This window comes from Methylophaga thalassica MP (genome assembly GCF_000214595.1).
Lineage (GTDB): Bacteria > Pseudomonadota > Gammaproteobacteria > Nitrosococcales > Methylophagaceae > Methylophaga > Methylophaga thalassica.
This window is the reverse complement of record NZ_AFIG01000001.1, coordinates 830,001-1,060,686: the sequence shown is the minus strand read 5'-3', so window position 1 is coordinate 1,060,686 and position 230,686 is coordinate 830,001. Positions and strand designations below refer to the sequence as shown.

Annotated in this window: 207 protein-coding genes, 1 tRNA gene, 2 rRNA genes, 1 pseudogene and 3 riboswitches (2 of these 214 only partly in view); of the genes and pseudogenes, 70 read left to right on the top strand and 141 right to left on the bottom strand. The window is 43.7% G+C overall.

The features are described 5' to 3' along the window. On the top strand, positions 1-627 hold the 3' portion of the coding sequence (gene mnmA / locus MAMP_RS05050) for a tRNA 2-thiouridine(34) synthase MnmA (protein WP_007144911.1). It extends 477 nt beyond the left edge of the window; the window shows 627 of its 1,104 coding nt (coding positions 478-1,104); the start codon falls outside the window, past its left edge; its stop codon occupies positions 625-627. Beyond that, complete coding sequence (gene hflD, locus MAMP_RS05045; RefSeq protein ID WP_007144910.1) at positions 624-1,256, top strand: high frequency lysogenization protein HflD; 633 nt, start codon at positions 624-626, stop codon at positions 1,254-1,256. The genes mnmA and hflD overlap by 4 nt, the downstream gene beginning before the upstream one ends. On the opposite strand, the gene MAMP_RS05040 is transcribed toward hflD, so the two are convergent. Next, positions 1,253-1,960, bottom strand: coding sequence for an ABC transporter permease (locus MAMP_RS05040; protein ID WP_007144909.1), 708 nt, complete (start codon positions 1,958-1,960; stop codon positions 1,253-1,255). The genes hflD and MAMP_RS05040 overlap by 4 nt on opposite strands. 80 nt (positions 1,961-2,040) lie before the next feature. After that, positions 2,041-4,572, bottom strand: coding sequence for a bifunctional aconitate hydratase 2/2-methylisocitrate dehydratase (gene acnB, locus MAMP_RS05035; protein WP_007144908.1), 2,532 nt, complete (start codon positions 4,570-4,572; stop codon positions 2,041-2,043). A gap of 121 nt (positions 4,573-4,693) precedes the next feature. Here acnB and purB point away from each other — a divergent pair, with 121 nt between their 5' ends. Genes purB through MAMP_RS05015 form a run of 4 tightly spaced genes read left to right on the top strand, consistent with a single transcriptional unit; the run spans position 4,694 to position 7,987 of the window. Next, on the top strand, positions 4,694-6,061 hold the full coding sequence (gene purB / locus MAMP_RS05030) for an adenylosuccinate lyase (RefSeq protein WP_007144907.1): 1,368 nt from the start codon (positions 4,694-4,696) through the stop codon (positions 6,059-6,061). Positions 6,062-6,063: 2 nt separating this feature from the next. Continuing rightward, positions 6,064-6,564, top strand: coding sequence for a DUF7931 domain-containing protein (locus MAMP_RS05025; protein ID WP_007144906.1), 501 nt, complete (start codon positions 6,064-6,066; stop codon positions 6,562-6,564). Next, entirely contained in the window at positions 6,561-7,355 is a 795-nt protein-coding gene (locus MAMP_RS05020; protein WP_007144905.1) for a secretin N-terminal domain-containing protein, read from the top strand. Before MAMP_RS05025 ends, MAMP_RS05020 begins: the two co-directional genes overlap by 4 nt. Positions 7,356-7,369: 14 nt before the next feature. Next, on the top strand, positions 7,370-7,987 hold the full coding sequence (locus MAMP_RS05015) for a nitroreductase family protein (protein WP_007144904.1): 618 nt from the start codon (positions 7,370-7,372) through the stop codon (positions 7,985-7,987). On the opposite strand, the gene MAMP_RS05010 is transcribed toward MAMP_RS05015, so the two are convergent. The 10 genes from MAMP_RS05010 to MAMP_RS04965 all read right to left on the bottom strand — a co-directional run bounded on the left by MAMP_RS05010 (position 7,980) and on the right by MAMP_RS04965 (position 19,795). Continuing rightward, positions 7,980-9,017, bottom strand: a complete 1,038-nt coding sequence (locus MAMP_RS05010; protein WP_007144903.1) for a GGDEF domain-containing protein — start codon at positions 9,015-9,017, stop codon at positions 7,980-7,982. The genes MAMP_RS05015 and MAMP_RS05010 overlap by 8 nt on opposite strands. Before the next feature lie 23 nt (positions 9,018-9,040). Beyond that, positions 9,041-10,258, bottom strand: coding sequence for an argininosuccinate synthase (locus tag MAMP_RS05005; protein ID WP_007144902.1), 1,218 nt, complete (start codon positions 10,256-10,258; stop codon positions 9,041-9,043). A gap of 109 nt (positions 10,259-10,367) precedes the next feature. Beyond that, on the bottom strand, positions 10,368-11,168 hold the full coding sequence (locus MAMP_RS05000; protein WP_007144901.1) for a DNA adenine methylase: 801 nt from the start codon (positions 11,166-11,168) through the stop codon (positions 10,368-10,370). Between the two features lie 97 nt (positions 11,169-11,265). Next, positions 11,266-13,038 (bottom strand): dihydrolipoyl dehydrogenase, encoded by a 1,773-nt coding sequence (lpdA, locus tag MAMP_RS04995; RefSeq protein ID WP_007144900.1) that lies wholly within the window; start codon positions 13,036-13,038, stop codon positions 11,266-11,268. After that, positions 13,035-14,360: a dihydrolipoyllysine-residue acetyltransferase gene (locus tag MAMP_RS04990; RefSeq protein ID WP_007144899.1), complete on the bottom strand. Its 1,326-nt coding sequence runs from the start codon at positions 14,358-14,360 to the stop codon at positions 13,035-13,037. The genes lpdA and MAMP_RS04990 overlap by 4 nt, the downstream gene beginning before the upstream one ends. A 3-nt stretch (positions 14,361-14,363) precedes the next feature. Then, the gene (gene aceE, locus MAMP_RS04985; protein ID WP_007144898.1) at positions 14,364-17,018 is read right to left on the bottom strand and encodes a pyruvate dehydrogenase (acetyl-transferring), homodimeric type; all 2,655 of its coding nucleotides are present in this window, start codon (positions 17,016-17,018) and stop codon (positions 14,364-14,366) included. A gap of 188 nt (positions 17,019-17,206) precedes the next feature. After that, positions 17,207-17,854, bottom strand: a complete 648-nt coding sequence (locus tag MAMP_RS04980; protein WP_007144897.1) for a protein-methionine-sulfoxide reductase heme-binding subunit MsrQ — start codon at positions 17,852-17,854, stop codon at positions 17,207-17,209. Beyond that, positions 17,823-18,782 carry a protein-methionine-sulfoxide reductase catalytic subunit MsrP gene (gene msrP / locus MAMP_RS04975; protein WP_007144896.1) on the bottom strand — a complete coding sequence of 320 codons (960 nt, stop codon included), beginning with the start codon at positions 18,780-18,782 and terminating at the stop codon, positions 17,823-17,825. Before msrP ends, MAMP_RS04980 begins: the two co-directional genes overlap by 32 nt. Beyond that, positions 18,783-19,412 carry an HvfX family Cu-binding RiPP maturation protein gene (locus MAMP_RS04970; RefSeq protein ID WP_007144895.1) on the bottom strand — a complete coding sequence of 210 codons (630 nt, stop codon included), beginning with the start codon at positions 19,410-19,412 and terminating at the stop codon, positions 18,783-18,785. It lies immediately after the preceding gene. Between the two features lie 59 nt (positions 19,413-19,471). Then, positions 19,472-19,795 carry an HvfA family oxazolone/thioamide-modified RiPP metallophore gene (locus tag MAMP_RS04965; protein ID WP_007144894.1) on the bottom strand — a complete coding sequence of 108 codons (324 nt, stop codon included), beginning with the start codon at positions 19,793-19,795 and terminating at the stop codon, positions 19,472-19,474. A gap of 95 nt (positions 19,796-19,890) precedes the next feature. Here MAMP_RS04965 and MAMP_RS04960 point away from each other — a divergent pair, with 95 nt between their 5' ends. Then, a complete protein-coding gene (locus MAMP_RS04960; protein ID WP_007144893.1) occupies positions 19,891-20,502 on the top strand; it encodes an RNA polymerase sigma factor in 612 nt (203 codons plus the stop codon). A gap of 4 nt (positions 20,503-20,506) precedes the next feature. Further along, positions 20,507-20,749, top strand: a complete 243-nt coding sequence (locus tag MAMP_RS04955) for an anti-sigma factor family protein (RefSeq protein ID WP_007144892.1) — start codon at positions 20,507-20,509, stop codon at positions 20,747-20,749. A 19-nt stretch (positions 20,750-20,768) separates the two neighbouring features. On the opposite strand, the gene MAMP_RS04950 is transcribed toward MAMP_RS04955, so the two are convergent. The 8 genes from MAMP_RS04950 to MAMP_RS04915 all read right to left on the bottom strand — a co-directional run bounded on the left by MAMP_RS04950 (position 20,769) and on the right by MAMP_RS04915 (position 31,110). Next, positions 20,769-21,026: a DUF1244 domain-containing protein gene (locus tag MAMP_RS04950; RefSeq protein ID WP_007144891.1), complete on the bottom strand. Its 258-nt coding sequence runs from the start codon at positions 21,024-21,026 to the stop codon at positions 20,769-20,771. Further along, positions 21,004-23,031, bottom strand: coding sequence for an ABC transporter ATP-binding protein (locus MAMP_RS04945; RefSeq protein WP_007144890.1), 2,028 nt, complete (start codon positions 23,029-23,031; stop codon positions 21,004-21,006). Before MAMP_RS04945 ends, MAMP_RS04950 begins: the two co-directional genes overlap by 23 nt. After that, on the bottom strand, positions 23,028-24,440 hold the full coding sequence (locus MAMP_RS04940; RefSeq protein ID WP_040576200.1) for an ABC transporter permease: 1,413 nt from the start codon (positions 24,438-24,440) through the stop codon (positions 23,028-23,030). Before MAMP_RS04940 ends, MAMP_RS04945 begins: the two co-directional genes overlap by 4 nt. A 13-nt stretch (positions 24,441-24,453) precedes the next feature. Beyond that, complete coding sequence (gene ispH, locus MAMP_RS04935; protein ID WP_007144888.1) at positions 24,454-25,413, bottom strand: 4-hydroxy-3-methylbut-2-enyl diphosphate reductase; 960 nt, start codon at positions 25,411-25,413, stop codon at positions 24,454-24,456. After that, positions 25,410-26,498 carry a prephenate dehydratase gene (gene pheA, locus MAMP_RS04930; RefSeq protein ID WP_007144887.1) on the bottom strand — a complete coding sequence of 363 codons (1,089 nt, stop codon included), beginning with the start codon at positions 26,496-26,498 and terminating at the stop codon, positions 25,410-25,412. The genes ispH and pheA overlap by 4 nt, the downstream gene beginning before the upstream one ends. A gap of 9 nt (positions 26,499-26,507) precedes the next feature. After that, positions 26,508-27,554 (bottom strand): 3-phosphoserine/phosphohydroxythreonine transaminase, encoded by a 1,047-nt coding sequence (serC, locus tag MAMP_RS04925; protein ID WP_007144886.1) that lies wholly within the window; start codon positions 27,552-27,554, stop codon positions 26,508-26,510. A 35-nt stretch (positions 27,555-27,589) separates the two neighbouring features. Then, complete coding sequence (gene gyrA / locus MAMP_RS04920; protein WP_007144885.1) at positions 27,590-30,181, bottom strand: DNA gyrase subunit A; 2,592 nt, start codon at positions 30,179-30,181, stop codon at positions 27,590-27,592. Positions 30,182-30,465: 284 nt separating this feature from the next. Next, positions 30,466-31,110: an ABC-type transport auxiliary lipoprotein family protein gene (locus MAMP_RS04915; protein ID WP_007144884.1), complete on the bottom strand. Its 645-nt coding sequence runs from the start codon at positions 31,108-31,110 to the stop codon at positions 30,466-30,468. Positions 31,111-31,208: 98 nt separating this feature from the next. On the opposite strand from MAMP_RS04915, the gene MAMP_RS04910 reads away from it, so the two are divergent. The 4 genes from MAMP_RS04910 (at position 31,209) to MAMP_RS04895 (ending at position 35,497) form a co-directional block, all read left to right on the top strand. Then, positions 31,209-31,724, top strand: coding sequence for an adenine phosphoribosyltransferase (locus MAMP_RS04910; protein WP_007144883.1), 516 nt, complete (start codon positions 31,209-31,211; stop codon positions 31,722-31,724). A gap of 4 nt (positions 31,725-31,728) precedes the next feature. After that, positions 31,729-32,574 (top strand): flagellar protein MotY, encoded by an 846-nt coding sequence (locus MAMP_RS04905; RefSeq protein WP_007144882.1) that lies wholly within the window; start codon positions 31,729-31,731, stop codon positions 32,572-32,574. Between the two features lie 76 nt (positions 32,575-32,650). Further along, a complete protein-coding gene (locus MAMP_RS04900; RefSeq protein WP_007144881.1) occupies positions 32,651-34,531 on the top strand; it encodes a cation:proton antiporter in 1,881 nt (626 codons plus the stop codon). A 66-nt stretch (positions 34,532-34,597) separates the two neighbouring features. Further along, positions 34,598-35,497: a hypothetical protein gene (locus MAMP_RS04895; protein WP_007144880.1), complete on the top strand. Its 900-nt coding sequence runs from the start codon at positions 34,598-34,600 to the stop codon at positions 35,495-35,497. Here the strand turns inward: MAMP_RS04895 and thiE are convergent. The 5 genes from thiE to thiC are packed head-to-tail and all read right to left on the bottom strand — an operon-like array spanning position 35,472 to position 40,834. Further along, positions 35,472-36,947, bottom strand: a complete 1,476-nt coding sequence (gene thiE, locus MAMP_RS04890; RefSeq protein ID WP_007144879.1) for a thiamine phosphate synthase — start codon at positions 36,945-36,947, stop codon at positions 35,472-35,474. The two genes, MAMP_RS04895 and thiE, sit on opposite strands and share 26 nt — an antisense overlap. Continuing rightward, positions 36,940-37,737 carry a thiazole synthase gene (locus tag MAMP_RS04885; protein ID WP_007144878.1) on the bottom strand — a complete coding sequence of 266 codons (798 nt, stop codon included), beginning with the start codon at positions 37,735-37,737 and terminating at the stop codon, positions 36,940-36,942. Before MAMP_RS04885 ends, thiE begins: the two co-directional genes overlap by 8 nt. A 1-nt stretch (position 37,738) precedes the next feature. Beyond that, the gene (thiS, locus tag MAMP_RS04880) at positions 37,739-37,954 is read right to left on the bottom strand and encodes a sulfur carrier protein ThiS (protein WP_139031831.1); all 216 of its coding nucleotides are present in this window, start codon (positions 37,952-37,954) and stop codon (positions 37,739-37,741) included. Then, positions 37,944-39,023 (bottom strand): FAD-dependent oxidoreductase, encoded by a 1,080-nt coding sequence (locus MAMP_RS04875; RefSeq protein WP_007144876.1) that lies wholly within the window; start codon positions 39,021-39,023, stop codon positions 37,944-37,946. The genes thiS and MAMP_RS04875 overlap by 11 nt, the downstream gene beginning before the upstream one ends. Continuing rightward, complete coding sequence (thiC, locus tag MAMP_RS04870) at positions 39,023-40,834, bottom strand: phosphomethylpyrimidine synthase ThiC (protein WP_007144875.1); 1,812 nt, start codon at positions 40,832-40,834, stop codon at positions 39,023-39,025. The genes MAMP_RS04875 and thiC overlap by 1 nt, the downstream gene beginning before the upstream one ends. 101 nt (positions 40,835-40,935) lie before the next feature. Beyond that, a riboswitch (TPP riboswitch) is annotated at positions 40,936-41,041 on the bottom strand. Between the two features lie 92 nt (positions 41,042-41,133). Here thiC and MAMP_RS04865 point away from each other — a divergent pair. Then, positions 41,134-41,688 (top strand): Smr/MutS family protein, encoded by a 555-nt coding sequence (locus MAMP_RS04865; RefSeq protein WP_007144874.1) that lies wholly within the window; start codon positions 41,134-41,136, stop codon positions 41,686-41,688. A gap of 30 nt (positions 41,689-41,718) precedes the next feature. Beyond that, positions 41,719-42,069 (top strand): DMT family protein, encoded by a 351-nt coding sequence (locus MAMP_RS04860; RefSeq protein ID WP_007144873.1) that lies wholly within the window; start codon positions 41,719-41,721, stop codon positions 42,067-42,069. 79 nt (positions 42,070-42,148) lie between these two features. Here the strand turns inward: MAMP_RS04860 and MAMP_RS15645 are convergent, their stop codons facing one another. Beyond that, positions 42,149-43,312 (bottom strand): SPOR domain-containing protein, encoded by a 1,164-nt coding sequence (locus MAMP_RS15645; RefSeq protein WP_007144872.1) that lies wholly within the window; start codon positions 43,310-43,312, stop codon positions 42,149-42,151. Between the two features lie 108 nt (positions 43,313-43,420). On the opposite strand from MAMP_RS15645, the gene MAMP_RS04850 reads away from it, so the two are divergent. Both MAMP_RS04850 and murI read left to right on the top strand, forming a co-directional pair. Continuing rightward, the gene (locus MAMP_RS04850; protein ID WP_007144871.1) at positions 43,421-43,864 is read left to right on the top strand and encodes a YiiD C-terminal domain-containing protein; all 444 of its coding nucleotides are present in this window, start codon (positions 43,421-43,423) and stop codon (positions 43,862-43,864) included. An 82-nt stretch (positions 43,865-43,946) separates the two neighbouring features. After that, the gene (murI, locus tag MAMP_RS04845) at positions 43,947-44,732 is read left to right on the top strand and encodes a glutamate racemase (protein ID WP_007144870.1); all 786 of its coding nucleotides are present in this window, start codon (positions 43,947-43,949) and stop codon (positions 44,730-44,732) included. A gap of 10 nt (positions 44,733-44,742) precedes the next feature. Here the strand turns inward: murI and MAMP_RS04840 are convergent, their stop codons facing one another. The 3 genes from MAMP_RS04840 to MAMP_RS04830 are packed head-to-tail and all read right to left on the bottom strand — an operon-like array spanning position 44,743 to position 47,468. After that, positions 44,743-45,228, bottom strand: a complete 486-nt coding sequence (locus tag MAMP_RS04840) for a hypothetical protein (protein WP_050797518.1) — start codon at positions 45,226-45,228, stop codon at positions 44,743-44,745. Position 45,229: 1 nt separating this feature from the next. Continuing rightward, positions 45,230-46,348: an NADH:flavin oxidoreductase/NADH oxidase gene (locus MAMP_RS04835; protein WP_007144868.1), complete on the bottom strand. Its 1,119-nt coding sequence runs from the start codon at positions 46,346-46,348 to the stop codon at positions 45,230-45,232. Between the two features lie 37 nt (positions 46,349-46,385). Next, a complete protein-coding gene (locus MAMP_RS04830; RefSeq protein WP_007144867.1) occupies positions 46,386-47,468 on the bottom strand; it encodes an AI-2E family transporter in 1,083 nt (360 codons plus the stop codon). 126 nt (positions 47,469-47,594) lie between these two features. Between MAMP_RS04830 and MAMP_RS04825 the strand changes: the two genes are divergently transcribed. Together MAMP_RS04825 and MAMP_RS04820 are read left to right on the top strand one after the other, a co-directional pair. Then, a complete protein-coding gene (locus tag MAMP_RS04825; RefSeq protein ID WP_007144866.1) occupies positions 47,595-48,293 on the top strand; it encodes a DUF4336 domain-containing protein in 699 nt (232 codons plus the stop codon). A gap of 5 nt (positions 48,294-48,298) precedes the next feature. Further along, positions 48,299-48,925, top strand: a complete 627-nt coding sequence (locus MAMP_RS04820) for a LysE family translocator (protein ID WP_007144865.1) — start codon at positions 48,299-48,301, stop codon at positions 48,923-48,925. Here the strand turns inward: MAMP_RS04820 and MAMP_RS04815 are convergent. Beyond that, the gene (locus MAMP_RS04815) at positions 48,916-49,272 is read right to left on the bottom strand and encodes a FlxA-like family protein (protein WP_007144864.1); all 357 of its coding nucleotides are present in this window, start codon (positions 49,270-49,272) and stop codon (positions 48,916-48,918) included. The two genes, MAMP_RS04820 and MAMP_RS04815, sit on opposite strands and share 10 nt — an antisense overlap. Positions 49,273-49,725: 453 nt before the next feature. On the opposite strand from MAMP_RS04815, the gene MAMP_RS04810 reads away from it, so the two are divergent. The 5 genes from MAMP_RS04810 (at position 49,726) to MAMP_RS04790 (ending at position 53,945) form a co-directional block, all read left to right on the top strand. Continuing rightward, a complete protein-coding gene (locus tag MAMP_RS04810) occupies positions 49,726-51,900 on the top strand; it encodes a glutamine synthetase III family protein (RefSeq protein ID WP_007144862.1) in 2,175 nt (724 codons plus the stop codon). Positions 51,901-51,971: 71 nt separating this feature from the next. Next, the gene (locus tag MAMP_RS04805; protein ID WP_040576197.1) at positions 51,972-52,319 is read left to right on the top strand and encodes a 5-carboxymethyl-2-hydroxymuconate Delta-isomerase; all 348 of its coding nucleotides are present in this window, start codon (positions 51,972-51,974) and stop codon (positions 52,317-52,319) included. Between the two features lie 129 nt (positions 52,320-52,448). Next, positions 52,449-53,207: a COG4705 family protein gene (locus tag MAMP_RS04800; protein WP_007144860.1), complete on the top strand. Its 759-nt coding sequence runs from the start codon at positions 52,449-52,451 to the stop codon at positions 53,205-53,207. Between the two features lie 182 nt (positions 53,208-53,389). Further along, entirely contained in the window at positions 53,390-53,608 is a 219-nt protein-coding gene (locus tag MAMP_RS04795; RefSeq protein WP_007144859.1) for a VF530 family protein, read from the top strand. A gap of 4 nt (positions 53,609-53,612) precedes the next feature. Beyond that, on the top strand, positions 53,613-53,945 hold the full coding sequence (locus MAMP_RS04790; protein WP_007144858.1) for a DMT family transporter: 333 nt from the start codon (positions 53,613-53,615) through the stop codon (positions 53,943-53,945). A 15-nt stretch (positions 53,946-53,960) separates the two neighbouring features. On the opposite strand, the gene MAMP_RS04785 is transcribed toward MAMP_RS04790, so the two are convergent. After that, entirely contained in the window at positions 53,961-54,716 is a 756-nt protein-coding gene (locus MAMP_RS04785; protein WP_040576196.1) for an SDR family NAD(P)-dependent oxidoreductase, read from the bottom strand. Positions 54,717-54,848: 132 nt separating this feature from the next. Between MAMP_RS04785 and MAMP_RS04780 the strand changes: the two genes are divergently transcribed. From MAMP_RS04780 to bla, 3 genes are all read left to right on the top strand, one after another. Then, a complete protein-coding gene (locus tag MAMP_RS04780) occupies positions 54,849-55,730 on the top strand; it encodes a LysR family transcriptional regulator (protein WP_158005154.1) in 882 nt (293 codons plus the stop codon). Between the two features lie 157 nt (positions 55,731-55,887). Next, entirely contained in the window at positions 55,888-58,221 is a 2,334-nt protein-coding gene (locus tag MAMP_RS04775; protein ID WP_007144855.1) for a putative bifunctional diguanylate cyclase/phosphodiesterase, read from the top strand. 138 nt (positions 58,222-58,359) lie between these two features. Then, on the top strand, positions 58,360-59,238 hold the full coding sequence (gene bla, locus MAMP_RS04770) for a class A beta-lactamase (protein WP_007144854.1): 879 nt from the start codon (positions 58,360-58,362) through the stop codon (positions 59,236-59,238). Between the two features lie 25 nt (positions 59,239-59,263). On the opposite strand, the gene MAMP_RS04765 is transcribed toward bla, so the two are convergent. The 4 genes from MAMP_RS04765 to MAMP_RS04750 all read right to left on the bottom strand — a co-directional run bounded on the left by MAMP_RS04765 (position 59,264) and on the right by MAMP_RS04750 (position 64,539). After that, positions 59,264-60,574, bottom strand: coding sequence for a sensor domain-containing diguanylate cyclase (locus tag MAMP_RS04765; RefSeq protein ID WP_007144853.1), 1,311 nt, complete (start codon positions 60,572-60,574; stop codon positions 59,264-59,266). An 80-nt stretch (positions 60,575-60,654) separates the two neighbouring features. After that, positions 60,655-61,740 (bottom strand): mechanosensitive ion channel family protein, encoded by a 1,086-nt coding sequence (locus tag MAMP_RS04760; protein ID WP_007144852.1) that lies wholly within the window; start codon positions 61,738-61,740, stop codon positions 60,655-60,657. A gap of 122 nt (positions 61,741-61,862) precedes the next feature. Further along, a complete protein-coding gene (locus tag MAMP_RS04755) occupies positions 61,863-62,288 on the bottom strand; it encodes a plastocyanin/azurin family copper-binding protein (RefSeq protein ID WP_007144851.1) in 426 nt (141 codons plus the stop codon). A 103-nt stretch (positions 62,289-62,391) separates the two neighbouring features. Beyond that, the gene (locus MAMP_RS04750) at positions 62,392-64,539 is read right to left on the bottom strand and encodes a diguanylate cyclase (protein ID WP_139031830.1); all 2,148 of its coding nucleotides are present in this window, start codon (positions 64,537-64,539) and stop codon (positions 62,392-62,394) included. Between the two features lie 376 nt (positions 64,540-64,915). On the opposite strand from MAMP_RS04750, the gene MAMP_RS04745 reads away from it, so the two are divergent. Next, positions 64,916-66,928, top strand: a complete 2,013-nt coding sequence (locus MAMP_RS04745) for a methyl-accepting chemotaxis protein (RefSeq protein ID WP_139031829.1) — start codon at positions 64,916-64,918, stop codon at positions 66,926-66,928. Between the two features lie 56 nt (positions 66,929-66,984). On the opposite strand, the gene purL is transcribed toward MAMP_RS04745, so the two are convergent. Next, complete coding sequence (gene purL, locus MAMP_RS04740; RefSeq protein WP_007144848.1) at positions 66,985-70,869, bottom strand: phosphoribosylformylglycinamidine synthase; 3,885 nt, start codon at positions 70,867-70,869, stop codon at positions 66,985-66,987. 85 nt (positions 70,870-70,954) lie between these two features. Between purL and MAMP_RS04735 the strand changes: the two genes are divergently transcribed. From MAMP_RS04735 to MAMP_RS04720, 4 genes are all read left to right on the top strand, one after another. Then, a complete protein-coding gene (locus tag MAMP_RS04735) occupies positions 70,955-71,380 on the top strand; it encodes an RDD family protein (RefSeq protein ID WP_007144847.1) in 426 nt (141 codons plus the stop codon). 88 nt (positions 71,381-71,468) lie between these two features. After that, positions 71,469-71,897, top strand: coding sequence for a type 2 periplasmic-binding domain-containing protein (locus MAMP_RS04730; protein WP_007144846.1), 429 nt, complete (start codon positions 71,469-71,471; stop codon positions 71,895-71,897). Continuing rightward, on the top strand, positions 71,894-73,141 hold the full coding sequence (locus MAMP_RS04725; RefSeq protein WP_007144845.1) for a hypothetical protein: 1,248 nt from the start codon (positions 71,894-71,896) through the stop codon (positions 73,139-73,141). The genes MAMP_RS04730 and MAMP_RS04725 overlap by 4 nt, the downstream gene beginning before the upstream one ends. Positions 73,142-73,149: 8 nt before the next feature. Continuing rightward, positions 73,150-75,981 carry a bifunctional diguanylate cyclase/phosphodiesterase gene (locus MAMP_RS04720; RefSeq protein WP_007144844.1) on the top strand — a complete coding sequence of 944 codons (2,832 nt, stop codon included), beginning with the start codon at positions 73,150-73,152 and terminating at the stop codon, positions 75,979-75,981. On the opposite strand, the gene MAMP_RS04715 is transcribed toward MAMP_RS04720, so the two are convergent. The 21 genes from MAMP_RS04715 to MAMP_RS04615 form a co-directional block, all read right to left on the bottom strand. After that, positions 75,975-76,199: a DUF2835 domain-containing protein gene (locus MAMP_RS04715; protein WP_040576194.1), complete on the bottom strand. Its 225-nt coding sequence runs from the start codon at positions 76,197-76,199 to the stop codon at positions 75,975-75,977. The two genes, MAMP_RS04720 and MAMP_RS04715, sit on opposite strands and share 7 nt — an antisense overlap. Positions 76,200-76,211: 12 nt before the next feature. Continuing rightward, positions 76,212-76,625: an HIT domain-containing protein gene (locus MAMP_RS04710; RefSeq protein WP_007144842.1), complete on the bottom strand. Its 414-nt coding sequence runs from the start codon at positions 76,623-76,625 to the stop codon at positions 76,212-76,214. 2 nt (positions 76,626-76,627) lie between these two features. Further along, positions 76,628-79,285: an aminopeptidase N gene (gene pepN / locus MAMP_RS04705; protein WP_040576193.1), complete on the bottom strand. Its 2,658-nt coding sequence runs from the start codon at positions 79,283-79,285 to the stop codon at positions 76,628-76,630. A 12-nt stretch (positions 79,286-79,297) separates the two neighbouring features. After that, positions 79,298-79,630, bottom strand: coding sequence for a YqfO family protein (locus tag MAMP_RS04700; protein WP_007144840.1), 333 nt, complete (start codon positions 79,628-79,630; stop codon positions 79,298-79,300). Positions 79,631-79,633: 3 nt separating this feature from the next. Next, positions 79,634-80,683: a WD40 repeat domain-containing protein gene (locus MAMP_RS04695; RefSeq protein WP_237701190.1), complete on the bottom strand. Its 1,050-nt coding sequence runs from the start codon at positions 80,681-80,683 to the stop codon at positions 79,634-79,636. A 5-nt stretch (positions 80,684-80,688) separates the two neighbouring features. Continuing rightward, entirely contained in the window at positions 80,689-81,249 is a 561-nt protein-coding gene (gene dcd, locus MAMP_RS04690) for a dCTP deaminase (RefSeq protein WP_007144838.1), read from the bottom strand. Between the two features lie 87 nt (positions 81,250-81,336). Continuing rightward, positions 81,337-82,419 (bottom strand): iron-sulfur cluster carrier protein ApbC, encoded by a 1,083-nt coding sequence (gene apbC, locus MAMP_RS04685; RefSeq protein WP_007144837.1) that lies wholly within the window; start codon positions 82,417-82,419, stop codon positions 81,337-81,339. A 140-nt stretch (positions 82,420-82,559) separates the two neighbouring features. Next, positions 82,560-83,441 carry a carbon-nitrogen hydrolase family protein gene (locus tag MAMP_RS04680; protein ID WP_007144836.1) on the bottom strand — a complete coding sequence of 294 codons (882 nt, stop codon included), beginning with the start codon at positions 83,439-83,441 and terminating at the stop codon, positions 82,560-82,562. Between the two features lie 62 nt (positions 83,442-83,503). Then, a complete protein-coding gene (locus MAMP_RS04675) occupies positions 83,504-84,091 on the bottom strand; it encodes a hypothetical protein (protein ID WP_007144835.1) in 588 nt (195 codons plus the stop codon). A gap of 10 nt (positions 84,092-84,101) precedes the next feature. After that, positions 84,102-84,509: a ketosteroid isomerase-related protein gene (locus tag MAMP_RS04670; RefSeq protein WP_007144834.1), complete on the bottom strand. Its 408-nt coding sequence runs from the start codon at positions 84,507-84,509 to the stop codon at positions 84,102-84,104. 152 nt (positions 84,510-84,661) lie between these two features. Then, complete coding sequence (gene speB / locus MAMP_RS04665) at positions 84,662-85,528, bottom strand: agmatinase (RefSeq protein ID WP_007144833.1); 867 nt, start codon at positions 85,526-85,528, stop codon at positions 84,662-84,664. A 10-nt stretch (positions 85,529-85,538) separates the two neighbouring features. Further along, the gene (gene nspC, locus MAMP_RS04660; protein ID WP_007144832.1) at positions 85,539-86,705 is read right to left on the bottom strand and encodes a carboxynorspermidine decarboxylase; all 1,167 of its coding nucleotides are present in this window, start codon (positions 86,703-86,705) and stop codon (positions 85,539-85,541) included. Between the two features lie 5 nt (positions 86,706-86,710). Next, positions 86,711-87,910, bottom strand: coding sequence for a saccharopine dehydrogenase family protein (locus MAMP_RS04655; protein WP_007144831.1), 1,200 nt, complete (start codon positions 87,908-87,910; stop codon positions 86,711-86,713). Positions 87,911-87,936: 26 nt separating this feature from the next. Further along, entirely contained in the window at positions 87,937-89,883 is a 1,947-nt protein-coding gene (gene speA, locus MAMP_RS04650; protein ID WP_007144830.1) for a biosynthetic arginine decarboxylase, read from the bottom strand. 117 nt (positions 89,884-90,000) lie between these two features. Further along, positions 90,001-91,053 carry a succinylglutamate desuccinylase/aspartoacylase family protein gene (locus MAMP_RS04645; RefSeq protein WP_007144829.1) on the bottom strand — a complete coding sequence of 351 codons (1,053 nt, stop codon included), beginning with the start codon at positions 91,051-91,053 and terminating at the stop codon, positions 90,001-90,003. A 2-nt stretch (positions 91,054-91,055) separates the two neighbouring features. After that, the gene (gene rimK / locus MAMP_RS04640; RefSeq protein ID WP_007144828.1) at positions 91,056-91,961 is read right to left on the bottom strand and encodes a 30S ribosomal protein S6--L-glutamate ligase; all 906 of its coding nucleotides are present in this window, start codon (positions 91,959-91,961) and stop codon (positions 91,056-91,058) included. Beyond that, positions 91,961-92,473: an ATP-dependent zinc protease family protein gene (locus MAMP_RS04635; protein ID WP_007144827.1), complete on the bottom strand. Its 513-nt coding sequence runs from the start codon at positions 92,471-92,473 to the stop codon at positions 91,961-91,963. Before MAMP_RS04635 ends, rimK begins: the two co-directional genes overlap by 1 nt. Before the next feature lie 55 nt (positions 92,474-92,528). Then, complete coding sequence (locus MAMP_RS04630) at positions 92,529-93,257, bottom strand: succinate dehydrogenase/fumarate reductase iron-sulfur subunit (RefSeq protein WP_007144826.1); 729 nt, start codon at positions 93,255-93,257, stop codon at positions 92,529-92,531. Beyond that, entirely contained in the window at positions 93,254-95,194 is a 1,941-nt protein-coding gene (locus tag MAMP_RS04625) for a fumarate reductase/succinate dehydrogenase flavoprotein subunit (protein WP_007144825.1), read from the bottom strand. Before MAMP_RS04625 ends, MAMP_RS04630 begins: the two co-directional genes overlap by 4 nt. Then, complete coding sequence (locus tag MAMP_RS04620) at positions 95,191-95,778, bottom strand: succinate dehydrogenase/fumarate reductase transmembrane subunit (RefSeq protein ID WP_007144824.1); 588 nt, start codon at positions 95,776-95,778, stop codon at positions 95,191-95,193. The genes MAMP_RS04625 and MAMP_RS04620 overlap by 4 nt, the downstream gene beginning before the upstream one ends. A gap of 2 nt (positions 95,779-95,780) precedes the next feature. Beyond that, entirely contained in the window at positions 95,781-96,284 is a 504-nt protein-coding gene (locus MAMP_RS04615; protein ID WP_007144823.1) for a hypothetical protein, read from the bottom strand. A 176-nt stretch (positions 96,285-96,460) separates the two neighbouring features. On the opposite strand from MAMP_RS04615, the gene metG reads away from it, so the two are divergent. Beyond that, positions 96,461-98,488, top strand: a complete 2,028-nt coding sequence (metG, locus tag MAMP_RS04610; RefSeq protein WP_007144822.1) for a methionine--tRNA ligase — start codon at positions 96,461-96,463, stop codon at positions 98,486-98,488. A 73-nt stretch (positions 98,489-98,561) separates the two neighbouring features. Here the strand turns inward: metG and MAMP_RS04605 are convergent, their stop codons facing one another. From MAMP_RS04605 to MAMP_RS04595, 3 genes are all read right to left on the bottom strand, one after another. Beyond that, positions 98,562-98,999, bottom strand: coding sequence for a pilin (locus MAMP_RS04605; protein WP_007144821.1), 438 nt, complete (start codon positions 98,997-98,999; stop codon positions 98,562-98,564). A 161-nt stretch (positions 99,000-99,160) separates the two neighbouring features. Then, the gene (locus MAMP_RS04600; protein ID WP_007144820.1) at positions 99,161-100,858 is read right to left on the bottom strand and encodes a PglL family O-oligosaccharyltransferase; all 1,698 of its coding nucleotides are present in this window, start codon (positions 100,856-100,858) and stop codon (positions 99,161-99,163) included. 34 nt (positions 100,859-100,892) lie between these two features. After that, a complete protein-coding gene (locus tag MAMP_RS04595; RefSeq protein WP_007144819.1) occupies positions 100,893-102,485 on the bottom strand; it encodes a tetratricopeptide repeat protein in 1,593 nt (530 codons plus the stop codon). 145 nt (positions 102,486-102,630) lie between these two features. On the opposite strand from MAMP_RS04595, the gene MAMP_RS04590 reads away from it, so the two are divergent. The 6 genes from MAMP_RS04590 (at position 102,631) to MAMP_RS04565 (ending at position 110,585) form a co-directional block, all read left to right on the top strand. After that, the gene (locus MAMP_RS04590) at positions 102,631-103,644 is read left to right on the top strand and encodes a metal-dependent hydrolase (protein ID WP_007144818.1); all 1,014 of its coding nucleotides are present in this window, start codon (positions 102,631-102,633) and stop codon (positions 103,642-103,644) included. A gap of 69 nt (positions 103,645-103,713) precedes the next feature. Then, the gene (locus tag MAMP_RS04585) at positions 103,714-105,330 is read left to right on the top strand and encodes a protein adenylyltransferase SelO (protein ID WP_007144817.1); all 1,617 of its coding nucleotides are present in this window, start codon (positions 103,714-103,716) and stop codon (positions 105,328-105,330) included. A gap of 19 nt (positions 105,331-105,349) precedes the next feature. Then, complete coding sequence (locus MAMP_RS04580; protein ID WP_050797517.1) at positions 105,350-106,471, top strand: PQQ-dependent sugar dehydrogenase; 1,122 nt, start codon at positions 105,350-105,352, stop codon at positions 106,469-106,471. A 92-nt stretch (positions 106,472-106,563) separates the two neighbouring features. After that, positions 106,564-107,082 (top strand): sigma-70 family RNA polymerase sigma factor, encoded by a 519-nt coding sequence (locus tag MAMP_RS04575; RefSeq protein ID WP_007144815.1) that lies wholly within the window; start codon positions 106,564-106,566, stop codon positions 107,080-107,082. A gap of 2 nt (positions 107,083-107,084) precedes the next feature. Beyond that, positions 107,085-108,068: a FecR family protein gene (locus tag MAMP_RS04570; protein ID WP_007144814.1), complete on the top strand. Its 984-nt coding sequence runs from the start codon at positions 107,085-107,087 to the stop codon at positions 108,066-108,068. Positions 108,069-108,146: 78 nt separating this feature from the next. Next, positions 108,147-110,585, top strand: a complete 2,439-nt coding sequence (locus MAMP_RS04565; protein ID WP_007144813.1) for a TonB-dependent receptor — start codon at positions 108,147-108,149, stop codon at positions 110,583-110,585. A gap of 49 nt (positions 110,586-110,634) precedes the next feature. Here MAMP_RS04565 and MAMP_RS04560 read toward each other — a convergent pair whose 3' ends face one another. The 12 genes from MAMP_RS04560 to greB all read right to left on the bottom strand — a co-directional run bounded on the left by MAMP_RS04560 (position 110,635) and on the right by greB (position 122,693). Beyond that, positions 110,635-112,296 (bottom strand): formylmethanofuran dehydrogenase subunit A, encoded by a 1,662-nt coding sequence (locus tag MAMP_RS04560; protein WP_007144812.1) that lies wholly within the window; start codon positions 112,294-112,296, stop codon positions 110,635-110,637. A gap of 6 nt (positions 112,297-112,302) precedes the next feature. Next, the gene (locus tag MAMP_RS04555) at positions 112,303-113,310 is read right to left on the bottom strand and encodes a CobW family GTP-binding protein (protein WP_007144811.1); all 1,008 of its coding nucleotides are present in this window, start codon (positions 113,308-113,310) and stop codon (positions 112,303-112,305) included. After that, the gene (locus MAMP_RS04550) at positions 113,300-114,667 is read right to left on the bottom strand and encodes a DUF3526 domain-containing protein (protein ID WP_007144810.1); all 1,368 of its coding nucleotides are present in this window, start codon (positions 114,665-114,667) and stop codon (positions 113,300-113,302) included. Before MAMP_RS04550 ends, MAMP_RS04555 begins: the two co-directional genes overlap by 11 nt. Next, complete coding sequence (locus tag MAMP_RS04545; RefSeq protein WP_007144809.1) at positions 114,664-116,082, bottom strand: ABC transporter permease; 1,419 nt, start codon at positions 116,080-116,082, stop codon at positions 114,664-114,666. Before MAMP_RS04545 ends, MAMP_RS04550 begins: the two co-directional genes overlap by 4 nt. A gap of 13 nt (positions 116,083-116,095) precedes the next feature. Next, positions 116,096-118,090, bottom strand: coding sequence for a TonB-dependent receptor (locus MAMP_RS04540; protein ID WP_007144808.1), 1,995 nt, complete (start codon positions 118,088-118,090; stop codon positions 116,096-116,098). 16 nt (positions 118,091-118,106) lie between these two features. Beyond that, a complete protein-coding gene (locus MAMP_RS04535; protein ID WP_040576190.1) occupies positions 118,107-118,808 on the bottom strand; it encodes an ABC transporter ATP-binding protein in 702 nt (233 codons plus the stop codon). A 104-nt stretch (positions 118,809-118,912) separates the two neighbouring features. Then, the gene (locus tag MAMP_RS04530) at positions 118,913-119,365 is read right to left on the bottom strand and encodes a Fur family transcriptional regulator (protein ID WP_040576392.1); all 453 of its coding nucleotides are present in this window, start codon (positions 119,363-119,365) and stop codon (positions 118,913-118,915) included. 125 nt (positions 119,366-119,490) lie between these two features. Further along, on the bottom strand, positions 119,491-120,147 hold the full coding sequence (locus MAMP_RS04525; protein WP_007144805.1) for a DUF1826 domain-containing protein: 657 nt from the start codon (positions 120,145-120,147) through the stop codon (positions 119,491-119,493). Further along, a complete protein-coding gene (zigA, locus tag MAMP_RS04520; RefSeq protein WP_007144804.1) occupies positions 120,144-121,352 on the bottom strand; it encodes a zinc metallochaperone GTPase ZigA in 1,209 nt (402 codons plus the stop codon). The genes MAMP_RS04525 and zigA overlap by 4 nt, the downstream gene beginning before the upstream one ends. After that, the gene (locus MAMP_RS04515; protein WP_007144803.1) at positions 121,336-121,740 is read right to left on the bottom strand and encodes a TraR/DksA C4-type zinc finger protein; all 405 of its coding nucleotides are present in this window, start codon (positions 121,738-121,740) and stop codon (positions 121,336-121,338) included. The genes zigA and MAMP_RS04515 overlap by 17 nt, the downstream gene beginning before the upstream one ends. Further along, complete coding sequence (locus MAMP_RS04510; RefSeq protein WP_007144802.1) at positions 121,733-122,110, bottom strand: MerC domain-containing protein; 378 nt, start codon at positions 122,108-122,110, stop codon at positions 121,733-121,735. Before MAMP_RS04510 ends, MAMP_RS04515 begins: the two co-directional genes overlap by 8 nt. 115 nt (positions 122,111-122,225) lie before the next feature. Then, positions 122,226-122,693, bottom strand: a complete 468-nt coding sequence (gene greB / locus MAMP_RS04505) for a transcription elongation factor GreB (RefSeq protein WP_007144801.1) — start codon at positions 122,691-122,693, stop codon at positions 122,226-122,228. 206 nt (positions 122,694-122,899) lie between these two features. Here greB and MAMP_RS04495 point away from each other — a divergent pair. Then, positions 122,900-124,023, top strand: a protein-coding gene (locus MAMP_RS04495) for an IS3 family transposase (protein WP_139031827.1) whose coding sequence is annotated in 2 segments (ribosomal slippage) — positions 122,900-123,158 and positions 123,158-124,023 — 1,125 coding nt in all. Because the reading frame shifts where the segments join, the coding sequence is not laid out codon by codon here. Here MAMP_RS04495 and MAMP_RS04490 read toward each other — a convergent pair. Beyond that, the gene (locus MAMP_RS04490; RefSeq protein WP_007144798.1) at positions 124,009-124,359 is read right to left on the bottom strand and encodes a tautomerase family protein; all 351 of its coding nucleotides are present in this window, start codon (positions 124,357-124,359) and stop codon (positions 124,009-124,011) included. The two genes, MAMP_RS04495 and MAMP_RS04490, sit on opposite strands and share 15 nt — an antisense overlap. Positions 124,360-124,687: 328 nt before the next feature. Here MAMP_RS04490 and MAMP_RS04485 point away from each other — a divergent pair, with 328 nt between their 5' ends. After that, positions 124,688-126,562 carry a cation:proton antiporter domain-containing protein gene (locus MAMP_RS04485; protein ID WP_007144797.1) on the top strand — a complete coding sequence of 625 codons (1,875 nt, stop codon included), beginning with the start codon at positions 124,688-124,690 and terminating at the stop codon, positions 126,560-126,562. Between the two features lie 3 nt (positions 126,563-126,565). Here MAMP_RS04485 and MAMP_RS16375 read toward each other — a convergent pair. From MAMP_RS16375 to MAMP_RS04460, 5 genes and pseudogenes are all read right to left on the bottom strand, one after another. Continuing rightward, a pseudogene (locus MAMP_RS16375) lies at positions 126,566-127,102 on the bottom strand (AAA family ATPase). A gap of 294 nt (positions 127,103-127,396) precedes the next feature. Beyond that, a complete protein-coding gene (locus tag MAMP_RS04475) occupies positions 127,397-128,827 on the bottom strand; it encodes a sensor domain-containing diguanylate cyclase (RefSeq protein ID WP_007144794.1) in 1,431 nt (476 codons plus the stop codon). Between the two features lie 216 nt (positions 128,828-129,043). Beyond that, positions 129,044-129,559 (bottom strand): superoxide dismutase family protein, encoded by a 516-nt coding sequence (sodC, locus tag MAMP_RS04470; protein WP_007144793.1) that lies wholly within the window; start codon positions 129,557-129,559, stop codon positions 129,044-129,046. An 86-nt stretch (positions 129,560-129,645) separates the two neighbouring features. Next, positions 129,646-134,019: an autotransporter-associated beta strand repeat-containing protein gene (locus MAMP_RS04465; protein ID WP_007144792.1), complete on the bottom strand. Its 4,374-nt coding sequence runs from the start codon at positions 134,017-134,019 to the stop codon at positions 129,646-129,648. 538 nt (positions 134,020-134,557) lie between these two features. After that, complete coding sequence (locus MAMP_RS04460; RefSeq protein WP_007144790.1) at positions 134,558-135,142, bottom strand: CGNR zinc finger domain-containing protein; 585 nt, start codon at positions 135,140-135,142, stop codon at positions 134,558-134,560. A 132-nt stretch (positions 135,143-135,274) separates the two neighbouring features. Between MAMP_RS04460 and MAMP_RS04455 the strand changes: the two genes are divergently transcribed. After that, the gene (locus MAMP_RS04455; protein WP_007144789.1) at positions 135,275-136,150 is read left to right on the top strand and encodes an alpha/beta fold hydrolase; all 876 of its coding nucleotides are present in this window, start codon (positions 135,275-135,277) and stop codon (positions 136,148-136,150) included. A 380-nt stretch (positions 136,151-136,530) separates the two neighbouring features. On the opposite strand, the gene MAMP_RS04445 is transcribed toward MAMP_RS04455, so the two are convergent. The 3 genes from MAMP_RS04445 to MAMP_RS04435 all read right to left on the bottom strand — a co-directional run bounded on the left by MAMP_RS04445 (position 136,531) and on the right by MAMP_RS04435 (position 138,820). Further along, positions 136,531-137,262, bottom strand: a complete 732-nt coding sequence (locus MAMP_RS04445) for a glucose 1-dehydrogenase (protein ID WP_007144788.1) — start codon at positions 137,260-137,262, stop codon at positions 136,531-136,533. Between the two features lie 289 nt (positions 137,263-137,551). Then, positions 137,552-138,064: an RES family NAD+ phosphorylase gene (locus tag MAMP_RS15640; protein WP_007144787.1), complete on the bottom strand. Its 513-nt coding sequence runs from the start codon at positions 138,062-138,064 to the stop codon at positions 137,552-137,554. Positions 138,065-138,487: 423 nt separating this feature from the next. After that, positions 138,488-138,820, bottom strand: coding sequence for an ArsR/SmtB family transcription factor (locus tag MAMP_RS04435; RefSeq protein ID WP_007144786.1), 333 nt, complete (start codon positions 138,818-138,820; stop codon positions 138,488-138,490). Positions 138,821-138,912: 92 nt separating this feature from the next. On the opposite strand from MAMP_RS04435, the gene MAMP_RS04430 reads away from it, so the two are divergent. Next, the gene (locus tag MAMP_RS04430) at positions 138,913-140,019 is read left to right on the top strand and encodes an NADH:flavin oxidoreductase/NADH oxidase (protein WP_007144785.1); all 1,107 of its coding nucleotides are present in this window, start codon (positions 138,913-138,915) and stop codon (positions 140,017-140,019) included. 240 nt (positions 140,020-140,259) lie between these two features. Here the strand turns inward: MAMP_RS04430 and MAMP_RS04425 are convergent, their stop codons facing one another. The 16 genes from MAMP_RS04425 to MAMP_RS04345 form a co-directional block, all read right to left on the bottom strand. Further along, positions 140,260-142,107, bottom strand: a complete 1,848-nt coding sequence (locus MAMP_RS04425; RefSeq protein ID WP_007144784.1) for a lytic transglycosylase domain-containing protein — start codon at positions 142,105-142,107, stop codon at positions 140,260-140,262. A gap of 155 nt (positions 142,108-142,262) precedes the next feature. Continuing rightward, on the bottom strand, positions 142,263-142,658 hold the full coding sequence (locus MAMP_RS04420) for a GFA family protein (protein WP_007144783.1): 396 nt from the start codon (positions 142,656-142,658) through the stop codon (positions 142,263-142,265). A gap of 245 nt (positions 142,659-142,903) precedes the next feature. Beyond that, positions 142,904-145,858, bottom strand: coding sequence for a putative bifunctional diguanylate cyclase/phosphodiesterase (locus MAMP_RS04415; protein WP_158005153.1), 2,955 nt, complete (start codon positions 145,856-145,858; stop codon positions 142,904-142,906). A 289-nt stretch (positions 145,859-146,147) separates the two neighbouring features. Beyond that, positions 146,148-146,660: a hypothetical protein gene (locus MAMP_RS15635; RefSeq protein WP_007144781.1), complete on the bottom strand. Its 513-nt coding sequence runs from the start codon at positions 146,658-146,660 to the stop codon at positions 146,148-146,150. A gap of 21 nt (positions 146,661-146,681) precedes the next feature. Continuing rightward, complete coding sequence (locus MAMP_RS04405; protein ID WP_040576186.1) at positions 146,682-146,975, bottom strand: antibiotic biosynthesis monooxygenase family protein; 294 nt, start codon at positions 146,973-146,975, stop codon at positions 146,682-146,684. Positions 146,976-147,038: 63 nt separating this feature from the next. Further along, positions 147,039-147,596 carry a GNAT family N-acetyltransferase gene (locus MAMP_RS04400; protein ID WP_007144780.1) on the bottom strand — a complete coding sequence of 186 codons (558 nt, stop codon included), beginning with the start codon at positions 147,594-147,596 and terminating at the stop codon, positions 147,039-147,041. Between the two features lie 109 nt (positions 147,597-147,705). Continuing rightward, positions 147,706-148,545 (bottom strand): hypothetical protein, encoded by an 840-nt coding sequence (locus MAMP_RS15630; RefSeq protein ID WP_007144779.1) that lies wholly within the window; start codon positions 148,543-148,545, stop codon positions 147,706-147,708. A 5-nt stretch (positions 148,546-148,550) separates the two neighbouring features. Further along, a complete protein-coding gene (locus MAMP_RS04390) occupies positions 148,551-148,781 on the bottom strand; it encodes a DUF350 domain-containing protein (protein ID WP_007144778.1) in 231 nt (76 codons plus the stop codon). 44 nt (positions 148,782-148,825) lie between these two features. Next, on the bottom strand, positions 148,826-149,005 hold the full coding sequence (locus MAMP_RS16245; RefSeq protein WP_007144777.1) for a hypothetical protein: 180 nt from the start codon (positions 149,003-149,005) through the stop codon (positions 148,826-148,828). A gap of 115 nt (positions 149,006-149,120) precedes the next feature. Beyond that, positions 149,121-149,468, bottom strand: coding sequence for a hypothetical protein (locus MAMP_RS04380; protein ID WP_040576185.1), 348 nt, complete (start codon positions 149,466-149,468; stop codon positions 149,121-149,123). A gap of 107 nt (positions 149,469-149,575) precedes the next feature. Continuing rightward, positions 149,576-149,950, bottom strand: a complete 375-nt coding sequence (locus MAMP_RS04375) for a DUF7668 domain-containing protein (RefSeq protein ID WP_050797516.1) — start codon at positions 149,948-149,950, stop codon at positions 149,576-149,578. A 655-nt stretch (positions 149,951-150,605) separates the two neighbouring features. Continuing rightward, positions 150,606-150,962, bottom strand: coding sequence for a hypothetical protein (locus MAMP_RS04365; protein ID WP_040576184.1), 357 nt, complete (start codon positions 150,960-150,962; stop codon positions 150,606-150,608). Positions 150,963-151,046: 84 nt separating this feature from the next. Then, positions 151,047-151,439, bottom strand: coding sequence for a hypothetical protein (locus tag MAMP_RS04360; protein ID WP_007144774.1), 393 nt, complete (start codon positions 151,437-151,439; stop codon positions 151,047-151,049). Between the two features lie 183 nt (positions 151,440-151,622). After that, positions 151,623-152,027 carry a hypothetical protein gene (locus tag MAMP_RS15625; protein WP_007144773.1) on the bottom strand — a complete coding sequence of 135 codons (405 nt, stop codon included), beginning with the start codon at positions 152,025-152,027 and terminating at the stop codon, positions 151,623-151,625. A 106-nt stretch (positions 152,028-152,133) separates the two neighbouring features. Next, positions 152,134-152,550, bottom strand: a complete 417-nt coding sequence (locus MAMP_RS04350; RefSeq protein WP_007144772.1) for a hypothetical protein — start codon at positions 152,548-152,550, stop codon at positions 152,134-152,136. 60 nt (positions 152,551-152,610) lie between these two features. Then, positions 152,611-152,898, bottom strand: coding sequence for a hypothetical protein (locus MAMP_RS04345; protein WP_040576182.1), 288 nt, complete (start codon positions 152,896-152,898; stop codon positions 152,611-152,613). A 218-nt stretch (positions 152,899-153,116) separates the two neighbouring features. On the opposite strand from MAMP_RS04345, the gene MAMP_RS04340 reads away from it, so the two are divergent. Next, a complete protein-coding gene (locus MAMP_RS04340; protein WP_007144770.1) occupies positions 153,117-154,091 on the top strand; it encodes an integron integrase in 975 nt (324 codons plus the stop codon). 169 nt (positions 154,092-154,260) lie between these two features. Beyond that, positions 154,261-154,872, top strand: coding sequence for a TetR family transcriptional regulator (locus MAMP_RS04335; RefSeq protein WP_007144768.1), 612 nt, complete (start codon positions 154,261-154,263; stop codon positions 154,870-154,872). 23 nt (positions 154,873-154,895) lie between these two features. On the opposite strand, the gene MAMP_RS04330 is transcribed toward MAMP_RS04335, so the two are convergent. Together MAMP_RS04330 and MAMP_RS04325 are read right to left on the bottom strand one after the other, a co-directional pair. Next, positions 154,896-155,909, bottom strand: coding sequence for a fatty acid desaturase family protein (locus MAMP_RS04330; protein ID WP_007144767.1), 1,014 nt, complete (start codon positions 155,907-155,909; stop codon positions 154,896-154,898). Next, positions 155,902-156,780, bottom strand: a complete 879-nt coding sequence (locus MAMP_RS04325; protein ID WP_007144766.1) for a sugar phosphate isomerase/epimerase family protein — start codon at positions 156,778-156,780, stop codon at positions 155,902-155,904. The genes MAMP_RS04330 and MAMP_RS04325 overlap by 8 nt, the downstream gene beginning before the upstream one ends. A 323-nt stretch (positions 156,781-157,103) precedes the next feature. On the opposite strand from MAMP_RS04325, the gene MAMP_RS15620 reads away from it, so the two are divergent. The 4 genes from MAMP_RS15620 (at position 157,104) to MAMP_RS04305 (ending at position 160,843) form a co-directional block, all read left to right on the top strand. Then, positions 157,104-157,610 carry a DUF6515 family protein gene (locus MAMP_RS15620; protein WP_050797515.1) on the top strand — a complete coding sequence of 169 codons (507 nt, stop codon included), beginning with the start codon at positions 157,104-157,106 and terminating at the stop codon, positions 157,608-157,610. A gap of 23 nt (positions 157,611-157,633) precedes the next feature. Next, the gene (locus MAMP_RS04315) at positions 157,634-157,981 is read left to right on the top strand and encodes a hypothetical protein (RefSeq protein ID WP_007144764.1); all 348 of its coding nucleotides are present in this window, start codon (positions 157,634-157,636) and stop codon (positions 157,979-157,981) included. Between the two features lie 110 nt (positions 157,982-158,091). Further along, positions 158,092-160,104 (top strand): primary-amine oxidase, encoded by a 2,013-nt coding sequence (locus tag MAMP_RS04310; RefSeq protein WP_007144763.1) that lies wholly within the window; start codon positions 158,092-158,094, stop codon positions 160,102-160,104. A gap of 4 nt (positions 160,105-160,108) precedes the next feature. Further along, positions 160,109-160,843: a cytochrome c oxidase assembly protein gene (locus MAMP_RS04305; protein ID WP_040576181.1), complete on the top strand. Its 735-nt coding sequence runs from the start codon at positions 160,109-160,111 to the stop codon at positions 160,841-160,843. On the opposite strand, the gene MAMP_RS04300 is transcribed toward MAMP_RS04305, so the two are convergent. The 7 genes from MAMP_RS04300 to MAMP_RS04265 form a co-directional block, all read right to left on the bottom strand. Then, positions 160,790-161,743 carry a helix-turn-helix domain-containing protein gene (locus tag MAMP_RS04300; protein ID WP_007144761.1) on the bottom strand — a complete coding sequence of 318 codons (954 nt, stop codon included), beginning with the start codon at positions 161,741-161,743 and terminating at the stop codon, positions 160,790-160,792. The genes MAMP_RS04305 and MAMP_RS04300 overlap by 54 nt on opposite strands. 245 nt (positions 161,744-161,988) lie before the next feature. Then, the gene (locus MAMP_RS04295; protein ID WP_007144760.1) at positions 161,989-162,843 is read right to left on the bottom strand and encodes a chemotaxis protein CheW; all 855 of its coding nucleotides are present in this window, start codon (positions 162,841-162,843) and stop codon (positions 161,989-161,991) included. An 84-nt stretch (positions 162,844-162,927) separates the two neighbouring features. After that, positions 162,928-164,256, bottom strand: coding sequence for an FAD-dependent oxidoreductase (locus MAMP_RS04290; protein ID WP_007144758.1), 1,329 nt, complete (start codon positions 164,254-164,256; stop codon positions 162,928-162,930). Positions 164,257-164,352: 96 nt separating this feature from the next. Continuing rightward, positions 164,353-171,891 carry a midas domain-containing protein gene (locus MAMP_RS16240; protein WP_192807081.1) on the bottom strand — a complete coding sequence of 2,513 codons (7,539 nt, stop codon included), beginning with the start codon at positions 171,889-171,891 and terminating at the stop codon, positions 164,353-164,355. After that, a complete protein-coding gene (locus MAMP_RS04275; RefSeq protein WP_007144756.1) occupies positions 171,888-173,687 on the bottom strand; it encodes a vWA domain-containing protein in 1,800 nt (599 codons plus the stop codon). Before MAMP_RS04275 ends, MAMP_RS16240 begins: the two co-directional genes overlap by 4 nt. A 108-nt stretch (positions 173,688-173,795) precedes the next feature. Further along, positions 173,796-174,986 carry an O-succinylhomoserine sulfhydrylase gene (locus MAMP_RS04270; protein WP_007144755.1) on the bottom strand — a complete coding sequence of 397 codons (1,191 nt, stop codon included), beginning with the start codon at positions 174,984-174,986 and terminating at the stop codon, positions 173,796-173,798. 128 nt (positions 174,987-175,114) lie between these two features. Continuing rightward, positions 175,115-176,941 (bottom strand): TonB-dependent receptor domain-containing protein, encoded by a 1,827-nt coding sequence (locus tag MAMP_RS04265; protein WP_007144754.1) that lies wholly within the window; start codon positions 176,939-176,941, stop codon positions 175,115-175,117. A 61-nt stretch (positions 176,942-177,002) separates the two neighbouring features. Then, positions 177,003-177,195: riboswitch (cobalamin riboswitch) on the bottom strand. Positions 177,196-177,295: 100 nt separating this feature from the next. After that, positions 177,296-177,489, top strand: a riboswitch (cobalamin riboswitch). Positions 177,490-177,544: 55 nt separating this feature from the next. On the opposite strand from MAMP_RS04265, the gene MAMP_RS04260 reads away from it, so the two are divergent. The 10 genes from MAMP_RS04260 to cobO are packed head-to-tail and all read left to right on the top strand — an operon-like array spanning position 177,545 to position 186,338. Beyond that, complete coding sequence (locus MAMP_RS04260) at positions 177,545-178,126, top strand: hypothetical protein (protein WP_007144752.1); 582 nt, start codon at positions 177,545-177,547, stop codon at positions 178,124-178,126. A gap of 5 nt (positions 178,127-178,131) precedes the next feature. Next, on the top strand, positions 178,132-179,421 hold the full coding sequence (locus MAMP_RS04255; protein WP_007144751.1) for a cobyrinate a,c-diamide synthase: 1,290 nt from the start codon (positions 178,132-178,134) through the stop codon (positions 179,419-179,421). Next, positions 179,418-180,080 (top strand): 5,6-dimethylbenzimidazole synthase, encoded by a 663-nt coding sequence (bluB, locus tag MAMP_RS04250; protein WP_007144750.1) that lies wholly within the window; start codon positions 179,418-179,420, stop codon positions 180,078-180,080. The genes MAMP_RS04255 and bluB overlap by 4 nt, the downstream gene beginning before the upstream one ends. Continuing rightward, positions 180,077-180,985 (top strand): adenosylcobinamide-phosphate synthase CbiB, encoded by a 909-nt coding sequence (cbiB, locus tag MAMP_RS04245; RefSeq protein WP_007144749.1) that lies wholly within the window; start codon positions 180,077-180,079, stop codon positions 180,983-180,985. Before bluB ends, cbiB begins: the two co-directional genes overlap by 4 nt. After that, entirely contained in the window at positions 180,978-181,973 is a 996-nt protein-coding gene (cobD, locus tag MAMP_RS04240; RefSeq protein ID WP_007144748.1) for a threonine-phosphate decarboxylase CobD, read from the top strand. Before cbiB ends, cobD begins: the two co-directional genes overlap by 8 nt. Then, positions 181,963-183,429, top strand: a complete 1,467-nt coding sequence (locus MAMP_RS04235; protein ID WP_007144747.1) for a cobyric acid synthase — start codon at positions 181,963-181,965, stop codon at positions 183,427-183,429. The genes cobD and MAMP_RS04235 overlap by 11 nt, the downstream gene beginning before the upstream one ends. Beyond that, on the top strand, positions 183,426-183,953 hold the full coding sequence (gene cobU, locus MAMP_RS04230; RefSeq protein ID WP_007144746.1) for a bifunctional adenosylcobinamide kinase/adenosylcobinamide-phosphate guanylyltransferase: 528 nt from the start codon (positions 183,426-183,428) through the stop codon (positions 183,951-183,953). The genes MAMP_RS04235 and cobU overlap by 4 nt, the downstream gene beginning before the upstream one ends. Then, positions 183,937-184,998, top strand: coding sequence for a nicotinate-nucleotide--dimethylbenzimidazole phosphoribosyltransferase (cobT, locus tag MAMP_RS04225; protein ID WP_007144745.1), 1,062 nt, complete (start codon positions 183,937-183,939; stop codon positions 184,996-184,998). The genes cobU and cobT overlap by 17 nt, the downstream gene beginning before the upstream one ends. Beyond that, positions 184,998-185,720, top strand: a complete 723-nt coding sequence (locus MAMP_RS04220; RefSeq protein WP_007144744.1) for an adenosylcobinamide-GDP ribazoletransferase — start codon at positions 184,998-185,000, stop codon at positions 185,718-185,720. The genes cobT and MAMP_RS04220 overlap by 1 nt, the downstream gene beginning before the upstream one ends. Before the next feature lie 9 nt (positions 185,721-185,729). Continuing rightward, the gene (gene cobO, locus MAMP_RS04215; protein ID WP_007144743.1) at positions 185,730-186,338 is read left to right on the top strand and encodes a cob(I)yrinic acid a,c-diamide adenosyltransferase; all 609 of its coding nucleotides are present in this window, start codon (positions 185,730-185,732) and stop codon (positions 186,336-186,338) included. A 344-nt stretch (positions 186,339-186,682) separates the two neighbouring features. Here cobO and clpA read toward each other — a convergent pair whose 3' ends face one another. The 6 genes from clpA to MAMP_RS04185 all read right to left on the bottom strand — a co-directional run bounded on the left by clpA (position 186,683) and on the right by MAMP_RS04185 (position 192,123). Then, positions 186,683-188,947: an ATP-dependent Clp protease ATP-binding subunit ClpA gene (clpA, locus tag MAMP_RS04210; protein WP_007144742.1), complete on the bottom strand. Its 2,265-nt coding sequence runs from the start codon at positions 188,945-188,947 to the stop codon at positions 186,683-186,685. Positions 188,948-188,984: 37 nt separating this feature from the next. Continuing rightward, on the bottom strand, positions 188,985-189,311 hold the full coding sequence (clpS, locus tag MAMP_RS04205) for an ATP-dependent Clp protease adapter ClpS (protein ID WP_007144741.1): 327 nt from the start codon (positions 189,309-189,311) through the stop codon (positions 188,985-188,987). Positions 189,312-189,319: 8 nt separating this feature from the next. Next, entirely contained in the window at positions 189,320-189,631 is a 312-nt protein-coding gene (gene grxD / locus MAMP_RS04200) for a Grx4 family monothiol glutaredoxin (protein WP_007144740.1), read from the bottom strand. A gap of 74 nt (positions 189,632-189,705) precedes the next feature. After that, positions 189,706-190,551: a phosphoserine phosphatase SerB gene (serB, locus tag MAMP_RS04195; protein WP_007144739.1), complete on the bottom strand. Its 846-nt coding sequence runs from the start codon at positions 190,549-190,551 to the stop codon at positions 189,706-189,708. 73 nt (positions 190,552-190,624) lie between these two features. After that, on the bottom strand, positions 190,625-191,164 hold the full coding sequence (gene ppa, locus MAMP_RS04190; protein WP_007144738.1) for an inorganic diphosphatase: 540 nt from the start codon (positions 191,162-191,164) through the stop codon (positions 190,625-190,627). Positions 191,165-191,331: 167 nt separating this feature from the next. After that, positions 191,332-192,123 carry a sulfite exporter TauE/SafE family protein gene (locus MAMP_RS04185; RefSeq protein WP_007144737.1) on the bottom strand — a complete coding sequence of 264 codons (792 nt, stop codon included), beginning with the start codon at positions 192,121-192,123 and terminating at the stop codon, positions 191,332-191,334. Positions 192,124-192,271: 148 nt separating this feature from the next. On the opposite strand from MAMP_RS04185, the gene MAMP_RS04180 reads away from it, so the two are divergent. After that, positions 192,272-194,281 carry a sodium-translocating pyrophosphatase gene (locus MAMP_RS04180; RefSeq protein ID WP_007144736.1) on the top strand — a complete coding sequence of 670 codons (2,010 nt, stop codon included), beginning with the start codon at positions 192,272-192,274 and terminating at the stop codon, positions 194,279-194,281. A 36-nt stretch (positions 194,282-194,317) separates the two neighbouring features. Further along, positions 194,318-195,664 (top strand): MATE family efflux transporter, encoded by a 1,347-nt coding sequence (locus MAMP_RS04175; protein WP_007144735.1) that lies wholly within the window; start codon positions 194,318-194,320, stop codon positions 195,662-195,664. Position 195,665: 1 nt separating this feature from the next. On the opposite strand, the gene MAMP_RS04170 is transcribed toward MAMP_RS04175, so the two are convergent. Beyond that, positions 195,666-196,505: an RluA family pseudouridine synthase gene (locus MAMP_RS04170; protein ID WP_007144734.1), complete on the bottom strand. Its 840-nt coding sequence runs from the start codon at positions 196,503-196,505 to the stop codon at positions 195,666-195,668. Between the two features lie 57 nt (positions 196,506-196,562). Here MAMP_RS04170 and MAMP_RS04165 point away from each other — a divergent pair, with 57 nt between their 5' ends. The 7 genes from MAMP_RS04165 to MAMP_RS04135 all read left to right on the top strand — a co-directional run bounded on the left by MAMP_RS04165 (position 196,563) and on the right by MAMP_RS04135 (position 202,113). Next, a complete protein-coding gene (locus tag MAMP_RS04165) occupies positions 196,563-197,018 on the top strand; it encodes a DUF4124 domain-containing protein (RefSeq protein ID WP_007144733.1) in 456 nt (151 codons plus the stop codon). An 11-nt stretch (positions 197,019-197,029) separates the two neighbouring features. Then, complete coding sequence (locus MAMP_RS04160; protein ID WP_007144732.1) at positions 197,030-197,365, top strand: phenylpyruvate tautomerase MIF-related protein; 336 nt, start codon at positions 197,030-197,032, stop codon at positions 197,363-197,365. Between the two features lie 63 nt (positions 197,366-197,428). Then, entirely contained in the window at positions 197,429-199,138 is a 1,710-nt protein-coding gene (locus tag MAMP_RS04155; protein ID WP_007144731.1) for a proline--tRNA ligase, read from the top strand. 10 nt (positions 199,139-199,148) lie between these two features. After that, entirely contained in the window at positions 199,149-200,675 is a 1,527-nt protein-coding gene (locus MAMP_RS04150; RefSeq protein ID WP_007144730.1) for a fumarate hydratase, read from the top strand. A 25-nt stretch (positions 200,676-200,700) separates the two neighbouring features. Beyond that, entirely contained in the window at positions 200,701-201,168 is a 468-nt protein-coding gene (locus tag MAMP_RS04145) for a CopD family protein (protein ID WP_007144729.1), read from the top strand. Positions 201,169-201,182: 14 nt separating this feature from the next. Beyond that, a complete protein-coding gene (locus MAMP_RS04140) occupies positions 201,183-201,845 on the top strand; it encodes a lytic transglycosylase domain-containing protein (protein WP_040576178.1) in 663 nt (220 codons plus the stop codon). Beyond that, entirely contained in the window at positions 201,835-202,113 is a 279-nt protein-coding gene (locus MAMP_RS04135) for a hypothetical protein (RefSeq protein WP_007144727.1), read from the top strand. Before MAMP_RS04140 ends, MAMP_RS04135 begins: the two co-directional genes overlap by 11 nt. Here the strand turns inward: MAMP_RS04135 and MAMP_RS04130 are convergent. Continuing rightward, positions 202,105-202,629: a retropepsin-like aspartic protease family protein gene (locus MAMP_RS04130; RefSeq protein WP_007144726.1), complete on the bottom strand. Its 525-nt coding sequence runs from the start codon at positions 202,627-202,629 to the stop codon at positions 202,105-202,107. The two genes, MAMP_RS04135 and MAMP_RS04130, sit on opposite strands and share 9 nt — an antisense overlap. 108 nt (positions 202,630-202,737) lie before the next feature. On the opposite strand from MAMP_RS04130, the gene MAMP_RS04125 reads away from it, so the two are divergent. Both MAMP_RS04125 and MAMP_RS04120 read left to right on the top strand, forming a co-directional pair. Beyond that, entirely contained in the window at positions 202,738-203,523 is a 786-nt protein-coding gene (locus MAMP_RS04125; protein ID WP_040576177.1) for an NAD(P)H-binding protein, read from the top strand. Continuing rightward, positions 203,516-203,974 carry a YchJ family protein gene (locus tag MAMP_RS04120; protein WP_007144724.1) on the top strand — a complete coding sequence of 153 codons (459 nt, stop codon included), beginning with the start codon at positions 203,516-203,518 and terminating at the stop codon, positions 203,972-203,974. Before MAMP_RS04125 ends, MAMP_RS04120 begins: the two co-directional genes overlap by 8 nt. On the opposite strand, the gene MAMP_RS04115 is transcribed toward MAMP_RS04120, so the two are convergent. The 15 genes from MAMP_RS04115 to glyA all read right to left on the bottom strand — a co-directional run bounded on the left by MAMP_RS04115 (position 203,971) and on the right by glyA (position 217,395). Continuing rightward, positions 203,971-205,689, bottom strand: a complete 1,719-nt coding sequence (locus tag MAMP_RS04115; RefSeq protein ID WP_007144723.1) for a bifunctional ornithine lipid synthase OlsF — start codon at positions 205,687-205,689, stop codon at positions 203,971-203,973. The genes MAMP_RS04120 and MAMP_RS04115 overlap by 4 nt on opposite strands. Before the next feature lie 87 nt (positions 205,690-205,776). Further along, positions 205,777-206,289 (bottom strand): YqhA family protein, encoded by a 513-nt coding sequence (locus MAMP_RS04110; protein WP_007144722.1) that lies wholly within the window; start codon positions 206,287-206,289, stop codon positions 205,777-205,779. Between the two features lie 22 nt (positions 206,290-206,311). Continuing rightward, positions 206,312-206,692, bottom strand: a complete 381-nt coding sequence (gene panD, locus MAMP_RS04105) for an aspartate 1-decarboxylase (protein ID WP_007144721.1) — start codon at positions 206,690-206,692, stop codon at positions 206,312-206,314. A gap of 51 nt (positions 206,693-206,743) precedes the next feature. Further along, positions 206,744-207,598 (bottom strand): pantoate--beta-alanine ligase, encoded by an 855-nt coding sequence (panC, locus tag MAMP_RS04100; RefSeq protein WP_007144720.1) that lies wholly within the window; start codon positions 207,596-207,598, stop codon positions 206,744-206,746. Beyond that, positions 207,598-208,392, bottom strand: a complete 795-nt coding sequence (gene panB, locus MAMP_RS04095; protein WP_007144719.1) for a 3-methyl-2-oxobutanoate hydroxymethyltransferase — start codon at positions 208,390-208,392, stop codon at positions 207,598-207,600. Before panB ends, panC begins: the two co-directional genes overlap by 1 nt. A 2-nt stretch (positions 208,393-208,394) precedes the next feature. Next, on the bottom strand, positions 208,395-209,054 hold the full coding sequence (locus MAMP_RS04090; protein ID WP_007144718.1) for a deoxynucleoside kinase: 660 nt from the start codon (positions 209,052-209,054) through the stop codon (positions 208,395-208,397). Next, positions 209,051-209,539: a 2-amino-4-hydroxy-6-hydroxymethyldihydropteridine diphosphokinase gene (gene folK, locus MAMP_RS04085; protein ID WP_007144717.1), complete on the bottom strand. Its 489-nt coding sequence runs from the start codon at positions 209,537-209,539 to the stop codon at positions 209,051-209,053. The genes MAMP_RS04090 and folK overlap by 4 nt, the downstream gene beginning before the upstream one ends. Then, entirely contained in the window at positions 209,539-210,903 is a 1,365-nt protein-coding gene (pcnB, locus tag MAMP_RS04080; RefSeq protein WP_040576176.1) for a polynucleotide adenylyltransferase PcnB, read from the bottom strand. The genes folK and pcnB overlap by 1 nt, the downstream gene beginning before the upstream one ends. Before the next feature lie 55 nt (positions 210,904-210,958). Continuing rightward, positions 210,959-211,534, bottom strand: a complete 576-nt coding sequence (gene rnhB / locus MAMP_RS04075) for a ribonuclease HII (protein ID WP_007144715.1) — start codon at positions 211,532-211,534, stop codon at positions 210,959-210,961. Further along, the gene (gene lpxB / locus MAMP_RS04070; RefSeq protein WP_007144714.1) at positions 211,531-212,673 is read right to left on the bottom strand and encodes a lipid-A-disaccharide synthase; all 1,143 of its coding nucleotides are present in this window, start codon (positions 212,671-212,673) and stop codon (positions 211,531-211,533) included. The genes rnhB and lpxB overlap by 4 nt, the downstream gene beginning before the upstream one ends. Positions 212,674-212,675: 2 nt before the next feature. Then, on the bottom strand, positions 212,676-213,797 hold the full coding sequence (gene ribBA / locus MAMP_RS04065) for a bifunctional 3,4-dihydroxy-2-butanone-4-phosphate synthase/GTP cyclohydrolase II (RefSeq protein WP_007144713.1): 1,122 nt from the start codon (positions 213,795-213,797) through the stop codon (positions 212,676-212,678). A 20-nt stretch (positions 213,798-213,817) separates the two neighbouring features. Beyond that, positions 213,818-214,438 (bottom strand): riboflavin synthase, encoded by a 621-nt coding sequence (locus MAMP_RS04060; RefSeq protein ID WP_007144712.1) that lies wholly within the window; start codon positions 214,436-214,438, stop codon positions 213,818-213,820. Between the two features lie 3 nt (positions 214,439-214,441). After that, positions 214,442-215,548, bottom strand: coding sequence for a bifunctional diaminohydroxyphosphoribosylaminopyrimidine deaminase/5-amino-6-(5-phosphoribosylamino)uracil reductase RibD (ribD, locus tag MAMP_RS04055; RefSeq protein WP_007144711.1), 1,107 nt, complete (start codon positions 215,546-215,548; stop codon positions 214,442-214,444). Positions 215,549-215,653: 105 nt separating this feature from the next. Continuing rightward, positions 215,654-216,127, bottom strand: a complete 474-nt coding sequence (nrdR, locus tag MAMP_RS04050) for a transcriptional regulator NrdR (protein ID WP_007144710.1) — start codon at positions 216,125-216,127, stop codon at positions 215,654-215,656. 14 nt (positions 216,128-216,141) lie between these two features. After that, complete coding sequence (gene glyA, locus MAMP_RS04045) at positions 216,142-217,395, bottom strand: serine hydroxymethyltransferase (RefSeq protein WP_040576175.1); 1,254 nt, start codon at positions 217,393-217,395, stop codon at positions 216,142-216,144. A gap of 109 nt (positions 217,396-217,504) precedes the next feature. Here glyA and MAMP_RS04040 point away from each other — a divergent pair, with 109 nt between their 5' ends. Then, the gene (locus MAMP_RS04040) at positions 217,505-218,368 is read left to right on the top strand and encodes an NAD(P)-dependent oxidoreductase (RefSeq protein WP_007144708.1); all 864 of its coding nucleotides are present in this window, start codon (positions 217,505-217,507) and stop codon (positions 218,366-218,368) included. 34 nt (positions 218,369-218,402) lie between these two features. Here the strand turns inward: MAMP_RS04040 and MAMP_RS04035 are convergent, their stop codons facing one another. The 12 genes from MAMP_RS04035 to MAMP_RS03980 form a co-directional block, all read right to left on the bottom strand. Further along, positions 218,403-219,698, bottom strand: coding sequence for an adenylosuccinate synthase (locus MAMP_RS04035; RefSeq protein WP_007144707.1), 1,296 nt, complete (start codon positions 219,696-219,698; stop codon positions 218,403-218,405). After that, complete coding sequence (locus tag MAMP_RS04030; RefSeq protein ID WP_007144706.1) at positions 219,691-220,881, bottom strand: ATP phosphoribosyltransferase regulatory subunit; 1,191 nt, start codon at positions 220,879-220,881, stop codon at positions 219,691-219,693. The genes MAMP_RS04035 and MAMP_RS04030 overlap by 8 nt, the downstream gene beginning before the upstream one ends. 6 nt (positions 220,882-220,887) lie before the next feature. Then, complete coding sequence (locus MAMP_RS04025) at positions 220,888-221,085, bottom strand: DUF2065 domain-containing protein (protein ID WP_007144705.1); 198 nt, start codon at positions 221,083-221,085, stop codon at positions 220,888-220,890. Then, a complete protein-coding gene (gene hflC / locus MAMP_RS04020) occupies positions 221,082-221,954 on the bottom strand; it encodes a protease modulator HflC (RefSeq protein ID WP_007144704.1) in 873 nt (290 codons plus the stop codon). Before hflC ends, MAMP_RS04025 begins: the two co-directional genes overlap by 4 nt. Beyond that, on the bottom strand, positions 221,955-223,154 hold the full coding sequence (gene hflK / locus MAMP_RS04015; RefSeq protein ID WP_007144703.1) for an FtsH protease activity modulator HflK: 1,200 nt from the start codon (positions 223,152-223,154) through the stop codon (positions 221,955-221,957). A gap of 87 nt (positions 223,155-223,241) precedes the next feature. Continuing rightward, positions 223,242-224,387, bottom strand: a complete 1,146-nt coding sequence (gene hflX / locus MAMP_RS04010) for a ribosome rescue GTPase HflX (protein WP_007144702.1) — start codon at positions 224,385-224,387, stop codon at positions 223,242-223,244. Positions 224,388-224,397: 10 nt separating this feature from the next. Beyond that, on the bottom strand, positions 224,398-224,622 hold the full coding sequence (hfq, locus tag MAMP_RS04005; RefSeq protein WP_007144701.1) for an RNA chaperone Hfq: 225 nt from the start codon (positions 224,620-224,622) through the stop codon (positions 224,398-224,400). A gap of 70 nt (positions 224,623-224,692) precedes the next feature. After that, positions 224,693-225,637, bottom strand: a complete 945-nt coding sequence (miaA, locus tag MAMP_RS04000) for a tRNA (adenosine(37)-N6)-dimethylallyltransferase MiaA (RefSeq protein ID WP_007144700.1) — start codon at positions 225,635-225,637, stop codon at positions 224,693-224,695. 9 nt (positions 225,638-225,646) lie between these two features. Next, positions 225,647-226,906, bottom strand: coding sequence for a transcription termination factor Rho (gene rho / locus MAMP_RS03995; RefSeq protein ID WP_007144699.1), 1,260 nt, complete (start codon positions 226,904-226,906; stop codon positions 225,647-225,649). Positions 226,907-227,374: 468 nt separating this feature from the next. Then, positions 227,375-227,489, bottom strand: a 5S ribosomal RNA gene (gene rrf / locus MAMP_RS03990). A 96-nt stretch (positions 227,490-227,585) separates the two neighbouring features. Then, positions 227,586-230,481, bottom strand: a 23S ribosomal RNA gene (locus MAMP_RS03985). A gap of 204 nt (positions 230,482-230,685) precedes the next feature. After that, a tRNA-Ala gene (locus MAMP_RS03980) sits at position 230,686 on the bottom strand (it continues 75 nt past the right edge of the window).

The following is a 230,686-nucleotide window of genomic DNA, read 5'->3' as shown; positions in this document are numbered from 1 at the left end:
CAGCTATCACGCACACGCTTCCCTTTGGGTGATTTACCTAAAACAGAAGTAAGACGTATCGCTGAACAAGCCGGTTTTATCAATCACGATAAAAAAGACAGTACAGGCATTTGTTTTATTGGTGAACGCCACTTTCGCGAATTTTTGAGCCGCTACATACCGGCACAACCTGGTGAAATGCGCACACCTGAAGGTGAAATAATTGGTGATCACGCAGGGCTAATGTATTACACCCTCGGACAACGCCAAGGTTTGGGCATCGGCGGGCGTAAAGACAGTACAGGTGAGCCGTGGTTTGTCGCCGGTAAAGATATGGATAATCAGATTCTTTACGTTGTTCAGGGGGATCACCCCTGGTTATGGAGTCAAAATCTGGTCGCTGAAGAACTGTCATGGGTGGCGGGTCATCCGCCTGAATTTCCTTGTCGGGCAGCAGCGAAAACTCGCTACCGTCAACCTGATCAGGCATGCACCATTACTCAGGATGATAACGGTAACATCCATGTTGAATTTGACGAAAAACAGCGTGCAGTGACGCCTGGTCAATCTGTTGTGTTCTATCTGGATGATGACTGCCTGGGTGGCGGTATCATCGTCTCCACTGATGCACCCGGTATTCATCCATGAGTCTTAATCCGCGTTTACGTGACCGGACAATTGCCATTTCCGCTGTTGTTCAAGCCGCCTCATTAGTTCAACAAGTTGCTGAAACCGGTCAGGTAAACAGTGCTGATATGAAAGTAATGCTGGAAAGCTTACTGGTAGAAAATGCACCTGATACAGAGTCTGTGTATGGTTCAGTCAGTCAATTACGAACTGGAATTGAAGCACTTAATACCCAGCTATCAAAGAAAAAAGACAAAAAAGATGTGACCTTATTACGTTATGTCATCAGTCTTCTTCACCTAGAGCGACAATTAGCCAAGCAGCCGGAAATGCTGGCGTTGATTGATCGTGAAATTCAGCAAGTGCCTGCACAAATTGATTATTTCGGCGATATTATGTCGCCCCAAGTCATCGCTCGTTTTGCCGATATCTATCAACGTACCTTGAGTGAGTTAAAGCCAAGAATTCAGGTCTATGGTGATCCCGGATTTTTACAACAGCCAGACAATATTAACCGAGTAAGAGCCCTACTTCTTAGTGGTATTCGCGCTGCCGTGTTATGGCAACAGAAAGGTGGACGGCGCTGGCAGTTTCTATTTCAGAGCGGAAAACTACTTAGTGCTACTGAAGCACTATCGCGTGAAGTCTAGCTAAAACGGGCTTTAGCCAGCCATAAGAAAAGAATAATCGATAAACCTGAGCCACCAAAAATCATACACATCACTACGATCTGATAATGGGCAGCAGTAATTGGCGATACGCCCGATAAAATTTGTCCGGTCATCATGCCTGGTAAAGACACCAGTCCCACAGCCAACATCGAATTAATCGTAGGAATGAATGCAGCCTGAAAGGCTTCATTTCTAGCGCTCAGGTAATCGATATTTCTTGCAAGTTCAGCTGATAAACGCTCTGCGGCCAGGCTGATACTATTCATCGCATTAGCGAAGATCATCCCCGCTAATGGAATCATATATCGCGGCTCAAACCATGGCGATAACCCGATCACACTCTGTGTTACTAACATCAGCGTCAGCCCGCCGCCCAACAAAATGCTAAGAAAAGCAAGCGGATACAACTGCCGACGTTGAGCCTGAACGGTGCCTAATGCAATCCAGCTGGCTGCACTCACCATGATAAACATCACCAGCATCACTACCCAGGATTGTTCAGCAGCAAATACCGTTGTTAACACATATCCGACGAGTAGCAACTGAATCAACATGCGAATCAGTGCATAAACGGCAAAACCCGCTTTGAGCGACCAATGCAGCATCATCAGCAAAACAACAACCACTGGAATAAAAGCTAGAGTCAGTTGGAAATTCGAAATAACTTGCACCGATGTATTCATGCTTATATTTTCTCAGATATAAAAAAGGCTGTTTTTATCACAAAAACAGCCTTTTTAGTTTAATACGATACGACTAGTAATTAGCTGGCAGCACGTCGATATTCATCCATCTCATGGAAGTTGAGATAACGATAAATTTCTGCCGCCATCGGTTTAATTCCTGCTACCGCTTCAAGATATTCGGCAACGGTGGGTAAACGTCCTATACTGGCCACCACTGCAGCAAGCTCAGCAGAAGACAGATAGACATCGGCATTATTACCCAAACGATTCGGGAAATTACGTGTTGATGTAGAAACCACGGTCGCTCCATCAGCTACCCGAGCCTGATTGCCCATACATAAAGAACATCCTGGTGTTTCTGTACGGGCACCTACACGTCCAAATGTACTGTAAACCCCTTCTTCAGTCAGCTGGTATTTATCCATTTTAGTAGGCGGCGCAATCCATAATTTCACAGGCAAATTACGCATATTTTCCAACACTTTACTCGCAGCACGATAATGACCAATATTAGTCATGCATGAGCCAATAAACACTTCATCAATTTTATTGCCTTGTAATTCTGACAACGGTTTAATGTCATCAGGATCATTTGGACAAGCGAGTAGAGGTTCTTTGATTTCATTGAGATCAATCTCAATCACCGCAGCATATTCCGCATCAGCATCAGGCTCTAGTAATTGTGGATCATCTAACCAGGCTTTCATGCTATCAATACGACGACGTAATGTACGTTCATCCTGATAACCTTCAGCAATCATCCATTCCATCAGCGCCATATTTGAATTTAAAAACTCAATGATAGGTTCTTTGTTAAGACGAACGGTACAACCATTCGCGCTACGTTCAGCTGAGGCATCAGATAATTCAAACGCCTGTTCCACTTTCAGATCAGGCAAACCTTCAATTTCCAGCACGCGGCCATTGAAAATATTTTTCTTACCTTTTTTCTCAACCGTTAATAAACCTTGTTGAATAGCGGCGTATGGAATCGCATTTACCAGGTCACGCAAGGTGATGCCGGGCTGCATTTCCCCTTTAAATTTAACCAGCACTGACTCCGGCATATCCAGTGGCATGACCCCAAGAGCAGCACCAAATGCCACCAGGCCTGAGCCAGCCGGGAAACTAATACCAATGGGGAAACGAGTATGCGAGTCACCACCCGTACCCACGGTATCAGGCAAAATCATGCGGTTTAACCACGAGTGAATAATACCGTCGCCTGGACGTAATGAAACACCACCACGTGTACTGATAAAGTCAGGTAGTTCATGCTGTAACTTAATATCAACTGGTTTTGGATAAGCAGCGGTATGACAGAAAGACTGCATAACCAGGTCAGCAGAAAAACCTAAACAGGCTAATTCTTTTAACTCATCACGCGTCATGGCACCCGTTGTATCCTGTGAACCAACAGTAGTGACCTTAGGTTCGCAGTAACTGTTAGGACGAACGCCATCCACACCACAAGCACGGCCAACCATTTTCTGCGCCAGTGTGAAACCTTTACCGGTATCAACAGGTTCAACTGGGCGTACAAAAATATCAGAGGGAGGTAAGCCGAGTGTTTCACGGGCTTTATCAGTCAGGCCACGACCAATGATTAGTGGAATACGACCTCCGGCACGCACCTCATCAGCCAGTGTGGTTGGACGCATACTGAATTCACTGATGACGTTGCCCGCTTCGTTTAATATCTTGCCTTCATAAGGCAGAATCGTAATAACATCACCTGTTTCCATGTTCTGGACATCACATTCAATCGGCATCGCGCCAGAATCTTCGGCTGTATTAAAGAAGATAGGAGCAATATTGTTACCGAGAATGACGCCACCCTGACGTTTATTAGGTACATAAGGGATATCGTGGCCCATATGCCACAACACTGAGTTGATCGCTGATTTTCTTGAAGATCCGGTTCCCACCACGTCACCGACAAATGCCAGTGGATGGCCCTTTTCTTTCAATTTCTCGATATCACCAATGGGATCATCCATTTTGCTGACAAGCATGGCTTTTGCATGTAATGGAATATCTGGGCGGCTCCAGGCTTCAGTTGCTGGTGATAAATCATCCGTATTCGTCTCGCCCGGGACTTTAAATACCGTTAGCGTGATCTGTTCTGCTAATTTAGGTCGTGAGGTAAACCACTCAGCGTCAGCCCAAGATTGTAATACGCGCTTTGCATAGTCATTGGTTTCAGCTTTTTCAACCACGTCATGATACGCATCGTAAACCATCAATGTTTTGCATAATGCTTTCTCAGCCGTCGCCGCTGTTTCTTCAATATCAAGTAGCTGAATCAATGATTGCACATTGTAACCACCCATCATCGTACCGAGTAATTCAGTCGCCTTTACGGGTGAAATCAAAGCACATTTAACTTCACCTTTTCCGATATCGGTGAGAAAGCCTGCTTTCACATAGGCCGCTTGGTCGACGCCTGGCGGAACTCTGTGAATCAGGAGTTCGAGTAATGCTTCACTGTCATCACTGCCATTTTTGAGTTGTTCGACTAAGGTAGAAACTTGTTCAGCATCAAGTGGTAACGGTGGTAAGCCAAGTTTGGCACGTTCTTCAACTTGCGATTGATATTCTTTCAGCACGTATGTGTACCCCAAAGTTTGAGAATGAAACGGTGACATTTTACCTGAAAGCGTTTAGTACGAGCGAACTCTGCTATAATTTCGCACAAATTTATTAACTAAATCTTTCATCGGAGTATTCATGGATTTAACCGCTTTGACCGCGATTTCACCGGTTGATGGCCGCTATGCCGGAAAAACTGAAGCGCTGCGCCCATTCTTTAGTGAGTATGGACTACTGCGCGCCCGTGTAGAAGTAGAACTTCGCTGGCTACATTTACTCGGTAATAATGCCAGTATTCAGGAAGTACCGAAACTTAGTCAAGAAGCAGAAGCTTTTTTAGATAACATTATTAATAACTTCTCGGTTGAAGATGCTCAGGAAATAAAAAATATTGAGCGTGAAACGAATCACGATGTTAAAGCCGTTGAATATTTCATCAAAAGAAAATTTAAAGACAATGCAGAACTGAACGCCGTCAGTGAATTCGTTCACTTTGCCTGCACTTCAGAAGATATCAATAATACGGCTTACGGCATCATGCTGAAAAATGCTCGTGAGAAAGTGATTTTGCCAGAAATGGATACCGTTATTGCTGCTATCCGTAAGGTGGCACAACAACATACTGATACACCAATGATGTCGCGTACCCATGGTCAACCTGCTTCACCAACCACATTAGGTAAAGAGTTGGCCAATGTGGTACAGCGTCTGGAGCTGCAACGCACCCATGTAGCAGCTGTTTTACTATACGGTAAAATGAACGGCGCTGTAGGTAATTATAATGCTCATTATGCAGCCTACCCTGATGTTGACTGGCCAATGATGGCAAATGCCTTTGTGACAGGACTCGGACTGCGTTGGAATAAATACACAACACAAATTGAACCCCATGACTATATGGCTGAATTATTTCAGGCCATGATTCGATTCAATACTGTGCTGATTGATTTCTGTCGTGACGTCTGGAGTTATATCTCTATCGGTTACTTCAAACAAAAAACCGTGAAAGGCGAAATTGGTTCTTCGACCATGCCCCATAAAGTGAATCCCATCGACTTTGAAAATGCTGAGGGCAATCTGGGCATAGCCAATGCTGTATTTGATCATTTAGCGCTCAAATTGCCTATTTCCAGATGGCAGCGAGATCTGACTGACTCTACTGTATTACGCAACTTAGGCGTAGGTTTTGCACATTCACTATTGTCATACAGCTCAGCATTAAAAGGCATCAGCAAACTTGACCCTGCACCTGAGGTTATGGCCGCTGATTTGGATGCTAACTGGGAATTATTAGCTGAACCAATCCAAACGGTGATGCGTCGTTACGGTATTGAAAATCCATATGAAAAGCTGAAAGATTTAACGCGTGGCCAACGCGTTAATAAAGACATCATGCAAGCGTTCATTGATGGACTTGATATGCCTCAAGAAGCCAAAGATAAATTAAAGGCGATGACACCCGCTAATTATCTTGGCAACGCAGCAGAACAAGCCAAAAACGGTTAAGCATGAGTGAGAGTATCCCGACTGACGATCAATCTATACCGTTCGACAGTCGGGAATATGCAAGCCGCTACACTATCGAACTCATCGAGTCCGCCAGACAGGAAATTTGTTTTTGTGGACCTGAGTTGGATAGTGTTTTATTCAATAATCAAATTGTCGTCGATAAATTAATCGCCTTTATTAACCAAAGCCAGCGCTGCGGTATTCGCTTTTTAGTGCACAGTACTCAGCAAACAACTGCCCAAAGGCATTTACTTATTCCTTTAGCGCAGAGGTTGTCCAGTAAAATTCAAATTCATATTGCAGATAAGCAAGATCAGAAATCTCGTTATATGTATCTATTGATAGATAATAAGGCATTTTTATATTGTCCCAATTCTGCCCGTTACGAGGGTATAGTTGACTTTGATGCTGTACGTCAGGTCAGTAATAGAAAAAAGGACTTCGAGGACATGTGGTCAAGAAGCCAGTTTGATGTGAATACGAGGCGTTTGCAATTATGAAAAAACTCATTCTGACCGTTGCGATACTAATGTTCTGCAAGAGCTTATTTGCAGATTCCGACATTCATACCATCAGCCTGAAGCATCGCTTGGCAAGTGAGGTTGTCGATCAAGTCCGCCCTTTTCTCCCCGAGTCAGCCACGATAAAAGCGTACGACAATATGCTTATTTTGAAGTCTGATCGCGCTACTGTAGCAAATGTTGAACAGCTGATTAAAAAGCTGGATGTTCCTCTGAAGTCTGTTCTGGTCACTGTCTGGCAGACATCTGAACAGCTCAATCATCAGTCTGGTCATCAGGCCAATATCGAACTGTCCACGGAAGAACCCAATGCATCAGTATCAATAAAACAATGGTCAACAAAAGGCAAAGACGATAAAAATAATCGTTATAGCGCGCAAGGTATTGCTGGACAGCCGATTGCTATCAATATCGGTAATGCTAGACCAGAAAAAGACTATCTATACTTCGTTAACGCCAATGGCAATATCGGTTTCGCCTCGAATACACAATATATATCGACCTCAAGAGGATTTATGGCTGTCCCCTTTTTGCTGTCAGATAATAATGTGAAGGTAGAAATACACCCTTTTTTCTCTGACCGTAGCCACGATGGGCAAATTAACAGTAGTAACCTTATCAGCACCGTACATGGCAAATTAGGCCAATGGATAGAAATAGCCTATGTTTCAGAAGATCAGCATGAACAAAAAGAGGGGCTGAAACAGTATCAAACACATCAAGGCCAGCAACAAATTATCTATCTGAAAGTCGAAACATCTTCAAATTAATCACAAGAGTATTTATGGATATCAAAGAAGCGATTCTTACCCGTCGTTCTGTTAAACATTATGACCCTGACCACACAATGACAAAAGAAGAAGTCAGAACATTAATGGAGCATGCGATATTATCTCCAACAGCATTTAATCTTCAGCACTGGCGTTTTATTAATGTTGAAGATAAACAGCTTCGTCAAGAAATCCGCGAAGCCAGTTACGGTCAAGCTCAAGTCACAGATTCGTCGATGTTATTAGTGCTGTGTGCCGATTTAAATGCCTGGGAGAAAGATCCTCAACGCTACTGGCGTCATGCTCCAAAAGAAGTACAAGACTTCATGCTGCCAGCCATTGAAGGTTATTACACCAACCATCATCAGGGGCAGCGCGATGAATGTTTTCGATCTGTCGGCATTGCTGCCAGCACTATTATGTTAATGGCAAAAGGCATGGGTTATGATTCATGCCCAATGGATGGTTTTGACTTTGATAAAGTGGCAAGAATTATCAATTTGCCTCATGATCACGTCATTGTAATGATGATTACAATCGGTAAAAAACTACAGGAAGCACGTCCACGCTCGGGGCAGTTAGAGCTAGATGAAGTCCTGTTTACAGACAAGTTTCCAGACGAAACTAAATGATTGGAGGTGGCGCTTCTGACACACAGTTGCGCCCTTTCCTCTTAGACATATATAAAGCTCTGTCAGCTCGCTGCATGAAACTCTCACTACCTTCAGAGCTAACATAACGTGCCACACCAAATGACATGGTGATAACACCCAGTGACTCCCTGGTATCTTTGCGCTGTATACGTTTAGAAGCAATTTCCTGACGAATATTTTCAGCAACATTTTTTGCATTCTGCAGACTGGTATTCAGTAGGACAATGGCAAATTCCTCACCACCGTATCTTGCAACAAGATCACGTCCTTTAACACTATCTTTTAATGCATTCGCCACCACACGCAGCACCTGATCACCGACCAAGTGCCCATGTTTATCATTAATATTTTTAAACATATCAAGGTCGGCGAAGATAATGCAGACATCCAGCCCGGAATCATCTGCATCATTGGTGACTTTGCTTACCACATCATCAAAGGCTTTACGGTTAGCTAAGCCTGTCAATGTGTCTGTTTTTGCTTCTTGCTTAGAAACGTCAAACTCTTTCTTGAGTTTTTCTACCTCAGTCATCGCAGTATTTAAACGCTCAGTCAGCAACTCACCACTATTCATCGCCTGCCGTGTTTCAGCGAGAATATCATCGACAATCTGATGAATTTCTGCAGCAGACATATCACGGTTAATCCGACTCATTAGATCGTTTAATCGCTGATTCGTTTTATCCGTATGCATGACACTGCTATAGATAAAATTAATGACTTCTTTCAGCAAGCGCGCCAATTCAAGACGCATTTGATAAACTTCTTCACGCTCTTTTTCTATATTGAAAAATCGCTTGAACAGGGTCTTGCATTGACTCTCACTTAATAGCGGCGTTTCTTTCACCATATCTTGGATAGACAGCGAAAGCTCTTGGTTACCACCAGATACATGCTCATACCAGACCGTATAATTATCTGGTGTCATTGGCACTCCATGTTTGCGCATCAGAGGCAATGCAAGCCGCATATATTCTGCGGCTTTATCAGATAATTCATTGTAGTCCATGCTTAAAGCCTGCGTGAGGTTTGTTAGACCTTACGCTTTGCCTTCCCAGCAATTTTCAGACGCAAGGCGTTCAATTTGATGAAGCCTTCAGCGTCCTTTTGATTATAAGCACCGGCGTCATCTTCAAACGTTGCAATTGACTCATCAAACAAGCTATCCGTATCTGACGCACGACCAACCACAGAAACATTACCCTTATATAATTTGATACGTACTTTACCGTTAACTGTTTGCTGTGATTCATCAATCATTTTCTGAAGCATCACACGCTCTGGTGCCCACCAGTATCCGTTATAGATCAGCGAGGCATAACGTGGCATCAATTCATCTTTAAGATGTGCAACTTCTCGGTCCAGCGTTAAAGATTCAATAGCACGGTGCGCTTTCAACATTACTGTGCCCGCAGGTGTTTCATAACAACCTCGAGACTTCATCCCGACGTAACGATTTTCAACAATATCCAGGCGACCGATACCGTTTTCGCCAGCAACTTTATTCAAATACGTCATCACAGTCGCAGGCGACATTGCTTCACCATTAATTGCAGTGATATCACCTTTTTCGTAGGTTAATTCAAGATAAGTTGCTTTGTCTGGCGCATTTTCTGGTGACACAGACCAACGCCACATAGACTCTTCAGGTTCAGCCCATGGATCTTCCAAAATACCGCCTTCATAGGAGATATGTAACAAGTTCGCATCCATCGAATAAGGCGACTTTTTACCTTGTTTCATTTCTACTGGAATACCGTGCTGTTCAGCGTAATCAAGTAGCTTTTGACGAGACAATAAGTCCCATTCTCTCCAAGGTGCGATAACTTTAATGTTAGGGTTCAAGGCATAGGCACCAAGTTCAAAACGGACTTGGTCGTTACCTTTACCTGTAGCACCATGTGAAACCGCTTCAGCACCGGTTTGATTAGCAATCTCAACCAAACGTTTTGCGATCAATGGACGTGCGATGGAGGTGCCTAATAAGTATTCGCCTTCATAGATGGCATTCGCACGAAACATTGGGAAAACGTAATCACGCGCAAACTCTTCACGTAAATCTTCAATGTAAATTTCTTTGATACCTAGCGATTTTGCTTTTGCTCTGGCTGGTTCAACTTCTTCACCCTGCCCAAGGTCAGCTGTGAAAGTAACTACTTCACACTCATATTTATCCTGCAACCACTTCAAAATAACGGAAGTATCCAGTCCACCTGAATAGGCTAAAACGACTTTGTTGATCTTAGACATGGGTGATATTTATTCCTGTAAAAAATTAGCTGACTTAATCCCTAAATCACCATAGTAATAACATCGGCAAGATAGAAATTAACTTGAATAAAAAAGAACGCGTATTGTATCAAAAACCACGGATTGCAAGCACTTCTTTCACGGCTTTACGACCATTTCCTTTACAACTTATTAATCGTGGAGCATCAAGATATCGAAGTCTAAATCCAAGTTTTCGATATAAATCAATAATTCTATCTGTGGCTTGGTTTGATAATAAAACAGGGCCATCATGCTGACTTAACCAAAGTGCGAGCCGCTCTTGATCTTCCCACTTAAAGCCTTTTTGTGAATATTGATGAAAAGGCGTGTCATATGGCGGATCCGCATACACAAAATCCATAGATTCGAGTGGTATTGTTTCGAAATCCTGACAACTGAATTGCCAACGGGACAAAATCGGCTGATAGTCAATAAAACTCTCTAAATAATTAATGGTTTTATAGCGACCGAAAGGCACATTGTAACCACCACTACTGTTAAAACGACATAAACCGTTATAACCCGTTCGGTTTAAGTAATAGAACAATTGTGCTGCACGTGCCGGATTATTTTGTTTAGCATTCAGTTGATTAAATTCATCACGACAATGATAGTAAGCTGATTCATCATTAATGAATGATATATCAACCTCTAGTCCTTCACTTAAATGCTGGTAAAAATTGATTAATGCAGGATTGACATCATTGAGTAACGCACGCTCAGGTGCCAGGCCGAGCGCGACAGAAAGCCCACCACAGAAGGGTTCCACCAGTCTGGATTGCTGATGTTTACTCCAGTAGCGTTTAAGAACGGGTAATAACCAGCGTTTCCCCCCTGCCCATTTGAGTGGCGGTTTTAACGTGGCATCAAAATGGCCCTTGCTCGTCATTAACTCAAATAAAAATAATAGACAAAAAAACGGGTATACCTGTGTAAAACACAGATATACCCCCATTAATTACTGGCTATAGCCAGTTTACACAGGCTTACTTAGAGTGCAATGTCTTGCGTGGAGGCATCAGATCGGTAATCGAACCTTCCGCCATTTCAGCAGCAAAACCTAGTGTTTCAGATAATGTTGGATGCGGGTGAATAGTCAGACCAATATCTTCTGCATCAGCGCCCATCTCTAAAGCTAAAACTGCTTCAGCAATTAATTCACCGGCATTGGGACCGACAATACCAGCACCAATCAAGCGGCCCGTTTCTTTTTCAAACAAGGCTTTTGTCAGACCTTCATCACGGCCAAGACTCAAGCTTCGACCGCTGGCTGCCCATGGGAAAGCTCCTTTGACGTAGTCGATACCTTGTTTTTTCGCTTCATCTTCACTCATACCCATCCATGCGACTTCCGGATCGGTGTAAGCAACAGAAGGAATCGTCATTGGTTCAAATACCGATTTCTGTCCAGCAATAACTTCAGCAGCAACTTTACCTTCATGGGTGGCTTTGTGTGCCAACATAGGCTGACCAACAATATCCCCTATGGCAAAAATATGAGGGACGTTAGTACGCATCTGACCATCTGTTTCAATAAAGCCATGATCAGTCACTATAACACCCGCTGCTTCAGCATTAATCAGCTTACCGTTCGGTGAGCGTCCGACAGCAACCAGTATTTTGTCAAACATAGCTTGTTCAGGTGCCTCTTTACCTTCAAAGGTCACCAATAAACCGTCATCTTTCGGCTCAATATTACTGACTTTTGTGTTCAGGTAAATATTGTCGTATTTTTCCTGCACACGTTTGAGCAATGGTTTTACGATATCTTTATCTGCACCCGGAATCAGACTATCCTGCAATTCAACGACGGTGATCTTTGATCCTAAGGCATCATAGACAGTCGCCATTTCCAGTCCGATAATGCCACCGCCGATGACCAATAATTTCTCTGGTACATCTTCCAGTTCCAGTGCATCGGTCGAATCCATCATTCTTGGATCATCATTTGGAAACACCGGGATTTTAGTGACACGAGAACCGGCAGCAATAATGCAGTTATCAAACGAAATCATTTTCTCGCCATCAGGACCTTCTACTTTCAAGGTGTTTGGACTGGTAAAGCTCCCCTCACCCTGAATGATCGTGACTTTGCGTGTTTTGGCTAAGGCTTTTAATCCCCCAGTCAGCTGATTAACAACACTGCTTTTCCATGATTCTAATTCACGAATATCAATCTGAGGTTTATTGAATTTAACCCCGTGATGCGACATTTCTTCAGCTTCATTAATAATCTGTGCAGTGTGTAACAGTGCTTTAGATGGAATACAACCGACGTTAAGACAAACACCACCAATACGTTCATGGCGCTCTACCATCACAACCTGTTTACCAAGGTCAGCAGCTCTGAACGCAGCAGTGTAGCCACCAGGACCGGAACCCAGCACTAATACCTCGGCATGTACATCAGCATCACCTTTCGGCGCCGCTGCGGGTGTCGGTGCCGTTTTTTCAGCTGCAGGTGCAGTAGCTTTAGTTTCCGTTGCTGGAGCTTTTGAATCCGTGTTTTCACCAGCTGGCTGTTCAGCTTCAAGCGTCAGAATGACATCACCTTTCGATACTTTGTCACCCACAGCCACTTTTAAGCTGACAATTTTACCTTTGGCCGTGCTTGGAATCTCCATCGCAGCCTTGTCTGACTCTAGCGTGATAATGTCCTGATTTTCTTCAACAACATCACCCTCACTAACCAGCACTTCAATGATTTCAACAGCATCAAAATCACCAATATCCGGGACTTTTACTTCTATTTCACTCATAGCAGCACCTTACGAATATCGGACAACATTTGGCTGAGCATCACGGTAAAGCGTGCACCTGCTGCACCATCAATAACACGATGGTCATACGATACAGATAATGGCAACATCAGTCGTGGAACAAACTCTTTTCCATTCCAAACCGGTTTCATTTGATGACGGCTGACGCCCAAGATAGCAACCTCAGGTGCATTGACAATAGGTGTAAAGAATTGTCCACCAATACCACCAAGACTTGAAATAGAGAATGTGCCGCCCTGTAAATCTTTGGCTGTTAATGAACCTTCACGTGCACGGGCACTGATATCACCGAGCTCACCGGCTAATTCAAGGAAACCTTTTTTATCGACATCCTTGATTACTGGCACCATAAGGCCATTAGGTGTATCGACAGCCACACCCAGGTTGTAATAATTTTTCAGGATCAGACTTTCTTTGTCTTCACTAAGTGACGCGTTGAACTCAGGGAATTGTTTCAGACAGGCAACAACCGCTTTCATGATGAAAACTAAAGGTGTGAGGTTAACGCCTTTTTTCGCAGCCATTTCTTTATTTTCTTTACGGAAAGCATCTAACTCCGTAATGTCGGCTTCATCAAACTGAGTCACATGAGGAATATTCAGCCAGCATGCATGTAAATGTTTGCCAGAAATTCTCTTAATTCGAGATAACTCTTGTGTTTCAACATCACCAAACTGTTCGAAATTCACCACAGGTACTGATGGGATACCGCTACCTGTCTGAGCAGGTGCAGCTGCTGGTGCAGTCATGACCTGTTTCACATAGTTTTGAACATCTTCCTTGGTGATACGACCTTTAGGACCACTACCGGTTACAGAGGTTAAAACGACCCCTAAATCATGAGCAAAACGACGTACTGATGGTGAAGCATGTGCACGGCGAATGCCCGATTTATTGTCAGGTGCATAAGGAATAGCTTCCGCTGGAGGCGTATTGGCTGCAGGACTTGCTTCAACCTTCGCTTCCGGTTTCGGCTGCGGATTTTCAGTAGGTGCAGCAGCTGGCTTTTCTGTTTTTTCTTCGGGTTTAGCTTCTTCTGCAGATGAAGCACCAGCACCTTCGGCCACTTCAAGCATAGCGATAACTGTGCCTTCGCTCACCTTATCACCAACGGCTACTTTCATTTCTTTGATGACGCCTGCTTGCGATGCTGGAATTTCCATCATCGCTTTATCAGACTCAACAGTAATGACTTCTTGGTTTTCATCGATGCTATCGCCAACAGCAACAAGCACTTCAATGATTTCGACTGCCTCAAAGTCACCAATATCAGGAACTTTTAACTCAATTAATTCTGCCATTATTTATGCCTTAACTGGGTTGATTGCATCAGCATTAATCTCATACTTCTTGATTGCATCAGCAACCACATCGTATTTGATCTGACCTTCATCGGCTAATGCATGCAGAGTTGCAACCACTACATGATAGCGGTCAACTTCAAAGAAGCTACGCAATGCTTCACGTGTATCACTACGGCCAAAACCATCTGTACCTAATACGGTATAGCTCGCTTTAACCCATGGACGAATTTGTTCTGCATATAAACGTACATAGTCTGTTGCTGCAACCACAACACCAGCTGCATCATCTAAGCATTCAGAAATATAGCTGCGTTTCTTCGGTGCGGTTGGGTTGAGGCGATTGTGACGTTCAACCTCTTGTCCATCACGAACCAATTCATTCATGCTGGTCGCGCTCCACACATCAGCAGAGACTTTCCAGTCTTTTTCCAGCAACTCCGCAGCCGCTTCCACTTCACGTAGAATCGTACCACTGCCCATAAGCTGTGCTTTAAGTTTGTGTTTACCGCCCGTTTTTAATTTATACAGACCTTTGATAATGCCCTCTTCGACACCTTCAGGCATATCAGGATGTTTGTAATTTTCATTCATCGCAGTGATGTAATAGAAGACATTTTCCTGCTTCTCATACATACGTTTCATACCATCATGAACGATAACCGCCATTTCGTAGGCATAGGTTGGGTCATAACTGATGCAGTTTGGAATGGCATTTGCCATCAACAGGTTGTGACCATCCTGGTGTTGTAAACCTTCACCATTGAGGGTCGTACGACCTGCAGTCCCCCCGATGAGGAAACCTTTAGCTTGAATATCACCCGCTAACCACCATAAATCACCTACACGCTGATAACCAAACATCGAGTAGTAGATATAGAACGGCACCATATTAACGTTGTAGTTACTGTAAGCCGTTGCAGCAGAAACCCATTCAGCCATTGAACCCGCTTCATTGATGCCTTCTTCCAGAATCTGACCTTTGGTATCTTCACGGTACCACATGACTTTACCTGAATCTTCAGGCTCATAACGTTGACCAGAAGAGGAATAAATACCGACACTACGGAACAGACCTTCCATACCGAAGGTACGGGCTTCGTCTGGCACGATTGGCACAATATTCTTACCGATCTGTTTATCACGAATCAGTGCTGTTAAGACGCGAACAAACGCCATTGTGGTAGAAAGTTCACGATCACCGCTTGATTTCAGTACGGCATCAAACAGCTTTAATTCAGGAATTTTCAGTGCAGGTGCACTGTTATTACGTTTTGGTAAGAAACCACCCAACTCTTTACGACGTTCCAGTAAATATTTCTTCTCTGGGCTGTCATCTTTAAGCTTGATGAATGGGACTTTATCCACTTCTTCATCGGTTAAAGGAATATTGAAACGATCACGGAATCGTTTCATTTGTTCGATTTCCAGTTTCTTCTGTTGGTGCGTGGTGTTTTGGCCTTCACCGGCTTCACCCATACCGTAACCTTTTACGGTTTTAGCAAGGATAACTGTCGGTTGTCCTACATGGTCTACAGCTCGTTTATATGCAGCGTAGATCTTTCTTGGATCATGACCACCACGACTCAAATGCCAGATATCCTCATCCGTCATGTCAGAAACCATTTCTAACAATTCAGGATATTTGCCAAAGAAGTGTTTACGAACATAAGCACCATCTTTCGCTTTATAGTTCTGGTATTCACCATCAACCACTTCTTCCATACGTTTCAGTAGCAGGCCATTGGTGTCACGAGCTAGTAACTGATCCCAGCCACTACCCCATAAGACTTTAATGACATTCCAGCCAGCGCCACGGAATAAGGCTTCTAATTCTTGTATGATTTTACCGTTACCGCGAACAGGACCATCCAGACGCTGTAAGTTACAGTTAACTACATAGATAAGGTTATCCAGCTTCTCACGACCCGCAAGAGTGATCGCACCTAGTGATTCCGGCTCATCCATTTCACCATCGCCCAGATAAGCCCAGACATGACGGCCTTCTGTTTTAACGATATCGCGATGCTGCATATATTTCATGAAGCGTGCTTGATAGATGGCGAGGATGGGGCCTAAGCCCATTGACACGGTTGGGAACTGCCAATAATCAGGCATCAACCATGGATGTGGGTATGAGGACAGACCTTTACCGTTTACTTCGAAACGGAAATTTTCTAATTGTTCTTCGGTCAGTCTGCCTTCAAGGAATGAACGAGCATAGATACCAGGTGATGAGTGGCCTTGAACAAAAACCATATCTGCACCGTTGCCATATTCATCACCTTTAAAGAAGTGGTTAAAGCCCACATCGTAAAGGGTGGCTGCTGATGAAAAGCTAGCAATATGACCACCGACAGAGCCGGGTTTCATATTAGCTTTCACTACCATCGCCATAGCATTCCAGCGAATATAAGATCTCAGCTTGTGTTCCATCGCCTGGTCACCAGGGATGCGTTCTTGCTGATCAACAGGGATGGTGTTGACGTATGCAGTGTTAGCGCTATACGGGAGATTGATCCCGGTGCGACGAGCCATATCAATGAGCTTCTCAATGATAAAGTGCGCTTTTTCCTCACCACCGGCCTCAATTACAGACTCAAGGGCATCAAGCCATTCTTGAGTTTCCTGTGGATCGTGATCGACAAAATCAGTCATAAATACCTTCTCAAATCATAACGCGATGAATAACAGCGGAACATTGTAACAGTTTTTGTTTGAATTCATGACTCAAACCACTATATACAATGCCACTTGACACAGAATTTAAACAGAAACTTGTTTACTGACTTATGGTTAGTTCACACCACGACTTCACGGTGTTGCTTAGCAGTTTGCGAAAAAATTCAGCGGCTGACCAGCTTTTTTTTATTCAATGAATGAAATAATCTGATGGAGAAGAGAAATGATAGAAGAATCATATAAATGATCGGTTCACGGATATCCGCTTTCACCAACATAAGAAAATGCACGCAGGATAAAGTCGCTATTACATAGGTCAAGCGATGTAACCGTTTCCAACGCTTGCCACCAAGTCGTTTCATCATTTTGTTGGTTGATGTCATCACCAGAGGCAACAAAAGTATAAAGCTGATAAACCCTACGGTAATGAAAGGCCTTTTAAGGATATCCTTCCAGATATCCTGAATATCAAATAGCTGATCCAAGCCGAGATATAACAGCATATGCACGCTGGCATAAAAAAATGCATACAAGCCCAGCATACGCCGATATTTTACAATCGCAGTTAAGCCGGTATACCAACGAATAGGCGACACCAACAGAGTAATTAATAAAAAACGTAAGGCCCATAAACCAGAACTTCTGGTTAAGGTTTCCACAGGATTTGCTCCGAGGTTATCCGTCAAAAGTCCCCAGACAAGATAAATGAGAGGCAGCAGACAAACAATAAACAACAACGTCTTTACGACATTTGCTTTGGTCTTTGCTGACAATCGTTGTTCAGAAATAACGTTTAAGATCCATGCCTGCATATAAGTCTGCCACCTGTTCACCATAGCCGTTAAACATTAAAGTTTTACGTTTCAGAAACTCCCCTATGCGACGCTCTTTTGCCTGACTCCAGCGAGGGTGATCGACATCAGGATTAACATTCGAATAAAAACCATACTCTCTGGCGTTAGCTTTCATCCATGCGGTCTGAGGCATCTCTTCAACAAAGCGAATACGCACAATTGACTTTATGCCTTTAAAGCCATATTTCCATGGCACAACGAGTCGTATTGGCGCCCCATTTTGACCCAATAACTCTTTGCCATAGAGACCAACGGAAAGTAAAGTCAAAGGATTCATCGCTTCATCAATACGCAAACCTTCAACATAAGGCCAGTCAAGCACAGCACGCCGTTGCCCAGGCATTTGTTTAGGGTCATACAAGGTAGTGAATTCAACAAACTTCGCATTGGAGTTTGGCTGAGCTTTTTTTAATAAGTCTGCCAGTGGGAAACCAATCCATGGAATAACCATTGACCAGCCTTCAACACAACGCATTCGGTAGATACGTTCTTCTAACGTGAACGGTTTTATCAGGTCCTCATAATCGTATGTGCCGGGTTTATCACATTCACCATCAATGACTACTTTCCAGGGTTGAGAGCTATCTGGAAAAGCGGTGGCGTTGATTGCAGGGTCCTGCTTTGATGTACCAAATTCATAAAAATTATTATAGGTGGTGATGGACTCAAAATCGGTTTTTTCTTCATCGGTGGAAAATGGACTTTTACTCACGTCAACGAAGGGCTTCGGTTGTTCAGTCACATCGGCTAATGCCATTGTTGGCAGTGCACCAGCCAAACCCACCGCCAGAGTTGTACCAAGAAACTGTCGACGGTTTTGATAGACCTCATAATCGGTGACTTCAGATTCGGCTATTTCCCAAGATTTTTGTTTTTTATAAAACATTTACTTACCCTCCCCACTTTGCTGACAACGTCTGTTCAGCCAGTAATCGACACTCAAATAGTTTCCTGCACCGATAAAAAATAGAACGAGCAACATGAGAAAATAGGTTGCCGCAAACTCAATGCCATTATTCAGTACAACGAAATTACCATGTTGCGTTAACCAGTCATAATGACCATATTCCTGCAAAATTTCTTTTGCCTTGTGTAAGCGCTCTATAGCTTCATTGACATCAGCAGAAGCAAAAGGACTCATTGTGTCGTGAATTGCTTGCCAGCCATTTTTCCAGTGGACAGTGACCATAGCGACGATCATCGTAATCATTAGCGGAATAGACACTAAGCGGACTCCCAGACCTAGAACCAGAAAAATGGCACCAAAATATTCAGCCCCCCAAGCTAGATACGCCATGACCTCTGGAAAAGGTAAACCCAACCCCCAGTCCGGGTTAGCAAACCAGGCAATCGTATTATTCAGAGAGCTATCAGCATCAAACGGATTCCATTTGTTGTTGGCAGCTACCCAAAAAACAGGCGCTAGATATAGTCGCAACAAAACGGGTGCAATAAAGTCCAAAGCACGGGTTTTATTCAACTGATAAAAGAGTGTTTGATAAAGACGACAAAACATGAGGTTCTCCTAAAGAAAATAAGGGCTCAATGAGCCCTTATTTGACCTTTCAGCGTACTTTATTTATTACCACCACAGCTTGCTTCATGGGCTTTTTTCTCAGCGCCACATTTCGCTTCTTCGGCTTTTTTCTCTGCACCACATTTACCTTCTTCAGCTTTTTTCTCAGCGCCGCATTTAGCTTCTTCAGCTTTTTTCTCAGCACCACATTTCGCTTCACCACATTTACCTTCTTCAGCATGGTGTTCAGCAAGCTGCATATAGCCACTCGACAATTCCGTCGACGCAAATGGGTTATTACCTGCACTGGCCATTGATGGTGCCATCGCTAAACCTGCTGCAAATGATGCAATAGCGATTGATGATTTATTTAATGTTGCCATGATGATTACTTCCTTCTATTGTTGTTAAAATTCCAACGGGCTTTCATCCCGTCTTGCATAGTAGACGAGCCTCACAAAGGATTGTTACAAACAAAATGAAAAAAAAAGTGAAGCTGAGTCCCGCCGATGAGCAAAGCTTAATTAAACAACTTATCAATGGCGATGCGAAAGCGTTTGACTATGTCGTATCTCAATACCACGGGCTGATGTTAACCGTAGCAAGAGCTATTGTTGGAGAAGCATTTGCTGATGAAATTGTTCAGGATGCCTGGTTATCTGCTATCAAAGCATTACCTAACTTTGAGGGTCGCTCAAGCCTGAAAACCTGGTTATTACAAATCACCAGCAACGGCGCTAAGACCCGCTTTAAACGCGAGCAACGTCAAGTTTCGCTTGATGACGGCTGGGAGTCTGTTTCACACGACAAATTTGATGAACGTGGACATCGCTTAGATGACGTCCTACCCTGGGATGAAGACACGCCAGACGCTTTGTTAGAAAATGAACAACTACGAATTATTATCGAAACAAGCTTCCGCCAGTTACCCGCCAATCAGCGCGCTATGTTAACTATGTATGATATGGAAGGACTAGACATGTCAGAAATTTGTAACATTCTTGATATTAGTTCGTCTAATGCTAGAGTGCTTTTACACCGGGCACGGACTACATTGCATCACAAAATTGAAGAGTACCGAGGACTATAAGCAGATGTTTCAATGTAAAGATGTAGCAGAAGAAGCCAGCAACTATCTTGAAGGAGATCTGCCTTTGAGAAAACGTATCGGTTTGTTTTTACATTTGGTTATCTGTAGCTGCTGCCGTAATTATTTACAGCAGATTCGTCAGACGATTAATACCATTGCCACTATTCATCCGACAGAAGAACATCAAACGGATACAAAAGCATTAGCAGAAAAGCTGCGAGCTCTGTCTGATTCAGAATCTAGATGAGCTCACAGGGTTTAAATACTTACTGTTTTGGTCCTGTCTGATACTTGTCCTTCCATTCACTGTAAGGCATTCCATAGACATACTCACGTGCTTGCTCGTAATCCATTTCGATTTGTTTTTCTTCAGCTGCAGCTAAATACCATTTTGATAAACAGTTACGACAGAAGCCTGCCAAATTCATTAAATCAATATTCTGAACATCAGTATTTTCTCGTAAATGTTCAAGTAAACGTCTGAATGCGGCTGCTTCCAGTTCAGTTTGTGTTTGTTGATCCATAATTTTCCTCAAATAAAAAACATTTCACATTATGTGTTGGACTCAGTAATGTCGTGTCAGGGTATTGCTCTAAACACACGGGCATCACATGTGGACAGCGTTGATGAAAGTGGCAGCCTTTTGGTGGATTGGCTGGTGAAGGAAGTTCACCTTCCAGTTTTTGTTTACTCAGATGAGTGTCTGCCGCAATTTTAGGTACTGCGGCAAGCAGTGCTTGGGTGTAGGGATGTTTTGGGCTATTTAACACTTCCTCACGAGTACCCTGCTCAACAATTCGCCCCAAGTACATAACCGCAACACGATGAGCTAAATAGTCGACCACACTAATATTGTGAGTGATAAATAAGAAAGATAGGCCGAACTCATGTTGAATATCACGCAGTAAATTTAAAATCTGCGCCTGTACAGATACATCTAAGGCACTGGTGGGTTCATCACAAATAATTAAATCAGGCTCAGCAGCCAATGCCCGGGCAATACAAATACGCTGGCGTTGTCCACCGGAAAATTCGTGTGGATAGCGATGTTTTATATCTGCGCGTAAACCTACCCGCGTTAATAATTCATCCACTTTTGCCTCTTGGCTGGCTGAGTCTTTCATCTTCGAAGTCAGCATCCCTTCTCTAATGACATGACTAATAGTCATTCGCGGATTCATCGAAGCAAAGGGATCCTGAAAAATAATTTGCATGGATGCACGAACTGAACGTAAAGCGCGATTCGATAAGCGATTCAGTTTTTGTCCCTCAAAAATAACGTTACCTGAAGTCACTGGGACAAGCTGTAAAATCCCTTTACCCACCGTTGTTTTACCGCAGCCTGATTCGCCCACCAGAGCAAGTGTCTCAGCTGAACGCAGCTCCAAAGTAATATCGTCAACAGCCTTAACCGATCCTATCGTGCGTTGAAAAAGCCCTTTTTTGATAGGAAAGTGCACTTTTAATTGACTGACCTGCAAAATAGCATTTTTCGCTGGAACAACTTCAGATAATCGCGAGCTAAATACCTGCTTTTGAGATTGAATATGCTCAGCATCAATATCTGGATCATACAAATGACAACGTACACCGTGATCGTTATTGTTAATCCAGCGAGGTTCAGCGTCTTCACAATGCTGCCAGGCTAAGTCACAACGCTCAGCAAAGCGACAAGCTTTAAACTGTCGATTCAATGCTGGCACACTGCCTTTTATAACTGTCAGCTTTTCTTGACGTTTCTGTTCAGAAGGTAAAGCCTCAAACAGTTTCTGTGTATACGGATGTTGGGTATTATTAAAAAATTGCTCTCGGCTGGCCGACTCAACAATCTGTCCGGCATACATTACCGCGACATGATCCGCCATTTGTGCAACAACCCCCAGGTCATGGGTGATTAATAAAATAGCCATTCCCGTCTTTTGTTGAATCTCTTTTAACAAGTCGAGAATTTGCGCCTGAATGGTGACATCCAAGGCGGTAGTCGGCTCATCAGCAATCAGTAATTCAGGTTCGCCTGCCAAGGCCATGGCAATCATCACGCGTTGTTTCATACCGCCTGATAGTTGATGGGGATAAGCATTTATTCGTTCAGTAGGATCAGGAATACCGACAGCGTGAAGTAATTCGAGTGTTCGCGTGTAGATCGCTTTTTTATCCAGCTTGAAGTGCCATTGAAACACCTCAGCAATCTGTTGTCCCACTGTCAGCACCGGATTTAATGAACTCTGCGGTTCCTGAAATATCATAGCAACCCGACGGCCACGAATTTTTTCCATTTCTGCTTCAGATAAAGACAGAATTTCCTCTCCGGCTAACCTGACTTCGCCTGAAACAATATGACTTGCTGGGTATGGGTTCAGCCTTAAAAGTGATAAGGCTGTCATCGATTTTCCACAACCAGACTCACCTAGCAAGGCAAAGGTCTGGCCTTTTTCAATACAGAAGTCGATCCCATCTACCGCTCGGTAGGGCTCGCTATTATCACCAAACCAGGTTCTTAAACCTCTCACTTCCAATAGCGTGCTCATCTTGCCTCCTGCATTCTGGGATCGAAGGCATCACGAACAACATCAGCGAATAAATTAGCTGCCAGAACCAGCACAAACATAGAAATGAACGCTGCAGTTAAAGACCACCAAACCACGGGTTCCCGAGCCATTTCAAGCCGTGCACTATTGATCATATTGCCCCAGCTAATCATCGAAGGATCCACACCAACACCGACATAGGACAACACCGCTTCGGCCAGAACCAAACCACTAAAGTCGAGTACAACCGCAATAAGTACCAAATGCATCAGATTAGGCAGAATATGTTTATGTAAAATACTAAAACTGCCTGCACCCAACGCACGTGAAGCCATCACATATTCCGCTTCCCGTAACTTCAGGGTTTCAGCCCTCAGAATTCGACATAACCCCGTCCAACTGGTCATCCCCAAAATAATACATAAAAACAAAAGCCTGATATCTGCACGCTCAGCAATCGTTTTAAAATTCTCAGGATGATTATTCATGTAAACCTGCAGAATCAAAACGGCTGCAGCAATCAACAAAACACCGGGGATCGAATTTAAGGTTGTATAGATATACTGAATAACATCGTCTATCCAGCCTCTAAAATAACCTGCCGCAATACCCAACATAATCGCCATCGGCAGCATAACCAGGGTGGTTAAGGTACCAATCACTAAACCTGTACGAACACTTTTCAGGGATTGATATAACACATCCTGCCCCACCTTATCGGTGCCGAATACGTGATAATTTTGACTGAGGAAAGCGAGATTGAGGACAACAAAAAGAAGACAAAAAGCAGTGAAATAGAAAGTATAGAGTGGATAGTGAGATTGATTAAGAAAGATACGTTTAAACTGGCGAGGGAACTGATTCGGCTTAGCTCGCGAGGCAACAGCCACATGACAAATATACATCAGAAACAGTAACAACAAGCTCAGCAGACTGGCTTTTAAAACCGTTTGGTAAATATCTGCTTTTTTATCCCCTGCTTGAGCAAGATGTGCTGCGCCGTATTTCAGTTTTGGGTAATCATATTTAAGCGAGCCGTCATTCATTGTCTGTATTTCTTTAACAAACAGTCGATCTGAAAACGGCGCGGAATAGGTTTTTTCCATTTGCTGTTTAAGTGGTAAAACCAACCAATCAAATACACTCAACACTTCTGAGGAATAGTATGTTTGTTGTGAAGGTTCTGTAGATTCCATGGCGGGGCGATAATGCAAAGAATCCAGTAGTCCGATAACCACGTAGCAGGACAGAATCATCACGGAGATCATACCCCGTTTTCGCATTATTACTGATTTCCAAGGCGCAGACAGATGAGGACGTCTTCTTATATAGATGACTGCTGCCACAATTATTGTGAGGAGCAAGAAGATTAAAATGTCTGTCCAAAGAAATACGGGCAAAAACGACATGGTCAGCCTTGTTTTATTTTTTCAGACTTGATGTATCAATCTTTAGTTCTCTGGGTAATGAGAACTCAATGTTCTCTTTTAAACCGTCATCTTCGTATGACGAATCAACACCTAAGTCACGTAGTTTTTCAACGACTTGATTGACTAATATCTCTGGTGCTGAAGCACCAGCAGTCAGACCAATTCGATTTTTGTTTTCAAGCCATTGTGGATCTATTTGCTCTGCATTGTCTATTAAATATGCTGGCGTCCCCAATTTCTCTGATAATTCACGCAAGCGATTGGAGTTAGAACTATTCACGGAGCCTACTACTAATACCAGGTCACATTCATTCGCCAGTTTTTTTACAGCATCCTGTCTGTTTTGGGTGGCATAACAAATATCATCTTTGCTTGGGCCAATAATGTCGGGAAAATGCTCACGTAATGCATCAATTACCACGGATGTGTCATCAACAGAAAGGGTTGTTTGGGTAACAAAGGCCAATCGCTGTGGATTTTTCACTTTGAGTTTAGCGACATCTTCTGGAGATTCGACTAAATACATTCCACCTTCTGTCGAAGTATATTGCCCCATTGTGCCTTCCACTTCTGGATGTCCGGCATGCCCAATCAGAATACATTCCATATTCTGTTTCTCATAGCGAGAGACTTCCATATGTACTTTAGTCACTAATGGACAAGTGGCATCGAATACTTTTAAGTCTCTTTTGCGGCCTTCGCTCTGAACTTTTTTAGATACACCATGTGCACTGAAAATCAGCGTATTTCCATCAGGTACTTCGTCAACTTCTTCAACGAAAATAGCGCCTTTATCTCGTAGTCCGTCAACAACAAAGCGATTGTGAACTACCTCATGGCGTACATAAACGGGCGCACCAAACAATTCCAGTGCACGTTCAACAATATCGATAGCACGATCAACACCCGCACAAAAACCTCGTGGATTCGCCAAAATGAGTTCTTTACTCATAAAACTGCCTTTGGATAAGAACCTAATATACGAAACATAGAAGACTCGTTTTCTAATAGAGAGAGTGCAGATGCGACAGCCGGTTCGTGAATGTGCCCTTCAATATCGATAAAAAACACATATTCCCAAATCCCCTTTCTGGATGGTCTGGACTCAATTCTGGTCATACTGATACTGTTATCAGCCAGCGGTTTTAACAAGGTTTGTAAAGCACCAGGTTTGTTTTTTGTTGCAACCAATAACGCGGTTTTGTCCACACCAGATGGGCCAACATTTTGTGTGCCAATCACTAAAAAGCGCGTAGTGTTATCCACTTCATCTTCAATATTCCTGGCTAAGATGGATAAGCCATAAATATCAGCTGCCCGATTGGCCGCAATGGCTGCACTGTTTTGAGGTTCTGCTGCGACACGTTTAGCGGCTTCGGAATTACTGTTAAGCGGAACCAATTCCGCTTGCGGAAGCTGTTCCATCAACCATTGTCGGCACTGCGCTATGGCTTGTGGATGTGCATAGACTTTGCTGATATCTTCCAGGTTTTTCTCTTTACTTAACAAATAATGATGAATACGAAGGGTCACCTCACCATTAATTTTCAAAGGCGACGAGATAAACCGATCTAAGGTATGCGAAACCATACCTTCCGTTGAGTTTTCTACAGGAACAACACCGTAACAAGCATGTGATGTCTCAACGGCATGGAAAACATCAGCAATCGTAGTCATCGGATGTAGCTCAACACTACCACCAAACTGCTTTTGTGCTGCCGCTTGAGTAAAAGAGCCTTCCGGACCGAGATACGCAACCTGCAAAGGTTTTTCTGCAGCCAGACAGGCGGACATAATTTCACGAAATAATCGTGCCACTTCTGCAGATGCCAGAGGCCCTTGATTTCGCTCCATCACTGTTCTGAGCACCATCGCTTCACGCTCAGGACGATAAAAGTCAGCCTGCTCACCACTATCCATTTTTATTCGAGCCACTTCTTGCGCCATCGCGGCTCTGTCATTCAACAGTTGTTGAATTTTTAAATCGATATCATCAATTTTTTGACGAATATTGGCTAAGGCTTCTTTTTCATTCATTGGCAGCAGTTACCCGTTTTTACGCTCAAACTCATTCATAAAATTGATAAGTGCATCAACACCATCTTCTGGCATCGCATTATAAATGCTGGCTCGCATGCCACCTAAATCACGATGGCCTTTGAGTGTTAATAAATTCTGTTCAGCAGCTTGCTGAAGGAATTGTTTATCAAGCTTATCATCAGCCAGCGTAAACGGTACATTCATCCAAGAACGATAACGAATATCAACCGGATTACTATAAAAATCACTGCCATCAATGGCGGCATAAAGCTTGGCTGCTTTGCGTTGATTTAACTCTGCCATGGCCTCTAACCCACCTTGTTGTTTTAGCCAGTCAAAGACCAAGCCAGCCAGATACCAACTATAGGTGGCAGGTGTATTAAACATCGATCCATTATCGGCATGGGTTTTATAGTTCAGCATGGTCGGTGTACCCGGCAATACATCACCTAGTAAGTCCTTACGGATAATGACGATACATAAGCCTGCAGGACCGATATTTTTCTGAGCACCGGCGTAAATCATGCCGAATTTAGATACATCAATCGGACGAGACAAAATCGTCGAGGATAAATCGGCTACAAGTGGAATATCACCTACATCCGGGATGTCAGCAAACTCTAGGCCATGAATGGTTTCATTGGGCGTGTAATGCACATAAGCAGCATCGTTTGATAATGACCATTGTTCAGGGTCAGCAATCGTAGTGAAATGGTTTGCCGTAGAGTCTGTAACAATATTCACCTGACAAAATTGTTTAGCTTCCGCTATGGCTTTTGTAGACCAAGCGCCGGTATTGAGATAATCAGCCGTTTTTTTGCCGCGGAGCAAATTCATCGGAATCATAGGGAATTGAAGTGAAGCACCGCCCTGTAAAAACAGCACGGCATAATCATCAGAAATACCCATTAATTCACGCAGATCGGCTTCTGCTTTTTCAGCGATTTTTGTATATTCCGGCCCGCGATGGCTCATTTCCATCACCGACATACCGGTCCCATTCCAATCAAGCATTTCCTGCTGTGCTTTTTGCATGACAGCATCAGGCAACATCGCAGGACCAGCACTAAAGTTATACGCTCTCAAATTTATTCTTCTATCGTTTCGTCAGTATCATCAGCATTGTCGATCGCTAAATCGACATCTTCGTCTTCATCTTCGATAACACGTTCAAGACCAACGAGTTTCTCACCATTACTGAGATTAATTAATCTGACACCCTGTGTGTTACGGCCAACCAAAGAAACATCCTTAACCGGAGTTCTCACTAGCGTGCCACCGTTGGTAATCAGCATAATCTGATTCTCATCACATACTTGCACCGCGCCCACAACGTTACCGTTACGCGCCGACGTTTGAATTGAGATAATGCCTTGTCCACCACGACCCTGAACACGGTATTCAGCAAGATTAGTACGTTTACCGTAACCAAACTCTGTCGCTGTTAAGATAGCGCCCTCTTCTTCAGCAATAATCAGAGAAATAATTTTCTCATCTTCCGCTATGCGCATACCGCGGACACCACGCGAAACACGCCCCATGGAGCGAACATCTGTTTCAGCAAAACGGATAACTTTACCGGTATTGCTGAATAACATGACATCAGAATGACCATCGGTAACCGCCACATCAATTAGCTGGTCGCCTTCTTTCAGGTCAACCGCAATAATACCGTTAGCCCGAGGACGGGAGTAATCAACTAATGGCGTTTTCTTGACCGTACCAGAGGCCGTTGCCATAAAGATGAACTTATCGGCTTCAAATTCACGAATCGGCAATACCGCATTAATTTTTTCACCTTCTTCTAATGGCAATAGATTAATGATAGGTTTGCCTCGCGAGGCACGGCTACCCTGAGGTAGTTCATACACTTTTTTCCAGTAGACCTTACCGGCGCTAGAGAAACATAAAAGTGTATCGTGTGTGTTAGCAATAAACAGATGTTCGATAAAGTCTTCATCTTTCATCGCTGTCGCCGCTTTACCTTTACCACCACGTTTTTGTGCCTGATAGGTATCAAGCTGCTGTGTTTTGGCATAGCCGGCATGTGACAACGTCACCACCATTTCTTCTTCGGTAATCAAATCTTCCAGCGTCAAATCAAGATGATTTGCCAGAATTTCTGTACGACGCTCATCACCGTATTCAGCATTGATCGCCACTAACTCTTCACGAATCACCGCCATCAAATTATCTGGGTCGCTCAAAATCGCTAATAATTCAGCAATCACATCCAGAACTTCACGGTACTCTTGCAGAATTTTGTCTTGTTCCAGACCTGTCAGACGATGCAAACGCATATCAAGAATAGCTTGTGCCTGCACCGGAGACAGATAATAAAGATTATCAACTAAGCCAAATTCATCTGCTAAGTCTTCCGGACGAGATGCCGCTGCGCCTGCCGCACCCAGCATTTCCAGAATCATGCCTGATGCCCACCCCTTAGACACTAAAGCTTCTTTCGCTTCAGCAGGGTTTGGAGAAGCTTTAATCAGTTCGATAACTTCATCAATATTGGCTAAGGCTGTCGCTAAACCTTCTAATACATGAGCACGTTCACGTGCTTTTCTTAGATCATAAATCGAACGACGTGTTACGACCTCTCTACGATGGCGAATAAAGGCATCTAAAATTTCTTTCAGATTTAGCGTACGCGGCTGACCATCAACAATCGCCACCATGTTGATACCAAATACCGTTTGCATCTGCGTTTGCTGATACAAATTATTCAGTACAACTTCAGGTACTTCACCGCGCTTCAGTACAATCACCATACGCATACCGTCTTTATCCGACTCATCACGTAAGGCAGAAATACCTTCTATTTTTTTATCTTTAACAAGCTCGGCAATTTTTTCTAACAAGCGTGCTTTATTGACCTGATACGGCAGTTCTTTAACAACAATACTCTGCTGACCAGTGGCTTCATTCGTTTCGATGTCGGCGCGGGCGCGGATGTGAACACGGCCACGGCCTGTTTGATAGGCTTCAGCGATACCACGAGCACCATTAATAATGCCAGATGTCGGGAAATCAGGTCCTGGCACATATTCCATTAATTCATGTGTAGTGACATCAGGATTATCAATAATTGCGATGCAGGCATTAAGGATTTCAGTGAGGTTATGTGGCGGGATATTGGTCGCCATACCCACCGCAATACCTGATGAGCCATTGACTAATAAAGCAGGGATTTTTGTTGGTAATACCGCAGGTTCAGATTCTGACTCATCATAGTTAGGGACAAAATCTACCGTTTCTTTTTCAAGATCGGCCAACATTTCATGAGCGATTTTAGCCATGCGTACTTCGGTGTAACGCATCGCAGCAGGCGGATCACCATCAACCGAACCAAAGTTACCCTGACCGTCAACCAGCATATAACGCATAGAGAACGGCTGAGCCATACGTACCATCGTGTCATATACGGCAGTATCACCATGAGGGTGATATTTACCAATAACATCACCGACGATACGAGCAGACTTTTTATATGGGCTGTTCCAGCTATTACCCAGTTCTCTCATCGCATACAGAACACGACGATGTACAGGTTTTAAACCATCACGAACATCAGGTAGCGCCCGTCCCACGATAACGCTCATAGCGTAATCGAGGTACGACTGCTTCATCTCGGTTTCGATACCTATCGAATCCAGTTCTAAGGCAATTTCACTCATTTATTGACCGTCCAAATAAAGCATAAGACTACATACCAGCCTGCTCACGAAATTTCAGTAAACAAGGGTGTAGCGTAGTCAGTTCTACATACATGGTTTATCAACCAGTCTCAGAAGACGAAACCAGCCGAAAGAATTCCAGATATAACTTCACAAATTTCAGCAACTTGCACAGGCACTACCGGAAACAGACATTTACCCCAAATGCAGGGCCACTGCGTCTAAACCACCAAACCTGTTATCCTACCACTAAAGCCCATATCCTGCACGCTAAACTCAAGATGCTACCTAGCATCTACTTTTGAAAAATATGCGCTTAAATCCTGCTCTAAAGTCGTTAGAAGTTCTTCAGTTCCCTGTTTCCAGCCTGTAACAACATTGCTCGGTGTCGCTTGTTCGATATCCACATCAACACGTAAGCCTGTTTGAAACAATAATTTCTCAGGGTTATCCGCTGCTGTCATGAAAAATTGCATCTCAATAACAGATTGAGGTGAATAAGCCGGCCGTTTTTCACCATAAAAAGCCGTTACTGCAGCGTCCATAGTGAAATCAGCAGGCACAGAGTCATCAGTGACCACTTTGCTGAATTGACCGCTCTTCTGTAACCAGCGTTTAAGAATATTGGTAAACATCACTTCCGGATCCACCAGAAACTGATGGGGATCAACGGCCTTATATTCATTTTCTCCAACACGGAAGATCAGAGTTTTACTTTTAAAATGTGGGACAACACGTACCGGATTAAGTCGCAATACACGATTGTTAGGAAAGTCAGCAGCCACATCAGGCCGTTCAACGTCCAACACATAATAACGTGGTGTCATATCCACTTCTTTGTCACCGCCGCCCCAGCTAAAACAAGAACTAAGCAGCAGAGATGTCGATAAAATAAAAACAGAAAAAAACAGTCGGGAATATAAAGTCAAAATGGTTCCTTTTGTAGTTAATTCGTTTGTCATTAAAAAGCGGACGATTACTGCCGATATAATAGACGCTGATCGCCAATTCGCTCAATGAGATTATTATGCAAAAGCTGAAAGCTAAAATCAGAGACATCCCAGACTTCCCTTCACCAGGCATTGTATTCAAGGATATTACGCCATTGGTACAAGACCCGCTGCTGCTCAAGGAATGTATTGAAGAATTAATCCGTCCGTTTAAGCAAGAATCCATTACCGCGGTGGCGGGAATGGAAGCAAGAGGATTTATTTTTGGTTCTCTGGCGGCCTGGGAGCTAGGTGTTGGCTTTATTCCTCTGCGTAAGCCAGGTAAATTACCTTATGATGTTCAGCGTATCGACTATGCACTTGAGTATGGCACAGCATCATTAGAAGCCCACATCGACGCGATTAGTGCCGGTGACAGAATTTTAGTGATTGACGATGTGCTGGCTACTGGTGGAACGGCTCGGGCAAGCTGCGAATTAATCGAACATCTGGGTGGCGAAGTAGTCGCCTGTGCCTTTGTTATGGAACTTGGTTTTTTACAAGGCCGTAACAATTTAACGTCTTACCCTATACACACGCTAATAAGTTACTAAAATCATGTTGAAATTGATTATTGCCTCGCTGTTGTTTACCAGTTCTGTTTATGCCGAAGAGTTTCAGGCTCCGGTCACAGATACCAATTGGAACGTTATTGAGTCACCACTTGAGTGTTCGCTCATGCAAACCATACCCAGCTTTGGTCAGGCAGGTTTTTATCGTCGTAATGGTCAGGCATTACAATTAAAATTTATCACTGACAGCCTTTCAGCCGAACAAGACACCGTACTGTTAGAAATGTCTGCAGCGCCCTGGCAAAACACAGAGCAATACGACACATTAGCCACCTTGCCGACCATATCCGGTCAACGCGAATTTATTTTTGACGGAGTATTAGCACAACAAGCACTGGCAAAAATGCAGGATGGCCGTTTCCCGATCATCCGTTATCAATCTCAATCTTATAATGGCGATACCACGGTGAAGTTATCCACGGTGAAGTTCAATGATTCCTTACCCGCATTTCAACAGTGTTTAAGCAATCTATATCCAGATAGCTTTGATGAAATCAGAAAACTCACTGTTTATTTTGAATCAGAAAAAGCTAATCTGGACAAAGCGTCTATCAATGCGCTCACACGGGTAGCTGAGTATGTAAAAGTGGATGACAGTGTGAATCAAATCATCATCACCAGTCATACCGACAGCTTTGGTCGTAAACGCTTAAATATGCCGTTATCAGAAGCACGGGCTAAAACCATTCGTGACTTTTTTGTTAGCAAATATGAAGTTCCAGCAGATAAAATCGTACTGCGTTCCTTTGTTGATCATGATCCCGCTGCAACGAATAAAACCCCAAAAGGACGAGCCTATAATCGCCGGGCTGAAATTGAATTAGTCAGGTAAAAGTCTTTTCGACAAAGCTAATTAGTGTCACCATTACATACCGTTTATCACTGCTCCATTGAGCTAAAGGAAGAGAATGAATCAAGAAGCAGTCATGGCACTGTCAGTTATTGGAATTATCGCCATCGTATGTCAGTGGCTGGCCTGGTGGATTAAATTACCCGCCATCGTTCTGCTATTAATCGCAGGTATTATTCTTGGTCCGGTAACCGGCTGGTTAGACCCTGAAGGCTTATTTGGTGACTTACTATTCCCTACAGTGTCTCTGGCCGTTGCTGTCATTCTGTTTGAAGGAAGTTTGACACTTAAATTTGAAGAAATACGCGGTTTACAAAAAGTTGTTCGTAATATTTTAACTCTTGGTGTGCTCATCACCTGGTCCGCCATCGCGGTTGCCACACATATTCTGTTGGATTTCCCCTGGGCTCTGGCCATTTTATTTGGTGCCATCATGGTGGTAACCGGTCCTACCGTTATCGTCCCCATGCTGAGAACCGTTCGGCCAAATGCCAAAATCTCGAATGTGTTGCGTTGGGAAGGTATTGTTATTGATCCACTCGGTGCCATTCTTGCCGTTTTGGTGTTCGAAGTGCTTTTATCCATACAACTTCAAGGACATGCAGAAGTTGGTCATACCCTTTATATGTTCGCTAAAACCATTGCTGTGGGTTTGGTAATTGGTGCGACGGCAGGTTATGGTTTTGGTCTGTTACTGCGCCGACATTTATTACCTGAATACTTGCACAATGTGGCGGCTCTGGCACTAGTCTTTGGCACCTTTGCCGTATCGAACGAAATTTCGGAAGAATCGGGTTTGCTTACCGTTACCGTGCTCGGTATCTGGTTGGCCAATATGAAAAACGTGCAAGTTGAAAACATCCTCGACTTTAAAGAAGATCTGAGTATCTTTCTGATTTCCGGCTTATTTATCTTACTTGCTGCACGTCTTAACCTTGACTCATTTACCCAGCTTGGTCTCGGTGCGGTCATCCTGTTCTTATTTATTCAGTTTGTCGTACGTCCAGTGAAAGTGTTTCTCTGCTCGATTGGTTCAGACTTAACATGGCAAGAAAAAGCGATGATCAGTTGGATTGGGCCACGCGGTATTGTTGCCGCAGCAGTGACTGCATTATTTGCTCTTCGTTTACAGGACATTGGTTACGACAAGGCCGACCTGCTAGTACCGTTATCGTTTGCCATTATTATCGGTACCGTTCTTGTACAAGGTGCTACCGCTAAATTTATTGCAAAACGTCTGGGTGTTGCCGAACCTGATGACAGTGGTTTTCTTATTGTTGGTGCTAATTCAGTTGCCCGTGTGGTGGCTCAGGCATTAAACGATAATGGCTTTAGAACCCGTCTCACCGATGGAAGCTGGAGTAATGTCAAAGAAGCCCGTATGAAAGGCATGGATACTTACTATGGTAATGCGGTGTCTGAACATGCTGACCGTCACCTGGATCTTATTGGACTGGGCCAAATACTGGCACTAACGCCACAGAGCGAACTCAATGCACTGGCGTGTATGCGCTATAAATCGGAATTTGGCAGTAACCGCGTTTACTTTTTATCAACTGATAAAGAAAAAGATAAAGAACGCAGCATCGTCAAATCGCGAAAAGCTATCAGTCATGACTCGCATGTGCTCTTCGGTAATGAAATTACCTATGCCAAAATGGCTAGCCTGATTTCAAAAGGCGCCAAAATAAAACAAACCAAGTTGACTGAAAACTTTAGTTTTGCCGATTATTTGCGCGAACATGGTCGCCGCGTCACGCCATTGTTTGCATTCAATCCCCGCAAACGTCTGCGCTTTTTTACCGCTGCAGAATCATTGCAACCAGAAATGGGCTGGACCATTGTCGCTCTGGTGCAAGATGAAGGCGATCTGACCCCAGCTGAAATGAGTGGACCTGAAGTCGATGGCAGTCTTGATGAAAATCGTTTGCCTTCATAACAAAAGATTTCATGATCAAAGCCGATATATCAACTAGGAATAAATGGTTGAGGTAGATGCAACAGCATGGCTGAAGACAATAACGACATTATCGAAGAAGCGACTGATGAAAGCCCTAGTCCCGAACCGGAGCAAAGGTCAGAGCGCGATAACGAGAGTAAAGACAAAGGCGATAGCAAACAGAAGCCAAAATTACTTGGCCTATCGACATCGCTACTGATAAAAATCGGGATTGGTCTGGCAGCTTTATCGCTTATTGGTGGTTTAGCGGCTTTTTTTCTGATGGGTTCAAATGATACTGCTGAGGAAGCCGATCCTATGCTCATTGAAGACGGTGATGCCGTTTCGGAGTCAGATGTTACAGATCCTGTCTCTGCAGATAACGAGGAAGAAACAGCCTTACCTCCCGTTGATATCGATATGGAAAGTGACGAAGAAGAAAGTGTCACACTTCCCACCGTGGTAAAAAAACAAACCGATGAAAATGGCAATATTATCCCATCGGATAACCTGATCGATCCTCTGCCAGATGTCGATAATTCAATGGCGGCCACAGATACAGCGCCCGAGTCAGCTCCGACAGTCAATGATACATCAACGGGAACCGATGCCTCGCCCACTAACAGCTCAGGAACAAATACAGCAAGTACAGATACAACTTCGCCGGACAAATTGCTAAAAGAAGTCATGGCATTACAGCAGCAATTGAATAAACAACAATCGACAAACCAGGAGCTGATTAAACAAATCCAACAATTGTCGAATGAAAATAAACATCTCAAAAATGAAGATCTGACAGCCAGTGACTATGTTGCTCCTGAGACACCCTCATTTACTGATGATAAGCAAGCCGAGTCCAGCGGCGATAAACTTATTCAGTATCAGGAATACCGCTACAGTCAGCAGCATAAACTGGATATCGGACCACAGTGGGGAGAGGTTAAACCTGATCTGGGTAAGAACTGATCTCTTGCCACAAATCCAATAATTGTCGCGTGACTGTTTTGTAATCATTCGCTTGCGTAATAGCTGTAATCATCGCGACCGAGCCGACGCCAGTGGCCTTGAGTTGCTCTGCTCGTTCAAGGGTAATGCCGCCGATAGCCACAACTGGATAGTGACTTTTTAATAAATCGACCCATTGTTGTAAGCGCTCTATGCCCTGAGGAGAAAACGGCATCTGCTTACTGGTAGTTTCATAAATGGGCCCCAAAGCAATATAGCTTGGATTCACGGCAAGAGCTCGAGCAAGCTCCCAATAAGAGTGCGTAGAAATACCCAATCTCAGTCCTGCCTCAGCCAATGTTTTTAAATTGGCATCATGCAGATCTTCCTGCCCCAGATGCACACCATAGGCGCCTAATTCAATGGCTGTTTGCCAATGGTCATTGACAAAAAACTGTACCGATTTATCGTTTAAATAAGCTAGAGCGGATACGATTTGCTGTTTTGTCGACTCATCATCGGAATCTTTTACCCGCAGTTGGATGGTATGAATACCTTCATCAATAAGCTTTTCCACCCAGTCTGCGTTATCTACCACCGGATAAATACCTAATTCCGGGCAATTGGGGAAATTAAAGGTCTGCCCAATCAGTTCAGGCTGATAACAAAGCTTAGGAAAATCCACTAAGGCAATATCTTGCTGACTATGTCTGATGACCTGATACGGCCCAGCCTTTGCTGAAAGCCGTATGCCACGACTCACATAAGCCTTGGCAAGCACAACGGCATCACGGAGATCTTGTCCACAGGCAAGCTGTGAGGCCAATGCAGAAGCCAATACACAACCTGTGCCACGAACCTGGCTTACCGTTTTATCGTTATAAAGATAAAAATCCGCTAATTCAGATGAAAAATAATCTATTGCTAAGGCACTCTCAGCATGTCCCCCTTTAATCAAACACGCTGACACACCTTTTTGACGTAATGATTTCGCCCCTTCTTCCACACTGAGATTCGTTCGTGTCAACGCCGCCAACTCAGGCAGGTTTGGTGTGACTATGGTCACTAAGGGAATAATCTCATCACGGATGAACGCTTTCACCTCATCAGGTACGGTCACACCACCACTGGTACTCGCAAGCACCGGATCTAAAATGACTGGCCCGCTAAAATCCAACAGCATTTCTTTGATGTATTGTGCTGTGATGATATGTGGAATCAGCCCGATCTTTATCGCTTTGATATCAAAATCGTTAATACAGTTTTCATACTGCGCCATCATCTTTGATGGACTCACCAGACCCAACTCTGTCAGCCCTTGTGAACTCTGCTCCGTTAACGCAGTGATTAATGGCAAAGGGTGACAACCGTGATTCTGCACCGTCATGATATCAGCGCTAATACCAGCACAACCTTGCGGATCCAACCCTCCGATTAAAAGCACGGCAGGCTTTTGAACAGGATTATCCATGTTGTTGCCAGATTGGCTGATCTAAGGTCGGTGTACTGGGTTTGGCGTTATCACGTTTAGGCATCACCCCTGCTTCATAGGCCAAACGCCCCGCATTAATGGCATCCGCAAAAGCATAAGCCATTTTCTCTGGCTCCAGTGCTTCTGCGATTGCGGTATTGAGTAAAATACCGTCATAACCTAACTCCAAGGCCTGAACAGCATCAGAGGGTTTGCCTATCCCCGCATCAACCAATAAGGTAATGTTCGGTAAACGCTCCCTTAGCGTTTTTAATGCATAAGGATTCAGTAATCCCTGCCCACTGCCAATAGGAGCCCCCCAAGGCATCAAGACTTCACAGCCGAGTTCGACAAGCTTCTGACACAGCACTAAATCATCTGTACAGTAAGGGAACACTTTAAAACCGTCAGAAATCAATATTTTAGTGGCTTCAACCAAGGCAAACGGATCGGGTTGCAAGTTGTAACTGTCACCCAATACTTCTAATTTGACCCAGTCGGTATCAAATAGCTCTCTGGCCATATGTGCAGTGTTAACGGCTTCTTTTACACTGTAGCAACCTGCAGTATTCGGTAATAGGTGGCAGTTTAACGACTCTATCATTTGCCAGAACTGGCCACCGCTTTGTTTATCTGCTGATGTTTGTCGTCGTAATGACACGGTAATCACTTCCGCCTTTGACGCTTTGATGGCGTCCACCATCACTTTCGGCGAAGGATAGAGTGCAGTCCCAATAAAGAGCCGACTACTAAGCGTTTGCCCATACACTTGCCAATTGGATGCTTTCATCTCACCCTCCACTAATCGGAGACACGATATCGATGCGATCTCCCCCTTGAATGACCACATCCTGCCAGCGTGATTTCGCTACCATTTCATCATTAATGACAATGACAAAGCGGCCATTGAAATCTTGCTTATCTACAAATTCCGATACGGTCTGCTCGTGATTAATATCCAGCGGTTCCCCATTCAACTGAACCTGTAACATAAGGTTAGATGTCATATAACGCTCCAAACTTTATCTGTTCTTTATTCCCAGCCAGCACCTGACATAAATCATCAACGACAGCAGGTGCAAACAAATAACCATGCCGATAAAAACCATTAATGATGTAGCCCCAGTCAGTACGTTTTATGGTTGGCAGATTATCGGGAAGACCGGGTCGACAATGTGCCGCCATTTCCAGAATACGTGCTTCGGCAAAGCCTTTATGCAGGCTATACAAGGCCGACATTAACTCCAGGCCACTTCGGACAGTAAGCTGAGAACGATCATCACTTTCGATAACGGTCGCACCCAGTACATACTCATTATTTGGTCGTGGCGCCAGATAAAAAGGGTAACGTGGATGCATCAGCCGAATGGCATGCTTAAAGTCGACCTCAGGTGCCTGTACTCTTATCACTTCACCACGCACACTGCGTAATTCAGCTAAGTTCGCTCTCCCGCCATTACCACGGCAATCCAGTACCGCATCAAACTCATCTGCTGAGCGCTTTAAATAAGCTTGTGTCAAACGTTCGATTTCAATGTGATTTAATTCACCAATATCAGCGGTTTTCACCCACTCAGCATGCGTTTCAATAAACGTTGTCAGCTGTTTATATAGCTGACGATTATCAATACAGGACTCTTGCTCAAACAACAGGGCTTGCTCAAAACGCTCAGCAAGCTCTGGCTCACGTTCGGCCAGCGAGGTTTTATCAAGACGCTGAAAATCTCCTGCTTCCAGCACATGATTCGCTCGCTGCTCAAAACGCGCCATTTCAGCTTTATCCCCCTGATGAGCGACCACCAACGTGCCATGATTCTGATAAAAAACCGGTTCGTCTAATTCACTTAACCACTCCGGCCAAAGTGAATACGAACGAAGCCCGATTGTTTTCACCAAAGGCTCTGATGTCACCGCTTCGGTTGCCGGTGCGACCATAGATGCTGCAATGAAACCAGCACTGTCTGTGCCGGTTTTATCGTCTTTAGATAACAGGCTTACTCGATAGCCTGCCTGAATCAGACGCCAAGCTGTCAGGCGTCCGATCAGGCCACTACCGATGATGAGATAATGGCTCATCAAACTTGGCGATAAATTTTGCTGCCACCTTCCTTGAATTCCTGAGATTTCTCAGCAAAGGCGGCTTTCACATCATGCGAAATCTTCATTGAGCAGAACTTAGGTCCACACATTGAACAGAAATGCGCTACTTTCGCTTTTGGTTGCGGCAACGTTTCATCATGGTATTCACGGGCGGTGTCAGGGTCCAAACCAAGATTAAACTGATCTTCCCAGCGGAATTCAAAACGGGCTTTAGAAATCGCATCATCTCGAATTTGTGCACCAGGATGACCTTTACCTAAGTCCGCCGCATGGGCAGCAATTTTGTAAGTAATGATGCCGGTTTTCACATCATCTTTATTCGGCAAACCCAAATGTTCTTTGGGTGTGACATAACAGAGCATTGCGGTGCCAAACCAACCAATCATTGCCGCACCAATACCGGAAGTAATGTGGTCATAACCAGGTGCGATATCCGTCACCAATGGACCTAAGGTGTAGAACGGCGCTTCATGACACCATTCCAACTGCAGATCCATATTTTCTTTGATCTTGTGCATCGGCACATGACCCGGACCTTCGATCATGACTTGCACATCATGTTTCCAGGCAATGGTCGTCAACTCACCTAAGGTTTTTAATTCAGCAAGTTGGGCTTCATCATTGGCATCCGCCTGCGAGCCTGGACGTAAACCATCACCCAGTGAGAATGACACGTCATAAGCTTTCATGATTTCGCAGATATCTTCGAAATGCGTATAAAGGAAGCTTTCTTCATGATGCGCCAAACACCATGCCGCCATAATCGAACCACCACGCGAAACAATACCCGTTGTACGGTTTACCGTCAGTGGAATATGCGCCAGTCGAACACCGGCATGGATAGTGAAATAATCGACGCCCTGCTCAGCTTGTTCAATCAAGGTATCTCTGAACACTTCCCAGCTCAGGTCTTCAGCAACACCATTCACCTTTTCCAGTGCCTGATAAATCGGCACCGTGCCTACTGGTACAGGTGAGTTACGAATGATCCATTCTCGCGTCTGATGAATATGTTTACCGGTAGATAAATCCATAATGGTGTCACCGCCCCAGCGGGTACTCCACACCATTTTTTCGACTTCTTCTTCAATCGACGAAGTGGTCGCAGAGTTACCAATATTGGCATTAATTTTTACCAGAAAATTACGGCCAATGATCATCGGCTCGGTTTCTGGATGATTGATATTGGCAGGAATAATGGCACGACCTTCAGCCACTTCTTTTCGTACAAATTCGGCTGTAATGTAGTGCTCCATATTCTCAGGCAGCTCACCACGCTGCGCTAAGGCTTCGCGTCCCATACTTTCACGAATAGCAATGTATTCCATTTCTGGGGTAATGATGCCCTGACGTGCGTAATGCATTTGGCTGACATTTTTGCCCGCTTTTGCTTTACGAGGTAAACGACGGTGATTAAACAGTGGAATATCAAAATCCTGAGCATCTTGCTCACGGGTATATTCTGAACTGAACTGGGCTAACTGTTCAGTGTCATCCCGCTCATCGATCCAGGTTTGACGTATTAATGGCAGCCCTTTTTCGATATCAATGGTCGCTTTTGGATCGGTGTATAAACCCGAAGTGTCATACACAACAACAGGTTCGTTAGGAATAGCAGGAAAATCAGGATTGGCGTTGGGTGTATCCGTTAAATGAATCTGACGGAATGGCACCAGTAAATCGTCGCGGCTGCCTTTGATGTAAAACTTCTCACTCCCCGCCAATGGCTCAGTCGTAATGCCGCTACGGTCTTTAATGTTAATAACTTTATTGGATTGTGTAGACACGTCTCTTCCCCTAAATGAAAACCACGACGGGGAAGATGAGATCGTTGCGCGAAAGCGAACAAGAAGACAGACACCAATCGAAAATGGATCTCGAGTGTAAAACAGGTGTCCTGCTTGTTTCCTACGGAGGTTCTAGCCTCTTCAGGTTCAACGGGTTTCATCTCAGCCTTTCCGGATTATTCCGGGCGGGCACCCCGACAAGTGTTTCGCATGGTAAATCAAAAAGGATTTTTTGCACAAGCCTCATCTGGCACAATAGTGGCCAACTTTCACTTAAATCCGCAGGCAGCCGCACGCTCATGGCAAATAAAAATGACGATACCGATGAGGACGAATTTGCATTATTTCGCCAAGAAATGCGCGATGCTACCCGTATCCGCCAAAACCGTCTGATTCATAACAAACCCAAACCTGTTGCAAAAGCTATCCGGCAAAAAATTATTGATGATGAATATCAGGGTGAACCATTCTCTGATATGTTTTCTCCAGAAACCGTAGGCAACGAGGAATACCTCGAATACCGTGGCCCCGGTATTCAGCACAAACTATTCGGCAAGCTGCGTAATGGCAAGGTGCATATTGAAGCAGAATTAGACTTACACGGTATGACCATTGCCAAAGCCGAACCAACACTGTCCGAGTTTTTAGAGTTCTGCCAGCAGCAACAAATACGCTGCGTGCGTATCATCCATGGTAAAGGCTGGGGCTCACGCGATAACAAGCCTGTACTAAAGAGCAAACTCAATCACTGGTTAAGACAAAGTCAGATCGTGCTCGCATTTTGCAGTGCAACGGTAGATGATGGCGGCACAGGTGCGTTATATGTGCTCCTTAAAAGATTATTTCAGGAATAATGGCTGTTTTTATCGTTTAGGTTAGAGTTAATGAATCCAATACTGGTCAGTGTGTCCTTGCTGGTTTGTAGCAATATTTTTATGACGTTTGCCTGGTACGCTCACCTAAAAGAACTCAACAATAAACCCTGGATTATTGCCGCATTGATAAGCTGGGGAATCGCATTATTCGAATACTTATTACAAGTACCCGCCAACCGCATTGGCTTTACCGTACTCAATGTGGGCCAGTTAAAAATTCTTCAGGAAGTGATCACCTTAATGGTGTTTATTCCCTTTTCCGTGTTCTACCTGAAAGAACCCCTTAAACTCGACTATCTATGGGCAGGCCTGTGTTTAGTTGGTGCGGTTTATTTTGTGTTTCGAAGTAAACTGACCTAAGTTACCGTGGCAAAAAACGGTTAACACATATCAAGCACTCAATCTAAATCTGCCTGGCAGCTTTAGAGCATCATGCACGTCACGGTTGCTTAGCAACGGTGGTTTTTTGCATATTATTTGCGGTCACCACAAAGCAGGCTTGTTTGTTTTCAGTAAGATGCCGACACAAGGTTGTCGCTTCAGATTTTGCTGCGAAATTACCCAGCTGGAGGCGATAAAAATCCGGTTTTTCTGCATTTTCGACAGGTTCGGTAATCGTTGTCTCATATTTCTGAACGATAGCGGCTGATTTTTTTGTTAGCTGCGTTAATGCGATATCTACCTGCTGTCTTGACCTAAACGCCCCGACTTGTACACGGTAGACAGTAGTCATCACTGACTTTGGTTTTGTCTCTGGTTTTACTTGTGTAAGCTTGGCGGGTTCATCAAGCTTTTCTGATGACGGTTTTTCTCTTGCTTCTAACAACGAAGTGTCAACTGAAGATTGTTCTGCAAGAATCTGATTTTCTTTATTTTTTTCATCCACTTCATTCACTTCATTCACTAAATCCGGCAAACCAGGTGGTTTATCCGTTATCAAATGGTTGTCGCGATTAGTCAGCATTAAGGCATTGGCTTTTTCAATCTGACTGCGGCTTAACTCGGTTTTCAGTTGTGCCTGCTTCACAATCGCCTGAGGCTGATTTTGTTCACTGGCCAGACTAAACCAGGAATAGGCAGCGACTTTATCCTGTTTAACGCCTTCACCATTCAGTAACATTTCACCCAGTTGATATTGAGCCTGAGGATCCCCCTGTTTGGCTGCCTTTTCAAACCAATGAAAAGCCTTTTCTTTATGATGATTAATGGCTGTTTTTGCCATTTGTTTGTCTCTGAATGCCTTAGTTAAGGTATCAGCGTTCATCAATTCTTCTGCACTTAATCTGTCTCTTATGGCCATGCGGTCAATCATGGCTTGTTTGTGCTGTTTTTCGCTAGCTAACGTTAACCATGAATAGGCAGCGACTTTATCTTGTTTTACGCCCTGACCGTTTAATAACAAAATAGCTAACATCCACTGTGCTTCAGCGACATTGTTTTCTGCAGCTTGATGCCATGCCTGATAGGCGGTCTGAAAATCACCTTGTTTATAGGCAGCAATGCCATCCTGAATATCATCGGCAAACACGTCTACAGCGAACAGAGTAAAGAAAAACAGTAAAGCGAGAATCGACAGCCATTGTATATGCAGAGATATTTTCATTATTGTGCGAACCTTTTCAACGCGCTGATGATCATCGATAGCGTAAATACTTTTTCACGTACAGAGAAGACGTTATCATTTTAAAAACACTTTTTGATATAAAAACTTATGACACCTGAACAGCTTCAGCAATATCTTTATCAACACATTCCTTTATCGGCGGCCATGGAGGTCTCTGTTGATCATGTCAGCCATGATAAAGTCGTGCTAAGAGCCCCTCTAACACCGAATATTAATTATCATGAAACCGTGTTTGGCGGCAGCGCATCAACATTGGCGATTCTGTCTGCCTGGTCATTATTAAATACTCGGTTACATCAGGCTGCTATCGAGTCTACGCTCGTCATACAACGTAATACGATGGAGTATGAAAAACCAATTAGCGGTGAATTTACCGCCACAGCGCAACTTGAATCAACACAAGACTGGGCTAAATTTCTACGCCATTTTTCACGTATGGGTAAAGCACGGACAACGGTTATCTCCATTTTGCATTACGAACAGCAACGCGCTGGATTCTTTCGCGGTGAATTTGTTGCCTTGACCAAATAATCCATTTTCAACCATCAGCAGATAGATACAGTACAATCGTCGTCTTTTTATTCACCCAGCGACGTATAAAACAGAAATTATCATGGCTGACGCAAGATCTATTGGCATATTCGACTCTGGTATTGGTGGCTTACCGATCGCTAAACAAGTCCGCTCTTTTATGCCAAATGAGAACCTTATCTACCTTGCGGATACCTTACATGCCCCCTATGGCGAGAAAACAGAAGCATATATTCTGGAGCGTTCGCTCAAAATTACTGACTATCTATTACAACGTAAGGTAAAAGCCATTGTTGTCGCCTGTAATACTGCCACTCTTGTCAGTATCAAAGCCTTACGTGAACGCTACCCTATTCCTTTTATTGGCGTAGAACCAGGCTTAAGACCGGCGGCTTTAAATACAAAAACTGGCGTGATTGGTGTACTGGCCACAGCAAAAACCCTGACCAGTCAATCGTTTCATGATCTTGCTCAACGCGTTGCCATGGGCGCAAAGGTCGAAATTCAGCCTTGCCCAGACTTAGTGTTATTAGTAGAGGCCTTAAAGCTAAGTTATGAAGAAGCTTCCGCTACAGTACATGCGTATGTACAGCCGTTACTGGATAAAGGCGCCGATACCATTATTCTCGGTTGTACACATTTCACTCACCTCAAAACGGTGATCCAAAAAGTGGTTGGAGAAACCGTCAATGTCATCAGTACGGAAGAAGCCGTCGCCCGAGAAGTCAACAGACGACTTCAGCAAGAGAATTTACTCTCTGCTCAGCAGACACCTGGCTCGACCTTATTGTTAACTAACAGTGAGCGAAGCAGATTCAAGCAGCAAGTTGACACTCTTTGGGGCAAAGCCGCTATTGATACTTTCTGAACCTTTGGCCTTAAAGCTCTGGCAACGTTAGATCCGTAAAAACGGTTTCAGCTTTCGTTGTCATAAAGACCTGGGCATCATATTGCTCGACAAAACAAGCGTTTAAGGTGACATCTTCATAAAGCCAATAGATAAACCCACCCTGTTCAACGCGCCGACGCCAGTTATAACGGCATTGCACCCAGCCATCACCTAATTGAGAAATCAGCCTGGGATCGGATTGAGCTGTTTTATATTCCAGTGTTTTGTTAGGCAAGGAAATACGGAAGCGGTCAATAATAAAATCCACTTGTTCATGGACAAGGTACTGAATCCGTTTCCCTTCAATATCATCACCGTGCTGATCAAGCAGAACTTGATTATCTAGCATCCGCTCCGCAGGGGGAATATGGACAAGATATCGGTCCGGTAAGCTCATTCGCTGCTGTTGATATTGCTTACTTTGCTGACTTTTATCCCACTGCTTCACAATGGTTTGAACGATTAACATGGGCATTTTAAGTATTTTTGAACAAATCCATCTCTGTTAGATGCCCTTTCTGACCATGCGGTTCAGAACGCAAATACTGAGCAGGGGCTTCAACCTTACCGTCCAGCTCAGCCGCAGCCTGCCAAGCCCAGTGAGGGTTATATAAAATACCTCTCGCCATAGCGATGGCATCCGCTCGTTCATCAGCCAATATTTGTTCAGCTTGATGTGGTTCAGTAATCAAGCCAACAGCAATCACTGGCATCGATATATACGGCTTAATCGCTTCAGCCAGTGACACCTGATAACCTGCTTCGACGGGTATTTCTTGCTGTGGTGATAAACCTCCACTACTCACATGCAAGTAATGACAATTGAGCTTGTCCAGTTCAATAGCCAGTGTCGTGCTCTGCTCAACATCCCAACCACCAGGAACCCAGTCGGTCGCTGAGATTCTAACACCGACAACTATGTTCTCGGGAACACAGGCGCGTACAGCGCTAAAGACATCCAGAGTCAGACGCATTCTGTTTTCCAGACTGCCACCAAACTCATCCTGCCGTTGATTGCTCAAGGGCGATAAAAACTCATGTAATAAATAACCATGAGCAGCATGAACTTCAATGACCTCAAATCCCAGGTCTGCAGCACGTTTTGCAGCCTCAACAAACTGTTGCACAATAGCGGCAATATCACGCTGACTGGCAGCGAGAGGAACAGGTCCATCTTCATGAAAAGGCAATGCCGACGGAGCAATGACTTGCCAACCGTTCTTATCCTCAGGCGATATCGGTGCCCCGCCATGCCATGGTTTTTGTGTGGAAGCTTTCCTGCCAGCATGGGCCAGTTGGATACCCATAGGAATATTTGAATATTTTCTAATGGCAGTAAGCGTCTTCGCTAAGGCAGACGCTGTAGTGTCATCCCATAAACCTAAATCACCGTAGGTTATTCGACCCTCAGCGCAAACGGCTGCGGCTTCAAGGATAAGCAATCCGGCACCAGATAAAGCCAATTGCCCTAAGTGGATAGTGTGCCAATCCTGGGCTTGTCCATCCTCGGCTGAATACTGACACATCGGTGCGATGATCAATCGATTCTTCAATTTCAATGGTCCGATGTCGATCGGCGAAAATAACAAACTCACTCCACGTTCCTCATAAATCTATTACAACACGCCAAAACTAAGGTTGTTCTTGTACGGATGTATCATGCAAACTTCTTGGCCAGGCGGTTATCAGCGCTTTTAATAAAGTCGCCAGCGGAATGGCAAAGAACACGCCCCATACTCCCCATATTCCGCCAAAAAATAGTACGGCAAGAATGATAGAAACAGGATGCAAATTGACGGCTTCAGAAAACAAAATCGGCACCAACACATTGCCATCAAGCGCCTGGATAATGCCATAAGCAATCAGGATATAGGCAAACTGTTCTGTGAGGCCAAACTGAAAACCTGCTACCGCAGCAACAGGTAGTGTGGCCACAGCGGCGCCAATAAATGGAATTAACACAGAGAAGCCAACTAAAACGGCCAACAGCGCAGTGTATTGCAAGCCAAAGAATGTGAAAGTAGCGTAGCTGACACCACCAACGATGATAATTTCAACCACTTTGCCACGCACATAATTGGCAATCTGATCGTCCATTTCATTCCAGATACGGTTCATCAAACCTCGTTTTTCTGGCATGAAAGACAGCACAAAATTCACTAGTTTTTCCCGATCTTTCAGCATAAAAAAGACAAGAATGGGCACTAACACTAGATAAATAATTAAGCCAATCACATTTCCCAGTGAGGCAATAGACAAAGAAACAGCCCGTTGACCATAGACTGTGAATTGTTTTGCGGTGCTGGAAATCCAGCTTTGTATCTCATCAGGTTTGATTAAGTTCGGGTAATGGGTATGCAGGTTCATCAACCAGTCTTCACCATTTGACAGCATTTTTGGTGTTTCCTGGACCAAATTAACCAGCTGATTCCATAATAATGGCATTAATAAAAAGCCCATGGCTAACATCAAGCTGACAAATCCAAGAAAGACAATGGCCACCGCTACCATATTGGGCACGCGGCGTCGGGTCAGCATATTCACTACACCTTGTAATAAAAACGCGATGACCAGTGCAGTAAAAAACGGCGCCAGCATTCCGCCCAGCCAGATTACAACGGCAAAACCGAGTACTAATACAATCAGCAGTATGACGGCTTCTTCATCAGAGAAATAACGTTCTGTCCATTTGCGTAGAATTGATCGCAGTGTCATTAGCCTGTTTATCCTCAGCTGTAATTGATTGGCAACGCTGATATTCTGTCACATCCCATCTGTCTATGCTGATAAGAAATTACCAATAACAGTGTGAATGCTTTTATCGTAAACGAAGGAGTCGGAATGAAAAGCTTAGGGAACAATATCTGGTATGTTGATGGCGATAGTGTGCCTTTTTATACCCTTCCTTACACCACACGTATGGTGATCGTTCGCTTAAGTGATAATACCTTATGGATTCACAGCCCAATCAAACTCACACCGGAGTTAGCGACGCAAATCGACGCTCTCGGTGAAGTACATTTTTTAATTGCACCCAATAAGTTACACCATCTGTTTCTGAAAGACTGGCAACAACATTACCCTTCAGCAGCCATTTTTGGTACAGAACAAGTCGCTGAAAAACGATCAGATATCAAATTTAACGGTATCCTCAGTTCTGATTTCATACCGCCCTGGCAAGACAATATACAACAGCGCCTATTTACTGGTTCAAAAGCGATGCAGGAATGTGTGTTTTTTCATCGTGAGAGTAGAACACTGATCGTTACTGATTTGGTCGAAAACTTCCCGGCAGATGCCTTCCCACCCTTCAAACGTTTTCTGGCAAAAATAAGTGGCATACTTGCCCCAAACGGCAAAATGCCCATCGACTGGCGCCTCAGTTTTAACAAAAATATTGCCAGAGAACACATACAACACATTATTGGTTGGCAACCTGAAAAAATTGTAATGGCACATGGTTTAATTATTGATGACCATGCCGTGTCCTTTTTAGAAAAGGCATTTAGCTGGGTAAAACTGTCACGAAGTAAAGAGTGAGCAAGATGTTTTTTAGCGGTGATTTAGCTATTTTTTTGCTGACCTCCGTCCTGCTCGCAATGACACCAGGCCCGGACAATCTATACGTACTCACACAATCTGCACTTTATGGCAGCAAAACGGGGGTGATTATTACCTTGGGATTATGTAGCGGTCTGATTGTCCATATCTTGGCAGTGGTCATTGGCATAGCAACATTATTAACGACCAGCCCCGCGGCCTTTTTCTTGCTAAAAGTCATTGGCGCCAGTTATTTACTCTATTTAGCTTGGCGCGCATTTAAAGCCGAACCTATATCAACTTTAAAAGATGGAGCGTCGTTGCATAATTCAATAGCCTTATTAAGAACCGGCTTTTTGATGAATGTCAGCAATCCCAAAGTAGCGATATTTTTTCTGGCTTTCTTACCGCAATTTGTTGAAGCCGATAAAGGCTATGTGTCAGTACAGATTTTATGTTTAGGACTTATTTTTATGGCAAGTGCGCTGTTAGTATTTTTTGTGATAGCAATGAGCGCAGCTAAGTTGGGGAAATGGTTATTACGGTCAGCCTGCGCACAAAATATTCTCCATACCTTCACTGCCGTCATATTTATACTTCTGGCTGGCCGACTATTATTTATTCAACCGTAGCTATCAATATGATTACCCAGCTTGCTGCGAGTATCTTCGTCGGCAATCGATATAGGCTCTGCTGGCACTACATCAGCCACCTGGGCTTTCTGTTCTGCTTTCTCCTGCTGCCGTTTTAACGCTTCCAATTGCTGTATCTGTGCCTGCAGTAATTCGATCTGTTTTTGAATGGCTTCCGCTTGTTTTACCGAATCTTCACTGGGCTCCTGCCCCAGTTCTTTGAGCTTATTAAATAAATCGACCATTTTTTTCTTTAATGCAGCAATACGTGAATCAAGCGATGTGCCACTAGGCGCTTGCTGTTTTGTTGTACCGCTGCTGCGAACTGATGAGAGATCGACATTCATAATAGATATCCAAACATACAAGTAAGAAAGTCCTTTTCTATACACATCGTCATAGAGCCGCTTTTCTTTAATGGTTATTAGCTTCGTTTTTTTCTACTACACTATTTTTATTACAAAATCAGGACTTCATAACTTAATTTTTTTACTCTATATTGATAGCTGTCACACCTTAAATAGTTTAATAAAGACGCATATCGACCACGCAAGAATACCTTTTCCGCTGAATGTCGTGCCTTATCGAATCACCGATGATTTCATATTGATAATCAATATGTTGATATGGTTATTCTCTATTTTAGTGTTACATCAATTAAGACGATTAGATGTGCGTATCGTTATTTAGCATAGTTGCTAACACGACCTGTGTATGCGCAAGCAATCATATTGTTTGCCACACAGACGAATACGTTTATCAAATTAACAATTAATCATCAGCGATTAAGGGATAGAAAAATGAGTGGAAATGAATCACGTCTGCAAGCGATTTCAAACATCATAAACCGCCAGAAAACAGTCGTTCATAAACCTGAAGCTCTAGATAAAATCTGGGCGACGGATGTTTTCAACCTGGCCAAAATGGAAGAAGCATTAAACAAGTCAGCCTTCAAGGCGGTTAAGCAAACTGTTCAAACAGGTGCGCCATTAGATCCCGCCGTTGCAGACGTTGTTGCTGCAGCGATGAAAAACTGGGCCTTATCAAAAGGCGTGAAGTTCTTCTCTCATATTTTTTACCCCATGACCAATATCACCGCGGAAAAACACGACGGTTTTATTGTGACCAATGCTGAAGGCAATGCCATCACAGAATTTTCAGGCAGCCTATTAATCAAAGGCGAACCAGATGGCTCGTCATTCCCTAACGGCAGTTTACGAATGACGAATGCCGCGCGTGGATATACCGCTTGGGACCCGACAAGTCCAGCTTTCATTATGCATACTGAAAATGGCTCAACACTCATGATCCCGAGTGTTTTCATGTCATGGACTGGTGAAGCACTTGATAAGAAAATCCCTTTACTGCGATCAATTTCAGCCATGGATCGTGCAGCTAAGAAAGTCCTGACCTTAATGGGTGAGACAGATATTGCCCCGCTTAATTCGAGCTGTGGTGCTGAGCAAGAATACTTTTTGGTAGACAGTAATTTTGCATTGGCACGTCCTGATTTATTGTTAGCGGGCCGTACATTATTTGGGGCTGCTCCAGCAAAAGGTCAGCAGTTTGATGACCATTATTTCGGTGCTATTCCTGAACGTGTTCAGGTCTTTATGCAGGACTTTGAAGATCAGCTTTATCGTTTAGGTATTCCTGCGAAAACACATCACAATGAAGTAGCTCCGGGCCAATTTGAAATTGCACCTTATTTCGAGTCAGCCAACATCGCTGCTGATCATCAGCAATTAATGATGACCTTGATGAAAGCTACGGCAAAAAAACATGGCTTTATGTGTTTGCTGCATGAAAAACCTTTTGCCGGTGTCAATGGTTCTGGAAAACATGTTAACTGGTCTGTTGGCAATGCCACGCAAGGAAACTTGTTGGACCCAGGTAAAACACCTCATGATAATCTGAATTTCTTATTGTTCTGTGGCGCCGTTATTCGCGGTGTACATCAATATGGACCCTTGCTTCGAGCCGTGATTGCATCTGCATCTAATGATCACCGTCTGGGTGCTAATGAAGCGCCTCCAGCCATTTTATCTGTGTATCTTGGCGACCAATTAGAAAAAGTATTTCAAGATATTAAAGCAGGCAATATTGCGACCTCGAAAAAAGGTGGCGAAATGGATCTGGGTCTGTCACAAATTCTAAAATTTGAACGTGATCCGGGTGATCGTAATCGTACTTCACCATTTGCTTTTACGGGTAATCGCTTCGAATTCCGCGCTGTCGGTTCATCACAATCCGTTTCCGGGCCATTAGTCGCGATGAACACCATGTTGGCTGATTCCCTTGAATGGATTGCAGATAAGCTTAAAACTGAATTAGATAGTGGCAAAGACCAGACTAATGCTGTCCTTGCTGTATTAAAACAGTTAATGGAACAACACGGTAACGTCGTTTTTGGCGGCAATGGTTATTCAGAAGAATGGCATAAAGCCGCTGTGGAAGAACGTGGTTTGAAAAACCTGCCTACTTCTGCTGACGCTCTGCCCTATCTTCGTGATGATGCCATCCGTGAATTATTCGCTCGTACCGGCGTGTTCACACCTGTTGAACTGGAAAGCCGCTTTGAGGTCTATGCCGAGCAATATATTCTTTCTATTGAAGTGGAAGCCAAGCTTGTCATTGAGATGGCAAAAACGTTGATTTACCCATCTGCTTCACAATATCTAGCAGAACTATCTGTCACGCACACCAGCATGGCGGATTTAGGTATTGAAATGAATAATGCCGTTGTCAGCACGATCGCTCAAGAAACCAATGCGATGTTAACCACCGTAGCTGAGCTTCAAGCTGCAGTAGAAGAACATGACTTTGACTCCATTGAAGCGCATATGAAGTTCTGTGCGAACGAGATTCGCAGCCTGATGGATAAGGTACGCAGCCATGTTGATATGCTGGAAGGTGAGGTTGCCGATGATTTATGGCCACTGCCTAAATATCGTGAGATGTTATTTATAAAATAAGCAGTTTTGACGACGATAAAAAGGCCGCCATCAGCGGCCTTTTTTCTTACTGATATTGGGGAGAAATAGCTTTGCCACATTGTATTATTGAACATTCCGCTTCGACTGCCGACATCACAACTGATTCCGCCTTAGCGTCGACGGTGCATCAAGCTGCTATCGACGCTTTACTGTTTGAGCCTGGTCATATTAAAACCCGCAGCATTGCTTACCCAACATTTCAGTTGGGTGATAATCACAGCCACTTTATACATGTCACCGTCAGGCTTCATCGGGGACGAACAGAAGAACAGAAAAAACGTTTAACGAATCTGATTGTAGAACGTCTCTGTACTACCTTGCCTTTGGCCGATATCACCATTACCGCAGAAACTGTTGAGATTGATACTCCAGCCTATGCAAAAGCAACACTGGTATAAATATCAATATCACTGCTTAAGTTACGTTTAAGTAATTCATAGAACAATAACGCTGTCGACCTATTGATAATAGGTCACTCATCGAAATAGAGGCTTCAACTCTAATAGATTTAAAACAGTGAGGCAGCAGTGAAAACAGAACATCATGAGATTGTAAGCAAGGTACCGGAAGTCACCCTGATATTTTGGATAATCAAGATATTTGCGACCACCGTGGGTGAAACAGCTGGCGATTTAGTTTCAATGGCAATGAATATTGGCTATCTCATCAGTAGTATCATTTTTGCTGTTATTTTTCTTACTGTAGTGTCCCTGCAAATCAATGCCCGAACATTTAACGTATTCATCTACTGGGCCACCATTATTGCAACCACTACATTGGGTACAACCATTGCTGACTTTACCGATCGTTCTTTAGGGATTGGTTATGCCGGTGGTTCTACACTGTTGTTAGTATTATTGATGTTATCGTTATTTATCTGGCGCAACAGTGTAGGCTCAGTTTCCATTCAGCAGATACGTTCGCCCAAAGCCGAAATGTTTTACTGGATTACCATTTTATTCTCACAAACATTAGGAACCGCTTTGGGTGATTGGGTTGCAGATACTGAAGGACTGGGTTACGCAACTAGCGCGTTGTTATTTAGCGCAGTGCTTATCAGCATTGCCATTGTCTATTTCACTACCGCTGTTTCACACACTGTTTTGTTCTGGGCGGCATTTATTTTCACCCGACCATTAGGTGCGGTAGTGGGTGATTTTCTTGATAAACCCGTGGCTGAAGGTGGTCTGGCATTGAGTCATTTGGGGATAACCAGCTTATTGCTGACGCTGATGTTAATTCTGATATTCAGTTTTAAACAGCGGGCGGCTAGACTATCGCATTGACTGTTCAGCGATGTATCCCCCTTGTTTGAAAACGGATAGACTTCATTGATAAAGATATTTTGGCTGGATGTCGGACATGGATGTTAATCTTAGGCTATGCAACGACAGTCATGTATCATTGTTTAATAAGCATTGACCCTACTCTTAACAAGATCATTTCAGCTAAACAATAAGCGTGTTATATGAATCAACAACCCAATAACCCATTACATGGCATTACGCTTGAAACGATTGTTACCGAACTGGTCGATCATTTCGGCTGGGATGGCTTTGCTCAGCGTATCAACTTGAACTGTTTCAAGAACGATCCCTCTGTTAAATCCTCTTTGAAATTTCTGCGTAGAACAGACTGGGCCAGAAAAAAAGTCGAGCAACTTTACATCAGTACATTCAGCCGCTAGCACGATGCCACATTGGATATATTTAGCTATCGCTATTGTTGCTGAGGTCATTGCAACCTCAGCCCTGAAAGCAAGCCATGAATTTACCCGACTTATTCCCACGATAATTGTCGTTACCGGCTATCTGACCGCTTTTTACTTTCTGACTCTTTCACTGAGAGTCATTCCTGTTGGTATTGCCTATGCCATCTGGGCTGGGCTTGGAATTGTGCTTATCGCCATCATCTCCTGGATACTTTACGGGCAAAAACTCGATTTGCCTGCCCTGCTTGGCATGGGCTTAATTATCTCAGGCGTGCTGGTGATCAACCTCTTTTCTAAAACCGGTGGGCATTAACCACACGCTTGTTTATTAGAGAAACATGCCACCGGAAGCTTCAATTCGCTGACCGTTAACCCATGCACTATCGTCACTAATCAGCATTGCCATCGCCTTTGCAATATCATCTGGCAAGCCGACTCTGCCTAAAGCAGTCTGATTAGCGATACTGCGATTCAGCTCGGCATTATCTCGTACAATGCCGCCACCAAAATCAGTTTCAATGGCTCCCGGTGCCAGTGTATTGACTCTAATCTGCTTTGTACCGAGTTCCTTTGCCAAATAACGTGTTAATACTTCAACACCACCTTTCATCATAGCGTAAGCGGCATAGCCAGGGAGACTGAAACGCGCTAAACCTGATGAGATATGAATAATCTGACCTTGAGGCGCGATCATCGCTAACAACGATTGGGTAAGAAAAAACGGTGCTTTCAGGTGAATGTTCATCAAGGTATCAAAATCAGACTCGGTGGTATCTTCAAAAGACTTATGTATGCCAATCCCCGCATTATGAATAATGACATCCAGCTGGTTGGATTCAAACGCCGTTCCAAGTTGAGTTTTAACAGCATCGGCAAAGCTTTTAAAAGTAGACGCTTGACTGACATCCAATGCTATCGCTGTTGCAGCCCGCCCTTTTTCCTGAATGGCGTTTACCACTTCCTCAGCTGCAGCCTTATTTTTGTTGTAGGTAATCATCACGTCACAGCCTTTGTCTGCTATATAAAGCGCAGTTTCGCGTCCCAGCCCTCGACTACCACCTGTAACCAATACTAGTTTTTTCATCTTAATTATCTCTTCTGGTGAGTTCACTGAAATCATAAAGACCAATTAATTCATGATAAACAGACAAAAACCGATATCATTGTTTGGATATAACAAACAATAGATTAGGCAAGTATGGATAAACTGGAAAACATGAAACGGTTTGTTACTGTCGTACAAACAGGCAGCTTTACCCGTGCTGCAGATGTGCTTGGTTTGCCTAAATCCAGTGTCTCCGAAGCCGTTAAGTCACTTGAGCAACAGATTAAAACCAGACTTTTACAACGAAGTACCCGCCAGATTCATCTCACCCATGATGGCGAAATTTATCTTGAAAAATGTCTATCCATTCTTGACCAAGTAGACATGCTCGACACGCATTTCTTACATCCCTCACAGCTATCTGGCACATTGCATATCGATATGCCTAGTCGCTTTGCCGCCAATATTATTCTGCCAAACCTACATGACTGGTATGACAGTTATCCAAATATCAATATCAAACTCAGCTGCCATGACCAACGCACAGATTTAATTAAAGACGGTATTGATTGCGTTATTCGTGCCGACCAACTCGAAGATAGCAGCTTAATTGCACGGCCATTACTCATGTTATCAACGATTAATTGTGTCAGTTCGAACTATGCAGATAAATATGGCGTACCCATGTCTCTTAATGATCTACATCACCATGTATTAATTGATTACGCGCAAAATCTGCAAACACAAACACCCGTATTTGAGTATGTAAAAGAGGAAGTTGTCCATCATTTACCAATGACAAGCAAACTCCAGGTTAACAGTACAGATGCCTATTTATTCTCCTGCTTATCTGGTCTGGGACTCGCCCAGATTCCAGACTTAAGTGCCCGAAGCTATATAGAAAGTGGTGAGTTGATCGAAGTATTGCCAGACTTAAAAGCACCTGCTATTCCAATTTCCATCATATATCCATCGCGCAGACAAATCCCTAAACGACTGAGCTTATTTATGGATTGGTTGGAAGCCCAGACCAAAAAGGTTCGGCCAGATTAATCCAAACAAGGTCTCAAAGTAATTAGGCCACAACAAAATAGACAGCATATTTTTTCTGTGCTAAAACCATTTTAAACGTAGGTATTTAGCATAGCTTGCTGAAGCCATTTAACTATACGTTTACTCTGTGGTTTAAGCAGAAAAAGGATACTTCCGTTTGGACGCCAAAGCAGCCGCTGAAAGACCGGTTAAACAAGATGAGAAAACGGCACTACAAGCCGAAATCATCAACATGTTGTTCGGTAGCAACCTCAAATCCTTTATCGTTGCTAGCCTTGTTGCTATCACACTGGCCTATGTGGAATACGATCAAGTCAACAACATCATATTATTTGGTTGGTGCGTCATTTTTTGCTTCGTTTATGGCCTTCGCTTCTGTACCACGCTGTATTTTCAACGACACTCAGCTAATTACCCCACAGATTATTGGTTAAATATATTCCGGTTATCAACTCTAGCGTGTGGAATGGCATGGGGATTTGCTGGGTATTACTTTCTTTCAGAAACCAATGAAGTCGCTCATAAAGCTTTCATTACGCTCGTTATTGTCGGCGTAACAGGGGGTGCGATGGTGGTATATGCAGTAGATGCCATTACATCAAAATTATTCTCTGGCAGTATCTACCTGCTATCTTTGCCCGGCTTTTTTACCAACGAGACAGAACTGTCACTGGCAATGGCCATTCTGTTAGCCGTTTATATTGTCTATATTTCAATAGCATCGACTAATTTAGGTAAAAAGCTTCATGAAAACATCTTGCTACATCATGCTGCTATCAAACAACAGGAAGAAATCGAGAAATTATCTCAACATCAACGTATCCATTTAGACCATACCCCGATGGGCGTGATTGAATGGGATCTCAATCTATGCGTTGTTTCATGGAATGCGGCCGCGCAGGAGATTTTTGGCTATAGTCAAGATGAAGCACGTCATCAACATGCCAGTTTTATTTTGCCATTAGATATTCAACATCAAGTGCTTCAAAAAATGCACAAACTCATTTCAGAAGGCAATTCGACACATTGTCAAAATGAAAACCTGACCAAAGAGCATGAGATTATTTACTGTGAGTGGACCTATACCGCTTTACGTGACAGTGAGAATCAAGTCGTGGGTTTAGCCACGCTAGTGCAGAACAAAACGGAATTCAAAAAAAATCAGGATGAAATCCAATACCTTGCTTATTACGATACATTAACTGACTTGCCTAACCGACGCTTATTAACAGACCGTGTCACACATGCGATACATTCAAGCAGTCGAAACAAATCTTATTGCGCTATTTTCTTTATCGACTTGGATAACTTTAAAAATATTAATGACTTACACGGCCATTCTGCTGGCGACATGTTACTAAAATCGGTATCAACACGACTTAAAACACTGCTAAGAGAAGAAGATACTATTGCCCGCTTTGGTGGAGATGAATTCGTGATATTAGTCGAGAATATTGGTGAAACACTCGGCAAAAGCAAAAAAATAGCAGAATTAATCTCCAATAAAATCATCAATGGAATCAGTGATATATACAGTATTGGCAATGTTCAGTATCGGACTTCGTGCAGCATTGGTATTTGCAACTTTCTCGGCGATACTCTATCCGTTAATGAAATCTTTAAACGCGCTGATAATGCCATGTTTCAGGCTAAGTCAGATGGTCGTAGTTGTTTTCGCTTTTTTGATGAAAAACTGCAACCAAGTATTGAATTCAAAGCCAGCCTGGAAAATGACCTCCGCGATGCTATTTTTGATCGCGATATCATTCCCTACTTTCAGCCACAGGTGAATCATCGTCATGAATTGATCGGAGCAGAAATTTTACTGCGTTGGCAACATCCTAAACATGGCATGATTTCACCGGCAGAGTTTATTCCGATTGCTGAAGACTCTGACATTATTCACCGTATTGGTACTGAAGTATTGCAAAGTGCCTGTAAACAATTAGCGATTTGGCAGAATAATCCCGAAACAGCCCATTTAGTATTATCCGTTAACATCAGTGCACGACAGTTTATGCAAAAGAACTTTGTTGAAACTGTCTTATCAAGCATTCAGATATATCACTGTTCTGGCTCGCGTTTGCGACTGGAAATAACTGAGAGCCTGATGTTAAAAAATATCAATGAACTGGCCACAAAGATTGAAAAATTACGGTCTTATGGCATCACTTTATCACTGGATGACTTTGGCACGGGCTACTCTTCTCTATCCATACTACGTAGCTTTCCACTCGATGAAATCAAGATCGATAAAAGTTTTGTCGATCACATGCTGGAAAATGCAAATGATGCTCATATCATTCGAACAGTCATTAATATGAGCAATCATATGGGCATGACAGTGATTGCTGAAGGTGTAGAAACTGAAGCTCAGGAAGCTTTCCTGGCTGAAAACGGCTGTTTGAATTATCAAGGGTATTTATTTGGCAAACCTATGCCTTTAGACGACTTTAGCGATTACATCAAAAAGCCCCTATCTCTTCATTAAGCCACTGCCTTTATCACATTCGATTAAGTAGTGATTTGAGGCTATAATTCTTTCCTTGCGATCGTAGCCCGTCACACCTCACTCAATTGCTGCTCGCTACTGCTGTAATCACTTTTTAGCTATATAAATCCCTTATCTATGAAATCAATCTTAAAATTATTAACTTTATTATTTATCGTTATCACTATTCAATCTCCTGTCTTTGCCGCTGATAGCGCCTCCGGCTGGCAAGACGAGGTAACACAGCTAGAAACGATTTATGGTGGACGTATTGGTGTATCGGCATGGAATGCAAATGATGGTCAACAACTTCACTACCGTGAAAATGAACGGTTTGCCATGTGCAGTACCTTCAAATTATTACTCGTCGCTAATGTGTTACAGCGTATTGACCAAAAGCAAGAAAAGCTTGAACGATTAATAAGTTATGATAAATCTGAGATTCTTGAATATGCGCCAGTGACATCACAACATCTTGATAAAGGATCAATGACGGTAGCAGACTTGAGTAAAGCCGCATTGCAATTAAGTGATAATACTGCTGCCAATTTATTGCTTAATACCTTGGGAGGTCCACAAGGACTAACTGATTATCTCCGTAGCTTAGGCGATAACACCACTCGCTTAGATAGAATTGAGCCAAATCTGAATACTAACTTAGCTGAAGATCCTAGAGATACCACCACCCCCAAGGCGATGCTGTTAACCTTAAAAACCCTCTTACTTGGTGACACTTTATCTGAAGCATCGAAACAACGTCTCATTCACTGGTTAATTGGCAACCAAACAGGAGATGACAAAATACGTGCTGGTGTTCCCGCAACATGGCTTGTCGGTGATAAAACCGGATCAGGTGCTAATGGTGCCAATAATGATGTTGCTATTATCTGGCCGGAGGCTGGCCACCCCTATCTATTGATCGTGTATTACTCTGGCTCAGAACGCTCAAAAAATGAAAAAAATGCGGTCATCGCAAAAATCAGCCAATCGGTAAGCAAAGTGTTTTACCCTGAGTAAACACGATGCAAAATATATCTATTAATCAGATGATGTATTGATTACCCCCCAAACGTTTTGCTTCATACATAGCATGATCAGCATGCTGCAATAATGTTTTTTCGACATCACCATGAACGGGTAATAAAGCAATACCAATACTGCTAGACAAATGAATCTCACAGCCGCCAACGATAAATACCTTTGCCATCGTCTGCCTTATTTTTTCTGCAATAGATTTTGCATCTTGCTGATGACTTATCGTTTCGAGTAATACGACAAATTCATCACCACCGAAGCGGGCTACCGTATCAGAACTTCGAACACACGACTGTATTCGCTCGGCAGCTTGTTGTAATAAGGCATCCCCGACATCATGGCCAAAAGTATCATTCGCCTGCTTAAAGTTGTCCAAATCAAGATAAAACAAAGCCAATTCAGTTTTTTGTCTTAGCGCCCTTGCGATGGCAAGCTGCATGCGGTCATGGAACAACTCACGATTTGCCAGGCCGGTTAAATGATCATACATCGCCAGAAAGCGTAAACGGTCATGCAGTTGTTTCCGCGTAATTGCAGCAGCAACTTGCGTTGAAATATATTCAAGTAAATGTTGGCTATCTTCGGTATTGATATGCTGAGCCTCAACTCTGGCAATCAGACTACCTATAACACGTTCTGCTGTGCACAGTGGTACCTTGATCCAACCATTATCAGTATCGAAGCATACCTTTCTTGAATCAATCCAGGATGTCAGGTTCTGGCTGAGATGCGCATGCAGCAATTCTCCATCGACATCACTACTAGTATAAGCAAACGTCAGAAGTTGAGTTTGCTGGTCATACAATGCAATAACAAAATCACTGATCGGTAATAGTGTCTCCATGATTTGATGAATACGCTTATACAATGATGACAAACTTTCTTCATGATGTGCCGCTTCAGAGATCGCATACATAGCAGACTGAATCGCTTCAGCGCGTTTATGCCGGGATATATCTCTGGCAACGGCTATACGAAAAGCCTCATTGCTCGCCCACTTAGCTGACCACAGTAAATAAACAATCTGTCCATCTTTACGTATATAGCGGTTCTCAAAGTCTGTTTTTTCCAGGCCATTCATAATGTCGTCAACCGCATTGAGCGTGGCTTCACGATCATCAGGATGAACCATTTCCAGCATTTGTTTACCCAATAACTCCTCCCGTGAATAACCGAATATGCGTTCAGCACCAGCACTGAGGAAAAGGAAATGGCCTTCTTTATCAACGATACAGATCGCATCAAGTAACATATCAATGTAGTGACTTAATGATTCGAGTTTTTTCTGATCTAGTAAATAATTTGGATCTGACGACATAGAGTGTCCAACAACAAAAAGCTATAACCTAATTAAATTGAATATGACATGGCACAAATAGACGAACTAAGACCATGGGCTTAATCTGCTATTTTAGTATCACCTGACGAATTAGACTTTTCTTGTTCATAGTTAATGGCCCGAATAGGATAAGGAATAGTAATACCCTCTTCTTTAAAACGTTGATGCAAAGCTTTAATAAATTCAGATTTAATAAAAAATCGATTGAAGTATTCTTGTGCTCTTAACATCACCGTGAAGTTTATACTCGAACTATCAAAGGTATGAAAAATAACAAACGTCTGATAATCAGGCACGCCCCATTTGTGGGTTCTCAGAATATCACGGGCTACTTCCAGTGTTACCCTTTCAACATGTTCCAAATCGGAATCATAATGTACCCCGACCTCAACAGGGACTGACAGTTGTTTCTCTGGATAGTAATAATTAATAATCTTCGATTGAGATAAAACACTGTTCGGAATGATGATAAAGTTATTTGGCAACATTCTGATCCACGTTGTACGCCAACCGATTTTATCTACAAATCCCTGTTCACCAGACTCGAGTTCAATAAAATCGCCAACACGAATGGGTTTATCTATGACTAACTGCACACCTGAAAAAAAGTTGGTTAATGTTGGCTGTAGCGCTAAAGCCACGGCGAGTGAAGTGATACCCAGTGACGCTATGACAGGTGTAATCGCGATCCCCATGGTGCCCAGAATGATTAAAACGCCCAGCCCGAGGATGAGTGCACGAGTAACGCCCTGCATAATTGAACTGCTGCTTTTCAGCGTAGACGATTTCTCGGCATAGTGTCCGACAGTACCCGTCAGAAAACCATCGATGAACAAAACCAGTGCAGCGACGATCAATAGTCGTGCGGTGGAATTAAACATACTAAAGTCTGCTTCTACATCGAAATAGACGACAACATGTTCAGATAGTTTTATGGTTAATGCCAGCAAACACAGTGTCAGTGGAAAGCTGATGACTTTGACCAACAGCTTATCGTAATAAAAGCTGGTTCTTGCCGTGACTTTTCCAACTCTGAGCAAAATAAACTTTTTCACTACTAACAGAAGAATAAATAAGCTGATGACGACCGCCATGGCTACCGACCATTCAGGCAAGGATGAGAAAAACTGATCAAGTTTGTTCATGCTGATTCCTCAATAAACCTAGCTATTTCATGCAGATGTCATGCCCGAGCCAATGCATCATTTCTAACGAATATAAAAAAACCGGCAATGCCGGTTTTTTTAAAGATAATGCCAATGCAAAATTACATTGATTCAGCTTCTTTAATCGCTTTCTTGACGATACGACCAACACCGCCTGAAACATCTTGTGCTTTAATAGCTTCTAGGTTAACTGGATTACCTACGATTACCGCTCCTCCCATACCAGCACCAATATGAGGTGTGCATTTGTAGATGTAAACACCTTCTTTATCAAAAGTATGAGTCACATCCTGGCTCATCTCTGATTTGAACAGCTCAGCACCCTCAGGAACCAGGCCTTCTATCATTTCCACATTATGGGTACTCATATTAGTCCAGCTGACACTATCACCAGGCGCAATCTTAACGACCAGAGGACTGAATTTTAACCCTTGCGTCGTGACAGTATGCTCTGCAGCAAACACATTCATTGTCATCAACACAGTCGAAGCAGCAACACCTATTACAGCAGTTTTCAACATTTTCATAACTTCTCCTTTTTGTTTACCAGATTATTTCAACAATTCGGGCGTGAAAATCATGCGAATTTTATAGTGACAAAAACAATCATCCGCTATTCGTAAACGAGGCTTATATTTGAACACTTTCCACACGATTTCTTCCTAATTGTTTGGCTTTGTATAACGCTTTATCTGCTTCGCTTAGCAACTGCTCCGAATGGAGGCTGTGAAGAGACAGATTCGCAACACCAATGGAAATCGTAATGTGACCAAGATATTCGCCATTAAACTCAATACTTTTCTTTGCAATGGTATTTCTTAACGCTTCGGCTTTGTCTACCGCATTAGCTAATGTCGCATTTGGCATAATCACCACAAATTCTTCACCGCCATAACGACAAGGAATATCAGTCTCCCGGAAAAACTCATGCATCAAATGAGCAAGTGTTTTGAGCACATAATCTCCCGCTTCATGACCATATTCATCATTAAAGCGTTTGAAATGATCAATATCACAAATTAATAGTGACAAAGTCTGTTGCTGACGGTTGGATAACTGCGTCTCACGATAAAGGGCGTCGTCGAAATAACGACGATTGCGCAAGCCAGTTAATGCATCTTCAAAGGAAAATCGTTGTAGTTCCTCTCTCAGTTTAATACTGCTGAGGGTGACACCCAGCCTTAATTTTACTCGGCTAATCAAGTCATCCAGATTTTCACGAGGTATTAATAATCTTGAGCTGGAATTAGCCAGTAAGATGTGGACGAAAACATTATACGAGCCATCAACTTCCTGTAGCTCGATTTGTGCAAGTACCGAATCAAACGGCTGATTTTCAATCGATGCTGACACTTTTACTTCAACAGGCAAAAAAACTTCCGGTAATTTGCGTATCAGAATTTTTCTTGCTTCATCGAGATCGTGACATGCTTGTAAACGGCTGTTTAATTCTTCTAACTTAGCACCAAGCATATTAAGCCTGTGTAGTTGCTCTGCTCTTTCCTGTTCAGCTTCAGCATAAGCATGAAGAGTGGCAGTCCGTTCAGCCACCTTCATTTCCAGATGCTCGTTGAGTTCTTTTAATGCTTTTTGTACATGAGAATAGTGCCGAAGTGAAATTAGCATTAACACCAAAGCAAAGAGCAAGGCAGCTATTGAAATATCCAGGTTAATCCAAGGCAAAACACTATTGGCAATTCCCATATCCAGTAACAGAAAAATGCCATACACCGTGAATGACAACATCACAAATTGCTGATCTGATCCTGGCAAAGGTCGCATGCTTAGCCCCAAGCCAATAATAAGAATAATTGAAATGGCGAATAAAGCATCAAAAACCGGAAAGGTCGGCGCCAGTTCTATGACACCCAGCATTGATAACATGATAGCAATGACTAGATAACTACCATGAAAGTAAGCAATTTTTTTCAGCCAATTTTTTTGCCAGGCTGATGACCATGAAGATAACAATAAACAGATAAAAACTGGCAGTGCATAATAGGAAATCGCCAGCAGATAGACGCGAAACAAAGGATAATTAAAAACAAACTGCACTGCATGATTTTCGGAAAGCAACATCAGCGCCGAAGTTAAGGAAAATGCAGACAAATAAAGGAAATGACGATCATTTTTCTGCATCATCGAAAAGGCAAAGGTGATGATAGTGACAAACAATGAAAATAACGCCACCAGAACTTCAAAATACGCATTTTTCAAGACATAAAACAGTAAGTTTGATTGTTCAAATAGCTTAACTTCACCCCACAAACCAATATCACGATAGTTAGAATACACCCTGAAATATATGGTTTTACCAGCATAATCTGTTGGCAAACTTATCGAATGCCATGGCCAGCCATAAAATGTTTTTTTATCTTTTTGATCAAAATCACCGAATTGATAGATTTTCTTATTATCCAGAAAAACTTCAGCCATTAAGTCAATACTGGTTATATATAAAACTGGATGCAGGTACTGATGCCCAGAATCTGGCAATTTAGCTTTAAACCAAACTGTATTATGCTCATCCCGATTTGGTGGTTTTACAGGAGAATTGATATCTGTCCAGTCAGTACTAACATTTTGCGGTGCTGAAATCCATTGTGGTATTCCATCAACAATGGGTGAATCCCCCCATCGATATTGCCAGCCTGTCACTTCTTCAGCTCCATGCTCATGCATAGCAAACGCGGGAGACAACAGAGTTAATAGAGAGAACAGTAAGAAATATCGAGCCATAGTCACATTAAGATAATGTGTAATTAAATCCTTTCTCACTCCAATCTCTCACTGTCTAACTAAAGAAACAAATTCAAACAGCTAGACATCCTTTCCAGCTCGATGCAGATAGGGTCACAAAGGACCTGGTACTTAAAGATAGTATTCATTCTTTTACGGCAATAAACTCTGTTACTTAAATGAAACTTTACATCTATAGCAGACGTTATAAGTCTATATACCTTGTTTGTTGTGTAAAAAGTTCTCATAAAAAAATTATAAAAACAATAAAAAACAAAAACTATTAACACAATACAACAAACTTTCTCCAAATCATCATTGCTGAAGCCGCCAGTAAGTCATCAAAATTAAAGAAAAAAAGCGCAATGCCAATAAAAGATATATATCCCCAGTGAGTTCTAAGGAGTCAAAAATGATGAGCGTAGCGATTAAATTAATGAACTCTCTCAGCTACCCCAAAAAAATGACGCTTATCACCAGTGTGTTGCTGATCCCTATACTACTGAGTTTTTTTCTACTGATTTATCATCTCAATAAGGTCGTCAATGAAAGTCATCATGAGCAAAAAGGGCTGGAATATCTAAAAGCATTGAAACCTTTTTATCAGCAACTTCCCCAACATCGGGGAATGACTAATGCATACCTCAATGGTGCTGCAGAATTTAAAGAAAAAATCCTGAGCAAACGTCAGGATATCCAACAAAGCATCGAAAAAATTGATGTTATTGATCAGCAATACGGTTCAGAATTTCAAACCTCATCATTATTGAATGAAATCAAGCAGGACTGGTTACTCCTATCTAATGACGATAGCGGAACAGACTCAAATGCTATTTTTACAGCACACACTCAACTGATCACAAAAATACGACGCTTGATGAATCTTGTTAACCATAACTCCAGGCTGATTGTGGATCCTGAGCTTGAAACCACATTCATCATTGAAACCATTGTCAGTTATATTCCCCTGCTTGCTGAGAATATTGGCCAAACACGAGGATTAGCCTCAGGTATCGTAGCTGATAATGAAATCACCACAGAACAACGTATTAAACTCACAGCAACACTCAGCAAAGTTCAAAATGAAGCTGACAACACTCAGCAAGCGATAACACATATCATTGAGCACAATCCCAAGCTGAAAGAATCGATAGCAAAACTGGAACAGGATCGAGAAAACATTCTTGCACAGTTTATTCATATCATTCAGCAAGATATTCTGGAGAGTAACAGTATTAAAGCTGATGCCGATTCCATTTTTAATCTGGGTAGTCAGGCTATTTCAGCAAACTATGCGATGTATGACTATTTGGCTGATGCTTTAAGCACATTACTTGATGAACGGTTATCGAACCTGCAATTTGAGAAAAACCTAGTCATCACGATTATCGTCATTGCACTTGTAGTTGCGCTTTATCTGTTTATTGGTTTTTATCAGGCAACAGTGAATATGATCAGCCATATTACTCAGGCCTCTCAGCGTATTGCTATGGGTGATCTCACCATACAAATTGATAGCCCTGCTAAAGATGAAACTACGGATATATTTAAAGCACTCAATGAAATGACACATAATTTAAATACTATCGTCAATCAATTAAGACTCAACGCAAATGAGTTAGCTGCCGCTTCCGAAGAGTTATCAGCAAATACCCTTCAGTCAAAATCTAACTCGCAGGAACAACAAAACCAGTCTGAACAAATCGCCACAGCAATGAATGAAATGTCCAGCACGATTAGAGAAATCGCTCAGAATGCTGAATTATTAGCAGAAGAAGTCCGTACAGCGAATAATGAATCACAGTCAGGACAAGCGGTCATCTCTGAAACCGTGAAATCCATTCATTCTCTCACTGAAGATGTCGGTAGAGCTGCCATGACCATTGCTGAACTGAGTCAGAGTAGTGAGCAGATTGGCTCGGTATTAACCGTGATTAAAGGGGTTGCGGAACAAACTAATTTACTGGCTTTGAATGCAGCTATTGAGGCAGCCAGAGCCGGTGATCATGGGCGCGGTTTTGCTGTTGTTGCCGATGAAGTTCGCTCCCTCGCCAACAGAACACAAGAGTCTGCTGAGCAGATTCAAGTCATGGTGGATAACTTGCAGCAAAAAACCAAACAAGCAGTGCTGGTAATGGATAAAGAAAAATCCAACGCCGCTGGCATGGTCCAATACACTGAGTCGGCGACGCAGTCCATTTTGAATATTGTTAATTCCATGACTCAAATTTCTGACATGAGTACCCATGTAGCCAGCGCAGCTGAAGAACAAGGTTTAGTCTCAGAAGAAATTAATCGTAATATCACCCGGGTTTCTGATTTATCTGAAGACAACTTGCACGGTAGTGAACAAATTTCTATCGCCAGCCAAAACCTGGCAAGTCTGGCATCACAACTCAATACCATAGTGCAGCGATTTAAAGTCTGAATCTTGCAGTCATAAAAAAAGGGCCTGAATGCCCTTTTTTTATTAAAAGAGTAGATTTAGTTAACCCAACATCTGGCATTCTGGAACAGTCTTGCCCATGGACCATCCTTACCCCAGTCATCTGGATGCCAGGAGTGCTGAACTGTACGGGTGACGCGCTCAGGATGAGGCATCATAATCGTTACTCGACCATCATCTGTTGTCAGAGCAGTCACACCACCGACCGAACCATTCGGATTCATTGGATAACTTTCTGTTGCCTGACCATAATGATCGACATAACGCATGGCGACGATTGCCTGCTGTTCTGAACCTGTCTCACTGTAATCCACACGGCCTTCACCATGAGCAACGGCGATTGGCATGACTGAACCCGCCATACCTTTCAGCAGTACAGAAGGCGACTCAACAATTTCTACCAGAGAAAAGCGTGCTTCAAACTGTTCAGATGTGTTGCGTGAGAAGCGAGGCCAGTGATCACTACCCGGAATCAGCTCTTTTAACTGCGATAACATCTGACAGCCATTACATACACCCAGTGCAAAGGTATCAGGACGATGGAAGAAATCTGTGAACTGTTGACGTGCACGATCGTTATGCAAAATAGTACTTGCCCAACCACGACCAGCACCAAGCACGTCACCATAAGAGAAACCACCACAGGCCACTAAACCAACAAAGTCCGTCAGTTCAATGCGTCCTTCCAGAACATCGCTCATATGTACATCAATCGCATTAAAACCAGCATGATCAAATGAGGCAGCCATTTCTACCTGACCATTAACCCCCTGCTCACGCAGAATGGCGACTTTTGGACGATGTCCACTAACGATAAGTGAACTGGCGATATTTTCAGCTGGGTTAAATGATGGCTTGGCAAATAAGCCCGGATCATTCTCATCCAATAAAGCATCAAACTCTTGTTTAGCACAGTCTGGGTTATCACGTAATGCCTGCATTTGATAGCTGGTTTCAGCCCAGAAGCGCTGCAATGTCACACGTGATTCATCAATCACCAGTTCTTTTTCAACATGAATACGAATCTGCTGTTGTTCTGTCACTTTACCGATAGCAAATGACATTGAGGTCAAATTGTAATCTTTAAGAATATTCATTACGTGGTTCAAATCAGCATGAGGCACTTGAATCACCGCACCTAATTCTTCATTGAACAAGACTGACAGCGCATCTCCTAAACCATTGAGATGAATGTCCAGACCACAGTGACCAGCAAACGCCATTTCAGCAAGCGTGACAGCAAGACCGCCGTCCCCTCTATCGTGGTACGCCAATAACAACGCTTCATTCTTCAGGCGTTGAATGGCATTAAAGAAGTTTTTCAAATGTACCGCATCATCAATATCAGGCGCTGTAGTGCCGACCTGACTGAATACCTGAGCAAGTGCAGAACCACCTAAACGGTTTTTATTTTGTCCCAAATCGATATAAATAAGATCTGTTTCACCTAGATCTGTTCGCAATTGTGGTGTGCTGGTTAGACTTGCATCAGTAACAGGTGCAAAGGCACTGATAATCAAAGATAAAGGTGATGTTACCGCTTTGGTTTCACCTTTTTCATCCCATACCGTTTTCATTGACAATGAATCTTTGCCAACCGGAATCGCAATACCTAACTCAGGGCACAATTCCATCCCAATCGCTTTAACTGTGTCATACAGCAGAGCATCTTCACCGGGGTGACCACAAGCGGCCATCCAGTTAGCAGACAGTTTAATGTCGCCTAATTTATCAATTTTTGCCGCTGCAATATTGGTAATCGCTTCACCTACCGCGATCCGACCAGATGCAGCCGCATTAATCAGAGCAATTGGCGCGCGCTCGCCCATCGACATGGCTTCACCTAACACATCGTGATGATCAGCCAATGTCACAGCGCAATCAGCGACAGGGACTTGCCACGGGCCGACCATCTGGTCACGTGCAACCAGACCAGTCACACTTCTGTCACCAATGGTAATCAAGAAGTTTTTGCTGGCTACAGTAGGTAGTTTAAGTACACGCTCCAATGCGTCACGGGCAGATACACCGTCAAGATCAAGCTCAGGATAGCTTTGTTTAACATGCTTCACTTCACGCAGCATTTTGGGTGGTTTACCCAATAAAAGTGATAACGGCATATCAATCGGTGATGTTTCATTATCAGCATCACCGAGTAATAAATGTTCTTCTTCTGTCGTTTCACCTACCACGGCCCACGGGCAACGTTCACGCTCACAGATCGCTTTGAATTCATCAATACGATCAGGGTGAACGCCAAGCACATAACGCTCCTGAGATTCATTACACCAGATTTCCATCGGTGACATACTGGGTTCATCATTTGGGATAACACGCAGTTCAAAACGGCCACCACGACCACTGTCATCGACGAGTTCAGGGAAAGCGTTGGACAGACCACCTGCACCGACATCGTGAATCGCAATGATCGGGTTTTGCTCACCCAGCGCAACACAGCGGTCAATGACTTCCTGACAACGACGTTCCATTTCAGGATTGCCACGCTGTACAGAAGCAAAGTCCAGCCCTTCATCACTGGCACCAGAATTGACGGATGAAGCCGCACTACCGCCCAGTCCGATTAACATGGCTGGACCACCCAGTACAATTAATTGTACGCTTGGATCCATAATGCCTTTTTCAACATGCTGTGGACGGATAGAACCCATGCCACCGGCAACCATAATCGGTTTATGGTACCCACGTACTTCAAAACCATTATCCGTCGGCACCTGCACTTCATAAGTACGGAAGTAACCGCACAGATTGGGGCGACCAAATTCATTATTAAATGCGGCCCCGCCCAAAGGACCATCAATCATGATTTCACGGGCAGAGGCCATACGAGCCGGTTTACCGTAAGGTGTTTCCCAGGGTTGTTCAAAGCCAGGAATTTCCAGATTGGAAACAGAAAACCCGGTTAAGCCTGCTTTCGGTTTTGAACCCCGTCCTGTTGCACCTTCGTCACGAATCTCACCACCTGCACCAGTGGATGCACCAGGGAACGGAGAGATGGCCGTAGGATGGTTATGCGTTTCCACTTTCATCAGGATGTGCTGAACTTCACCTTCATAATGATAATGGCCAGTCGCCATATCGACCTGAAAACGGTGACTTCTTGGGCCTTCAATTACAGATGAGTTGTCACTGTAGGCTTTCACAACCCCTTCAGGATGAAGGTCATGGGTGTTGCGGATCATATTGAATAAGGTATGAGGCTGTGTCTCGCCATCAATGATCCAGTCAGCACGGAAAATTTTATGACGACAATGCTCTGAGTTCGCCTGAGCAAACATCATTAATTCAATATCGTTGGGATTACGGTCTAATAAGGTGAAATTTTCAAAAAGATAATCAATTTCGTCTTCGGCTAAAGCCAGGCCCATTTGCTGATTAGCCAGTGCTAATGCCTCGCGACCACCGTTTAGAATATCGACACTGACTAATGACCGTGACTCGCCATGCATAAATAAACGATCGGTTTCATCCACGCTTTCAAATACCGTTTCGATCATACGGTCGTGTAAGAAGCTAGCAACGCGATTTTTCTGGTGTTGACTGAGTGTTTCAGAGGATTCAACAAAAAAAGCAACGCCCCGCTCAACACGTTCAACATTTTTCACACCACTGTTAATGGTGATATCGGTGGCTTTGCTTGACCAGGGAGAAATAGTGCCGGGTCTTGGTGTCACCAGGAAAAAGCTTTCATTGTCTTTTGCTTCGCTTTCGCGCGCTTCTGCTTCAAGCAGTGTTTCAAGAATCTGATGCTCCGCCGAAGGCAAAATACATTCATCATCTATTTCAATAAAATAACGAAACTCAGTTCTAACAGCCGTGACAACAGGCACTTCAGCCTGAATGCTGTTTAGTAATTTCTCCAGACGGAAAGCAGAAAAAGCCGGGCGGCCAATCAATTGCAGCATGCGGATCCCAATTCAAGATAAACTAAAGCGATAATGATACTTTATGTAAGGTTTAACGCCCAAATAAAATCCGCTGGAAATCATAATGAGTGTAGCTGTTCACAATCGACCGGGCCCAATTCGTCAATTAATGGCGATGGTATACGACTTTTTACTTTTACTATCCGCCTTATTATTCGCCGCTATTATTCCGGTTGCGCTAAATGGTGGTGAAGCCATTACACCGGGCAATGTGTTTTTTTTATTATATTTACTGTCAGTGTGTTTTTTATTCTATGGCTGGTTCTGGACTCATGGAGGACAAACCCTCGGTATGCGAGCATGGAAAATAAAACTTATTAGCTTAACTACACCGTCAATCTCTTGGAAACAGGCAGCCATACGTTTTAGTTTAGGCGTTATATCCTGGCTCTGTCTGGGCTTGGGATTCTGGTGGCAATGGCTAAGTAAAGATAAACAAAGCTGGTATAACCAAGTAGCAAAAACCTCTCTTATCTTTGTCAAAGAATAAGCCGAACAACATAAAGTTGTTTTTAGCATGGCTTTTTTTTGTATTCATGCCTAGAATTGGGTTCAACACAGCTTAAGGAACAAGGCTGATGACATGGATAAGCATCAGAATCCTCATCACTTTATTGTTTCTGGTATCGCAAGATCTACCAGCTCAAAATGTTATTGCCAACGTTCAGGTTGAGACCAAGCAATTAAGCAAAACCAATGCTCGTTCGATCTTTGCCATGCGAGTTCATCAATGGTCTGATGGCACACCAATCAAAGTCTTCGTTCTTCAAGATCAGAACCCTACGCATAATGAGTTTTGTAAGTCTATATTGGGCATGTTTCCATACCAGCTCAGACGAATTTGGGACCGGCAGGTTTTTTCTGGAACAGGCGCTGCTCCCGTAGTCGTTAACTCTGAACAGGAAATGCTTAATGCTGTCGCCAGTACGGAAGGGGCAATTGGCTATATCAGTTTGGACAACGCTGATACACACGAAGGTATTCAAATGATTAAGGTGGACTTATGAGGGTAATACTACTATCCATCTTTCTCAGCATTTCGACAGCTGCGGTTGCCGATGATGATACACCTTGGTTTGAACGGATCGTGTTACACGGTTTTGCATCTCAAGGTTACATACATACAACTGACAATCATTTTTTTGGTCCGAGTGATGATGGTAGTTTTGAATTCACTGAAGTTGGTATCAATGGCAGCTTGAGTCTCAATCCCAAACTCAGGCTATCTGCCCAACTATTGTCCAGACAAGCAGGTAGATTTGATAACGGCTCGCCACGACTTGATTATGGCTTAATTGATATTTCCCTGTATTCCTCTACCACCTACTCTTCTGGACTCTACATCGGCAGAATCAAAAACGAAATTGGTTTGTATAACGAAACGCGGGACGTGGCTCATACAAGAAGCGCTATATTCCTACCTCAAGTGATTTATTTCGATAAAGTCAGAAACACCATTATGGCAGCCGATGGTGTGCACTTTTATAACAACCTTGATCTAGATAGCGGTACGGTCTTTATGGAAGTAGGCACCGGCTATACCTTGGCAGATAAAAATGTTGAATATGCCTATATGGGTGATGACTGGGCAGGCTCAATCCAAAACGATAAATTGGGTATCTTCGGAAAACTCCTTTATGAGCATAATGGCGGTCAATGGATATATTCAATCACAGGGACAAGAGTCACGCTCGATTTTGATGCTGGTGCGAGTGACCGCGTACCCTTTCCTTTCGGTCCGGGAATGAATTCAGGCGAAATTGAAATCGATTATACCGTCCTCTCAGGTCAATATAACGGTGAGAAATGGCAATTTACCAGTGAAGTTGCCTTTGAAAATGTTGATTATATTGATATCGGTGGTCCCGTATCACAGATGAATATTAATTCAATTGGTTATTACTTACAGGCAAATTACAATTTTACGCCTGCATGGCAAGCCTTCATCCGTTATGAAGAATTCCAGCTAAATAAACATGACTGGAACGGAAAAAAAGCAGCTAGACAAAACCGCATCAATAGTCAGCAACTGGCTGCAAATGGGATCAATCGAGCGCCCGTTCCAGCACATGAATATTATTCAAAGAGTTGGGTGTTAGGTGGACGCTGGCATATTTCACAAAACTTAATGCTTCGGACCGAGTATCACATTGTGGAGGGCGTAGCGACACTATCACCACGGGAAAACGATGTGACCGATACTAATAAAAGGTGGGATATGTTTGCTGTATCTCTGTCATATCGGTTTTAGTGCTACAGATGAATACTAGCAACCCATTTTTAAGTATTCGGTGGAAAGCTGGTTTATTTTTCAGTTCTATTCTATTGATTTTTCTGTTGATTTTTCATGTCATTATTTACTGGAACGTTCAGCAAAAATTTGTTTTTTTTCGTTCTCAGTTACAGGAGCAATATCATCAACAGCTGCTCGGACAAATCACGACCACACGAGATCAGCTACAACGACTTGCTGAGTTGCTTATTTCGCCTGATACCACGCAACATTCAGCATCAGGAAAACACAAAGATATTTTAGAGCGTATTCAGCGTTACCGCAGTGACCTTGAGCTGAACTGGGATGTCTCCCAAGTACAATTGTTTGATAGTACAGGTCGAAACCTAGGTGGATGGGGTCCGCCCACACCAAAATTCATAAAATCGATTATTACACGCACCGCAGAAACTGAACTAGCTCAGAATCAACTCAACTGCGAAGTCAGTTGCAAACAATACCTCTTATTACCTATTCTGGCGGATAGCCCGACTAATCATGTCTTAGTGCTCGGCTATAATCTGACGCAATCATTGTTGGATTTTCGGGCACAAACGGGTGCCGATATTGCCATTATTTCTGATCAGTCCAACACACAGGAGTTACGTCAAGCTGATACATCGCTCTGGGACCGTCATCTCAATGTACTCACCTCATTCAATAGCAATATCGCTTATTTAAGATATCTAGCAAAACATTATCGTTATCAAGACATTGATCACGATAAATTGATCTTACGCGATTCGAATTTACCGGTTGAATTTCAGTTTGTTAAGCTCAAACAAGTGAGCAATGTAGTACTGGTGATAATTGATAATATCGCTAATCAGCAACATGAGCTTAGTAGCCTTACTTATAGGACCATTGCCTGGTCACTTATTGGCTTAATCGCCATTGGTGGCAGTCTATTCTTACTATTATCAGCGCCACTGAGGCGATTATCAGCAGTCTCCAAAGCCCTGCCTCTTTTGGCCGAGAAAAAATACCTTCAAGTCAGAAATATGCTGAATCATACATTGCCAAGACGTTACATTGATGAGCTGAATATCCTTGAACAGTCTGCCGTAGTACTTTCAGAACAACTGGAAGATCTGGAAAGCTCTGTTAACAAGCAGACAGATTCACTCAATAAGCGGACACAAGAGCTGATACAAGAAAGGGATTTTGTCAGTAATCTGATAGACACAGCCCAGTTAATCATTATTACATTGGATAAAAATCACTGTATCTCTAGCTTCAATGAACTCGCGACCCGCATCACCGGCTATCAAGCAAGTGACGTATTAAATCAGTCATTTGAACAATTTTTTCATCCCTCTGATTGGCAGAGGGTCCATCAATCACTTCAGCAACTGTCCAATCATGGTGAAAAGATAGTTCACATGGAATCCGATATTCTCTCAACTGATGGACAGAGCCATACTATCTCTTGGATACATTCCAATTTTCGCGTGCCCACCAATAATGCTGTGATTCTCTGCATAGGCATCGATATAACAGAAAAAAAACAAAATGAGAATGAGTTACGCTGGCTTGCAACCCATGATCCATTAACTGAACTCTATAATCGAAAAAAACTGAAGAATCAGTTTGAACACCTTCTCAAACAAGCAATTTTCAATGACCAACAGGGTATTTTGCTGGTGCTCGATTTAGATCATTTCAAAGATATCAATGACAGTTGTGGTCATAATATTGGTGACCAATTACTCAAGAATGTAGCAAGAGCCCTCACTGAGGTCAGTCGTGATAATGATGTATTAGCGCGATTAGGCGGTGATGAATTTGCCATCATTTTGCCTGAAACTGATTTAAATACTGCTATTATTCTGTGTGAACAAATCAGTGCAAGATTACATACTCTGCACTTTGAATTTGAACAAGTTCGCTACAGCATTTCTTCCAGTATCGGCATCGTGCCTTTTCCACTCAATGAGTTCAATGTGGATCGCCTCTTAAGCAGTGCAGATTTGGCGATGTATCAAGCGAAGTCACATGGTAAAGATACATGGCGGCTGTTTACCCATGACGACATGCTAGGAAAACAACTCCAGGAACGTATGCGTTGGAAACAGAAAATAGAAGATGCATTGTCAGACGACCGTTTTATACTCTATTTCCAACCTATCATGCAGATTCAAACCCAAGCGGTGAGTCATTATGAAGTGCTGCTACGCATGTTAGATGAGGATGGTGAAATACATAGTCCAGGCATGTTTATTGAAATTGCTGAACAATCAGGCTTAATCCACCGAATCGATCACTATGTATTAGAAAAAGGCATTGCCAAACTAGCGGATCTGGAACAACAAGGCATAAACATCACTTTATCATTGAACTTATCTGCCCACGCAATGCTTGATGCTGATCTTATACCGCTGCTAGAACACCTTTTAGATCAATATAATGCCAGTCCAGATCATTTATTATTTGAATTGACAGAAACGGCAGCCGTCGCTGATATTAATCAAGCACGAGTATTGATGAGTGAAATGCGTGACTTAGGCTGTCGATTCTCTATAGATGACTTCGGCTCTGGCTTTGCCTCGTTCCGTTATTTGCGAGAACTACCTGTTGATATGGTGAAAATTGATGGCATGTTTATCACCCATATCACAGAAAATAATGATGACAAGCTATTTGTGGAAGCCTTGGTTTCTGTAGCTAAAGGCATGGGAAAAAATACGGTGGCAGAGTTTGTTGAGAGTGCTGAGATTCTCGAAGTTTTGGCTGAACTTGGTGTCGATTATGCTCAGGGATATTACATTGGAAAGCCCCAGCCCACGTTACTTGATGGACCAATAACGTTCGTTCAGTGAGTCAGGCGTGTTATACCTATCAGCTTATTATTGTCGTCAAACTCAATGGAAAACAAACCATTCACGCCTCTGCTATCAACGAACTGACGAATATGTTCAGCAGGGAAACTTAATCTTTGTCCCGTTTCAGCAGTAACGATCACCGTTTTGGCCATGCCTTGATAATAACGAAGCGCTTGTTCAGGAGTAAGATGCATTCGAAAGCGTAATCGGGTCATTGCAGTTATCTTCTACACTAAATAGTCACCTAGTGCTTGTATCAACTGTGACAACATCGCGTTTTTCGCCATCTCAGAATAAGGCTCAGCCTGCCCTATACCCCAGACCGGTTTTGGCCAAGTAGCATCCGTTTTAAAGCGAGCAATATGATGAATATGCAGTTGTTCAACCATGTTTCCCAAAGCTGCAATATTCATTTTATCGGCTGAAAATAAAACCGACATAGCCTTGCTCACAAAGCTGGACTCGATCGACAAACGCTGCTGCTCTTGCTCAGTCAGCTGATAAATCTCAGCTTTATTTTCACGTTTCGGCACCAGTATCAACCATGGATAGCGCATATCGTTCATTAACAGTACTTCGCACAGTTCAAACTCGCCAATCCGGATAGTATCTTGTTTTAATTGTGGATGAAGCTCATACATTATTATGCTGCCAGATATTTTGTGACGATTTCATAAACATCGGCGGATAAGTCTTTTTGCGCAGCAATCTCTTCCAATGACGCTTTCATTAATTCTTGACGCTCAACATCATAACGACGCCATGAATTTAACGCGCCGAGCATTCTTGCTGCAACTTGAGGATTGAGCTTATCTAACACTAATATTTGCTCTGCCAGGAATCGATAGCCTGAACCATCTTTCGCGTGAAAATGGACAGGGTTATTACGGCAAAACTGGCCAATTAACGCACGAACATTATTTGGATTTTTAATGTTAAATGCTTCATGTTTCATCAACGCTTTAACACGTAACAAGGTATCAGGGAGTTTCGATGCCGCCTGCACTGATAACCATTTATCAACTACTTGACGATCATGTTTCCATTGCTCATAAAACGCACGTAATGCGTGTTCGCGTTCAGGTCCAGCCTGATCGACCATCAAACGTAAGCCGGCCAATAATTCTGTCATATTGTCAGTCACTTTCATCTGACGCAGACAGCGTTGCATTTGTAGCGGATCATCGGTGGCGGCCAAATAGGATAAACATAGATTTTTAAGACTACGTGCAGCCATATCTTCTGCGTTAAACTGATATTTTTTCTTTTTACTCAGACTTTCATAACGTGCATTGAATAATGGCTTCAGTGATATGGCAATCTGTCGCTTTGCAAACTCTCTAGCCTGATGAATGCCATCTACATCAGCTACAGGCATCTGTGCAGCCAAATAGTTTTCCGTTGGCAGAGTCAACATTTTTGCTACAAGTGCCGGATCTAACTGTTCGTCATTCAAGACGGCTTCAAGCTGTGACAGCAATAATGGTGATAAGGCTAATGTATTCTGTTTTTGAATATCATCAACAATTTCCAACAACACATTAATCATTAATTGCTGACCAGCATCCCAACGATTAAAGCTGTCGGTGTCATGGCCCATTAAGAAGGCTAATTGCTTATTCGTTAAGTCATACTTGAGTTTTACCGGAGCTGAAAACCCGCGTAACACTGATGCCACAGGCTCTTCAGAAACATGGATAAACTCAAACGTCTGCTCTGTTTCTGTTAATGACAAAACACGAGTATCACCGTCATAGGGTGTTGTTTCTTCCGCTAGCTGCATTGGCATATTATTACCGTCACTATCCAGTAAGCCCACAGCAACAGGAATATGGAAATTTAACTTATTCTCTTGCCCTGGTGTAGCTGGACAGGATTGGTGGAGGGTAAGGCTGAAACGTTGTTGCACAGGATCGTAGTGTGTCTTGACAGATAGCTCCGGCGTACCAGCTTGTTCATACCACCGTTTAAACTGACTTAAATCAACGCTATTGGCATCTTCAATCGCTTTGACAAAATCATCGGTGGTGACGGCTTGACCATCATGTCTGTGAAAGTAAAGGTCTGTTCCTTTTCTAAAACCTTCATCGCCAACCAATGTTTTGATCATGCGAACAACTTCAGCGCCTTTCTCATAAATCGTCACCGTATAAAAGTTACTGATTTCAATATAGGAGTCTGGGCGAACTGGATGTGCCATTGGGCCAGCATCTTCAGCAAACTGCATACTACGCAGGCCATTCACATCGTCAATGCGCTGTACAGCAGCTGAGTTCAAATCAGCACTAAAACTCTGATCGCGCATCACAGTAAAGCCTTCTTTCAGACTTAACTGAAACCAATCACGGCAGGTAACCCGATTACCAGACCAGTTGTGAAAATATTCATGGGCAACAATGCTTTGGATGGTGTAAAAATCGTCATCGGTCGCTGTTTCGGGTGTGGCTAATACACAGGCAGCATTGAAGATATTCAAGCCTTTGTTTTCCATAGCCCCCATATTGAAGTCGTTAACAGCCACAATCATGAATACATCTAGATCATATTCACGGCCATAGACCTCTTCATCCCATTTCATTGATTGTTTTAACGACACTAATGCATGGTCACATTTATGTTTATTCTCAGGATCAACGTAGATACGTAATGTGACATCGCGACCATTCATCGTTGTGAAGTGATCTTGCTGACAATATAAGTCACCAGCAACCAGCGCGAATAAATAACTCGGCTTGGGATGAGGATCATGCCAGCGCACCCAATGTCGACCATCATTAAACTGGCCCTGTTCTTCCAGATTACCGTTCGATAACATCACCGGCCACTGTTTTGCATCGGCAACAATCGTCACCGTAAATACCGTCATTACATCAGGACGATCAGGGTAATAGGTAATGCGTCTAAAACCTTCTGCCTCACATTGAGTACACAATAAACGTCCCGAATGATATAAGCCTTCCAGGGCCGTGTTCTGATCGGGATGTATCTCGGTAATAATTTCTAATTCAAACTGTTCAGGCACATCTGCAATAGTCAGTGAGTTGCTGTTCACCTCATACTGACTATCAGAAAGTAATTTTCCATCCAATTTGATACTAATCAAATCCAGTGACTCACCATCGAGCACACACTCACCAGCAGATGATTCCGGGTTAAGCCGCATTTTTAACGTGCTGATAACCCTTGTTTTTGATTTATCCAAATCAAAATGAAGTAATGCCTCATCCACCAGATAACGAGGTACCTGATAGTTGGCTAATAAGGTCATTTTTGGTGACTGTTCCACGTTAGAAAGATCCATCATATTTCTCTATTAAAAGTCGTCTAGTGTTTTTACAGACCAGACTTCGTAGGCTGGGGTTTCATAAGGATGTGCAGAAATTAAGGCTTGCAATATAGGCTTTATCTTTTGGCTGGGACAAACGGTTTCTATCCGGAACTCAGGTACATATTCCACCTGACCTTGTTGGCCAATATAAGGTTGGCTTCCAGCTAGAGGACGAAACTGCCCCATTCCTTGCGATTCCCAGCAACAGGAATCATAACCATCATATTGTCCGGCTCCCGCAGCAAAAATTGCCTGTTTAACCACTTCTTTGTGAGATTCATGGACAAAAAAAACCAGTTTTAATAATGTGTCCGCCATCAATTATCGAATACGCCATTTCTGTGCGAGACCATTGCCAAGCTCACTGTATACTGAGCGGCCATCAGGGCTAAAAGCCAGTGCTTGAATTACCACACCCGGTTTTAACGCATCTTTACGTGGTGTTAACCAACAGCCCAGTGCTTGACCATTTTGTGCTCGCCAGACACAAATCTCACGATTTGGGTGACCCGTAGCAACATATTTACCATCAGGTGAATAAGCTATCGCCGTGGTCGTCGTTTTAAAAACTGGGAAGTCACCCCATATACCATCTACATCCACTGGTGATGTGGTCAACACAGCGACTTGCTTACCACTTTTTACACTCCAGATACGAGCTTGATCATTACCTGCAGAACTAATGACATTGCCACCTCTCGGGTCAAACGAGACAAAACTCACATCATTCTTATGCTGCCAGATGCGTAATTGCTGACCAGTTTCCAGGTTCCACATTCTTGCTGTGTGATCATCACCACCTGTCAGTCCATACTTACCATTGGGTGAGATATCCACTGTATTGATAAGCTGGTCAATCGGTGAGTTCACCGCTTTGCCATCGTGTTTAAAGATTTGCACCACACGATTTCTGATGACATCAAAATAAACGGCGGTTCTGTCTTGTAATGCCAAAAGCAGATGATCACCTCTCGGCGATAAAGCAATGTCTTTAATAGTGACAGGAAACTCAAGCCGAATCATCGGCTCACCGTTTTCCATATTCCATAACACAATGACTTTAGACTCTACGGTGGCAGCGACTTTACTGTCATCAGAAAAAGCCACATCCGTGGTAGTACCGCTATCGTTTGGCGTATTTTGCCAAGTGTATTTCACCTTATTCGTTTCAAGGTCCCAAAGCTTGGCCGGTAAATCAATGTCTCCCACCAGAACATAACGACCATCTGGAGAGAAACTCGACGCATAACTGCCATTTTCACTGTGCTTCCAGGATTCTGTCGGTGTTCTTTCTTCTGTACAGGCTGACACTGAAAGCACTAACAGTGCAGCACTGAGGGTTCGTATTACATTCTGAGTAAAAAAAGACATCGGCATCAGGAACGAGGAAGGGTCACACCAGACTGGCCTTGATATTTACCACCGCGGTCGGCATACGATGTTTCACACACTTCATCAGATTCGAAAAATAACATCTGCGCCACACCTTCATTAGCATAAATCTTGGCAGGCAATGGGGTTGTGTTAGAAAACTCTAATGTTACCTGCCCTTCCCACTCTGGTTCCAGCGGGGTGACATTCACAATGATGCCGCAGCGTGCATAAGTAGATTTACCCAAACATACGGTCAAAACATTACGCGGAATTTTGAAGGTTTCAACGGTTCTGGCCAGGGCAAATGAATTCGGTGGAATGATACAAACATCAGACGTCACATCTACAAAACTGCTTTCATCAAAGTTTTTAGGATCAACAATCGCTGAGTTGATATTGGTGAAAATTTTAAACTCGTTTGAACAACGAACATCATAACCATAGCTGGAGGTGCCATAAGAGATAATACGGTTATCATCACGATATCGAACCTGGCCTGGCTCAAAAGGCGAAATCATTCCCTGCTCCGCCATACGACGGATCCATTTATCTGACTTAATCATAGTTGCTTGGTTATACCTTTATAAATGTCCAATCATAAGCCTATTAAAACATATCTTAAACAGGCTTTATCGTGTCTTAGCTAAACATTAGTCATTTTTAATCACAATGTTTGGAAACGCTGCTGAGTAATCTTTGCCCTGCATGGCCAGTCTGGCACCAACGCGACGAGCAATCTGTCGATACGCCATTGAAATCTCAGCGTCAGGTTCGGTCACCACACTGGGTTTACCCGAGTCAGCATCTTCACGGATTCGAATATCCAAAGGTAAACTGCCAAGTAAATTGAGATGGTACTGTTCGGCCATACGCTGACCGCCACCGTCACCAAAAATGTGTTCTTCATGGCCACACTGACTACAGATATGGGTGCTCATATTTTCAACAATGCCCAGTACCGGTACTTTGACCTTTTCAAACATCTTGTATGCTTTACGAGCATCCAGCAAAGAAATGTCTTGTGGCGTCGTTACAATAACGGCACCACTGACAGGGACTTTTTGCGACAAGGTTAATTGAATATCACCTGTGCCCGGTGGCAGATCGATAATCAGGTAGTCCAGATCTTTCCAGTTTGTCTCGCCCAATAATTGTTGCAGGGCTTGAGTGACCATCGGCCCACGCCAGATCATCGGTTCTTCTTCATCAATGAGGAAACCAATCGACATGGTTTGAATACCGTAACTTTCGACGGGATTCATCGACTTGCCATCGGGTGATTCAGGACGGCGATTTGCACCCAGAATTCGAGGTTGGCTTGGTCCGTAAATATCGGCATCCAGCACACCGACGCTTGCGCCTTCTGCAGCGAGTGCCAGAGCGAGATTGGCTGACGTGGTTGATTTACCAACGCCACCTTTACCAGAGCCAACAGCAATGATGTTTTTAATATTATCCAGTGCCTGGACGCCCTGCTGAACTTTATGTTTGATAATTTCGCTTGAAACGACAACACTGACATTGTCTGCTCCTGCTTGTTGTAAAGCAGATGTTAACGCTGTGTTGAGTTGTTCAATATAGCCTTTGACCGGATAACGCAGAACGACAGAAACAGTTTGTTTACCTGCATTCTCTGCCACCATAATCGCTGGGTTCGTCTCTCCGAGTTTTATTTCGGTCGAGGGGTCCTGAAAGTCGTTAATAATCTGCTTTATCTGAGCATTATCTAACATGGAGCACTCCTGTCTATTTCATGCGTTCGCCTGAAGACACGCATCTATTCTATTTTTATTGGCATGCCAGACGCTAAATCTGAAGGTTTGGCTAAAACGGCTATCTAAAAAAAACGCCATCTTTAAGACGGCGTTTAATATCAATCTAATCTGGGGCCACGTAGTTCATTTTGCAAGGGCCAATCACGATAATTAAATACCTGTCCCTGCTGACGTACACGGGCAATCTCATTCACATCCAAATCGGCATAGACCCACTGTGCAGTATCGGCAGAACCTTCCGCCAGAATACCATTATCTGGGAAGCCATAATCTACGGGTGTGTAGATGCTGGCACGTCCTGTATTCACATCGACGGCTTCTGACCACAATGCTTCACCAAATGTCGGTGATTGTAATACATAACACTGGTTTTCAAGCGCACGTGCCTGGCAACCGATTCTGACACGATAAAAACCCGCTTGAGTGTCAGTACAGCTCGGTACCAGTACCACATCCGCGCCAGCCTGAACTTGCTGATGCGCGATTAACGGAAATTCACTGTCATAACAAATATTGATAGCAAGGCGACCAATATCTGTATCGATAACTTTAATGTCTTGTCCGGCATGAATTAACCATTGTTCATTTTCAAACCGTGTCATGATGAGTTTGTCCTGATAGTCAATAAGACCATCAACACCATACAGATTAGCGCGGTTACGGAAGCTACCATCAGACTGCAGTACAGGGAAAGAACTGGCCAATATCATCACATCAAACTGCTTGGCTAACTGAGCATAAAGCGCCTCATAATCGGCATACACTTCTTGCATCGAATGCAGTTGTTTTCCCAAATCTTTATAAACCGACTCACCAAACAGGGAAGCCAGTTCCATACTGCCATACTCAGGGAAAACCAGTAACTTAGCGCCATTGTTAGCTGCCTGGCTTACCCATTGTGTTAATTTATCTTCAAATTCAAACCATTGCGCGAAAAAGCCAATATCATATTGGGCAACTGCCGCTTTTACTTTGCTCATTCATGTTCCAGAGAATTAGGTATAACGTCGCTTGAGTCTTAAAAGCCAGACGCTAAAGAAATTTAAATTTTTTTCATCCAGAAAGTCATCGGCTTAGGCGATTCAATCGTCTCGCCAACTTCTTTCCAACTGAATGTGGTATTCAGTTCAGGATGTTTTTCATAACCGCGTTTACGCCAGAAATTATCTAATGGCTGATAGTCAGCGGGTCGCTGGGGATGATCCTCAGGACGTTGAACACCACAAAAACAGCTGTATTTAAATCCACCAACTTCATGGGCATGCGCTTCCCGTTCGTCGAAGAACGTGACACCGGCACCTTGTCCACGGTACTGAGACAGTAATACCGACTCACCACAATAAAAGATCTTATCGATATCATAACCAGCAGCGATAAATGGGGCTTTGACTTCGTCTGTTTCGTATTTGAGTGGAATGCCAGTAGACGCACCAACAACATGCTCACCATCAAAGGCCAATACAATGACGCTGTCAGGCGCTTCGATATATGTCTTAAGATATTTTTCTTCGTAAGTCAGATCCCCATCATAAAGATAAGGGAAGTCACGAAAAACACGAATCCGGAGCTCGGCGAGCTCCGGAATGTATTGATTGAGTTTATCGCCGGACAGTCTTTCCAGTCTTAACATCGCACACCTCTTAGCCTGCGACTTGGGCGATCCAGTCTTCTAAGTTGTAGTAGTTAGTAATACGAGCAACTTTACCATCACGAATCACAAAGAATGCACCTGCTGGTAAACGATATGTTTGACCTGCGGCTTCTGGTAAACCTTCATCAGTTGACAAGTATTCACCTAATACAGTGAATTCAACCGCAGCACGGTCACCAGCATCATTGGTTGTGATCGAAATATCAACGATATTTTCTTTATAGTGAGCATTCATACGGTCCATGAATTTTTTGAATGCTTCTTTACCGATTTCACGACCACCTTGGTTTACATCATGAATGACATCGTCTGTCAGCATATTAAGAAATGCATCCATGTCGCCGCGGTTAAATGCATTGTAGTAGTCTTCCAACAGTTTTACTGTAGCTTGATTCATGATGAAAAAATCCCAAAGATTAGAAAAAGGCCGAATTTTATCTGTTTCAAGGAATGAGGAAAAGACTTAATTTGTTAATTGCCTCATATCCTTAGCCTATAAACAGGCTTTCTGATTCATTCGTTTTTTGAGTCGCGCACAAGCCCTATTAATTAATGACGATTTCTTTGCACGATACCCATCAATTTATAGGTCAGCAAAGAAGCAGAAAAATCATAGGCATGGAAACCCTCAATAGGGGCAAATTCCATAATGTCAAAACCAATGATTTCGCGCTGCTTTGCAACCGACTCAAATAAGTTGAGTGTCTGATACCAATCAAGGCCACCAGGCACTGGTGTGCCAGTTGATGGAAAAACGGAAGGGTCCATGCCATCGATATCCAGTGTAAAAAACACTTTTTGTGGAAAATCGTCAGGTAGCTCAATTGATTGAATGCGGTTGGGCACTAACTCGTCGGCATCCTGATATAACACGCCAAATTCTTCGCGGAAGGCCATTTCTTCTTCACAGTAAGCGCGAATACCCAGCTGATAAAGTGGAATACCCATATCCACAGCACGTTTCATCACTGAGGCATGGCTCAGAAAGTCACCTTCGTAGGCCTGACGTAAATCGGCATGTGCATCGATCTGCACAATGCCAAAATCCTCTATACCAGCATCACGCAAGCCTTTTATTACACCATACGTGACTGTATGTTCACCACCTAGTACAACCGGCATTCCACCGCTCTTTACGATATCAGCTGTTGCTTTAGCGATATTGTCGATGACTTGTTGTGGCGCAACACTACAATCAACCGGCTCACAAGTATAAATTCCCTCGTCGCAGGGTTTGCTCTTGCCATCCCATTCTTCTAACTGCCATGACGCTTGTAAAATAGCATTAGGCCCCAAAGCTGTACCGCCACCGTAGGACACAGTTTTTTCATAAGGCACAGGCAAAACATGAAATAGTGCTTGTGCGGGTTCTGGCTGTTCAATTTCTGAACCGAGAAAAATTGGATAATCTTCCATTTGTATCAACTCAAGATAATCTGTGTTTAAAATCGTCGTAGCCGAACTCTTTCACGATGCGTAAGGCATCGGTTTCTGAGTTCCACAACGCAATGGCTGGTAATTTTGTGCCATTAAATGTGGTGGTTTTGACCATCGTGTAATGCGCCATATCTTCGAAAATCAGCCGCTGACCGACTTCAAGCGGTGCTTTGAAGCTGTAATCATCAATCACATCACCCGCCAGACAGGTTAAGCCCCCCAGTCTATACGTATATTCGAACTCATCTGCCTCACCAGCACCACGAATATCAGGGCGATATGGCATTTCCAGCGTATCCGGCATATGACAGGTGGCGGAGGTATCAAGAATGGCTTGATTCAGTTTATTCCAGGTAATATCCAACACTTCACAGCTCAGGATACCGGTGCCGATGGCCATTGCTTCACCCGGCTCAAGATAGACTTGTACCTGATGGCGTGCTTGAAATGCCTGTATTAACTCCACCAACCCATTAATATCATAGCCATCAGCAGTAATATGATGACCGCCACCAAAGTTGACCCATTTCATTTGCGGCAAGATATGACCGAACTTTGATTCAACCGCTGCTACGGTACGTTGAAGTGGTTCAAAACCTTGTTCACACAGGGTATGAAAATGCAGACCACTAATTCCTTCCAATGCGGTTTCATCTAACTGCGATAAGGTTATCCCTAAACGCGATCCAGGCGAACACGGATCATAAATGGGCACGGCCCCTTCAGAATGTTCAGGATTGATTCGTAAACCAAACTCCAGATCAGGTCGTTGCTTTTGGGCCGCTAGACACTGCTCTCTAAATCGCAGCCACTGGCTGCATGAATTAAACACAATATGGTTCGCAAACGTTAACAGCTCATCTATATCTGCCTGACTGAAAGCAGCAGCGAACACATGCACTTCACCACCATATTCTTCATAACCCAGGCGAGCTTCATGCAAACCACTGGCACAGGTGCCATTCAGATATTGGCGGGTTAAATCACCCAGTGACCACATTGAAAAGGCTTTTAAGGCACCCAGCACTTTTGCACCGCTGGCTACCGCTACACCATGCAGAATACGTAAATTACGCTCAACCGCGACTTCATCAACCACAAAACAAGGTGATGGCAAACGGGATAAATCCAGTTTGCCAAAATCAGTAAACTGCATGGAGATTAGTTGTCCAGATTAAAGTTATCAAGCTCAATCACATTCCATGGCAAGCCATATTTATTCATGTCTTCCATGAAGGGATCAGGATCGAACTGTTCAATATTCCAAACACCAGGTTGTTTCCATTTGCCTTCTAACATCATTTTGGCACCAATCATGGCTGGCACACCTGTGGTGTATGAAATCGCCTGAGACTGCACTTCTTTATAACAATCCTGATGATCTTTGATGTTATAGAGGTAAACAATTTTTTCTTTACCGTCTTTAATACCTTTCACCACACAACCGATGCAGGTTTTGCCTTTGGTTCGTGGTCCTAAGGTAGAAGGATCAGGCAACAAGGCTTTCAAAAACTGAATCGGTACGATTTTCTGACCGTTATAGTCAATCGGCTCGATACCTGTCATGCCCACATTTCCAAGCACTTCCAAGTGTTTCAGGTAACTTTCACCAAAACTCATCCAGAACTGAGCGCGTTTCAGTGTCGGGAAATTTTTAGTTAATGATTCCAGCTCTTCATGATACATACGGTAAATATTGTAGGTACCGACTTCTTCTGGGCAGGTAAATGTCGCTTTTTTCGACATTGCTGGCGTTTCAACAAACTCACCATTTTCCCAGTGACGACATTCAGCAGTCACTTCGCGGATATTAATTTCCGGGTTAAAGTTGGTTGCAAACGGATAACCGTGATCACCACCATTGACATCGATAATGTCCAGTTCATGGATTTCATCAAAATAATGTTTAGCAATATAGGCGGTGAAGACATTGGTTGCACCGGGATCAAAACCACTTCCCAGCAATGCTGTTAAACCAGCCTCTTTAAACTTATCTTGATAAGCCCACTGCCATTTATATTCAAACTTGGCAGTATCCAAAGGTTCATAGTTGGCTGTGTCAAGATAATCCACTCCTGCTGCCAGACAGGCATCCATGATCGTCAGATCCTGGTATGGCAAAGCGACATTAATCACTAAGTCCGGTTTTTCCTGTTCAAGCAATGCCGTTAACTCAGCGACATTATCTGCATCCACTTTCGCTGTTTTAATCGGGCGATCCAATTGGGCAGCGATAGCTTTGCATTTTTCTTCTGTTCGGCTTGCCAAAACAATTTCAGAGAATACTTCTGGTAACTGTGCACATTTATGTGTGACTACGCCACCGACACCGCCGGCACCAATAATCAGGACTTTAGACATTGCTGAATTCCTTTAACTCGTCTCAATTAACGTTCAAAAAAAGTATAGCCATGCATACTTTCTTTAAAAGCATGCAACATTTGTTGGCGCATCGGCACCGAAATTCGTCCATCACGCACCGCTTCTTCTGCAATACGACGGAATTGTTCTAACATGTGTTTAGGATCGTACTCAACGTAGCTTAATACGTCGGCGATGCTGTCACCATGGAATTCACGACGGAAATCAAAACCACCTTCCTCGTTGATATGCACGCTGACGACATTGGTATCACCAAACAGATTGTGTAAGTCACCCAAGGTTTCCTGATACGCACCGACCAGGAAAACACTTAAATAATATTCCTCACCATGTTTCAGTTCGTGTAGCGGTAGTGTTTTTTTCACTCCGGTTGGTGAGATGAAGTTATCGATCTTACCGTCACAGTCACAGGTCATATCCGCTAAAACTGCATCTCTGACCGGCGCTTCGTTTAATCGATGGATTGGCATGATCGGGAAAAGCTGATCAATTGCCCAGATATCCGGTAATGACTGGAATAAGCTGAAATTGCCATAGTAAATATCAGACAGCAATTCGGGTAATGCTTCCAGCTCCTGAGACACGCGTCTTGCCTGTGGCAGCAGATTAGAAATCTTTTCCAGAATAGCGAGTGCCAGGTTTTCTGCTAATGCTCGTTCACGAATGGTCGCTTGTCCATGGTGAAATAATTCACGCATCTCATCACGGTAATAGAGAGAGTCGTTGTAACACTCCTGCAAATTTTCCGGACTGACGTAATCAAGCACACTAAATAGATTAATAATGTGGTCATGACTATCTTCTGGGGCTTCGGCAGGGATCGGTTCAGCTTTATGCTCACGTACTTCAAGCACATTGAATAATAACATTGAAGAATAGGCCACCAGCGCACGACCAGACTCAGAAATAATCACTGGATGTGGGATATCCAGTGGGTCCAGACTTTCCTGTAAGGCTTCTACAATGTTGTAACAATATTCGTCCAAACCATAGTTCATACTATGCGTGCTGTTGCTTCTGGCCCCCTCATAGTCAACAGCCAAACCACCGCCCATATCGATATATCCCATTGGAGCGCCTTCTTCGATAAGGCCAGCGTAAAATCGACAGGCTTCCATTACACCAGTACGGATATTACGGATATTAGGAATTTGAGATCCCAGATGGCTGTGAAGTAACTGCAAACAGTGCAGCATGTTGGTTTGTTTAAGCTTATCAACCACGCCTAATAGAGCACTGGTAGATAAACCGAAGATCGAGCGATCGCCACTGTCTTCATTCCAGTGACCTTCCACCATAGAAGCCAGACGAATACGCACGCCAATTAAGGGATCAACACCCAGAGCACGGCTACGCTCAAGAATAATGTCCAGCTCCATGGCGGTTTCCAGCACAAAGAAGCACTTGATTCCCATTTGACGGGCATAAAGACCAAGGTCGATAAACTCTTCGTCTTTGTAGCCATTGCAGACAATCAGACTGTCATGATCACGAAGCTGTGACAGGGCAATAATTAATTCCGCTTTACTCCCCGCTTCCAGACCATGATGGTAACGACTGCCGTAGTCAGCAATCTCTTCGATAACATGACACTGCTGATTAACTTTGATAGGAAATACGCCACGGTAATGATTTTTATAACCTGCCTCATCAATCGCCCGTGAGAATGCTTCATTAAGTTGAGTGATGCGCTGATCTAGCAGATTTTCAATGCGTAACACAGCTGGCATATCCAGTCCACGCTCACGCATGCCATTGACGATGTCAATGATAGGTACCTGTATGGTTTTCTCACCAAACTGGACGGTGACAACAGCATTACCATCTTCTGACACATCAAAGTAGTCGCTTCCCCAGTCCCTGACACCATATAAGCGAGCACTATGTTCAGCACTCCATTCAGTACTTAAATCCAGCTCGTTATCGATAGGAGGAAAAGGCGTTTTCTGCATTGACGATTATTCCCGTCTTGGTTAGTTAAAGGGCGCGATTTTCACTAGTTTGCAGTGAAAAAGCAAAGAATTATTTCAATTATTACATTACCGAGATGACACCACAGTGACATCGGCTCAAATTATGGGTAATTCATCAGGCACTGCAGTGTCTGTCGCTGGATCCAAGTCCGTATGAAAAGCCAGCAGACTATCAGCGACTTCGTCCGGTTTATTAAACCTTGCGATATGAAACAAGGCTTCCCCTTCATTAACCAAAGGGATATTTGTGCGACCAATGACGATACCAGAACTGCTTGCCAGCACCTCAGTTTCCGAATCTCCCTTACCATAGGGTGCGGCCACCATGCCTAGTAGATCGCCTTTATTGACACTGGCCCCCATAGGCACCAGCATTCTGAAAATACCACTTTCAGGTGCTCTGACCCAAACACTACTGCGTGCTACAAAGGGTTCGTGAGGACGCTTTTTTTGTCTTGTGACGGCTAGCATCCCAATGTGACGCATGACGGCTAACACGCCTTTAACACCTGCACGAATAGCCATTTCGTTAAAACGTAAGGCTTCACCAGCCTCATAAACGATAACCGGCACATCATAAGCCGCAGCGGCATAACGTAATGACCCCTGAATCAAACTGGAGTTCACCACCACCGGCGCATCAAAAGCATGGGCCATCATTTCAACATCAGGATTGGATAAATCAGCGCGTATCTGCGGTAAATTATCGCGATGGATGGCAGCCGTGTGCAGATCAATACCATGGGTACACTGACTGACGACTTCCTTCATAAAAGAATCCGCTAATCTGGCAGCAAGTGAACCTTCATCCGAACCAGGAAAACAACGATTAAGATCACGTCTGTCTGGTAAATAACGAGACTGATTTAAAAAGCCATACACATTGACAACGGGGATGGCGATTATTGTGCCTTTCAGACCTTTAAGACTTTTACTTTTCACCAAACGGCGAATAATCTCAACACCATTGATTTCATCACCATGTACCGCGGCTGAAACAAACAGGATAGGCCCTTTACGACGTCCACGGATGACATGTACCGGCATACTCAATGCTGTTTGCATGTAGAGATCAGGCAAAGGCACATCAATAATCTTACTTTGTCCTAATCTGACTTCTTCACCAGCCAACACCAGCACATCGGACATGTTTAGCCCCTACCCCGCGTTTTTGTTTTGCCTGAACGTGCATTTCTCTCGATGAAGTCGATAATCATGCTGGCAATATCTTTACCAGTGGCATTTTCAATGCCTTCCAGGCCTGGTGATGAATTCACCTCCATTACAACCGGACCGTGATTTGAACGCAATAAATCAACACCACAGACATTCAAACCCATCGTTTTTGCGGCACGAACTGCGGTTGCTCGCTCTAGGGGAGAAATACGGATTAAATTAGCGCTACCACCACGATGTAGATTAGAGCGAAACTCGCCTTCTTTTCCCTGACGTTTCATTGAGGCGACCACTTTATCCCCCACCACAAAACAGCGAATATCGGCACCGCCTGCTTCTTTGATAAATTCTTGAACCAGAATATTGGCCTTCATTCCCATAAAGGCCTCAATAACACTCTCTGCCGCTTGTTCTGTTTCTGCTAAAACAACACCGATACCTTGCGTTCCCTCCAGCAGCTTAATAACTAAAGGTGCACCGCCCACCATTTTGATTAAGTCATCAACATCATCCGGTCGGTGTGCAAATCCGGTCACTGGCAGACCAATCCCTTTTCGGGATAGCAATTGCAGCGCACGTAGTTTATCTCGTGAGCGGCTAATAGCCACTGACTCATTGAGCGGATACACATTCATCATTTCAAACTGACGCAGCACAGCAGTACCGTAAAAAGTGACAGAAGCGCCAATCCGCGGAATGACCGCATCATAACCTGTCAGAATTTCGCCTTTGTAGTGAACTTCTGGTTTTAATGAAGTAATATTCATATAGCAGCGAAGCACATCTAATACATGTACTTCATGACCACGAGCCTCTGCGGCCTCAACCAGACGACGGGTTGAATATAACTTGGGGTTACGAGAAAGAACGGCGATTTTCATCAACTTTCTCCATCAAAAAATTCTTTAACAGGCTGTTCATCATGCTCCTGAACACTTTGGCCAGTCATAAATGACATGGCAGGATTGACAATAAGATTGCCGGCAGTCATGGCGGTTCGACCTAACAGCATTCTAAACAGCATATTATCGCGGTTTGTCAGAGTGACTTCTATAGGCCATTGCTTTTGCCCCAGTGATAGCTCAGTCTGAATCACATAACGCTTTTCCGTATGCCCCCCCGAATCCGTCACATTGCGCTGATCAATGACTAAGGCTTCACACCATTTGATAGTGTCATTGTCTCCCTGATTAGGATGCACGCCAAATCGAACCCAGAGTTGCTGATCCTGCTCAAACTCTTCAACTGAAAAGGCATGGATAGCTGAGGTCCTTGCTCCGGTGTCCACTTTTGCTTTGATTCTGGTGAGGCCAAGTTGTGGGAGGCTCAACCACTCGCGCCAGCCCACAGTAATAGATTCTGATAATGCTGCTTTACTTTGCTCTTCTGTCATCCGATGGTAACCATTCGTTTTCTCAGTGAGGGATGATAACACTCCGTAGAATGCATCAACGATTTTGGTAAAGAAGGCGATTCATGGTGGTAATCGCGCTGACTTTGATTTCTTTCGGGCAAACGCGTTCGCACTCACGATAGTTACTGCAACTACCAAAACCTTCATCTTCCATGGCTTTTAGTAATTTAGCTGGTCGCTGTTTATCCATACCTCCTTGTGGGAGGACCGATAGATGGGAGATTTTTGCTGCAACAAATAATGTAGCTGAGGCATTTGGACAAACAGCGACACAGGCACCACAGCCGATACAAGTCGCCGCATCAAATGCATCATCTGCAACCTGTTTATCTATGGGTAAAGTATTTGCTTCACAGGCCGAACCAGTGCGGATGGGGATATATCCGCCAGCCTGGATAATGCGATCAAAGGCACTTCTATCAACGATAAGATCTTTGATAATCGGGAAAGCGGTGGCTCGCCATGGCTCTATCCATAATTCTTTTTCATCTTTGTAGTCACGCATGTACTGCTGACAGGTGGTCGTTGCCCGTTGTTTACCATGCGGTGTGCCATTGATAACCAGATTACATGAGCCACAAATCCCCTCACGACAGTCGAAGTCAAAAGCAATCGGGTCATCCCCTTGTAGAATCAACTTTTCATTCAGAGCATCCATCATCTCCAGAAATGAAGAATCTTCACTCGCCTCAATTTCATATGTCTCGAAATCACCCTTTTTATCGGGTCCAGATTGCCGCCAGATATTCAGTTTAAAAATCATTGGTAATTTCTTATGCTGGGTCGAACGAAATCAAAATGCAGGTATTCACGATAAAGTGTTGGGTGGCTGATATCACCACTATACTGCCAGGCGGCCACATAGGAATAATCCATATCGTTTCGTTTGGCCTCCCCTTCTTCTGTCAGATGTTCTTCACGTGCATGACAGCCACAGGATTCTTCCCTGTCCAGTGCATCAATACACATTAACTCTGTTAATTCAAAAAAGTCGGCAACACGTCCTGCGCGCTCTAAGGTTTGGTTTAAGCCGTCTTCAGAACCAGAAATTTTTACTTTCTGCCAAAACTGCTCGCGCAGCGTTTGTATTTCCTTAATGGCTTTTTCAAGTGATGATTTTGTCCTTGCCATACCACAGGCATGCCAGAGGATCTGTCCCAATTGACGATGAAACTCATCAGGTGTGATAGATGGTTCAGGTGCATTCATCAAGCCATCGATTCGGCTTTTGGCTGACGACATGGCTTCATCAATCTGCGTTGAATAATTTTCTGATTTAACAGGCTTATGCTTGGCTAAAAAATCCGCTACGGTCGTAGGCAAAATAAAATAGCCGTCGGCCAGCCCCTGCATTAATGCACTGGCGCCTAATCTATTGGCGCCGTGATCTGAAAAATTCGCTTCGCCTCCGGCAAACAAGCCATCGATGGTTGTCATCAGATTATAATCAACCCATAAGCCGCCCATGGTGTAATGCACAGCAGGATAAATGCGCATGGGGGTTTCATAGGGATTTTCAGCGGTTATTCGTTGATACATCTCAAACAAATTGCCATATTTTTCTTCAACCGCCGCTAATCCCTGTTTCTTTATTGCCTGAGCAAAATCCAGGTACACACCCAGTTTTTTGCCTTCAATTTCAAAACCTACACCACGGCCCTCATCACAGATGAGCTTGACGGCACGTGACGCAATATCGCGCGGTACCAAATTACCAAATGACGGGTACATGCGTTCCAGAAAATAATCACGATCCTGTTCAGGGATATCTTCAGGCCGTTTATCACAGTCTGCTTTGTTTTTTGGTGCCCATACACGGCCATCATTACGCAGAGATTCACTCATTAATGTCAGTTTTGACTGTAATTCACCATGCTGAGGAATACAGGTGGGATGAATCTGGGTAAAACAGGGATTGGCAAACAAAGCCCCTTTTTTATGAGCACGCCAGATAGCTGAAGTATTGCAGCCTTTTGCATTAGTCGACAGATAAAAGGCATTGCTGTAACCGCCCGTACACAACACCACACAATCAGCAATATGACTTTCTAACTCGCCGGTGACCAGGTCACGAGTGATAATGCCAACGGCTCTGTCACCATCCATGATCAGCTCTTGCATTTCACAACGCGATTGATGGGTAATAGTGCCTTCGGCAATCTGTCTGCTCATGGCCTGATAGGCACCCAGTAACAGTTGCTGCCCGGTTTGTCCTCTGGCATAAAATGTCCGCGACACCTGAGCCCCACCAAACGAACGGTTTGCCAGATATCCCGAATATTCACGGGCAAAAGGTACGCCTTGCGCCACTGCCTGATCGATAATGGCGGTGCTTAATTCAGCCAGACGGAAAACGTTAGATTCTCTAGCTCTGAAATCACCACCTTTAATCGTGTCGTAAAACAAACGCCAGACACTGTCTCCATCATTTTGGTAATTCTTAGCCGCATTAATCCCACCTTGGGCGGCAATGCTGTGAGCGCGGCGCGGACTATCCTGAAAACAAAAGGTTTTTACATTAAAGCCCATTTCGCCTAATGAAGCAGAAGCAGAAGCGCCAGCCAACCCAGTTCCAACAACAATCACTGTATATTTTTTACGATTCGCCGGACTGACAACACGAGAATTATATTTATGCTGTTTCCATCTATCCTGTAATGGCCCTTTTGGCGCGTGGCTATCTAACTCAAACTCACTCATGACATTAACCATACATAAACAGGAATAGAAACAAACCCTACTCCCAAAAGCGCTACGGTCGAATGAATAGCGATATGGTGCATTTTTGCTGAAATTCCTAAGGTTTGAAGAACATTAATCAAGGAGTGCTGTAAGTGCATAACCAATATAAACACACCGGTCAGATAAAACAGCGTGATTATTACAGAACTAAACCAACTCATTACTGAGCTTCTGACATCATCCGGATTCACATATAAAGATTGAATAATATGAATAACAATAAATAAGAATAATAAGATGATACTCAGCGTAACCAGTGCTGCTGGGATATGAAATTTGTCATGTTTTTTATAGCCAACCTGCCTAGCCTGATTGTTTTTTCGGCGTATGTTTACTGCTGCCCGAACATGAATCCACAAACAGAATAGAACGATGGCTAACACAGGCCAACGTATCCAGGCTGAATTGTAAATCTGATAAAACTGATTAAAGCTATCGCCAAAAAAGAAGCTGAGATTGGATAACATATGAAACAGGAGATAAACGCTTAATACCGTTCCTGCGATAGTCATCGTACGCTTTTGTATCTGTAATAACGTCATGCTCAGCTTTCCATATCCAATCTGGCATCCTTACTGTCAGGACGAGGTTTCAGGTTTTCTTTTTCAATGGTACGGATACAGCTGTTCCAGCGAAGTGTGGCTTCGTCGTTATGTTCCGGTCTTATCTTTTCCGCCTTCTGATAAAACTGTAAAGCTTCTATAAAATAGTCATAAGCGAACACTCTCGCCATACTCTGAGTCAGCATAAAGCGTGCACGCCGCTCGTGAAGCAGCCCGGTATAATAAAACTGCTGATAGCGGCTTTGTAATTTTTCAATGGCTTCTTCAATCGACTTCACTTGCGTCTTTTTACCTGCATGATGCAGCTGATCACTCAAAGCCAAAATATACAAAACAATGGCTTTTTGATTATCAGGCTCGATATGCAAAATATCCGAGCAAATGCTTTCGGCAATCTCAGGCTCATTTAAAGAACGATATTGGCGAGCTTTTTCTAATGCCAACTCAACCGAGTCAGCATGAATATTGTGTAAAATCAGCTCCATTGATAACCCCGAGAAAGCGTGAATTAGATATTGCGTGTTGGGTTCAATCTAATGCAAAGCCTGATGCTTTTCAACATACGGATAAATCACATCGACAAAGCTGACTGATACGTGGTGTAAACACCCTAATTCTGGTATCTTTTATCGTTTTTCTCACGGTTAATTTCGGTTCACACATGCAAAGAAAAATTCTGGTCACCAGCGCTCTCCCTTATGCCAATGGTTCAATACATCTGGGCCACATGGTGGAATACATCCAAACTGACGTCTGGGTACGTTTCCAGAAAATGCGTGGCAACCAATGCTTCTATGTTTGCGCAGATGACGCACATGGCACACCGATTATGCTGCGTGCTCAAAATGAAGGCATCACACCTGAACAGCTGATTAGCGATGTCAGCAAAGAGCATCAGGCTGACTTTTCTGAGTTCAACATTGGCTTTGATAACTTTCATAGTACCCACAGCGATGAAAACCGAGCCTTAGCCAGTCAGATTTATCTTGCTAACCGAGATGCGGGTCATATTGAAGCCAGAACCATTAGCCAAGCCTACGATCCGGAAAAAGAAATGTTCTTACCCGATCGGTTTATTCGCGGTGAATGCCCAAAATGTGGTGCCGCCGATCAATATGGTGATAACTGTGAAGTCTGTGGCGCCACTTATGAACCCACCGAACTCAAAAACCCGGTATCTGCTGTCTCTGGCGCTACGCCGATTACCAAAGAATCCGAGCATTATTTTTTCAAACTCGGTAATTTTGAAAAAACATTAAAAGAATGGACCAACAGTGATCATCTTCAGCCAGAAGTGACACGTAAACTCAGCGAATGGTTTGATAGCGGTTTGCAAGACTGGGACATTTCACGTGACGCGCCCTACTTTGGTTTTGAAATTCCAGATACAGAAAATAAATTCTTTTATGTGTGGATGGATGCGCCGATTGGCTATTTAGCCAGTTTCAAAAACTTCTGTGATCGTACCGGCGTTGATTTTGATTCCTTTATGAAACCAGGCAGCGATACCGAAATGGTGCACTTTATTGGTAAAGACATTATTTATTTCCATGCCCTGTTCTGGCCGGCGATGCTAGAAGGTGCAGGTTTCCGTCAACCAGATAATATCTATGCACACGGTTTCCTGACCGTCGATGGCAAGAAAATGTCGAAATCTCGCGGCACCTTTATCAAAGCACGTACCTATTTGAATCATCTTGACCCAGAATATCTACGTTATTACTTTGCTGCCAAACTCGGCAGTGGTATTGATGATATTGACTTAAGTCTGGAAGACTTCCAAACCCGAATTAATGCTGACTTAGTCGGTAAAGTCGTCAATATCGCCAGCCGGTGCGCCGGTTATCTGAGTAAAAAATGTGATGGCCAGTTAAGTGATTTACTAGCCGATGCGGACTTGTTTGATAGCTTTGTCAATCAAGCCGAAGCATTAGCTGAACGCTACGAAAAACGAGAGTTTGGTCAGGCCATGCGTGAAATTATGGCGCTCGCTGATCGTGCCAACCAATACATTGATGAAATGAAACCTTGGGCGCTAGCCAAAGAAGAAGGTAAAGAGCAAGAAGTTCAAGCCATTTACAGTATGGGCATTAATTTATTCCGTGTATTAATCGCTTATTTAAAACCGGTATTACCGAAAACTGCTGAACAAGCTGAAGCCTTCCTCAATATCAAACCATTGAACTGGGCTGATATCGCATCGCCACTGCTTGGTCATACAATTAATAAATTTACACCTCTGATGACACGTATCGAAAAAGAAAAAATCGATGCCATCATTGAAGAATCAAAAGAAAATATGACAGAAACAAAACCGGCAGAGAAACAAACAGCAAGCAATACAGATATTGACCCCATAGCCGATGAAATCCAGTTTGATGACTTCGCCAAGATTGATTTACGTATTGCCAAAATCGTCAATGCAGAACATGTGGAAGGTGCAGATAAGCTGCTTAAACTCACTTTAGACATAGGCCTGGGTAAACGTCAGGTATTTGCAGGTATTAAATCGGCTTACTCGCCAGAAGACCTTCTCGGTAAATTAACCGTCATGGTCGCCAACCTAGTGCCAAGGAAAATGCGTTTTGGTTTATCAGAAGGTATGGTTTTGGCAGCAGGACCTGGTGGGAAGGATTTGTTTATATTGAATCCAGATGACGGTGCTCAGCCGGGAATGAGAGTGAAATAGATATCACATTATTACAGGCGAAAAAAAGCCCCGCAATGCGGGGCTTTTTTTATAAACTCACTAATACCACGTATTAACATAACCCTTCTGCTAAACATTCAGAAGCATTGTCAACGGACCATGAAACAGCACCTTTCGAGAGCGTTCCATTCAAAATATAGTCAGTATCTACGACAGGAGCATTACCATCACCAATGGCAGTAATCTTAACAGTCGTAGCAGTAGGAGCTGTAACCTCTAGACTTTTAACAAATTGACCACCAGTAGCACCATCAACTGCTTTTTTAACCTGACCAGCGCTAGCACTAACACATGTAGTCGTCGCACCTGTACTTTGAGCACATACTTCTACTGCTGTTTTTGCTGCTGAAGTAGATAATATAACTTCAGAGAATTGGGCTCGAGCCGTATACTGCTGATAAGCAGGTAAAGCAATAGCCGCCAAAATACCGATGATAGCTACAACAATCATCAGTTCGATTAATGTAAAACCTTGTTGGACTTTATTCATATTTATCTCCGTATTTCTTAAATTAAGCACTACGCTTAAACTTCACTAATACAGTTATTGTGCCAACTGTACTTCCATTGATTTTTCATGCACTTATAGCAATGGATTGAACTCTTCTTTTATTACATATGTTAGCCAGTGTCATAAAGTGACACTTTATGTCACTTTCTGGAGCAGGTTGCTATGTATTTCTCTAAGCCTCCATTCCATGGATAAATCTTTAATGCACATTTAGCAACAAAACAGCTTTTTTCTTGATCCTTTATCGCCTCATAACCGTTAATGACATCTTCAAATAATTTTAAGTCAGGATTCATATCTAACTCTTGTTGAAACTGACTAAGCAGTTGCATGATTTTTTGTTTATCACCATTTTCAATCGCATAGTAAAGCACGCTTCTGTTCGCCATATCTCTAGCCTCAGCCTGAAAATAAGGATTTATCAACGCCCGCTGAAGTGGCTGTTCAGTTGTTCGTCCATAGACAAAGTCAATAATGTCTTTCTGGGCTAGGGCAGTTTGTAATAAAAATAAGGATGAAACCAACCCTACTATGAGACTAAGTCCTCTGATAGAGAATCTCGCCATCTGACTAAGCTGATTATTTTTATCAATAACGATATTTCTTAATGTCACAAAAATAAGAAATAACCATACAAACCAATGCAAGGATGAAATATAAAAAGGCAGTTCAAGCATAGTGTGCATTGATATTGGCAGTAACAATGAAAAATAGGCTAGGCTTGTTAGCCCATAAAAGCGGGCTATGAACCATATCGTCGATATCAACGCTATCAAAATACCAACAACAGCTAACATACCTCCCTCAATCGCCCACATTAATAATTCATTATGAGGATGTCCCAATGTATAAGGCATATCAACAGTTGAATAATCTTCATACCAATCAGGTGAGTGAGCTAGCCACTCTTTTTTATAACTACCTATACCATGACCAACAAGTGGTGACGATTGAATTGAGTCAAGAGCAGCGTGATAGATAACCACTCTGGCTTCTGAATTCTCTGCATTAACTAATTTATAGGTTTTATCAGCAGTTCTGTTGAACCCAGCCTGTCCAGCCCATGACGCCAGTAATAAAATTACGATCACAGTACTGAACTTCGCTTTGTGTTCTATTACAGATTTTAATAAACCAAGTAGTAGAAAAATAAGACCAAGTCCCAGTGATAGCAACCCCGTTCTTGAGCCTGATGACACCAAGACATAAGTAGCCAATATGATCGTGCTATAAAGAAGCGACTGAATCAGTTTTTTAGTATTAGCTGATTGAGTAAACAGCAGATAAATAGCAATTAATATTGCTGTAGCTAGATAGCTAGCCGTGACATTTACCTGCTGAAAAATAGTGGTTGGTAAATTGTCATTAGATCTAGGTAACCAATCCCCAATAAAATCTTGCCATTGATGAATCTCAACAACACCATATATGGAAACAAACAGCCCCGATACAACAATAAAAAACAGTACCTGCTCAACAGACAAACTCTTGAACTGAAACAAACCAAACAAAAAAATAACACCGGCAAGGATATATAAAATTCTGAATAACCACGTTACAGGATCAACCACACCGGCTATGACTGCAGACAATAGAATGCCGGCTGGCAGCATCAACAAATAAAGATAATTTTTGGGTAAGGTGATGGTGTCACTACTGGCAACATGCCAGAGCATAAAGCCAATCACTAATGTTGCAGCAAACCAAACCGAAATATTAAACGGTAAATCAAAACCCGTACCACCAATACTCGATTTAATGTAAAACGGCGAAATAACAAATAATAAAAACAGTAGACCTTCAAGTATTCTACTGGGTGATAATCGTTGGTTTTGCATTAAGCAATATCCTTTTGGCTTTTTTAATTCGCTATCACATCGGTTTCAAATCAAACGCAATACAAATACGTTCTTCATCTGAGCTGAATGGAATGGTGCGATGGAAACAGGATGAGGGAAACATCACCAAGTCACCAACTTCCGGAGCAATGGTTTTGGTGGGGAAGTTATCGTGTTTTTTGGGATAGTCATCACCATGGGTGCTTAGCTCGATACTTCCCTCATGTTCATGCTGTTTATTTTTGGGTAATGATAAATACAGCGAGCCACTGACCCAGCCTTCTTCATGAATATGAGAGGTCAGATGACCACCACTTTTCATTTTCACATACCAGGAACTGGCGAACTCGGTGGTTTTCGGGAAAGCTTTAACGAACTGACAGTTTTCTCCGGCAAAAGTCTGACGATATAGTTCTACTGCTTGAGCAACATATTCTGCCAGTTGCCTGAATGATGCTTCGGGGCGTTTAAATAAATTACCGGAAGATTGCACACCATTGTATAGTCGTCCCTGAGACTTTTCATCCACATCGCAGGTATGAATATCTTGTAAAAGCTGGTTTAAAAACTCGCTATTGTTTTTAAGCTCGGGGATTTCGGTATGAAACACAAAATCCAGTGGATTTTTACAGAAATTGTAGTCATTCTCGGTGCCAAAGTTTTCAGCATAATGCCCGGCTAATGTCGCTAAAAATGGCGAGTTGTCTTTACTTCGCTTTAATGCATCAAGGCCGTTCTTAAACTTCTCAAACTGCCCTGTTTTATAAAGACAATATAAGGATCGCTCCTGCCAATCAGCGTATTGAGAGCGTTGGAAATGCTCCAAGGCACCCTGCAAATCACCACTATCATAAAGATACACAGCCAGACTGTAGTTAGCCATCGGTAAATCAGGATTGAGTTCTAATGCACGTTTATAGGCAGCAACCGATTCGTCATATCGGCCTTGATCACGCAAGACTTCCCCAACACTGCGATGCACATCGGCATAATCGGGATTAAGTTCTAATGCCTTGTTATAGGCAGCTATGGCCTCACCTAATTTACCTTGATTTTTGTAGGCTGTGCCGAGGTTGAAATAAATCTGTGCATCGTTATGAATATGTAAAGCCTTATTGTATGTGTTGATGGCTTCAATCAACATGCCCTGTTCTTGCAAAACAACGCCCAGATTTACCATGGCTTCATAAAAGCCCGGCTCAAGCTCAATCGCTTTTTGATAATTTTGGCTTGCCTGCAGGTATTGCTTTAAGGCTTGATGAGCGATGCCCATATTATAATAAGCATCGACGAGATTCGGTTTAAGACTGACGGCTTTTTTATAACTCTGGATAGCTTCTTCATGACGGTTCATATTGGTGAGAAGCGCCGCTAGATTAAAATGCATTTCGGCAATACTGGGATCAATTTTTATCGCCTTACGAAAAGCCTCAACCGCTTCTTTTGTTTTATTTTGTCCCGCTAAGGCATTGCCATAGAGGTTGTGTAAAACAAACGCATTAGGAAACTGTTTAAGCAGTTTTTTCGAGATGGCTTCCGCCATCGCTAACTGACCTGAATTTAACGCATTGAGGATGGGTTGAATTTCTGCTTGAGATATTTGTCTTAGGGGCGCGTTCTTTTTCATATTGAGCTCAGCGTCTTGAATTCAGAGGTTATGGATATCATTTAAGATAGCCGAATGTAGCCCAGGGAATATTTTCCCGCAACCGTTGGCAAAACGTAAAATCTCACATTAATCAACTTACATATTTTAAGGTTATAAAAATCAGATGGATACAGTAACACAAGCATTACTCGGCGGTGCCGTAGGTTATATGGTTGCTGGTAAAAAATCCCCACGAAAAGCGGTGTTATGGGGAGCGGCAATTGCCGTGTTACCCGATTTAGATATCTTTATTCCCCATGAGACTGATCTGGCTTCAATGACAATGCACCGAAGTTGGAGTCATTCCTGGTTTGTCCAGACGGCAGTCGCTCCTCTACTCGCGATCTTATTGCATCGTTTTGATAAAACCTTTAGCTACTTCAGCTGGTTTTTGATGACCTGGTTGGCCTTAATTACCCATTCAGGGCTGGATGCACTCACCGTCTATGGCACGCAATTATTCTGGCCGTTAATGCCGAGTCCGGTTTCTGGTGGCAGTGTGTTCATTATTGATCCGACCTACTCCATCCCGCTTTTAATTGGTTTTTTAGCAGTATTAATCGCACCAGATAAAATCATCAGTGCGAAACTCATGCGTTATACCTTTGCTTTTAGCTGTGTGTATCTAACATGGGGACTACTTGCTCAACAGTGGGTTGAACATCAAGCTGAAAGCGCTTTTGCTGAGCAAGGTATTGAGGTCGATCAGATGCAAGTCTCTGCAACTGCTTTTAATACCCTTTTGTGGCGAGTGATTGCCGTCAATGATGAACACTACTTTGAGGGTTTTCATTCTGTATTCGAGGGTCGTCACCCCATCATGTTAAATACGTACCAACGTGGTGCCGAACTCATCGGTAAAGTGGATCATTACCCAAGCTATAAGCGCATAGACTGGTTCACCAACGGCTTATTCAAACTCGAGCTGCAAGGTGATCATATCGTGGCTTCAGATTTACGCATGGGGATGGAGCCGAGTTATTTTTTCCGCTTTAACATCGCTGAAAAAGGTCAGCACCAATACATACCCAGCATCCCGAACCGATTCGCAACCAGCAATCACCGTGAGGAAGGGGCTCGCTGGGTCTGGCAACGGATATGGAACCCTGCTGTCGAATTTAATCCTCAGTCAAATTAGTATTTTTTCGTTGATTAACAATACGTTTAACAGGTTTTTTGTTTCTCCTAATTTTGGTGTAATGGTGTCATGACACAGACAAATGAAAGCAATACCACAAATGGCCTGCTTAACTGGCAGTTTGATAATCAATTTATTCAGCGTTTACCTGCTGATGCAGAAACAGGCAACTTCCGCCGACAAGTGCTTGGCGCTTGCTTTTCCTATGTCACACCAAGAAAAGCAACATCACCGACGTTGATGGCCTACTCAGCGGAAATGTCCGAAGAACTTGGACTCAATGATGAGGATTGTCACAGCGACTTATTCAAGCAGGTTTTTGTCGGCAACCAACAACTTGAAGGCATGCAACCCCATGCCCAATGTTATGGCGGTCACCAGTTTGGTAATTGGGCTGGCCAGCTAGGCGATGGTCGTGCCATCAATTTGGGTGAAGTTATTGGAGAGTCAGGACAACGCTGGAGCTTGCAACTTAAAGGTTCAGGGGAAACGCCCTACTCACGTACTGCTGATGGTCTGGCCGTGTTACGTTCATCCGTACGTGAGTTTTTATGTAGTGAAGCCATGTACCATCTTGGCGTGCCAACCACCCGAGCATTGAGCCTTATCACCACAGGTGACGATGTGATTCGGGATATGTTTTATGATGGCCGGCCACAGAGCGAACCGGGGGCAGTGGTCTGCCGAGTTGCGCCCTCTTTTCTGCGTCTGGGCAGTTATGAAATATTTAGTGCCCGTGGCGACAGCGAAACCTTAAAAACCTTGGTCGATTACACCATTGATACGTTTTATCCTCACTTAGGTGCGCCAAGTAAACAGAGCTACTTAGATTGGTTCCGAGAAATCTGTGAACGCACAGCCGATATGGTGGTTGATTGGATGCGAGTGGGTTTTGTGCATGGTGTGTTTAATACAGATAACACATCCGTGCTCGGCCTGACTATCGATTACGGCCCTTATGGCTGGATTGATGACTACGATCCCAACTGGACGCCCAACACCACTGACGCAACCGGTAAGCGTTATCGTTTTGGTGCCCAACCACAAATTGCCCAATGGAATCTATTGCAAATGGCTAACGCCATCTATCCACTGATTGATGATGCTGAAGCTTTGAGAAATATTCTGAATGACTATGTCACTGTCTATACAGATAAATGGCAACAAATGCGTGCCGATAAATTAGGTTTGGCTGAATTTAAGCCTGCAGATGAAGCCTTACATCAGGATCTAAATCGCGTTATGCAACTCACCGAAACCGATATGACCTTGTTCTATCGGCACCTCGCTGATGTAAACGTCACTGATAAAAATAAAACCGATGATGAGCTTCTCTCACCCTTAATGGTGGCTTTTTATTCACCTGATGCACTCAGTCAGGCAGATAAAAAAGACATCGCCAACTGGGTCAGAGATTATCTCAAACGTGTTGAGGAAGAAGGCATCAGTGACGAAAAACGTAAAACAAAGATGAACGCTGTTAACCCCAAATATGTTTTGCGTAACTATTTGTCGCAGCTTGCCATCGATAAAGCGGAACAAGGCGACCCAAGCCTAATCAATGAGCTTATGGAGGTAATGCGTCGCCCCTATGATGAACAACCACAATATGAAAGCTATGCAGCAAAACGTCCTGACTGGGCCAGGAACAAACCCGGCTGCTCTATGCTCTCATGTAGTTCATAGTCTGTAATTTATTAAGGAAATGACAGTGAACCTGGTCAAGACGCTCTCCGCTTTCGCTTTTCTCATTAGCAGCTCATTTGTTGCTGCCGATATCAGTCGGGATAAAGATCTTAATATTGAAAAAATACTGTCTGATATTCCTGTCGCATGGGGCATGGATTATCTGAATGATAATGTTTTGCTGATCAGCCAGCGCGATGGACACTTGTATCAATTTCATCAGGATACAAAACGATTACATGAAATTACCGGCTTACCCGTCGATATTCTGGTGCAGGGTCAAGGCGGTTTATTCGATGTCAAACGCTCACCAGACTATGAAAAAACAGGCTGGATTTATCTGAGTTACGCCAAAGATGTGGATGACGAAGGTGCCACTACACTGGCTAGAGCTAAAATTGAAAACAACGCTCTCACCCATTGGCAGGAATTACTGGTGACACAATCGCGTACCGGTAACGATGTACACTATGGTGGACGCATTACGTTTGACGGCAAGGGCCATATTTTCCTGTCAGTCGGCGAACGCGGTGAACGTCCCAATGCGCAGAACTTAATGACTCATGCCGGCACGATTCTACGCCTCAATATGGATGGGACGGCGCCAGCGGATAACCCCTTCGTTGGCAAAAATGAAGCCCTGCCGGAAATCTGGAGTTATGGTCACCGAAATCCTCAGGGTCTGTTTTATAACCAGCAAACCCAGCAGTTATGGGAAATTGAACATGGCCCCCGTGGTGGCGATGAAATCAATTTAATCGAAGTCGGCAAAAATTATGGCTGGCCTGAAATTTCTTATGGAAAAGAATACTGGGCACCGCTTTCTGTGGGACATGGTACTCACGAGGAAGGTATGGAACAGCCCATTAAAACCTATATCCCCTCCATCGCACCGAGCAGTCTTATCCAATATCAGGGCACCTTATTTCCACAATGGCATGGAAAACTCATCATCGGCGCACTCAGCTTACAACACCTGAATATTGTCACGCTGAATGATAAAAACGAAGCAGTTGACGAGCAGCGTTTATTGAACACGTTATCCCGCAGAATACGAAATGTCATTGAAATGCCCGATGGTGCATTGCTGATCAGTACTGACTCTGGTGATATCTACCGGATTTCCCCAAAAACAGAATAAATATAATGACGACGACTTAAAACCTCATAGTTTGACAGTCAGCAAGCCTTAATAAATAATGATAATAATTCACATTAACATTAAGGCCAGTCTTGAACAATCTTACCTATCAAGAGGATAAAGAAGTCACTGCTCTCTATATTGAGCATAAGAGCTGGCTACATCGTTGGCTACGTAACAAGCTTCAATGTGATGAGTTAGCACGTGATCTGGTGCAATCGACATTTGTCAGATTATTGCTTAAACCTGAAACGATTAATGAACTTAAACAGCCACGCGCATATCTGACCACCATCGCACACGGCCTGGTTAATGATCACTGGCGCCGCCAGCATGTTGAGCAAGCCTATCTCGAAGCACTGGCTTTATATCCGGAAGAGCTTTGCCCATCTGAAGAACACCGTGCTATCGCTTTAGACACATTGATGGAGTTAGTCAGCTTATTAGCAAATATGAAAAAGCCTGTTCATGATGCCTTTATTTTATCTCAGATAGAAGGCCTTACCTATCGGCAAATCAGTGACAAACTCGGTGTTTCCGAACGCACAATCAAAACGTATATGGCTGATGCCATGTTGCAATGCTTACGTGTTAAAAACGCCTATTCATAAATATGCATCCCAAACATCAGGCCGTTATTGAAGATCAGGTATTACAGGAAGCTTCAACCTGGTTCGCCATATTACAAAGCGAAAATGTCAGCAGAGAAGATCAACAAAAATGGCGGGAATGGCTATCGCAGTGCCCAGCTAATCAACTGGCCTGGGAACAAATAGAAGGTATTCAGGCAGAATTTAATCAAGCGGCAAACTCATCTACATCACAATACGTTATTAAACAGACACCCTCGCGGTTTTTTGCCTCTAAAACGACCTCTCTTTTCAGTGCTGTACTGGTCATCATCGTTTCCCTTTTAACTTTCTCTTTTTTCACTCCTTTTTATTCAGAAATAGATAAAAGTCATTTCCAGACAGCCGTGGGAGAAACACGTATGATTCGCTTAGCTGATGGCACTCAGCTCTGGCTTAATACAAATAGCAGTGTCGATACTCAATTCAGTGCTGATTTACGTCAAATCATCTTACATAAAGGTGAAATATTCATTAGCAGTGGTAAAGATAAGGAATATCATCATCGTCCATTGGTAGTAGATACAAAGGATGGCCGGCTCACAGCCCTAGGTACGCGTTTCAATGTTCGTTATGAAAATAATAAAACCTCGCTGAGCGTTTTCGAAGGTTCTGTAAAAACAGCGCCAAGCCAACAGCCAACGGCGGTCATCACCCAAGCTGGTGAACAAACCATTTTTAATCAACAAAAGATACTGACAAACTCATTGCCTGTCGATCCGGTCAATGAAGCCTGGACCAACGGCATATTGCTCGCCAATGATATGCCCCTGTGTGACTTTGTTATTGAGCTCAATCGTTACCAGGAATCGATGATTATCTGTCCAGACGAACTCAATACCCTACGACTGATGGGCAGCTACCCGCTCAATAATATTCCCAGAGTGTTAACGGCCGTTGAGCACTCATTGCCCGTGCATATCTGGCAGGTCAACAAAAAAATATGGCGTATCGATAAAACCCGTTAATTTTTTTATGATTTACTTCCCTTTTTCCGCTGCTGTCCGGCATAGCTATCAAAGACACTAAAGCAGATGAGGAAAAAGATGAAAAACCAAAAGATGGCTGCGGCACTGATCAATAAACGACGCAAAGCCCGTCAGCTCCTTTTAAGCTCCATCGTTCTGAGTGGAAGTTTGTTATACCAGCCTCAGAGCGTTTTTGCCGACAACGCTCAGCAACATTATGAAATTCAACAAGGCGATTTAGCATTGGTATTAAACCAATTCGCCAGCCGTGCCGGGATTTTACTCTCAGCAGATGCCGCATTAACCAGCGGTAAATCCAGTCAAGGCCTGTCCGGTGACTATGCAACCGAACAAGGGTTAAACATGATTCTGGCTGGCACCGGACTCACGTTCAGCAAATCTGCTGACAATAGCTATTATTTAGAAAAAAAACGATCGCCAGAGCAACAAATGACTGTTGCTGATAACCGTCCTCAATCGGTTAATCTAGAGGCATTAATGGTGATGGGAACACCCCAATTTCGTTATGACAGTCGTGAAGTTAAAACAGGCACTCGCATTGCTAAAGATGTGACAGAAATGGCGCGCAGTGTCGATATTATCCCTGAACAACTGTTATTAGATTCACAAGCGCGTGAAATGGAAGATGTGTATAAGTTATCACCAAACGTGGTCAACTCTGACGGGTATGGCGGCACCCGTGAAGACTATCTTATCAGGGGCTTCAGACGACCTGCAGACATTTACCGCAACGGTGTTCGCCTCAAAACAGGCCGACGTATCGATCCCGCCACTGTCGACAATATTCAAATTATCAAAGGCCCCGTGGCAGATATAGGACAAATGATGCCGGGGGGGCTTGTTAACATTATCACTAAAAAACCTCAGCTAGAGAATGAAAATCATCTCTCAACCAGCTTTGATGAGTATGGTCAGCAACGTGCTGTCTTTGACTCAACAGGCGCAATCGCTGATAGCCATAATCTGGCATATCGAGTCACTGGTTCATGGGAAGACAGTGAAACCTTCCGCGACAACTCAGATATCGACAGACGCTTTTTATCCAGTTCACTCTCGTGGTTTGGTGATGAAGGCGAATATATCAATGTGAATTATGAATACAGTAAAGAAAAGCGTTCGTTTGATCGTGGTGTTATCACGGTTCCATTAGCAAATGGCAAACGGAAAATTGCTGATGTATCTAGCGATACAAGTTATGACGCCGGTTTCAGCTTTAATGAGGTAGAATCGAATCTGGTAGAAATCGATACGATTTTCCCCATCAAACAAAGCGGTTGGAATATCGAATCCAAACTGTTTTATAACAGTGAAAAAGCCGACGATACTCATGTTGAAGTTGGGGGGGTAGCAACCGATGGAACAATAACACGAGGTGTTCAAGGTAACATAGATCGTGAATTAAATACTTTCTTCGCTCGTTTACAGGCCCGAGGAGAATTTGATTTATTCCTGCCAATGAAGCTTGTAACGGGTGTTGAATATCACGAGCAAGACGAAGAATGGATTAACTTTGCCGGTAGTGCTCAAACGGGTGGGACCGTTGCCAGTCCAAACAGTTATCCCCTAATTAATGACATTGTAGTAACTAGCCTTAATCATCGTGATGTCAATATGAAGTCATACGGCCCATTCGCTCAGCTTGATATGCAAGCTTCTGATGAGATCACCATCACGCTAGGCTTTCGAGAAGAGTTTTATTCGGCAGATTTTGAACGTCGTGTACTCAGTTCAGGTGTCGTCACCTCAGCCGATACACCGCATGATAGTAAATTCACAAAAAGTGCTGGGGTTGTCTGGAACGTTATTCCAGAAGTATCCCTCTATACATCTTATGCCGATACGTTCATGGCGCAAAATGTTTATACGGGTCAACAGCAACAAACTGCCCTGCCACCACAGGAAGGCAGACAATACGAGGCGGGTGTAAAGTGGTCAACCTTTGGTGACAGACTTCTGCTGACTATGGCGTATTTTGATATTAAACAAAACAATGTCTATGAAAGTGTTAATGGCGAAGCTGAGTTAACTGGCGGCATTGATACCAATGGTGTCGAATTCAGTGTTGCCGGAAGCCCAGTTTCTGGCTGGAATATCCGAGCATCACTCGGGTTACTTAATGCCGAAATTGTCAGCGAAGATACTGAAACCAATGGTAACCGTCCCACTAATGTGCCAGAACATACCGCTAATCTATGGACAAGTTACGAGTTCCAAGGCGTCGATAATCCTTTAAGTGGATTTGGTATTGGCGGTGGTATTACCCATGTCGGTAATCGCTATGGTGATAGCGAGCATAGTTTTGATTTAGGTGACTACACACTGGTTGATGCCGGTATTTGGTATTACTTCCCGGCTATTGGCAGTTCAACTCTAAGAGTAGACTTAGGCGTAAAAAATATCACGGATGAAAAATACTACACAGCCTCCGGCGGCGCATATCGCATCTCTGTAGGAGCACCAAGAACGGTCTTTGGTGGGTTGCGTCTGGACTTCTAAAGAAAAATTAAAGGGCATAGTCCCCAGCTATGCCCTTTAATCATTAATCTCAGGCGGAATATTGTCCTGATACCTTAGTCGCCAAATAATCCCTATACTGCTCTTCCATAAAGGCATCGGTGATGCCGTAGTGACTGAGTTTCATCGTGTAAAAGCGATCAAAGTAATCTTGTATCGTATCTTCAATTTCCTGATTAAAGCCCACAGAGGCTGTAACCGTGCTGCCGTTTGTGCGTTGTATTACCCGACCTTCATCAAGCACCAGTTGACCATTCTTAAACACTTTTTCTGCATGGCGGAACATAGCCGATTTATCCTCTCGCTCACGATAAACTGCAATATCGGCTCTGGCCCCTACTTGTAATGTGCCTCTATCTTTTTGCCCCAATAAACGCGCAGGCGCAGCTCGCGTCATGATGGCTATCTCATACAAACTGAATTCTTTTTTCAAATCTTTTAACAAGGTCATCTCGGTAATTTCAGGATGCAGATTTTCCAGGCAAGCCATACGATAGTCATAGCTCATCAATAAATGGAGAAGATCAGGGTAACGGGTAAATGGCGCGCCATTAGGGTGATCAGTGGTAAAGAAGAGTCGCCATGGATCTTCAGATAATAAGAAAATCTCCAGACCTATCGCCCACTGCAAACCATTCACAAAACTGGTTTGTTTATACTGATAAGGCACAATACCGCCACTACCCTCATTCTCAGCATGCCAGACGTGCCATTTATTCGGGCTGGCATCACCACGGCGAGCAAACTGAGCCATGACGTCACCTGATAACGTCACTGTTTGACCAAACAACACTTGCCCGACGTCCATCGTAATATTGGGATAGCGATTAAACGCTGCCATCAATTGCGCCGCCGCTGAAGAAAAGCCAAATTTACCTTCGTTGCCATAACCATAAAACTGCACATGCGCCAAATGCATAGGCAATCCCTGTGCAGCTTCCATCGTATCCACAATCGTCTGAATGTTGCCTGGTGTACCTAAATTATTACAATGAACATGAACAGGATGCGGTAAGCCGGTCTGAACCGCAGCTGTTTGTAGGGTTTGTAATAACTGACGAGACGAAATACTGTAATCAGTCAACACATCATCCAGATTGAATGTCTCGGCACCATCTTTAAATGCCTGTGAACCACCGGCGTTGATCACCTTCAATCCCAAAGCCTTTGTTTTATGTAGCATCCAAGCCACATAATCATTGATTTGTGATTGACTGCCTCCCTGCCTGATTAAATTGACCAATAAATCATCACTACCGAGGATGGCCAGGGCTGCAGTGTCAATAATAGGAATATCAGCAAATTCGGCATGCACTTGTGGCGCATTTACTGGCAACATGGCAGGCTCTACCACCATGCTATAGCCCATCTCAGTGTATTTATAACCAGTTTCAAACGACGACCAGCGTGCATTGGCAAAAGGTGTTGCTGCTTGTCTCATTAAGTGATTCCGGTGCTGTTCAGGCAGGAGTAATCGTGCCGTATTCACATTGCCACCAGCGATATGGCTATGAATATCAATCCCTCCCGCCATCACGATGTCACCATTCACATCATAAATAGTGGCTTTCTGCTGTTGCTCTATAGCGGGTGCGTTACAGATTCTGTCATCTCTGAACCAGATATCACGTATCTCCCCATGCCAGTTTTGAACAGGATCATAGGCACGGGCATTTTTTATACACGAATACATAAAACCTCACTGATGCTTGAGAATAAGACAGTCTGATAATCCGGCTTTTATAGCTTCCGTTGATAACGCAGTGATGCTGATAAATTCGATCAGACTCTCGGTTAACAGGGCATCGCCTTGGTTAAAATTAAGCTCCGTGTTCACCTGGTTGATAAAAAGTGTGCCAAATTGAGTACTTACAACAGCTTTAATACGCGCTACGTTCAGCTGCCCACAAAAATGCAATAACGCCGCCTCATCAAATTGATGTCGACTATCGAAACGAAACCCAAGGCTAGCCCAGCTCTCTTTTTGGTGCTCATAAACCACAATGCCAGCTTCTGAATATTGATTGATAACGTCCTGCTGTTGTTTTGTCTGAGTCACTTGTTGCCAGATGGCGCGTTTAAATAAGGATGGTATATCCAGCCATGAAGGAGATAATTGCCCCCACTCAGTCATCTGTATTGGAGTGGCCTGAGCTTCAGACTGAGCTAAAACAGTCTGCATCTGAAGCAAGTCAGCCGGATTTTGCTTATCGTATTTATTGACGACAATCAGGTCAGCCACCGCTAGTTGCTGCAAAAAGATGTTATGAGTTGTGTAACGTTCATCATTGAAATGACGGGCATCAACTAAGGTAATCGTCGCGCCTAACTCAATCCAATTCTGATATTGCTGACCAGAGAGTATCTCGAGAATTTCTTTCGGATGCCCTAGCCCACTCGGTTCAATCAATAATCTATCGGGTTTTACTTCACGTAAAATCTGGTTTAATGCCACTGTGACAGGCAAGCCAGCACTACAACACATACACCCGCCAGGGACTTCCTTAATGAGTAAACCAGGCGAAGCTGACTCCGCTTCGAGCAGCGTTTTATCCAGTCCTATCTGTCCAAATTCATTCACTAATACAGCCCAGCGTTCAGAGACTGGCTTTTTTGCCAATAAATGATTAATGGACGTGGTTTTACCCACGCCCAAAAAGCCGGTAATGATGTTGGTCGGGACTCTTCTCAGCGGTTTAGTGCTCATGAAACCGGTGTAGCTGTTGCCACATCAAGGCAGCAAATACAGCAGTTATCACAAGTAGTTTCAGCAGGCTTTGCCATAAACCTGATCCGATATTACTGCTGTAATTAAACGCAGGAATTTCATCAAAGTCTGCTTCTTCGAAAGCTTTGTCAGGAAAATAAATTGACCAGAAAAAATGACGTATTTGTTGATGGTACTGTTCAATCTGCTGATTAAAATCGAGCTTGGCCAGCGTGTCAGCATTGGCTAAACGATTAAAACCATATTGCATACTCATCACTGGCGAAAACCAGGAAAAGGCTTGCCCTTGTTGATAGCTCGCTAACTGTGTCTGATGGCGCTGACTAACTAAATCAGCCACAATCACATCACTCATTTGTTGCTGCCCGTAATACCAACGCCAATCAAATTCATCATCACCCAATGGTGCCGTAGGAGTCCATTGGGGAAACAGAGCAAGATACGCAGCAAAATCCGCTTTTTTATCTTTATCCCAGCTATCATTCATATACTGACGCTGTTCAAATACAATAGCCGCATCTTTACCGGCATCCTGTTGTTGAATCTGATAAAGATAAGCTAAACCGGGTACCACAAAGGTAAACACCAGCCAGATAGTAATAAATGACAGATAGTTAAAACTGGCTTCTTTATTCAGAAATACAATCCAGCCACAAATAAACCACCAGCACAGCTGATACAAGATGATCTGAGCTAATACGCCAAACCAATTGCTATCAAGACTGATTGAAGTGATTAGCGTGGCAACAACTAACAAAACTATATTGACGATCAGTACCATCAACGCCGGTATTGTCATTTTTCTAAAGATTAAGCGGGTGCCTTTGGGGACCTGAGCAACTAACATGGGCCAGCGACCGGTATTTTTTTCATCTGCTAAAACATTGATACTCATTGCCGCAATCAGTAATGGCATCAGATATAACCAGAGAAAGGACAAGTCAAACTGCCCAAACCGTTGAGCATCCACATTGCCTGGCGCAGTTGCATTGACCTGACTTTGTAAGCCTAACAACCTTACCCGAAGATGCGTCGCAGTTTCATCAAGTTCACCACGAAATATGGCAGACCAGGCTTGCGGCGTTTGTGACACAGGATGAAATAAGTAATAGCCCATATAGCCCGGAAGAAGCTGGTTTTTATCATACTGATCACGATAATGTTGAATATCATCCTGATAATGGGCTTGAGAAAATTGGTAATGGTCGAGTTCACGTTCAATTTTTGCCTGACTTAACGCAATGGCAATCACACCAGCAACGAGATAAGTCAGTAACAACCATTTGTTCAGCCGATTCGTCCAAAACAGTTTCAATTCAAAAGAAAACAGACTCATACTAAGGTCACCTTCGGCCTAATAACCATAATCGCTGCCAATAAACTCAGCAACCAAAGTACAATCATGGCAGCTGACGATGACATAAATGTCCACTCCTCATCTAATTTAGCTGGCTGATAGTCAAACTCTGCAAGCTCAGCCCAATGAGATTTGGAGATCCGATGGTCACTATTATCATGTGCCATATCCACTTCGTTGATATGTAAATCATTCAATGACTGAATCAACTGATAACGATAGGCTTCAGCGGCTTGTTCGTATTGTCTGATCTGCTGGTAACTGGTCGCACTCATCAGGTTAGATAAACGACTTGTCACTAAAAAAGGCGAGAACAGTGACCAGCGTGACACCCAGGCATTTTGCTTAGCTATCTGGTTTAAAAGCTGTCCATACTGCTCTTCAAAGACTTCGCTGGTAATACGCTCACCTTCCTGCATCAATAAGCCCTTCCAATTCACCGGTAAATCCTCAACACGTTCAACACCATATTTTTTTAATGTTTGCTCACGAAAATCATTGAAATACGGATCATCCGGATCATGAGAGTCCCCGACTTTGGCAACGGCCTGAGCAGTCTGAATATCAAACACCGCATTATCGGGTAATGGATAACGCCACTCAGCAACGGCATAGGCCAGTTTTGGTAAAACCACCACCATCACTAACCACAACAGTAAGGATGTTGAGAGACTTTGATTATTAGCGCGAGACAGCGTTGAAACGAAAAGGATAAGGCTGACCCATATCACGCAATACAGAAAATACAACACAAATAACATAGCAAAACGAACATAGACATCGGCCTCTACTGCAGCCATCACTAAAAAGATAGCAGCGACGGAAAACACCAATGCCAGGAAAAGTAATGAGATAAATAAAAATGCCAGCGCTTTACCGACAATCATCTGCCTGAAACTCACACCCAGTGAGATAATTTGACGCAGTGTGCCCTGCTGACGCTCACCACTAATGCTCTTATAGGCCAGAGCAATCAGTACCAATGGCCACACCACTAATATCAAGGTCGCCCCGGATAAATAACCCAACTGCATATAACTGTGACTACTCAGATACTGTTTGAACTGGCTGCTGTTTTGTCGGTGTGCTTCCAGAAACAACACATTGCCCACAAATGGATTCACACCAGCATCCATAAAACTCAGTGGAGAAATAACGCGAAACACCATCGCCCCATAATGTGCAGCTCGGTGTGGATGACGATCAGGCTGAGCCTCCCACTTTTCATCGTTGGTTTGCTGCCATTGTTGCTGAACCGCTATAAAATCCTGCTGTTGCTGCCAGTGACTGACAGCGACCAGCAAGGTGAGAGAGATCAGCAATGGCAGTAAAATTTTTAACGTTTTATGTCGCCATAACTCGCTAAGCTCATGACGAGCAATATAAAAAACCATTTTACTGACCTACTTACTTAAAGCGATATGAAACAGACAATGATGCATTCACACCATTTCCGGGGGAATGAATCGTATCAGTACCATCAGTGCCCCAGTCGTAAACATATTCATAATATTCATTGAATAAATTATTGACTCGGAAATTAATATCGCCCCAGCCCGCGTCATAGTTCAGACTGGTATTAACGAGGTTGTATTTACCAAACTTTCTGCCTTCATTAGCTGAGTTCACATAACTACCACTTTGCGAATCCAGCGTGGTTTGCCACATTAGCTTTGGTGTGAGCTGATAATTTACACCAACTGAGGCCGTATAATCTGGTACACCAATTAACTGATTACCATCCGTTGCGCCAGGTGTTTGAATTTCTGATTCTATTTTTGAAACATTACCCCAAACCGTTGTTTGCATATTAGCCTGCCAGCTAAAGCCCACATCCACGCCCTGACGCAGGGTTTTACCCACATTGCTAAAAGAGCCATCAACTAGTTGTATATATTCATCACTGGCTCGCTGCTCCCAGTAAGAAAGACTCAACGCTAAAGTTGATAGAGCCTCCCATTTACTGCCCAGCTCCCAGCCATCATTCATCGACACATCACGTGCTGAAGTGTCGCCAGCTGTGTAGGCATTTTTTCCAACCGGATGCTGGAAGCTTTGGCCATAATTAAAAAACACGGTGACATCATCTGTCGGATAAATAAACACATTCAATTTAGGCTGAACAATGGTGCCAAAATCATAGATATTGCGTTCGTTTTTACTGATTGAATTCAGATCCTTATCCCAGTACTCACCACGCAGTCGATCTGCACGCATGGCAGCATTCCAGGATAACCAGTCAACCGGAGAGTTTGAGATCTGTATATAACTACCGTAGCTGACAAAGTCATAATGACGATCACGGTTCACTGCACTACGATCACGTTCGCGTTGGAATCCGACAGTACCGAAGCGTTGTTCTAACACTTCTTGCTTTTGAACATCAGCTCCCCATTGAACTTTCCATTCTGGATTAATTTCCCAGCTCAGTGTAGTGATAAATCCATAATGATCTTCTTCATCATTTCTGTTCTGCAAAGCGGTATCTTGCTTAAATCTAACCCAACGCTCACGTTCATAATGATTGAAATAAGATTTTAATGACCAGTCAAGGCTATCCGAAAAAGCGTGGTCAAAGTGCAAACTAAATGAGTTGGTATGCTTTTCACCACCATCCTGGGCAGCATAACCAGCTGATCGCGTTGGGTGTGTTTTTGCCACGTCACGATCCAAAAAGCCGGCTGCATCGGCATCTATACCTGAAAAACGTGCGATAAAACCGAGTGAGGTATCATCATTAAAATCATAGAACCAGCGGCCTGAAGCACTGTATTTTTCAGTTTTTTCGTTATCTCGATAGCCGTCAGCGTCGCGATAACCAAAGAAATAATTATGTCTTAAATCGCCAGTCTGCTCGCCCGCATAGGCTTGAACTTGTTTTTCATTATAGCTACCTGCAGTTACAGTGACCTCTCGGCCAATATCACTACGTGTTTCGATATTGTAGTTGCCGGCAATATTAAATAATCCATATCGTGGATCACTATTTCCTTTATAAACATCAATATTACTGATATCAGCTGGAAATAATTGATTCATTTCACTGAAACCAGAGTGTGTATTAGATGGAATCCCGTCTATCAGTGTCGCCGCATGAGGTGTCGTTCCCTCAGCAGAAAACCCTCTAATACCGATTTCAGAGTCAACAATGCCTTGATTATAGCGAGCCAAATACACACCAGGCACACGCGTAAATAACTCCATCACATTAGTCACTTGTTGTATCTGAATCTCTTCTTTGCTTATTTCATCCACAGAACCCGCCAGATTATCTTTCACATAATCAGGCGCATCACTTGTAACAACCATCGGAGCAATTTCAGCAGGTATATCGCTATCAGCCATGAGAAGTACTGGGAATAAACTTGTCACAACCAGTGTTGAAGGAAGTGTTTTTTTCACTAAAATAATCCTTAAATTAAGCTGAAAATTGCTCAAAGTATTTTTCTGTCAAACAAGGTAACGTCAAGTCATCATTTTTTATAAGTTGTTTTAATTGCCCATGACTCATAATTCCGATCTGGTCGGCTAATTGATGAGCACATAGCAGGTCATGGGTGACAATCAAAACCGCAGTACCGCGTTGTTTGATCGTCTTCACTACTTCGATAAATTCTTGAGTAGCAACAGGATCCAACCCTGATGTGGGTTCATCCATCAAAACTAATTTGGCATGTTTTAGCAGTGCAAAGGCAATTGCGACCTTTTGTCTCATGCCTTTAGAAAAACTACCGATCTTTCGCTCTAATTGTGCTTCAGTAATCCCTGTTCTAAGCAGCACATCCTTAATATCTGCCCGAATAACTTTTACACCGGCAAGCTCAGCGAGATAGCTGATATTTTCTACGGCAGTAAAACTGGGATAGAGATGAACATTTTCGGGGATATACATCATCTGCTCACGGCACTCTGCCCGCTGATGATACATATCGATACCATCCAGAACAGCATGACCAGAATCTGGTTTAATAAATCCTAATAACATATTGAGTGTAGTGGTTTTTCCAGCACCATTAGCGCCCAATAGGCATAAAATTTCCCCAGATGCTACTGTAAAATTCAACTCATTTACAGCATGGTTCTTTCCATAATATTTGTTCAAATTACTGACTTCTAACATGTAGTTTCGTGTCCATAACGTATTATTATTTGATAATCATTCTCAAAATATTGATATATCATATCAAACTTAATTATAAATAAAACCCAGCGTTTCTGGGTTCTTTATTGTTGCTGACAGTGTTCACATAGCCCATGTAATTCCAACTGGGGGCTGTTTAATTGAAAATGATTTTGTTGAATACTTTTTTCTAGTGCTTCGATAAGCTTGGTATCGATCCCGACTTCACTGACTGACTGGCAATTATCACAAATCAAAAACTGTGGTGTTTCGTGTTTATGTGTGCAAGTAATATGAGAACAAGCTAGAAATTTATTGGTTGAAGCCAATTTATGAACCAGGCCCTGCTCAATAAGAAATTCGAGCATTCGATACACTGACATTGCTGGAATTTTTTCACCCAATTTTTGCTGATAGAGATCAGCGAGTTCATAGGCAGACTGAGGATGAGCATTTTCAAGAAGAAGCTCCAACACCACTTTACGTTTAGGTGTCAGTTTGCCTCCATGCTCCATACAACTTTTTTCAGCTTGATTTATTGCTTTCTCTTTATCCATAACATCACTTGAAAGTGTAGCGGTCATCAGGCGCGAACATTAACGATGACAGGTCAATCATAACGGAATTTTAACAGTTAACCATCCTATCAGGAATTAACTCCGAAATAGACTATGAATTACTCCTACGCGAAATCAATACCGAGAAACAAACGTCGGTTATCTGGACTGGCTAGTGGCGATCGATGAACTAAACCGCCCACTCTGGACTCAGGCCAACCCTGCCCCTTCATTAGCAAAACATCACCTGCCATGGCTTTTTGTATAGCATCTTCATGCCAATAAATGCCTGAGCTTTCATCAGGCTGACCATTCGCTCCTGCACCAAGCCTGTCTCTATCGACATTATCTTCCAGTAACCACTGTGTTGTCCCACCAGTATAGGTTGTGACCAGACGACATAATAATTTATCGACATGAAAGCGTGGGCACATTGTTTTATTTAACAACTCCAGTCTTAAGCCGACATGCGTTAAATCAAATAAATCTGCAAACACTTCCGCCAGAAATGTCATATCATTTTCCAGTGCAGTAAATGCCTGTTGTTTTAGTGACGCTCTTAACCATTCTTTCACTTCACTGGGTTTCAACACTGCCCTGAGTGCAAAACTTGAATGGGTATTCACTAAGCCAGCAATATCATCAAGCAATGCTGTACTTATATTTCTGCGCCATAAAGCCAAGTTAACATTTTCACCATATATACATGACAAATCATATACTTCAGATACATTGTTAATGTTATTTGATAAATTAACCTCTTGCCTTTTTAATGCTGTCATTGCATTTGCCACGCTGGAAATGGGTCAGGTAATGTCTGCCACATTGACTTACCCGCTAATAGTTCTTCATCCGTTAATAAGCAAGCATCTAATTGCTTTTTGACCTGTGTTTCATTGAGATTCTGTCCAATAAAAACCAACTCCTGACGCATATCACCAAAGGGTTCTTGCCAGTTTTCCATAATGATTTCAATTGATTCATCATCTTGTGGCCAACGTTCAGTAGGGACAGCCTTCCAGAACATACCCGCGAAACCATGATGGGCAATACCACCGGCCTGATTCCATTGCCCGGCAAACTGCGGGCGACTGGCTAACCAGAAATATCCCTTAGAACGGATTAACTTTCCACACGGCCACTCCTGATGCAGAAACTCATAAAACTTCTGCGGATGAAAAGGCTTGCGTGCTGTATATGAAAAACTACTAATGCCATATTCTTGCGTTTCAGGAATATGCTCACCACGAGCCTCTTGTAACCAGCCTGGCGCTTGTGACGCTTTATCAAAATCAAACTTATGTGTAGCCAGGACTTTTTCCAGTGGCACCTGGCCATGTTTCAGGGGAATAATTTCGGCAAGCGTATTTAAGCTTCTCAGTATGGATGTCAGCTCATTCAACTCTGCGGTGCTACATAAGTCAGTTTTACTGATTAGAATTACGTCGCAGAATTCGACTTGTTCTATTAACAGATCCGCCACACTACGCATATCGTCTTCACCGAGATGTTCGCCAGTATCTTGTAATAACTGCGCTTCACGAAAATCTTTTAAAAAATTGACGGCATCGACCACCGTTACCATCGTATCTAACCGGGCAATCGTCGATAAACTCTCCCCTTCTTCATCGGCAAAGGTAAACGTCTCGGCGACGGGTAAGGGTTCGGATATACCGGTTGATTCAATCACCAAATAATCAAACCGACCTTCATCTGCCAAACGTTTGACTTCAATCAGCAAATCCTCACGTAAAGTGCAGCAAATACAGCCATTGCTCATTTCAACCAGCTTTTCTTCTGCCCGATTAAAATCCACTTCGTTATTTAATTGCTGAGCATCAATATTAATTTCACTCATATCATTCACAATAACCGCGACTTTCCTACCCTCACGATTATTCAGGATATGGTTGAGTACGGTGGTTTTGCCTGCGCCAAGAAAACCTGACAAAACAGTCACTGGCAGGCGCTTATCGTTTGTCTTCATAACGTCGTTCTCTTTTTTCATTTATATTCTTGATATCGGTACTGTATTCTGCCGTTGGCCTAATCAATAGCCGTGCTATGCCAATCGGTTCACCACTTTCTATGCAATAGCCGTAATCTCCCTGGCGTATCCGCTGCCTGGCTTTGTCAATTTTAGGAATCAGCTGACGCTTACGATCGGCCAGTCTTAATGCAAGCTGAGCCTCTTCTTCCAGAGTCGCTCGATCCGATACATCACTGACTCTTTCATAGTTAATGTCCACCTTTGATGCTTCAATTTCATCCAGTGTCTCTTGCCTCAACTCAAGCAACCTGGCATCAAAAAAAGCTAACTGCTCAGCATTCATATAGTCAGCCTGGTCCATAGCCAACAAGGCTTCTTCATCCATTACTTGGCTCCATCACTAAGGATTTTTTAGTGACTAACTTACGATTCCAGAAATGCCCACTCATAATCGCCAGCGCCGAAGGAATCGTAATCCAGAACTCATAATGCTCGGGCAGAAAAAAGGTCGACACCATGGCACTGATTCCCAGAACCACTAGAATCATGGGTACGTGATTACCATGCTTGATATAGGCAAAAGGTAAGCTCAACAGAGCAAATAAGATAACCGGTACTAACATCACCTGATGTATCCAGGGTGAGTCCAGCCAGGCACTGACAGCACCTAATGCCGCTAACCCCATCAACATCGATGTAATAACACAATGCACTAAGCATAAGCCTGAACAAGCAATTGCAATATTGTCTTTCATAAGCACTTCTTAATTTATGATATATCGTATCATATTGTTAAAAAATAGCAGATGCAATAAAATTCATGATTCAAACTAAAAATGGAATTAGACGTTTAGAAAAAACATCACTGAACTAATAGCGTATTGCCAAGACAAAGTAGACTTTTTTCTGACCAGCAACCTCAATGACTACCTCATCACCTATCGTCTTACCCAGTAACTTTCGCGCTAATGGCGAATCGATACTGATATAGCCTTTTGAGGCATCAATCTCATCCGGGCCGACAATGCGATATTCCTTTTCATCACCCTCTTCTGTCTCAACAGTGACCCAGGCAGCGAAAAAAATATGATCTTTATTATCGGGCGCTTGATCCACCACTTTCAAATCAGGTAATCTTTTTTGCAAATAACGAATTCGACGGTCGATCTCACGTAATTCTTTTTTACGGTAAATATATTCAGCATTCTCAGAACGGTCTCCCTCAGCTGCCGCCGCTGAAAGCGCTTTCACCACATCACGGCGTCGTGCCCAACGCGCAGTGAGTTCTTGGTTCAGCTCTGCGTAGCCTTCGGCAGTAATATACGGTGAAGATGCCATTGTTTACATTCCAAATGAAAAAGGCTGGATCATATCAATATTCAATAAATACGTGAGCTTTGATGCTCAGACATTCACCTTATAATTGAGATCTCTGGCTTCATCTCCTGTCATACCTCGAAATCCCCACTGATAAGGTGACCTGCTCCCCACTTTCTAATCCATAAATAACTTAGTAATGTTCATCACTTAAAAGGAAGATGAGCATGAAAAAACGATTTACAGAAGAACAAATTATTCAGGTTTTGAAAGAGGCAGAAGCGGGTCTCTCCGTGAAGGAATTATGTCGGAAACACGCTATTTCCGATGCGACGTTCTACACCTGGCGTAAAAAATACGCTGGTTTGGAAGTTTCTGAGGCCCGTCGTCTCAAAGTCCTTGAACAAGAAAATGCCCAGCTCAAAAAATTACTTGCCGAATCCATGCTGGACAATGAAGCCCTCAAGGTGGCATTGAACCGAAAGTACTGACCGTCAGGAATAAGCGGGAGGCGGTGCGCTCTATGCTGTCACAAACAGCTATTTCTGAGCGCAGAGCCTGTTCCTTGGTCGGTCTGAACCGCGCCACCATGCGATACCAATGCCAGTCAACACAAGAAACTGACCTGGTACAGCGTATTAAAGCGATTGCCTTTGAACGACGTCGGTTTGGTTACAGGCGAGTACATCAGCTATTACGTCGAGAGGGACGCCATGTGAACCACAAGAAAGTTTATCGGTTGTATCGAGAAGCTGGACTGGCGGTACGTAAACGAAAACGACGCAAAGGTCTCATGGTGGAGCGTCAGCCTTTATTGCTACCAGACAGACCCAACCATACCTGGTCGATGGATTTTGTAATGGACGCACTCGCCAATGGTCGGCGCATCAAATGCCTGACCATCGTTGATGACTTTAGCAAAGAATGTCTGGATATACCGGTTGCACATGGAATCTCTGGTGAGCAGGTCGCACGAACACTGAACACTATTGCTGCCTTTAGAGGCTATCCGGTGGCAGTAAGAACTGATCAGGGGCCAGAATTTACCGGAAAAGCGCTGGATCAGTGGGCATATCAACATGGTGTTGAATTGAAACTGATACAACCGGGAAAGCCCATGCAAAATGGCTATATCGAGAGTTTCAACGGTAAGTTTCGAGATGAATGTTTAAATGAGCACTGGTTTAGTGATCTGGCCCATGCCAGAGAGCTGATCAATCAATGGCGAATTGACTACAATGAAAATCGGCCTCACTCTTCACTTGGCTATCAAACGCCATTGGAGTTTGCTGCTGCCAACCGACAAATTGATTCAAGAACCACGGGCATTACTAATTTAAAGTTGGACTAGATATTGGGGGCAGGTCAAAGGTGCCTGTTCGTGAATAGTGATCTCAATATCACTGGGAGAGATAAAAAGCTGTGTTTCAATTTCTTGGAATAAAGTCTTAATCAATTGTTTTTGTGTATCAACTTGTCGCCCTGACATCATATGAATTTCTATCACCGTATAAGCGTCTGTTCGTCCGCCGGGATAATAGAAATCATCTTTATCCATCGGAATAAAGCGATGAGCCCGTTTATCTTCAGGTAATCCCAACACAGTCTGCATACATCGATGAATAACATCTGATAACTGCGCTTTAATTGGATGAAGCCTCTCTTTAATACCGTAAATAATAATCATTGAATAAAACCTCAATAAGCCTCTATGTTTATCTTATTTATATTCAACAACCCTGCTAATTGTTGCTGATTAATAAGCCTTTCTGAAGGTATTATAACCAACGTCTTTTGTGTAATTTAAGCGGATTTGCTATGTACTTGAGCCACTAAGCTAGCATCTATCCAGCCAAGGTTCATGCATCACTAAAAAGTCATTTGCAATAAATCGTATATGCTATATTTTCAACAGATGTAGTGTCGTCAAGCAGACGACCATATCGTGTGTTTGAGACCACTTCTGCAAAGCGTTCTTCCTTACTTACTACTATTCTGTTTTATGGATATAACTGATGACTGACATCCTGCTTCTGACCTTTGTATTTCTGGCTGCAGGTGTATTAGTTGTCCCTATTGCATCTCATTTTTCACTAGGGTCGGTCCTTGGCTATCTGATTGCTGGTATCCTCATCAGCCCGCTGTTAACACTATTCAATGTCAATGTCTCAGCCATACAGCATATCGCTGAATTTGGTGTGGTGATGATGCTCTTTCTGATTGGCTTGGAATTAGAGCCGAGAAAACTCTGGTCCATGCGTGCTCGTTTACTTGGTTTGGGTGGCGGCCAGATTTTATTAACCACCGGCGCGGTCACAGCGATTGGCATCATGCTGGATCAACCCTGGTCAGTCTCGTTCACTATCGGTCTTATCTTTTCCTTATCTTCCACAGCCATTGTTTTACAAACACTGACGGAAAGAGGACTATTAAAATCAGATGGTGGCCAGGCTTCCTTAGCCGTTCTTTTAATGCAGGACATTGCCGTCATTCCAATGCTGGCACTGGTGCCATTGCTTGCTCTGCCGGAGCTGGTAAACGTGATCAATCAAGCCAGTTCTGAACTCGCTCCTGCAAGCGAGCAAAGCCTGAGCTTGATCGATGGTCTGAATAGCTGGCAAGTGGCTCTGGTTACCATCGCGGCTGTTGGCACCGTAGTGTTAGGAGGGAATTACCTGATTTCACCTATATTCCGCTTTATTTCACTCGCCCACTTGCGTGAGCTATTCACCGCCACCGCGTTGATGTTTGTGATTGGCATTGCTTTGTTAATGTCTTTAGTCGGTTTATCACCCGCTTTGGGTACCTTTTTAGCGGGTGTGGTATTAGCAAACTCTGCCTATAAACACGAACTCGAGAGCAATATCGCGCCATTTAAAGGCTTGCTGTTGGGGCTGTTTTTTATGACGGTCGGTGCTGGAATTAATTTCCATTTGCTCACTGATAATTTCCTGTTGATTGTCTCATTAACGTTGGGGTTGATCGCCGTCAAAGCCATTGTCATGATGCTTTTAGCGCTTATATTCAAACTGCATGGTGCACATAAATGGCTGTTTGCTCTCGGTCTGTCACAAGCGGGTGAATTTGGTTTTGTCTTGCTCTCGTTCACCGTTCACAACGGTGTTATCCCCGCCGATATTTCTGAACTTTTATTATTAGTTGTGGCGTTATCCATGTTACTCACACCATTGCTGTTTATCATTTACGATAAAGTCATTGCAAAGCAATACAATAAAACTCAGGCCAGAGAAGCCGATGAAATCAACAGCGAGGCTAATATCATTATCGCGGGTTCGGGTCGGATGGGCTTAATGATCGACCGACTTCTACGGGCTGCAGGCTTTGATACCACCGTCATCGACTACAGTTCAGAACGTCTGGAAATTCTGAAACGATTCAGACTAAAAACCTATTTTGGTGATGCCACTCGCCCCGACTTATTAACCGCTGCTGGCATTGATGAAGCTAAATTATTAATTGTCGCCATTGATGAAACCGACAAAATTTCAAAACTGGTGAAATATGTCTCTGAAAACTACCCTCATGTGCATATTGTCAGTCGTGCAACCGATAATAATCATGTTTATGTTCTCTACGCGCATGGTTGCCGCGATATTATTCGGGAAACACACGATAGTAGTTTACGTATGGGGCGTTCAGCCTTTGAAGCACTCGGTATCGTTCGGGATAAGGCAGAAAAAATGATCGATGTGTTTAATGATCATGAGAAAAAACTCATGCTCGCCGTCGCTGATGCACATAAGCTGGGTGTGCCAAACTATGAGAATGAGGAATACATTGCCCGAATGTTAACGCTGTTAGAAGAGTGGGAACCTGCCGTCGGAGTGAAGATGCAAGCAATATCCGCCGAGGCTTCAGCAGATAAGTAATCCTCACTCAGCTAATGTGTTCAAAATAAAATGCGTGCGTTCATCAACCGACACACAAGGTACGTCCATTAATGTATAGCCATACTCACTATATACGCTCACCATATGCTCGTATGTGCGGATGGCTTGTTTAAAATCTTGCTTACGTTCGGCATCATTCGTATAAATTTCTTGCCAAGGTGGGAATAAAAACACGGTTTTATGCACCGTCAGCTCATCAAACAATTAACACCATTTTTCGTCTAGTTCGAGCCCTTCAAGCCGACTGTAAGCCAACGAATCCAGTATACCTCTGTCAAAAAAGACAGGGCCTTGATGATGATTATATTGCCGATAACGAATCACCTCTTGTTTGAGCATAGCATCACGAAAAGCGGTTTTATCTCTCCAGGGTAATGCCGTTCCCTTCTGTTTGAGTTGTTGTTGAATCACTTTCCGTCCGACCTCATTTGAACATGAATATCCTTCTTTTCTTAATTGATCCAATACCGTTGTTTTTCCTGCGCCAGGACCACCGGTAAGCACAACAATATTCGCCATTAGCTCCTCCTTTTTGCGTTTATTTTTTGTGAGTATTAATGTGCGGCGCTTGATTCTATCGGCAATATTTCTTGGGTCGTGGAACAACATCAGGATGAGTTTGCTTAGGTGATAACCATTCTAAAATGATTGTACTCACTTCGAACGTCATTACAGTGCGGGTGCCGCCAGCTGTCTTATTCTTCACGCCAGCATCATTAGGCTTTTCAGATTTACGCCATCAAACCAGGAAAAAACTTAAGATCCAGTGCATTACAGTGGTTTATGAACACATACAAACCCCTGTGGCGTTGATTAAGAAAACCATTCATTATCAGCTAAAATAAATTGATTTTTCCCTGCTAATTTTGCCTTGTACATTGCAATATCTGCTTGTTTGACCATTTGTTTTGCATCAAGGTCATCGCCCTGTGAAATGGCAACGCCAATACTTGCTGAAATGGCAATGTTCTTATCATTGATAACAATATCTTTCTTGATGATCATCAGAATATCCTCAGCGACACTGATAGCATCAGATTGACTTTGTAACTGTGTCAGGTTGACGATAAATTCATCCCCCCCGAGCCGAGATACGGTATCAATCCCCTCTCTCACACAAGACAATAAGCGCTGACCAATTTCATATAACAACTCATCACCAATATCATGACCTAAGCTGTCATTGACCTCTTTAAAGCCATCAAGATCAATAAACAATAGTGCGGTAAACGAGCCATAGCGTGATGAAGCCAGAATCGCCTGTTCAAGGCGATCCATGCCTAACAGCCGGTTAGGTAATTTTGTCACCGAATCATAATGAGCCAATTGCTGTAACTCATCACGATGATTTTCAAGCTGTCTGGCAGCTGACATAGTGTGCCTGATGTATTTATTCACGAAGGTAGAAATTACAATCAGGATAATAACCACACACAAAATGATAACTCCGGTAATCGGTAATATCTCGCTTATGTAGTTCTTTCCTGGTTGATGAGGCTTCCATATAGCCCGAGCTATAACATTTCCATCAATATCTGTAATGTCTTCAGCGATATAGCTTTTTTTCAATAGGGCATTGGTGGTTTGGATAGTGAGATCATGTAAATGAAACTGTCTTTCCCATTTCTTCAGAAGCGGCTTATCTAACTGGCGGGTCATCATCAAGACACCATACAGCTGACCTTTATTCAGTGTGTCAGTTTGTTTATCCGCCACAATAGCGGATGCGGCGATGGCATGAATTTGACCAGACATACTGATATAGGAAGTGACTGGCTCAGGCGAGTCATAATCAGTTTTTATGGCTCGCTCAAATATTCGTTCAAAAGTAGTGGCAGTATAAATTGGACTACTGACCTCTTCTCTTACACCATTTACGAAGCTTTCTTTAAGCGTGCTATCGCGTTCATAAATGATGACTTGGTTAACATTGAAGGTATTGAATAAATAATCATTATCAAAGTTTTCTTCAAAATAGGATGTGTCATCAATGCCAGCAAGCGCCTCAGCTGCATCATTCCAGAAACTGTAGTCGTAAACTACTTTCCCTAGACTCTCACGCTCATTATAAAAAACACTGTCAGCAACAGTTCGGGATGATGAAATTGCATTGTCATTTAAGTGATGAAATGACTGCACCATCAAATAAATAAAGTAACTGCCCAGAAAAAATAACAATATAAATAAGCTATAAAGGCTGACTCTCATGTCTCTCAAGATAGTATTGATTTGATGATGACTCATGAGAACCTCATTAAAGTGTTACTTATCTACTTCTATCAATTACATACACCAATTGCTCACTACTTGATATTAAGCGGCATATCAAAAAATTGCTATGTTTAGAATTCAATGGAGTATCGAAAGAGTGGCCAATCAGCAAAGATATCGATTTGAAAATAAAAGCGTATATGAACAAATAAAAAGAACCCGCTGCATAGCGGGTTCTCTAATAACAGTTTAATGGATAACACCACAGGCCAGTCGAGCACCACCACCGCCAAGCGGCTTGGGATTATCCGAATAGTTATCCCCGTTCAGATGAATCATCAATGAACGATTATGTAATTCTTTCAGTTTAAGTTTTGGCGATAATACCGGTAAGGTGGCATTGCCATTTTCATCAACATACAAGGCAGGTAAATCGCCTTTATGACCTTCAAAACTCCATGGCGCAGCATGCTGTCCTGTATTGGAGGGATCATAATGGCTACCTGCTGCACCACCGAGTACTAATTCACCGTCTTTTTTCTTGGCGTCACAGGAAGCAATTTCATGCACATGGAAACCATGAATACCCGTAGGCAGATTTTTTAAGTGTGGCGTAAATACGGTACCGTATGGATGACTGCTAATAGTGACTGTGCCGACACTTTCACCGGTATTGAGATTGGTCATATCGACCGTAATATCATCTGCAGCAAAAGCCGTTGATGTCAGTAACAATGACGTGAGGAAAGCCGTTTTAAGTTTCATACCATCTCCTTTTGTGGTTATAACAACTCACTATTCTGGACTGTCATTATCAGGAGATGTTCCGATAGGATTGAGTCAACATAACGTTAGAAGGCCATATCCAGTGTGGCTGAGAAGGCGTTATTCTGATGAGACTCAGCAAACTCACCGTAATAACCTAAAACCAAACGTGTGCTTGAAGTTAATTCACCACTAATTCCCAAGCCAAGTTGTAAGCGATCCCTATCCAGGTCCGGACCTTCCACTACAAAGCTTGATGAAGGCAGGCCGTTAAAACGGGCATCAACCTCAGTAACGCTATCCATATGTTCATGCACATAAGCGATACTAGCGACCGGGGTAAGAACACGGTTATTCTTCATTTGGATATTGTGGCTGACACGCAAACCAATCGAAGTCTGTAAACTCTCGTCGTTTTCCTTATCCACCTTCAGATTAGCACTACCAGCCCCCTTCTCAGTAAAACTTTCCCGCGTGTTGTAGAGATAAGAAACGCCAGCAAACGGTGTCAATGTAGTGTCTGCTCCGAGAGCAAAGTCTTTGCCTGTTTCAATCGTGCTGTTGATGTCAAAACTATCGTAATCAGCTTTAGCCGTACTGACCGAAGACCCCATGATGACCGTACGCGAAGCATCGACTTGATGCAGCCCCAGTCCGACACTAGCATTAACGTAAAGCTTATCCTGTTGCCAGCTACCATAGATAGCGGCTTGGTAGGAATCAATAGTGCTGTTACCTGAATAAGGATCCACATCCGTGCGGGCATAACTGCCTGCAACACCTATCACAAAATCATTCCAATCGACATCGAACCCCAAGGCCAAGCCAGTGGTTTGATAATCAGCACCGCGAGCATTGTTGGTATCGTCAATCTTATTAAAACTGCCAAAGCCCTGTGTCCACCAGCCACGAGCTTCAACCAGTTGGGATGCTGAACCTGAGTTATAACCTGTTGCCTTAGGCGACTGGGCATTAAAAGCCATTGAACCAGACGCGCTTTGACTGCCGTGATTGAGCAACAGCTTATTAAATTGTGAACTTACAGAACGGCTGACAAGTTGGTTATTGCTGTGCTGAACACCACTTAAACTATCAAAAGCCTGTCTTGCAGCTAAACTGGATAAGGGCGTGATCTGACTGACTAAACTGCTCAGATCATTAATATTTCTATCCACAGCCTGTGCTACAGCTTGTTGGTTACGCGTGCTGGCCACATCATTGAAGCTGACATCGTTGCGAGTCAACTTAAGAAACACATTATTGGCATCATAACTCAAGGTCGGCGTTAAAAAGGCCAGATCCGCATTCACACTATCAAAGGTTGTCCCCCCCAGTCCGCCGCTGGCGGTGAGAATAGTATAGTCTGTGGCATACGCATAGGTGCCTGGTGCCGCTTTCACATTGACGATACCGCTGTTTAACGTAGCGCTACCTGTCGCAACGATTTTATCGCTATTCCCTGCTGCATCCACTTCTACATCGTAGTTACCTCCACCACTAAAATCCACATTGCCCGACACATTGATAGTGCCGATGGAATTACCGGGAGCAAACGTACCGCCATTGATAAAGACATCACCCACGGTACCTGTACCACCTAACGTTCCGCCGCTATTCACGGTAGTCGTGGAATTACTGATTGAGCCATTGACTGACAGGATACCTGCGTTGACTGTAGTCGCGCCGGTGTAGGTATTAGTGCCGGTGAGGTTAAAGTTGCCTGCGCTTTCTTTAGTTACAGCACCGGTACCGCTGATCACACCTGCGTAGCCTGAATCATCGGATCGGTTAAAGACCAGAGCGCTGTTGTTGGTGACATTTCCAGTACCTAGCGTGCCCGAAGTGCCACCGTCACCGATTTGCAGGATGCCGTCCCGAATATAGGTAATGCCTGAATAGGTGTTATTTCCAGTTAGGGTTGTCGTGCCTGAAAGATAGTTGGAGACACTACCCGTACCACTGATATCCCCGGCAAAGGTGTAGTCGTTCGTGCGCAACAACCTTAGCTCACCGTTGTTAAGGATATCGCCTGTTATTGATCCGGCTGTTCCGCCGATGGATAAAATGCCTTCTGAGATGGTTGTACCGCCGGTATAGGTATTGTTGCCATTTAGGACAACATTGCCGGCTCCAGATTTGATCAGGCTGCCTGTTCCGCTTATCTGATCGTAGTGATATTCACTGGCGTTTAAGCCTATCTGAAATTCAACGATGGCATTGTTGGTGATGTTTCCTGCTTTCGCTATCGCGCCACCATCTAGCGCTATCAGCCTGCCATCAGCAACGACGGTGCCACCTGTGAAAGTGTTGTTTGACCCGCTGAGAACCAGCGTGCCCTCACCTGTTTTGGTGAGGCTGCCGCTGCCGCTGATATTCCCACTTTGGGTCAGCGTGATGCCGGCATCGATATTAAAGCTACCACCACTAGCACCCAGTGTAGTGCCGCGATTGCTTGTAAAGCTCGACGTGGTTTGTAAAGTGCCGCCATCCAAGGTCAGCGCACCACTACCCAGATTAGCCAATGCACCGATGCTGATAGTACCGTCATTAATGGTGGTTCCGCCGCTGTAGGTGTTGGTGCCAGACAAGGTCAGCGTGCCCGCACCGTCTTTGCTGACTGTCCCCGTACCACTAATCACGCCGTTATAGCTAGAGTCATCGGAGCGGTTAAAGACCAGGGCGCTGTTGTTGGTGACATTCCCATTACCCAGCGTGCCTGAGGTACCGCCATTACCAACCTGTAATGTGCCGTCTGAAATAGTGGTGGTGCCGCTGTAGGTGTTATTGCCGGAGAGGGTCAGCTTACCTGCACCGTCTTTGGTAACTGTCCCCGTACCGCTAATGACCCCGGTATAGCTAGAGTCATCGGAGCGATTAAAGACCAGGGCGCTGTTGTTGGTGACATTCCCAGTACCCAGCGTGCCTGAGGTGCCGCCATTACCAATCTGTAATGTGCCGTCGTTAATGGTGGTGCCGCCGGTATAGGTGTTGGTGCCAGACAGGGTCAGCGTGCCTTCACCCGTTTTGCTGAGCCTGCCGCTGCCGCTGATATTCCCACTTTCGCTCAGCGTGATGCCGGTATCGATATTAAAGCTACCGCCACTCGCCCCCAGTGTAGTGCCGCGATTGCTGGTAAAGCTCGCCGTGGTTTGTAAAGTGCCGCCGTCCAAGGTCAGCGCGCCACTACCCAGATTATCTGCTGCGCCAATACGGATAGTGCCGTCGTTAATGGTGGTGCCGCCGGTATAGGTGTTGGTGCCGGATAAGGTTGTTGTGCCCGTGCCTTGTTTAATTAATGCTCCGTTGCCGGATAAAACGCCCGAATAGGTTGTTGAGCTATTGTTGCCACCCGTAGTGAGTGTGTTGGCATTTAACGTGACATTGCCTGCGCCAGCTAATGAGCCGATGCTTAGGTCGGTGGTTAGATCAAGTGAACCACCATTGACTGTTACCGCGCTGTTTTTACCGAGCGCCGAGGCGTTGGCTGCCTGTAGTGTGCCAGCATTGATGGTAGTAGCGCCAGTGTAGGTATTGGCGCCTGATAAAGTGAATGTACCAGCGCCCTCTTTAGTTAAACGGCCGTCGGGACCTGAAATCACTCCAGAAACAGTTGTCGATGTGCCATCACTGCCTGTGGTCAAGGTGTTGTTGTTGAGGTTGATATTACCTGCGCCAGTAATGGAACCGATGGTTTCATCACTGCCTGTCAGTATGAAATTACCCGCATTCGTTATAGCAACTGTGTCACCGATTGCTGCATTGCCGCCACCATCAACATTAAGAGTACCGTTGGCTGTAATTGATATTGCCGAACTTTCATTGATATCGCCGGTTGCTGATACGATGACTGTCCCGTTATCGACAGTGGTTGTCCCTGTGTAACTGTTATTACCTGATAAGGTTCGATTTGCATATGAATACAAGTTGCCCGCGCCGGTAATCACTCCGGAATATTCAATGTTTTGCGTACTAGCTGAGCTATTAACTCCTATGGTTAAGGTCTGACTGGTATTAATGGACGTGGTTCCAGCACCGGTAAAACCGTCGATTGAAACAGATGTGGCGATATCGAAGAACGCACCTGCTGAAACGTTGACGGTGCCGCTTGTATTAAGAATAGCCCCTGTGTTTGCTATGCGTAATGTTCCAGCAGAAATGTTGGTGTCACCCCTATAAGAATTCATTCCAGAGAATATGAGGGTGCCAGCGCCAATTTTTTCGAGATCAAAATCACCACCGATGCTCCCAGATTGCGTTGCTGTGCCTGCCGTGACCTGAAGCTGAGTTGAGTTATCAGTCAAGGCAATAGCATCGGTTTTCTCTTCGCCATTGGTATAGTCAATCACAGCAGCCAAAACTGGATTATGGATGCCGAAAGCCATCAACGGCAACATAGCTGCAACCAGTGGTTTTAGTTTTGAACGAGGTGCTTTTGTGAATATTTGATTCGGTGATTTCATCGTATTTCTTATTTATTTTTAACATTGTTAGTAATTAAAGTTGCCTTCAAGTGCAGGTAGGCTCACTCAACATTTTTCAGGCTCTCAGTTTATTTATTATTTTTATTAATCAATTAGCTATAGGTAAAAATGACTTTCTTTGTGTTAGATGCATGCCACTCTATTTGGCAAAACTGGGCTGATTGATTTTTTATGCTGGGTCGGCAAGAGCTGGTTAACGTCATCGCCTAACGGACTCAGTAAATATGGCTAAAGTAGACCGTAGCTATTTATTTCTCACACCCCATTTACTTGTGTAATCCAGCTCATGTTAGCTTTATTCCTGAAACTTTCCGCCTCGATTCACGTGATGTTTGGCAATCGTTAATTAACAAAGTTATTAGCGGATGGAGCATAAAGAAATGTGGCATTAAAAACTATCAGCCAAAAGTATGATTTTTGAAAAAAGTGAAATTTTGAAATATTGGAGTCAATAACTGACAAAAGTCTCATATAACCGTATGAGTTACGAGGATTCTGCCAGGCAAGCTGATAAAATTTATTGGGCTTTTTGCTTTCTGTGTTTAGCCACTTTATGTCTATTGCCACACAAAGCCATACTGCACCATCGTCTTTTATGTGTTTTGGTGCGATCCAGAAACCAGAGAATGCACTCGTCATGCTCACAGACTCTGACCAGATTAAAATCTACCTCAGCTAATAATGCAGCGGCCGCTTCTGTTATCGGACCGAAAACTTGTTTGACCGTATCCTGCTTATAACAACGGTGTTGATGCCATTGCCCTTCTGCATTTTTTTGCAGACTGATCCAGCTCAGCGATGCATCTAGAAAGGGTTCTATGGGTTTAATACTGTTTAGCGAATCTGCTTTCTTTTTTACCACCAGCTTACGAATGACTTCTCTTAACTCTCTGGCGGTCTCAAGTATCTCGCCTTGCTTAAACGATTGATAAGATCTCAGCTTAATGCCTGCTACCGTCTTTAGCCAATAAACCACATCTTCATCCGTTTGCCAAAAATCAGCCTGCTGTTTATCCACAATAGCCACCGTATTCAACATATCCAATGCTAGGTGGTCAGCAATCACAATAGGTTCTTTCTTTATTCCAGCTAAATCAGTCATTTCACACCCTCTTGTACCTTAGCAACATTGTAACCAGTTAAATAGCACTTGACTAGTTACTTTTTACTATTCATACTGCACCACACAGGTAACCTGTAAAAATACTTTTTATTAGTTACACAAGGAGAAATGATGACTAAAAATACACACCACCCAATTCATTACAAATTTGTCGAGACTGATGGCGTACGTATTTTTTATCGTGAAGCCGGAGATAAAACATTACCCATTTTATTGCTTCTTCATGGCTTTCCAAGCTCATCACATCAGTTCCGTGAACTCATCCCCTTATTAGCCGATAAGTTTCATATTATTGCACCTGACTTGCCTGGGTTTGGCTTTACTGAAGTCCCTGATGCACGCCACTACACTTATAACTTTGATAGCTTGGGCGATACTTTGGTGAAGTTTGTCGATACGTTGAAGCTCGATAAATACGCCATGTATGTGTTTGATTATGGTGCACCAGCTGGCCTGCGTCTGGCATTAGCTTATCCGGAACGTGTAACCGGCTTTATTTCACAAAATGGTAATGCGTATCTGGAAGGTCTGGGCGATGCCTGGGCACCTGTCCAAGCATATTGGGCTGAACCTAATGCTGAAAATCGTCAGGTAGTTCATGATGCTATTCTCAATCTGGAAGGTACACGCTGGCAATATGCTCATGGGGTAGAAAATGAGGAGTTGTTAGCACCGGAAGCTTATTATCTGGATACATTTTTATTTGAACGTGAAGGCAATAAAGGGATTCAGTTAGACCTGTTTCTCGACTACCAAAACAATCTGGAAATTTATCCTCAGTTTCAGGAATTCTTCCGTGAAACTCAGCTGCCTTCATTGATTATATGGGGTAAACACGATCCCTTCTTTATCCCACCCGGTGCAGAAGCCTTCAAGCGAGATAATCCCAATGCTGTGGTCGAGTTACTGGATACCGGTCACTTCGCACTGGAAACACACGTCGGCTATATTACTCAGCGAATCCGTGAAGTGATTGGTGATGAATAAGCTTAATTGAAAAAAAACAAAAGCCGGTTAGCGTAGGCTACCGGCTTTTTTATAACTATGGCTGACAAACTCTCAAGAAAAAACTTTATGAAGTAAAAGTGTGATAAAGAACCCCACAACACCTATCAAAAACACTGGCCCATAAGCAGATGCCTTTGCTATATGCTCTTGTCCGCTCTTTAAAAAATAATCTTTTCTTAAGTCATTAAACGGCAGGTAATCGAAATACCAGGGTCTTTTATAATTTCTATGAAAAAGACTCGCACGAAAATATTGAATAAAAAAGATACAGACACTCACCAGTATCATAATAAAAAAGACAACAAAACAGACGGCTAGAATTTTATTCATCATGGTTTGATATCAAAGTGTCTATATCATTACCTTCCACCGGCAATATCTACAAATGAGCCGGTAGCGTATGAAGCTTCATCGGATAAAAGCCAGGCAATAGCATTGGCGACTTCTTCAGGTTTCCCACCTCGCTGTAACGGGATCTGTGAACTCAACCGTTTTACTCTATCGGGCTCACCTCCATCAGCATGAATATCAGTTTCTATAAAGCCAGGTCGCACGCAGTTAACTCTGATATTTTTAGCCGCCAATTCTATTGAAAGCCCTTTGGTTAGCGAATCCACCGCCCCTTTAGATGAAGCATAATCGACGTATTCAAAAGGTGAGCCTGTTCTCGATGCTGCTGATGAGACATTGACGATTGCACCGTCCTTGTTTTTTTGACGAACAAAGGCTTTGGAACAAAGAAAGGCACTGAGAACATTGATGTTCATGACTTTCATAAATCGTTCTGCAGTAATCTGAGTAAAGTCGGTTTTTTCAAATAAAATCCCAACATTGTTCACCAGATGAGTAACGGTACCGAACTCAGCATTGGCCGCCTCAAACAACGATTCAACATCTGCTTCTATTGATACATCTGCTTTGCAAATCATCGCCCGACCACCGTCCTGCTTTATCTCATCACAAAGTTGAGAAGCAGCAGCTTCGTTGTTAATAAAATTTATGCAAACGTTATAGCCTTGTTTGGCGAGAACACGAGACGTTGCGGCGCCAATACCTCGACTCCCCCCCGTGATGATGACTGTTTTATTCAAACCCCGTCCTTTTTAACTTTCTTCTAGCGAATAACTTCGCCTACTAAGACAATTGATGTAAATGATTATCGTAGCGCGATTTAATTAGGGTGCACTATTAATGCTGAATGCTGTCTTTGACCTGCCTGAGATATTTCTGACCATCTTCCTCTAAGTTTGATGCAAAACTATGGTTAGGATAATGCAAACATGACCAATAAGCTCAGCAATAATGTTTTCTATATGTTTTGACACGGTTATCCCTAAATAATCCAATAACCTCAGTGCGTTTTGAGTGTTTAACTAATGCTCAGGTAGATTGTTGATTTAAATCTATAGGAATGGGCTCACCAACGACTCTTACACTAGGCGCACCGTCTTCATTCCAGCGGAACAATACGATATGCCAAATGGCGGGGTCTTTACGCGAAGGATCTAACAAACCGACTTCATCAGCATTTCTTAACAGATCGGAAACTTGCCAGCTTGGTGGCTCAACGCCTTGTTCAATCGCTTTTTGCCAGTCAGTTTCTAATAATTGTCTGTAACCCTGGAAGAATGGATGGCGTAAATCAGCCAGAGAGCATGTATCGATCTCATACGTGACCAAAAATAACGGTGCCGTTAACTTCTTGGCATATTTCATCATGGCCGTACGCGCACTGCTTTCTGTCGGCGTCAGGTAAAGTGCATCCTGACCACGCCTGTTATAGCGAGCTTCAGGTCGTTCGGGAGAATGTCTTTGCAAAACTGACTCAACTTGATTAGCTGGGCAAATTCTTACAAACGTTCCAGTGACTTCGATATGCGTTTTCTCCAACATTATTTTCCCAAAATCTATAAGTGAACTTTTGATTTCTGTTGCTCAGCGCCGATATTCCTCTAACCAGTCACTTGTTGCTGATGTGTCTAATTCAGTAGCAATCGGCTCCGCATATTCAAGTTTTTTACACCGTCTAACTTGAACGATTTATTGGGTCCAACCTTATAAGGCCTGATGATATCCAACAGCATAGATTTCGATTACAGTCCCGGTTTTTCTCTAGCAATTGATCCTTCAATGGCCGCTTTAGCTTGAGGGCAATTTGCCTAACAACTTGTCCTGTTTTTCGGACTCAGAAAATGCCACAAGCGCTCCTTCAACACGTATAACGTTTTTCATAAGAGCTTCTTGGTAAAAGCCTGTCTTAATCGATTTTTATATTTTTTTTATAAGCAATAACCAGAGATTATCCTACAGTCAGCTCTATAACGATGTCGCCGTGTCCGAATTATCTTGCAGTGTTTTAAGTATTGCACTTAACACACCCGGAAACTTTTGTTCAATCTCATCCATACGTAATGAGTTCATATGCTCAGTACCGTTAACCTCGGTTTCAACGAGTCCAGCGCTACGTAAGATCTTAAAGTGATGAGACATACTGGATTTAGGTCGATTAAGATCAAGTTCACCACAGGTTAGCTGCCTTCCCGCGTTCGCAAGACGCGTAACAATTTCCAACCGTGTCGGATCAGCAAGGGCATACATAATATCGGTCAATTCGACCTGCTCTATGGTGGGTTGTTTAATTTTTCTCATAGCAGAAATTTAGCATATTGCTTGATCTAATTCTATAGTTCGAATATATTGGAACAACAGAAATTACATGCTTCCAAAAAAGGAAAATCACCATGGCAGACTTATTTTCATCATTTAAATTAAAAGATATCAGCTTAAAAAATCGAATTGCGATCCCGCCAATGTGCCAGTACATGGCCGATGATGGCTTAGTTAATGATTGGCATAAAGCGCATTATGCAACGCTAGCCCGAGGTGGAAGTGGTCTGGTCATTGTTGAAGCTACTGCTGTGTCACCTGAAGGTCGAATCACACCTCACTGTTTAGGTCTTTGGAATGATGAACAAGCAGAGCAACTTCGTGAGATAGCCGAACTCATCAAATCAGCAGGCGCCACGCCAGGTATTCAAATTGCTCATGCCGGCCGTAAAGCAAGTGCTAATGTGCCTTGGGAAGGTGATGATCATATCCCTGAACATGATTCACGTGCATGGCAAACAATAGCGCCATCGGCTATTGAATTTGGTGCAGAACTGCCTCGTGTCCCCAAAGAAATGAGCATTGATGAAATCAAACGCGTTCAGCATGATTTTGTTCAAGCTGCGCGTCGTGCCTATGAAGCTGGATTTGAATGGCTTGAACTGCATTTTGCCCATGGCTATCTGGCACAAAGTTTTACTTCTTCACATTCAAATTTACGTACAGATGAATATGGAGGAAGCTATGGAAATCGAGCACGCTTCTCTCGTGAGACACTGTCAGCCGTGAGAGAGGTCTGGCCTGAAATCTTGCCGTTAACCGCGCGTTTTGGTGTGATTGAATTTGATGGTAACGATGAAGAAACACTAAGTGAATCAATTCAATTAGTCAAAGAATGGCGTCAACTCGGACTCGATATGTTAAGTGTCAGTGTGGGGTTTACTATTCCAGACACCAATATACCGTGGGGTCCGGCATTTATGGCACCGATTGCTCAACGAGTCAGGAATGAAGCCGAAATACCTGTTTCATCAGCTTGGGGCTTTGGCACACCTAAACTGGCGGATCAAGCTGTTCGAAACGAGCAATTGGATTTAGCCATGATAGGGAGAGCCCATCTGGAAAATCCAAATTGGCCATATCAGGCAGCCAAAGAGCTAGGTAAAGATCAACCCGCCTGGGTCTTACCAGCCCCTTATGCCCACTGGTTATCAAGATACAAAATCCCGTCAGATAATTAGTTCACTACAGCGAGTTCGGATGGGTGCTCTGGCACTCATCCGAACATAATACTTCTGAGGTAATCAATCTAAATCAAACAAAGTTAGTCTTGTGGTTTGCTTGATATCATTCCTGTCGTGTTTTAATTATTGCCCACCAAAAAATGAACAATAAAAACACGCGTCATCCTGTATTGAGATAGTTAAAATATTTGCTTGGAATGCTTGCTGGTCCGCGTTTTTTTGCAGGCTAATGGCGAGTTAGTTACCAACCACATAGCAGGTAGAAACATCAGGTAATTGACCTGAATTGAAGCTGGTGTAGTAGCTCCAGAATGTATTATCGATGGATTTTAATCTTGCTGGTGTATCATCACGACGGTAACGCGCCAGCTGTCCTGGTCCGCCGTTATATGCAGCATAGCTTGCTTTTATCAAATTATCATCCCCGCCGGGCTGTTCGTGCTCGCCACGTCGGATCGCATAATCAATCATGTAGTGTGTCAGAATATCGATGCCTGCGTTTACATTGTAGTCAACTTCATCAACCAGGCGATCAAGATCGTAGACTTTGCGCCACACCCGACCATTAATCTGCATCATGCCCACGGCCCCCACCGCTGACCGTAACACCTGAGGATCTTTACTTGAACCGGCAAACTGGCGCCAGCAGGACTCTTTCCAAGCAGTGGCGCGAACCAAGGGATCGAGCCGGTCAGTTAATCTATCCGGCATCTTTTTATTCTGAGCTAGCCAAGTACTGGACTGCTCCTGAAGCAAGCTGGCAACCAGATCAAGATAGTCATTAAGGTTATCGCGTTGTGGTACCAGGCCCTTTAGTGCCTCGGCGGGTGACATCGTTGCCGCATAGGCAGCAGGTAACAGCCATCCCCCTAACAGACCAAAACTATCAATAATATGTTGTGATAACTCAGTTGATGGGGATATAGACTTCTTTCCAGTATCAAATCCAAACAAGTCACGAAACTCTTCATCGACTTCCAAAGGCAATGGCGTAAACGTCGGAGGCGCTGTTCCAGCCAGTAGCAAACGGGCAAGTCTACGTAGTCCATCACGAGTGATTTCTAAACCATATTCAGGCCCGAGAGCATCAAGCGCTCGCAACGCATCACCACCGGCAATAAAGGCAGCAAGCCGGTAATCCACTTCCAAACCAGGTGTCTCCAAGCCTTCCAATTCGTTCATCAATGGGCGTAAACGTTCCCATGTCGTCAGGAATAGCTCTCGAACGGGATCAGACTCAGGATTATCAACCGTTAGTGCCTCGGCAATGGCGTATCTCGCATCGAGCAAGATGGCAAGTAATTCCATTCGTAAATCATGAGAATTAGTTGACTCGGCCAGTGTTGAAATAATGGTGGTTAGAAAACCATCAAATTCATCTTCAAGCGTTTGCCATTGTGCCACTTCGTTAACGTCCAGAACGGGCTCGGGCTTTTCAACGCTAGGTTCGGAAGCGCGAACCTGAAAAGCCAACCAGGCTCTAACGCCATCTTCTTCTGTTTGCAGGCGAGCAATATGAGTTCGCTGAACCAAGGATTGTTCAATCCCCTGCGTGCTATTTGGCCCCAGCAATTGTTCAATCAGTCCATCAAGCTCATTTAGAGGCCCGGCAAGATCAATTTTCACTCTTTTCATCCGCGGCAATACCAATGCATCGGCAATCAATTGCACAGGTTTACTTAAAATGCCGGGGCTATTATCTGGACGAGACAATTCAATCGCAGCAGGCACAAACTCGATCGCCAGTCCTGATGCCGTGACCTGTGGGGTCAGTTTCAATGCCAGACGACCCTGCCACGGCGTCAGCCCCCGGCAAGTGCCAAACACACGAACGCCGGTCGTTGCCGCCACTGCCATATCGACCGATAGCTGGGTATCGGCTGTCGCCACTTTCATATCGGATAAATCAATCCGGTTGCATGGATCTTCGCCAAGTGTCGCTTTGCCATTCTCATCAAATTCAAGAACGCGACTTATCGCGGACTGAAGATGCGTTGTTTCAGCCAGTAAAGGGATTTCGACTTCGCCTGCAGAAAATGCGCTCGAACTATATAAGATGCAAAGCAACCATCCAATGCGTTTCATTCGATGTTCCAATGATTAAATGCGAAATGACTTGAAAGTCAGGGCCTGGACCAGATACAAGCCTGCAATATTATGCCGTTCTTTTTCAACAAGTGTTATGAATTTTAGTGTTCAGAATCAAACACTCTGTACCCATTGATTGTTTTGTGATGAAACTATGTATCTAAGGGGTGATGTATACCATCTGATGTGGGCACGATACCCAGTTCAAAAGGATTCACGTCTTCCAGGCAACCTACGTTATAACCATATTCTAAAGGGTTAGAACGAGGATTGTGATGTGTATAAATACCGCAGTTTGAACAGAAATAATGTTTCGCTACCATCGTATTAAATTGATAGAGCTTGAGCATATCTGCCCCTTTAATAATCTCTAGCCCATCCAGTGCCACTGTGGCAACAATGGCGCCCTTTCTTCTGCACAATGAACAATTACATCGTCTTGGATTCACAATTCCATCGGGCAGATGAAGTAATAATTCAAATGCGCCACAATGACATGTCAGTTTATGCCGTTCTCTAATTTTCGTATTACCGACTTGCTTAATCATTGTGAAAACCCCTTTGTTTGTAACGTTAAAATTTAGGATAAGTGAAAACGTCCGAGACATGCTGCCTGGTATGAGCATCCGCCATCAACGCGAACAGCTACACTTTTTAGGTGTTTTCTTTACGTTAAATTAAGTCCGTGATCTGAATTTTGATTGTTCCAATACTCTTTTCAATAATATTTAGAGCTTCTCTATATTGGGATAAATAGTTTAAATCCATTTAATACCTATAGTTGCGAAATACCTTATACATCTGCGCTCCAACTTGTCATTCTCTCGATTTCCTCTGCCGTGGTTGGCGGACTAAAAAAATAGCCTTGTACTTCATTACAGCCTTGCATACGAAGAAATTCAAGCTGTTGCTCATTCTCCACACCCTCAGCAATAGTCATTAATCCAAGATTGTTCGCAAGATCAATAATGGTCGAAATAATGGCTCGATCATCACTATCTTCTTGTACATGACTAACAAAAGAACGATCAATTTTAAGTTTTGATATCGGAAAACGTTTTAAATAACTCAGCGAGGAGTAGCCCGTACCAAAATCATCAATAGATAAGCGAATCCCCTTTTTATTCAACGTTTGCATAATGGCAATCGCTTCTTCAGGTTTATACATTGCCACGCGTTCTGTCAGTTCCAGTTCCAAGTAATGTGGCGGTAAACCTTCTTCATCCAGAATCTTGGTGATTTGGAATAACAGATTCGGATGACGAAATTGTAATGCCGATAAATTAACAGCGATGACAGAAAGTAGCATGCCTTTATCCAGCCATTGCTTCATTTGTTTTGCAGCTGTTCGAAGAACCCACTCACCAATCGCAATAATCTGTCCAGAATCTTCGGCAATAGGAATAAACTCTACAGGCGAAATATGACCCAGCGTGGGATGCTGCCAGCGTAATAATGCTTCAACACCCGTGATATGGTTACTTCTCAACTCAACTTGAGGTTGATAAACCAGTCTGAGTTCATTTTGCTCAATAGCACGACGCAGAGCCGCTTCAATAGCCGTTGTGCGTTCAATATTGGCTTGTAAATGTTGTGAGTAAAACTGAAAATTATTGCGACCTTCATTTTTAGCGCTGTACATGGCGAGATCTGAACATTTGAGCAGCGTGTCATGGTCGTCACCATCATCTGGAAATAAACTAATACCGATAGAAGGCGTCACGATGAGTTCATAGTGTTCTATTGCACACGGTTTTGAGAACAGATCAATCAATGCTTTTGCTCTGATCTTTGCCTGTTCTGTATCGGTATGTGGCAGCACAGCGATAAACTCATCACCGCCCTGTCGAGAAACGATGGCATCTTCTTCAAGTGCTTCTTGCATGCGTTGAGCAAGCATTTGTAATAACGCATCACCGACACTGTGACCAAGCGCATCATTAATGTTTTTAAAGTTATCAAGGTCAATAAACAAAACGGCGAGTTGAACGCCTGTGTCTTTTGCAGCATTCAGTGCGGCTGTTAATTGTTTTTTTAGGGAAATACGATTGGGTAATCCGGTCAAGGCATCATTGTGGGCTAGCCAATTGATCTGCTCTTCAGCCTTGCGTCGTTCATCAATATCCATACGAACACCGACAATACGATTGGGCTTACCTGATTCATCAAACTCAACCGCTTTACCACGAACCCCCACCCAACGATAATGACCATCAGCATGACGTAAACGTGCTTCGTAGTAATAGTTGGTTTCAGATCGGTCAAGAATACTGCCGATTTTGCCTTTGATCATCTCTCGATCATCTGGATGAACTTTTGCAAGTTCTTTTTCTCGATCGCCTACCCCTTGCACTGGCGGATATCCCAAAATGGTGTGGTAAGTTGGGGATGCAAACCAGACATCTTCAGCGACATCCCATTCCCAAATACCAATTTTGGTTGACTCAAGCGTGATTTGAAGACGCATCTCACTTTCTTGCATTTTTTCTAGGTGTTTGTAGTGCTCGCTAATGTCACGAGCAATGCCGATAACACCAACGATGTTTCCGTCGTGATCACGTAATGGCGTTTTTACCGTTTCAAACAATCCCCGATAACCATCCTCAGCAAATGTTAGCCATTCTTGATTGGTAAGTGTTACGCCTGCTTCTATTGCATTCAGATCATGATGACGAAAAGCATCGGCTGTTTCTTGAGAAACATAATCGTAGTCTGTACGACCAATGATGTTACTTTTTTCATCACCATAAAGTTCTTCAAACCGATGATTACAATTGATATACAGACCATTAATATCTTTTAGCCAGAGAGGATCAGGAATGGCATCAAACGTGGCTTCAAGCTGCATTTGCGTCATATCTATTTGAGCGTTGCCTTCGGCCAGTTTGGCTTGCAGACTCACGTCTTGTCGACGCAGAACATGTAATGAGGCCGCCAGATAAGCCAATAGAGAACTCACTAAAATAGCAACCGTTAAATGTAAGGTCGTTAATGACCAATCATGCCAACCATCAACAGGCACCAAGCCGAGCCGCCATTCATCCATTGATAATCTGACTGGATATTCAAGCGCATTATTGAGAGCTGCTGTTGATGAGGCATAAATCAATTGTGCCTCATCTTGTCCATTGCCTTGTCGCCATAGTTCATAGTGATACTTTGATGCCGTAATGGATTCAAGTGGCTGTGCTTCGAGAATGTCGGTAAGCGATATGCCCACTTCAACATAGCCCCAATGTGTTCTTTCTGCATCGGCACTATCGCCGATAAAAACAGGCAAGCGAGCAGCTAATTTGAGCTTATTATTCTTGAATGGAAAAGGTCCGGTAATGGTTAATCTTTTAGAGATATAGCCATAGCCAGGGGGTATGGAACGAATTTTATTTTGCAAATTTGCTTCATCACTTGTTGAATAAAATTGACGAACAATCCCATCAGAGACAATGAGGATATCGGTGATATAAGGATAAGAAGGCAGTATCGTGCCGACAACTTCATCAAAGTGGTTGATAGCTCTATTATCTAAATTAACTAAGGTAGCCAGCGTATAAGCGATGGATGCCTCATGGATAATCGATGACTCGAGTTGATAGGTGTAGTTTGTCGCATCGGTGAGCGCTTGTGTTTCTAAGTCATCAACATAGTCGGTTTCCAGATACCATGCTAATGAGAGTGTGAAGATCAGGGAAATGATAAATGTCAGTATACCTGTGTGCAGGGGCGATAATAACAACGTGTTATTAGACATTGGCATAGTTGAATATTAGGCGGACAATCAAGTTGATGCTGATATTTCGCACTTTCCTATCCTTCTCATAAAGCTTAACTTCACTGGCCCACCCGTTTACTTGAAGCCTCAGTTCAAGAAATTCTCATTATCCAGAACATATCACGGAAGTACAGCAAATCTAAAGCTTTGATTTTCTTTTCCTAATACCGGTTTGTCTATCAATAAAATTATATTGAAAACCGTTTTCTTCTTTTATTCTTCCCAGCCTAAGATAAAAAAAGATATACGTCACCTCATAGTCCACTGTTTACTCTATCTGAGTATTAGCTTCATCATGTAATTTACAAGAAAGCACCACGATGTCTTCTTTATTAGAAGTCTCCAATAGTGACTCTTCTAATTCATTAGCCATAATGGCCTGCTCGAAAGGTGTAACCGAGCAAGCATTTTCTTTTGCAAATTCCATTAGCCTTAAAGCGTCAGCGTTTTTCTTTCCTACATGGATAACCAGCGCAATACCCGGATTAACACAACAGCCAACATAGCTATCAAAATATTCATCATCTAAAGCCAGCAACACTCCACCTAATATCGGCAGCTGTTTGTTTGCCATGTAAATGTGATTGTAATCAGCAACAATATCCGGCTCCGAGTTGATGATGCCGAGCTTTTTAAGTGTCTCTAATGCATTGAGTTTTTCTGAAGATAGTTGAATTCTTTCCGACGGTGGTGTTTTGAGAAGCGACAGTAATACCTCACTCGGTCCGGCAAATGACAGTAACGGCATTATCATTAGAGCTAAAAAAATAATCTGCTTCATTTCATACCCTTACTATCTGTCTTACTGCTGCAACACAAATACCTGATCAACCATGGGCTTGTACGACTTAATTTTTTTGTTTGTCTCCGTATCAACAACATATGCTTTCCAGAAGCTTTCATATGCTTGCGGCGAAGTCCAAGTAGCATAGTTTATTAACACGGTCCCTTCGACATTTCGATGGAGCTTGGCAGAGATGAAGTCTGGTGAAGTTTTAACTATTTCCTCTAGCTCATTGATTAAGTTAACCAATTCAAACAGTTCTTGTTCGCTATCCAGCTGAAACCTGACGATAACATGGTGATGCGATGTCATAACAGTCATTATCCTTATTATTAATAAAGAGCGATCGAGGGGTCAGCCACTGTTAACTATTTGCTATAGAGATTTTTCCAACCACTGTTTCTGAGTGATTTTATATAAACAATGTCGCTCCAGACGATGACCTTTAGCCACCTTAGGATGACTAAAATCTTGATTCGTATTAACCATTCCTAATTTCAGCATTACTCGCTGGGAGGGAAGATTTTGCAACGTGGTAAAGGCATAAACTGAAGGAACATTAAGCTCTTCAAATGCAAATTCTAATGCCTTTTCCGCCGCTTCAGGTGCATAGCCTAACCCCCAAAACTCCGATGACAAGCGCCAACCAATTTCAATAAACGGAGCATTAGGAAAGCCACTATTTTCATCCTGGCTATGTAGCCCGACAAAACCAATAAACTGACCAGTCTCTTTCAACTCAACAGCCCAGAAACCCCAGCCTCTTTCCGAAATCAGGCTTTGGATTTTATTCGCTTGCTCGTCACTCTCTTCACGCGAAAGTGGAGCGAGAAAATATCGCATCACATGAGCATCAGAACATAAGTCAGCATAAGGTTGATAATCTTCACTTTTCCACTGACGCAGAATAAGCCTGTCAGTTTCCATTTTCATACTAAATTCTCAAGGTGCCGAATCAAGGGAGCCGAAAAAAGTAGTTTTACCCAGATCTAAAATATACCTATTTAAATAAACATTCTGACGCTATTGATTTCTACAAAAGTTAACTTTTCGGACTCAATCGGCGCATAGCTGCATTACTATACTCACTCGTGTGCTCCCAGTGCTTTCCAGAGTAATCGGTCGTATATTTACTGCCACTATTCATCCAAAACCCATGTCGGTTAAACATAAAAGTGGGGTGATAGTCAGGATATAACTTAGCAAGGGGATAGGGTTTATTTCGTTCGAGTCTATTTTTTCTAGTTGCTTCTAATAAATATTCTTTACCATTTTTGAATAGTACAACCCATGCATGACCATTGCCGTCCATATCGCCAAGGACAACTCTGGCGTCTTCATTCATTTCGATTAACCAATCAGCAAGTGCAAGAGCATGATCTTCACAATCTCCTCTAGGCAATAAAAAAGCCTCACGACTCGACTGCCACACTTCTTCTCGCCCACTGTATTGTAAGGAATCAAGCATATACGTTTTTCTTTGGGCCAGCACATAGAGTGGCATCATTACGTTTTCAACCGTAAAGGGCTGATATCCTTCTAAAAAGGCATTGACTAAAAACTGGGAACGGTTGACGCCTTGAGCCGACATGGCAATGGTTTTAGTGTCGTTATAGGTGAACGCAAATGCACCGCTCTTGTCGTACAGTGGCTTTAATAATTGCTGAATGTAATCATCTGACCATCGTTCACCTGTCGGTAAAACAAGAAGAGATTGGCCTTTAGGTGAGAATACTTTTAATTCATCGTCAAAGTCATGCAGCGCAATGTCAATTTTTTGCTGTATATCGCTATCTTGTGAATTCTCTTTTAAATTCGTGATAGCAACGACAAAAATAAGAAAGCATGTCCAGAATGCAAACGCTTTAAGCTTTGCGAACAATGAGCTCACCCCTTAAAGCCGAAAGCAATAACAATTGCAACAAACAACAATATAGAGGAAGCAAAAATAGCGACAGCAATATTGCCTTTTTTTAGTTCTGTTTCAATGTCTATTTCTTTTAGTAACTTTTTATCTACCCAAAATAAAGCATAAACGCTGACCACAATCGCGATGATTGAATAGCTAAGATTAATAATTAAGTTAATCAACGAAGCTGAAAAGAACTCTAATTCCATTGTGTACCTATAACTGTTTTGATTGTAAGAAAAAGCGGCAAACACTATTCCATACCTAGTTCTATTACACAATCAGTAGTGTCAAAGTGTTTGATTTTACTAATGGCACCTTCGTGTTCAGTAGGAACGAATAAATGAACATGATTCGTGATGATGACATAGGCATGAAGATGACAGTCAGCTTTGGCCAGTGACTCTTTAATATCACTGAGAATACTGGCCATATATGCAGAGGCTGATTGGGTAACACCAAACGGGGAAGTCTAGCCATGTCGTTACATCCTTGTAGTGAGAAGATTATTGTTACGTTATTACATCAGATTAAGAAGCTAGGTTAAATCAAGTTGGCTGACCCCTTGATTTTCCGCTATCTTTTTCATCTAGAACTGCACGTATTTCACCGAACCGATCATTAAACACACCCACCAATGAGTAATACAGATGATAGAAACCGACAGCTATACAAATAAGAAGTGATAGCAATGTGGCCACACTCATTAAAAACAGGTATTTGTTCTCACAGTATGAGATGGACTGACCTTCCGGTAAAAGAGACACAAAGATTGTTAACAAGACTGAAGCCGTAGCCACTATAACCTTAACAAGATCAATGGCTCCCGCACGCCTAGACTCATCTAATCTGTGAAAAATTAAATCGACTTGATGCTTAATTTCTTTCGAAGTCATGATTCACCTAACGCCGCGTTAAAGGGCCGAAAAGGCGCAGCTTTTGAAGGTCCCAGTGAGCAAAGCGAACGATTTTGAACGCTTTGTTATGTGATTGCCTGTTTAAACTAAGGAACATATACAAGCCCAAGCTCGTACTTGAAGCTGTTTTCTAATGGAAATACGCGACATGATAAAGCAAGATCGCTAACCCCTTCCTCTTTTGTGCATAGATCTACGACTACTTCCCAATATTCATCCATCCATTGATAACGAGATCTTTCCCAAACTTCTTCGGATAAAGGCGCTAAAGAGCAGCCATAACCTAATACATTAGACCTATTCAGTTGAGCGATATCATCTGATTGCAATAGAACACTTGAATTAAAATTCGACAACTCGAAATCATCGTTACACATTGCTATGACGACTTGCTCTAACGTCTGTTTCCATACCTCAGGGATCGGATGCTCATTTGATGAATCTTTTAAGGGGAATCTCATGCCCGTCATCCTTGAATCACATAACGCTTCTATTCAGCCGACGCGTTAGCGGTCGGCTGCAGTGTTTTGTTAGATTTTGACTCAATTTTTGAGAGCATAATGTTTACCTGCTGGACTCTGAACTAGCTCTCTAATGAGTTCTTCCATGTGTTCGTATCCTTCCAAGAATAGTTCATCACCCTGAACTGTAATAAGCTCTACCGCATTATTACGCTGAGTGAAATGATTAAAGGTAACCACTCTGTTTAACGGGAATGAAACTTTAGAACCACCTTTTTTTCTCGAATGAATCCACAAGTTATTACCCTCAATCTCCCGGCTATCCTCACTGCTGCTGTAAAGCACGAAAGGAGCGYAATTAATAAGTACTAACAACGTGCCAGCAATCATCCTTCATTATGCGATTGTCAGGCGAGTGCCAGACCACACCACATCAGCACAACATCAGTATGTGAATATCCTGAGTATCTCCAGAACACTGTACAGCCGGTAATAAACATCCAAAAAAGTAATTAACCTAAATAAAAAACATGGTCCTTAAGGCGTTCTTTATATGGCTGCTTGTAAAGCATATTTAAAAATCTAACGCCCAAAGCAGCGGCGCGCGTTAGCGCGTCCAGCCCGCAGGGCGCTGCTGCCTTTGCTTGTTAAGTGCTTACCGCACTGTATTTGTTTGTAGGTTACTAATAACACGCTTAGCTAGTTCTTCGGTTATGGGAAAATTAATGGAAGGATTCGCTAGCCAAAATACCATTTCGCCCATTGTGTCTCGAAACTGCTTATCTAGCTCAATATCCTCTCGGCGCTCTACTGCATTAGCCCAATCCCTAACTTGATTTTTGGTAAGTTCACCAGAGAGAAAACGATTCAAAACATTTTCAATATGAGAAGGCTTCATCACTACAAACTCCTCATCCGAGTCCCAACCATAGACTTTGAGAGGCTCCATGATTTCTTCTATAGAGCGATCATACTCAATTAGATGATTTACTAATTCTTTGCGCGATTCCATATTTGCACTTAACGCCCAAAGCAGCGGCGCGCGATAGCGTGTCCAGCCCGCAGGGCGATGCTGCCTTTTCTTGTTATGTTTTTCTTACTTGAGTACGCCTTCATTCACCGACCACTCTAAGACTTTATGGTTTAATTTTGAATAGGTGCGAAACAAATGACCAAGCCTATTAATTTGTGAAGCCTCAGCTGAAATACAAAACTCAGAGATTTCTCTTTCAGGTAGCTCTTCATTGTTGTTGGTTCGAATCTGTACGGCGCATGATCCTGTGCCGTTTGTAAGAAAAACGCGCATTCTGAAATAGTATGAATGCCGATCTTCTTTTCTTTCGGAGCCAAACTCATAAAGGAATACGTCAGTTGCGTGCCTAGGGAAGACTTCAAGATGCTCGGCGATTTCAACTAAATCTGATGCATTGCAATAATATTCGAGCGTAGTGCTCTGAGTTTGATTTGCAGCCTCAAACACCAAATTCACATGGTATGGTTCCTCATACTCATATCTTGTGATTCTTATATGTGGCACTTACTCAATTTCTCCTTGAAACATAACGCCCGCAACACGGGCTGACAATAGATTGTGACTTTTGCATTAAAATGCCGAAGGCATGCAAAAGGCGCAAGCTGTTGGCAGTCCTACTGTGCTTGCGCTTGTTAACTCTTATTTCCAGAACTGCCACCACTTATTTGATTCTTGAATTTCTGGAAGCTCATTATTACCGATATATGCTTTATCGGCCTGGGGATCAAAGACAATAAGCTCATGCCGCTCAAGCAGGCCCCATACAAAGTTACCAACTTCTGAAGCCCGACTAAAAACCATGCTTACAATAATATGGCCCTCTTCTTTATCAAAACCACATGACCATGGACTTTCGTCGACCTCATCGTCATTGAGAGTGTCGATGCATGGATATTCTTTTTCGAGAGCTGAAATGAATGACGTTAACGCACCAGATGAAGGCCATGAGATATTTTCTCCTTCACAGCTGCTAAGGTATGCGGCCCTAACTTCAGAGGTTGTGGCTCCTTGCTTGGGAGAAAAGAAGCCTAAATCATGACTCATACTCGGATTTCCTTGAGAGAGTTAACGCTTTGCTAAGGGGCTGGCACGTAGCGACAGTCCCGCGTAGGCCACGCTTTTTGTGGCCGGAGTGTACTTGAGCAACTTGTTAGGTATTTTTAAGTACATACTTATTAAATAACCTAATAAAGATAAATACTAAACCGACATAGATAGAAGAAAATATGAATCCTGTTATTGGTGCGAATGTGCGCCCTGTATCTTGGATGTAACGATTCATTGCTTCTTCTGCCTCTGGAGTAAATTCATTACTTGAAAAGCTACCATCTCCGTCTAAATCGAACGAGTCTAGCTCTTGCTTAAGTTGATAATCAGCAAACTCAGCTGAACCAACAATAAAGATATAAAGTACGGCGAAGCTAATACCAGCGAGCTTTCCTAAACCCTTTATAGGTAAAACATTTACTCTGGAAAGGACATAAATAATAAACGGCGATCCAAATAAAAAGAGCAGATACAGTATGGCTTCAATTTGCACAGTCTGAACACCTAACGCCGCCAGCACGGGCGGCTTTGTAGTGGAGGCGAAGCCGCAACGAACAAGCCGTCGCTGTGCCTGGCCTTGTTAATGCTTCAAGCGCCGAAGATACTCGCCATAGCATGCCGGGAAATTGGCTTTACACCACACGGCGAGCTGCTCTTCTGTCATTGGCCGACACACCGACTTGTCCTTCGAATACAGCGATAGCGACTCGCCTTTTTCAAACGCGCGCCACAACATCGCGACACTCGCACTGCCCGCGCCAACTGTGGATGCAGCCCCATAACCCTCGGCATCATCCATAGCGGCGAAACCCGATTCGGTGACGATGCCACTCTCAAACTCTTCTCTATGTGATTGCAATGTGTTCATAGCATTAACAGTGTGTTTTATGAGGCCAGTGGCCTCATAATAAATATTAAACAGGCGGCCTTATAATTCTTTTTTGGCAACCATAACATATTGACTATAATAGAAATTAATTTTTCAACCCGGAATTATGAGGCCAAAAACTTGAACTGGGTTGGAAAAATAGTGCCAAGACTTTGTTATCTTTGAAATGAATTTGTTTCAAGGAAGAGGCAATTAACATGGCAAAATCTCCATTTTTGAGTTCAATCGAATCCTTCATGCTGACTAGACGCTATAGTCGTCGAACAGTTAAAACCTATCTATATTGGATTAAATATTTCATAGTTTTTAATGGCAAGCAACATCCAAAAGAATTAAGTGACCGACACATAGAACAATTCTTAACGCATTTAGCAGTGAATCGGCATGTATCTGCATCAACCCAAGCAATCGCACTAAATGCCATTGTGTTTATGAAAACAAAGTTTTTAGAACAAGAAGTGGGTTATGTGGGAACCTTCAAAAAATCTAGTCGAAAGAAAAAATTACCTGTTGTTTTAACTACTGATGAAATCAGTTGTTTAATTGCACAGCTATCAGGCGTGAAAAAGCTGATGATTTCACTGCTGTATGGCTCGGGTTTAAGACGCATGGAGCTTTTGCGTTTGCGAGTGAAGGATGTCCAATTTGATTTGAGCCAATTGCACGTATGGGATGGTAAAGGCGCCAAAAATCGTATTGTCACTTTAGCGAAAGAGTTACATGCACCACTAAAAGCTGAAATTGAACGTGTCGATAGACTCTTAAAAAATGATCTATCAAACCCACAATATGATGGTGTTTGGATGCCTGAAGCATTGGCTAGAAAATATCCGAAAAGTCGTTTTGATTTGGGTTGGCAGTACCTTTTTCCAGCATCAAAACTATCTATTGCCCCTCAATCAAGAAAGATTCGTCGCCACCATTTTGATGAAAGTGGTTTGAATAAAATAATTAAACATGCTGCTCAAGAAGCAGGAGTTATGAAACAAGTTACAAGCCATACTCTACGACATTCTTTCGCAACTCATCTACTGCAATCGGGTGCCGATATTAGAACAGTGCAACAACAGTTAGGTCATGCAGATGTGAAAACAACCGAGATTTATACACATGTTCTTAAACAAGGTGCTCAGGGTGTCGTAAGCCCTTTAGACCGAATACGTGATTTATAAGTCATTAAACTCCACCAGTATGTTTATTTTTCAATTGTTGTTGAATACTCAATTGCTTTATACAGTAAAAGAAATGTGTGCTAACGGGTCTGACAAGAAATGATAATCTCTATATTTGAAGGATTGCTCCCCTCAAGCTACTATCTGATTTTCTCCAAGAAAAATACTTATGAAACGAAGCAAAGAAGACGCAGCGAAAACCCGGCAGAAAGTGATTGATGCGGCGTTAAAGTTATTTGGTCAGCGTGGTTATAGTGGCACGACATTACGGTTGATTGCTGATGAGGCGGGTTGTTCGCGTGGGCCGATTTACTGGCACTTTGCTAATAAAGAAGAGTTGTTTGAAGAGATTTTGGCCTATTCTCAGGCGCCATTAGAAAAGCTGATTGCTCAGTGTGATGATAGTCAGGCGCCTATCGAAGCGGCGAGTAACTTTGCCCGCCAGTGGCTGAGTTTATTATTTGAAGATACCTATTACCGTCAGTCGTTTGAGATTTTGTTGAATAAAACAGAATACACGGAATCGGTTTCGCCTTCACTGGAACGTGAACGGGCGTTAACGGTGTCACTTATCAGCACTTTTTCAGGCTTTGTTGATCGCTATCGTCAGCAAACAAACAGTCAGACTAGTACCGATAGTCAGGTGGTGGCTATTTCGATGTATAGCTATCTGATGGGTGTAACACAAAGCTGGATGGTTAATCCCAAGCTTAATCAGCTTGAGGTGAATATCGAGTTTTATGTCATCGAGTTTGTACGTTTATTACAAAGCCCTCAGTAGCGACCAAGGGCTTTGAGATTTTATTAAAACGCCGTCAGAAAACTAAGAGCATCCACACCGACTGCTCTGCCCTCTTTTAATGAGGTGGTGACTTCATCATCGCCATATTCTTCGGCATAAATACGTGCCACACGATGTTTATGATAAGAACGGGCTTGTTCCCAGAATGTTAGCGTTTGTGGAGCGAATTTTTCACCCATTTCCTTGTGTAAGGCTGGCAGCTCATACCAATTAAGAATCGGCTTTTGATGATGGGCATTGTGATAACAAAAATTCAGAACCAGCATATTCAGCCAGGGATAGCGGTGTGACAATAAGTTGCTGTAGGTATTAGCCTGCTCGTACTCAAAATCACGGCGATGAGGGAACACGGCATCCGGATCATCCAGGTTGAAAATGACTTCGTAGTTATGCTGATAACAGTCCATAAAGCGTAATACTGTGAACAACACGAGCTGAGCGACGCAATACAACACAAAGGCTTTCACACTGATCAATAACACCGCCAGCAATATCGCGCCTCTTATTAATACCACTGTCAAAACCCGAGCACGTTGATCACGCTTTGATTCAATCGCCCATGGTGCAAACACCAGCATGGTGTGCATCATAATTTCAATGGCTGGAATGTATGCCCACTCAGCCGCTTTGACGACCTTTTCCATCGTTGGGTGCTGTTTTAGATAACTCCGGTAATCCCATACTACTGGATCACAGTTATCAACATGATGACGCATGTGTTTGTAACGAATATCTTCAAAACGGCCGTAACAACTGCCTGTAATCCAGTTGAGTACTTTGCCCAGTTTGGCGTTGTCCTTGTTGTCTTTAAATAAGGCATTATGCCCGCAGTCATGTAAAAGATAAGCGGCGATAATCATGCCGTGGGCACAGGCCAACATGCCCAGGACATTAATCAGCCAGTTATCGGCAAACATCGCAGCCCAGCCACCAAAGTAAGTGACGGTGATATAGACCAACACACCGATACTGTATTTTGCACCGGCGGGATCACGAAGTTGAAATGTTTTAGCCATGTGACACCTCAGCTAACTTGGTGGCTTGTTGCCATTGCTCGAAATGCTGCTGCTCGGTATGACCAATCCAGCGATTGATTTCCCATAGGTCTGCAATGGGGGTATTAGTAAATGGCAGGTGATGCAAATAACCATCTGGTCCAAATTCTGGTGTCATGGTGGTTTCTAAATAACCACGATCTCTTTGAGCAGACCAGATCGCTTCCCAGCAACGCTGATGACTTTCTAACGCAGCTTGATATTCTGGGGCGGCAGGATGTGGTACTTGTGGCCCTTGATCATACCCTACCCGGCTATGAATATGATGAGCATGTTGTGCGGCGAGTTCAATGGCATCCCACTCACTATCCATTAGGCGTTCACTGACCACCACCCAATGACTAAAATCACAGGTAATTTTGATATCTGGCAGGTGTTCTAAAATCGCCATGGTATTCCATGGGCAGAAGAAGCTACGGCCGCGATGCGTTTCAAAGGAACACAACACACCATGTTTGTCAGCAATATCCATGGCAGCTTTGAAGAAGTCGATACTGGTTTGAATAGGCCAGGCGTCACAGCCACCCATCACATTTACAAATTTGGGTTTGAGTGATTTGCCTAAAATGATTTGAGATTCCAGATCCGATAAATGCTCTTCGACACTGGCTCGACGTCTTGGTACATAAGAACCCGCGGTGCAGACTTCCTGAATCCATTCAAAATTGTGTTTTGCGAGAGCCGCTTCAAGCGCAGGAAAATGGCTTGGGTCATCATGTTTGGCAGGGGCTTCCAGCCCTGAAAATCCGGCCTCTTTCGCCATGATAATCGCTTCTTCTATAGTGCCGTTATGACCCCAAACTGTTTTGAAATTCTTTAGCTTCATCGTCATCTGTGACTGGCTCTTAATTAGTTAACATAAAACTAATCGAGCAAACAACATGCCAATATGTATGTATAAATAACAATATGTTTCAAAGCCTTACCATGATTGACCTGAGAGGCTAATAGCTTGATTGTTATATCTGATAAGAGTAGAAAACAGCGTCTCTTTTGCACTTAGATTGTGCTGCCGGTGTTAACTTTTGGGGCATTATCTTCACAGCGCTGCCCTTCAGTCACTAATAAAACTTTACCTAACTAAACTCGCATTAACAGAGGCACTCAATATAATTAGTATCGAACAAAAATCTGTTTATTTTAAAGGACACCTATATGACGAAGCGTTTCATATTAGCTACTGCGCTTTGCCCACTTTTATTCGTATCACTATCGAGTTATGCCATGCCGCCTGGCGGACCGGGACCAGGACCGGATCGTGGACCACATTTCATCGTGCATGATGGTTACCACCACGAACGTCCAGGACGTATACCACCTTATTATTTTGGTTATTCTCTGCCACAAGGCGTAGCACTGGCATTACTGGCAGGTGTGACTTATGCCGTCGTAGATGGCATGTATTACTACCGTAAAGAAGGTGACAGATACGTCTATGTGTCTACCCCACCCGCCGGCACCTACACCGTGGTTGAAAAAGCAGCTTCAACTACTTCATCAAGTGCTTTGGAGCCGGGAACGATTGTTAGCCAGTTACCTAAATCAGCCAAAAAAGTTGAGTATCAAGGACAGGCTTATTACGTGGTTGGTGAAAACTGGTACTTACCTGTTTCTGGAAACAGTATTGGAAATTATGTTGTCGTAACAAATCCACTTCGCTAGTTCATTATTGATAAGGATTTAATATGCATAATCAGCTTAAATCAGGTTTATTTATTGCACTTTTTCTTTGTACGATGGGAGTGAGCTATGCTGCTGAAGACCGAATGGATCCAGCTGCTCTCGAAAATGCAATGAAGTCATGTCGTGATTCAGCCAAGGGCAGTGTTGAACTATTTGATAGCTGTATGCAACAGAAAGGATTTAACCATCAGCCTCCACCCAGCATACCTGCACCACCGAAAGAAGTGGATGAGAAACTAAAGTCCGCGATACAGGACTGCCATGAAACAAGTAAAGCTGACCTGGCAGCTTTTGAGTCATGCATGGAGACCAAAGGGTTTAATAAACCCAGAATAGAGACACCTAACTAAGTTCAATTTTCCAAATATCGACATGGATGTCGACTTTTGCCACTTTGTGATATTGGCGTATTCAGATCTCACTAGTATTGATATCAGAAAAACACTACTACGAGGTTATTATGAATCACGCTCTAGAAACATCTTATAAACCCGAAACCAGCCCAGGCGTTAAAGCCAGCCATCCACTTGATCCATTAACAATGGAAGAAATCGCTACCGCTTCTGATTTACTTAGAAGAGAGAAAGGCTTGGGAGCTGAGTGTCGCTTTCCTTATGTGCAACTAGAAGAGCCAACAAAAGCCGAAGTATTAGCCTTTGAGGAAGGCCAATCATTTTCACGTCGTGCTTTTGCTGTAGTACTGGATAAAGCATCTGGTGCCATTCATGAAGCCATGATTGATCTGAATAGCAACACCATTACCCGCTGGGAACAGATTGACCCTGAAGTTACCGGGCAGCCAGCCATTATGATGGAAGAGTTCTTCACTTGTGTGGATATTGTTCAGGCTGATCCCGGGTTTATTGAAGCCGTTAAACGTCGTGGATTAACCGATAAAGATATTGAGACCATTCAAATTGACCCTTGGTCATTTGGTTACTTTGGCGATGATGAAAAATATCGTGGTCGTCGTTTAATGCGAGGCGTTGCCTTCGTTCGTGATGATATTGTTGATAATGGCTATGCCCGCCCTATTGATGGTCTGGTGGCTATCATAGATTTGAATGAAGGCAAGGTCATCGAGTTATTAGATGACGGTCAGAACATTCCCGTCCCTAAAACCAAACACAATTACGACACCCCATCACTTGCCAAACCGCGTGACGATCTGAAACCACTGCAAATAACCCAACCTGAAGGGGTGAGCTTCACTGTTGATGGCTGGAAAGTGAACTGGCAGAAATGGCAATTCCGTTTAGGTTATAACCCTCGCGAAGGCCTGGTGTTAAACCAATTGAGCTATCAGGATGGTGATCGTTTACGGCCGATTATTTATCGCGCCAGTATCAACGATATGGCGGTGCCCTACTCTGATACCAGTCTTAATCATTACTGGAAATGTGCATTTGATGGTGGTGAGTATGGTCTTGGTCGCTTAGCCAATCAGCTTGAGCTGGGCTGCGACTGTCTGGGCGCGATTCGCTATTTTGATATTCCAACCGTCGATGATAATGGCGTGCCATTCTTGATGAAAAACGCCGTCTGTATGCATGAGGAAGATTACGGCACCTTATGGAAACATTACGAGTTCCGTAGTGAAACCTACGAAATGCGTCGTTCACGTCGTCTGGTGATCAGTTTCTTCTGTACCGTGGGTAACTATGATTACGGGTTTTACTGGTATTTGTATCAGGATGGCACCATTCAACAGGAAACCAAGCTGACCGGCATTATTCAGACAGGCGCACTGGTTCCCGGTGAAAAACCCAAATTCGGTGGCATGGTTACGCCCGAAATCTATGGCCCAACCCATCAGCATTTCTTCAGTGCTCGTCTGCATATGATGCTCGATGGCGAAAACAATTCCGTGGTCGAAACCAACTTCACACCACGGGAAATGGATAAAGAAGAAAATCCTTGGGGTAATGTGTTTAACACCGAAACCACTGTCTTTAAAACCGAACTGGAAGCCGCCCGCGAAGCCAATGGTCAGACCGGACGGTTCTGGAAAATCATCAATCCCAACAGCATTAATGCCGTGGGTAATCCGACCGGATATAAACTCGTTGCTGAGCATAATCCGGTGATGCTGGCTCATGAGAAAAGTTATGTCGCTCAACGTGCCGGTTTTGCTAAAAAGCATTTATGGGTCACGCCGTATGATCCGGCTGAGATGAATGCTTCTGGCTTTTATCCTAACCAGAATAAAGGTGAAGGTTTACCTTATTATGTGCAGAAAGATCGTCCGATAGAAAATACCGATATCGTGGTCTGGCATACATTTGGTCATACCCATGTCTGTAAACCTGAGGACTTCCCCATCATGCCAGTGGAGTATGTTGGCTTCACCCTGAAACCGAATAACTTCTTTATGGGTAATGCCGCGATGGATGTGCCTGCTGAGGGCAATAATCACAGCGTTGATACGGTAACTGGTACCGTGAAATCCGGCTCAAGCTGCTGCTCAAGCTAGACTGATGTGGTTAAGTTTGATTGATCTCTTGTGCAGCGTGGTAGTCATTATCACGCTGCAACAATGGGCTGTTAAGCGAAAGCTACTGGCAAAGCCCGGATTATTCTTCACGGGTAATCTGGTGTTTTTGCTCGGTATGCTGCCGTGGTTTGATGAGCTGGCACGCTACTCTATCAGTTTGCATAGTCTGCAAAGCGTGCTGGTACATCATTTTGCTCCATTGTTATGGATTGGTTCATTACATCATCTTCAAACAGCTGATATGACAATGGATAAAACCTTATCTCACTGGCCTATTACGCTAGTGATGAGTCTGTTTGCTTTACTGACCTGGGTGTGGATGTTGCCTTCATTTCACCCCTTATTAATGCAAAGTGCACTGGTCTACAGTGGCATGAAGTGGTTAATGGCTTTAAGTGGTTTAGCATTATGCTTATCGATGTTAAGTCAGCATCACCAGACACGTTATTGGCAGAAGTTAAACAACATAACAGTCGTGATGCCATTATTGTTATGGGGATTGTTGATGTTTATTTTCCCAACGATGTACAGCGCGACCCATTCTGATCACCACCACCATCATATGATGATGAGTACATTACCAAGCTGGCTTCAAATGTCACCGTTCCAGGATCAATTCATTGGTGGTCTAATCTTTGTTGTATCTGGTTTTCTCTATTGGCAATCAAACACGATCAGCATATCGTTTTCGCGTCATGCTCGGCGTTTCTCCAAATAAACGACGATATTCCTGAGAAAAATACCCCATGTGGAAAAAGCCATAATTGGCGGCGATATCCGTGACCGGGAGATAACTTTTTGTCAGTTCCCGTCTGGCTGCATTCAACTTAACAGCTCGCAGATACTGCATAGGTGAAGTGCCGGTGGCCTTGTGAAAGCTGTAATTTAAGGTGCGGTGTGGGATGTTCAATGCTTTGCAAATATCTACAATACTCGCGCAACTACCTTCGCTTGAAGCGACATAATCGTGACAACGTTGCACAATATAATTGTGCTGGTTTCCGAGCCGTTTTAGCTGATTTTTCCCTGTGTCATCAGCTTCATAAATAGTGAGGGCCAGCTGGATCAGTTTATCTTCCGTCGCTTTTGATATCAGCTCTACGTTATCAGCAGTCTGTGTCACCGTCTTTAGGCTCTCAATTAATTCAGACAGTTGTTGTCGTAAATTCACCAAAAATCCAGGAGCAGTTTTTATACCGTAACTTTTTTTGAAACCTATTAAGCGTGTATAAGTTTCATGACTCAACAGTTCAGCTAAGCGCTCATGGTCAATCGAAATAATGCTGTAATCGAGTTCTTCAGGCCCAACGAAAGAAAAGTCACTTTCATAGGGTAATAAGGTAATACCTGAGGCCATAATCTGCCGTGCTTGCTCAGAAGCATCACTCGGTTCAACATGATGAGGAATCATCATACTAATCTTGCCCATTGGCGTATGCGTATCCTGAACAACGCTCTGTTTCATACGTTCTCGGAACACCCGGACAGCATCCATCTGAATATCTTCAAGAAAGCCTTCAAATTTACCGGAGCTTAACTGATCGTATTCCTGAGGCCAGTCCTGTAACGAATGAGCATGTTGATACACATCATCAAAAACGGCTGATTGACTGAACATAATGCATACACCAATTTATGACTAATAATAGGATGTAAGCAAAAAATGAACCGCTGTCTGACTAAGCAAGAAGGAAGCGTTTCAAACAAGATTTTCTCTAATAAATACAATAACTTTGATATATAAATAAAAATAGAAAAAGCTGTAAGATAACAGCAATCAAGCTATTTCAGTGCCCTGATTTGGGGCATTTTCAGAGCAATGTTTAAATATCGGGCATCAATGAATTGAAAATGATAAAAACATTAAGCAACAGTAATCGGCTCATCGATCAATTTATCGATGTTGAAATACAGGCAATCTGGTGAATTGTCGCGTGTATATATTCCATCAAGCACTTTGCCAATCTGACTTAACTGAGCCAAAGCACCAGCATTACTCGCCTGAAACTCACTGGCATCATATGTCACGACATCGTTTATTTCATCAATTAACAGGGCAAATCTGGGCGTTTTGCCATCATCGGTTACGAATAACAACACTTGTCTCATAGCCGCTTGTAAATGTTCAATAACGCGACTAAATAGTGTCTTCATTCGCTGGATAGTGGCGCCGCGTTCACGATGCAACAACTCGATGGCTTCATCCGTATTGCCACTCTCGCGTAGTGTCAGCAATCGCCCTGCCGTTTCATAAAGTGCCTGCTGATTGACATCAAATAATGCCAGCAGATCCATTAAGGTTTCATCTCTGGCGTGAAATTGTTTTCGCCATTGACTGAATTTGCAGTTTTTTAATTCGGTGGGATATTTAAACTCACCACCACCAGTAATGACAGCTTCAAGCGCATTCATCCAGTCGATATGCTCTTGTTCATAATGTCTTAGCTCATCAATCACTGCTAATTTACTATCGATACCTGAGGTAACACCAACTCGGTGAGCGAAGTCCAGAACGGGCACGACAATACCCTGATATTTAATCACCCCTTTCAGACCACGTTCTTCCACCGGGACCTTTTGAACGGAGTCGACATCCTGCCCCAGCATCAGCACATAATCGACATTGAGACCAAACATCATATCTTCGATAAAGAAGGTGAAAACCTGAGTCTTCTCTGATGCCTTACCGGCATTAGCCTGAGCAGAATGCAGTGTCATATGCTGTCTCCATCGAAAAACTAGTATGCTTATATGAAGCTATATCGGCTGCTTAATCGAAGACTGAAACAAATTTTAGTCTTATCAGTGCAGGTCAGCTCTTAAACGGGTTTCGTCTATCTGTGCTCCAAGTCGCCCACACACAAATCGTAAATCCAGCTCGGCGTTTTCCAGACAACTGGTCGCGCCAGGTGAAGGAGTCATATTAAAGACGATACCTGTACCCGGGTTGATTTTCGCTTCGCCCAGCATCAATTGAGATGATTTTTTATCAATTAACTGAGGACGAACACCGCCAAAACCTTTGGCAAAGGTGACATCTTTTAATTGCAGAGATGGCACGATTTTTCGTGCATCTTTCATAAACAACCAGCGGCGTAGCAGTGGTACTTCAAACAGGAAGTTTTTCAGAATGTAGTTACGAATGTCTTTGACCTTAAACAGATCCCAGAAGACTTTCATCACCCGTGAATCGAGCTTTAATACACGCAAGAACTCAAAAAAGGTTTTGCTGTTGTAGCGTTCCAGCATGGGTAATAACAATGCAGTGGGTCCAAAGCGAGTCTTACCCTCAATCAATACATCTGGATCACCATGCACTGCGGCAAAAGGCAATTTGTCGTTTTGTACGGTGTAAACCTTGCCATTGAGTAAGGGCGGTGTGAAATAGAAACTACCGGCAACGGGTAAACAGGAGAGTTCAAGACCATATCCCATTTGCTGGGCTAATAGCAGGCTGTGTCCACCAGCAGAAACGACGACCGTTTTTGCTTTGATAACCGCGTTCTGAGTAACAATAGAAAATACGCCATCTTTTTCGATGATGTCTTCGACGTGACTGTTCAGAAATAGCTTGAGATCTTTATCTGTTCGCTTTTGTGCCTGATCGACAAAGCTTTCAGCCAAACGCTGGTAATCCACTGCTGAGTATTCATCTAACACAGCCAATGCCACACAAGGTTCTTCACGCATCTTGCCATCGACCATCACCACATTGGGTTCGATCTCAGCGATTTGCTCTTTTTCCAGCAGCTGCATTGAAGTGAAAACGGTGCGGAAACGTTCGAAACGCTCACGTAACATGGCGCACTCTTTTTCACCCACGCCCAATACCATTTTGGGGTATTTAAAAATAATTTCATCACGTTCTGCCAGCTCATCAGCATAGTTGACAATCATCTGAGCTGCGGCTTTGACCTTAGCGGCTTTCTCAAGGGTGTAATTCGTTTCAATATCACCGCAGTGAAGCGTCTGACTATTATTTCTGCCGTTAGAGTTCACTTTGGCAACATGGTCGTATTTTTCAACCAGAGCGATATGTTGTATATCGGTGTATTCAGTGAGCAAATACATCAGTGCTGTACCGCATACGCCACCACCGATAATGGCTACATCATGGACTTGTTCTGTCATTTTTTATCCCAGCAAAAACTGCCGGCGATTTTAACAGAATCAGCGTTTCACCGCAGTCAAAAAATAGCGATGAAACGCGGCGATGAAACCTACTGACTAATCCTCATCTTTTTTCTTATTCATTTGCGAAAAAGACGGTATCGAAGACAATATTGACTGCAATCGATCCTGCTGTTGAGTATCAACATCTTCGTCGTCCTCGCCTTCTTCATTATCAGAAGCATTTTCAAGATCTTTGATTTCTTTAAACATCTGATCCAAGTCATCATCAGAAGGCAATGGTTCTTCAGTCAGATCCTGCCACATATCCGATACAGCAGATTTCGGATCAACCAGATTCACAGGTTCACCGATATCAAGTTCATCCTCACTGAAATACTGCTCTACATCGGAAGTCGCTTGCTCTGCCGCATCAACAAGGGGTGAATCTGCTTGCTCATCTGATGCTGGATACATGGCCGAAATTCGCGTTGAATTATCGTCAAGCTGACGTTCATCAATGATGTTAACGTCATAGTTCAAATCGTTCTCAGTCACAGAACTTGATGTTGTTTGCTCTATCTCTGGCTCGATATCAGTGAGTTCATCCTCAACAGTTTGTGCAACCTCATCCAGATCAAACTCTTCCTCTACAACAGGCTCAGACACGTCGGCATTATCAGATAAAGATAAATTTGGCTCAGAATCATCTTGCGAATCCTTGCTGACAGACAGGGAGTCAGCATCATCTATTGAATCAGTCTCTTCAATGTCTACTGTCTCTGTCTCAGGCGTCTGTTCATAAGCCGGTTCTGAACTGGCCATATCAACTGTGCTTTCTGGTTCAGGTTTTACCTCTGTTTGTTGGCTACGTGCTTTCGCCTCTGCACGAAGTTGTGCCGTTCTGGCGCGTACTTTTTCACGCAGCTCATCCAGCTCTGAACGCATTTCTGCAATTTCTTCAGACGGTACTGAACTCTCTTTCTCACTTGAAAGGCTTTCTTCAGCCACTTCAGGTTCAGCATCAACTTCTTCAGTTTCGTCGTCAGCCGTCATCAGTAAGCGTAAACGTTCTGCTTCTGTCTGGAATGCTGGCTCTGGCTCTGGCTCTGGCTCTGGCTCTGGCTCTGGCTCTGGCTCTGGCTCTGGCTCTGGCTCTGGCTCTGGCTCTGGCTCTGGCTCTGGCTCTGGCTCTGGCTCTGGCTCTGGCTCTGGCTCTGGCTCTGGCTCTGGCTCTGGCTCTGGCTCTGGCTCTGGCTCTGGCTCTGGCTCTGGCTCTGGCTCTGGCTCTGGCTCTGGCTCTGGCTCTGGCTCTGGCTCTGGCTCTGGCTCTGGCTCTGGCTCTGGCTCTGGCTCTGGCTCTGCAATAGCATCCTCTACTGAATCAGCTTGTCTAGCAAAATCTTCTGCTATCGAGTCAATATCAGACGGAGTGAGCTCGTTTTCCGTAAGTTCAGATACCTCAGCAGCATTCTCTGACAAAGGCGCTTCTGTGTCAGCGCTGTCTATCGTTACGCTCGGTTTGAAGTCAAAACTATCGCTTTTTAGGAAATCTTTTAGGCTTCTTGATTGTTTATTTTCTGTCTCAATCGGTTCAGGGCTCAGCTCTTCATCACCAGCAAATTCACTCGTGCTCTCGTCAATCGGTTCTTCAGTTGTAATCGGTGGCGTTAACTCTAATGAGGCTTCATCAGCAATATCTTCACTTTCTGGAAATTCATCTATTGGCTCAACAGCAACTTGCTGTTCATCCAATGCCTGTGCAGGTTCTTCAAGCTCATCGGTCTCAAAAGCTGAAAGTGCTGAACTCTCATCTTCGATAATGTCAGGCTGATCATCTGAAGCGACATCAGGCTCTTCAATCATCTCAAGATCAATATCAGATTCAGGCTGTTCCGACATAATATTGTCAGGCTCAGCATGTAAAGCGTCTTCATCTTCCGACAGCGGGGCTTCTGTTAACTCCGGTTCATCTTCAGAAATAACGGAAGGCTCATCTGCCTCGGTCGTGTTCTCATCTACAAACGCTTCAGCAACATCGTCATCTTCGTCAGTGATAGATGTTGGCTGTTCAAACACATCATCTGTTAACGGTTCGATATCATCACTCTCAGCAACCGCTTCCAAGTCAGCATCGGTTTCAACAGCCGTTACGGATTCAATCTCAGTGATGTCTGACTCATCACTCGCTGAATCAAGTTCCGGAGTAAGTTCGTCTGACGGTGGTTCAATAATATCACTGGCGCTGGATTCTGTTTCCTCAACCGAGGAATCGGAAATCGTGTCTTGTATCTCATTATTATCAACATCTGACACTACATCCAGGTCAGCTTGAGCTGAGTCATCACTAGCAATTGTGGACGAATCTTCAGGCCAGCTTTCGGCTGTTGAACCGGCTAAATCACTATCCAGACTTTCTTCGATTTCATCCTGTTCAGTCTCATTCTGAGCATCATCGGATTCATTAACAGTAGGTGTTTCAAGTTCAAAACTGGCTTCAATTTCATCAGCGGGTTCTTCAATCAGACGTTCACTTGCTGATTCAAACGAATCAGGTTCAAGCTCTGTGTTTTCAAAGACTTCACTAATTGACGCTTCCGTTGTTGCGTTTTCATCACTTTCTATTTGCTCTGGCTCAGAGGAAGTTGCATCTTCAGTCACAAATTGTTCAGCATCTAACTGGCTTTCTGCCTCTTCTGACGCAGCCTCATCAACCGAATTCTCGATATCTGCTTCAGTCGCTAATGATTCAACAGGTGCTGGGACAGGTTCGGGCTCAGCATCTTCAATGGCTTCTGCAGTAGACGCTTCTGGTATTGTACTTTCATCGATGTCTGATGGCTGAGCTTCGGAAAGGACGGCTTCTTCAGTCACAGATTGTTCAGCGTCTAACTGACTCTCTGTTTCTTCCTCAGCAGTATCAGACACTTCAGCTTCTGCAACGGGTTCTTCTGGCAGTGAACTTTCAATATTTTCAGAGAGAAGTTCAGAACTTTCGTCGGTTTCGTCATTAAAAGATGATTGCGGAATATCTAAAACCGTATCAGGTTCAGATGTTTCGACCATTTCACTGACTTCAGAAATCGACTCATCAATTTCAGATTGAAGCTCAATATTTTCAGTTAGCTCATTTTCGCTCTCATCGATTTCTGGAACAGGGCTAACCTCTTCATCCGTCGTCTGCTCAGGCAGCTCGGCCTCAATATCAATATTGATCTCTTCCGATGCTTCAACATCACTCACTTGAACAGCAGATTCAGAGTCAGCGCTGTTATCACCCTCAGTTTCAGCAAGCAGTTCGTCGGCAAGGTCATGGGTATCAGCAGCAACATCATCCTGAGCAGGTTCATCTATGATGTCATTCTGTTCTGCTTCTTCAGCTTGCTGCTGGATATCGACAGGCGCATCTTGTGCATCTACTTCATCTATGTGTTCTGCCGAAGGTTCAGACATTAAATCATCTTCGGAAGCCTCAGCTTGCTCAAAATCAGCCAATAATTCATCGACTGCCAAATTCTCAGTATTTTCTGGCTCTGGCTCTGGCTCTGGCTCTGGCTCTGGCTCTGGCTCTGGCTCTGGCTCTGGCTCTGGCTCTGGCTCTGGCTCTGGCTCTGGCTCTGGCTCTGGCTCTGGCTCTGGCTCTGGCTCTGGCTCTGGCTCTGGCTCTGGCTCTGGCTCTGGCTCTGGCTCTGGCTCTGGCTCTGGCTCTGGCTCTGGCTCTGGCTCTGGCTCTGGCTCTGGCTCTGGCTCTGGCTCTGGCTCTGGCTCTGGCTCTGGCTCTGGCTCTGGCTCTGGCTCTGGCTCTGGCTCTGGCTCTGGCTCTGGCTCTGGCTCTGGCTCTGGCTCTGGCTCTGGCTCTGGCTCTGGCTCTGGCTCTGGCTCTGGCTCTGGCTCTGGCTCTGGCTCTGGCTCTGGCTCTGGCTCTGGCTCTGGCTCTGGCTCTGGCTCTGGCTCTGCAATAGCATCTTCTATTGAATCTGTTTGTCCAGCAAAATCTTCATCAATGACGTCATTTTCAGGCGATGTCATCACATCGTCGTCAGATACAGATAACGCCGTATCTTCGGTAACTTGACTCGACTCCAACAAATCACTTGCTTCTGGCAAAGCGGTTTTCACATTGAAAGTATCGGTTTTTAAGAAGTCTTTTAGGCTTCTGGATTCTTTACTCGGAATATCCGCCGACGCTGACATTGATTCATCAGCTGGTATAGATAAATCATCAACCTGATCACCTTCATCTGTTGTATCAAGCTCACTGACTTCTTCAACCTCTGCGTCAGTGATGTCATCAATTGGTTCGGCAACATGATTTTCATCAGCAGTTATATCGTCGTCTGATGAAAGCGTAGAGCTCTCTAATGGCTCATCATCAATAATATTAAACGGCTCATCCGGAGATGCCTCAGATTCTTCAGGCAAGCTTGTGTCTACCTCTGATTCAAGCTGCTGTTCTGATGATATATCTTCAGGTTGAACGCTTTCCGTATCAACCTCATCTGTATCTAACGATAAATTGGCAGAATGCTCGGGCTCAGTGGACTCTGATTCATCTTCAGTCAGGGCAGAAATTGCCTCATCAGCCTCAGCCAAATGTTCTTCTAACGCTGATTCAGTCAAAGGCTCATCGTTGTCATCGGCTGATGCCACTTGTTCGATAACATCATCTGTGAGCGGTTCAACATCTTCAATACTGAGATCATGAGCAGGTGATATATCATCATCACCCTCTTCAGCTGCCAGCTCTAACTCATCAGCTATTATGTTATCAGCGGGCGTTTCATCTTCTGGAGAATCCACCGCTGCTTGTTCAGGTTCTAGCTCCAGACTTTCTTCAAGTTCTACCTGCTCAGTTATCGCCAGCGTCTCATCAATGTCTGACTCTTCTTGAGTATCATCAGTCGCTTTCTCAGCTACCTCAACGAAATTCTCACTAGCGACGGCGTCCTCATCATGGACATCTTCGACAGGAACAGGTGCTTGTGTATCTGTTTCATTTTCATTGGTAACCAGTTCATCAATTGCTGGTATATCGTCGTTTTCTATAGGCTCAATAGTAAGCTGGTCTTCAGCAATCTCATGTTCTTGCTCAATATCTGAACCCAGCTCTTCTGTTTCAGGCTCTGAGAGTTCAGATACTTCTGGCTCATTATCTTCAGCAAGTTCTGGGGTTTCAGCTTCTGCTTCAGATTGAGGTTCATCTATTACTGGTAGGTCATCACTCTCAACCGGCTCAACATTCAATTCGTTTTCAGTCAGCTCGTTCTCAAGCTCTGAATTCAGTTCTTCTGTTGATGTGGATTCTTCAGCAATGCTTCCAGCTTCTGCTTCAGGCTCTGATAAATCTGATACTTCTGTTTCATTGTCTTCACTGAATTCTGGCAACTCGACTTCAGATACAGGTTCATCGATTGTAGGTATATGGTCTCTATCTATAGACTCAACATTAAGCTGCTCTTCAGTAAACGTTGGCTCAGTATCTGAAATCAGTTCTTCTGTTGAAGTGAGTTCTTCAGCAATCTTGTCAACTTCTGTTTCGGGCTCTGGTAAATCAGATACTTCTGGTTCATTATCTTCAGCGAGCGCTGTGGTTTCAGCTTCAGCTTCAGCTTCAAATTGAGGTTCATCAATTGCTGATAGGTCATCACTCTCAACCGGCTCAACACTCAACTCGTTTTCAGTGAGATCGCTCTCAAGCTCTGAATTCAGTTCTTCTGTTGATGTGGATTCTTCAGCAACATTGTCAACTTCTGTTTCGGTCTCTGTTAAGTCAGATACTTCTGGTTCATTATGTTCAGCGAGCTCTGGGGTTTCAGCTTCTGCTTCAAGTTGAGGTTCATCAATTGCTGGAGCTTCATCATTATCTATGGGCTCAAGACTCAGCTCGTCTTCAGAAAGCTCTGGCTCAGAATTCTGTTCTTCTGTTGTGATGGGTTCTTCAGCAATATTGTCAACTTCTGTATCAGTTGAAGCCTCCGATGATTCTGGCTCTACATCAGGCAAATTACTTTCACCAGTGCCTTTGGACTCATCAGGCGTAAAAGCTGCAGGCTCACTACCATCTTCGTCGATTTCACTACTGATATCATCGACTGATTCAGTCGGTATGACTGCTTCGTTTTCAACGTCAAGAGCTTGAGTCACATCAACTGGTTGCTGCTCATCTTGAGCCTCACTGCTGTCAATTTCATCAGTTATGGTTTCATCTAGTGTCAGCTCAGACTCATTATCATCAAGCGATTGTTCTAATGCAGGACTGTTTTCTTCAGATTGAATTTGCTGCTCACCGGAATCTAGCTGTTCATCTGTAGGATCAGCCTGCTCAATATCAGCCAAAAACTCATCGACTGATAAGTCATCAATAGTTGCCTGCTCTGGCTCTGGCTCTGGCTCTGGCTCTGGCTCTGGCTCTGGCTCTGGCTCTGGCTCTGGCTCTGGCTCTGGCTCTGGCTCTGGCTCTGGCTCTGGCTCTGGCTCTGCAATAGTATCTTGTTGTGCTAATAAGGCATCAATATCTTCGTTATCGATTTCAGTATCTGAATCTGTCTCAACTGATGTTTGCTGCTTCTCTTCGTTGTCTTGCAGTGACGACAAAATATCATCCACAGCCCCCGGAATTTCAATCTCATCTGTGACTTCGGTAAAGCGTTGAAGCTCTTCATCGGTGAGCTCTTCCTGTTGGACTGAATCAGCTTCATCAGCAATACCATTGATTTCAACGACATCAACTGGCTCGTTGCGAATCTCTGTCTCTCTAGTCTCGTTTGTATTGTCTGGGTCAGAAACACTTGCGTTTTCATCTTCCAGTGAAAAATCGCCCCCGTCTAATAACGCATCCAGTTCTTCATTAGATAAGATGGGCTCTTCTTCTGGAGATGAGTCATTGTTAGCAGGTATTTCAGCATCAGGGGTGTCAGTATCAGCTGCGTCTTCAGGCTCGGTTGGCTCACTGACATCTGTCTCAGGTGAGAGTGATGGAACCTCGGCCTTATCATCGAATACCTGATTTATCTCATCGCCATCACCAAAGGTTTGCTCTTCCTGAGGTTCAGGTACCTCGTCAATTTCTGCTGGCGTTTCCTCTTCGGTCACACTCTCATCAATCTCAACATCCTCTTTCTCAGTTGGAAGCACAGCTGCCGCAGCCATTGAAGCCCCTGTCAGTTGTTGATACTGACTCAGTAAACGTTCCATCGTTTGTGCCGCGTGATCAATCTGTTGCTGTAAATCATCTGCGGTTGGTGCCGTTTCTTCAGATTGTTGAGACTTAGCGTGTGAACCAACTGGCTCGATGTTCAATGCCGCATCAACGGCTTGCTCAACCAGGCCAGGAATAGCTAAAAACGCTTTATCATCCTGTTCTATATAGGTTTTGATAAGACTTTTTTGTATGCGACGTTCACGCTCAAGAAAGTCATTTACTTCCGCTTTGAGCGCTTCATCACTCAAGGCGTATTTTTCATGTAAAACCTGACTGAGGTTTTGCTCTCTCGATATCTGGTCCCGCTTAATTTTTTTTACAGCGTTGGTGCCGGCATTATGAACTTTCCGCCTTTTTTTCCGATTACTTATTAATAAAATGCCAGCAATAACAGCAAAAATCAGAGCCAGTTCATACGCCAGAAACTCGAGCATTGGATCGGTTAGATTTATCAAAGCATATCTCCCACCGCTGCGGTTGCTGCATTCTGTCTTCGCCACCAAATAACGCCAGCTATCAGTAGAGCTAAGATAATGGCATTACCTATCAGAAGTTTTGTGTTATCAGATATTGAGATACCTGATTCTTCATTATCCTCACTTAGCATCAAGTCATCATCCAAGGGCATAATATCGACGTCAGCTGCATCTTCACCTGTAATCGGTTCCAGAATGGGAGCAAGTTCTTCATCAAATAATTCAGCAGCTGGTTCAAGCGCTAATTCATCTTTCAACGTGATAGGCTCAGCCTGTAAAAAAACCGGACGTCCTTCAGGCGTTTCACCGCGTAACTGAAGCGATAATTCGTAATCGGCATCTTTCGTGAGTTCAGTTAATGTCAGCTGCCAATTGTTCGTATCCGTTTTCTGCATCTCGTATGGCCACTCGCTACCATTTTCTTCTCTTAATAATGCTTTTATCGACAAAGAATCTTGTTTTATTAGGGTAGGTTCGACCTGAACCTGTATACGATGACTTCGACTATCACCAGGTAGACGTTCCGAATCAACATAGTAAGGCGCTGCTATCACATTGATACTTTGGCGTCTCTGACGTTCAAACGTCGCACTTTTCAAGGTGACAATCACATCCTGACGTCCAGCGGTGAACTCTTCACCCAATTTGGCATTAAACTGACTTTTTTGTGGGTCCAATGTCATCGACAACTGCTTTTCTTCCAGCTCAGAATTTTGCTTGAGTGAGCCGTCAACCAACTCAAGAAAATCGTTTCGTGTAATGGGTTTTCCGTGATCAGTTAATGTCGCGTGAAAATCGAACTTTTCCCCTTTCAGCACATTATTAGGTAAATCACTGGTTTCCAGTTTCATATCCGTGACAACCATTACCCTGTTATCCGGATCAAGCTGAGCATCAATTCGCCACTCGCCCGTCGCCGGGTTTTCAATGGTAATCAGATCAAAACTATCTTCATGTAACCAACGCAATTTATCTGATTGGTCCAACTCGGTGAGGGTTCTACCGTCAGGTGCTTTAAGTTGTGTTTCTGCTGAGCCTGCTTTTCGAAAAGCCAGCACTGTCATTTCATTGACACTGCTATCGATTTTGAACTGATTATCAGCGAGAGGGACAGTGTCTGGCTGGGTGGCTTTCTCAAACATATGTAAGAAAATACGTTGCAAATCATCAGCCGTATTGGCTTGTTGATACCAGCCATCCGTTTCCATTGAGATAGCTTTCAGCAGTTCATGATCGGCATTATCTGACAGGGCAATGGTGTGAACGGCGAGATTCGCCGCTTTTAGTCTAGGCACAATCGCATTGAGGATGCGCTGGCGAGAGGCTTCGCTGGCTTTTTGTCCTGGTTGCAAATCAACAAAACCATCAGACAATAAAATCAAGCTTTGACGTTGTTTAGGATCGTTTTTTATGCCTGTTTTTGTGGCTTTTTCTAAGGCTAGCTCGATATTAGTATAGAGACCAAGGGAGTGAATTTTTGAGGATTTTTCAATCGCTTTTTGTCGCCAGTCATCATCAACTTTTTGCCATGGCACCAGCATATTGACCATCTTAGCAAAGGTCCATACCCCTGAATTTGCGTCATCTGGCATGAGCCCCACTAACATTCTCAGCGCAGGTGCTCGCAGGTTTTTGGGATCATTCTTTTTCATGCTGCCCGAGACATCTATCACAACACGAACATCACTACTGGGTGTTTCAGCCGCTTGTGCAAGCTTTGTTGGTATAGTCACCAACAAAGCTAATGGCAATGCGATCTTTAAGAAATCTAACATAGCAATCTACCTTGTTCATTATGCTGTCAGCTCCTGTCTTTACGCTTTTTAAAGACATTTTTTTGACAGCCACTCCAATCTAGGCAGGGCTATGCAGGTTTTGTGCCGTTATTTAATAGCAGCAAAGCCGCGGGCTAAATCCGCTTTAATATCATCCACACTTTCAAGGCCGATAGAGAGTCGTAACATTCCATCAGTGATGCCAGCTGCAGCGCGTGCTTCTTCAGTGAGACGTCCATGTGTTGTTGTTGCAGGATGCGTGATGGTCGTTTTGCTATCACCTAAGTTCGCGGTGATAGACAGCCACTCCAAAGCGTTAATGAGAGACCATGCATCCTTCTTACCGCCTTTGATTTCAAAAGCAATAATGCCACCAAATGCTGACTGCTGTTTCTTAGCTAATTCGTGCTGTGGATGCGATGGTAAGCCTGAGTAAAACACATGGCTTACTAAAGGTTGCGACTCTAGCCAGCTTGCTACCTCAAGTGCTGACGCAGAATGGGCTTTCATTCTGAGATCCAGGGTTTCCAGACCTTTGAGGAAGGTCCAGGCATTGAATGGACTCATCGTCGGTCCTGCTGTACGCAAGAAACCATATACGTCTTCACCAACACGTTTAGCATCGCCAACCACCGCACCACCAATACAACGGCCCTGGCCATCGATGTATTTTGTAGCTGAATGCACAACGATATCAGCGCCAAACTCCAACGGTCTTTGTAATGCCGGCGTACAGAAACAGTTATCGACAACCAATAAACAATCATTGGCCTTGGCAAGCTCAGAAAGCGCTTCCAAATCTGCAATTTCATTCATTGGATTAGAAGGCGTTTCTAAAAACAGCATTTTTGTTTCTGGCGTAATAGCGGCTTTCCAGTCATCTAAATCAATCAGCTTCACATAGCTGGTGCTGACACCAAACTTGGATAAATATTTATCAAACAACACACGTGTAGTGCCGAAAATACTCATCGACGAAACGATATGATCACCGGCTGATAATAAGGCCATCATTGTCGATAAAATCGCCGACATGCCAGATGAAGTAGCAACACAGGACTCACCACCTTCCAAAGCAGCTAAACGCTGTTCAAATGTGCGAACGGTGGGATTAGTAAAACGAGAATAGATATTACCCGGCTCATCACCACCAAATCGTGCTGCAGCTTGCTCTGCACTTTCGAAGACAAAGCTGGACGTTGGGAATATAGGTTCAGACTGTTCAGATTCGGCTGTTCTTTTGTGACCAACTCGAACGGCTTTGGTGGCAAAGCCTTTATTGTCATATTTATCTGTCATGGGAGTTCAACATAAAAAAGATGTGACAATTCTATATTTTTAGCAGGCTACTGACCAGATGAATCCTGAGTTTCAGTCAAAAAAATACCCGAAACTTGTTCGGGTATTTTTATGAAGCCTAGTCGGTTTTATGGTTGATAGCTCAGTGACAACATTACAGTACGACCCAAGCTGTAATATTCATCAACGGTTCGATAGTCTTTATTTAACATATTTTGGCCTGTTAACCTGACTGTCCAGTCTGGATCCACTTTATAGGCAACACGTAAATCCAGGAGCCCATAACCGCCAAGACGCTTTTTATTATCCGCTTTATCATAGCTATGCCCTCTCAACTTCCAGCTCGCGCCGGTGGACCAGTCCCCCCAATTACGATCCAGATGCATATTGGCTAAACGTTTTGCTCTTCTGGGCAAAACATTCCCTGTTTTGTCATCCTCTGGTTGCAAAAATGAAGCATCCGCTGACACTTGCCAATCTGCAAGTCTTGTTGTGACTTCAAACTCAACACCTTTGATCTTAGCCACGTCGACATTAGATGGCGATGTATCCCAAACTATCAGGTTTCTGATCTTGTTTTTGTAGGTATTGATGGCCCATCTTCCCCAGCTTGGTGTGCCTTCCAACCCAATACCATACGAGGTCGATTTTTCTGGTTTCAGATCAGGATTGCCTTGAAACCCAAAACTATCTAATGGATAGTAGAGATCGTTAAATGTCGGGGTCTTGAAGCCAGTTCCGGCATTAGCGGTCAACTTTAACTCATCACTCAACTGGTAACCATAATCAGCTGTTCCTGTTGTTTCATGGCCGAATGATTCATTATCGTCATGACGAGCACTCAGAAGCCAGCTGTTTTTATCAAGCTCAGCATCCCAGCTAGCAAAAACAGCTTTATTGTCACGAGAATCAGAGACATAAGTATCAGAACTATCAATCTTGTCATTCTCATACTCGAAGCCAATATTGACTCGATGCTGAGCATTTAATCTAAGATGATTTATCCAGCCGGCATAACGATGACGTGTATTGTAATTTGTGGTTATCTCATCATCGACATAATTTTGAGAACGATCACGCGACTCAGAAAGGCCAAAACTCATAGACCATGTATCGTTTACTGAGATATTGTTATTAAGCCCAAGAATTTGTTGAACGGTATCGGTGACGTAATTTTTATTTACACTAGATCCATCATAGTGATTACGTGCATTTGAACGAAGCAGATTAACATCCGTTGACCAGTTTTCTATCCACTGTTGATTGACTTTTAACGATACACTTTGATTACGGTAACCGTCATGATCAGGGTTACGATCTTCTCTAGCGTTGATGCCATTGGTTGTGTCGTAGCTATAGCTAAGATTATATTTGGTCGTTTCGTTTCCACCACTTACGCCAGCTTGGCTTCTGAGAGTATTTTTGGTACCAGCAGACACCGTAAAATTTGGCGTAGGTTTACTAATTGAACCGCTTTTAGTGAAGATTTGGATCACACCACCTATAGCTTCAGAGCCATAAAGACCAGCTCGAGGCCCGCGGACAATTTCAATACGTTCAATTTGGCTAACAGGGAAATCTTGTAATGCTGACGAACCAGATGTGGCTGAATACCATTTAACGCCATCAACTAAAACAAGCACGTGATCAGAATTTGTTCCACGGATTGAAACACCACTTGTCTTACCCAAACCACCATTCTGAGTCATATCAATACCAGGAAAACGTGACAGAAGTGTAGCCAGATCTTGAATCTGAAGTTTTTCAATATCAGCTTCTGTGATCACCGTAGTCGGCGCTAGAGCATTTTCCGTAGGCATGCGATTAGCGGTAACGGTGATAGAGTCAAGCTCATCACTAGCGATAACAGGTAAAGAAAGTAAAGAAGAAATCAGCGTAAAAGCTGAAAGACGCGTGCACGCACGCAAAGGCAACGCCTTTGAAAACAAGTTCATAATTGTCTCCTGAGGATACGCTCACCCGCGATCCAGGGTTAATAGGGTCACAACACATTGTGTTGTTACGAAACCTCAGGCCGGTCTCCGGACTTACGTTGTGGCTATCGCCTGACACATCGCCTTCCCACGACATTCGCAGTGGCTTAATGATGTGCTTTTCAACGTTTACCGTTGCGGGGGCAGTGTTGGATTTGTCACCAACTTCCCGTTTAACTCTGCATAAACAGAGCACCTGAAGAGCCGCGCATAGTAATGGCTGCGCATCCATCCGTCAAACTGACTATGTCAACTATAGCGACAATGACGCCTGATTCCTATACGGCAAATTGACAATATGTGGCATTAATCCTTATTCTATCGCGTGTTTTAGGTGTTGCTAACGCAAGTAAACGGGAAGTCGGTGCATCACTAGATAATGCCGACACTGCCCCCGCAACGGTAAGTGAGATGAGATAAACGTTATGCCACTGTACAGCGCTGTATGGGAAGGTGTTTATCAGGCAAAACTCACAAGTCCGGAGACCGGCCTGAAAATAAAACGTGCCAACTGGCAAATTCAAAACCTATTGTGTGCGGGTGGGCACACTGGAGAATCACATCATGACCTTATCTCGTTCTCAGCAACTGATTATTGCTGGTCTTTTAGCACTTTTAATGTTCATGACCCGAGGTCATCATTTTGCTTCTGTCGACGCGTTACCGAGTGCATCATGGGCTATCTTTTTCCTAGCCGGTCTTTACCTGAGTTCAGCTGCCTGGTTTCCTGTATTTTTAGTAATGGCTGCTGGCCTCGATATCGCCAGTGTGTTGTTGGGTGGTGGTCAATTAAGTAATAGTTTCTGTATGTCTCCTGCTTACGGATTTCTGATTCCTGCTTATGGTAGCTTATGGATGGCTGGACGCTGGTATGCATCAAAATATCAATTTAATGCAGCCACCTTATTGCCGCTTGTTGGCAGTGTATTGGTAGCAGCCACTGCAGCCACCTTATTTAGTGGTGGCGGTTTCTACTTCTTCTCTGGCCGTTATCCTGATCCAACATTCACTGAATACACACAGCGTTTTATTCAGTACTTCCCTAAAAACCTGGCTGTAATGAGTTTCTATCTGGTAGTTGCAATGATTTGCCATGTGTCTCTGCATTTCACAGCAACGACACAACGAGCAGATCAACAGCATTAATAGAGATGCAGTCGCAGTCATGCGCTGCTGTTGTCATTGCTGCACCGGCATCTGGCCAAGGTAAAACCACGGTCACCGCTGTATTAGCAAGACATTACCGGCAGCAAAACAAACAGGTGCGCGTATTCAAAGTGGGTCCAGATTTTCTGGACCCTATGGTTTTAGAATACGCATCAGGTCACCCTGTTTATCAGCTTGACCTGTGGATGGTCGGCAAACAACACAGTCAGCAACTTTTAGCAGAAGCGGCGCAACAAGCCGATATTATTTTGATTGAAGGTGTGATGGGCTTGTTTGATGGTGAACCTTCCACAGCTGATCTGGCTGCTGCTTTTGGTATCCCTATCCTTGCCGTGATCGATGCCAGTTCCATGGCACAAACCTTTGCAGCCATCGCTGTCGGTTTGGACCAATATCGAAAAGATACGCGTGTCGCTGCCGTTATTGCTAATAAAGTCGGCAGTGAACGTCATGCCGATATGCTCAAAAAAGCCTTACCTAACACTCTTCCTTGTCTCGCTACTTTGTTCAGACAAACTGAACATGCCCTGCCCAGTCGTTATTTGGGTTTACAGCAAGCCAATGAAGTCACTGATTTAGAGCAACGCCTGAGCCATACTCTGGACGCTTTTGACTTCGACAATACAGTCTCATTACCTAACATCGATTTTCCGTTTATTGATGTTGAGCCACTGCCTCTCTTACTCGAAGGTGTAAAGATTGGGATTGCCAGAGATGCCGCTTTCTCTTTTCTTTATCAAGCGAATCTGGATTGTCTGGAAGCCTTAGGTGCTGATCTTATTTTTTTCTCGCCACTAACAGACAAACAATTACCAGACATCGATAGCCTTTATCTGCCCGGTGGTTATCCCGAGCTACATCTGGAGACATTGAGTCAAAACACCAATATGATTCAATCTATTCACCAACATTACCATGCCAATAAACCAATCATCGCTGAGTGTGGCGGCATGTTATACCTATGTGAATCCCTGACGGATAAAGCGGATAACACTGCTAGTCTATGTGGAATTTTGCCTGCCAAAGCCAAACTTCAGGCGAGACTGACAGCTCTCGGATTACAGGAAGTGACAATCAATGTTGCGGCCATCAGAGGCCACACCTATCATCATTCTTTACTCAGTACAGAACTGGTCTCGGAGATAAACGGACAGTGTCCTAATGGTAAATCGGTCAGTGAAGTGGTCTATCAACAACAGCGTTTAACCGCCAGCTATATCCACTTTTATTTTTACTCAAACCCTCACCTTATTGCAGCGTGGTTGACGCCATGAGTGATTCACCTCATCAGTTTTCACAAGAAGAACGAGAAGCCGTTTATCGCGCCATAGCAGAACGTCGGGATATGCGTCACTTTCGACCAGCTCCTGTTGATCCAGAACAATTAAAACGTTTACTGATCGCGGCTCATCAAGCCCCCAGTGTCGGCCTGATGCAACCCTGGCGAATAATTCGAATTACTGATTCCATTATTCGCGAAAAAATAAAAGCACTGGTGGAAAAGGAACGTATTGAAACAGCCAAAGCCATGAATGAACGCGAAGATGAGTTTATGCGTTTAAAAGTCGAGGGCATGGATAATTGTGCTGAAATCCTGATTGTCGCTTTATGTGATAAACGTGAAGAACATATTTTTGGCAGACGAACCATGCCGAATATGGATTTGGCCTCAGTATCTTGTGCCATCCAAAATATGTGGCTCGCAGCAAGAGTGGAAGGTTTGGGCATGGGCTGGGTTTCTATTTTTGAACCTGAGGCACTGGCACAATTACTGAAACTCCCTTCGGGTGCCTCCCCCGTCGCTATTCTCTGCCTGGGTCAGGTTAATGAGTTTTATCCAGAGCCGATGTTACAAATGGAAAACTGGCGACAAGGTATTGAGCTGGACGCGGTTTTATATGAAAACCAATGGGATGAACCTGCCAAGCTATGACCTTACTGTTTATCGTGCTTGCCGTATTGCTTGACTGGTTGCTTGGCGAACCAACACGTCGCCATCCGCTGGTTGGTTTTGGGCGTCTGACCAAGCTCGTTGAAACCAGATTATATTCATCAGAACACAATCAAAAAAAACAGTTTATCAATGGCTTACTCGGTTGGCTGATACTCGTCTTACCTTTTGCCTTGATTGCCTATTTTATGAGTCAAATTACCGTGCTCAACAGCTTATTTAGTGTGCTGGTACTTTACCTTTGTATTGGCCATCGGAGTTTGTATGACCATGTCACCCCGATCATCGAAGCATTGAAACAAGGTGATATTGAACAGGCAAAAACTTATACCAGCTATATTGTCAGCCGTGACAGGGAAACTCTGCATATTCCTAAAGCCAGTATCGAATCTGTATTAGAAAATGGCGCCGATGCCATTTTTTCAGCTATCTTTTGGTTTATCGTGGCAGGATTGCCTGGCGTCGTTATCTATCGTCTCAGTAATACTCTGGATGCCATGTGGGGCTATAAAACAGAGCGCTATTTATTCTTTGGCCGTTTTGCTGCGCGTATTGATGATGTGCTGAACTTTATTCCAGCCCGTTTAACAGCACTCAGCTATGCTCTGGTGGGTGATGTCCGTTCAGGTTTACAGTGCTGGAAACAACAGGCTAAACAATGGGATAGCCCTAATGCTGGTCCAGTTATGGCGGCTGGTGCTGGTGCATTAAATATTAAGCTGGGCGGTTTAGCTCGCTATCACGGCGTCTGGCATGATCGTCCTAAGCTTGGTCTCAACCACGAAGCGAGCGAGAGTGATATTCCCCGCGCCTTACATTTAGTGACAGACAGTCTATTGCTGTGGCTGGCCGGTATTACTGTGATCACAGGAATTAGCTATGCTTGAACACGGTGGCAAACTCAACCATTACATCAAAAAGTACGGCATAGCCAGCGAGTATTGGTTGGATTTATCTACCGGTATTAATCCCAATGGCTGGCCTGTTCCCCCCCTGCCAGAACAGGTTTGGACACGTTTACCGGAACAGGATGATGATTTACTCACTGCAGCGGCAAACTATTATGGCAATGAAAGTTTAATTGCCCTGCCCGGAAGCCAGGCTGCCATTCAGTTTTTACCGCAATTACGCGAGCCTTGCAGAGTGAGGGTCATACACCCCTGCTATGCCGAACATGCTTATAGTTGGCAAAAAGCAGGTCATGATGTTGAGGCCATCCATCACGACGAGATTGATTCATTGCTTGCCGAAACAGATGTGCTAATCATCATCAACCCGACTAACCCAAGTGGCAGGCAATACAAAAAAGAACAACTTTTAAGCTGGCATCAACAATTACAACAACATGATGGCTGGCTTGTGGTAGATGAAGCCTTTATTGATACATCACCTGACAAAAGTCTTTGTCGTCTGCCTGCCATGCCTGGACTCCTTATCCTCAGATCGGTTGGTAAATTCTTTGGTTTGGCAGGTTGTCGTGTTGGTTTTTTAATCGCCGAACAATCCGTTCTCGATCAGATGAAAGAACACCTGGGCCCGTGGCCCATTGCTACTGCTTCACGTTATATCACCATACACGCTTTTAAAGATACTGACTGGCAACAACACTGCCGCCAGCAACTTCAGTTTCAATCAGCACGTCTGGCGCAATTACTGACTCGTTATGGTCTCAGTCCTACCGCTGGCACAGACTTATTTCAGTGGGTCAGACTTTCTGTCGCCAAAGACATACATGAGAAACTGGCAAAAAATGCCATTCTGACCCGCTTATTTGAATCCCCTGCCAGTTTGCGTTTTGGTTTACCCGCCAATGAACAGCAATGGCAGCAGTTAGAAAAAGCCCTGCAATCGCTACGAGTTGATCATGAAACATAAAACATTAATGGTTCAGGGCACCACATCTGATGCGGGCAAAAGTACCGTTGTCACCGCCTTATGTCGCTGGTTTAAACAACAAGGTTATCAAGTTGCGCCGTTCAAACCACAAAATATGGCACTCAATAGTGCAGTGACCGCAGAAGGTGGTGAAATCGGTCGCGCTCAGGCGGTACAAGCACAAGCCTGTCATCTGGCACCACATATTGATATGAACCCGGTGCTACTCAAACCTAATAGTGACTCTGGTGCTCAGGTCATTATTCATGGCAAAGCGGTTGCCAATATGGAAGCGCGCTTTTACCACGACTATAAGCCTACGGCGATGCAAGCGGTTCTCGATTCGCATCACCGGCTGGAATCGAATTATGACCTTGTTGTCGTAGAAGGTGCGGGCTCACCAGCAGAAATTAATTTACGCGATCGTGACATCGCCAATATGGGCTTTGCAGAAGCTGTAGATTGTCCGGTTATTCTGATTGCCGATATTGATCGCGGTGGTGTATTTGCTCATCTGGTCGGCACGCTGTCGTGTTTATCTGAGTCAGAACAAGCGCGGATTAAAGGCTTTATTATTAATCGCTTTCGCGGTGATATGAGTCTATTGCAACCCGGTCTGGACTGGCTGAAACAAAAAACCGGTAAACCGGTGTTAGGTGTTTTGCCCTATCTGCACGGTTTACATTTAGAAGCTGAAGATGCGGTGAATACCCAACAAATAACGGGCTCAGATAAACAACTCAATATTATCGTGCCGGTATTACCCCGCATCAGTAACCATACTGATTTAGACCCATTAAGATTGCATCCTCAAGTCAATTTACAGTTTATCGGCCCTGATGACACCATCCCGGCGGCCGATCTGATTATTTTGCCTGGCAGTAAACACGTCCGTGCTGATTTAGAGTGGCTGATTAAACAAGGCTGGCCTGAAGCCATAGCTAAACACTGTCGTTATGGTGGCAAAGTGTTGGGTATCTGTGGTGGTTTTCAAATGCTTGGCAGACTGATTCATGATCCTGATGGCATTGAAAGTCAGCCTGGTAGCAGTGATGGTCTCGGCTTGCTGGATATGGAAACAACGCTAGCCGGCGATAAAACATTACGACAAAATCAGGGACAATTACTTATCAATAGTTCAGCCGTCACTATATCCGGTTATGAAATACATGCAGGTATCAGCACAGGAAAAGCGCTGGCATCGCCCCTGATGACACTATCACATGGTCCGGATGGTGCTATCAGTGATGACCGACAGATTATCGGTACGTATCTACATGGTTTATTTGAACATGACGAAGCTGCTCAAGCCATACTGACTTGGGCAGGTCTTGATGATGTTCAGTCTGTCGATTACTGGCAGCTTCGTGAAAATGACATCAATAAACTGGCAGAGATGATTGCAACACATGTGAACACAGAAAAGTTGATGCAGATTCTTGAGGACCGACGATGACCAAGACATTAATTCTGGGTGGCACAAAATCAGGTAAAAGTCACTTAGCTGAGCAGTGGGCAAACGCCACCAGCCAAATCGTCAGTTATATCGCCACGGCACAAGCGCATGATGATGAAATGGCACAACGGATTAAACAGCATCAGCAACAACGACCAGACAACTGGCCAACCATTGAACAGCCGCTTTATCTAGGGGATGCAATAAACCAAGCAACAACGGATGTTGTACTGATAGATTGTTTAACCCTGTGGCTGACCAATCTCTTATTAGCTGAAGGCGATCTGCTGACAGAACAGATATCAGCGTTGTTAGATACGCTGCAAACCACTGATAAACACATCATTATGGTCAGTAATGAAACCAATATGGGCGTGATGCCTTTGGGTGATTTAACCCGTCGTTATTGTGATGAGGCTGGTGTCTTACATCAGCGTATCGCCAAAATGAGCGATAACGTCATCTTAACCGTGGCAGGTTTACCTCATATATTAAAAGGACAACTGCATGAACAGCTTCGCTGAATGGCTCAAACAACCAGTTAAATCAGTAGATAAGACGCATGAACAACAAGCCTTGGCGCGTCAGCAGCAGTTGACTAAACCGCCCGGCTCTCTAGGGCAGCTGGAAAACTTAGCCGTCAAGATTGCCAGTTTACAGGCTAGTGAAATTCCGGACCTGACGCATGTGCATATCACTGTTTATGCCGCAGACCATGGCGTCATGGCCGAAGGTGTTTCAGCCTTCCCTCAATCCGTTACTGCAGCCATGATCAGAAACTTTGCCAATGGCGGTGCTGCTATTAGCGTATTAGCACAGGAGTTAACCGCAAAACTCGATGTGATCAACGTTGGTACAGTAGACACATTGGAAGACATTCCAGGCGTATTCGATAAACGTATCGACGCTGGCACGGCGAATTTCTGTCAGGGTCCAGCGATGACAGAGCAACAATGCCAACAGGCAATATTAGTTGGTCGTGATAATGTCTTAAGTGATATTGATAACACCCAACTCTATATTGCTGGTGAAATGGGGATTGGTAATACCTCTACCGCCAGTGCTTTAGCCTCTGCTCTGCTGAAATGCGACCCTATCGATGTGGTAGGTCCTGGCACAGGACTGGATAAACAAGGTATTCAACATAAAGTCACTGTCATTCAACATGCACTTGAATTACACCAATCAGAATTGAATGATGGTCCTCTGTCGACACTTACGCTATTGGGTGGCTTTGAAATCGCTGCCATGGTCGGTGCTTATCTGACCTGTGCCAAACAAGGTATTCCAGTGCTGATAGATGGCTTTATCAGTACGGTGGCGGCATTAACGGCTGAGAGAATGCAGCCAGGATGCAAAGACTGGTTTATTTATAGCCATCAAAGTGCTGAGCCCGGTCATAAAGTGGTTTTAAACGCTTTAGACGCGAAACCATTACTTCAACTGGATATGCGTCTGGGAGAAGGCAGTGGTGCAGCAGTGGCTGTTCCTCTTCTTCGCCAAGCCTGTCTGTTACACAATGGTATGGCCACATTCGAACAAGCCAATATCAGTAAAGGAGACACGTAATGTGGTTATCGTTCCAAATAGCCCTTCAATTTCTCACGATTATTCCGGTCAGCTATGCCAGTGCAAGTGATCAACAGCTTGGACGTTCCTTAGTTTTTTATCCTGTTATTGGCTTGATTATCGGCTTAATTTTGTCAGGACTCATATCCGTCCTCCCTGTTTCCTACAGTTTGCTCAGTGCTGCTTTATTACTGACAGCCTGGGTATTGTTAACGGGTGGCTTACATATTGACGGTCTTGCTGATTCGGCTGATGCCTGGCTAGGCGGTATCGGCAATAAACAACGTACGCTGGAGATTATGAAAGACCCGGCAGCGGGCCCCATTGCGGTCGTTGTATTAACGTTAAGCTTATTAATCAAACTGGCCTTAGTAGAAATCGTTATCTCATCAGGCGAAACCTCCGCCTTAATCTGGAGCATCATCCTGGCCAGAACGGCGATGCCATTATTATTTCTGACGACTGACTATGTCAGACCCAACGGCATTGGTGCCGTATTAAAACAGTGCCTTCCCGTCAAGCAAGTGAAATGGATGCTGCTTATCACCACCGTCATCGCATTATTCTGCCTGGGTTTCACACCGCTGTTACTTGGGTTGATCGTATTCTTATTACATCGCTACACGATGGAGCATCGGCTTGATGGCTTTACCGGTGATACAGCCGGGGCGATGGTCGAATTGCTGGAAATCAGCTTTTTATTGTTTTTAATTTTGTTTTAGGAAAATCCAATGTCTGATACTGAAAAAAGTGAACGTCATAAAAAACGTATGCAACGCCATAAAAATGTGGTCGATGAGAAAATTCAAAAAGCAGAAAAAGACAAAGGTTTATTATTAGTTATTACGGGTAATGGCAAAGGCAAGAGTTCTTCTGGATTTGGGATGGTGGCCAGAGCCTTGGGGCATGGTATGAAAGTCGGTGTGGTTCAGTTTATTAAAGGCGCTTTCAGTACAGGCGAAGAATCATTTTTCCGTCGCTTCCCCGAAGAAGTTTCTTATCATGTGGTTGGTGATGGTTTTACCTGGGAAACACAAAACCTTGAACAAGATATTGCTTCCGCAGAAAAAGGCTGGGAAATCTGCAAAGCCATGCTCAACGATCCAGAAATCGATGTCGTGTTATTAGATGAGTTGAATATTGTCTTGAAGATGAAATATCTCAATGCCGAAACAGTATTAAATGACATCGCACAAAGACCAGAGATGCAACATGTCATTATCACCGGTCGAGGAGCCCCTGACAGCGTCATAGAGGCAGCAGATACCGTTAGCCGTATTGAGGATGTTAAACATGCATTTCGTGCCGGTATAAAAGCACAGAAAGGCATCGAATTATAAGCGGCTTTTTACCCTGTCATAAAACTGTAAAGTTACTCACATTTTCTGTGGATAACTCTGTGATTAAGTTTGGAGTTAGTCGCTAAGTGCCTCTCATACAAAGGCTCTTCTCAAAATGGTTAAAAAATAACCATATAATTTTATCATTAAAAATCAATAAGTTATAACGCTGCCATTAAAAATCAGTCGCTTACGGGAACTTTTTAATAAAAGCATTACAGAAAAAATACAAGTGTATAACTCTGTAGAAAAGTGTTGACATAGAGTAATGACCAGCACAAAACAAAAAGCCCGGTAGTGTTCACTACCGGGCTTTTTTTATTTCACTTTTTGAAACTGATAAATCAGGATTTAACCGCTTCCGCTGCACTGTCCATTTCCAGATGAATATCCTCATCTTTTAGCGTGACACGAACATGTCCACCACCCTGACTCAATTTACCAAATAACAGCTCATCAGCCAGTGGTCGTTTGATTTTCTCCTGAACCAGTCTCGCCATAGGACGAGCGCCCATTTGCACATCATAACCATGTTCAGCCAGCCATTGGCGAGCCGCATCATTCACTTCGATAGTGACGTTTTTATCTTCAAGTAACATTTCAAGCTCTAATACCGCTTTATCCGCTACCCGAAGGATGGCATCCTTATCCAAAGGTTTAAATTGAATAATGCCATCAAGACGATTACGGAACTCTGGCGTGAAGGTACGTTTCAGGGCTTCATTACCGTCAGAGGTTAAATTGTCCTGCTTGGTGAAACCAATGGATGGTTTACTCATCTCAGCAGCACCGGCATTACTTGTCATCACTAACACGACATGACGGAAGTCCGCTTTACGTCCGTTGTTATCCGTCAATGTGCCATGATCCATCACTTGTAGTAACAGATTAAACACATCTGGATGCGCTTTCTCAATTTCATCTAACAACAGCACTGCGTGAGGTTGTTTGATGATGGCATCCGTTAGCAGACCGCCTTGATCAAAGCCAACATAACCAGGAGGTGCGCCAATGAGTCTTGATACGGTATGGCTTTCCATATATTCCGACATATCAAAACGAATCAGATCAACCCCCAAATTATGTGCTAACTGACGTGTGACTTCGGTTTTACCTACACCGGTAGGACCTGCAAACAAGAAGGCACCTGTCGGTTTTTCTGGATGACCCAAGCCTGAACGCGCCATCTTAATCGCAGAGCCTAGAGCAGAAATTGCTTCGTCCTGACCAAAAATAACGCGTTTAAGATTATCTTCCAGTTTACGCAGATTATCTTTATCCGCATTGGACACCGTTTTCGCAGGAATACGTGCAATTTTCGCCACGATAGCCTGCACATCATTCACACCAATCAGTTTTTTACGTTTAGACTTCGGTGCAATACGCTGAGCGGCACCGACTTCGTCTAACACATCAATCGCCTTGTCTGGCAGGAAGCGATCATTAATATGACGATGCGCCAACTCAGCAGCCTGTTCAATCGCCGCATTGGAGTAACGCACATTGTGGTGCTCTTCCAGGCCAGGTTTAAGGCCTTTCAAAATTTCAATGGTTTCAGCCACACTGGGTTCTGGCAGATCAATCTTCTGGAACCTGCGTGCTAAAGCGCGATCATGCTCAAAAATACCCCGGTATTCCTGATAGGTAGTTGAACCAATACACTTCAGTTCACCACTGGCTAATAACGGTTTTAATAAGTTAGCCGCATCCATCGTGCTGTTACCTGCACTACCTGCACCAATCATGGTATGGATTTCATCGATAAACAAAATCGCGTGTGGCTGCTTTTTCAATTCACGTAATAAGGCTTTCAGACGTTTTTCAAAATCACCCCGGTATTTTGTACCGGCAACCAGTGCGCCCATATCTAAAGAATAGATGGTGGTTTCTGCTAACACTTCAGGCACGTCACCGTGAACAATGCGTCTTGCCAGACCTTCAGCCAGAGCTGTTTTACCGACCCCTGCTTCACCGACAAATAAAGGATTATTTTTACGACGACGACACAGGATTTGTAACGTACGTTCTAATTCATGGGCACGACCAACAAGCGGATCGATTTTACCTTTGATGGCGGCTGCATTCAGATTTTCGGCATACAATGTCAGAGGACTTTTATCATCATCAGAAACATCTTCGCTTTCTACTTTGGCTTCTGATTCTGATGTAGCAGCACTATCCTCAACATCGCCATGACTAATCGCATTGACGACATCCAAACGTGTGACATCCTGCTTTTGCAATAAGTAAACGGCTTGAGATTGTTGTTCAGAAAAGATCGACACCAGAACATTTGCCCCAGTCACCTCAGAACCACCTGATGACTGAACATGCATCACAGCGCGCTGTAGAATACGTTGGAATGCCAGCGTTGGTTGAGTTTCGCGCTCACTATCCTCAGCGAGTGTCGGTAGATTATCAGCCAGAAAATCGCTTAATTCCTGTCGTAAAACAGTGATATCTACTTCGCACGCCTTCAATACGGCCAATGCCTGACCATTTTCCAGTAGCGCTAATAAGAGATGCTCAACGGTAAGAAACTCATGAGCACGTTGGCGAGCATAATTAAATGCTTGGCTGAGGGTTTGTTCGAGCTCTTTACTTAACATGTTACGTTCCACCTTATTGGTTGGATATCGAACTAGGTCATTCCTCTTCCATCGTACACTGCAATGGATGACCGTGGCTTTGAGAATAGCTGTTGACCTGTTCGACTTTCGCTTCAGCTATCTCATAGGTAAAAATACCACACAAGGCACTACCTTCGGTATGCACTTGAAGCATGGTGCGTGTAGCACGCTCACGCCCCATGCCAAAAAGGTTTTCGAGGACTTCAATCACAAAATCCATTGGCGTGTAGTCATCATTTAGCATAATCACCCGGTACTTGGGTGGTTGCTTCAAGTCTGGCTTTGCTGGAGCAACGGCATATTCATTGTCGTTGTTCCATTCGTGATCATTTTCCTGACTCATGCCCTTTTTTAGCTCGCTTCATCAATCATTTTTTGTAATTCGCCGTTTTCATACAGCTCCATAATAATGTCACAACCACCCACTAATTCACCTTTAATATACAGTTGTGGGAAGGTTGGCCAATCTGCATAACGATGCAGATTTTCACGCACATCTGGCTCTGCCAATACATTCACATAAGCAAATTCTGCACCACACGCAGATATGGCTTGAGAAGCCCGGCTTGAAAAACCACATTGTGGAAACTCAGGCGTCCCTTTCATAAACAAAATGACCGGGTTTGATTGAATCGCCTGTGTAATTTTTTCCATTACTTCCATTCTTTAATCCTCGTAGTTTTGAAATTTATTGTGTCTGATGAGATGGGGATGCTTTTATAGTTTTCAAGCTTAGGCTAGTTATATTCAAGCTGCAATAAGCCAAGAATCGCATCCAGTCCATTATGATTTATTGCTGTCGCCGCCTGCTGCTGCACTTTCGGTTTAGCGTGATAGGCCACACTCAAACCAGCTGGCTCCATCATTAACAAATCATTCGCCCCATCCCCCACCGCTATTGTTTGTTCAGCGACAATGTTCATTTTGTCACAACATGACAACAGAAAATCGGCTTTGGTTTGTGCGCCACAAATATCGCCGTCAACTTCTCCAGTGAGTTTGCCGTCTTTTTCTGCCAGCTTATTGGCCTGAGCAAAATCAAGCCCTAAACGCTGCTTTAATCTATCGGTAAAAAAGGTGAAGCCACCCGATACTAATGCCAGGCTAAAGCCATGCTGTTTAAGTGTCGACACCATCAACTCAGCCCCAGGACTCAATCGCAAACGTTCATCATAAACTCGTTCAAGAACCTCAACATCTAAACCTTTCAATAAAGACACGCGCTTCCGAAGTGAAGTTTCGAAATCTATTTCACCACGCATCGCTGATTCTGTAATCGCTGCAACTTCGGGTTTTAGGTTCATAAAATCAGCGATTTCATCAATACACTCGATGGTAATCAGCGTTGAATCCATATCGGTGACAAGAAGTTTAGCGGCACGATGATCAAATTGTTCTGGTATCAGATTAATATCGAAATCATATTGCTGACGAAGCTGATGCATAGCCTCAGCATCAATGCCAGAGACATGAGTCACCGTCACATAGTGTTTATACCAGTTAAACTGACCAGAATATTGATGGGCGATCTGCTCTGCCAGTTCGTGAGTGAGAGTTTTGCCTTGCAGTACCAGTGTTGTCATGATGTTTCCGCACTAGATAAAAAAACGGCGAGCTGAAAACTCAGCTCGCCGAATCATTGTAAATCAGTCAGATTTAAAATTGGGGTTTAACAGGTGCTGATTTAAAACGTTCAACACTGGCCACAATTTCAGTTTCAGCTTCAGCTTTACCCACCCAGCCTTCAACTTTGACCCATTTGTTCTTTTCTAAATCTTTGTAGTGTTCAAAGAAATGTGAAAGTTGATTCAACAGACGTTCTGGTAAGTCATTAATATCTTTCACATCATCGTACATTTTATCGTGTGGCACGGCGATAATTTTGGCATCTTCACCAGACTCATCAGTCATTTTTAACATACCCACAGGACGGCAACTGACCACTGAACCACTGATTAATGCATACGGGCTGACAACCAATACATCAACCGGATCACCGTCATCAGACAACGTGTGTGGAACATAACCATAGTTGCATGGATAAAACATCGCAGTATTCATGAAACGGTCAACAAAAAGTGCCCCGGTTTCTTTATCAACTTCATATTTCACAGGATCAGAATGTGAAGGGATTTCAATAATGACATTGATGTCTGTTGGCAAATTTTTGCCTGAACCAACACGGTCGAGATTCATAGGGTTATGCTCCAGATAGCAAATAAACAAAGTCGCTGATTATAGAAGAAAAGCCCTTCAGGTTAAACTCTCAGCAAGTGAATAAGCATTATTCTTCATAACATCGCCAATCTGACTTTATGTCACGCGCTAAATCCATTAAGCGATAAACCCAGCAAGTCACTCAATTAGCGAACGAGAAAGAACGCAGCTAACGCAAAAAGAAATAGTGAAAATAAACGACTCAGGATATGGCTTGGTAACGTCTTGGCTAATTTTGCGCCAATCGGTGCAACCCAGACACTGGTGGCAATAATCCCTAAAAAGGCTTGCCAGTGAACAAAGCCGCTCTGCCACTGCCCATCAACATGTTCGAGTTGGGAGCCAATCAATATGTAGCCAGCAGCCCCACTTAAGGCAATTGGCAAACCACACGCCGCCGCAGTTCCCACCGCACGTTGCATAGAAAGTCCACTCATTACCAGGTATGGCACGACCAGTGAACCACCACCAATTCCAACCATAGCGGAGACAATACCAGTAATTAAACCAGCAGAAAAAATACTCGGGGCTGCTAAAAATTTAGTTGAGACAGATTTAGGTGGCGGCAACCACATTTTTACTGCTACCAACAAAGCAAATACCCCAAACCATATCTTTAAAATATGGCTAGGCATGGAACTGGCAATATAGGCCCCGGCAAAGCTACCTAATACAAGGCTTGGTGCCAGCTTTTTCACCAAATGCCATTGCGTTGTTTCATATTTGTGGTGAGCTAACATAGAGGAGATTGAGGTAACACTAATCGTCATTAATGAAGTAGCAATAGCCACATGAATCGCAATGTCAGATGACATACCCTGCCAGCCAAAAACCAGCATAAGGATAGGCACAATGATCAGGCCGCCACCAATACCAAACAAACCGGCCAGCAAACCAGACACCAAACCTGCAATTAGATAGCCAATCCATTCCACCATAAAGGGTACTCTCTATTTCGTTCCAACTGAGCAAATCAATAAGATAAGTCTTTGACTTTACTTGAATATGTCAGGCGCGTATAAAAGGTAGAAAAACCATAATAAACGTGTTTCATGCCCACAGTTTGTAATGAAGAGAGGGAATTCTATGGCATCGCTCAGCTATGTTCCAATCATTCTTGGTATTTTCGGTTTACTTTGTGCTTTATTTCTCTATATCTCAATCCTGAAAAAACCTGCTGGGATAGGTAAAGTCGTCGATATCGGTGATCAGATTCATCTGGGAGCAATGGTCTTTATGAAAGCAGAATATTCGCGGTTAGCGGTTTTTTGCTTATTGTGTATTTTAGCGTTGGGATTCTCTAATTTAGGTTGGCCAAGTGCGTTTGCATTTTTCATTGGTTCTATGTGCTCCGCCTGTGCCGGATTCATCGGCATGTATGCCTCCACCAAAACCAATGTAAGAACAGCGGTTGCCGCACAGAATCAAGGTACCTCCGCCGCTTTATCTGTTGCTTTCTCCGGGGGCTCAATCATGGGACTCACTGTGGCCGCCATGGGCTTACTGGGTTTAGGCTTTCTCTACCTGCTGTATGGTCACGATCCTCAGACCACACATATTATTCATGGCTTTGGCATGGGTGCTTCTTCAGTCGCCTTATTTTCAAGAGTCGGCGGTGGCATCTATACCAAGTCCGCTGATGTCGGTGCTGACTTAGTGGGCAAGGTCGAAGCCGGTATCCCTGAAGATGATCCCCGTAATCCTGGGGTTATTGCTGACAACGTGGGCGACAATGTTGGGGATGTTGCAGGTATGGGCTCCGATATTTTTGAATCCTACTGCGGTGCCATTATTGCCAGTATTACGATTGCCTCCACCATGGGGCTTGTTGCCGTCAATCAACTCGCCAGTGAAAAATCTACACTGATGTTTCTGCCACTGGCGTTGGCCTCTGCAGGACTTATTTGCTCGATATTGGGCATTCTCAGTGTAAAGCTATTTTCACAACAAGCCCCGAGCGTTGCATTAAGAATCGGTACCATTGGCGCATCACTTCTTTTTATAGTCACTGCCTGGTGGTTAATTGGACTGATGGGCGGTGCTGGGGAGTTATGGATTGCCGTGTTATCCGGTGCACTGGGTGGCATCATTATTGGTTTGGTGACCGAGTATTACACAGGTGGTGCCCCCATAAAGAAATTGGCAGCAAGTGGTGAAACCGGCCCTGCCACCATTATGATTTCCGGACTCGCCTTAGGCATGCAATCTGTCGCTATCCCTGTTATCACCATTGCCGCCATTATTTTTTCAGCCAGTTATGTCGCCGGGCTTTATGGAGTGGCTATTGCTGCGGTTGGTATGTTGGCAACAGTAGGAATTACTATGGCGATTGATGCTTATGGTCCTGTTGCCGACAATGCAGGCGGTATTGCTGAAATGGCGGAAATGGGTAAAAAAACCCGGGATATTACTGACTCACTTGATGAGCTGGGTAATACCACAGCTGCCATAGGTAAAGGCTTTGCCATAGGGGCTGCGGCACTGGCTGCATTGGCCATTATCAGTGCTTATATTGAAACGATCAGCCATGGTGACAGCAACTTTGTTTTATTGTTAAACAACCCGCTGGTGCTGATGGGCATGTTCTTGGGCGGTATATTCCCATTTTTGGTCAGCGCGCTGACCATGACCGCTGTCGGTGATGCTGCCTTTGACATGATTCGAGAGATTCGTCGTCAGTTTAAAGAGATTCCAGGCTTATTAGAGGGAACGGCTAAGCCCGATACTGCCCGCTGTGTTGATATCGCTACCAAAGCCGCTTTGAATAAGATGGTATTGCCTGGATTATTAGCCGTATTAGCTCCTGTAGTCGTTGGCTTTGTACTGGGTCCACAAGCTCTGGGTGGCATGTTGGCTGGCGCACTTATCTGTTGTGTCATGATGGCGCTGATGATGGCTAACGCCGGTGGTGCATGGGATAATGCAAAAAAATATATCGAGAAAGGGAATCATGGCGGTAAAGGCTCTGAAATACATAAAGCCGCTGTGGTTGGTGACACAGTGGGAGACCCATTAAAAGATACATCCGGCCCAGCCATGAACATTCTGATTAATGTGATGGCCATCGTCAGCCTGGTTATCGCCCCGCTTCTCTGAACTTACATTTAATAAACTTCACAGAGGCCACATGATGTGGCCTTTTTATTTTCGGGTACAGCATTGAAAAAAGCACTTTCACATCAACACATTTGGGCCATAGCCGGACCGATGATTCTGGCAAATTTGTCCACCCCCATACTTGGCTTAGTTGATACCGCTGTAATGGGCCACCTCAACTCCCCCATCTATCTTGGTGCTGTCGCACTCGGCAGTATGGTGTTTACCTTTCTGTTCTGGGGTTTTGGTTTCCTACGTATGGTCACAACCGGCCTGACTTCTCAGGTCAATGGCCATGGCAGTCAGCAGGAAACGGAGTCCGTGTTAATCCAGTCGGCACTGTTAGCTTCGGGTATCGCGTTGTTGTTACTGTTATTGCAATGGCCGATTGCCAAGATTGCTTTCAGCTTAATTGATGGCAGTGCCGAAGTCTTATTACAGGCCCAGCAGTATTTTTTTGTTCGTATCTGGAGCGCACCAGCCACCTTACTTAATTACGCCATTATGGGTTGGCTGATTGGCATAAGCGCCTCACGATCAGCCTTAGCGATGGCAGTTGTGATTAATATCACCAATATTGTGTTGGATCTGTTGTTTGTGAATGTGCTGGAAATGAAAGCAGATGGTGTGGCTTTAGCCACGGTTATTGCAGAATTAAGCGGCTTAATATTTGCGCTATTTCTATTAACCCGAAAAGGATTTCAGTGGCAAAGCATTGATATTCGACAGGCAATAAAGCGATTTATAAAAGAGCGACATCAGCTAGCCTTACACGGCAATTTTATGCTGAGAACCTTATGTTTAATTTTCAGTTTTGCCTTTTTCACCAATCAGGGTGCTCAACATGGTGATGTCGTTCTGGCCGCGAATATGGTTTTGCTCAATTTTATTACCTTTATGGCCTATGTCCTGGATGGTTTTGCCAATGCTACCGAAGTGATGACAGGTAAGGCTGTTGGCCGTAAAGACAAAGATATGTTGAAAGCCAGTCTTCTTATGAATGGACAATGGGCGCTAGCGGTCGCCGCTTTATTTAGTCTTGTGTATGGCTTATTTCACCAACAGATTGTCAGTATGCTTACCGATATACCGGCTGTTGTAACACTAGCGGAGCAATATAGTACTTGGGTTATTATTGCGCCGTTGCTTGCTGTTTGGTCCTATTTATTTGATGGTTTATTTGTCGGCGCGACACTTGGCAAAGAAATGAGAAATGCCATGCTGTTTTCGGTCTTTGTCTGTTTTTTACCCAGTTGGTATTTCTTTCAAGACTATGGAAATCATGGCTTATGGGCAGCCTTGATGGTACTTTTTATTGCCAGAGCCATCTCTCAAGCTGCCTATCTGCCCGGTATATTCCAGCGCATAGCCCTTAAAAAATGATTTATCCGGCTAGCAAATCAAACTTTCGCGGTTGCCCGGTGAATGGGCAAATAAACGCCAGATAATAAGCACTGAGTTGCAGATTTTCTGTGGTTTTACGCTGACCATAAAGTCGGTCACCAATCACTGGAAACCCTAGGCTTGCTGCATGCCGACGGATCTGATGTTTACGGCCTGTTTCAATCGACACATCTAACAAACTCTGTTGTTTGACTGGATCGTACTGCATAAAAACGAAATGGCTACGAGCGTGTCTGCCGTCAATCGGCAGATCAACGGTAATAGGCTTGTCGCTTGTTGCCGCTGCTGAAAACTCGCCTTCCACCCAGATTCGATAGCGCTTATCAATATCTCGTTGTTGAAATAAAGCCGATAATTTTGCTGCTGCCTGTTTTTCATGAGCAATCACAATTAAACCATTAGCGGCCCGATCCAGGCGATGCACGACGAAAGCATTACGTTGAGGTTTGAGTTCTTGCTCGGCCCAGCGAGTGACGGTGCAGTGATCGCCCCATTTCGATCCTTGGGATAATACACCGTAGGGTTTATTCCAGACGCTGTAATGGCCAAAGTCGGCCATCAACTCAGGAGGTGTCATTTCACGTTCTAACACGGCTTTGTCGTAGTAGAGATGCAAGGTTTCACCCGCTTTTAATAAACGCTTGGCTCGGCGCAAGCGTTGTGTTCTTTTGCCGACACTGACCCACACTGCTCCCTTAAGCATAATACGTTTTAAATGTTGCTTAGAAAGCGCACAGGCATCAGCTAATAGATCAACGGCATTAGCCCCTGATTTTTCAACAGGTAAATGAATTTCAAAACGATCAGTGTGATAAGACATTTTATGATGGCTGGCTTTGGCGTAGAATTAACGTAGTTTAGAGCCTTGGTGTATGTAATGTTAAGAGATAATCTCAAATTCAGTCTGATTATACTGTCTGCGACCGTTACTGGCACCGCCAGCGCTGATGTGTATAAGTGGGTCGATGAACAGGGACAGGTTCACTACAGTCAGCAAGCTCCCGAATCTGCTCCCGCAGAATTGATCAAAACACCACCGCCACCCTCTGTCGATCCAGCTCAAGCCCAGAGAGAAGTCGATGCCTTGATTGCTCAGCAAAAAGCGGCTGAACAGGAAAAGCAACAAGCACAACAACAGGCAGAGCAAAAAGCAGAACAAGAAGCAGCACTTGAAAAACAATGTCAAGATGCCAAAGACGCACTTACCGCCTATCAAAACCATCCGGGCGGACGATTTTATGATGAAAATGGCAACTTACAACGCATCAAAGAAGAAGATCGTCAACAGAAAATACAAGAATTGAGCAACAATATTAAACAACACTGTCAATAAGGAGAAGCAAAATGCCATACCTTAATATTACGACTAATCAAGAAGTTAAAGATAAAACGCAGTTTATTAAAAAGACCAGTGAAACCGTTGCTAAAGCGTCAGGTAAACCTGAAAGCTATGTCATGATTGTGCTGAATGACAACGCCGATATGTCATTTGGTGGCAGTGATGCGCCTGCGGCGATGCTTGATTATCGAGCTCTCGGCTTACCCGGTGATCGTCAGGCCTTCTCGGATACCTTATGTACACTCATCAGTGAGAACCTAAAAGTTGAAGGTGGTCGTATCTATATCAGCATGACTGACTCAGAGCGACAAAACTGGGGTTGGAATCACAGTACATTTTAAGTTTTATCCTTAACTCATAGCCTCAGAGCTAACCAATTATCATTACAGGAAAAATAAAAACACATGCGCGCCTCTAACCTGCTTATTTCCACTTTAAAAGAGACACCAGCAGACGCAGAAATTGTCAGCCATCAATTAATGCTCCGTGCCGGCCTTATCCGTCGTCTGGCATCGGGCTTATATACATGGCTGCCAATGGGACTCAAAGTACTCAGAAAAACAGAAGCGATCGTCCGCGAAGAAATGGATAGAGCTGGCGCGCAGGAAGTATTAATGCCCTCGGTACAACCGGCTGAACTCTGGCAAGAAAGCCAACGTTGGGAGAAATATGGCCCTGAATTATTGCGCATCACTGATCGCCACCAGCGTGAGTTCTGTTATGGACCGACTCATGAAGAAGTCATTACCGATCTCGTTCGTCAGGAAATTCGTAGTTACAAACAGTTACCAGTGAACTTTTATCAAATCCAGACCAAATTCCGTGATGAAATTCGCCCACGCTTTGGTTTGATGCGTGCTCGTGAATTCCTGATGAAAGATGCCTATTCATTCCATCTGGATCAGGCTTCTTTACAAGAAACCTATGACAATATGTATGCGACATATTCTCGTATTTTCAGTCGCATCGGTTTGGAGTTCCGCGCTGTTCAGGCAGACACCGGTAGTATTGGTGGTAATGCCTCACATGAGTTTCATGTGTTAGCCAGTTCAGGTGAAGATGCTATCGCCTTTAGTGATAAAAGTGATTACGCTGCCAATGTTGAGTTAGCAGAAGCCGTAGCACCACAAGGTGAACGTGCAGCAGCCAGTGAAACTATGACCGTGGTTGAAACACCCGCAAAGCACACTATTGACGATGTCAGTCAGTATCTCAACAAACCAGCTTCACAATGTCTGAAAACCTTATTGGTAGAAGGTGTCGAAGAAGGTTCTGTGGTTGCATTGGTTGTTCGCGGTGATCACGAGCTTAATGAGATTAAAGCTGAAAAACACCCTCTGGTAGCCGCGCCACTCACCTTTGTTACAGCAGAAAAAGTACTTGAAATCAGCCATGCTAATATCGGTTCGGTAGGCCCTGTTGGTTTAACTATTCCTGTCATCGTTGATCATGCTGCCGCTTTTGTCAGCGACTTTGTTTGTGGTGCTAATCAGGATGACAAACATTTAACTGGCGTAAACTGGGGGCGTGATTTACCTGAACCAGAAACCGCAGATTTGCGTAAAGTTATGGCAGGCGATCCTAGTCCAGATGGTCAAGGCCATTTAGAAATCGCCCGGGGTATTGAAGTCGGGCATATCTTCCAGCTCGGCGAAAATTACAGCAGCAAATTAAATGCGGTTGTGTTGACAGAATCCGGAAAATCACAAATCGTTACTATGGGTTGTTATGGTATTGGTGTATCCCGTGTTGTCGCCGCAGCCATTGAGCAAAATCATGATGATCGCGGCATTATCTGGCCAGAATCGATTGCGCCTTATCAAGTCGTGTTGGTGCCTGTTAATGCCCATAAATCCGTTCGGGTTAAAGAAAAAGCTGAAGAGGTCTACCAACAACTGCTTGCAGCAGGTGTGGATGTGTTACTTGATGACCGTGGTTTGCGTCCTGGTGTTGCCTTTGCTGATATGGAACTGATTGGTATTCCACACCGCTTAATCCTGGGTGAACGCGGTCTGGATAATGGCATGATTGAATACAAAAACCGTCGTAGCGGTGATGGCGAAGAGTTTGCGATTTATGATGTGGTCAATATCATCAAACAAAAATTGAGCTGAGGTTTAATGCATGACGACAGTCATTAAAGAGACTGACTTTATCGACAGTATTGCAGATGCCCTGCAATTTATTGCCTGTTATCATCCAAAGGATTTTATTCAGGCAATGAGCGCGGCTTATGAGCGTGAGCAATCCGTCGCTGCAAAAGACGCTATTGCACAAATTTTGGTGAACTCCAGAATGTGTGCAGAAAATAACCGTCCTATCTGTCAGGACACTGGCATTGTTAATGTCTTTGTCAAAGTGGGTATGGATGTGCAGTGGGAAACCTCAAAAAGCCTTGATGATATGGTTAATGAGGGTGTACGTCGTGCTTATCTTCACCCTGACAACGTTTTACGAGCCTCCATTGTGTCTGACCCTATTGGTGTACGCAAAAATACCGGAGATAACACCCCGGCGGTTATTCATACCGAAATAGTCATCGGTGATACTGTTGAAGTCTTAATTGCAGCCAAAGGTGGTGGCTCAGAAAACAAAGCCAAATTCACCATTCTGAATCCAAGTGACAATCTGGTTGATTGGGTATTAAAAACGGTGCCGACCATGGGGGCTGGCTGGTGTCCGCCGGGCATGTTAGGTATTGGTATTGGTGGTACAGCAGAAAAAGCGATGCTGATGGCCAAAGAGTCATTAATGCATCCTATCGATATACAAGAATTAATCGATCGCGGTGCCGAAACGGCCACAGAGAAACTTCGTGTTGAACTCTATGAAAAAGTCAATCAGCTGGGTATTGGTGCCCAAGGCTTGGGTGGTTTAACCACTGTTCTGGATGTCAAAATCAATGATTACCCAACACATGCTGCTTCATTACCTGTCGCCATGATTCCAAATTGTGCCGCCAGCCGTCATATTCATTTTAGTTTAGACGGAACAGGGCCGGCAGAATTTGAGCCCCCCTCCATGGATGACTGGCCAGATATTACCTGGGAAGCCGCAGAGAATACCCGCCATGTTAATTTGGATGATATAACCGCTAAAGACATAGCGGAATGGCAACCCGGAGAAACGCTGTTATTGTCAGGGCATTTATTAACAGGACGTGATGCTGCGCACAAAAAAATCGCTGATTTACTGAATAATGGTGAATCTCTGCCAGAAGGACTCGATTTTAATAACCGCTTTATCTACTACGTCGGTCCAGTTGATCCGGTTCAAGGTGAAGTTGTTGGCCCTGCAGGTCCGACAACTGCGACCCGAATGGATAAATTTACCGATATGATGCTTGAAAAGACCGGTTTATTAGGCATGATTGGTAAAGCTGAGCGTGGCGATGAAACTATTGCCTCCATCAAAAAACATCATTCGGTCTATCTGATTGCCATCGGTGGTGCAGCGTATTTAGTTTCAAAAGCGATTAAGTCATCACGGATGGTGGCATTTGAAGAACTGGGAATGGAAGCCATTCGTGAGTTTTACGTAGAAAATATGCCGGTTACTGTGGCAGTAGATAGTGAAGGTCATTCGGTACACAAAACAGGTCCGAGTGAATGGAAAATTAAAATTGCCGATATACCGATAAACAATAATTGATATTACATTCAAAGAGAGCCTAGTTATGATGATTGCATTACCTTTACACCTGTTAGCCGCCGTTATTTGGGTGGGAGGTATGTTTTTCGCTTATACCGCTCTTCGACCTGCAGCAGTTGAATTACTGACGCAAGAACAACGTCTGCCTTTATGGGCTGGTGTATTAAAAACCTTTTTCAACTGGGTATGGCTTTCTATCATCACTTTGCTTGTCACTGGCGCTTGGATGATTCCTTTATTAGGCGGTATGGGCGGCGTTGATGGTGTCGGTATTCATGTACATATTATGTTACTTATCGGCATTTTTATGATGCTCATTTTTATGCATGTGTTTTTTAACCCTTTCAAAAAGCTTAAATGGGCTGTAGCCGAACATGACTGGATTACCGCAGGCACGGCATTAACTCAAATACGCAAACTGGTTCTGCTTAATCTGATCTTAGGCATTATTACTATTCTGATAGCCAGCTCTGGACGTTACTGGTTAAGTTAATCATGGATACGCTGATGAAATGGTGTTTGCTCAGTCTGACATTGATATATAGTCAGCTGGCTCTGACAGATACCATTCAGCGAATTCAAAACCCGGATGGCTCGGTTGAGTTCAGTAATGTCAGACAAGCCACATCGCAAACTGTCATTTATAAATCACAAACCGGTGAAGGCTTTGTTTTTTCAGATCAAAAACCCGCACATGGACACTTTGAGATTCTTAAATACAGCTGTTATGCCTGTAATCCATCCTCAAGCATTAATTGGCACACCATAAAATTAGACACATCGTCCTACGCTTCTGAAATAAAACGTTATGCAAAAAAATATGGTGTTGAAACAGCATTAGTCAGAGCGGTCATACATGCAGAATCAGCATTTAATCAAAAAGCCATTTCCAGAACTGGTGCTCAAGGTCTGATGCAATTAATGCCAGGCACAGCCAAAGACTTAGGTGTCAATAACCCTTTTAATGTCGAACAAAACATAGAAGGCGGTGTTAAATATCTGGCTGAGCTGCTATCTTTGTTCAAGGGCAATACTCGCCTTGCCACAGCTGCTTATAATGCAGGACCTAATGCCGTGAAAAAATATAATGATGTTCCCCCTTACTCCGAGACAAAAGTTTATGTAGAACGTGTGAGCATTTTGCATCAACGTTATCAACATGAAAGTTAGAAAAACAAAAAAATGGCTGGCTGAAAACGACCATTTAATCCACGCTACTATGCAGAAAGTGTCTTCTCATGTTCAACGTGAAGAAGGTGAATGGGTGTTGAATACCGTGACGATCGAAGGTCAGGATGTTCCCTATAAATACAAGCGTCAACGCCGATATAAATCACTAAAAGGGGCGCGGGTAGATATTGTCTATTACCCGGATAAAGAAGTCATTGCCCGTATGACTTTCGAGTACATGAAAGTGGTTAAGATTTCCCTATCCTGACACCGGTACGCGCAGCGTCATCACCCCGTTACGCTGGGTGATATCCAGATGTTTCATAAAACTCATCCCCAATAAAACCACACCATCGGTCATATGCGGGTTGATACTGGCATCGACATGATTCAAGGTAATACCACCAAGACGCACCGTATCGACATCAGTCTGAAAGACAGGCACAACACCATTAGCTGTTGAGACCATGGACGTAGGTCCTTTTTTCAAGCCGGCCGCTTCAGCAATGGCGGCAGGGATACTGACATTGGTAGCACCGGTATCCAGCAGGAAATTCACAGGATGGCCATTAATATAACCTGGTGCTAGATAATGACCGTCACGATTACGTTTTAAAGTCACCTCACCCGTGCCTGAATTTGCTGCCATTAATGCTTGATTAGGGTTATCGCGCTGCTGAATATAGCCATTAAAGAACAAGGTGAGTGACCCCATTAAAAACAACCAGAATAATATCGTCACGATATTTCCAGAAAACAATTTTGATATATCAGGTGCACTCATCCCCTGCTCTTCCTTCTATGTTTTATCACCATAGTATAAACAACCATGACAATCTGACTAATGCTTGATATGGTGGCGCCATCTTAATAATTCAATTAGAGGTGTGTCATTAATACGATCAGTATTCTCGGCAGTGGTTGGTTAGGTTTGAGATTAGCAAGACATTTGCGCTCAGCTGACACTCATATCAAACTCTCAACGCGCCAAACAGAAAAGCAATCAATATTGAGAGATGAAGGGTTTGATGTCTATCAGATCGACATTGAGACAGGTACCGATTTTAGCCAGTTCCTGAACGCTGACACCCTGATTGTTAATATTACTAATAAAAATAAAGACGCTTTTGAAAATTTCATTAATCAGATTGAAAACAGCCCTATCAAACAGGTGTTATTTATCAGCTCCAGTTCGGTTTACCAAAACACCAATGACTGGGTCAAAGAAGAGCATCAGTTTGAAAATGAGGATAGCATTCTGTGGCAAATAGAATCGCGGTTTAGACAATCTTCGCACTTTCTCACCAGCATTATTCGTTTCAGTGGATTAATCGGACCAGATCGTCATCCAGGCCGTTTTTTCAGACATGGAAAACAGGTTCAGCAGGCAGATGCCCCCGTTAACTTAATTCACCTTGATGACTGCATAGGCATTATTGAGCAAGTATTGAAACAACATGTCTGGGGAGAGGTTCTTAATGGTTGTGCAGACACACATCCAAGTAAGAAGCAATTTTACAGGCATGCAGCTGAGCTATTGAAACAGCCTGTACCAGACTTTAATCAGGATAATGCATCATCCTATAAAATCGTCAGTAACGATAAAGCCAAATCATTACTGTCCTATCAATTTCAGTATCCCGATTTAATGGCCATTCCCGCTAACGCTTATGAATAATGATTTATGCCCCTGTCTCAGCCAGCTTTCTTATAGTGAGTGCTGTGAACCTCTCCATAAAAAACAACAAGGCGCGGAAAACGCTGAGCAATTGATGCGCTCCCGATATAGTGCTTTTTATTTAGCTGAGGTGGACTATTTAATCGCCACTCTGCACCCATCAAAACGACGCTTAGATGAGCGAGAACTTCTGCAGAGCACGATCAATAACACGCAGTGGTTAGGGCTGAACGTACTGGATCACCAACAAAAAAATGAATTGGCCGAAGTGGAGTTCGTGGCGTTTTATCAGGATAATCCCGTGGGTCAGTTACACGAACGCTCTCGTTTTACCTGTGAAAGTGGTGAATGGTTCTACCATGATGGGATTCTTCTGCCCGCCATTAAACTGGGGAGAAACGATCCCTGTTTCTGCGGCAGTGGAAAAAAACTAAAACGTTGTCACGGTTAATTATCACCCAGATAACGTTTTCTTTTAGCGGGTGTTAATTTATCTAAATCCACCATCACCAGACCATCAATACAGTGGCCAAAATCAGCGTCGATATTAAAATCGATAAAGCGTACGCCTCCCTCTTCACAGACATCCGCATACTGTTTATATAAGGTAGGGACAGTCACATTCATATGGGTAAGCTGCTCACGCATCGCAGTAAAATCAGCCTCGGCATCGGTACCACAATAGGTTTGCAGTACTTGTTGTTGCAAACTCCGATCAGTGATGTAGGGATTTTTCGCTATTGCTAAATGTTGGTCATCAGGGAAATAGTGCTGATAATAAGCAACAATTAATGCCTTAGCGAAATCAGGATAGCTGTTTGACAGACTCACAGGCCCAAACAGATAGCGAATATCAGGATATCGTTTCAGATAAGCCCCAATGCCGTACCATAAGTAATCAAGACTTCGTCTTCCCCAGTATTTCGGGCTGACAAAACTTCTACCCAGCTCAATGCCCTTTTCAAAAAAAGGCTGCATCGCATCGTGATCGTAGGTAAATAGCTCCTGACTATAAATTCCCCGGCTGCCAGCTTGTGACAGAATGTGGTTAACTTCACCAATTCGGTAAGCGCCAGCGATTTCTAATTCGTTTTCATCCCATAGAATCAGATGCCGGTAATCGCGATCATAACGGTCGATATCGCGTCTTTTACCTGTGCCCTCACCGACCTGTCTAAACGTAAACTCGCGTAAGCGACCAACCTCATGCATCACAGCTGAGTCAGGTTGATAGTCAAACAAATAAATCTTTTTATTATCGGCTGTCTGACCTAATAACTCGGCCGTTTGTAACTCACGTTTGATATTACGTCTGTCCTGGGGGTGAGCGATGGTTTGTTCTGTGACGAATAACGGTTTTTTGCCTTTTGCCATACGATAAAGATGGCGACGTAATAATTTAGCTTTTTCTGCTTTCACCAGCGGGAGTTGGTCAACCTGTTTATAGGGAATAGGTTCTCCGACACGCATGGTGATGTTCTTCGAGTTTTTATTAAACATCTCATGCGCCAGCATCATGCCTGAAAGCGGCTTATAGACCATGGATGCACTGTAGAACAATGAAGAATTTCTGGCACCGACATAAATGGGCAAAATAGGCGCATTGGTTTTCTTGGCGAAGTTCAAGAACCCCGTATTCCATTTACCATCACGCACACCACTTGGACGAATACGCGACACTTCTCCGGCAGGGAAAACGATCACCGCTTCTTCATTATTCAGGCAATCAATAATGCGGGAAATACTGCTTTTTCGAGTCGATTTAGATAGATTATCTACGGGCAAAAATAAAGAATCGACCGCATTAAAATTCATCAGCATATCGTTAGCAACGATTTTTACATCACGGCGGACTTCACCCACTAATTTTAATAATGACAAGCCGTCCAGTGCACCAAGGGGATGGTTTGCGACAATCACTACGCGCCCCGTTGCGGGAATATTATTGCGATCACGGTGACTGATGCTGTAACTGAAGTTGAAATAATCCAGCACCTGTTCGATAAAATCGAAGCCTTTTAAATCCTGATGCAAGTCCAGGAAACGATTTACTTCTTGCTCATGAGTAATCTTACGCAAAAAACTAATCGTCGATTTTTTTATCCATGGACGGGAATGTTCGAATTTAGGAAATTTTTGTTGAACAGCTTGTTCGATATTGAGCATGTTTTCTCTCTATGCTTGCAGATAGCATGCAAGCATAGAGAGAAGATGTGACAGCGTTATAACGTTTTAATGACGTTTTTGTGACGATTAATGATCGTCAGCGTGGGAGAAGTATAAGGCTAAGGAGATGAGACCAATACCGGCAGCTAGAGCCAGCAAATCAAGAGGTCCATGGAAGTCCATACTGATAGCATGTTCGAAAAAGTTAACGATCAGAATCATCAGAACAACACGACCTAAACGCGCTTTTAAATCATCTAAACTATGGATAGCTAATACTTTTGAGTTCTCACTCTCTTCTGCTTCTTCAATTTTGCTGATAAACAGCTCATACAAACCAAGAGAAAAGATAAATAAAACCGTGGCTAGTAGATAACCATCAATCACTTCAACCACATGTGTAACGGTTTCAGCACGAAAGTCTTGCCGTGCTTCACCAATGAGATCAGGCGACATATAAAGCCCCAGATGGGTGACTAAATAATACACATCAACGGTTGCCATATAGAACATTGCTAATGCAGTTATCAGGCTGGCGATAACCGCCGTCAGAACAACAAAGCGGCTATTCCAGAGCGCTTTCTCAAACAATCTTTCCATGGGAATTTAAACTCGTGTGTTTCTATGCAGCCTGAACAGGAATGGCGTGACGCATATGCGTAATATCGTTGTTTTCATCAAGATAAACCAAAGTAGGTTTGAAATTCTCGACTTCTTTGGCATCTAAGGTGACAAAAGCACAAATGATTAAACGATCACCCGGGGAAGCTTTGTGCGCAGCGGCACCATTGACAGAGATAATATTTGAGCCATCCTCAGCGCGAATCGCATAAGTGGTAAAGCGTTCGCCATTAGCGACGTTATAAATCTGGATTTGCTCATATTCGTGAATACCGGCCGCTTCCAGTAACTTTCCATCAATTGCACACGAGCCCTCGTATTCCAGTTCGGAATGAGTGACGCAAGCACGATGTAATTTTGCTTTTAAAAAGGTCAGTTGCATAGCCAGAATGTTCTTATGAAATAGCTCAATATTATCGCTTTTTAAGAAAAATCAGGCAAGGTCACAAGCAATATTATCTATTAGCCTGACACTACCGAGCCGTGCAGCAGCAAGAATGCGAAGCTGTTTGTCGTTAGCATTGGCCAGTTCTAAATCTTCTGCGCGGCGAATATCAACATATTCAGGTTCTAAACCTGCTTCTTGTAATTGCTGTTTTGCTTGTCCGCACAGCAAAGAAAAATCGGTCTCGCCCTGCTCTTCAATCGCGTGTTTAGTGGCGAGCAGTGTTTTATATAAAGACGGCGCCTGCACTAACTGTTTCTGAGTTAATAAGGTGTTTCTGGAACTCATTGCCAGCCCGCTATCCTGCCGTCTTGTGGGCACGCCAATCACATCTACCGTTAAGTTCAAATCAGCGACCAGCTTTTTGATTAACATTAATTGCTGATAATCTTTTTCGCCAAAAATCGCAATATCCGGCTGAACCATATTGAATAATTTTGTCACAACGGTTGCCACGCCATCAAAATGTCCAGGACGACCTTTACCACATAATTTATCATCAAACCCAGGCACAATGACTTTTGTTAGTGACGCCATGCCATTCGGATAGATCATCTCTTCTGTCGGCGTAAAAATAAGCTCACAATCCAGCTCGCTCAGCAATTGAACATCGTCATTCAATGTGCGCGGGTAATTCGTCAAATCCTGTTGATCATTGAACTGTAACGGGTTAACAAAAATACTCACCACAACCCGGTCTGCCAGTTCACGTGCCTTTTGTACTAGCGACAGATGCCCTTCATGCAGATTTCCCATCGTCGGAACAAAAGCAATCACTTCATTTTGCTGTCGCCAGCTTTTAATACGTGTTTTTAATGCACTCAGGTTTTCTGCAATCGCCATTAGAATTGCTGCTCCGCATTTGGAAACGCACCAGATTTCACTGATTTCACGTAGGAGGCAATGGCCGATTGTATTGAGCCTGTATCAGCTAAAAAGTCATGACTGAAGCGTGGACGTTTTCCAGGCGTTAAGCCCAGCATGTCATATACCACCAGCACTTGACCATCACAGTCACTGCCTGCACCAATACCGATAACAGGAATATCCAATTGTTTACTGACTACCGCACCTAAGGTCGCCGGTACACATTCCAACACCAACATATCTGCTCCAGCTTCTTGCAAACTGATAGCATCGGCGATCAATTCTTCAGCCGCCGCTGTCTCACGACCCTGCACAATATAACCACCTAAGCGGTGAACTGATTGAGGTAATAATCCCAGGTGTCCACAAACAGGGATACCCCGCGCAGTGAGTTGTTTCACTGTCTCAATGATGACCGCCCCGCCTTCAAGTTTGACCATCTGCGCTCCACCTTCGGCCATTAGTCGTGCGGCGTTTTTGATAGCTTGGTCTGGATTGGCATAACTCATAAATGGCATATCAGCAATAACGAATAATTTATCGCTGCCACGGATAACATTGGCTGTGTGATAAATAATATCGTCAACACTGACAGGAACAGTACTTTCCTGGCCCTGGATCACCATACCCAGCGAATCACCTACCAGCAGAATATCGACACCGGCTTGCTCAAGCGCATAACTGAAACTGGCATCATATGCTGTCAGAACAGCGATTTTTTCCTGCGCCACTTTCATTTGACGCAGATGTTTAAGGCTAATACGGCTCATGATTATTTCTTCTCTGAGACGGGCAAAGGATTGTAATAATGACGACCACTTTGAATGCTACAGATTTGTTCGAGTAATTGCAGGTAGTCCTGATCACCGTTCACCAAATCGATCTGCTCCGCGTTGACAATTAAAAGGGGTGACGCATCGTAATAATGGAAAAAATCGGCATAAGTATCGGCTAAACGTTTCAGATAGCCTTCTTCTACATGTTGTTCATAACTAATGCCACGCTGAGCAATCCGCGATTTTAGTACAGGTAAAGAGGCTTGTAGATAGATGACTAAATCAGGCGTTCTATGATGCAAAGTCAAATTATCATAGACCATATTGTATAAAGCTAACTCATCGTCATCCAGGGAAATTTGAGCAAATAATTTGTCCTTTTCCACCATAAAATCAGCGATATGCAAATCATTGAATAAATCATCCTGATTTAGTGACTTACCCAATTTGACTCGCTGCATCAGAAAGCTCAACTGCGTAGGTAAAGCAGACTGTTTCGGATACAGATAAAATTTTTCCAGAAAGGGATTTTGTTCAGGCTGCTCAAGTAAAACCGAACCAGAAAAACTCTCGGCCAAACGTTTCACTAAATGGGTTTTACCCACGCCGATGGGGCCTTCAACCACAATATAACGATGTGTTAGCGAGTGATTCATTGTTTATGCATTTCCACTTTTCTCAATCCATCCAAAGGACAATCTTGCTTTATGGTTGCTAAATCACCTTTACCAGGGATAGTGATATCAGCAGCAATTTCAGCTAATGGGTACACCACAAAAGCACGTTCTGTTAAGCCAGGATGCGGGACTTTTAATCGTTCATCATCGATCATCAGATTAGAATAAAGCAAAATATCCAGATCCAGCGTACGTTCACCCCAATGTCGCTTTTTTATTCTTCCGTGCTTTTGTTCAAGTTTTTGCAGGTTATCAAGCAATACATGCGGCGGCAATCCTGTGTCCACCTCGACAACAGCATTCACATAATCAGGCTGATCCTGGGGTCCCATTGGCGGGCTATGATAAAGCGATGATTGTTTGATTAGACGCGTGTTGTCGAGTTTTTTTATATCGTCAATCGCTGTCAAAATTTGCGTTTGCGGGTCGTCTAAATTACTTCCCAATCCGATAAACACCTGCATTAATTCTGTTCCGTTTTTTTTGCTGCTGGTCGTCTTCGACGTCGACGGCGGGGCTTTTTTACACTGCTCTCTTTACCCAGCGAATCAACCATTACCTGCTGCTGAGTGGCTGTTTCAGCCTGAAATTTTGTCCACCAATCGACAGGTTCGTTCAACGGTTCACCAGACTCTGCACGTAATGCTAAAAAGTCATATCCAGCGCGAAACTTTGGATGTAATAAGGTTCTGTATGCCCTTTTCCCCTGACGCTTCAATAATCGGGGCTGTAAAGTCCATATATCACGCGTTACCAGACTATAACGCTTTGGAATAGCAACACGTTGGATCTGCTCACCAATAATTTCTGACGACGCTCGCTGCATCGCTGGAATTTCTGGCATGCCGTTTGTCATCAGCAATAAGGTTCGTTGTCTCACCGGTTCCCATAAAATCGCTGCGAATAAAAATGCTGGTGTAACCGGTTTATCAGCAGCAATACGGATATCTGTGTTCTCTAATGCTTTCATCAGCATTGTTCTTGGATAGCCGTCTTGCTCTTCATGTAATAAAGCAGCTGTTTGAGGGTACAGATGTTCAAACAGGCCGTAATGACAAAGTAAATCATGAGTCATCCCCGCTTGGCCGCTCAGGTATAGTTTGAGTGTTTCATCAAACAATCGTGCCGGAGGGATATCTCTAATCAAATGTGCCCAGTCAAAAATGCCCTGTTCCGTCTGTTTATCCAGTTTTAGACCCAGCTTAGCCAAAAAGCGGCAGGCCCTTAACATGCGTACAGGATCTTCCCGATAACGTGTTTCCACGTCACCAATTAAACGGATAAGGCCAGCATTAAGATCAGCCATCCCACCGGTATAATCAATAATAGAGAAGTCTTTAATATTGTAATAAAGGGCATTAATCGTAAAGTCGCGACGCCAGGCATCCTGCTCTAAAGTGCCGTAAACATTGTCCTGCATGATGCGACCTTGGGTATCAACATGCTGTTTAGCTTCAGGGGGAGCTCTGAATGTGGCAACTTCAATGACCTCGCGTCCAAACCTGACATGCACCAGTTTGAAACGTCTGCCAATCAGTTGGCTACGTTTAAACAATTTATGTACTTGCTCAGGAGAAGCATTCGTGGCGACATCAAAGTCTTTTGGCTCATAGCCAAGTAATAAATCACGAACACAACCACCCACCAGGTAAGCCTCATAACCCGCCTCTTTCAAGGTATACAATACCTTGAGCGCATGTTGGCTAATCTGTTTACGCGAAATTGTGTGTTCGCTACGAGGGATAATTAACGGTTCGCGCCCTTGTTGTGGATCTTGACCGCTTTTGCCTCTCACCAATTTGTTGAAGATTTTATTTAACGACAGCATAAGCTTTGAATAATACCATGCTCATTAGCATTTCTATGATTTATATCATCGAACATCATGATAATAAGGCAGCCTGCACAGGACCAAAAGAACGTCTATGAATATCGGTTACCCCCAAACTGAGAAGGGCTTGTTGATGCTGCTTGGTTGGATAACCTTTATGTTTGGCAAAACCATAACCAGGATACACATTATCCAGTGCCACCATTTCCTGATCCCGTGCGACTTTAGCTAAGATTGAAGCGGCAGCAATGGCAGGCTCAGATTGATCACCTTTGATAATTGTTGTTACCGGGCAATTCAGTTTGGGTGCATGGATACCATCAACAAGCACATGTTCAGGTGAAATTGATAGGGCTTCAACAGCCCTTTTCATTGCCAATAAACTCGCCTGTAAGATATTTAGCTCATCAATTTCTTCTGGTTCAGCTCTGCCCATGGCCCATGCCAGAGCATGCTTTTGAATCAGTGGCACCAAAAATTCTCTTCGTTTTTCAGTGAGCTTTTTTGAGTCTGCCAAGCCTGCTATAGGGTTTTGTGGGTCAAGAATGACTGCAGCCGTCACCACCGGACCCGCCAGAGGACCACGCCCAACCTCATCCACTCCGGCAACGTAAATGGTCTCTATCATGACGATTTAGCATCAATAAACGAGATAACTGCTTTTGCTGCATTCTCAGCGCCACCGGAAGGCCCTAACGCCTTAAACACTTGTTGCTGAACAGATTCAGCGTTTTGTTTAGCATCCGCGGCTGTTAAGAAATACAGCAATCGGGGGGCTAATTCTGAAACGGAAACCTGCTTTTGTAATAATTCGGTGACCACATTTTCTCCAGTCACAATATTACACAAGCCGACATAGGGAATTTTCACCAGTCGTTTAAGTATGTGATAAGTCAGCGGTGCAACTCGATAAGTAATCAAATGCGGAATACCCAACAAGGCAATTTCCAGCGTCACCGTACCCGACGCAGCAACAATCGCATCACAACTTCGAACGACATCATAAAACTCACCGGAAATGACTTTCACTTTTACCGCTGTTTGTGACAAAAAGGGCTCTATCAATGCCCTTTCTAATCCCGGTGCCAAAGGTAAAATAACCTGTATAGAACTGTCACGTTGTTGAATATGTTCAGCTGTCGCTAACATTACTGGTAATAAAGCCTCAACTTCACTACGACGACTGCCGGGAAACAAACCCAATACCGGCGCATTTTCATCAAGTGAAAAGTGAGACTTTGCTTGTGAAGAGGTCAAGTCTGAGTGCACGGCATCGACTAAGGGATGACCAACGCATTTTACCGGCACACTCGCTTTTTCATAGAGTGTCTGTTCAAAGGGAAATAAAACCAGCATCAAATCGACATAACGTTTTATCGCTTTAATCCGGCCGGCACGCCATGCCCATATTTTAGGGCTAATGTAGTAAATAACCGGGATACCCAGTTCATGAGCCTTTTTAGCCAGTTTTAGATTAAAACCCGGGTAATCCACTAAAATTAATGCATCCGGTTTATTTGTGGCTAAATGCTCGACAGTTTTATCAAAAATGGCTTTGATATGAGCATAACGTTTAATGACTTCCACCAGCCCCATAACAGCCAGCTCAGCGAAATCAGTAACAATCTCAACACCGGCATCGCGCATGGTATCGCCACCAATGCCAGAAACAACAATATCAGGCCTTTGTTGTTTTAAGGCCTTTAACATTCGGCCTGCATGAGCATCGCCAGAGGCCTCGCCCGCCACTACAAATAATTCAGGCATGCTTATTCAGTCTCATCGGCTTCCAGATAACCAGCTAGCTCAAGACCAAAGCCTGAGACACCCGTTAATTTTGTCGGCGTACCCATCACTCGCATTTTTTTAACGCCTAATGCAGACAGAATTTGTGCTCCGACACCAAACGTACGTAAGTCCCAACCACTTTTGACGGGCAAAGGACTTTCATCACGGTCTTCCCGTTCATAACGTGCAATTTTGGCTGCTAATTGTTTATTCTGTGCTGGCAAGCGCAACACCACCAAAACGCCTTTTCCAGCTTGTTGTATTTTTTTCAGTACTTGTGGGACTGGCCAATGTGAGGGCTCTCTTACTGAACCTAGAATATCACTGAGTGGATCGGCCATATGTACACGTACGATAGTTTCCTCATCAGGTTGAATATCACCATACGTCAACGCCAGATGCACTTGTGAGTTGACTGAGTCCTGAAAGCTGAAAAGCTGGAAGTCGCCGTATTCTGTAGGAAACTGACATTGAGATAACTTTTCTACGGTCATTTCATTTTCGAGTCGATAACTTATCAGGTCAGCAATCGTACCGATTTTCAGATTATGTGTTTGGGCAAAAGTCTCTAAGTCCGGACGTCTGGCCATACTGCCATCATCATTTAAGATTTCGACAATCACTGCCGCTGGAGACAATCCGGCAAGCTGAGCTAAATCGCAACCTGCTTCCGTATGACCCGCACGAGTTAACACGCCACCCGGTTGCGCTTTTAATGGGAAAATATGGCCTGGTTGAACCAAATCTTCTGGGCGTGAATCAGGATCAACGGCGACTTGCACGGTCAACGCTCGATCGGCCGCTGAAATACCGGTGGTCACCCCTGCTGCGGCTTCAATTGACACCGTAAAATTAGTTGAGTATGGCGTCTGGTTATCACTTACCATCAGAGGCAAACGTAATTCACGACAACGATTTTCCGTTAGTGTCAGACAAATCAGACCACGCCCAAACCGTGCCATAAAATTAATCGCTTCTGGCGTCACTTTTTCTGCGGCCATAATGAGGTCACCCTCATTTTCACGATCTTCATCATCCATGATGATAACCATTTTTCCTTGTCTCAGATCCTCGATAATCTCTTCAGTGCTATTAAGTTGCATATTAGATGTATAACCGTGTTTTACAGTGTTTCATTGACAAAATCTGACGACTGGCCAGGTAATAAACGTTCTAAATAACGGGCAATCAAATCAACTTCTAAATTGACCATAGTGCCAACGTTGTATACTTTAATGATAGTTTCCTGCATCGTATGAGGAATAATATTGATGTCAAACCAGCCTGGCCCGACCTGATTGACAGTAAGACTCACGCCGTCAATGGTAATAGAGCCCTTTTCAGCAACATAACGTTCCAGATTAGCTGGCACTTCAATACGAAACTGAACAGATCGTGCTGATGGTGTCAGTTGTAACACCTTACCTAAACCATCGACATGGCCGCTAACCATATGTCCACCAAGGCGGTCACCAACAGCCAGCGCTTTTTCAAGATTGACAGACGACCCAGCCGTAATTTGGGAAAGTGCGGTACGCTCAAGGCTTTCTTTGGACACATCAAAGCTGACGTGAGCTTCATCCAACTCAACCACTGTCAGACAAACACCATTAGTCGCAATACTATCCCCGAGAGAAACATCAGACAGATCTAACTTCTGGGTCGCCACTTTTAGCCTCATATCACCACCACTTGGAGTAACGGAAGTAACCTGACCAATAGCCGCTATGATACCGGTAAACATGAATTAAGATTCCTCGCTATATATGGGTTTTGCAGTGATACGCCAATCTTTTCCCACTGCACGAATATCATCAATTTCTAAAGAAAGATTCTGAGCCATCGACACCATATCTGGTAAATGAAACAGGCCGCGAGCCATATCACCCATAATTTTAGGTGCCATGTAGATAATTAACTCATCAATTAAACCCGCTTTCAATAAGGCACCATTCAAAACACCACCTGCCTCAACCATTAACTCATTTATTTCTCGCTGGGCCAAAACAGCCATCAATGCATTCAAATCTATATTATTATCAGATGATGGCAGCACCAGACATTCAGCCGTATCAGCTACAGCAATATCTTTTGCGGTAATTACCAGCACTTTACCTTCTTTAAGAATTTGAGCATCAGCCGGCAGTCGTCCCTCACTATCAACCACAATTTTGAGTGGCTGTCTGACTTTCTGTCCAGAAGGATACCAGTTGTCATCTGATGGTGAAAAACGCACATTCAATTGCGGATTATCCGCGAGGATTGTACCGATACCGGTCATGATGGCTGAACTGCGTGCACGTAGTTTTTGTACATCGAGTCTGGCTTTCGGTCCGGTTATCCATTTACTTTCACCAGAAGCCATCGCTGTGCGACCATCCAGACTCATCGCGACTTTACTTCTAATGTATGGACGACCATAGCGCATACGATACAAAAAACCGGGATTGAGCTTCTCAGACTCTGAACTCAACAGCTTGGTATGCACTTCGATGCCAGCCTCTCTTAAACGGTGTATGCCTGAACCTGACACCACCGGATTAGGATCGGTCATCGCTATAAATACACGTTTAACACCAGCATTAACTAGGGCATCAGCACAGGGAGGAGTTCGACCGTAATGACTGCATGGCTCAAGCGTAACGTAACAATCAGCACCTTTGGCTTTTTCACCAGCCTGGTGCAGTGCATTCACTTCCGCATGACCTTCGCCAGCTCGTTGATGCCAGCCTTCACCAACAATCTGATTATCTTTGACAATGACACAGCCAACACGAGGATTAGGGTCAGTGGTATAAAGTCCGTTTTTGGCAAGCTCAATGGCTCTTGCCATATAAAATTCAGCAGAAGCCATGATTTATTCTCTCTATTTGAAACAAATAATGGTTAATGCTCATCATAACGGGACTTAGTGCGCTGAGTATCATTAGGTGAAAGATATCAGTGCTGATGAACATGTTTATTTTTTATCATCCGCTTCAGATTTATTTTCCATTCGTTCAATTTCTTCACGAAAGGCATTTACATCCTGGAAACTTCGATACACAGAGGCAAAACGGACATAGGCGACTTCATCTAACTCACGAAGTGCATCCATTACCCAGTCACCGACTAAACGACTGTCGACTTCCCGTTCCCCTGTCGCCCAAAGTCGACGAGTAATGGTTTTAACTGCGCTATCAACCGCATCAATACTGACAGGTCTTTTTTCCAGTGCTCGCATAAAGCCCGCTCGCAATTTATTTTCATCAAATAACTCACGAGAGCGATCACGTTTGATTAGACGAGGCAGACTTAATTCGGCTGTTTCGTATGTGGTGAAGCGCTCATTACACTCCACACACATACGACGTCGACGGATGGCATCGCCCTCCGCCGACAGTCGAGAATCAACAACTTTAGAATCATCTGCACCACAAAATGGACAGCGCATAGGGTTTCCGAAGCTTAAGCGTAAACAGGCAAGCGGTCACAAACAGCCTTAACTTTGCTCTTAACATCGTTAATAACTTGCTCACTGCCTGCCGCATCAATTACATCACACATCCAGTTTGCCAGATCGCGACATTCTTCTTCTTTAAAACCACGTGTAGTCACTGCTGGTGTACCAACACGAATTCCTGATGTCACAAAAGGTGATTGTGGATCATTTGGAACCGCATTTTTGTTGACAGTAATATGAGCAGCACCTAACCAGGCATCAACATCTTTACCAGTCAGACCCGCTTCAATAAAACTGACTAAGAATAAGTGATCATCAGTACCATTTGAAACAACATCATAACCACGAGTCATAAACACGTCAGCCATCACACGTGCATTTTTAATCACTTGTTCCTGATACGTTTTAAACTCTGGCAACATCGCTTCTTTAAATGCAATGGCTTTTGCAGCGATCACATGCATTAAAGGACCACCCTGGAAGCCTGGGAATACAGCTGAGTTCAGTTTTTTCTCAATCTCAGGATTTGCTTTAGCCAGAATCAAACCACCACGTGGACCACGTAATGTTTTATGCGTTGTTGTTGTGGTGACATCGGCGATTTGCACTGGGTTAGGATATAAACCTGCAGCCACCAGACCAGCGACATGAGCCATATCAACCAACAAATAAGCGCCCACAGAATCAGCTATATCACGGAAACGCTGCCAATCCACTACACGAGAATAAGCAGAAAAACCTGCCACAACCATTTTGGGCTGGTGTTCTTTGGCTAAACGCTCTACTTCGTCATAATCAATTTCGCCAGTTTCAGCATTTAAACCATATGAAACTGAATTATAGATTTTTCCTGAAGCACTGACTTTAGCACCATGTGTCAGGTGACCACCGTGGGCCAGACTCATACCCAAGATCGTGTCACCGGTTTGTAGCAAGGCAAGATAGACTGCCGCATTAGCCTGTGAACCAGAATGCGGTTGCACATTGGCATAATCAGCACCAAATAACTCTTTAGCGCGTTCAATAGCAATGGCTTCTACTGTGTCAACATGTTCACAACCACCGTAATAACGTTTGCCAGGATAACCTTCAGCATATTTATTAGTTAAAGATGAGCCCTGAGCTTCCATTACACGAGGGCTCGTATAATTTTCAGAAGCGATCAGTTCAATATGATCTTCTTGACGTTTATCTTCCGCAGTGATTGCATTGAACACTTCATCGTCAAAGCCAGCGATGGTCATGTTTTTCTTGTACACAGTATTCCCCTGTATCTACTGTAAAATGGGACATTATTCTATCTCACAACGTCGCTGGCATCTATGGCATAGTGACAGTTTTATTCGCATAAGGATTAAATCACAGCTTATGAAAATAGGATTAATTGGAACAGGCCTGATGGGGCAAGCCTTATCACATCACTTATTAGCAGAAAATCAACCCCTGGTGGTCTTTAATCGCAGCCTGGAAAAGTGCGATGAGCTAAAAGCCAGAGGCGCTGCTGTAGCCACATCTGCGCAAGCATTAGTAGAACAGAGTGATATTTGTTTGCTTTTCTTAAGTGATGCAAAAGCCATTAGCTCGGTTCTGGATGATATTGACGATGCAGCCTTTAAAAATTGTCTGCTTATCCAAATGGGCACAATAGCCCCGGAAGAATCACGCAATCTTGCGCAGCGGGTACGAGCTACTGGCGGCCGTTATCTTGAATGTCCGGTACTAGGAAGCCTGCCAGAAGCTGGCAGTGGCAAACTAATTTTAATGGCTGCGGGTAAAAAAACGGATTACAAAGCGGCTTTACCCTTACTGGAGTTAATTGGCCATGAACCACAATATATTGGCGATATTGGCCAGGGTGCCACTGTCAAACTAGCCATGAATCAGTTAATCGCCGGATTGACAGCCAGTTTTGCCTTAAGTCTGGCCTTAGTGGAAAAAGAAGGGATTGCGACAGAACAATTTATGAAAATTGTTCGTGATAGTGCTCTCTATGCACCGACCTTCGACAAAAAATTAAGTCGCATGATTGAGCGAGATTTCTCTGAGCCCAACTTTCCTACCAAACACCTGGCAAAAGATACACGTCTTTTCTTGTCTGTTGCCAATGAGCTAGGTTTAGATACCAGTGCATTGAAAGGTATTGAGTTACTCTTACAAAAAGCTCTGGATATGGGACTGGACAACACCGATTACTCAGCACTGATGGCAGCTGTTTCGCCCAAGGAATCATAAAAAAAGCCCTCGTTTGAGGGCTTTTTTTTTAGGCTTAAACTTCGAACAAATCTCGTCTGATAATCGTTTCTCGGCGGTCAGGTCCAGTTGAAATAATATCAATCGGCACCCCGGCAAGGCTCTCAACTTTTTCAATATACGCACGTGCATTTTCAGGCAAATCATCATATTGAGTGATGCCTAAAGTAGACTCTTTCCAACCCGGCATATCAATGTAAACCGGTTCACAATCTTCAAATTCATCAGCGCTTAAAGGCAAGATATCAACAGGCTGCCCGTCTTTCTGATATGCAACACATAGACGAATCGTTTCAATACCATCAAGCACGTCTAATTTGGTCAAACATAATCCCGTTATGCTGTTGATCCAGCTAGCACGATTTAAAGCAACCATGTCTAACCAACCACAACGGCGATCACGTCCGGTTGTCGCACCTTTTTCCATCCCTTTTTCAGCCAGGTATTTACCTGTTTCATCAAAAAGCTCAGATGGGAATGGGCCCCCACCGACACGAGTTGCATAGGCTTTTGTAATACCCAGGACATAATCGATGTGACAAGGGCCAACACCAGAACCTGTGGCACTGCCACCGGCGGTTGTATTCGAAGAGGTCACATAAGGGTATGTGCCGTGATCAATATCCAGCAGAGCACCTTGTGCACCTTCAAACATGACATTGGCACCTGCTTTGTGATATTCCTGAAGCATCGCTGGGATATCAGCAATAAGCGGGATTAGTACATCACGCATTGCCAATGTTTCTTGTAATACTTTTTCATAACTTACCGGCTCAACCTGATAGTAATTAACCAGCGAGAAATTATGAAACTCCATGACTTCCTTTAACTTCTCAGCAAAGGCTTTTTCATTCATCAAATCACCAACACGCAGACCTCGGCGACCCACTTTGTCTTCGTATGCTGGTCCGATACCTCGACCAGTCGTACCAATAGCTGCTTTACCTAAACGCAGTTCACGTGCTTGATCAAGCGCAATGTGATAAGGCAGAATGAGAGGACAAGCGGCGCTGATTTTCAATCGTTCACGAACAGGAATGCCATTTGACTCAAGCTCGTTCATTTCTTTTAAAAGAGCTTCTGGACAAACGACGACACCATTACCGATCAAACATTGAACGTTCTCACGAAGAATGCCTGACGGAATAAGGTGTAAAACCGTTTTTTTGCCATCTATTACCAAGGTATGACCTGCGTTATGGCCACCTTGAAAACGAACAACAGCGGAAACATTATCCGTCAGTAAATCAACTAATTTACCTTTACCTTCATCGCCCCACTGGGAGCCAATTACAACAATATTTTTAGCCACGAGTATGTGTTCCTGTTTCAGTCACTTGCCAGTGACCATCTAGTTTTACCAATGTGTGTGTAGTTGGAGTTTTAGAACCAGGGAATTGATAGATAACCACCTTACCTGATTCACGTAATGTTTTGACAGCAGCATGAAGACTGGCATCTTCAAGCCATTGGACACCAATTGTTTCTTGATGAAGTTTTTGCGTTGGAAGCTCGGTCACCAACTTTTTCAGATCAAGACTGAAACCCGTCGCTGGTTGCGCCAAACCAAAATCTTCGCCGATATCATCATAGCGGCCACCTGCAGCTATCGCGTGTGATGAATTAGGCTTGTAGGCGGCAAAAACAACACCTGTGTGATAGTGATAGCCGCGTAACTCAGCTAAATCAAAATTAATAGCAATCTCTGGAAGTCTTTGCGTCAGGGCATTTGCTATTTGCTCAAGCGTAGTTAACGCATCCTGAACTGATTGTGGTGCTTTCTTTAATACTTGTTTAGCACGATCTAGTACAGATTGATCACCATTGAGCTCAGATAATTCTTGTAACATCTGTTTTGCATCAGCATTAATGTCATAAGCCTGCAGCAATGAGTCTATTTCTGCCGACGCTTTTCGCTGTAATGCAGAAAACAATTCCTGTTCCTGACTCTCCGTTAACTGAGCAAACTCCGCTAAACCTCTATAAACACCGACGTGTCCGATATCCAGTGCCATTTTTGAAACAGCGCCGGAAACATTTAATAAGGTGACCATCAGTTCGATACTTTCAATATCGCTTTCAGGTCCGGCATGCCCGTATATTTCAGCACCAAGTTGGATAGGATTCCTGGCACCGTCCAATCCTGTTGGTAATGTGTGAAGCACACTTCCGATGTAACATAGCCTGAGAATATCAGCTTCATTACGCAGCTTATGTGCAGCAATTCTGGCAACTTGAGGGGTCATATCAGCACGAATACCCAACATTCTTCCAGACATCTGGTCTGTCAGCTTGAAGGTTTGTATGTCGAGTGTTTTAGCGGTACCAGTAAGTAAAGAATCCAAATACTCTACTAGTGGTGGTACAACTAACTGGTATCCCCAACTTCGCATGAAGTCAACCAGGGTTCGGTGCATTTTCTCAAGTTGTGCCGCTTCTTGAGGCATCAGCTCATCGATACCTTCGGGTAACAGCCAACTCTCTTTGATAGTCATTATGAGTTAATTTATCCAGTACAAAAAAATCAAACCTGCAAACATACTTAACAAGCCAATAAGACGCACTTGTCTATCGCTCATGCTTACAGTTTGTAACAGTGTGCGTTTAAACATAGTTGGATTAAGAAACGGCATTATGCCCTCAATGATGAAGACTAATGCCGTTGCAATCAATAAACTATGAATGAGTTCTTCGTTCACTTCACAGGTAATTCAGCGTCGTTGAATCGCTTGAAAAAATCACCCTTGGGTTCGATGACCAGCATATCATCAGCATTAAAAATGTTTTTATAGGCTGATAATCGACGGTATAAAGAATAAAACTCTTCATTTTTGCCATATGCTTTCGCATAAATTTCAGTGGCTTTTGCATCGCCTTCACCACGTAATTCTTCTGCCTGACGTTTAGCCTCAGCAATGATGACAGCACGTTGACGGTCAGCATCAGAGCGAATCTTCTCAGCTTCCTCTGCACCCTGAGAGCGTAGTTCTTTTGCAACACGTTCACGCTCAGCTTCCATACGGGTATAAACAGACGAACTGACCTCAGCAGGCAAGTCGATACGTTTAATACGGACATTTGAAATCGAGATACCAAATCCCTCAGCAACGCGATTAGCATCTTTCAGAATATCTTGAACCATTGCAACACGATCACCAGAAACGACTTCTTGGATTGTTTTGCGACCAAACTCGGCTCTTAAGCCATCTTTGATAATTTGAGAAAGTCTAGAGGCCGCGCGGTCTTCATCCCCCCCCATGGATCTAAAATATGTTGCAACGTCATTTATCCGCCAAATGATAAAAGAATCAACGATCACATTCTTTTTCTCACCCGTCAGATATCTAGCGGGTTGCGCATCAAGTGCCATTTCACGCCCATCGAATTTGCGGACATCAGTGACAAAAGGCGTTTTAAAGTGAATACCAGGCTTAAAATCAGCCTTCTCGATTTGGCCTAACCTTAATAACAGCACTTTTTGCCGCTCATCAACAACAAAGATTGATGATGAGAGTGTTACGACGACAACAGCAAGCAAAATTAAAATCAATGTTAAACGGGAACTCATTTAGCGACCTCCTCTGCTACGAGCGTCATCGCTTGATGAACTTTTATTAGAAGATGAAGTAGTCGTTGATGTTGAGAAAGGATAGTTAAAACTATCCAAATCCAATTGCGTTGGGTTATTACCACGTCGACTCATTCTATCAAGAGGCAGATACAGTACATTACTGCCACCGTTTTTCACGTCAACCATAACTTTTTGGCTTTTCGAATAAACCGACTCCATTGTATCGAGATACAGTCTTTCCGAAGTAATATCCGGCGCTTTATTATATTCGGTCATAACTTGTGTGAAGCGACTCGCATCACCTTCGGCTTTAGCAATAATTTGACTTTTGTATGCTTCAGCTTCTTGCACAATTCTAAATGCTCTACCACGCGCTTTTGGAAGGACATCGTTTGAGTAGGCTTCCGCTTGGTTTTTCTGACGTACTTCATCTTCACGCGCCTTAACAACATCAGCAAAAGCTGCTTGTACTTGTTCAGGTGGCTGAACGTCCTGCATATTCACACTAGTGACTAATAATCCCATCTCATGCGCATCCAGCATCGTTTGCAATAACTGCTCAGTGCTATTAGCAATCGCACTCCGGCCTTCCGTTAAAACGAAGTCCATGTTAGAACGACCTACTGTTTCACGAACAGCACTCTCCATCATCTGACGAAGAATGACATCTGGATTTCTAACATTAAACAGGTATTTAGGTGCATCCTGAACGCGATATTGCACCGCAATTTTTAAATCAATAATATTTTCATCTTTCGTCAACATTAAAGACTCAGAATGGATAGTACCGCCACCTCGGTTTCCGCCACTGCGATAACCAATTTCGGCAGTACGAATTTCTTCAACATTCACCACTTCAACTTTCTCAATTGGACTAGGCAAGTGCCAGTGAGGACCAGGCAATGTTGTCGTTGAATATTGCCCAAACCGCAGAACAACACCGCGCTCAGCCGGATCTACAATATAGATACCAGATGCAAGCCAAACTAATACGGCGATGACTGCAATTAATCCAAAACCGAAAAAACCACCTCGGCCTGAAGAATTATTCCCATTGGTATTGTTTCCGTTACCACCAAAAATGCCGCCTAATTTGCGTTGCATATTTCGGATAACTTCGTCTAAATCAGGTGGCCCATCATTGCCACGATTACCCCACGGGTCTTTATCACCGTTTCCGGGTTCATTCCAAGCCATGTAGCTCTCCAAATTGATAAAACAGAGAATTTACTTCAAACAAGCCTATTTTACGGACATGGTAATGATAAGCAACCAAAACCGTATCTAAGCTTCAACATATTCTGAAAATGATTCTTCTGGGAAATATTCTTTTAATGCTTCTCGCAGCAGTTCTAATCCTTCTCCGGTTTTTGCAGATAACCAGATGCGATCAATATTTCCCTCATCATCTCTTTCAATTCGCGGTGAAATATCCTCAACATTGTCTATTTTGTTATAGACAATTAACTGCCGCACTTCATCCGCATCGATTTGTTTTAAGACTTCATTTACGTGGTGAATTAGGTCATCACGATCATTTGCACCACAATCAACTACGTGAAGTAATAACTCAGCATCACGGGTTTCTTCCAGAGTTGAGCGGAAAGACTCGACAAGATCATGGGGCAGATCACGGATAAATCCAACCGTATCAGCCAAGATAAGGAGTTGTGTATCATGTAATTTAACACGACGCAGAGTAGGATCAAGCGTCGCAAATAACCTGTCATCAGCATAGACTTTTGCAGATGTTATTTTGTTAAATAATGTCGATTTTCCAACGTTTGTGTAACCAACAAGGGAGACAACAGGTACACCTCCACGTTGCCGTGAACGCCGTCCTTGCTCACGCTGAGATTGGACTTTTCCTAATCGTTTTTTTAGTGACTTTATTCGCTGTCCCAATAAACGACGATCCGTTTCTAACTGAGTTTCACCAGGTCCACGCAAACCAATCCCGCCTTTTTGTCTTTCAAGGTGAGTCCAGCCTCGCACCAATCTTGTTGACAAGTGTTGAAGCTGAGCGAGTTCAACCTGTAACTTACCTTCATGAGAGCGAGCTCTTCGAGCAAAGATATCAAGAATTAACCCGGTACGGCCTAATACCCGACATTTTAATTGTTGCTCAAGATTACGTTCCTGACTTGGTGATAGTTCGTGATTGAAAATGACTAAGGCAGCATGAGATGCCATGACATTCTCCGCAATCTCATCAACCTTACCACTGCCAGCAAAGAACTTGGGATCAGGACGATGACGCTTACCCTGAATTATTGCAGCAATCTTTGCACCTGTTGACCCAACTAGTTCAATAAACTCTTGTTGAGAGTCTTCATAGTCAGGATCATTGAAATTCAGATGAACCAAGACAACAGCTTCTTTTTCTGATGAATCATCAAAAGCTGTTTGAATATCCGGCCGTTCAAACAATCAAATGCTCCTATTCTTCATGATTAATATTAACATTACGAGCGGGAACAATCGTTGATATAGCATGTTTATATACCATTTGATTGACTGAGTTCTTGAGTAAGATGACAAACTGATCAAACGAATCAATCTGACCTTGTAATTTAATGCCGTTAACTAAATAAATAGAAACAGGTATATTTTCTTTCCGTAAAGCGTTCAAGAAAGGATCTTGAAGAGTCTGTGCTTTTGCCATCATTCACTCCATATATTGTTATTATTTTAAACTGCCTGAATGACTCATTCTAAAAGCCTTAACAGAATCGTCAAGCATTATTCATCAACTGTGGAACCTGCTCAAGAAGATATTGATTGACTTCATTAACAGGCAATCCATCACTACTATCAAACCATACGCCATCATTTTGAGCGCGTAACCATGTCAGTTGTCGTTTAGCCATCTGACGTGTAGCTACAATAGCGCGGTATATAAACTCATCGTAATCGTAATCTCCATCTAAATAAGACCAGGCCTGACGATAACCGACCGCACGGATTGACGGTAAGTTCATATGACAGTCGTCGCGTCGATACAATTTCTTTACTTCGTCAATAAATCCGTTAGCTACCATCTTCTGATAACGATCGGCTATTCGTTTATGAAGTACTGACCTATCAAATGGAGAAATGATGACTTTTGTTACATCGTAAGGCAAGCCATCATGTTTGTTATGTGTTAACTCAGTCAATGTTTTACCCGTTAACTCATAAACTTCAAGTGCTCGTTGTAATCGTTGCGGATCGTTAATATGTATCCGCTCGGCAGAAACAGGGTCGATTTGTTTCAATCTATCGTGCAAAGCTTCACGCCCTAGCTGTCGCATTTCAGAGTCTAGTTTTTCTCTGATCAGACTATCCGCTGGTGGCAGATCGGCAATGCCATACTGAAGCGCTCTGAAATACAGCATTGTGCCACCAACTAGTAATGGCACCTTACCACGTGAAGTAATTTCAGCCATAAGACGAAGTGCATCATCTCTGAACTGGCCTGCAGAATAAGTCTCGGATGGCTCTATAATATCAACCAAAAAATGATGATATTTTTTTAATATCTCTGGACTTGGTTTTGCTGTCCCAATATCCATCTCTTTATAGACAAGAGCTGAGTCTACACTGATAATCTCAACTGGATATTTTCTAGCAAGTTCTATAGCAAGGTCAGTTTTTCCCGCTGCAGTAGGCCCCATAATGAATATGGCAGGTGGAAGCACAGAGCGTAATTACCCCTGTTTCATAGAGTCAAAAAATTCAACATTTGTTTTTGTTGATTTAAGTCTATCCATTAAGAATTCCATTGCTTCTACCGGTTCCATTTGAGCGATGATCTTTCTCAGAATCCAAAGCTTTTGTAGATCTTCTTCGGTTGTGAGTAACTCTTCGCGACGCGTACCTGAACGGGTAACATTAATAGCTGGGTACATACGACGATCTGCCAATTTACGCTCAAGTAATACTTCCATATTACCTGTACCTTTAAACTCTTCGAAAATGACTTCATCCATACGTGAACCAGTTTCTATCAGAGCAGTGGCAATAATTGTCAGACTGCCACCCTCTTCAATATTTCTAGCGGCACCGAAAAAGCGTTTAGGTCTTTGCAGCGCATTGGCATCAACACCACCCGTCAGAACTTTACCTGACGATGGCGCCACAGTATTGTAGGCTCTTGCTAGACGTGTAATTGAATCAAGCAGGATAACGACATCATGTTTATGTTCAACCAGACGTTTGGCTTTTTCAATAACCATTTCAGCAACTTGAACATGACGTGTTGCAGGTTCATCGAAAGTACTTGAAACCACTTCACCACGAACAGAGCGCTGCATTTCAGTCACTTCTTCTGGTCGTTCATCAATCAATAAAACAATTAAGTCACTATCGGGATAATTTGAGGCGATAGATTGTGCAATAGATTGCATAATCATAGTCTTACCCGATTTTGGTGGAGCGACGATAAGACCACGTTGTCCTTTACCCAGCGGTGATGCCAGATCGATCACACGTGCTGTGAGATCTTCAGTACTGCCGTTACCGCGCTCTAATGTGAAACGCTCGTTCGGAAATAATGGTGTTAAATTTTCAAAAGGGACTTTATTGCGGGACTTATCAGGTTTTTCGTAATTGATTTCTTCGACTTTGACGAGAGCGAAATAACGCTCGCTGTCTTTCGGTGGTCGAATCTTGCCTTTAATCGTATCGCCGGTTCTTAAGTGAAAACGTCGAATCTGGCTGGGTGATACATAGACATCATCGGGACCAGCAACATAAGAATCTTCTGGTGATCTTAAAAAACCAAAACCATCAGGTAACAGTTCTAATACACCCGTAGTGATAACATCTTCACCCTGTTTAGAATGAGCTTTAACTATCGCAAATATGAGTTCTTGCTTTCGGTTTCTTGCTAAGCCCTCGAGATTCATGGAGAGAGCGAGTTCCATTAATTCAGCAGCTGACTGCTTTTTCAGTTCTGTCAGATTCATGTATTACCTAAGAATGGGATTTTGATATAGAAATGCCTTGAAACACATCGATTGATGGGTTGAATTGTCTTAATTTTGGAGGGGGTTTTAAAAACTGGAATCAAGAATAACAGTAATAAACATCGACGTCTAGTTTTATATACAAATATCTACAAATATAATGTTCGACATATTAATAGATATTAACTAACTACATTTAAAAACAACAAATACCGGCCATGTAATGTTTTAAGACAGAATATCCAACTCCTTTGAATTAGGTTCTTGTAATGGTTTCGTACCGTTATAAAGTGACCTATTTGACCAAGCCCAGTTATGAGCTCAGCTCTGCAGACACCTTCGATCTCAACTTTTGTTCCAGATAAATATGTCACAGGGTGTGTGTTGCCCAGCACAGGCAGGTTAATATAAAACAGTGAGACATAAAAAAAAGCCCATCCGTTTGGATGGGCTTTTCTTGTAGATAAAGCCTGGCAGTGACCTACTTTCACATGGGAACTCCCACACTATCATCGGCGCTAAGTCGTTTCACTTCTGAGTTCGGGATGGGATCAGGTGGTGCCAACTCGCTATGGCCGCCAGGCATAACTGGCATAGTCAGTTCAATACTGACTCTCGGAAATCGGTAACAAGATATTGCGTAAAGAATTCGCAACTCCCCAAGTTCCCTTGGGGTTATATGGTCAAGCCTCACGGGCAATTAGTACTGGTTAGCTCCATACATTACTGCACTTCCACACCCAGCCTATCAACGTGGTAGTCTTCCACGGCCCTTCAGGGGATTAAATCCCAGTGAGAACTTATCTTGAGGGGGGCTTCCCGCTTAGATGCTTTCAGCGGTTATCCCGTCCGTACATAGCTACCGGGCAATGCTGTTGGCACAACAACCCGAACACCAGGGGTACGTCCACTCCGGTCCTCTCGTACTAGGAGCAGCTCCTCTCAATTCTCAAACGCCCACGGCAGATAGGGACCGAACTGTCTCACGACGTTCTAAACCCAGCTCGCGTACCACTTTAAATGGCGAACAGCCATACCCTTGGGACCGGCTACAGCCCCAGGATGTGATGAGCCGACATCGAGGTGCCAAACACCGCCGTCGATGTGAACTCTTGGGCGGTATCAGCCTGTTATCCCCGGAGTACCTTTTATCCGTTGAGCGATGGCCCTTCCATTCAGAACCACCGGATCACTATGACCTACTTTCGTACCTGCTCGACGTGTCTGTCTCGCAGTCAAGCACACTTTTGCCATTGCACTAACCGCATGATGTCCGACCATGCTTAGTGTACCTTCGTGCTCCTCCGTTACAATTTGGGAGGAGACCGCCCCAGTCAAACTACCCACCATACACTGTCCCTCGCCCAGATAATGGGCGTAGGTTAGAACTCCAAACATACCAGGGTGGTATTTCAAGGACGACTCCACGATAACTAGCGTCATCGCTTCTACGTCTCCCACCTATCCTACACAAGTAGGTTCAAAGTTCAGTGCAAAGCTGTAGTAAAGGTTCACGGGGTCTTTCCGTCTAGCCGCGGGTATACGGCATCTTAACCGCAATTTCAATTTCACTGAGTCTCTGGTGGAGACAGTGTGGCCATCGTTACGCCATTCGTGCAGGTCGGAACTTACCCGACAAGGAATTTCGCTACCTTAGGACCGTTATAGTTACGGCCGCCGTTTACTGGGGCTTCGATCAAATGCTTCGCCTAAACTAACATCATCAATTAACCTTCCAGCACCGGGCAGGCGTCACACCCTATACGTCCTCTTTCGAGTTTGCAGAGTGCTGTGTTTTTAATAAACAGTCGCAGCCACCTGGTCATTGCAACCCCCTTCAGCTCCGTGAGCAAGTCACTTCACCTAACAGGGGCACACCTTCTCCCGAAGTTACGGTGCTATTTTGCCTAGTTCCTTCACCAGAGTTCTCTCAAGCGCCTTAGAATTCTCATCCCATCCACCTGTGTCGGTTTGGGGTACGGTTTGTTATTACCTGAAGCTTAGAGACTTTTCCTGGAAGCAGGGTATCAATCACTTCGCGCCTAATGGCACTCGTCGTCCTGTCTCAGCTTAGCCAAACGGATTTTCCTATTCAGCACGCCTACGCAGTTAAACCAACATATCCAACAGTTGGCTGACCTAACCTTCTCCGTCATCCCATCGCAGTAATAACAAGTACAGGAATATTAACCTGTTTCCCATCGACTACGCATTTCTGCCTCGCCTTAGGGGCCGACTCACCCTGCTCCGATTAACGTTGAGCAGGAAACCTTGGATTTTCGGCGAGGGGGCCTCTCACCCCCTTTATCGTTACTCATGTCAGCATTCGCACTTGTGATATCTCCAGCATGCTTCTCAACACACCTTCACAGACTTACACAACGCTCCTCTACCATGCGTGTAAACACGCATCCATAGCTTCGGTATATGGCTTAAGCCCCGGTACATCTTCCGCGCAGGCCGACTCGACTAGTGAGCTATTACGCTTTCTTTAAAGGGTGGCTGCTTCTAAGCCAACCTCCTAGCTGTCTGGGCCTTCCCACATCGTTTTCCACTGAGCCATAATTTTGGGACCTTAGCTGATGGTCTGGGTTGTTTCCCTTTTGACGACGGACGTTATCACCCGCCGTCTGTCTCCCGTAATTGCACTTCTCGGTATTCGGAGTTTGCATGGGGTTGGTAAGTCGGGATGACCCCCTAGCCCAAACAGTGCTCTACCCCCGAGAGTGAGATACGAGGCGCTACCTAAATAGCTTTCGAGGAGAACCAGCTATCTCCTGGCTTGATTAGCCTTTCACTCCGATCCACAGTTCATCTCCGCATTTTTCAACATACGTGAGTTCGGACCTCCAGTTAGTGTTACCCAACCTTCATCCTGACCATGGATAGATCGCCAGGTTTCGGGTCTAATCCATGCAACTAGTCGCCCTATTAAGACTCGGTTTCCCTGCGCCTCCCCTATTCGGTTAAGCTCGCTACATAAATTAAGTCGCTGACCCATTATACAAAAGGTACGCAGTCACAGAACAAGTCTGCTCCTACTGCTTGTACGCACACGGTTTCAGGTTCTATTTCACTCCCCTCAACGGGGTTCTTTTCGCCTTTCCCTCACGGTACTGGTTCACTATCGGTCGATAAGGAGTATTTAGCCTTGGAGGATGGTCCCCCCATGTTCAGACAAGGTTTCTCGTGCCCCGCCCTACTTGTCGCAAGCCTAGTACCATTAACGCATTTTCATGTACGGGGCTATCACCCTGTATCGCTAGCCTTTCCAGACTATTCCACTAATACGTTAATTATCACTTGCAGGCTGTTTCCCGTTCGCTCGCCGCTACTAGGGAAATCTCGGTTGATTTCTTTTCCTCCGGCTACTTAGATGTTTCAGTTCGCCGGGTTCGCCTCCTTAAGCTATGTATTCACTTAAGGATACTTACTAAAAGTAAGTGGGTTGCCCCATTCGGAGATCGTTGGGTCACAGCTCGTTTATCAACTCGCCAACGCTTATCGCAGATTTCTACGTCCTTCTTCGCCTCTTATCGCCAAGGCATCCACCATGTGCGCTTATTCACTTGACCATATAACCCCAAATTAACTTGAAGTCATATTGTCTATCTTATTGCGACATAAGTTTTTCTTTACTTAGAATGTCACGCTGTATCACTACAGTATTTCATTCTGCCTTGTTACTTCTTTCCGTTTTGTTAAAGAGCAGTGTATAAACACTGAGTAACTTACTTTATAAATAAGCTATCCAGTATGTATCACGTAAAGAGAAATAGT

Bases quoted from the DNA above. Each gene is read 5' to 3' on its own strand.
- MAMP_RS04760 (WP_007144852.1), bottom strand. From the start codon at position 61,740: ATGAACAAACTTGATCAGTTTTTCTCATCCTTGCCTGAATGGTCGGTA.
- MAMP_RS04255 (WP_007144751.1), top strand. From the start codon at position 178,132: ATGCAGTCGCAGTCATGCGCTGCTGTTGTCATTGCTGCACCGGCATCT.
- murI (WP_007144870.1), top strand. From the start codon at position 43,947: ATGGCTGACGCAAGATCTATTGGCATATTCGACTCTGGTATTGGTGGC.
- MAMP_RS04560 (WP_007144812.1), bottom strand. From the start codon at position 112,296: ATGTATTCGTGTATAAAAAATGCCCGTGCCTATGATCCTGTTCAAAAC.
- MAMP_RS04565 (WP_007144813.1), top strand. From the start codon at position 108,147: ATGAAAAACCAAAAGATGGCTGCGGCACTGATCAATAAACGACGCAAA.
- MAMP_RS04570 (WP_007144814.1), top strand. From the start codon at position 107,085: ATGCATCCCAAACATCAGGCCGTTATTGAAGATCAGGTATTACAGGAA.
- MAMP_RS15645 (WP_007144872.1), bottom strand. From the start codon at position 43,312: ATGAAAATATCTCTGCATATACAATGGCTGTCGATTCTCGCTTTACTG.
- pepN (WP_040576193.1), bottom strand. From the start codon at position 79,285: ATGGATCTTTCTAACGTGGAACAGTCACCAAAAATGACCTTATTAGCC.
- MAMP_RS04730 (WP_007144846.1), top strand. From the start codon at position 71,469: ATGACATGGATAAGCATCAGAATCCTCATCACTTTATTGTTTCTGGTA.
- MAMP_RS04030 (WP_007144706.1), bottom strand. From the start codon at position 220,881: ATGACTATCAAAGAGAGTTGGCTGTTACCCGAAGGTATCGATGAGCTG.
- thiS (WP_139031831.1), bottom strand. From the start codon at position 37,954: ATGACATCTAACCTTATGTTACAGGTTCAGTTGAATGGGGAACCGCTG.
- panD (WP_007144721.1), bottom strand. From the start codon at position 206,692: ATGCAACTGACCTTTTTAAAAGCAAAATTACATCGTGCTTGCGTCACT.
- MAMP_RS04815 (WP_007144864.1), bottom strand. From the start codon at position 49,272: ATGAATGTCGATCTCTCATCAGTTCGCAGCAGCGGTACAACAAAACAG.
- MAMP_RS04405 (WP_040576186.1), bottom strand. From the start codon at position 146,975: ATGACATCGCATCACCATGTTATCGTCAGGTTTCAGCTGGATAGCGAA.
- MAMP_RS04525 (WP_007144805.1), bottom strand. From the start codon at position 120,147: ATGACAGCATTAAAAAGGCAAGAGGTTAATTTATCAAATAACATTAAC.
- MAMP_RS04960 (WP_007144893.1), top strand. From the start codon at position 19,891: ATGAAAAAAAAAGTGAAGCTGAGTCCCGCCGATGAGCAAAGCTTAATT.
- MAMP_RS05000 (WP_007144901.1), bottom strand. From the start codon at position 11,168: ATGACGAGCAAGGGCCATTTTGATGCCACGTTAAAACCGCCACTCAAA.
- MAMP_RS04130 (WP_007144726.1), bottom strand. From the start codon at position 202,629: ATGAGTGCACCTGATATATCAAAATTGTTTTCTGGAAATATCGTGACG.
- MAMP_RS04590 (WP_007144818.1), top strand. From the start codon at position 102,631: ATGGATACAGTAACACAAGCATTACTCGGCGGTGCCGTAGGTTATATG.
- MAMP_RS04950 (WP_007144891.1), bottom strand. From the start codon at position 21,026: ATGGATCAACAAACACAAACTGAACTGGAAGCAGCCGCATTCAGACGT.
- hflK (WP_007144703.1), bottom strand. From the start codon at position 223,154: ATGGCTTGGAATGAACCCGGAAACGGTGATAAAGACCCGTGGGGTAAT.
- MAMP_RS04910 (WP_007144883.1), top strand. From the start codon at position 31,209: ATGCAAAAGCTGAAAGCTAAAATCAGAGACATCCCAGACTTCCCTTCA.
- clpS (WP_007144741.1), bottom strand. From the start codon at position 189,311: ATGAGTCAGGAAAATGATCACGAATGGAACAACGACAATGAATATGCC.
- MAMP_RS04865 (WP_007144874.1), top strand. From the start codon at position 41,134: ATGGCAAATAAAAATGACGATACCGATGAGGACGAATTTGCATTATTT.
- MAMP_RS04455 (WP_007144789.1), top strand. From the start codon at position 135,275: ATGACTAAAAATACACACCACCCAATTCATTACAAATTTGTCGAGACT.
- MAMP_RS04745 (WP_139031829.1), top strand. From the start codon at position 64,916: ATGAGCGTAGCGATTAAATTAATGAACTCTCTCAGCTACCCCAAAAAA.
- MAMP_RS04110 (WP_007144722.1), bottom strand. From the start codon at position 206,289: ATGGAAAGATTGTTTGAGAAAGCGCTCTGGAATAGCCGCTTTGTTGTT.
- MAMP_RS04155 (WP_007144731.1), top strand. From the start codon at position 197,429: ATGCGCGCCTCTAACCTGCTTATTTCCACTTTAAAAGAGACACCAGCA.
- MAMP_RS04305 (WP_040576181.1), top strand. From the start codon at position 160,109: ATGTGGTTAAGTTTGATTGATCTCTTGTGCAGCGTGGTAGTCATTATC.
- nspC (WP_007144832.1), bottom strand. From the start codon at position 86,705: ATGCAGTTTACTGATTTTGGCAAACTGGATTTATCCCGTTTGCCATCA.
- MAMP_RS04620 (WP_007144824.1), bottom strand. From the start codon at position 95,778: ATGACGTTATTACAGATACAAAAGCGTACGATGACTATCGCAGGAACG.
- folK (WP_007144717.1), bottom strand. From the start codon at position 209,539: ATGCAGGTGTTTATCGGATTGGGAAGTAATTTAGACGACCCGCAAACG.
- MAMP_RS04400 (WP_007144780.1), bottom strand. From the start codon at position 147,596: ATGAAAATGGAAACTGACAGGCTTATTCTGCGTCAGTGGAAAAGTGAA.
- MAMP_RS04165 (WP_007144733.1), top strand. From the start codon at position 196,563: ATGTTAAGAGATAATCTCAAATTCAGTCTGATTATACTGTCTGCGACC.
- MAMP_RS04300 (WP_007144761.1), bottom strand. From the start codon at position 161,743: ATGTTCAGTCAATCAGCCGTTTTTGATGATGTGTATCAACATGCTCAT.
- MAMP_RS04265 (WP_007144754.1), bottom strand. From the start codon at position 176,941: ATGAACTTGTTTTCAAAGGCGTTGCCTTTGCGTGCGTGCACGCGTCTT.
- MAMP_RS04850 (WP_007144871.1), top strand. From the start codon at position 43,421: ATGACACCTGAACAGCTTCAGCAATATCTTTATCAACACATTCCTTTA.
- MAMP_RS04310 (WP_007144763.1), top strand. From the start codon at position 158,092: ATGAATCACGCTCTAGAAACATCTTATAAACCCGAAACCAGCCCAGGC.
- MAMP_RS04160 (WP_007144732.1), top strand. From the start codon at position 197,030: ATGCCATACCTTAATATTACGACTAATCAAGAAGTTAAAGATAAAACG.
- pheA (WP_007144887.1), bottom strand. From the start codon at position 26,498: ATGAATGAAAAAGAAGCCTTAGCCAATATTCGTCAAAAAATTGATGAT.
- MAMP_RS04670 (WP_007144834.1), bottom strand. From the start codon at position 84,509: ATGAATCAAGCTACAGTAAAACTGTTGGAAGACTACTACAATGCATTT.
- MAMP_RS04595 (WP_007144819.1), bottom strand. From the start codon at position 102,485: ATGAAAAAGAACGCGCCCCTAAGACAAATATCTCAAGCAGAAATTCAA.
- MAMP_RS04675 (WP_007144835.1), bottom strand. From the start codon at position 84,091: ATGTTAAGACTGGAAAGACTGTCCGGCGATAAACTCAATCAATACATT.
- MAMP_RS04170 (WP_007144734.1), bottom strand. From the start codon at position 196,505: ATGTCTTATCACACTGATCGTTTTGAAATTCATTTACCTGTTGAAAAA.
- MAMP_RS04965 (WP_007144894.1), bottom strand. From the start codon at position 19,795: ATGGCAACATTAAATAAATCATCAATCGCTATTGCATCATTTGCAGCA.
- MAMP_RS04940 (WP_040576200.1), bottom strand. From the start codon at position 24,440: ATGTCGTTTTTGCCCGTATTTCTTTGGACAGACATTTTAATCTTCTTG.
- MAMP_RS04785 (WP_040576196.1), bottom strand. From the start codon at position 54,716: ATGAAAAAACTAGTATTGGTTACAGGTGGTAGTCGAGGGCTGGGACGC.
- MAMP_RS04710 (WP_007144842.1), bottom strand. From the start codon at position 76,625: ATGTATGAGCTTCATCCACAATTAAAACAAGATACTATCCGGATTGGC.
- MAMP_RS04040 (WP_007144708.1), top strand. From the start codon at position 217,505: ATGAAAATAGGATTAATTGGAACAGGCCTGATGGGGCAAGCCTTATCA.
- MAMP_RS04755 (WP_007144851.1), bottom strand. From the start codon at position 62,288: ATGAAAATGTTGAAAACTGCTGTAATAGGTGTTGCTGCTTCGACTGTG.
- MAMP_RS04700 (WP_007144840.1), bottom strand. From the start codon at position 79,630: ATGGCGGACACATTATTAAAACTGGTTTTTTTTGTCCATGAATCTCAC.
- MAMP_RS04185 (WP_007144737.1), bottom strand. From the start codon at position 192,123: ATGGTGGAATGGATTGGCTATCTAATTGCAGGTTTGGTGTCTGGTTTG.
- hfq (WP_007144701.1), bottom strand. From the start codon at position 224,622: ATGGCAAAAGCACAGACTCTTCAAGATCCTTTCTTGAACGCTTTACGG.
- MAMP_RS04115 (WP_007144723.1), bottom strand. From the start codon at position 205,689: ATGCTCAATATCGAACAAGCTGTTCAACAAAAATTTCCTAAATTCGAA.
- MAMP_RS04585 (WP_007144817.1), top strand. From the start codon at position 103,714: ATGACACAGACAAATGAAAGCAATACCACAAATGGCCTGCTTAACTGG.
- MAMP_RS04830 (WP_007144867.1), bottom strand. From the start codon at position 47,468: ATGACACTGCGATCAATTCTACGCAAATGGACAGAACGTTATTTCTCT.
- MAMP_RS04630 (WP_007144826.1), bottom strand. From the start codon at position 93,257: ATGATTTTTAAACTGAATATCTGGCGGCAATCTGGACCCGATAAAAAG.
- MAMP_RS04420 (WP_007144783.1), bottom strand. From the start codon at position 142,658: ATGATTAAGCAAGTCGGTAATACGAAAATTAGAGAACGGCATAAACTG.
- MAMP_RS04315 (WP_007144764.1), top strand. From the start codon at position 157,634: ATGCATAATCAGCTTAAATCAGGTTTATTTATTGCACTTTTTCTTTGT.
- MAMP_RS15625 (WP_007144773.1), bottom strand. From the start codon at position 152,027: ATGAGTCATGATTTAGGCTTCTTTTCTCCCAAGCAAGGAGCCACAACC.
- serC (WP_007144886.1), bottom strand. From the start codon at position 27,554: ATGTTGCCTGATGCTGTCATGCAAAAAGCACAGCAGGAAATGCTTGAT.
- cobT (WP_007144745.1), top strand. From the start codon at position 183,937: ATGAACAGCTTCGCTGAATGGCTCAAACAACCAGTTAAATCAGTAGAT.
- MAMP_RS05015 (WP_007144904.1), top strand. From the start codon at position 7,370: ATGGATATCAAAGAAGCGATTCTTACCCGTCGTTCTGTTAAACATTAT.
- MAMP_RS04260 (WP_007144752.1), top strand. From the start codon at position 177,545: ATGACCTTATCTCGTTCTCAGCAACTGATTATTGCTGGTCTTTTAGCA.
- nrdR (WP_007144710.1), bottom strand. From the start codon at position 216,127: ATGCGCTGTCCATTTTGTGGTGCAGATGATTCTAAAGTTGTTGATTCT.
- cobO (WP_007144743.1), top strand. From the start codon at position 185,730: ATGTCTGATACTGAAAAAAGTGAACGTCATAAAAAACGTATGCAACGC.
- MAMP_RS04900 (WP_007144881.1), top strand. From the start codon at position 32,651: ATGAATCAAGAAGCAGTCATGGCACTGTCAGTTATTGGAATTATCGCC.
- MAMP_RS04140 (WP_040576178.1), top strand. From the start codon at position 201,183: ATGAAATGGTGTTTGCTCAGTCTGACATTGATATATAGTCAGCTGGCT.
- MAMP_RS04270 (WP_007144755.1), bottom strand. From the start codon at position 174,986: ATGACAGATAAATATGACAATAAAGGCTTTGCCACCAAAGCCGTTCGA.
- MAMP_RS04415 (WP_158005153.1), bottom strand. From the start codon at position 145,858: ATGTCTAATAACACGTTGTTATTATCGCCCCTGCACACAGGTATACTG.
- hflC (WP_007144704.1), bottom strand. From the start codon at position 221,954: ATGAGTTCCCGTTTAACATTGATTTTAATTTTGCTTGCTGTTGTCGTC.
- MAMP_RS04715 (WP_040576194.1), bottom strand. From the start codon at position 76,199: ATGACCCGATTACGCTTTCGAATGCATCTTACTCCTGAACAAGCGCTT.
- hflD (WP_007144910.1), top strand. From the start codon at position 624: ATGAGTCTTAATCCGCGTTTACGTGACCGGACAATTGCCATTTCCGCT.
- MAMP_RS04980 (WP_007144897.1), bottom strand. From the start codon at position 17,854: ATGCAGGCATGGATCTTAAACGTTATTTCTGAACAACGATTGTCAGCA.
- MAMP_RS04810 (WP_007144862.1), top strand. From the start codon at position 49,726: ATGAGTGGAAATGAATCACGTCTGCAAGCGATTTCAAACATCATAAAC.
- thiE (WP_007144879.1), bottom strand. From the start codon at position 36,947: ATGGATAATCCTGTTCAAAAGCCTGCCGTGCTTTTAATCGGAGGGTTG.
- MAMP_RS04545 (WP_007144809.1), bottom strand. From the start codon at position 116,082: ATGGTTTTTTATATTGCTCGTCATGAGCTTAGCGAGTTATGGCGACAT.
- MAMP_RS15635 (WP_007144781.1), bottom strand. From the start codon at position 146,660: ATGAAGCAGATTATTTTTTTAGCTCTAATGATAATGCCGTTACTGTCA.
- MAMP_RS04840 (WP_050797518.1), bottom strand. From the start codon at position 45,228: ATGCCCATGTTAATCGTTCAAACCATTGTGAAGCAGTGGGATAAAAGT.
- MAMP_RS05010 (WP_007144903.1), bottom strand. From the start codon at position 9,017: ATGGACTACAATGAATTATCTGATAAAGCCGCAGAATATATGCGGCTT.
- MAMP_RS04145 (WP_007144729.1), top strand. From the start codon at position 200,701: ATGATGATTGCATTACCTTTACACCTGTTAGCCGCCGTTATTTGGGTG.
- MAMP_RS05040 (WP_007144909.1), bottom strand. From the start codon at position 1,960: ATGAATACATCGGTGCAAGTTATTTCGAATTTCCAACTGACTCTAGCT.
- MAMP_RS15620 (WP_050797515.1), top strand. From the start codon at position 157,104: ATGACGAAGCGTTTCATATTAGCTACTGCGCTTTGCCCACTTTTATTC.
- MAMP_RS04655 (WP_007144831.1), bottom strand. From the start codon at position 87,910: ATGTCTAAAGTCCTGATTATTGGTGCCGGCGGTGTCGGTGGCGTAGTC.
- MAMP_RS04875 (WP_007144876.1), bottom strand. From the start codon at position 39,023: ATGAGCCATTATCTCATCATCGGTAGTGGCCTGATCGGACGCCTGACA.
- ribD (WP_007144711.1), bottom strand. From the start codon at position 215,548: ATGGCTTCTGCTGAATTTTATATGGCAAGAGCCATTGAGCTTGCCAAA.
- MAMP_RS04615 (WP_007144823.1), bottom strand. From the start codon at position 96,284: ATGGAGCTGATTTTACACAATATTCATGCTGACTCGGTTGAGTTGGCA.
- MAMP_RS04945 (WP_007144890.1), bottom strand. From the start codon at position 23,031: ATGAGCACGCTATTGGAAGTGAGAGGTTTAAGAACCTGGTTTGGTGAT.
- zigA (WP_007144804.1), bottom strand. From the start codon at position 121,352: ATGAAGACAAACGATAAGCGCCTGCCAGTGACTGTTTTGTCAGGTTTT.
- MAMP_RS04895 (WP_007144880.1), top strand. From the start codon at position 34,598: ATGGCTGAAGACAATAACGACATTATCGAAGAAGCGACTGATGAAAGC.
- MAMP_RS04345 (WP_040576182.1), bottom strand. From the start codon at position 152,898: ATGAACACATTGCAATCACATAGAGAAGAGTTTGAGAGTGGCATCGTC.
- MAMP_RS04490 (WP_007144798.1), bottom strand. From the start codon at position 124,359: ATGATTATTATTTACGGTATTAAAGAGAGGCTTCATCCAATTAAAGCG.
- MAMP_RS04990 (WP_007144899.1), bottom strand. From the start codon at position 14,360: ATGGCAGAATTAATTGAGTTAAAAGTTCCTGATATTGGTGACTTTGAG.
- msrP (WP_007144896.1), bottom strand. From the start codon at position 18,782: ATGTTTTATAAAAAACAAAAATCTTGGGAAATAGCCGAATCTGAAGTC.
- MAMP_RS04180 (WP_007144736.1), top strand. From the start codon at position 192,272: ATGGCATCGCTCAGCTATGTTCCAATCATTCTTGGTATTTTCGGTTTA.
- MAMP_RS04460 (WP_007144790.1), bottom strand. From the start codon at position 135,142: ATGACTGATTTAGCTGGAATAAAGAAAGAACCTATTGTGATTGCTGAC.
- MAMP_RS04060 (WP_007144712.1), bottom strand. From the start codon at position 214,438: ATGTTTACCGGTATCATAGCGGCTATTGGTCAGGTTACTTCCGTTACT.
- MAMP_RS04885 (WP_007144878.1), bottom strand. From the start codon at position 37,737: ATGAAAGCATCCAATTGGCAAGTGTATGGGCAAACGCTTAGTAGTCGG.
- MAMP_RS04340 (WP_007144770.1), top strand. From the start codon at position 153,117: ATGGCAAAATCTCCATTTTTGAGTTCAATCGAATCCTTCATGCTGACT.
- MAMP_RS04330 (WP_007144767.1), bottom strand. From the start codon at position 155,909: ATGGCTAAAACATTTCAACTTCGTGATCCCGCCGGTGCAAAATACAGT.
- MAMP_RS04780 (WP_158005154.1), top strand. From the start codon at position 54,849: ATGAAACGGTTTGTTACTGTCGTACAAACAGGCAGCTTTACCCGTGCT.
- gyrA (WP_007144885.1), bottom strand. From the start codon at position 30,181: ATGAGTGAAATTGCCTTAGAACTGGATTCGATAGGTATCGAAACCGAG.
- MAMP_RS04295 (WP_007144760.1), bottom strand. From the start codon at position 162,843: ATGACACTGCATTCTGCTCAGGCTAATGCCGGTAAGGCATCAGAGAAG.
- MAMP_RS05025 (WP_007144906.1), top strand. From the start codon at position 6,064: ATGAGTGAGAGTATCCCGACTGACGATCAATCTATACCGTTCGACAGT.
- MAMP_RS04680 (WP_007144836.1), bottom strand. From the start codon at position 83,441: ATGAGCAAAGTAAAAGCGGCAGTTGCCCAATATGATATTGGCTTTTTC.
- lpxB (WP_007144714.1), bottom strand. From the start codon at position 212,673: ATGCCTGAATTATTTGTAGTGGCGGGCGAGGCCTCTGGCGATGCTCAT.
- lpdA (WP_007144900.1), bottom strand. From the start codon at position 13,038: ATGAGTGAAATAGAAGTAAAAGTCCCGGATATTGGTGATTTTGATGCT.
- MAMP_RS04120 (WP_007144724.1), top strand. From the start codon at position 203,516: ATGAATAATGATTTATGCCCCTGTCTCAGCCAGCTTTCTTATAGTGAG.
- MAMP_RS04515 (WP_007144803.1), bottom strand. From the start codon at position 121,740: ATGGATGAAGAAGCCTTGTTGGCTATGGACCAGGCTGACTATATGAAT.
- MAMP_RS04580 (WP_050797517.1), top strand. From the start codon at position 105,350: ATGACAGTGAACCTGGTCAAGACGCTCTCCGCTTTCGCTTTTCTCATT.
- serB (WP_007144739.1), bottom strand. From the start codon at position 190,551: ATGACAACACTGGTACTGCAAGGCAAAACTCTCACTCACGAACTGGCA.
- ppa (WP_007144738.1), bottom strand. From the start codon at position 191,164: ATGAATCTCGACCGTGTTGGTTCAGGCAAAAATTTGCCAACAGACATC.
- cobU (WP_007144746.1), top strand. From the start codon at position 183,426: ATGACCAAGACATTAATTCTGGGTGGCACAAAATCAGGTAAAAGTCAC.
- MAMP_RS04275 (WP_007144756.1), bottom strand. From the start codon at position 173,687: ATGTTAGATTTCTTAAAGATCGCATTGCCATTAGCTTTGTTGGTGACT.
- grxD (WP_007144740.1), bottom strand. From the start codon at position 189,631: ATGGAAGTAATGGAAAAAATTACACAGGCGATTCAATCAAACCCGGTC.
- MAMP_RS04435 (WP_007144786.1), bottom strand. From the start codon at position 138,820: ATGAGAAAAATTAAACAACCCACCATAGAGCAGGTCGAATTGACCGAT.
- MAMP_RS04465 (WP_007144792.1), bottom strand. From the start codon at position 134,019: ATGAAATCACCGAATCAAATATTCACAAAAGCACCTCGTTCAAAACTA.
- MAMP_RS04645 (WP_007144829.1), bottom strand. From the start codon at position 91,053: ATGTCCGATGTGCTGGTGTTGGCTGGTGAAGAAGTCAGATTAGGACAA.
- apbC (WP_007144837.1), bottom strand. From the start codon at position 82,419: ATGTTAGATAATGCTCAGATAAAGCAGATTATTAACGACTTTCAGGAC.
- MAMP_RS04430 (WP_007144785.1), top strand. From the start codon at position 138,913: ATGGCAGACTTATTTTCATCATTTAAATTAAAAGATATCAGCTTAAAA.
- MAMP_RS04795 (WP_007144859.1), top strand. From the start codon at position 53,390: ATGAATCAACAACCCAATAACCCATTACATGGCATTACGCTTGAAACG.
- MAMP_RS04820 (WP_007144865.1), top strand. From the start codon at position 48,299: ATGTTTTTTAGCGGTGATTTAGCTATTTTTTTGCTGACCTCCGTCCTG.
- MAMP_RS04625 (WP_007144825.1), bottom strand. From the start codon at position 95,194: ATGAGTGAGTTTGAGTTAGATAGCCACGCGCCAAAAGGGCCATTACAG.
- MAMP_RS04765 (WP_007144853.1), bottom strand. From the start codon at position 60,574: ATGTCGTCAGATCCAAATTATTTACTAGATCAGAAAAAACTCGAATCA.
- MAMP_RS04725 (WP_007144845.1), top strand. From the start codon at position 71,894: ATGAGGGTAATACTACTATCCATCTTTCTCAGCATTTCGACAGCTGCG.
- clpA (WP_007144742.1), bottom strand. From the start codon at position 188,947: ATGTTAAGTAAAGAGCTCGAACAAACCCTCAGCCAAGCATTTAATTAT.
- MAMP_RS04555 (WP_007144811.1), bottom strand. From the start codon at position 113,310: ATGAGCACTAAACCGCTGAGAAGAGTCCCGACCAACATCATTACCGGC.
- rimK (WP_007144828.1), bottom strand. From the start codon at position 91,961: ATGAAAATCGCCGTTCTTTCTCGTAACCCCAAGTTATATTCAACCCGT.
- MAMP_RS04720 (WP_007144844.1), top strand. From the start codon at position 73,150: ATGAATACTAGCAACCCATTTTTAAGTATTCGGTGGAAAGCTGGTTTA.
- MAMP_RS04365 (WP_040576184.1), bottom strand. From the start codon at position 150,962: ATGGAATCGCGCAAAGAATTAGTAAATCATCTAATTGAGTATGATCGC.
- panB (WP_007144719.1), bottom strand. From the start codon at position 208,392: ATGAGCCGTATTAGCCTTAAACATCTGCGTCAAATGAAAGTGGCGCAG.
- MAMP_RS15640 (WP_007144787.1), bottom strand. From the start codon at position 138,064: ATGTTGGAGAAAACGCATATCGAAGTCACTGGAACGTTTGTAAGAATT.
- MAMP_RS04535 (WP_040576190.1), bottom strand. From the start codon at position 118,808: ATGTTAGAAGTCAGTAATTTGAACAAATATTATGGAAAGAACCATGCT.
- MAMP_RS04970 (WP_007144895.1), bottom strand. From the start codon at position 19,412: ATGTTTTGTCGTCTTTATCAAACACTCTTTTATCAGTTGAATAAAACC.
- rnhB (WP_007144715.1), bottom strand. From the start codon at position 211,534: ATGATAGAGACCATTTACGTTGCCGGAGTGGATGAGGTTGGGCGTGGT.
- panC (WP_007144720.1), bottom strand. From the start codon at position 207,598: ATGGCGATTGCAGAAAACCTGAGTGCATTAAAAACACGTATTAAAAGC.
- MAMP_RS04695 (WP_237701190.1), bottom strand. From the start codon at position 80,683: ATGTCTTTTTTTACTCAGAATGTAATACGAACCCTCAGTGCTGCACTG.
- MAMP_RS04425 (WP_007144784.1), bottom strand. From the start codon at position 142,107: ATGAAACGCATTGGATGGTTGCTTTGCATCTTATATAGTTCGAGCGCA.
- sodC (WP_007144793.1), bottom strand. From the start codon at position 129,559: ATGAAACTTAAAACGGCTTTCCTCACGTCATTGTTACTGACATCAACG.
- pcnB (WP_040576176.1), bottom strand. From the start codon at position 210,903: ATGCTGTCGTTAAATAAAATCTTCAACAAATTGGTGAGAGGCAAAAGC.
- MAMP_RS04605 (WP_007144821.1), bottom strand. From the start codon at position 98,999: ATGAATAAAGTCCAACAAGGTTTTACATTAATCGAACTGATGATTGTT.
- MAMP_RS04825 (WP_007144866.1), top strand. From the start codon at position 47,595: ATGAAAAGCTTAGGGAACAATATCTGGTATGTTGATGGCGATAGTGTG.
- MAMP_RS04955 (WP_007144892.1), top strand. From the start codon at position 20,507: ATGTTTCAATGTAAAGATGTAGCAGAAGAAGCCAGCAACTATCTTGAA.
- MAMP_RS04860 (WP_007144873.1), top strand. From the start codon at position 41,719: ATGAATCCAATACTGGTCAGTGTGTCCTTGCTGGTTTGTAGCAATATT.
- speA (WP_007144830.1), bottom strand. From the start codon at position 89,883: ATGCAGAAAACGCCTTTTCCTCCTATCGATAACGAGCTGGATTTAAGT.
- MAMP_RS04220 (WP_007144744.1), top strand. From the start codon at position 184,998: ATGTGGTTATCGTTCCAAATAGCCCTTCAATTTCTCACGATTATTCCG.
- MAMP_RS04510 (WP_007144802.1), bottom strand. From the start codon at position 122,110: ATGAAAGACAATATTGCAATTGCTTGTTCAGGCTTATGCTTAGTGCAT.
- MAMP_RS04635 (WP_007144827.1), bottom strand. From the start codon at position 92,473: ATGACAGAAGAGCAAAGTAAAGCAGCATTATCAGAATCTATTACTGTG.
- ispH (WP_007144888.1), bottom strand. From the start codon at position 25,413: ATGAGTAAAGAACTCATTTTGGCGAATCCACGAGGTTTTTGTGCGGGT.
- MAMP_RS04600 (WP_007144820.1), bottom strand. From the start codon at position 100,858: ATGCAAAACCAACGATTATCACCCAGTAGAATACTTGAAGGTCTACTG.
- MAMP_RS04235 (WP_007144747.1), top strand. From the start codon at position 181,963: ATGAAACATAAAACATTAATGGTTCAGGGCACCACATCTGATGCGGGC.
- MAMP_RS04135 (WP_007144727.1), top strand. From the start codon at position 201,835: ATGAAAGTTAGAAAAACAAAAAAATGGCTGGCTGAAAACGACCATTTA.
- rho (WP_007144699.1), bottom strand. From the start codon at position 226,906: ATGAATCTGACAGAACTGAAAAAGCAGTCAGCTGCTGAATTAATGGAA.
- MAMP_RS05020 (WP_007144905.1), top strand. From the start codon at position 6,561: ATGAAAAAACTCATTCTGACCGTTGCGATACTAATGTTCTGCAAGAGC.
- MAMP_RS04790 (WP_007144858.1), top strand. From the start codon at position 53,613: ATGCCACATTGGATATATTTAGCTATCGCTATTGTTGCTGAGGTCATT.
- MAMP_RS04150 (WP_007144730.1), top strand. From the start codon at position 199,149: ATGACGACAGTCATTAAAGAGACTGACTTTATCGACAGTATTGCAGAT.
- MAMP_RS04390 (WP_007144778.1), bottom strand. From the start codon at position 148,781: ATGGAATTAGAGTTCTTTTCAGCTTCGTTGATTAACTTAATTATTAAT.
- MAMP_RS04485 (WP_007144797.1), top strand. From the start codon at position 124,688: ATGACTGACATCCTGCTTCTGACCTTTGTATTTCTGGCTGCAGGTGTA.
- dcd (WP_007144838.1), bottom strand. From the start codon at position 81,249: ATGATTAAGTCAGATAAATGGATCCGTCGTATGGCGGAGCAGGGAATG.
- greB (WP_007144801.1), bottom strand. From the start codon at position 122,693: ATGGCATCTTCACCGTATATTACTGCCGAAGGCTACGCAGAGCTGAAC.
- cbiB (WP_007144749.1), top strand. From the start codon at position 180,077: ATGACCTTACTGTTTATCGTGCTTGCCGTATTGCTTGACTGGTTGCTT.
- bla (WP_007144854.1), top strand. From the start codon at position 58,360: ATGAAATCAATCTTAAAATTATTAACTTTATTATTTATCGTTATCACT.
- MAMP_RS04375 (WP_050797516.1), bottom strand. From the start codon at position 149,950: ATGAGATTCCCCTTAAAAGATTCATCAAATGAGCATCCGATCCCTGAG.
- metG (WP_007144822.1), top strand. From the start codon at position 96,461: ATGCAAAGAAAAATTCTGGTCACCAGCGCTCTCCCTTATGCCAATGGT.
- purB (WP_007144907.1), top strand. From the start codon at position 4,694: ATGGATTTAACCGCTTTGACCGCGATTTCACCGGTTGATGGCCGCTAT.
- MAMP_RS04550 (WP_007144810.1), bottom strand. From the start codon at position 114,667: ATGAGTCTGTTTTCTTTTGAATTGAAACTGTTTTGGACGAATCGGCTG.
- MAMP_RS04380 (WP_040576185.1), bottom strand. From the start codon at position 149,468: ATGACTTCGAAAGAAATTAAGCATCAAGTCGATTTAATTTTTCACAGA.
- MAMP_RS04530 (WP_040576392.1), bottom strand. From the start codon at position 119,365: ATGGATAAAGAGAAAGCAATAAATCAAGCTGAAAAAAGTTGTATGGAG.
- aceE (WP_007144898.1), bottom strand. From the start codon at position 17,018: ATGACTGATTTTGTCGATCACGATCCACAGGAAACTCAAGAATGGCTT.
- MAMP_RS04335 (WP_007144768.1), top strand. From the start codon at position 154,261: ATGAAACGAAGCAAAGAAGACGCAGCGAAAACCCGGCAGAAAGTGATT.
- MAMP_RS04905 (WP_007144882.1), top strand. From the start codon at position 31,729: ATGTTGAAATTGATTATTGCCTCGCTGTTGTTTACCAGTTCTGTTTAT.
- bluB (WP_007144750.1), top strand. From the start codon at position 179,418: ATGAGTGATTCACCTCATCAGTTTTCACAAGAAGAACGAGAAGCCGTT.
- ribBA (WP_007144713.1), bottom strand. From the start codon at position 213,797: ATGCAACTTAATAGCACTGAAGAGATTATCGAGGATCTGAGACAAGGA.
- MAMP_RS04475 (WP_007144794.1), bottom strand. From the start codon at position 128,827: ATGAGTCATCATCAAATCAATACTATCTTGAGAGACATGAGAGTCAGC.
- cobD (WP_007144748.1), top strand. From the start codon at position 180,978: ATGCTTGAACACGGTGGCAAACTCAACCATTACATCAAAAAGTACGGC.
- MAMP_RS16245 (WP_007144777.1), bottom strand. From the start codon at position 149,005: ATGGCCAGTATTCTCAGTGATATTAAAGAGTCACTGGCCAAAGCTGAC.
- MAMP_RS04735 (WP_007144847.1), top strand. From the start codon at position 70,955: ATGAGTGTAGCTGTTCACAATCGACCGGGCCCAATTCGTCAATTAATG.
- purL (WP_007144848.1), bottom strand. From the start codon at position 70,869: ATGCTGCAATTGATTGGCCGCCCGGCTTTTTCTGCTTTCCGTCTGGAG.
- MAMP_RS04325 (WP_007144766.1), bottom strand. From the start codon at position 156,780: ATGACGATGAAGCTAAAGAATTTCAAAACAGTTTGGGGTCATAACGGC.
- MAMP_RS05005 (WP_007144902.1), bottom strand. From the start codon at position 10,258: ATGTCTAAGATCAACAAAGTCGTTTTAGCCTATTCAGGTGGACTGGAT.
- MAMP_RS04290 (WP_007144758.1), bottom strand. From the start codon at position 164,256: ATGACAGAACAAGTCCATGATGTAGCCATTATCGGTGGTGGCGTATGC.
- MAMP_RS04090 (WP_007144718.1), bottom strand. From the start codon at position 209,054: ATGAATCACTCGCTAACACATCGTTATATTGTGGTTGAAGGCCCCATC.
- speB (WP_007144833.1), bottom strand. From the start codon at position 85,528: ATGGAAGATTATCCAATTTTTCTCGGTTCAGAAATTGAACAGCCAGAA.